Here is a 230686-nt window from a genome sequence, read left to right as displayed (position 1 = left end):
ACTAACGTATCATGCTCAGCCTGCGTTGCTTACATCAGGGGTGATGATTGCAAATAAGTTGCAGCAAGCGGGTGTTACGCCGCATTTTACAGCAGGGCACTCATTAGGGGAATATAGTGCACTTGTTGTAGCAAATGCCATTACTTTTGAAGATGCGGTAAAAACAGTTCACAGTCGGGGTGTATTTATGGACGAGGCAGTTCCAGCAGGTCAAGGTGCGATGGCTGCAATTCTAGCGTTAGACGGGGAAAAGCTAGATGCTATTTGTAGTCAAGTATCGGATGCGGGAGAAGTGGTGCAAGTTGCCAATTTCAACTGTCCAGGTCAAATTGTGATTTCGGGGACGAAACAAGGTGTCGATGAGGCATGCAGTAAGGCAAAGGAAGCTGGTGCAAAACGAGCGCTTCCATTAGTAGTAAGTGGACCATTCCATTCTACGCTTATGCAACCGGCTGCTCATAAATTAGCACAAGTTGTAGAAAATTTGACGGTGCAACAACCAACCATTCCAGTTGTCAGCAATGTTACTTCTGAAATATTGGACAGTGTTGAGCAAATTAAACAGGAATTAATTGCTCAAGTAACGAGTTCTGTAAGATGGGAGCAAAATGTTGAAAAGCTAATTGCTGAAGGGGTTACAATCTTTATTGAATGTGGTCCAGGAAAAGTATTATCTGGATTGGTCAAAAAAATCGATCGAAATGTAGAAACATATTGTGTTTATGATGAAGCAAGTTTAGCACAAGTAGTAGAAGCGTCGAAGGAGTGGACACAATGGGTTTAACGGGGAAATGTGCAGTTGTAACAGGTGCCTCACGAGGAATTGGTCGTGCAATTGCTCTAGAATTAGCTGCCCAAGGAGCAAAAGTTGTTGTCAATTATAGTGGCAGCGCAAAAAAAGCTGAGCAAGTTGTGGCGGAAATTAAAGCAAATGGCGGCGAAGCAATCGCAGTACAGGCGAATGTGGCGGATGCTGATGCTGTACAACAATTAATGAATAGTGCAGTGGATACGTATGGATCCCTTGATATATTAGTAAACAATGCAGGCATTACACGAGACAATTTACTAATGCGTATGAAAAATGATGAGTGGGATGATGTCATCAATACGAACTTAAAAGGCGTGTTTTTATGTATTAAGGCAGTTTCTCGTCAAATGATGAAACAACGTGCGGGGCGTATTATTAATATTTCTTCAATAGTAGGTGTAGCAGGGAATCCTGGGCAGGCTAATTATGTTGCAGCAAAAGCAGGAGTAATTGGTTTAACGAAAACGACTGCCCAAGAGCTTGCAAGTAGAAATATTTTAGTAAATGCAATCGCACCAGGCTTTATTACAACAGAAATGACAGAAGGTTTACCAGAAGAACTTAAGGATGGGATGTTGAAACAAATCCCGTTAGCGAAGCTTGGTCAACCAGAGGATATTGCAAAAGCAGTTGCATTCTTTGCTTCAGATAATGCAAGTTACATTACCGGTCAAACACTACATATTGATGGTGGTATGGTAATGGTGTAAGCAATTACCCATTTTCTTGAGGGGAGGTGACTGAGTTGTCTACAGTATTTGAGCGTGTTTCAAAAGTTATCGTTGATCGTTTAGGCGTTGACGAAAGCGAAGTGAAATTAGAAGCATCTTTCCGTGAAGATTTAGGTGCAGATTCATTAGACGTTGTTGAATTAGTAATGGAACTTGAAGATGAGTTCGATATGGAAATTTCTGATGAAGATGCAGAAAAAATCGGAACTGTTGGTGATGCTATTTCATACATCGAAAAGAAAATTAGCTAATCATGCATAAGGGGTATTCTATCACAAAAATTCATTGTGATAGAATACCTTTTTAGCTTTCATACATATATCCTAAGCTATGACTAGCGAATAATGTGTAATTACGTATATTTTTGACTGATACCCTTTGCACATTACTATAGAACAAGGTAAACTAACGATAGAAACTAGAAGGAAGGCAGAAACTCCATGATGCATAGAAGAAAAGGGAATAACCAAAAGTTAGGTGTTCTCCCTGAAAAAGTTAAATCTCAATTTCAAATTTTACAAGAGGAAGTCAACATTTACTTCCAAAAAAAAGAATTATTATATCAAGCCTTTACCCATTCATCTTATGTGAATGAGCATCGCCGAAAATTATTTACGGATAATGAACGCTTAGAATTTTTAGGGGACGCGGTACTTGAATTATCAGTATCCAAATATTTATTTGAGAAATTTCCAAATATGAGCGAAGGAGAGCTAACAAAGCTACGTGCTTCTATCGTATGTGAGCCGTCGTTAGTAGTATTTGCGAACGAATTAAACTTCGGTCAATTTGTACTCTTAGGTAAAGGTGAAGAATTGACGGGTGGTCGTGAACGTCCTGCACTTTTAGCGGACGTCTTTGAATCATTTGTTGGCGCCCTTTATTTAGACCAAGGATTAGAAGTAGTTGTAGCATTTTTAGAGCGTATCGTATTCCCTAAAGTAGAAATCGGTGCTTTTTCGCATGTGATGGATTTTAAAAGTCAGTTACAAGAAATTATTCAACAAACGAATAATGGATTACTTCATTATGAAATCGTTGATGAAAAAGGTCCAGCCCACAATCGTACATTCATTTCACGTGTCTTATTAAATGATCAAGAATTAGGTGTTGGACGAGGGAAATCAAAGAAAGAAGCTGAGCAGCAAGCAGCGCAAAGTGCCATGCTTACGCTAAAGCAGGCTAAGCAAGAGGGGGAATAATATGTTCCTTAAACGACTTGAAGTAGTAGGCTTCAAATCATTTGCCGAAAGAATAGGTATTGATTTTGTTCCTGGTGTAACAGCTGTGGTGGGACCAAATGGTAGTGGGAAAAGTAATGTTACGGATGCAATCCGATGGGTTTTAGGGGAGCAATCAGCGAAAAGCTTACGTGGTGCAAAGATGGAAGATGTTATATTTGCAGGAAGTGAATCACGTAAACCATTAAATTTTGCTGAAGTAACGCTCGTGTTAGATAATGAAGATGAGCGTGTCGCCATACCTTACACAGAAATTAGTGTAACAAGACGTGTGTATCGTTCAGGCGATAGCGAATATTTGCTGAATAATCAGCAATGTCGCCTTAAGGATATTACGGACTTGTTTATGGATTCAGGTCTAGGGAAAGAGGCTTTCTCAATTATTTCTCAAGGGCGTGTCGATGAAATTTTAAATAGCCGCCCTGATGACCGAAGAAGTATTTTTGAAGAAGCAGCAGGTGTATTAAAATATAAATTACGTAAGAAAAAAGCAGAGCATAAGCTTGTCGAAACGGATGAAAATTTAAATCGTGTACTTGATATTTTACACGAAATTGAAATCCGTTTAGAGCCGTTAAAAATTCAAGCTTCTAGTGCAAAAGATTATGTTCGTATGTCAGAGGAGCTAAAGGACTTTGATATTGCATTAATGGTTCATGATTTATTAGCACATGAAAAAACGTTAACAGCATATAATGATGATCAAAAAACATTGACTGCTACAGAAAAGCAGCATGCGGCAGAAATTGAACGTATCGAGCAAGATGTGCGAAAAACACGCAATGAATTAAAAGCAATTGATGAAGTGCTTGATATTTCTCAAGAGCAACTGGTTGAGGCAAGTGCAGAAGTAGAGCGTTGGGAAGGTCGAAAAGCATTATTTAATGAAAAACGTTCCAATGCAGAAAAACAAATTCAGCAATTACGTGAAAATTTAGTTCAAGCAACAGAAGTGGAGCAGGAGCTTCAATTAAAAGAGCAAGAAAAGCGTCAAGAGTTTACAGAAAAGCAAAAAGCAGTTCAACAAATTCGCTCGACAATGAAACAACTTGAACAAGCTTTAACACGTACTGCTTCAGAAATTGAACAGGAAATTGAAGAAGCAAAAAATGCGTACATTAACTTACTGAACGAAGAAGCAACAGTTAAAAATGAATTAAAACATATTAATCAACAGCTCACTCAAGAACAAGCCTCAGTGGAGCGTATGTCTGGTCGCTCATCAGAAATTCAAAAGGAATTAACTGGTGCGGTAACGTTAAAAGAAGTGACACAACAAGCGCTCGAGCAGGCTGAAAGTGCTCTTAAAGAGCAGTTGGGTAAATTTGATATTGTCCAAATGCAGCTTAAAACTGCGACTGCTGATTTAGATGAAAAGCAAGCGCTATTATATAAAGCCTATCAGCACCATCAGCAATTAAAGTCACGAAAAGATACATTAGCGGAGCTAGAGGCTGATTTTTCAGGGTTTTTCCACGGAGTTAAAGAAGTTCTTTTAGCACGAGATCGTAAGGAGTTACAAGGTATAGAAGGGGCAGTTGCTGAGTTAATCCAAGTGGAGACGAAGTATTCACAAGCGATTGAAACAGCTTTAGGTGCAGCTTCTCAACATATTGTGACAGATAATGAAGTACATGCTCAAAAGGCAATAGGCTGGTTAAAGCAAAAGCGTGCAGGGAGAGCGACGTTCTTACCGAAAACGGTTATGCGCTCACGCAAAATTCAACCGCAACAACTAATGGAAATTACTTCACATCCCGCCTATGTGGCACTTGCATTTGAACTTGTTGATTTTGCGCATGAAAATCAAACGATTATAGAAAATCTTTTAGGGAATGTTTTAGTAGCGTCAAATCTTGAAGGAGCAAGTCAAATTGCTCGTTTAGTAGGCTTTAAATATCGTGTAGTTACATTAGATGGCGATATAGTCAATGCAGGTGGCTCATTAACGGGTGGTGCTTTAAAACAGCAAAGTTCGTTGTTCTCACGCAAGGCTGAGCTTGAAAAGTTAGTTACTACATTAGAGAATATGGAAGCAACTATTCAAACAGCTGAACAAACAGTTAGTGTGAAAAAAGAAGAAATTGTTCATTTACGTCATTCACTTGATGAATTAAAGTTGCAAGGAGAATCACTTCGTGAGCAGGAGCAACATCACCGAGCGAAATTATTAGAACTTGAAATGACCGTGAAGAGCTTACAAACGACAGTATCCATTACTCAGTCAGAGCAAACGTCATTATCGACTCGAAAAGAGTCCTTAAACGAACAGCAACAAATCGCTGAAAAACGCTTAGAGGAATTACGAGATGAGCTTCAAACTGTACAACAAACTGTCGATGAGCTGACGTTGGCGAAAACACAAAGTGAAACGCAAAAAGATGTTTTACGTGAGCAATTAGCACAGCAACGTTCAGAGCTAGCTGTTGTTCAAGAGCAGTTAACACAAGTGCAAGCATCGATTGCAGGGATTGAATTAGATTTAACAAAAATACGCAATACCATCGATAAAATTTCCCAGGAAATCGAGTGGATTGAATCGGAGGATGGGTTAAATGGACCGTCTTCAGAGGAGCTTGTACAAACGATTACAGAATGGGCAAATAAGAAAGATGTATTAAGCGAAACGATTCAACAAAAGCGAGCATCACGAACAATCTTACATGAACAAGTAACGCAAGCGGAAATTCAATTGCAAGAAGTACAGCGTGTACATAAAAGCTTTATGGATGCTTTACGTACGTTAGAAATAAAACGTAGTCGAATTGAATTCGAAATGAATAATTTACAGCAGCAATTACTTGAACAATATGAATTAGATGTTTTAACTGCACAAGAAGAAGCAATTGCTATAGAAGAAGAGGAGCAAGTTCGTCGAAAAGTGAAGCTTTTAAAGCAATCAATTGAAGAGCTTGGGCCAGTTAACTTAGCTGCGATTGAGGAATATGACAGAGTACAAGAGCGTTATATATTCTTAAGTGAACAGCGTGAAGACTTAGTTGCCGCGAAGGATACATTGCATAAAGCAATTGATGAAATGGATGAAGAAATGACAGAACGCTTTAATGAGACGTTTAAGCAAATTCGCAAACAATTTACGATTTCATTTAAAGAGTTATTTGGAGGTGGCACGGCTGATTTAGTGCTACTTGATCCAGAAAATTTATTAGATACAGGAATTGAAATTATTGCGCAGCCACCAGGAAAGAAATTGCAAAGCTTAAGCCTACTTTCAGGTGGAGAGCGTGCATTAACAGCGATTGCACTTCTATTTGCAATTTTAAATACACGTCCAGTACCATTCTGTATTTTGGATGAAGTAGAGGCAGCATTAGACGAGTCGAACGTTGCACGTTATAGTGATTATTTGCGTAAATTTAGTGAAGAGACACAATTCATCGTTATTACACACCGAAAAGGGACGATGGAGGGTGCCGATGTTCTTTATGGTATTACGATGCAAGAGTCTGGTGTATCGAAGCTAGTATCAGTAAAACTAGAAGAGCAATCTGAATTAGTAGGTCAAGGGAGTGGCAGATAATGAGCTTTTTTAAGCGACTGAAAGAAAAGTTAGTTGGCGGCAATGAAGAAAAAGAACAATTGGAGCAACAAACACAAGGTGAAAAGCAGGAAATCGAAGATAAGTTTCAGCTTGATGTGCCAGAAGAAGTTACTGCACCTGCGGAAGAAAAGCAAGAAGTAATTGAAGTAGAAAATGTACAACCTGAACCTGAAGTTGTTTCGGCTGCAATTGAAGAAGATAAACATGAGGCGGATGGGGTTGACGAGGGTTCACAAAGTGAAATTTCAGAAGTTGTTGCTGAACAACAAAAAAAACAATCTGCTTGGTCGATTACACAAAAATTTAAAGCAGGCTTAGAAAAAACACGTAACTCATTTACGTCTAAAGTAAATGATTTAGTAGCGCGCTATCGTAAAGTGGATGAAGACTTCTTTGAAGAGCTTGAAGATGTACTTTTACAAGCGGATGTTGGCTTTGAAACTGTGATGGAATTAATGGATAAATTACGCTTTGAAGTTCAGCGTCAAAATATTAAAGATACAAGTGGTATTCAAGCAATAATTTCCGAAAAGCTTGTAGAAATTTATGAATCTGGTGAGGAAAATTTAACTGAATTAAATATCCAACAACAGGGCGATCTAACCGTTATTTTATTCGTTGGGGTTAATGGTGTAGGGAAAACGACAACAATTGGTAAATTAGCACATCGTTTAAAATCCGAGGGTAAAACCGTGATGCTTGCAGCGGGAGATACGTTCCGTGCAGGTGCAATTGATCAGTTACAAGTTTGGGGAGAACGTGTAGGTGTTGAAGTAATTGCGCAATCTGAAGGTTCAGACCCTGCTGCTGTTATGTACGATGCCATTCGCGCGGCCAAAAACCGCAATGCAGACGTATTAATTTGCGATACAGCGGGTCGTTTACAAAATAAAGTAAACTTAATGAATGAGTTAGAAAAAGTACACCGTGTTATTTCACGTGAAGTTCCAAATGCACCGCATGAAGTATTATTAGCATTAGATGCGACGACAGGTCAAAATGCACTTGTTCAAGCACAAATGTTCAAAGAGGTAACAAATGTAACGGGTATTGTGTTAACGAAGCTTGATGGTACTGCAAAAGGTGGTATCGTACTTGCTATTCGCAACAAGCTTCACATCCCAGTGAAATTTGTTGGCCTTGGTGAGAAAATGGATGACCTACAACCATTTGATGCAGAGCGATATGTATATGGTCTATTTGCAGAAGGTTTAGAAAAAGAATTAAAAGAAATAGAAGATTAATTTCTTCGCCATAATAAGAACTGCGCAAAAGTTTCGAACTTTACGCAGTTCTTTTTCCTTTTGAAAAAATTTGTTCCAAACAATCGAAGGACAAGGAGATTACCTTGACAGTAGCTTCGTTCAAGCTTATGATAAGGTAGACAAAATATGATTGGAGAGATAAAAATGCTACTTGAAAAAACAACACGCATGAACTTTCTCTTCGACTTTTATCAAGCATTATTAACGGAAAAACAGCGTAGCTATATGGAGCTTTATTATTTAGATGACAATTCACTTGGTGAAATTGCAGAAAGCTACAATATTTCACGCCAAGCTGTTTATGATAATATTCGTCGTACTGAGGCGATGCTTGAAGAATATGAAGAAAAATTAAATCTTTTTGAAAAATTTCAACAGCGTCAGCAAGTGTTAAAGCAACTGACAGATGCGATACAGAATGAAGCCTCTACAATGGAGGATAAATTAGCATTAGTTGAACAATTGAAGGAATCGGATTAGGAGGCGAACAAAGTTGGCTTTTGAAGGTTTAGCGGAGCGACTCCAAGGAACGATCCAAAAGATTAAAGGTAAAGGGAAAGTTACGGAACAAGACGTAAAAGAAATGATGCGTGAAGTCCGATTTGCCTTAATCGAAGCGGACGTAAACTTAAAGGTAGTTAAAGAATTCGTAAAAAAGGTTAGTGAGCGTGCAGTCGGTGTAGACGTCATGAAATCATTAACGCCTGGTCAACAAGTTATTAAAATTGTACAGGAAGAGCTAACAGCATTAATGGGTGGCGAACAAAGCCCAATTAAATTTAGCAACCGTCCACCGACAGTCATTATGATGGTCGGCTTGCAAGGTGCAGGTAAAACGACGACAACAGGAAAGTTAGCCAATGTTTTACGCAAAAAATATAATAAAAAACCGTTACTAGTAGCCGCAGATATTTACCGTCCGGCAGCAGTACAGCAATTACAAACATTAGGGAAACAATTATCATTACCAGTATTCTCACTAGGTACGGATATATCTCCTGTAGAAATTGCACGTCAAGCAATCGAACATGCAAAAGAGGAGCACCATGATGTGGTGTTAATCGATACGGCTGGTCGTCTACATATCGACGAGGAGTTAATGCAAGAATTAAAAGATATTCGTGCATTAAAAGAGCCAGATGAAGTGTTCTTAGTTGTTGATGCAATGACAGGTCAAGATGCAGTAAATGTTGCTCAAAGCTTTAATGAAGCAGTCGGCATTACAGGCGTTGTTCTGACGAAATTAGATGGTGATACACGTGGTGGTGCGGCCCTTTCAATCCGTGCCGTGACAGAAAAGCCTATTAAGTTTGTCGGTATGGGTGAAAAGATGGATGCATTAGAGCCATTCCACCCAGAGCGTATGGCGTCACGTATTTTAGGTATGGGTGATGTATTATCTTTGATCGAAAAAGCGCAAGCAAATGTCGATATGGAAAAGGCAAAAGAGCTTGAAGAAAAGTTCATGACCCAATCATTTACATTTGATGACTTTATTGAACAGCTCCAGGCTGTCAAAAAGATGGGCCCATTAGATGAATTGTTAAAAATGCTACCAGGTGCTAGCAAAATGAAGGGCTTAGACAATGTTAAAGTCGATGAAAAACAGATGGGGCGCATTGAAGCTATTATTTATTCAATGACACCAACTGAAAAGACGAACCCAGAAGTTATCTCTGCAAGTCGTAAAAAACGTATTGCAAACGGATCTGGAACGACGATTCAAGAAGTCAATCGCTTATTAAAGCAGTTTGAAGAAATGAAAAAAATGATGAAGCAAATGACAGGTATGACACAAGGTAAAGGCAAGAAAAAAATGAGAATGCCAGGCTTTGACTCATTATTTAAATAAAAAAATTAGGTGTTAAGAAAAAACACTTTACAAACCACCAAGACATTGCTAATATAATATCTTGTGTGAAACTTATTCGGAGGTGCTATTAAAATGGCAGTTAAAATTCGCTTAAAACGTATGGGAGCTAAAAAATCTCCTTTCTATCGTATCGTAGTTGCAGACGCTCGTTCACCACGTGATGGTCGTCAAATCGAAACAGTTGGTACTTATAACCCACTAACTACACCAGCTACAGTTCAAATCGATGAAGAGAAAGCTCTTAAATGGTTAACTGATGGTGCAAAACCATCTGATACTGTACGTAACCTGTTCTCAGAACAAGGTATCATGGAAAAATTCCATAACGCTAAATATAGCAAATAATTCAGTAAATAATTCGGAGGTGGCTTTATGCAGCAGCTGATTGAAGCAATTGTTAAACCATTAGTCGATTATCCGGAGGACGTTCGTATTGAGACGGACGAATCTTCTAATCGAGTTGTTTATAAGCTTTTTGTTCATCCAGAGGATCGAGGGAAAGTCATAGGCAAACAAGGACGAGTTGCGAAAGCAATTCGTACGATTGTGTACTCAGCAGCTGGCGGTCACCAGAAGAAAAAGACTTACGTCGATATATTGGATTAGAAAAAAAGAGGGGGCCACTAAGCTTTCCCTCTTTTTTTCATATAAAATAACGAGGTGGTAAACAACATGGAATGGTTTAATGTTGGACGTATTGTCAATACGCATGGGATTCGTGGAGAGTTACGAATTTTATCGACAACTGATTTTGAAGAAGAACGCTTTGCAGTAGGTTCAAAATTAGCTGCATTTAAAAAAGATGATAAAAAGCCTACATGGGTAACAATTGCTTCTTCTCGCCGACATAAAAATTTTGTTTTAGTCACGTTTGAAGGTATGGAAAACATCAATTTAGTAGAGCCTTTCAAAGAAGGGATGCTAAAGGTAACGATGGACCAACTAGCTGATGATGAACTAGAAGAAAACGAATATTATTATTTCGAAATTAAAGATTGCGAAGTGTACTCAGAAGAAGGCGAACTCATTGGGGTTATAACAGATATTTTAGAAACAGGTGCAAATGATGTATGGGAAGTAAAGGCTACAGGTGGCAAAAAGCATTACATTCCTTACATTGAGGACATCGTAAAAGAAATTAATGTTGAAGAAAAGAAAATCATTATTCACGTAATGGATGGCTTACTATAATGAAAATCCATGTATTAAGTTTATTTCCAGACATGTTTACAGGAGTATTCGGCTCCTCTATTTTAAAGAAAGCACAAGAAAAACAAGCAGTCGAGCTTACTGTTACAGATATTCGTGAATTTAGTGAAAATAAGCATAAACAAGTAGATGATTACCCATATGGCGGTGGTGCAGGAATGGTATTAAAGCCTGAGCCAATGTTTAACGCTGTAGAGGCCATCACAGAAGGTCGTAAGCCTCGCGTTATTCTCATGTGCCCACAAGGTGAACGCTTCACGCAAAAGAAGGCTGAGGAGCTTGCAGAGGAGCAAGATTTAGTGTTCCTATGTGGTCATTATGAAGGATATGATGAACGTATTCGTCAACATTTGGTGACCGATGAAATTTCCATTGGAGATTTTGTGTTAACGGGTGGCGAGCTTCCTGCAATGACAGTAATTGATGCAGTTGTTCGTTTATTACCGGGTGTACTTGGGCAACAGGATTCACATATACAAGATTCTTTTTCGACAGGCTTATTAGAGCACCCTCATTATACACGTCCAGCTGATTTTAGAGGTCTAAAGGTACCAGATGTTTTGTTATCAGGCAATCATGCTAAGATTGAAGAATGGCGTGAGGAGCAATCATTTAAGCGTACATTAGAGCGTCGCCCAGACCTTTTAGAAGCGCTAGAATTGACTCCAAAGCAATTAAAAATCATCGAAAAAATTAAAGCTGAAATGTAAAGCAAAACTACTTGCAAGCTTAAAAATAATATGATAAGATTCAATTTGTGCTTCTATGTAAAGCACTGAATTACGGTGTTCCGCTGTGGCTAATATTTAGCGTGCAAGAGCATCTGTCTAAGGAGAGAATATAATGTCAAACATTATTACAGAAATCACAAAAGAACAACTACGTTCTGATCTACCTTCATTCCGTCCTGGTGACACTGTTAAGGTACACGTTAAAGTTGTTGAGGGTACTCGTGAGCGTATCCAATTATTCGAAGGTGTAGTTATCAAACGTCGTGGCGGCGGAGTTAGCGAAACTTTCACAGTACGTAAAATTTCTTACGGCGTTGGTGTAGAACGTACTTTCCCAGTACACACTCCAAAAATCGCTAAATTAGAAGTTATTCGTAAAGGTAAAGTACGTCGTGCTAAACTTTACTACTTACGTAACCTACGTGGTAAAGCAGCTCGTATTAAAGAAATTCGATAAGATCTTTTTAGAAGGGGGCTTGTACGTACAAGTCCCTTTCTTTATCGGAGAAAAAATTATAACGCGATCTCATACTAGATCGCGTTATGTTTATAAATGTATAAGATAATAATAAATGTAGATTATATTTTTGCTTGAAGTACATATTTCGTATACAATATAGTGTGATAGGCAAGGGGGATAACTACGTGGAAAAAACTGAAAAAGAAAAAAATGAGCTTTGGGAATGGACAAAAGCGCTACTCATTGCGTTTGCGATTGCAGCATTTATTCGTTACTTTTTATTTACACCGATTGTAGTTGATGGGGATTCGATGATGCCTACCCTTGAAAATGGAGATCGTATGATTGTTAATAAATTCAGTTATAAAATTGGTGAACCAGAGCGTTTTGATATTGTTGTATTCCATGCACCAGAACAAAAAGATTATATTAAGCGTGTCATCGGGGTACCTGGTGACTATGTAGAATATAAGGACGATCAGCTATATATTAATGGTGATCCAATTGAGGAGCCATACTTAGATGCATACAAAGCACAAATTAGTGAAGGAAATCTTACGGGCGATTTTTCGTTAAAGGATATTGATCCATCACTTGATGTTATACCAGAAGGCTATGTATTTGTAATGGGGGATAACCGCCGTTTTAGTAAAGATAGTCGTCATATTGGGATTGTCCCAGTAGAAGAAATAGTAGGAAATACTAGTATTATTTTTTGGCCTTTAAATGAAATTGAAATCGTGAAATAAATAAAGTGAAACGTCAATCTGTGGGGTATTCCTGTGGATTGTTAGCTTTCCTACTGCCCGTAATACGGGATAAACGATGAATGAGGAGGTTATCATAATCTCCTCATTTTTTCTGGTTATTAAACAAATTGATAGGAGGGTTTTTTATATGACAATCCAATGGTTCCCTGGACATATGGCCAAAGCGCGTCGCCAAGTATCAGAAAGCTTAAAATTAGTTGATATAGTATTTGAATTGGTAGACGCTCGCCTACCTATGTCTTCAAGAAATCCAATGATTGATGAAGTAATCCATCAAAAACCGAGATTACTTATATTAAATAAACAAGATATGGCTGATGAGCAGGAAACACGTCGCTGGATTCAATATTTTGATGAGCGTGGCTTCAAAGCGGTTGCTATAAATTCATTAGAAGGTAAAGGACTACAGGCTGTTACGAAAGCTGCACAAGAAATTTTAGCTGATAAATGGGCGCGTATGAAGGCAAAGGGTATGAAGCCTCGCGCCATTCGTGCAATGATTGTTGGAATTCCAAACGTAGGTAAATCGACATTAATTAATCGATTAGCCAAAAAGAATTTAGCGAAAACAGGAAATACACCCGGTGTTACAAAGGCGCAGCAATGGATTAAAGTAGGAAAAGAAATTGAGCTACTTGATACACCAGGAATTTTATGGCCAAAGTTTGAAGATCAACTGGTAGGTTATAAATTAGCATTAACAGGAGCGATTAAAGATACGATTACAAATATGGAGGATTTAGCCGTTTATGGGTTGCGTTTTTTAGCACTCCATTACCCACAACGTATGGAAGAACGCTATAAGCTTACCGCTGTTTCCGAAGATTTAGTGGAAACCTTTGATCATATCGGAAAGCTACGTCGTGTATTCGGTCATGGTGGAGAAATCGATTACGATCAAGTAGCGCTTTTAATCGTACGTGATATTCGTGATCAAAATTTAGGGAAGCTAACCTTTGATTTTGTGGACGAGCAAATTGAAAAAGAACAGCTAGCTGAAGCAATCGAAAAAGAAAACGAAGAACGACGTCAGAAAAATGCTGAAATGCGTCGTCAACGTAAACAAGAACAATAATAGTCAAAACCTTTTTCACGTTCGTGGAGAAGGTTTTTCTTTTATAATATAAAAATAAACCGATATAACAAGTAATGAATGACATGGAGAGAACTATGAAGACAATTAAAGAAATTACAGTAGCTTTAAAAGAGGCACAGCAAGTAGAGCCTTGGATGGTAGAAATTGAACAGGATGAACGAAACGGTGTTATAAAAGCATGGACACAGTTTCAAAAACGCCTTGATAAAATCGAACAACAGCGAGTGAAACATCTTGAAAAACTTGATTTTGATGCATCTTATTTGCCACGTCCTGATGCGTTTATTGCTGGTACAGATGAGGCCGGCCGCGGTCCATTAGCAGGGCCAGTTGTTACGGCGGCGGTCATTTTGCCAAATTATTGTGAAGCCTTATTAGGGGTAAATGATTCGAAGCAATTATCAAAAGAAAAGCGCAACGAATATGCAGATCTTATAAAAGAACATGCATTGTATTATTCGATTCATTTCCAAAGTGCCGATGAAATTGATCGACTTAATATATATGAGGCTACTCGACAATCCATGTTAAAAAGTATTGAAGGGTTAGAAGTGACACCCGATTTTATTTTAGCGGATGCGATGACACTTCACACAAATATTCCGCAAGCATCGATTATTAAAGGAGATGCACAAAGTTTGGCCATTGCAGCCGCATCTATTTTGGCAAAAACGGCTCGAGACCATTATATGGAAGATCTTGATGGTAAGTACCCTGAATATGGATTTGCACAACATTCAGGGTACGGTACGAAACAGCACTTAGAAGCGCTTCAGCAATTTGGTCCAACCATTCACCACAGAAGAACATTTGAACCAATTAAGACTATGATTGAAAAAAGGGAGTGATGAAATGACTTCAACCTCATTTAATCCGATACTGGTAAATACGCAACAAACAACGACTAATAATCAAGTACTTGCGTTACGTCAAGATCAAGTGTTTCATGGCTCAATAAAGCAGCTTTATCCAAATCAAATGGCAGAAGTACAAGTTGGTGGGCAAAAGTTAATGGCGAAATTGGAAGTGCCATTAAAAGTAGGAGATACGCATTTTTTTCAAGTAACAGCTACAAATCCACAAACAGAATTAAAAGTTGTTACAGGTCCTATGTCTCAAACAATGACTAATACACAGCAAATGAATCAATTACTTGAGACGATGAATTTACCAAAGACTCCAGAAATGCAGCAAGTTTTATCACATTTTATGAAGGCGCAACTACCTATTTCTAAGGAGCAGTTATTAACTGCAGAAAGCTGGATGAAAAACTTACCAGAGGGTATACAAAAACAGGATGCTCTGCAAGCATTACAGCGTATGGTTGAACTTAAAATGCCTTTTACAAATACAGTGTTTCAAGCATTGACGCAAGGTGCGAAGACAGATGGTATGTCAGCAAATTTAATGAATTTAGCCCAGCTTCTTGCTACACAAACAGGTGGTAATGAAAGTCTGAAGAACACTATATTGCAACAACTGGACCAATTAGCAAAGCCACTTAATAATGAGACAGGCGGCGTTTTACTTGCAAAGGCGACGCAACTATTAACAAATCCATCTACTCCTTTGGCGACTAAATTACAGCAGTTAGCTTTATTAAAAGAAGCGGGAATTTTACCGCAAAATACGAATTTACAAAACTGGCAAACAGTGAATCAACAACGCGCACAAGCTCCATTAGGGAGTTCAGTTCAACCAAGTTCACTACCTATACAAGCAGGCCAAATGCTTCAGCAAGTCGTGCAAACGACTCCTGCGCAAAGCAATCAGATTATTGAACAAGTACGTGAATGGATTAACAATGATCGTTTATTACATACTTCACAAAAAGAGCAACTGAACCAATTACTGAATCGTTTTGTACAAATTCCACCTTCTAAACAAGCGATACACGTATTTACAAATCAACTACAAGAACAACTAATAAAAGCCTATAGTGAACAAGCATCGTCTCGATTATTTACACAAAATGAGCAAGGAATATCCGCCAAAGATCAACTACTCTCGCTAATTAAGCTAGATAGTAATGTTCAAATAAATGATCACTTGCTAAGAAATCTCGTGAAAGTAGCAACTGATAGCCCACAGCCCCAATTACAGAGCGCACTAACGCAAGCAGAAGCTCAAGTGCAATCATCAGCAGATAGCCGTGCAATGGAGCAAGCAATTAAAACAGTGTTAAAAGGGCTTGGCGTAAGCTATGAAGCTACATTAGCAAGTAAAGCGGGAGATGTGCAGGCAATCGCTCAACAATTAAAACCACAGCTTCTGGCGCTTATTCAAGATATGCAAACACCGACTCCTCTTCGTGATGCGGCAGAGATAGTTATGGGAAGACTTAACGGGATGCAACTTCTATCAAGTGAAAATGGCCATCAGCATCAGTTAATAATGCAAGTGCCATTAGAGTTTTTCGGTAAAAAGATGGATGCGACTCTTCAATGGAATGGTCGAATGAAAGATGATGGGAAAATTGATGCAAATTTTGCGCGCATTTTATTTTATTTGAATATGGAATCGTTGCAACAAACGGTCATTGATATGCAAGTTCAAAATCGAGTTGTCACGCTCAATGTATATAATGATTTACCGAATTTAGAGTTATTGGCTAGTTCTTTAAAAGCTTCATTAAAAAATGGCCTAGCTGATAAGGAATATATTTTATCCGGTGTTTTCATTAAGCCTTTTGGTGAACAAGGAGGAAAAACTGTCACAAAAGATTCAAAGCCGGATGAACAGCAAGGCGGTGTGGATATCCGAGTATGAGCGAGAAAAAATACGTACGGAAAGAGGCAATTGCACTATCCTATGATTCGGCAAAAAGTAATGGTCCGACAATTGTGGCGAAAGGGAAGGGGAAAATTGCCGAAAATATTTTAGAGCAAGCATCTCTTCACGAAGTACCAGTTTACGAGGATCCCAATCTTATTGAGTTATTGGGGCAACTAGATTTAAACACCTCTATACCTGAAGAATTATATCAAGCGGTCGCAGAAGTATTTGCATTTATTTATCATTTAGATGAAAAGCATAAAGTATCATTAGACGAGAAGAACAGTAAACTTTTAAAGTAGTTTACTGTTTTTCTTATTGTTTAATTAGAGACAATAACTAGGTAGAAATCGTATAAGGATGCAGAGAAATACAAGCTTTATGAAGACAACGTTTTGTAACATTATTGCATGGTAAATAGGTATGTGAAATACATCACATAAATGAATTGACGGAAGGAGAATTTTTCGACATAAAATAAAGTAAAACTTGCATGTGTGACAAATATAGACATTATCAGAATTATTGTTTAAAATAGATTATGTTAGTAGAATAATTTCCAAATGTCCGATGGGAGGATGTATCATGAATATCCATGAGTATCAAGGGAAAGAAATATTAAGAAAATATGGTGTAGCTGTTCCAAAGGGGAGTGTAGCATTTTCACCAGATGAAGCAGTAAAGGTAGCAAAGGAATTAGGTACGAATGTTACAGTAGTTAAAGCACAAATTCATGCAGGTGGTCGCGGTAAAGCTGGCGGCGTTAAAATTGCGAAAAATCTAGATGAAGTACGTTCTTATGCAAAAGAATTATTAGGTAAAATTTTAGTAACTCATCAAACAGGTCCTGAAGGGAAAGAAGTTAAACGACTTTATATAGAAGAAGGTTCTGATATAAAAAAAGAGTATTACTTAAGTTTAGTACTTGACCGTGCGACTTCACGTGTAACGATGATGGGATCTGAAGAAGGCGGCATGGATATTGAAGAAGTTGCTGAATCAAATCCTGAAAAAATCTTCAAAGAAGTAATCGACCCTGTGACAGGCTTAATGCCTTTCCAAGCACGTCGCATGGCATTCAATATGAATATTCCTTCAAATTTAGTAAACAAAGCAGTTGCTTTAATGCTAGGAATATATAAAGCATTTATCGATAAAGATGCATCAACAGTAGAAATTAATCCACTTGTTGTAACAGGCGATGACAAAGTAGTGGCATTAGATGCGAAATTTAACTTTGATTCTAATGCATTATATCGTCAAAAAGATATTGTAGAATTACGTGATTTTGATGAAGAGGATCCAAAAGAAATCGAAGCATCTAAATATGATTTAAGTTATATTTCTTTAGATGGAAATATTGGCTGTATGGTTAATGGTGCTGGTCTTGCTATGGCAACAATGGATACGATTAGTTATTATGGCGGAACACCTGCTAACTTCCTAGATGTAGGGGGCGGTGCAACGGCAGAAAAAGTAACAGAAGCATTTAAAATTATTTTATCCGACAAAAATGTAAAAGGAATTTTTGTTAATATTTTCGGTGGTATTATGAAGTGTGACATCATTGCTAAAGGGGTTATTACTGCGGCAAAAGAGGTTGGCTTAGCTGTACCATTAGTTGTTCGTTTAGAAGGAACAAACGTAGAATTAGGTAAAAAATTATTAAATGAATCAGGTTTAAACATCGTAGCAGCCGATTCAATGGCGGATGGCGCACAAAAAATCGTGAAATTAGTTGAAGCTGAAGGCGGGGTTATGGCATGAGCGTGTTCATTAACAAAGATACAAAAGTAATTGTACAAGGTATTACTGGGGAAACAGCCCTATTCCATACAAAGCAAATGCTAGAATATGGGACAAAAATTGTTGCTGGTGTAACACCAGGTAAAGGTGGCCTTGAAATCGAAGGTGTACCAGTATTCAATACAGTAGCTGAAGCAGTTGATGCAACGGGAGCTAATGTGTCTGTCATTTATGTTCCAGCGCCATTTGCAGCTGACGCTATTATTGAAGCAGTTGATGCAGAGCTTGATATGGCAATCTGTATAACAGAGCATATCCCTGTACTAGATATGGTAAAAGTAAAGCGTTATATGGAAGGCAAAAAGACACGATTAGTAGGACCAAACTGTCCAGGTGTTATTACAGCTGATGAATGTAAGATTGGTATTATGCCAGGATATATTCATACGAAAGGTCACGTAGGTGTCGTATCTCGTTCAGGAACATTGACGTATGAAGCAGTACATCAATTATCACAATCAGGTATCGGTCAAACGACAGCGGTGGGTATTGGTGGTGACCCAGTAAACGGTACAAACTTTATCGACTGTTTAAAAGCATTCAATGAAGATCCAGAAACATATGCAGTTGTAATGATTGGTGAAATTGGTGGTACAGCGGAAGAAGAAGCCGCAGAGTGGATCCAAGCAAATATGACTAAGCCAGTTGTTGGGTTTATCGGTGGGCAAACAGCACCTCCAGGGAAGCGTATGGGACATGCAGGCGCAATTATTTCAGGTGGTAAAGGTACAGCTGCTGAAAAAATTAAAGCAATGAATGCTGCAGGAATTGAAGTAGCTCCAACACCTTCAGTAATTGGTGAAACACTAATTAAAGTAATTAAAGAAAAAGGGCTATACGAAGCTTGTAAAACGCATTAAAATGAAGGATGTAGCGACGCCATGCGCTACATCTTTTTTTCACTCACTTTATTTCAATTCAAAAATACATTAAAAAGCGGTCATTATTATTTCTTCTATTTAAATAAAGGAGTGTTTTAATGACAAATTCTTTTTATCAAAAATTACTTATATTCCATTATATTTTCCCCCAATCGTGGCATAAAATCCAACAAATACTTATACAAATTGGCGATTTTGATGAACTGTTAAATTATTCAAATGAGACGGTAGCAAAGTCCCTTAACATAAATATTGAAAGGGCAACACTAATAAAAACGCATTATAAACAAATGCGACATACTTCTATGGAATCGTACTATCGTCAATATTGTATCAAAGCAATCCCATATGGGAGTGAAATGTACCCGAGCGCATTAATGACGTTATATGATCCTCCAGCGGTGCTTTATGTTAAGGGAGATAGTAGCTTATTAATGGCGAATAATAAAATGGCTGTTATAGGTTCCCGAGCTGCAACTGTTTATAGTGAACAAGTATTGAAGTTTTTACTACCACCATTAATAAATGAACAATTTGTCATAGTTAGCGGTTTAGCAAAAGGTGCAGATCGAATTGCCCATGAGTCAACAATTCAATTAGGAGGAAAAACAATTGGTGTACTAGGACACGGTTTTTTTCACATTTATCCGAAAGAAAATGAAGTGCTCGCTAAAAAGATGGCACAAGATCATTTGCTTTTAACAGAATACCCTCCTTATGTTGGTATTCAAAAATGGCATTTTCCTGCGCGTAATCGTATTATTAGTGGCCTAAGTCAAGGATTACTTGTAACGGAAGCAGCGTTGAAAAGTGGTACGCTCATCACAACAGAACTAGCTCTTGAGCAAGGGAAAGATGTATTTGTCGTACCAGGAAATATTTTTTCTAAGCAATCGTTCGGGACAAATAAATTAATAAAAGAAGGAGCAATTTTAGTATGGAATGGACATCAAATTCTTGAGGAAATGCAAATGTTTTCAAGTTTTCGTTGAAAAAAAGTTGCAATATCCGCCAATCTGTTATACATTTTGCAACAGGAAAAGCTTTGAAAAAACATTGACAAATTCTAAATAAAAGAATTTGATAAAATAACAATACCTCTCTAAGGAGGAAAACAGATGGCAGATTATTTAGTAATAGTAGAATCACCTGCAAAGGCGAAAACAATTGAGCGCTATTTAGGAAAAAAATACAAAGTAAAGGCATCAATTGGACATGTACGTGATTTACCGCGTAGTCAAACGGGCATCGATACCGAAAATAATTATGAACCAAAGTATATTACGATTCGCGGGAAAGGTCCCGTTTTACAAGAATTAAAAACAGCAGCGAAAAAGGCAAAAAAAATATATCTTGCATCCGACCCCGACCGTGAAGGGGAAGCGATTGCTTGGCACTTGGCTACAGCATTAAATATCGATATTCATTCGGATTGTCGTGTCGTATTCAATGAAATTACAAAAGAGGCAATTTTAGAGAGCTTTAAGCATCCACGCCCAATCGATATGGATTTAGTAGATGCGCAACAAGCACGACGAATTTTAGACCGTTTAGTGGGCTATAATATTAGTCCGATTTTATGGAAAAAAGTAAAAAAAGGATTGTCAGCTGGTCGTGTTCAATCTGTTTCACTTCGTTTAATTATTGATCGTGAAAACGAGATTAAAAACTTCGAGCCCGAAGAATACTGGTCAATTGATGCATCTTTTGAAAAAGGGAAAAAACAATTTGATGCATTTTACTATGGGAATGGTAAAGAAAAAGTAAAATTAACGAATGAAGACCAAGTAAAGGTTATTTTAAATAATGTTAAGGGAACTGATTTCAATGTAGTAAATGTTGTGAAAAAAGAACGTAAGCGAAATGCAGCACCAGCTTTTACAACGTCATCACTACAACAAGAAGCAGCTCGTAAGTTAAATTTCCGCGCGAAAAAGACGATGATGCTTGCTCAACAGCTTTACGAGGGGATTGAGTTAAGCAAAAAAGAAGGTGCAGTCGGGTTAATTACGTATATGCGTACCGATTCAACACGTATTTCAGAAACAGCAAAAACGGAAGCAATTTCATATATTGAGAGCAAGTATGGGAAAGAATTTGTTGCTCAAGAAATTAAACAGGTTAAAGCGAAGGGGAATTCACAAGATGCCCACGAAGCAATTCGTCCAACAAGTGCAATGCGCACACCTGATGAATTAAAAGCTGTATTAAGTCGTGACCAATTACGTCTATACCGTTTAATTTGGGAGCGCTTTATCGCAAGTCAAATGGCACATGCTGTATTAGATACGGTAACGGTAGACTTACAAAATAATGATGTATTATTCCGCGCGAACGGTTCACAAGTGAAATTTGCTGGATTTATGAAACTTTATATCGAAGGAACAGATGATCAAACAGAAGAAACGAATAAACTGTTGCCGGAAATGGAAGTTGGCGATAAAGTAAAATCTCTTGAAATTGAACCAAAGCAACATTTTACACAGCCACCACCTCGCTATTCGGAAGCACGTTTAGTGAAAACGTTAGAAGAGCTAGGTATAGGGCGTCCATCAACATACGCACCAACACTTGATACGATTCAAAAGCGCGGCTACGTTCAGCTTGATGCAAAACGTTTCGTTCCAACTGAGCTAGGTGAAATTGTTCATCAAGCGACGTTCGAGTTTTTCCCAGAAATTATTAACATTGAGTTTACAGCGCAAATGGAGCAAAACTTAGATGCTATTGAAGAAGGAATAACTCGTTGGGTAAAAGTAATTGATGATTTTTATAAAGACTTTGAGCCACGTGTAAAACATGCGGATGAAGTAATGGAAAAAATTGAAATTAAGGATGAGCCTGCGGGAGAAGACTGTGAAAAATGCGGTGCACCAATGGTATTTAAATTAGGGCGCTATGGAAAGTTTATGGCTTGTTCGAACTTCCCAGATTGCCGTAATACGAAGGCAATTATGAAATTAATTGATGTCAAATGTCCAACTTGTAAAGAAGGGGAAATCGTAGAGCGCAAGTCAAAAACAAAGCGTGTTTTCTACGGCTGTAACCGCTATCCAGAATGCGACTTCGTATCATGGGATAAGCCGATTAGTAGACCTTGTCCGAAATGTAGTGCATTATTAGTAGAGAAGAAATTGAAAAAAGGTGTTCAAATTCAGTGTACAAACAGTGATTGTGACTACGAAGAAACACCATCACAATAAGATAATGAGGTAACAACAATGACACAACAAATAGTAAACGTAATTGGTGCAGGACTTGCAGGTTCTGAAGCGGCGTGGCAAATTGCAAAGCGCGGTATTAAGGTACGCCTTTATGAAATGCGACCAGTAAAGCAAACACCCGCACACCATACAGATAAATTTGCTGAGCTCGTATGCTCTAACTCATTACGTGCTAATGGTTTAACAAATGCAGTAGGCGTAATTAAAGAAGAAATGCGTATGCTTGATTCAGTTATCATGGCTGCAGCGGATAATTGCTCAGTACCAGCTGGTGGAGCTTTAGCGGTAGATCGTCATGAATTTGCTGGATATGTAACAGAGAAAGTGAAAAACCATTCTTTAATCGAAGTGATTAATGAAGAGGTTACGGAAATTCCTGAAGGGATTACTGTAATTGCAACAGGTCCATTAACTTCTGAAAGCTTAGCAAAGAAAATTCAAGGCTTAACAGGTGAAGAATACTTATACTTCTATGATGCAGCAGCACCAATTATCGAAAAAGATTCGATTGATATGGAGAAAGTATATTTGAAATCTCGCTATGATAAAGGGGAAGCAGCATACTTAAACTGCCCAATGTCAAAAGAAGAATTTGATGCATTCCGTGAAGCACTAATTACAGCAGAATGTGCCCCTTTAAAAGAGTTCGAAAAAGAGAAGTATTTCGAAGGCTGTATGCCAATTGAAGTAATGGCGGCTCGTGGTGAAAAAACAATGACTTTCGGTCCTATGAAGCCTGTTGGTTTAGAAGATCCTAAAACAGGTAAACGTCCATACGCAGTAGTACAATTACGTCAAGATGATGCAGCAGGAACTTTATATAATCTGGTAGGATTCCAAACGCATTTAAAATGGCCAGAACAAAAGCGCGTATTTTCAATGATTCCAGGTTTAGAGAACTTAGACATCGTACGTTATGGGGTTATGCACCGTAATACATTTATAAATTCACCAAAAGTGTTGAATAAAACATACCAATTACGTTCAAACCCAAATTTATTCTTTGCTGGTCAAATGACGGGTGTTGAAGGTTATGTAGAATCAGCGGGTAGTGGCTTAATCGCAGGTATTAATGCAGCCCGATTAGCATTAGGGGAGCCAATGTTACACTTCCCAGCAGAAACAGCTTTAGGCTCAATGGCGCGTTACATTACAGAAGCAGATTCGAAAAACTTCCAACCAATGAATGTAAACTTTGGTATTTTCCCGGAGTTAGGCGAACGAATTAAATCGAAGCCAGAACGTGCAGAACGTCATGCAAATCGAGCATTGGAAACTATTCAGAATTTTATTAATACACAGACGATTTAATTGCGAAAAGCCCTTAAAGACTGCTATACTTTAAGGGCTTTTAATTGTTTTTGTATCCATAATTTTGAATTATTACTATGAAATATTAAAAAAGTAGGATGATTTATTTGGCTGAATAAAAAAGTAGAAGAAATATTAATAATTAAAGCGTTTTTTGCTTGAAATATATTCATTATAAGTATAGTGTCAATATGTATGTTTTTTTAATGTGATTATTAGTTATCACACATTTCAAACTCACTTATGTATTTATTCATCGGAGGTATGTTGGATGGATCTTCAATCAAAAGAAGCATTAGATCAATTTATTCGCTATGTTCAATTGGAAAAGAATTTTTCATTACATACTGTACGTGAATATCAAACGGATCTGATGGATTTTTATAAGTTTTTAGAAACAGAAAATGTACAGAATATTACAGAAGTTGATTATATTCATGCACGATTATACGTAACCAAACTTTATGATGAACAAAAAGCTAGAACTTCAATTTCGAGGAAAATTTCATCTATCCGTTCTTTTTTTCGATTTCTAAATAGGGAACAGAATATTGATGATGCTCCGTTTCGTTCACTTTATCACCCTAAAAAGGAAGAACGATTACCGAGCTTTTTTTATGAAGAAGAGCTCAATCAGCTTTTTGAAAAAAATAAAGGCAACAAACCGATGCAAGTACGTAATATAGCATTATTAGAATTACTTTATGCTACTGGAATTCGAGTAAGTGAATGTGTAGCTGTTGAACTTGAAGATATTGACTTTCATTACGGCATTATCCGAGTAATGGGTAAGGGACGTAAAGAAAGAATTATTCCTTTTGGTCAATATGCACACGAAGCACTCATTCATTATATTGAACAGGTTCGTCCTCAGTTAATGAAAAATAGTAATCACCAAAAAGTGTTCGTAAATATGCGTGGAGGCGAACTTACTGCTCGAGGCGTACGTTATATATTAAGTGAGATGATTGAAAATGCAAGTATGCATACGAAAATTTATCCACATATGTTACGACACACATTTGCTACTCATTTATTAAATAATGGGGCAGATATGAGAACAGTTCAGGAATTACTTGGACATGCGAATTTATCTTCTACTCAAATTTATACTCATGTAACGAAAGAGGCTTTAAGGAAGACATATATGAATAGTCATCCGAGAGCTTAACTTAAGGAGGAAATACGAATGGGTCAAATTCATGCAACGACGATATTTGCGATTCATCATAAAGGTGAATGTGCGATGGCTGGTGACGGTCAAGTAACTCTTGGAAATGCAGTAGTAATGAAGCATACAGCGAAAAAGGTCAGACGTCTGTTTAATGGTAACGTTTTAGCGGGTTTTGCTGGTTCAGTTGCAGATGCATTTACACTATTTGAAATGTTTGAAGCGAAATTAAATGAATATAATGGGAACTTACAAAGAGCAGCTGTTGAAGTGGCAAAACAATGGCGTGGGGATAAGATGTTGCGTCAATTAGAGGCAATGCTACTTGTTATGGACAAAACGACGTTACTGCTCGTATCAGGTACAGGGGAAGTTATTGAACCAGATGATGGAATTTTAGCAATTGGTTCAGGTGGTAATTATGCATTATCAGCTGGTCGAGCTTTAAAGAAACATGCTGGGGAACACTTATCGGCAAAAGAGATTGCAGAAGCAGCTCTTACTACAGCTGCGGATATCTGTGTGTTTACAAACCATAATATTATCTTGGAGGTATTATAATGACAACAAATAATTTAACGCCAAGACAAATTACGGAACACTTAAATCGTCATATTGTTGGTCAAGAAACAGCAAAGCGCGCAGTTGCTATTGCATTACGCAATCGTTACCGTCGTTCGTTGTTAAGTGAGGAATTAAAGAATGAAGTTATTCCGAAAAATATTTTAATGATTGGTCCAACAGGTGTCGGAAAAACAGAAATCGCACGTAGAATCGCTAAATTAGTAAATGCACCATTCATAAAAGTAGAAGCAACGAAGTTTACGGAAGTTGGTTATGTAGGTCGTGATGTAGAATCGATGGTACGTGATTTAGTAGAAACTTCCCGCCGTCTAGTAAAAGATGAAATGGTCGAATCAGTTCAAGAACAAGCACAAAAAAATGCGAATGAATTACTTGTAAAATTACTTGTACCATCTAAAGTGAAAGATAAGATGACGCAAAATCCTTTTGAAATGCTATTTAATCAAAAATCAAATTCTGGCGACGAAGCAACTCAACAAGAAGATACAGAAATTCGTTCGCGTCGTGCACAGATTGCGCAAGATTTAAAGGCAGGTAAACTTGAAGAGCAATGGGTAACTATTGAAGTTACTGAAGCGGCACCATCTTTATTTGATGCGATGCCTGGCATGAATATTGACATGGGTGCCGGTGGGATGCAAGATATGATTTCTAATCTTTTGCCAAAAAAAACGAAGAAGCGTAAAGTACAGGTGAAAGATGCACGTCGCTTATTAACGCAAGAAGAAGCAAATAAATTAATTGATGCTGATGCCCTTTCGAGTAAAGCAATTGAACGTGCTGAACAGTCTGGAATTATCTTTATCGATGAGATTGATAAAATTGCGAGTAAGGGCTCATCTTCTGCAGAAGTGTCAAGAGAAGGCGTTCAACGAGATATCTTGCCAATAGTAGAAGGATCTACTGTAACGACTAAATATGGCACAGTAAAAACAGATTATATGCTGTTTATCGCAGCTGGTGCTTTCCATATTTCGAAGCCAAGTGATTTAATCCCAGAACTTCAAGGCAGATTCCCTATTCGTGTCGAATTAGAAAAGCTAACAAAAGAAGATTTTGTACGAATTTTAAAAGAACCAGATCAATCATTAATTTTGCAGTATAAAGCATTGTTACAAACAGAAGGTGTAACAATTGAATTTACGGATGAAGCAATCGAAAGATTAGCTGAAATTGCTACAGAAGTAAATCAAGAATCCGATAATATTGGTGCGAGACGTTTGCATACCATTTTAGAACGCCTTTTAGAGGACCTATCTTATGAAGCGTCAGAAATTGCACCAGCTCACATCGAAATTACATCGAAATATGTCGATCAAAAATTGACGAATATAGTAAAAAACAAGGATTTATCACAATTTATCCTTTAAACTAAGTTGAAATAGTATCTTTAAATTGTAAAAACCTTTAGAATATTAAGTGAATTAATCAGTCCTGTAGGAGGAAATCGGAATGAATTTATTAGCAAAAACACGAAAAATTAACGCAATGCTTCAAGCATCTGCTGGAAAGCCAGTAAACTTTAAAGAGATGGCGAATACATTAGGTGATATTATTGAAAGTAATGTATTTATTGTAAGCCGCAAAGGAAAGTTACTAGGAATTTCAATTCACCAACAAATCGAAAATGATCGCGTGAAGAAAATGTTTGAAGAGCGTCAATTCCCAGAAGCATATACACAAAACTTATTCAATATTACAGAGACTTCTTCAAACTTAGATATTAATAATGAACATACTGCATTCCCAGTTGAAAACAAAGATTTATTTGCAACTGGTTTAACTACAATTGTTCCGATTATCGGTGGTGGGGAGCGTTTAGGTACATTAATGCTTGCGCGCATTAGCGATCAATTTGAAGATGATGACTTAATTTTAGCTGAGTATGGCGCAACTGTAGTAGGTATGGAAATTTTACGTGAAAAGTCTGAAGAAATTGAAGAGGAAGCACGTTCAAAAGCAGTTGTACAAATGGCGATTAACTCATTATCGTATTCAGAGCTTGAGGCAATTGAGCACATTTTTGAAGAATTAGATGGTAACGAAGGGTTATTAGTAGCTTCAAAAATTGCAGACCGTGTTGGTATTACACGCTCAGTGATCGTGAACGCATTACGTAAATTAGAATCAGCGGGTGTAATCGAGTCACGTTCATTAGGTATGAAGGGAACTTATATTAAAGTATTAAACGATAAGTTTTTAACAGCATTAGCAGAAATTAAAATGAAATAAGAAATGATTGAAATGCGGTAAGACGAATTTTCGTTTTACCGCATTTTTTTATATACACTTCTAGTTATTAGGATGAAAGAAACAAGTTCATTCTAATGATCAATATAACCTTAAAATAGTAATTTTACATATTAATGTATAATGTTAGAGTATAAAAACCTATATATAAATTAAGAGTAGAATCTTTTTAACTATAGCTTTACATAAAAATTTTAAACCGGAAAAAAGGAATTTATCATTTTTACTTATAATAATGAAAAATATTATAGTATTAGGCACATGTTACAAATTTATGAATAGTGAGTAAAAACTAACTAAATGAACAGGTTTTAAGCTATTATGATGTGTAGGATTTTCGAAAAATAGCGAAAAATAGCGGGAAATAGCGAAATAAAGGGACATAACGCAGGAATGTTATTGGTTCTTTTTTATTAAAAAAACATTCTATTTTTGGTAAGTAAAAAAGCTATTGGCTTATATTTTTGTTATTTTAAGTCATTAAAAATTGGAATTAGAAAATCCTGAAATATTTTATCGAAAAAATAGTTCCTAAAGCCTATCGAAAAGTGCCAAAAGACAATAGACACAAGGATTCATTATAATTACAATTATGGTATTAGGTTGTCGTATGAAGAAATTGACAAAAATAAATGAGGTGAACTAATTGAATCTTTTTGGTGGCACGATAAGTAGCTTAGAAAATGGACTTTCATATGCTACATTAAAAAATAAGACGATAACGCAAAATATCGCGAACGTGGATACACCTAATTACAAAACGAAAGAAGTAAGCTTTAAAGATGTCTTTAATGATGCTAAAAGGGCTACTATTTCGGCAACACGTACGGACGTAAGGCATTATGATTTTAGTATTGAGATTGGTAGCAATGGTGTATATTCAAATGATAATTTTCGCTCACGTCCAAACGGTAATGCTGTGAACATGGACGCAGAACAAGCGAAGTTAGCAGAAAATACAATTTACTATAATGCGTTAATTGAAAGAATAAGTGGGAAGTTTAATACATTAAATACAGTCATTAAAGGAGGGAAATAATAGTGTCGATCTTCCATAGTATGAATACAACGGCATCAGCATTGACTGCCCAACGATTACGAATGGATGTTATTTCATCTAATATTGCCAATGTAGATACAACTCGTGCGAAGCAAGTTGATGGACAATGGGAACCATATCGTAAAAAGTCGATTACTTTAAAAGAAGAGCAAGGTCAATTCTCTAGCTTTTTGAATATGGCGATGGGGAAAACCGTAAAGGCTGGAGTTGGGAATGGAGTAAGAGTTACTTCTATTAAAGAAGATACTGAAACGCCATTTAAACTAGTTTATGATCCTACACATCCAGATGCGAATGAGGATGGCTATGTGCAAACATCGAATGTGGACTTATTAAGAGAAATGGTCGATTTAATATCTGCTTCAAGATCATATGAAGCAAATATTACAGCCTTTAATGCAAATAAAAGCATGTTAACGAAGGCATTAGAAATTGGGAAAGGATGATAATTAATGGCGATTAATCCAGTATCATTTATGTCTCCTACGCAATCTGTGAATGAGTTAAATACATTAAGTAATCGAGTTACATCAGCGGATGCCCAGCAACAATTTGCAGATGCTTTAAAAAATGCGATTGCTAGTGTAAATGAGCAACAAAGTACATCAGATATGATGACACAAAAATTAATAAGTGGTGGAGATGTTGATCTATATGAAGTAATGGTTGCATCACAAAAGGCAAGTATTACTTTAAACACAACAATTGAGATTCGTAATAAAGCTGTGGAAGCTTACCAAGAAATTATGCGTATGAGTGTATAATTATTTCATTTGACGAATATTTAATTGTTGGGCATTCACTATAACCGGAGGATTCATAATGAATGAACGACTTACTAAAATTAAAAGTGACTCCAGTAGTTTCTGGCAGAGTCGAACGAAAAATCAAAAAGGCGCAATAATCGGCGCAGTTGTCGCAATTATTGCGCTAGCAAGTATTCTTACATATTATTCAACGCGTACAACTATGGCGCAATTGTTTCCAGAGCTATCTACAGCGGAAGTCGGTAAAATAACAGAAGTTTTAAAAGCTCAAGGAGTAACATACGAAGTGACAAATGGTGGTACAACAATTTTAGTACCAGAAGAGCAAGTAGATGATTTGAAAGTATCACTAGCAGCTCAAGGATATCCAGATTCAGGTGAAATTGATAGCACATTCTTTACGACGAATGCAGGCTTTGGGATGACGGATAATGAGTTCAACGTTATTAAAAAAGCCGCAACTGAAACAGACTTAGCAAATTTAGTTCGTAAGTTTGAAGGTGTTAAAGATGCAAACGTCGTTATAACTTTACCAGACGAAGGCTTGTTTATTAAAGATGATAAAGGCAATGCCACAGCAGCTTTAGTGTTAGATACAGCACCAGGACATAAGTTTTCGGATGATCAAATTAAAGGCTTATTCAATTTAGTTTCAATGAGTATTCCAAATTTACCAAAAGAAAATATTACCATTATGAATCAGTATGGTGAATATTACGACTTAGCTGCTGCTGAAAGTGGCGGAAATGGTATTAATACTGTAACTGGTCAAATGGAAGTTAAGAAAACGATAGAACGTGACTTACAACGTCAAGTGCAACAAATGTTAGGCACATTAATTGGACAAGACAAAGTAGTTGTTAACGTATCGGCGGATATTGACTTTAAGAAAGAAAACCGTGAAGAAACTATAGTGCAGCCTGTTGATGAGGAGAATATGGCAGGAATCGAAATTAGTGCACAACGAATAACAGAAACATATTCAGGTGGGGCAGTAGCCGATGGTTCTCCAGAAGCTGAAAATGCAACAGATAACTTTATTGATTATGTTGAAGGAACAACGGGTAATGGCGATTATGAGCGTGTTGAGGAAACAATTAACAATGATGTAAATCGTATTCGTAAAGAAATCCAAGAAAGTCCTTATAAAATCCGTAATTTAGGTATTCAAGTAATGGTTGAGCCACCAGTAGCAGATGAGGCAACATCCTTACCTGATAATGTACGAACAGATATCGAGCAAATTTTATCGACAATTGTCCGTACTTCTGTTGCACAAGATGCTGCAGGTGAACTAACAGATGAAGAAATCGCAGACCGTATTGTTGTATCTGTTCAACAGTTCTATGGCAATGATAGCGGTGAAGCAGTACCAGAATCATTTATCCCATGGTGGATTTGGGTAATTGGCGGTATTTTACTTGTAGCCATTGTGTTATTAGTTCTTTATGTAATACGTTCTCGTAAACGTAAACAACAGGAAGAAGAATTAGAGATTATTGAAAGACAACAGCAATTAATTGAAGTGGAAGATATTTCTGAAGAAAAAGAAACTGAAGCGACTGTACGCCGTAAGCAATTAGAAAAAATGGCAAAAGAAAAGCCAGAAGATTTTGCGAAGCTATTGCGTAGTTGGATTGCTGAAGACTAATAGGAGGTTCAGCTGTGTCCAAGAAAGATAAAGATCTATCAGGAAAGCAAAAGGCCGCTTTACTGTTAATTTCTCTAGGGCCAGAAGTTTCGGCTTCTGTATATAAACATTTAAGTGAAGAAGAAATTGAACGTCTTACGTTAGAAATTTCAAGTGTTAAAAAAGTAGAATCTTCGGTAAAGGAAGAGATTATTGAAGAATTTCATCAAATTGCGTTAGCACAAGATTACATTACGCAAGGTGGTATTGGATATGCGAAGACGGTTCTTGAAAAAGCTTTAGGTGCTGAACAAGCACAAGCAATTTTAAATCGTCTTACTTCTTCATTACAAGTTCGTCCATTTGATTTTGCACGTAAAGCAGATCCATCACAAATTTTTAACTTTATTCAAAATGAACACCCTCAAACAATCGCTTTAATCCTTTCATATTTAGAGCCAGGGCAAGCGGGGGTAATTCTTTCATCATTACCGCAAGAAGTACAAGCTGATATAGCGAAGCGTATTGCAATTATGGAATCAACATCACCAGAGGTTATTAGTGAAATTGAATCCGTACTTGAGCGTAAATTATCATCAACGGTTACGCAAGATTACACTGAAACTGGTGGCGTAGATGCGGTAGTAGAAGTATTAAATGGTGTAGACCGACAAACAGAAAAAACGATTCTCGATGCGCTTGAAATTCAAGATCCAGAGCTTGCAGAAGAAATCAAAAAACGTATGTTTGTCTTCGAAGATATTGTTACACTCGACAACCGTTCAATTCAACGTGTTATTCGTGATTGTGAAAACGAAGACTTATTATTATCGATGAAAGTATCTTCTGATGAAGTAAAAGATATTATTTTCCGAAATATGTCGCAACGTATGGCTGATACATTCCGAGAAGAAATGGAAATTATGGGACCAGTTCGTTTACGTGATGTAGAGGAAGCACAATCTCGCATTGTGGCAGTTATTCGTCGTTTAGAAGATGCAGGTGAAATCATTATTGCACGTGGTGGAGGAGATGACGTCATTGTCTAGAATCATCCGTTCAACAAATGCACAGTCACCTGTTGAAGAGGCAGTTGTTGAAATTAAGCTTCAAAGTTTCTTCGAGCCGATTCATTATGGAGAAGCGGAAGAAGAACAAGAACATACGCCACAATTGACACTAGAAGATATTCAACAAGAACGTCAACAAATGTTCGAACAATCGACGCGTGAAATTGAAGAACAACGTCTTCAATTTGAAGAGTATCGTAATGAACAATTAGCTTTACTAGAGGCACAAAAACAAGCTTGGGAAGAGGAAAAAATGCTTCTTCAGCAACAGGCACATGAAGTAGGTTTTGCACAAGGCTATGAAGAAGGTGTACAGAAAGCAAATGCGAATATGGCACAAGTTTTACAAATAGCAAATAATACGATGAAGAGTGCTGAGGAAAATGCTTCAAAATATATTGAATCACAAGAGTCAGTAATATTGGAGTTAGCATTAACTGCAGCGGAGCGCATTCTCAATACTTCTCTTGATCGTCAAGAAGAATTATATATTTCGATTATAAAGCGGGGATTAAAAGAAGCCCGTGAAATGAAGGAAATAAAATTATATGTTTCACCAAAATACCACGAACTTGTTACGAGTTACCATGGTGAGCTTGCTGAAATGTTCCCGGTAAATGTTCTATTTATGATTTTTGTAAATGAAGATTTAGAGGATACAGAAAGCTATATTGAAACAAATCATGGAAGAATTATTGTGTCAATAGACGAGCAACTACATGAACTTCGTAGACAGCTCTATGAATTAATAGAAAGTAAGGAATGATACGGATGAAAACGGCTCAATTAGTTGAACAAATTCCTAATCTTAATACATTTAAAAAGTATGGAAAAGTGACGAGAGTAGTCGGTTTAATGATTGAGTCTCAAGGTCCGGGAAGTTCAATTGGTGATGTTTGTAAAATTCACGTGCAAACATCAAAAAACGGTCCACAAGTCATTTTGGCAGAGGTCGTTGGCTTTAAGGATGAAATCGTCATCCTTATGCCATACACTTCTTTGAAAGAAATTTCGGTTGGTTGCCTTGTTGAAGGTACGGGTACACCTTTAGAAGTAAAGGTAGGCCCCGAATTAATTGGTCAAGTATTAGATGCAATGGGTAATCCTTTTGATGGACAGTCTTTACCAAAAGGGTTAGCTTCAGTACAAACCGAAAAAGAACCACCGAACCCTTTAAATCGCCCACCTATTAATGAACGATTAGAAGTAGGGGTTAAAGCGATTGATGGGATGTTAACAGTTGGTAGTGGTCAACGTGTTGGTATATTTGCGGGTTCTGGTGTAGGGAAAAGTACATTACTTGGTATGATTGCACGAAATACAGAGGCAGATATTAATGTTATTGCACTAGTAGGAGAGCGTGGGCGAGAGGTACGGGAATTTATTGAGCGTGATCTTGGTCCAGAAGGGTTAAGTCGTTCAATTGTTGTTGCCGCAACAAGTGATCAGCCTGCATTAATGCGTATTAAAGCAGCGTTTACTGCTACCGCTATTGCAGAATATTTCCGTGATCGCGGAGACAATGTCATGCTAATGATGGACTCGGTAACGCGTGTAGCAATGGCACAACGTGAGATTGGTTTAGCAATTGGTGAACCTCCTGCAACAAGGGGGTATACGCCCTCAGTATTCGCCATTTTACCGTCTCTACTTGAACGGTCTGGAACGAATATACATGGTACGATAACAGCCTTTTATACAGTGCTTGTTGATGGGGATGATATGAATGAACCAATTGCAGATGCTGTACGAGGGATATTAGATGGACATATTGTCTTAGACCGAAACTTGGCTAATAAAGGGCAGTATCCAGCAATTAATGTGCTAAAAAGTGTTAGTCGATTAATGAATCATATTGCGGATCCAGAACATGTTAAAGCAGCAAGTCGACTGAGAGAATTGTATTATACTTATTCAAAATCTGAGGATTTAATAAATATCGGTGCATATAAGCGAGGGACTTCAAAGGAAATAGATGAAGCCATTCATTATGAACCACTAATTACTACCTTTTTAAAACAAAGCTTTAAGGACAAAATTTCAATCGAGCAAACAGTAAACGAAATAATTTCGTTATCAAATGGCGGTGTGAAGTAATGTCGATATATACGTATCGTTTTGAAAAAATTCTTGGTGTTAAAGAACAGGAAAAAACGGAGTCTGAAATTGCATTTAAAGAATCCGTTCAAGTTTTTGAGGAAATCGCAACAAAACTTTATGACTTATTAAAGAAAAAGGAAGATTTAATTTCTTACCAGCAAGAACGTCTTATGATCGGTTCTTCCATTGATGAGGTAAAGCACTACTCTAAATTCATAGACAGTATGGAAAAAACGATTGCTGATGTGCAGCAAAAAGTTGTACAAGCTCGTGCAAAAATGAATTGGCACGAACAAAAATTATTAGAAAAAAACTTGGAAGTGCGCAAATACGAAAAAATGCGTGAAAATGACTTTGTTAAATTTAAAGAAGATCAACAACGTATTGAAGCGATTCAACTAGATGAGCTTTCAACTATTGCGTATTACAAGAAGGAAATCAGGTGATTTCATGGCAAAAAAAAATATAACTAAACTAGATGTACAAGTAGATGAAATGGAAGTAGAAAATAAGCCAGCAGGTTTCTTCAAAAAAATATTTTACTTATTTCTAATTCCTCTAATGTTTGTAATCGCCATTGCACTAGTTATTGCCACAGTAACTGAAGTGAATGTATTTAAAATGGCAAATAACGTAACGGAGAAAATACCATTCCTAAACGCTGATGAACAAGAGGTTGTGGAAAATTCCACGTTAAATGGTGAAAAAGTAGTTGAATTACAAGCAGAAATACAACAAAAAGAAGCACAAATTACACAGCTTCAAACACAGATGGATGCAGCCACAAGTGAGAAAGATGAGTTGTTGGCTGAGCAAGAGCGATTAATGTTTGAAATTGAAAAATTAAAACGTAATCAAGAAGAGTCACAAAAAGACTTTACTGAAATTCTTTCAACATTTGAAAAAATGTCTGCTAAAACAGCAGCACCAATTTTAGTTCAAATGAGCGATACAGAAAGCTTACGTATTATGTCTAGCATGAAACCAGATACACTTTCAGCGATATTTTCAAAAATGTCACCTGAAGATGCTGCGCGTTATACAGAGCTTCTATCTCAACAATAATTAGATTATTGAAAGGAGGTGAAAAAATGAATATCGCAATATTACAGGCAATGACGGCTACTAAGATGCCACAAAAGACAGCACAAACAAAGTCAGCTGATAGTGTAGCCCCTGATGCTAATGCATTTGGAAGTGTATTTGAAAAGATTATATCTAGCTCAAATAATCAATCGACACAGGCTAATAAAACACAGCCAGAAGGTCTAGCTGAAGAAGTAGAGGCAATTTTAGCGACAGATTCATTAGAAAACTTATTGGAAGAATTAGGCGTAGAAATGGATGAATCTGGTTTATTTGTTTTTGTTGGTGAAGAAAGTAAGCCTATTCCAGTTGATGAAATGCTTAATTTAGAGAACCTATCAGAAGTACTTGGATTAACTGAAGAACAGCTCGCACAAATTATTCAACAATTATTAGGGGATGAGCAACAAGAAATTACGGATGTTTGGTCGATTATAGAACAGGCACCTGCAATTTTAAGTGAAGTTCTTGCTGCAATGCAAGGAATGCAACAAAAAGGTGAAGTTCAACCAAAAGAAGTAGAGCAAGTTATTCAGTTTTTAAAACTTGTTCAGTTGCTTGGCAATAAAGTAGATACAGTTTATAAGCAAGAACAACAATTGAACCAACTGAAAGAAGCTTTATTATCCTTAACAAATCAAACACAAGCAATTGTAAATACACAACAAGAGGTAATAAAACCTTCTTTCCAACAACTTGTTCAAACGCAAACACAAAACTCGTCTCAACAAGTAACGGTGAAAACTGAAACAGAAACACAACCATCAGTTGGATTACAACAACAAGTAACGCAAACAAAGACGGTAACGATTACATTGCCAGCTGAAAAGCCAGCACAGTCAGAAACACTAGTTAAAGAAATTCAATCCTTAATTAATCGAAGTCAGCTGTCAGGACAACAAGGCAATATGAAATTATTTTTAAAATTATTCCCAGAAAACTTGGGACAAATTCGTATTGAGTTAGTTCAGAAGGATGGCGTGTTAACAGCTCGTTTACTTGCGACAACGGCAATGGGGAAAGAGTTATTAGAAAATAATATTAATCAACTGAAAGCCGGATTTGTTGCACAAAACATTCAAATGGATCGTATTGATGTAGCTCAGTCTTTACAAGATGCGGACCGAAATACACGTGATCAAAACTTCTTCAATAACTTCTTCCGTCAGCAAAATGACGAGGATCGTGAAGATAACGAAGATGATAGTGCAGAAGAGAAAATATCATTTAAAGACTTGTTAAGTGAGGAGGTATAAGGAATGACTAGTACAATTACGAATGATTATTATTTACCCCCTGTGAGTAATGTAAAAGTTACAGATAAAGCAGATAATGGAGCATTAGGAAAAGATGCGTTTTTAAAAATTTTGATTACCCAATTACAAAACCAAGATCCAACAAGCCCAATGGATGATAAGGAATTTATTGCACAAATGGCGCAATTCTCTTCTTTAGAGCAAATGCAAAATATGACAAAGGCGATGGAAGACTTATTAGTATCTCAACAACAGTCTCAGCTGATGAACTATTCGACATTTGTTGGTAAAGAAGTAAAGTGGCATGAGCTAACGGACAAATTGGATGATAAAGGAAAACCAATTTATAACGAAGGCACTGGAAGCATAAAAGAATTAAAATTCATCAATGGAGATGCTATTTTTGTACTTGCTGATGGGAAAGAAATTTCTCCAGGAAATATTTCTTCTATTTTAAGTGGAACTTCAAGTAGCGAGTCAACACCACCAATTCAATCGAATCCATTTGTTGAAGCCAGCGAAATGATTGGGAAAACTGTTCAATATACATCTGGTGAAAGTTTAATAGATGCGATTGTTGAGGCAATTACTAAAAATAGTACTGGTACAATCGAGTACATATTAAATAATGGTACACGCCTAACGAAAGATCAATTTACAGTGGTTACAGCTGAATAAGAGGTGATTTTGATGAACCGCGTAAATATTCAACATATACCGTATCATCCACCTATCCAGCAAACTGTTAAAAATCATTCAGTACTTCCAACAAAAAATTCATTTGTTAATCATTTAAAGCAGGCTACAAATGAATTAAAAATTAGTAAACATGCTACTGAACGAATGAATGAGCGAAATATTATTATTTCAGATAATGAATGGCAGCAAATAACTGATAAAGTGTTTGAAGCACGTGAAAAGGGAGTTAAACAACCCTTAATTATTTTGGAGCAAGCGGCGTTAATTGTTAGTGCCAAAAACTCAACAGTTATTACAGCACTGGACCGAATTGAAGCAAAAGAACAACTCTTTACGAATATAGATGGAACAATTGTTTTATAGGCTGGACCTTCATAGGTAAGGAAGCCTTTAGCTGCTGACTGATTGACGCAGCTATTAACACCACGAATAATTCGTGAATTTTGAAAATTGAAGGGAGAACGGCATACTATGTTACGTTCAATGTATTCAGGTATTTCAGGTTTAAAAAATTTCCAGACAAAGTTAGACGTTATTGGTAATAACATTTCTAATGTTAATACGTATGGTTTTAAAAAGGAACGTACAATTTTTAAAGATTTAATTTCACAAACACAAGCAGGGGCATCTGCTCCTTCAGCAACACGTGGTGGTGTCAATGCCATTCAAGTAGGATTAGGTTCTCAACTTGCAGCGATTGATACAGTTCACAACCCGGGTTCAATGCAATCAACAGGGCGTACACTTGACTTAGCTATCTCTGGAGATGGTTTCTTTATGGTAGCAGATTCTGCTGCTGATGCAGCACCAACTCCTGATGATATGGAAGATTTAACGCAAAATCCATTGTTAGCAGATGGCTTCACTAATATTCAATATACTCGAGCAGGAAATATGTATATGGATAAATACGGGTACCTAGTAAATGGAGATGGAAAATATTTAGTAGGTGTTGCTAACGAAAATTTATATGCGGAAGTAGATCCGGATGCGGAGAGTATGTCAGATGACGATCGTGCAGATTTAGCACAGGGAACTGACAATCTATATGTAGATGGACAAATTACACCAGCAGCTGGTACAACGGGGCCACTAAGAATTCCAACGAATGCTCAATCCATGTCTATTTCACAAGATGGTTCTGTTTACTATGTTGACGTTAATGGTAAGTTACAATTCGCAGGGCAAGCTTTATTAGCTAAATTTCCAAACGCTTCTGGTTTAGAAAAAACTGGATCTAACTACTTCCAAATGTCTGCGAACTCTGGAGATCCTTTAGTACAAGTGGGGACTCAAGCAGGTATCGGATCAGTTAACTCTAGTTTCCTTGAAATGTCAAACGTAGACCTTTCTGAAGAATTTACGGAGATGATTGTTGCACAACGTGGTTTCCAAGCGAACTCTCGTATTATTACTACTTCAGATGAGATATTACAAGAACTTGTAAACTTAAAACGATAGGTTAACCTATTTATTATCATAATAATTCATTGTAAGGGAGGGTCGGGCCGGCTCTCTACGTAGGTCCGGCCCCATTTCAATGATTGAAGTAACGCGCCTAAATGGCAAAGCATTTACTTTAAACGCTCTATACATAGAAACAGTCGAAGCTTTTCCAGACACAACGATTACGCTAACGACTGGGCGTAAATTCATTGTTTTAGAAACTGAAAATCAGGTGCGACAAAAGGTAACAACCTTTTATCAACATATACAAGCACTATCAAACCCGCATCTAAGAGGTGAAGAAGATGAAGAACAATAAACTATTAACAATTATGCTCATTATGTTAGTGACGATTACTTTAATTGGTGTTATTGTTGTGGTGTTATTAACACAGCTTGACAAAGGTTCAGCAGCAACTGAACCAACAATTGATGAAATTGTTGAATCCTCTGTAGACATTCCAGAGATTACGACGAATTTAGCAGATGGAAGTTTTGTACGCATTTCACTTAAAGTTCAAGGTTCAGATAAAGATGCTGGAGAAGAGCTATTGAAGCGTGATTTCCAAGTGAAGAATATTGTCATTCAAGAATTATCTGAAATGGAAAAGGAATCTTTAGAAGGTAAACAAGGTAAAGTTACATTCCAAAATGCTATTAAGTCGCAAGTGAATGAATTAATGCAAAATGGTGAAGTAACACAAGTGTATATTACCTCCTATGTTCTGCAGTAAAAGAGAAGTAAACATTTTGAAACATCATGAAATGGAGGTGGGCAAATGGCAGGAGATATAATGTCTCAGTCCGAGATTGATGCGCTATTATCAGCGATATCAACCGGTGAAATGAATGCAGCAGACATGAGAAAAGAAGAAGAATCTCGTAAGGTTAAGGTTTATGACTTTAAACGAGCATTGCGCTTCTCAAAAGATCAAATCCGAAGTTTGACCCGAATACATGAAAATTTTGCGCGACTGTTAACAACATTCTTTTCAGCACAGCTTAGAAGTTATGTACAAATTACAGTAGCATCGGTTGACCAAATTCCGTTTGAAGAATTTGTTCGTTCAATTCCGAATATGACATTAATTAATGTTTTCGAAGTACCGCCATTAGACGGGAATATTCTTATGGAAATTAATCCGAACATTGCATATTCAATGTTAGATCGTTTAATGGGTGGTACTGGAGCAAGTCATAGTAACGTTGACAATTTAACTGAGATTGAGACAAAAATTATGACGAATTTATTCGAGCGTTCATTTGATAATTTAAGGGAAGCATGGGAGAATGTTGCAGAAATTGATCCTATGCTTGTGGAATTAGAAGTAAATCCACAGTTCCTACAAATGATTTCACCGAATGAAACAGTAGTTGTAATTTCGTTAAATACAATAATTGGTGAAACAACTGGGATGATTAATATTTGTATTCCACATGTTGTTTTAGAACCAATTGTTCCTAATTTATCTGTTCGTTACTGGATGCAGACAAATACAAAAGAAATCTCTCCAGAACAAACTAAAATGCTAGAAACTCGTGTAAAACAAGCTGATTTACCTGTAATTGCTGAGTTAGGAACGACTGATATAACAATCGAAGATTTCTTAACAATGGCAATAGGTGATGTTATTCAATTAAATCAAAAGATAGAAAATCCTTTGACTTTAAAAGTCGGAAGTTTACCTAAATTTACAGTACAGCCTGGGAAACTAAATAAAAAAATGGCTGTCCAAATTATCGACCCTTTGAAAGGAGGAGACGAAGATGAGTGATGAAATGCTCTCCCAAGAAGAAATTGAGGCTCTATTAAGGGGCGAAACATTGGAGGATATTCCTGCCAATAGTGAAACTACTACTAGCGATGAAATTATTGTTGATGATCATCTAAGTCCAATTGAACAAGATGCTTTAGGTGAGGTAGGGAATATTTCCTTCGGTAGCTCTGCTACAGCTTTATCAGCATTATTAGGACAAAAGGTTGATATTACAACACCAAGTATCTCGATGATTAATCGAAATCGATTAGAAGAGGAATTTCCACACCCGTATGTCGCAGTACAAGTAGAATATACAATCGGGCTTACTGGTATGAATTTATTAGTAATTAAACAATCAGATGCTGCAATTATAGCAGACTTAATGTTAGGTGGAGATGGTCTAAATCCTAAACCAGAGTTAAGTGAAATTCAGTTAAGCGCAGTTCAAGAAGCGATGAATCAAATGATGGGTTCAGCGGCAACGTCAATGTCAACGATCTTTAACCAAAAAGTTGATATTTCACCACCTACTATTGATTTAATGAATATTTCGCAAAATGAAGGTACAGATAATATCCCGCCAGATGATTTATTAGTTAAAATTTCATTCAGATTACGTATTGGCGAACTAATTGATTCAAATTTAATGCAATTATTACCTTTAAACTTTAGTAAAAAAGTAGTAAAGTCATTAATGGGAGAGACTGATGAATTAGCAGGTACAATTGCACCAGCACCACCAACAAGTCAACCTGTATCTGCAGTTCAACCAGCACAACCATTACAACAACCTGTTCAGCAGGCATCACAACAACCAGTACAACAGCCGATGTATGAACAACCTGTATATCAACAACCAGTTTATCAGCAACCAATGTATGCAGCACCACAACAACAAGTAAATGTACAACAAGCTCAATTTGCAAGTTTTGAATCTGCTAACATTACTCAGACAGAAGCTCGTAATTTAAATATGTTACTAGATATACCTTTACAAGTAACTGTCGAATTAGGGCGCACAAAACGTTCTGTGAAAGAAATTTTAGATTTATCTAGTGGATCAATTATTGAATTAGATAAACTTGCTGGTGAACCAGTTGATATTTTGGTGAACAGTCGCTTAATCGCGAAAGGTGAAGTTGTTGTAATTGATGAGAACTTCGGCGTTCGAATCACAGACATTTTAAGCCAAGCGGATCGCTTGAACAATTTAAGATAGTTTTTTCAATTGGAGGAATCAGATTATGTCTAAAAAGATTTTAATTGTTGATGATGCAGCATTCATGCGCATGATGATTAAAGACATTTTAACAAAAAATGGTTATGAAGTAGTCGGGGAAGCGGCAGATGGACTTCAAGCTGTTGAAAAGTACAATGAATTACGACCAGATTTAGTAACAATGGATATTACGATGCCTGAGATGGATGGAATCGCAGCATTAAAAGCAATTAAAGGTGCAGATCCAAGTGCTGTTGTTATTATGTGCTCAGCAATGGGTCAACAAGCAATGGTGATCGACGCTATTCAAGCTGGAGCGAAGGACTTTATCGTAAAGCCATTCCAAGCAGACCGTGTAATCGAAGCAATTCAAAAAGCATTAGGTTGATCGTATGCTAGCAAAAAAATCATTTCGATTTTGGCTAATTGTTGGAATAGTATGGTTGTCTGTATTGTTCGCACCAATTTCAAATGGGACTTTTGCATCGGTTAAAAATGTTGACGAATGTATCAAAAACCAAGAAATTTGCCAGAAAGATAATACTTCAGATGCCGAAACAGAATCTACTGAATCGGCATCTGTTGGTATGGGGTTCTGGGAGTACATAAAAATTTTATTAGCGCTAATTTTTGTAATTGGGCTTCTATTATTTATTTTGAAGTTTTTAAACAAACGTAATTTAAAATACCAACAAAATGCCCTTATTAAAAATATTGGTGGAATGTCGGTAGGACCGCAAAAGTCTGTACAATTGTTGTTAATTGGTAAACACATTTATATTGTAGGTGTCGGAGAAAATATTCAATTGCTAAAAGAAATTGATTCGCCAGAGGAAGTAGATCAATTAATGAAGCAAATGGAAGGTAACCACTATACAGCAGCAACTACTCCTTATATTGCTGAAATATTTAAGAAATTTACAAACAAGAATGAGCCAAAAGATATATCTAATAGTCCTAAATTTAATGAGATGTTTAATGAAAAAATCGGTGAAATTAAACAAAAACGTACGGATGAGTTAGAGCGTTGGAAAGAACAGGAGAGTGATAAGCGATGACAGATATTCTTTCCGTCTTTTCAGAAAGTGATCCAGGGAATGTATCAACATCGGTTACACTATTATTCCTATTGACCGTACTTTCGTTAGCACCAAGTATTTTAATATTGATGACTTCGTTTGCACGAATTGTCATTGTCTTATCGTTTACACGTACAGCATTGGCGACAAACCAAATGCCTCCGAACCAAGTGATTATTGGTTTGGCACTATTTTTAACATTTTTTATTATGGCACCAACCTTCCAACAAGTAAACGAACAAGCATTACAGCCTTTGTTTGATGAAGAAATTAATTTGGAAGAAGCATATGAACGTGCAACAATTCCATTTAAAGAATTTATGGCACAACACACAAGGCAAAAGGATTTAGAGTTGTTTCTAGAATACAATCAATCAGAATATCCAGAATCTATTGAAGAAATTCCATTAACACTCTTAGTTCCAGCGTTTGCCTTAAGTGAAATTAAAACAGCATTTCAAATGGGCTTTATGATTTTCATACCGTTTTTAGTGATTGACATGGTTGTAGCTAGTACACTTATGGCGATGGGTATGATGATGTTGCCTCCAGTAATGATTTCACTACCATTTAAAATTTTATTATTTATACTAGTCGATGGTTGGTATTTAGTAATGAAGTCCTTACTTCAAAGTTTTTAGGGGATGATACATAATGACACAGGAAATGGTCATTGCAATTGCAGAAGCCGCAGTATATACAGTGTTAATAGTGTCTGGTCCACTATTGTTAATTGCACTAGTGACTGGTTTAGCGGTAAGTATATTTCAGGCAACGACTTCGATTCAAGAGCAGACTTTAGCATTTGTACCGAAAATTGTTGCTGTATTAGTGGGAATAGTATTTTTTGGACCATTTATGATTTCAACAATGACGAATTATTTCCATAACATATTAAATAATTTAGTCCGATATATTGGGTGAGCAAATGACGGAATTATTACCGAATATTTCGATTTTGTTATTAATTCTGGTGCGTGTTTCTGCATTTTTCGTATCAGTCCCTTTGTTTTCTTATCGAACAATCCCCCCACAAGTTCGAATAATTTTGGCTATCGCTTTGTCTTGGATGATGTATTATACCTTTCAAGTAGAGCCGTTTGAAATAAACGGGGATTATTTATTATTAATTTTAAAAGAAGCCGTAGTTGGTTTAATGCTAGGGTTAGCAGCAGCTATTATTATGTCAGCTGTACAAATTGCAGGTGGATTTATCGACTTCCAAATGGGATTTGCAATGGCAAATATAATTGATCCGCAAACCGGTGCACAAACACCATTAATGGGCCAATTTTTCAACTTTTTAGCTTTACTTTTGCTACTAGCAATAAATGGCCACCATCTATTATTAGATGGGATTTACTACAGCTATCAATTTATGCCTATGGATCAGGTCTTTCCTAATTTTGGGGAGGAAGCGACCGCAGTATTTATTATAAAAATGTTTGTTTCTGTTTTTGCCATAGCATTTCAAATGTCAGCTCCAATAGTTGCAACACTTTTTTTAGTTACATTAGCATTAGGGATTACCGGAAAGACAGTACCACAAATGAATATTTTCGTTATTGGTTTCCCAATTAAAATTGCTGTAGGTTTTCTTGTTTTAATTGTGACAATGGGTGTACTAGTTGGGGTAATGAGAGAACTTATTGAGTTTATGATTTTATCCTTACGTGATTTAATGGTTATTTTAGGTGGTGAATAGCATGAAGCTATTAGTAACTCTCAATTTACAATTTTTCGCTGGTGAAAAAACCGAAAAGGCGACACCGAAAAAACGCCAAGATGCACGGAAAAAAGGGCAAGTTTTAAAAAGTCAGGATGTTACAGCGGCATTTTTGTTACTGTTAAGCTTTTTCTTTTTATTATTCTTTGCACCGTTTATGTATGATGGGGTAAAAGGATTTTTACTTCAAGCACTTGAAAAGAACATATTGATTGAAACATTAAGTGCTGAAACCGTCATGGATATGTATGTTGAATCTATAAAAGAAATGGCGATAATTGTATTACCAATAATGATTGTTGCAATGATTGCAGGTATTGGAGCTAACTTTTTTCAGTTTGGCTTACTTTTTACAACAGAAACGCTAAAGTTTGATTTAAAAAAAATGGATCCAATTAAAGGCATTAAAAAAATTATTTCAGTACGAGCAATTGTCAATTTGATTAAGTCTTTACTAAAAGTAACGCTAATAGGGACAGTTACGACAGTCGTTATTATCGTCTATTTAGAAGAAGTATTATCGTTAGCATTACATAGTCCAGCACAAATATTATCAACAGTAGCTTATTTATCAGCGATTATGGGCATTGCCGCATCAATCATGTTAGTTGCTATTGCACTGTTTGATTATATTTATGAGCGCTTTGAATATGAAAAGCAATTGAAAATGTCAAAGCAAGATCTTAAAGATGAATATAAAAATTCTGAAGGTGACCCGTTAATTAAGTCAAAAATTAAGCAACGTCAACGAGAAATGGCGATGCGCCGCATGATGCAAGAAATTCCAACGGCAGATGTTGTCATTACAAACCCGACGCACTTTGCGATTGCATTAAAGTATGATGAAGATCAAATGGATGCACCGAAAGTTGTAGCAAAAGGTACGGATTTTGTTGCACAAAAAATTAAAATGATTGCAAAAGAGCATGATGTAATAATGGTTGAAAACAGACCACTTGCTCGTGCAATGTATGATCAGGTTGAAATTGGTCAAGCTGTTCCAGAGGAATTTTTCAAGGCAGTAGCTGAAGTACTTGCTTATGTATATCGTATTAAACGCAAAATATAACGTAGAAACGCAGGAGGGACAACAATGCAAATACGCGATTTAGGGGTTTTAGCTGCAGTTATAATGGTTGTAGCGATGCTCATTATCCCTCTTCCACCTTGGTTACTGAGCTTTTTAATTATCATTAACATAACATTAGCCTTATTAGTATTGCTAACAGCAATGAATATGAAAGAAGCACTAGACTTCTCAATTTTTCCAACCGTAATATTATTACTAACACTTTTCCGTCTCGCATTATCTGTTTCGACAACTCGTGCGATTTTAGCAGAAGGGGATGCTGGTGAAGTAGTAGAAACGTTTGGTAATTTCGTTACAGGAGGAAATATTTTAGTAGGTTTAGTAATCTTCTTACTATTAGTAATCATCCAATTTATCGTAATTACAAAAGGTTCAGAGCGTGTTGCTGAAGTAGCCGCACGATTTACATTAGATGCGATGCCTGGTAAGCAAATGAGTATTGATGCGGATTTAAATGCAGGAATGATTTCTGAAAAGGAAGCCCGTGAACGTCGCGAAAAAGTATCTGGTGAAGCAGATTTTTATGGAGCGATGGATGGTGCAACTAAATTCGTAAAAGGGGATGCAATTGCCTCTATCATTATGGTAGGGATTAACCTATTGTTCGGTATGATTATCGGAATGATGCAAATGGATTTAGGATTTGGAGAAGCTGCTGCAAAATACTCGATTTTAACTGTCGGGGATGGCCTTGTTTCTCAGATTCCAGCCTTATTAATTTCAACAGCAACAGGTATTGTCGTTACACGAGCAGCTTCAAAGGGTAACTTAGGCTCGGATATTACAGATCAATTGTTTGCTCACTCGAAATTATTATATGTTGCAGGGGGTACTATTTTCTTATTAGGTTTATTCACACCGATCCCTATGATAATTACATTACCTATTGCATCTGTATTAATAATTGGTGCGTTCTTAATGGATCGTAAAAAAGATGAAACGCCTGAAGAAATTATGGAGATTGAGGAAGAAGTTGCAACGGATACGATGAAAAGTCCTGAAAATGTTATTAACTTACTAAATGTCGATCCAATAGAATTTGAGTTTGGCTATGGATTAATTCCATTAGTAGACGCTGCACAAGGCGGAGATTTATTAGACCGAGTTGTAATGATACGTCGTCAGCTTGCGCTTGAGCTAGGTATCGTTATTCCGGTTGTCCGTATTCGCGATAATATCCAGCTTCAGCCGAATGAATACCGTATCAAAGTAAAAGGTAATGAAATGGCTCGAGGGGAGCTCCTACTGGATCATTATTTAGCTATGAGTCCTGGTGATGATGATTTAATTGAAGGCATTGATACCATTGAGCCTTCATTTGGATTACCAGCTAAATGGATTACGGAGCAAGTAAAAGAAGACGCTGAAATGTATGGTTATACAGTAGTTGATCCACCAAGTGTTGTTTCCACTCACTTAACAGAGATTATTCGAGCCAATGCACATGAATTATTAGGTCGTCAAGAAACGAAGCAATTAATTGATCATTTACGTGAAACACATGCCATTTTAGTGGACGATCTTATTCCAGCTCCATTATCAATTGGTGAAGTTCAAAAAGTGTTGGCGAAATTATTACGTGAAAATGTTTCCGTTCGTAATTTACCAATAATTTTTGAAACATTAGCAGACTATGCAAAATTAACAAGTGACACAGATATTTTAACAGAATATGTAAGACAAGCGTTGGCTAGACAAATTACTTCACAATTTGTAAGTGGTCAGCCAGCATTAAAAGTAATTACTGTTTCCGGTAAGGTAGAGAAGTTAATTGCAGATAGTATTCAGCAAACAGACCACGGAAATTATTTAGCGATGGATCCACAGGAGTCTCAATTTGTATTAGAAGCTATCGCAAAAGAAGTCGAGCGAGTTTCATATATGGAACAATCTCCAATCGTTTTATGCTCACCAGGTGTACGAATGTATTTAAGACAATTAACTGAAAGATATTTCCCACAAGTTCCAATCTTGTCTTATAACGAACTTGATGCAGCAGTAGAAATTCAAAGTGTAGGGGTGGTGAATGTTGAATGAAGATGAAAAAGTACAATGCATCCTCAATTGCCGAAGCTATGAAACAAATTCGTGCTGATTTAGGGGAAGACGCCGTTATTTTAAATTCGAAGGTTGTTGTAACAAAGAAATATTTCGGGCTTATAAAAAATAAAAGCTATGAAGTCGTAGCAGGCTATGATCAACTTGAAAAGAAACCATCAATTCTTTCATCTTTATCAGACATTGCACCGGTAGCCCCAATCGTTAAAAATGAGTCTTTAAACTTTCAAAAACAACAAAGCTTTTCGCATGTGGAGTCACCATACACTCCACATGCTGATAATTCATTATTGCCAGAAAACTTGATAAAAGAGATTGCAGATTTAAAATCTATTATGCAATCCATGCAACGTATGTCGACACAAGCTCAATATCCAGATGAACTCTTACCATTTGTCGATTCTTTAAAACAGCAGGAACTTGGCGAGGAGCTTATCACAGCAATTAGTGATGAGCTTTTTATGCATTATAAAAATGATGAAACTAATTTACAATGGTCAAAAATGCAGCAAATTACTAGAAATTTCTTAAACGAACAGTTGAAATATATCCCGATTAGTGGATTGTCTTATGAAAAAAAATATATTAATGTTTTAGGGCCAACCGGAGTTGGGAAAACAACTACAATCGCAAAAATGGCTGCTCGTTCTGTATTAGAAAAGAAAAAGAAAATTGGTTTTATTACAACAGATACGTACCGTATTGCAGCAATTGAACAATTAAAAACTTATGCAGCATTGTTACAGGCACCTGTAGAAATTGTATATAATGCGAAAGATTATGAGGAAGCAATAAAAAAGCTTGCGCATTTAGATTTAATTTTTATCGATACAGCTGGACGAAATTATAAAGAGGCTAAGTATGTAGAAGATCTGCAATCACTTATTAATTTTAATGAGGAAGCTGAATCATATTTAGTATTAGCCTTAACAGCTAAGCAAAAAGACTTAGAAGCAATTATTGAACAATTTAGCAATTTAAAAATCGAAAAGTTTATCTTTACAAAGCTTGATGAAACAAATTCTATTGGCACTATGTTTAATTTAATGATTAAATATAAGAAAGGGCTCGCCTATTATACAAATGGTCAAGAAGTACCAGAAGATATTGAACAACCAAGTATAGAGAGCCTGATAGAGCTTTTCTTCAAGGAGATAAAAGATGAGAGATCAAGCTGAAAAACTTCGATTACAAATGCTTGAAAGTCAAGGGAGACTAGGAAAATCAATTGCGGTTGTAAGCGGAAAAGGTGGAGTAGGTAAAAGTAACTTTACAACGAACTTTGCTTCACTTTTAGCTAAATCAGGAAAAAAAGTAGTCATATTAGATATGGACATTGGTATGGGAAATGTTCACGTTTTGATGGGGAAAACAGCAAAATATAGTTTAAAAGATTACTTGGATGGTCATTTAGTATTAGAAGATGTTATGCTACAAGGCTCAGATGGTGTAAACTATATTTCAGGTGGTTCCGGGATGGGAACTATAATGGAATGGTCCGATGCGACTTTTGGTCGTTTAACCTATGCGCTAGAATCACTTCAAAAAGACTATGATTTTGTATTATTTGACATGGGTGCTGGTATTGCCGACTGGTCGCTTGACTTATTAACGTCAATAGATGAAATAATCGTTATTTCAACTGCAGAACCTACTGCAATTATGGATGCCTATTCGATGATGAAGTATATTCATTTAAAGGATAATGAGAAAACGTTTTATTTACTTTGTAATCGTGCCTACACATTGGAAGAAGGGCTCGATACAACAAAGCGATTAAAAATAGTAATGGAGCGTTTTTTACAAAAAGAAGTAATTATTTTAGGGTCTTTACCTGAAGATAATGTAGTGCGTAAAGCAGTAAGGCAACAAGAACTGTTTACAACGTTATATCCTGATGCACCTATTTCAAAAACAATGAAAAAAATAGTGAAAAATTTCATGAATGAGCAAATGGAAGAAATTCACTCAAATGTACAATCGAATAAATTTATATCGAAATTAAGAAGTATTTTCTCGAAAGGGCGTGAGTAAATGGCCAATTCAAAGAAAAGTAAGTTACTCGTTGTTGATGATTCTGCCTTTATGCGGAAATTAATAAGTGATTTTTTTGCTGACCATTTACAAGTTGAAGTAGTCGGTTCTGCACGCAATGGGAAAGACGCAATAAAAAAAATTCAGCAGCTACAACCAGATGTTGTCACAATGGATGTTGAAATGCCAGAAATGAACGGGCTTGATGCATTAAAAGAGATTATGCAAGTATGCCCTGTCCCGGTTATCATGCTTTCGAGTACGACCCAAAGAGGAACAGAAAACACATTTGCTGCTATGGACTATGGCGCAGTAGATTTTGTTGCCAAACCTAGCGGGACCATTTCATTGGATTTACATAAAATCCAAGACGAGTTAGTACATAAAGTAATACAAGCTGCAAAAATTCCAATTGCCAAGTTAAAAAAGCCTATCCCAAGTTTGTCAACTGTGTTACAGCCTAATCTAAAAGCAGTTAAGACGGTTAAGACGGAGCTTCCATCGACTGCCCCAATTGGAGTGAAAAAAAGAACATTTGTTGATATACCATCTAAAAAAATAGAGTGGAGCAAAACTTCAAAAAAAATTATTTTAATTGGTACTTCAACTGGTGGTCCGAGAGCATTACAAGAAGTCATAACAAAAATTCCTGCAAATGTTGATGCACCAATTTTAATTGTTCAACATATGCCGGCTGGATTTACAAAATCTCTTGCAACAAGACTAGATCAATTAAGTAATATCCATGTAAAAGAGGCTGAACAGGGCGATATATTACATAAAGGAACTGCCTATATAGCACCGGGTGGTTTTCATATGAAATTAAGAAAAGTAGGTTCTTCGTTTGGCATTGTATTAGACCAGACTGAGCCTCCACGTTCAGGCCATCGACCATCTGTTGATGTCATGTTTGAAGATGTTAGTCAATATAACGACTTTGATAAAGTTGCCGTTATTATGACGGGCATGGGCTATGATGGTTCTAAAGGATTAGTAGCATTAAAGAAAACAGGAAATGTAGTAGCGATAGCTGAGTCAGCGGAGACATGTATTGTTTATGGAATGCCTAAAGCTGCCGTGGAAACGCAGCTTGTTGATGTGGTGGCAGATGTTGACGATATTGCAGAAACTATTATGAAATATATGCCTTAAAGGGGTGCCTTCTAAATGGAAGTAAATCAATATTTAGAAATGTTCATTGAAGAAAGTAAAGAACATTTACAAGCATGTAGCGAACATTTATTGGAATTAGAGAAAAATCCTGAAGATTTAACAATTGTTGGTGAAATTTTCCGTTCTGCTCATACACTTAAAGGTATGTCTGCAACGATGGGATTTGAAGATTTAGCAGACTTAACGCATAAGATGGAAAACGTGTTAGATGCAATTCGTAATGAAAAAATAAAAGTAACGGCAGAAATCTTAGATGTTGTATTTGAATCTGTAGATCATCTTGAAGAAATGGTTTATAACATTGCTGATGGCGGTGACGGTAAGCGTGATGTTCAATCAACGGTTGAGCGATTAAAGCGCATTGAAGCAGGCGAACCAACAATAGCGGCTACGATTGCTTTTGAACCTGAAACAAATGAAAAAGGACAAGAGTCAGCAACTACTTCTGATGAATTAAAGCTAACATATGATGATTTTGAAAAGACGGTCATGCTTCAGTCATCAGAGCAAGAGTATAACGCATATGAAATTTCTATTTCATTGCGAGAAGATTGCTTATTAAAAGCAGCTCGTGTCTTCATGGTATTTGAAATTTTAGAGAAAAACGGGGATGTCATTAAATCTTACCCGACAGTAGAAAAATTAGAAGAAGAGCAATTTGATAATGATTTTTATGTTGCTTACATTTCTAAAGAGTCTCCTGAAGATTTACAAAAGATGCTTATGAAAGTATCTGAAGTTGATAGAGTACTAGTAAGTGAAATTAGCCAAGATGTGTTCACACCATCTACTGCTGTACAAGTTAATGCTGATAGTGTAGAAACTGCGGTAGCTGTTAATGAAACAACACCAGCTATTACTCAAGCACAGGCATCTCAAAAAGCTACGCCAAATGGAAATAGTAATTCAAAATCAAACGGGCATACATCAAGTAAAACAATTCGTGTAAATATTGATCGACTAGATATTTTAATGAATTTATTTGAAGAGCTAGCAATTGACCGTGGACGATTACTTACAATTGCCGGAGATGTTAACCACGGGGAATTAAATGAGACGGTTGAGCGTATGAGTCGTACAATGGGTGATTTACAAAACATTGTATTAACTATGCGAATGGTACCGGTTGAAACAGTATTCAACCGCTTCCCAAAAATGGTGCGTCAAATATCGCGTGATTTAAATAAAAAAATTACCCTCGATATTATTGGTGCGGAAACAGAGCTTGATCGAACTGTTATCGATGAAATTGGAGATCCATTAGTTCATTTAATTCGTAATTCAGTTGACCATGGTATTGAAAGTCCTGAAGTGCGTCGAGCAAAAGGTAAGCCAGAAGAAGGGACAGTACAACTTCGTGCATACCATAGCGGTAACTATGTATTCATTGACATTGAAGATGATGGAGCAGGGATTAACCGTGATCGTGTTCTTGCTAAAGCAATTTCAAAAGGAATCGTAACGCAAGAACAATCTTTAACGATGACAGATAAGCAAATTAATGAACTTATTTTAGCATCAGGCTTCTCAACAGCAGAAGTCATTTCAGATATTTCTGGACGCGGGGTTGGTTTAGATGTAGTGAAAACAACAATTGAATCACTTGGTGGTAGTATTTCAATTGATTCAACACAGGATGTAGGATCAGTCTTTTCTATTCAATTACCATTAACTTTATCGATTATTTCTGTCATGCTAGTTGAAATTGAAAAAGAAATTTATGCAATTCCATTATCGTCTATTATTGAAACGTCAATTATCCGTAATTCTGATATTTTAAATGCCCATAATCAAAAAGTAATTGATTTCCGTGGCAAAGTAGTTCCGCTAGTATTCCTTGAGGAAATTTTTGAAGTACCTCGTGAAGAGTCAAATGATGATGGATTCCATTCAGTCGTTATCGTTCGTAAAGGCGATAAATTAGCTGGTTTAGTAGTAGATTCTTTTATCGGACAGCAAGAAATTGTTTTAAAATCTTTAGGCAATTACTTAACAAATATTTTTGCGATTTCAGGTGCAACGATTTTAGGAAATGGGAAAGTGGCGTTAATTGTTGATTGTAACGCACTAATGAAGTAAAAGAAGAGGTGTAACTAATGACGAATGCTATCGAGCAAAAAAATTTGAAAGTTATTGTATTTCAATTAGCTGATAAAGAGTATGCAATTCCGGTTTCACACGTAAAGGGCATTGAAAAATTAATGCACATTACTCGTGTACCAAAAACAGCACGTTATGTTAAAGGTGTGATCAATCTACGTGGTGTAGTAACACCAGTTATTGATTTACGCGAACGTTTTGATTTACCAGTTTCGGGTAATGAAGAAACAACACGTATAATCATTATTACGCTTGAAACGATGGAAGTTGGTTTTATCGTCGATTCAGCAAATGATGTGTTAGACATTGATGCAGCGTCTATTGAACAACAGCCTGAAGTCGTTGGTTCTTTTGAGGAAGAATTTATTGCGGGCGTGACTAAGCTTGAAAACCGATTATTAATTTTACTTCATTTAGATAAAGTGCTAAATCTTCTTGATTAATAACTAATTTTCTAGGTAAGTGTTTCTTGCCTAGAATCTATTAAAGTAGGGATTGTAAATGAATTTTAGTGATAAAATCACTTCACTACATTTAGATGTCTTAAAAGAAATCGGGAACATAGGAGCAGCACATGCAGCGACAGCTTTGTCAGATTTACTGCAAAAGAAAATAGATATGCGCGTTCCTAATGTTGAAATGGCGTCTTTTAATGAAATGATGGAACTTGCAGGAGGTTCTGAAAATGTAGTCGTAGGGATATTTTTACGTATTGAAGGTGATGCGGAAGGTAGTATGTTTTTCGTGTTGCCTATTGAACAAGCGAATCGATTTATTAGAAGATTAATTCGTGATGAATCATTTGATTTCAATTCGCCTCCTGTATCCGAGCTTGGCCTATCTGCTATGCAGGAAATGGGGAATATTTTATCGGGATCATATTTATCTGCACTATCAGATTTTACGGGACTTAAAATTTATCCAACTGTTCCAGGCTTAAGTATCGATATGTTTGGTGCGATTATAAGCATTGGCTTAATTGAATTATCACAAGTGAGTGATACAGTTATTGTAATAAATACATCCATTTATGAAGAAGTTATTTCGGATGATGAAGAAGTAAAGGGGCATTTTTTCTTACTTCCGGATCCAGACTCGTTTGAAGCTATTTTTAAAGCATTGGGTGTGCCTACTTCATGATTTTAACGAAGGTTAATGAAGTTATTAAAGTCGGAATTGCACAAATGGATGTTGTGAAGGTACCTAATACAATTCGTACATCAGGCTTAGGTTCGTGCGTAGGTGTTGTTATTTATGATGATTCAAAAAAAGTGGCTGGTTTAGTACATGTAATGCTACCAGATTCTAGTCTAGGTCGAACAGAATCAATTAATGTAGCAAAATTTGCTGATACGGGTGTTAGTGCACTTGTCGATTTATTGAAGCGTGAAGGTGCCCTAAGTAGTAAACTGAAGGCGAAAATTGCCGGTGGGGCTCAAATGTTTCAATTCACATCTGACAAAGACTCGATGCGAATTGGTCCACGTAATGTAGAAGCTGTTAAAGCACAATTGAAGAAAATGAATATTCCAATTGTCGCAGAAGATACAGGTGGGAACAGTGGACGTACAATTGAATTTAATCCTGAGACAAATAAGTTAAATATACGTACAGTAAATCAAGGAGTGAGTGAAATATGATGTTTGGTTCGCTATTTTATAATTTTTGGGCTGCTCTATTTTCATTTACTGGTTACTTTATTTGGGCTATTCAAGACCCATTTGCAATGCCATTGCCTACAATTGGTGCAGCTTTCGTTGCCGGGGTTATCGGCTATTTTGTAATGTATATCATCCGTTATTTCATGGGCTATGTATTTTATACACCAGAAAACATTAGCTTCAATGAAACGGCAGAACAAAATGAAAATATAGAAACAAATATTGAAAATGACAAGCAAGTACCACAAAATGGACGTTCTACATTTGAAGAAAATAATACGGAAGAAATTGCGGATGTTGTTCGAACTATGTTGCATGGACAAGATGAAGCGGTTTCTAAATAAGAAAGAGGGCGAATGTAGGAGGGACTTTTTCCTGCATAGCATCCTTCTTAAAAAACTAATAGAGCGGTTTGAGAAGTATGTTACTTTTCGAATAGCTCTATTTTGTTTATAGCCATTATTATAAGATGAATAGTATTTTTATAGTACTTATTCTATACAATGCTAGTTATAAAATGATCAAATAATACAAAAATGCTAAACGATACGTTGTTTTCTAAAATATATGTAAATGTTGTGACTCGTCCTTCAGTCACATGTATATTTGTAGTCTTTTTGATATAATGAAGTATATTATGCTTAAATTTCCAGGAGAGGTGGATACGAGTGACTGAACAAGGAAAACTAGATGAACAATCACTATGGATTCGCTGGACAACAGACCGTGATCCTGATGCAGGCGATTTATTAATAAAAAAATATAAGCCACTCGTTTCATATCATGTTCAACGTATTGCAGTTGGTTTACCCAAAAATGTTGCTAGAGATGATTTAGTAAGTCTTGGAATGATGGGATTGTTTGATGCGCTTAATAAATTCGATATAAATCGAGATTTAAAATTTGATACATATGCGTCGTTTCGAGTTCGAGGGGCGATAATTGATGGTTTAAGAAAAGAAGATTGGCTTCCTCGCTCTGCTCGAGAAAAAGCGAAAAAATTAGAAGCTCAAATTGAAGGCTTAGAACAAAAATTAATGCGTCATGCAACGCCAGAAGAAATTGCAGTACATATGGATTTACCAGTAGATGAAATATATCAAACATTTCATGAGCATTTCTTTTCAAATGTCCTTTCAATTAATGAACAATTGGACCAAGAAGAAACAGAAGGAAAGGCATTTGTTATTCGGGATGATCAAACGAAAACGCCGGAGCAACAAATTGTCCATTCAGAATTATTAGGAGACTTGGCAGAAAATATACAAAAGTTAAATGAAAAAGAACAGCTTGTCATTAGCTTATTCTACACAGAGGAAATGACATTGACGGAGATTGGTGAAATGCTTGAATTATCTACTTCACGTATTTCCCAAATCCATTCAAAGGCTTTATTTAAATTGCGCAAGCTTTTATCTAGTGAAATGATTAGTTCGTAAGGAGTGATAATTGTGAGTTTAAAAGGGGTTGAATTACAAATTGCTATCCCAAAAACTTTCGATGCAGGAAAAATTGCCGATCAGCATCAACAAAATACAATTAATCAGCAATTACATGCGAATGAAGCATTAAAACGTGAAATTGAACGAAAGCAATTTTCCGTTAATGAATCAGAAGAGATGGATGCCATTAATGAAGAGGAAGACAACAATCAACCGGGCGATGGCCAATCGAAAAATAGACAAAATAAGAAAAATAAGCAAGAGCTAGAACAAAAAGCAAAGCACCCATTTAAAGGGAATCTTTTTGATTTTAGCGGCTAGGAGAAGGCATGACAACGGGATTAATAATAGTACTTTTCCTCATTCAACTCATTACGATTTTTATTATTGTTCTATTAAATAGCAAATTATCCAAGTTTAAAGATTTGGAAAACCGTCAAAATCAATTAGTTGAAGAAATGGATAATGCAATTAGTGTTTATTTAATTGAAATGAAAGAGGAAAATGATCGTTTAATTAAGGAGTTACAAAATACACAAGCTTCAAAAAAAATGGAATCAGTAACTGAAGAAAAGGCTCAATCAAGTACGATACCAATTAAGACGAATTCAACGGAAATTGAAGATTCTCTTAAACTAGAAGAGACAGCAGAATTAGAAGCGCGACCATATGTGCCTATTAAAACTGCTACAAATGCGTATAGTAAACAAAAAGCACATATTATAGAAGAAGATGAAGTTCTGGAAGTTCAAGAAGTATTATTTCGAAAAGAGAAAGAACGAAAGATTTTAACATTTGAACAACAAGTATTAGAACATTATCGTAATGGAAAATCTACTGAAGAAATTGCGAAAATGATGCAACGTGGTAAAACAGAGATCGACTTGCTCATTAAGTTTCATGCGTAAAGTAGTTGCACTTGCCACATAGGTATGCTATATTAACAAATGGTGTTAAACATTACACACGTATTTCGATGTAGTAAGTGGTGCTCTAAAGTTTAGGGTAGCTTGTTGCAGATGAAAAATACGGAGGAAAAAAACCAAACATATTAGGAGGAAACACTCATGTCAGTAATTTCAATGAAACAATTACTTGAAGCTGGTGTACATTTCGGTCACCAAACTCGCCGTTGGAACCCAAAAATGAAGAAATATATCTTCGTTGAACGTAACGGTATTTACATTATCGATTTACAAAAAACAGTTAAAAAATTAGAAGAAGCTTACGATTTCATGCGTCAAGTTGGTCAAGACGGTGGTAAAGTTTTATTCGTTGGTACGAAAAAACAAGCACAAGAAGCGATCAAAGAAGAAGCAGAACGTTCAGGTAACTACTACATTAACCAACGTTGGTTAGGTGGTACTTTAACTAACTTCGGTACAATCCAAAAACGTGTTGCTCGTATGAAGCAAATCGAAAAAATGGAAGAAGACGGTACATTCTCTGTACTTCCGAAGAAAGAAGTTATCCAACTTAAAAAAGAACACGAGCGCTTAGTTAAATTCTTAGGCGGTATCCGTGATATGAAAGCTATTCCGGACGTAATGTTCGTAGTAGACCCTCGTAAAGAGCGTATCGCAGTTGCAGAAGCAATCAAATTAAACATCCCTCTAGTTGGTATCGTTGACACTAACTGTGATCCAGATGAAATTGATTACGTAATTCCTGCAAACGACGATGCTATTCGCGCTGTTAAATTATTAACTGCTAAAATGGCTGACGCTTTATTAGAAGCTAAACAAGGTGAAGAAGAAGCTCCAGTAGAAGAAGCATCTGCTGAGTAATTCACTTTTAGAAAAGGTGATAAGTGGATGAAACCCTTATCACCTTTTTTTGAGAAAACTTTAGTGATTATCGTGAATGATTGAAATGTCACACTTTTTCACTTAAAGTATGAAGAGTAAATTAAATTTTTTATATATTTTGAGGAGGACACTCAACATGGCAAACATTTCTGCACAATTAGTAAAAGAATTACGTGAAAAAACAGGCGCAGGTATGATGGACTGCAAAAAAGCATTAGTTGAAACAAACGGTGACTTAGATGCAGCAATCGATTTCTTACGTGAAAAAGGTTTAGCTGCTGCTGGTAAAAAAGCTGACCGTATCGCTGCTGAAGGTACTACTTACATTTTAGAAAGCGGTAACGAAGCAATCCTTTTAGAAGTAAACGCTGAAACTGACTTCGTAGCGAAAAACGAAAAATTCCAAGTTCTAGTTTCTTCATTAGCTGAGCAATTACTAGCTGGTAAACCAGAATCAGTAGAAGCAGCATTAGAATTAGAAAAAGATGGCGTGAAAATTGTTGATCAAATTTCTACAGCTACAGCTACAATCGGCGAAAAAATCTCTTTACGTCGTTTTGAAATTAAAACAAAATCAGATGCAGATGCATTCGGTTCATACTTACACATGGGTGGCCGTATCGGTGTATTAGTAGTTCTTGAAGGTTCTACTGACGCTGCAGCTGCTAAAGATGTAGCGATGCACATTGCTGCTATCAACCCAACTTACGTTTCTCGTGACGAAGTTTCTGCTGATGAAGTAGAACGCGAGCGTAAAGTATTAACAGAGCAAGCATTAAACGAAGGTAAACCAGAAAACATCGTTGCGAAAATGGTTGAAGGTCGTCTTGGTAAATACTTCGAGGACGTTTGCTTATTAGACCAAACTTTCGTTAAAAACCCAGATCAAAAAGTACGTGATTTTGTAGCTTCTACTGGTGGACAAGTTTCTGGCTTCTCTCGTTACGCTGTTGGTGAAGGTATCGAAAAACGTGAAGACAACTTCGCTGAAGAAGTAATGAGCCAAGTTAAAGGTAACTAATTAAAAACGACTTAAATGATTATCATTTAGGTGAAACAGTAGGGAGCACCATTTGCGTGTTCCCTATTTTTAGGAGATAATAAAGAAGACTAAAATCTCCGCAATTTGAACATGCTCTTACACAATCTAATGTAAGAAACAAAAATCAAAATGCTCTTTACAAAAGTGCATTATTTCTTTCGGTAAACTTTAAAGAACCGAAGAGAAGTGTGATTATATTCTAGTGAAATGGTATACATACAAGGAATGATGTATAGTATTTCCTTTTAAATAAATGAGTAACGGAGGTTTACTATGAGTGTGTCAAAATACAAGCGCGTAGTAATTAAACTAAGCGGAGAAGCATTAGCCGGAGATTTAGGCTTTGGTTTCTCACCAGAAGTGATTAAGTCGATTGCAGGCGAAATTAAAGAAGTAATTGATTTAGGCGTAGAAGTCGCTTTAGTAGTAGGTGGCGGTAACATTTGGCGTGGGAAAATTGGCGCTGAAATGGGAATGGAACGTGCCAATGCGGATTATATGGGTATGTTAGGAACAGTTATGAATGCTTTAGCATTACAAGATTCACTAGAAAACTTAGGTGTTCCAACACGTGTTCAATCATCAATTGTTATGACGCAAGTAGCAGAGCCTTATATTCGTCGTAAAGCAGTACGTCACTTAGAAAAAGCGCGAGTTGTAATTTTTGCAGCTGGTACAGGTAACCCTTACTTCTCAACAGATACAACTGCAGCATTACGTGCAGCAGAAATTAATGCAGACGCAATTTTAATGGCGAAAAACAATGTTGATGGTGTCTATTCTGCTGACCCTAAACTAGATGCGACAGCTGTGAAGTATGACACACTTACGTATTTAGACGTTATTCAACAAGGATTACAAGTAATGGATTCAACAGCTTCAACATTATGTATGGACAATGACATTAAGCTAGTTGTCTTCAATTTATCAGAGGCTGGTAACATTAAACGTGCCGTTATGGGCGAAAAAATTGGAACAGTTGTTAGGAGAGATGCATAATGACGAAACAAGTATTAGATCAAGCACAAGAAAAAATGACGAAATCGATTGGTGCCTTCTCACGTGAATTAGCATCAATTCGTGCAGGTGTAGCAAATGCTTCACTTTTAGACCGAATTACAGTTGATTACTATGGTGCACCAACACCGATTAACCAAATGGCGGGTGTGTCAGTACCAGAAGCTCGTCTATTAGTTATTACACCGTATGATAAGTCGATTTTAGGCGAAATCGAAAAAGCAATAATGAGATCAGATATCGGTATTACACCAACGAATGATGGGAATGTCATCCGTTTAGCGATTCCAGCTTTAACAGAAGAGCGTCGTAAAGACTTAGTGAAACAAGTGAAAAAAGAAGCAGAAGATGCAAAAGTTGCAATTCGTAATGTGCGTCGTGATGCAAACGATGACCTTAAAAAGTTAGAAAAAAATGGTGAAATTACAGAAGACGATTTACGTAGCTTCGGTGAAGATATCCAAAAATTAACAGATAGTTCAATTGCTAAAGTAGATGACTTAGTAAAAGAAAAAGAAAAAGAAATTTTAACAGTTTAATTTCTTATATAATGAATGATTTTACGCTATACAACCAACTATAGCGTAAAATCTTTTTCTACTTGTAAGTGAACTTTAAATGGATAAAGACGTCCTACTTGTAAGGACGTTTTTTTTATTAGTAGAAATAATAAATTTTTACCAAATGAAATACATAAAATATAAATGAGTAGACTAATGATGTATAGAGAAGTTCATGAATAAATCAAGGACATCTAAATCCTTTTTTGATATGATGAATTAATAAATAGTCCGATTTGTGCAGTTGGGGGAATAAGCTATGTTTAAAAAACTTTTAAGAAAAAATACGAATAAGCAAGAGCAATCTATTAACGAAAGTGAAAACTTAGTTAATGGTGAAGATATCCCTACCCATATTGCCATTATTATGGACGGAAATGGACGTTGGGCAAAGCGACGTTCTATGCCACGTGTAGCTGGACATCATGAAGGTATGAAGACCGTTCGAAAAATTACACGATGTGCTTGTGATTTAGGGGTGAAGGTTTTAACGCTCTATGCATTTTCAACAGAAAATTGGAAGCGTCCTAAATCAGAAGTAGAGTTTTTAATGCGTTTACCTGAACAATTTTTAAATTCTTTTTTACCGGAGTTAATGGAGCGAAATATTAAAATTGAAATGATTGGTGTAATGGGGTCATTACCTGAATATACGCAAATAGCATTAAAAAAAGCAATGGATATGACAAAAAACAACACAGGGTTAATTTTAAATTTTGCAATGAATTACGGTGGTCGTGCAGAAATTGCTATGGCAATGCAGCAATTGATGAAGGAAGTTGAAGCAGGAAAGCTTTCAATTGAAGAAATTGATGAACAACAAATTACGAATCGATTAATGACGGCTCATTTACCAGAACCAGATTTGTTAATTCGAACAAGTGGTGAAGTACGTATTAGTAATTTCATGTTATGGCAGCTCGCTTATACGGAATTTATATTTACAGATACACATTGGCCGGATTTTGATGAAGCATGTTTAAAAGAGGCTATCGCTGTGTATCAAAACCGTAACCGTCGTTATGGAGGGCTGAAAGGAGAAGGAACAAATTGAAACAACGCATTATTACAGGAGTAATAGCTGCGGCATTATTTATTCCGTTTGTCATTTATGGAGGCGCCCCATTCGCATTAATGATTAGTGCGCTTGCGGTTATTGGATTTTATGAAATTCTCAAAATGAAGGGCATTTCAATAACCTCGTTTCCAGGTGTGTTAGGAACGCTGGCTTTATTAATATTGGTCGTACCAGATGAATGGTCGAACAAATTGCTCGAGCTATTTCAATATGAATCGAAACTAATGATTGTTTACGGAATTGCGGCATTATTATTAATTTATATTGTACTTGTAAAAAACAAAATGACATTTGACGAAGTCGGGTTTATTTTATTAGGTGCTCTTTATGTTGGACTTGGCTTCCATTATTTCATCGAAACAAGATTTATCGGCTTGGAGTTTGTTGTTTTTGTACTATTGGTTGTATGGACAACGGATTCAGGTGCTTATTTTGTTGGTCGTAAACTCGGAAAAAATAAATTATGGCCAGAGATTTCACCGAAAAAAACGGTGGAAGGCTTTGTTGGTGGGATTGTAATTGCAGTATTCTTTGCGATTGTGATGCAGCTTATTTATCCGTTTGCTTCAAGCTATCTGCAATTAATTTTTGTGACGATTTTTGCTTCGATTGTTGGCCAAATGGGTGACTTAGTAGAATCTGCAATTAAACGCCACTATGGTGTAAAAGACTCAGGTAATATTTTACCGGGACATGGTGGGATTTTAGATCGCTTTGATAGTTTATTATTTGTAGTCCCGTTACTGCATTTTTTACATTTCTTTGGTGGATAAGAATAGCATGATTTCAATGAAACCTACATGGATTTTAAGAGGGGAAGTATCGTTGTGAAGAAAATTAGTTTATTAGGTGCAACAGGGTCAATTGGATGGCAAACTTTTGATATTTTATGCGCACATCCAGAACAATTTAAGCTTGTTGCTTTTTCGGCTGGACAAAACATCGAAAAATCTCGTGAAATGATTGAGAAATTACAGCCAGAGCTTGTATCAATGCAAACAGAGGAAGCAGCGCTAGCTCTGCAAAAGGACTATCCGCATATTTCCTTTACATATGGAGCGAAGGGTTTAGTCGATGTTGCTACCCATCCTGATTCTACGGTATTAGTCAATGCAGTATTAGGCAGTGTTGGACTAGAATCGACACTAGCAGCGATCCGCATGGGAAAAACGATTGCGATTGCAAATAAAGAAACGCTCGTAACTGCAGGTCATCTCGTAATGGCGGAGGCGAAAAAGTACAACGTTAACATTTTACCAGTTGATAGTGAACATTCCGCATTGTTCCAATCGATGAATGGTGAAAACAAAAAGCGTATTGAGCGTCTAATTTTAACCGCGTCGGGTGGTTCATTCCGCGATAAAACTCGTGATGAATTACAGGGAGTTACGGTGAAAGATGCACTGAATCATCCAAACTGGTCAATGGGTGCTAAAATTACAATCGATTCTGCAACGATGATGAATAAAGGGTTGGAAGTAATTGAAGCACATGTATTATTCGACATGCCTTACGACAATATCGACGTATTACTACATCGTGAGAGTATCATTCATTCAATGGTTGAGTATGAGGATACAAGCGTTATTGCACAGCTAGGTACGCCAGATATGCGTGTGCCAATTCAATATGCGTTAAGTTATCCAGATCGTTTGCCATTACAAAATGGACAGCGTTTAAATTTAGCACAAATTGGACAACTTCATTTTAAAGAAGTTGATTTTGACCGTTTTCGTGCATTAAAGCTTGCATATGATGCAGGACGAATGGGTGGTACAATTTTAACTGCAATGAATGCAGCGAATGAAGCCGCAGTAGCATTATTTTTACAAGAAAAAATTACTTTCTTACAAATTGAAGAATGTATCGAACGTATAATGAATAAGCATAACAATATATTATTGCCAGATTTGCAAACAATCTTACATGTAGATAGTGAAACAAGAAAAACTGTTGCAAGCATGGTAAAATAGTGAAGTATGAGAGAAAGTGAGTAATCTTAACGCTTAGTTTACTCAGTGAAGGTGGGAGATTATGCAAACAGTTATTGCCTTTATCGCAATCTTTGGTTTACTAGTATTTTTCCATGAGCTAGGTCACTTTATTTTTGCAAAACGCGCAGGGATTATGGTGCGAGAATTTGCAATTGGTATGGGGCCAAAGATCTTTGGTATGACGAAAGGTGAAACCATTTATACGTTACGTCTTTTACCGATCGGTGGTTACGTTCGTATGGCTGGTGAGGATACTGATTCAGTAGAATTACAACCAGGATATCGAGTAGCGTTAGTCACAAATGAAGATAATATTGTTGAAAAAATCGTTTTAAATCAAAAAAATCAATACCAAAATGTGATATTTTTAGAAGTAGAAAGCGCGGATTTAGAAAAAGGCCTTTGGATAGAAGGATACGATGAGGAAGACAAGCTTGTGCGATTTGATGTATCGCGTACAGCTACAATTGTTGAAAATGGAACAGAAACAGTTTTAGCACCATATGATCGTCAATTCAATTCAAAATCAGTTGGCGCACGAGCAATGGCAATTTTCGCAGGACCATTGTTTAACTTTATTTTAGCATTCTTTATTTTTGTTATTATGGGCTTAGTCCAAGGAATTCCTTTGGATGATCCGATTATTTCAAAGGTGGAAGACAATTCTCCTGCAAATGTTGCAGGTCTTCAAGCTGGCGATAAAGTTGTGAAAGTTGATAATCAAGTAATTACAAATTGGGAGCAACTTTCAGAAAAAATTCAATTAAGTCCTGGTAAGCCCATCGTATTTGAAGTTGAACGTGGGAATGAGATTGCAACTGTTGAAGTAACACCAAATAAAGTAAAACAGAATGACGGAGTAACTTATGGTCAAATTGGTGTTATGCGTTCGATGGAAACCAATCCACTAAAAGCAATTGTGTATGGTGCAGAGCAAACATATAACGGAATGGTTTTAATTGCTACATTAGTTGGAAAGTTAGTTACCGGCCAATTTTCAATTGATGCACTTTCTGGACCAGTAGGAATTTACAAAGCGACAGAGACTGTAGTTACGTATGGTTTCATTAATGTTTTATACTGGGCAGCAATGCTAAGCATTAACTTAGGAATTATGAATTTACTTCCGTTACCAGCATTAGATGGTGGACGATTATTATTCTTTGCATTTGAAGCAGTGAGAGGAAAACCGATAGATCGTCACAAGGAAGGGATGGTCCATTTTGTTGGGATTGTTCTTCTGATGATTTTAATGGTTGTTGTTACATGGAACGACATTCAAAGGTTCTTCTTTTAACTAAACTAAAAATACTTTTAATTGACAGCTTTGAGCGTTTTGTATGATTTATACTAGCGTTCAAAGCTAAATTTGATTAGTATAGAAGAAGTAGACTTAACTATACGATTTTAAAAATAAAGGTGGCCCTACTTATGAAACAAAGTTTAACTTTTATCCCAACATTAAGGGAAAATCCGGCTGATGCTGACGTAAAATCACATCGCGTTCTATTACGTGCAGGATTTATCCGTCAAAATGCTTCAGGCATATATTCATATTTACCATTAGCAAAACGCGTATTAGCGAAAATCGAGCAAATCGTGCGTGAAGAAATGGAAGCAATTAATTCTATCGAGTTATTAATGCCAGCAATGCAAGCAGCAGAGCTATGGCAAGAATCGGGTCGTTGGGAAGCTTACGGCCCAGAATTAATGCGTTTAAAGGATCGTCATGATCGTGATTTCGCTTTAGGTGCTACCCATGAAGAAGTGATTACAACTCTAGTACGTGATGAAATCAAATCGTACAAAAAGTTACCATTAACTTTATATCAAATTCAAGCAAAATTCCGTGACGAAAAACGCCCGCGTTTCGGACTTTTACGTGGTCGTGAATTTATTATGAAAGATGCGTATTCTTTCCATGCTTCTCGTGAATCATTGGATGCGACATACGAAGATATGTACCGCGCGTACTCAAATATTTTCTCACGTCTTGGATTAAACTTCCGTGCAGTAATTGCTGACGCTGGTTCAATCGGTGGTAAAGGTACGCATGAATTCATGGTATTGTCTGAAATCGGTGAAGACACAATTGCTTATTCTGATTCGTCTGATTACGCAGCAAACATTGAAATGGCTGAAGTAGTTGTAGAATACACTACACCAGATACACCATTGAAAGACATAGAAAAAGTAGCAACACCAGATCAAAAGACAATTGAAGAAGTATCAGCATTTTTAAACGTTGAAAGTTCGAATGTTATTAAAACATTAGTGTTCAACATAGATGAAGAACTTGTAGTTGTTTTAGCACGTGGTGACCATGAAATTAATGACATTAAGTTAAAAAATGCATTAGGCGCAACATCTGTTGAATTAGCAGATGATGTTGCAATTAAAGAACTATTAGGTTGTACACCAGGTTCAATAGGTCCAGTGAAACTACCAGTAAACGTAAAAGTAATTGCTGATAATGCGATCAAATCAATTCGCAATGGTGTAGCAGGCGCAAACGAAGATGGCTTCCACTTATTAAATGTGAACCCTGAGCGTGATTTTGCGATTAGCTCTTATGAGGATATTCGCTTCATCCAAGTAGGAGACCCATCTCCAGATGGACAAGGTGTTATCAAATTTGCTGAAGGTATTGAAGTTGGTCATATTTTCAAATTAGGTACAACTTATTCAGCAAAAATGAATGCAACCTTCTTAGATGAACAAGGGAAAGCGCAGCCATTTATTATGGGTTGCTATGGTATCGGGGTTTCTCGATTACTTGCAGCAGTTGCAGAACAATTCCAAGATGAAAATGGCTTTGTATGGCCAGCTCAACTAGCTCCATATGATTTACACTTAGTACCTGTAAATACGAAAGATGAAGCACAAGTTCAATTAGCAGATGAGCTTTATGGTGTTTTAAAATCATACCGCTATGACGTGCTCTATGATGACCGTGCAGAGCGTGCAGGAGTTAAATTTGCAGATGCAGATTTAATTGGATTACCAGTACGTATTACGGTAGGTAAAAAAGCATCTGAAGGGTTGGTGGAAGTGAAATTCCGCGCAACTGGCGAATCAGCTGAATGGGCGAAAGAAGAAGTAGTAGACCGTTTAAACGAATACTTCCGCCAAAACTAATGATTACGAAATAAAAAGGGAGGGTACCTACTAAGTTTTGGACTTATAGGTACCCTCTCATAGTTATCGTCGAACTTCTTCGACATGAAAGGGTGACAAACTTGTCAAATCAGGAAGGAAGACAGAAGTTTTTATTATTATTACAGCAACTTGAATTAACGGATAATGTCTATATGTCCTTCTTTGAAAATGGCGTATTAGAACGAGTAACAGTGCATAAAAAGAAGCGTGTTTGGCATTTTAAAATTACGATAGAAAATATATTACCGTATCAAGTGTATCAACTATTACGGGCACGTATGGCAGAGAAATTTGCCCATATTGCTAATGTTTCATTAACTGTACAATCAAATAATCCGGTCGTTACAGAGCAGCACTTAATCGACTACTGGCAAGTGGTGATAGAACAAATTGCAGATGTATCCCCGCTATTACGTCAAAATTTAATGAAGCAAACGCCAAAATGGACAGGGCATAAGTTAATTGTTACATCGATGCTTGAAGTAGAATATTTATCATTAAAGGCAAAATATACAGATAAAATTGCAGATTCTTATTCAACGTTTGGTTTCCCAAATATTCCGTTAGAGTTTCAATTAGTGGAACAATCTGATGAATTTATTGCACAGCAAGAAGCGTTTTATCAACAACGACAAGAAGAAGAAGAACGTCTATCTAAACAAGCGATGGCAGATTTTGCGATACGTGAGAAGGAAAAAGCTGATAATCCAAGTGCCGTGCAAAATGAAGGGCCGTTTCAAATTGGTTCGTTTATTAAAAATGCAGAGTCAGTGGAAATTCGTTCTATTTTAGAAGAAGAGCGTTCCATTATTATTGAAGGCTTTATTTTTGCAGCGGATATAAAGGAATTACGGAGTGGGCGTTCCTTACTTGAAATTAAAATTTCGGATTATACCGACTCTTTACTTGTGAAAATGTTCTCGAATGGTGACGAGGACGTCGCCAAAATGAATCAAATAAGTAAAGGCATGTGGGTGCGAATTCGTGGTTCAATTCAAATGGATACATTTGCACGTGATTTAGTCATGATGGCAAAAGATATTAATGAGATTAAAAAAGAACCACGAAAAGATACAGCACCTGAAGGAGAAAAACGTGTCGAGCTACATCTTCATACTCCAATGAGTCAAATGGATGCGATGACTCCTGTAGATAAGTTAGTAGCACAAGCAGCTAAATGGGGACATCCTGCAATTGCAATTACTGATCATGCTGTTGTTCAAGCTTTTCCTGAGGCTTATTCAGCAGGGAAGAAAAACGGCATTAAAGTAATTTACGGTGTTGAGGCAAATTTAGTAGATGATGGCAAGCCAATCGTTTATGATCCGAGAGAGGTCGCGTTAGAAGATGCTACTTATGTCGTATTTGACGTTGAGACAACGGGCTTTTCTAATGTCTATGACACAATTATTGAGCTAGCGGCAGTAAAAATAAAAAACGGGCAAGTTATTGATACATTTGAGCGTTTTTCAAATCCACACCGCAAGCTAACTGCGAAAATTATTGAGTTAACGCATATTACCGATGATATGTTAGTGAATGCACCTGAGCTTAATCAAGTAATTAGTGAGTTCCATGATTTCATTGGCGATGCAATCGTTGTAGCACACAATGCTGCATTTGACTTAGGCTTCCTATATGTGGCTTATCAAAATGCCGGTATCGATGTACGTCATCCAGGTATCGATACAGTGGAGCTTTCCCGCCTAGTAAACCCTGGGCAAAAATCACATAGCTTAAAAACTTTAACGAAAAAATATAATATTGAATTAACCCAACATCACCGTGCGATTTATGATACAGAAGCAACGGGAGAGCTATTTTTACATTTGTTAAAGCAAGCAAATGATTTAGGTATTCAAAATTTAATCGAGTTTAATGACCATGTAGGTGGCGAAGAAGGTTATAAGCAGGCACGACCAAGTCACTGTACAATATTAGCTGTCGATGATGCAGGTTTAAAAAATTTGTTTAAGCTTATTTCAATTTCCCATACGCAAACATTTTATCGTGTACCACGTATTCGCCGTTCAGATTTACAAAAGTTACGTCAAGGTTTAATTGTCGGTTCGGGATGTTCGAATGGGGAACTATTTGAAACAATGATGAATAAAACACCCGAGGAAGCAGAGCGAATTGCGAAGTTTTATGATTATTTAGAAGTAATGCCTAAGCCAGTCTATTCACAGCTTGTTGATGGTGGTACGGTGCATGATGAATGGGCTTTAGAGGATATTATTCGTCGTATTGTAAAGCTAGGGAAAAAATTAAATTTACCAGTTGTTGCAACAGGTAATGTACATTATTTACATGAAACGGATGCGAAATTCCGCCAAATTTTAATTGGTTCAATGGGTGGTGCAAATCCATTAAATCGACATAAATTACCGCAGGTGCATTTCCGTACGACAGATGAGATGCTGAAAGAATTTGACTTTTTAGGTCCTGATTTAGCAAAGGAAATCGTCGTTACTAATACACAACTTGTAGCAGATCGAATCGGGGATGTTAAACCGATTAAAGATGATTTATATACACCGAAAATCGAAGGCTCCGATGATGAGGTAACAAGTTTAACGTATGAAATGGCGCATCGTATTTATGGTGAAAACTTGCCAGAAATCGTTCAAGCCCGTATTGATAAAGAGTTAAAATCAATTTTAGGACATGGTTTCGGGGTAATTTATTTAATCTCAGCGAAGCTCGTAAAAAAATCATTATCTGACGGCTATTTAGTAGGTTCACGTGGTTCGGTAGGATCGTCACTAGTTGCGACATTTATGGAGATTACCGAAGTGAATCCATTGCCACCGCATTATGTGTGCCCAAGCTGTAAGCATTCAGAGTTTATAGCGGACGGTTCTGTTGCATCAGGTTACGATTTACCAAATAAGGAATGCCCGCAATGTGGGGAGCAATATAAAAAGGATGGTCAGGATATCCCGTTCGAAACTTTCCTTGGGTTCAAGGGAGATAAAGTACCTGATATTGACTTAAACTTCTCTGGTGAATACCAGCCACAGGCACATAACTATACAAAAGTACTGTTCGGTGAAGACTATGTCTTTCGTGCAGGAACAATCGGTACAGTAGCAGAAAAAACAGCCTATGGGTATGTAAAGGGCTATGGTAGTGATAACGGCATCACGTATCGTAACGCAGAAGTTGATCGTCTTGTACAAGGCTGTACAGGTGTGAAACGTACAACTGGTCAGCACCCAGGGGGAATAATTGTAGTACCAGATTATATGGACATTTACGATTTCTCGCCCGTACAATTCCCGGCAGATGCGCAGGATTCAGAATGGAAAACGACACACTTTGACTTCCATTCGATTCATGATAATATTTTGAAACTCGATATTCTTGGGCACGATGACCCGACCGTAATTCGTATGTTACAAGATTTATCTGGGATTGACCCTAAAACAATTCCAACTGATGATCCTATTGTGATGAAAATTTTTAGTTCCACTGAATCTCTAGGTGTTACGGAAAAGCAAATTGGAGCAAAAACAGGGACACTCGGAATACCAGAGTTTGGTACGAAATTCGTTCGCCAAATGCTAGAAGAAACAAAACCTACGACATTTAGTGAACTCGTACAAATTTCCGGGCTTTCTCATGGTACGGACGTATGGTTAGGAAACGCAGCAGACCTCATTAAAGATGGTACTTGTGTGTTAAAAGAAGTAATTGGCTGTCGTGATGATATTATGGTGTATTTAATTTATCAAGATTTAGAACCATCCTTTGCGTTTAAAATTATGGAGTCCGTACGTAAAGGGAAAGGCTTATCTGATGAGATGGAAGCAGAAATGCGCGATAAAAAAGTACCAGAATGGTATATCGATTCATGTAAAAAGATTAAGTACATGTTCCCGAAAGCCCATGCAGCTGCTTACGTATTAATGGCGGTACGTATTGCGTGGTTTAAAGTACATCACCCAATTCTTTATTACGCAGCATATTTTACTGTACGTGCATCAGACTTTGATTTAATCTCGATGACACAAGGCTCCGTGATGATTCGTAAAAAAATCGACGAAATTAATATGAAGGGCCTAGATGCAGCACCGAAAGAGAAGAGTTTATTGACGGTAATGGAAATTGCACTTGAAATGTGTGAGCGTGGTATGAACTTTAAGAAAATTGATTTATATAAATCACAGGCAAGTGAGTTTATTATTGAGGGGAATTCATTAATTCCACCGTTTGATGCCATTCCTGGGCTCGGAACGAACGTAGCGAAGCAAATTGTAGAAGCACGTAAAAATGGGGAATTCTTGTCGAAAGAGGACTTACAACAGCGTGGAAGAGTTTCTAAAACATTAATAGAATATATGGATGAGTTAGGGTGCCTTGAAGGAATGCCTGACGCTAATCAGCTGTCACTTTTTTAAGATGGTAGCATACCCTATTTAGTGTATTAAGGGAAAATTTGCATTCAATGAACCTTTATGCTATGCTAATTGTAATAATTTGTTGATAGTTCGCCAGCAAAAGAGTGGGATTTCCCGCTCTTTTCTGTTGTTATAAACAACTATTTACACAAATTTTTCAATGAATAACTCGTCTCTGTACTTAACATTGTGATGTCTACACAGACTAATCATAAAAGCAGTGACGCAAGGAGGATACGATGAGTAAAGTTACGTCGATCATTGAAGAGCTAGTGACACCGATCGTTGAAGAACTTGATTTAGAATTAGTTGACATCGAGTTTGTTAAAGAAGGACGCGACTGGTTCCTTCGTATTTATGTTGACACGCCTACTGGCGGTATTGATATTTTACAATGCGCGCAAGTGAGTGAAAAGTTAAGTGAGAAACTGGATGAAAACGATCCTATCGAGCAAAACTATTACTTAGAGGTTTCTTCACCAGGTGCTGAACGTCCATTAAAAAAACAGCAGGACTTTGAAAAAGCAATTGGCAAATATATTTATGTGAAGACTTATGAACCAGTAAAGGATTTAAAAGAATTCTATGGTTATTTACGCGCATATACTGAAACATATTTAGAAATCGAATTCCGCATAAAAACACGTAAAGTAACAGTACAAATTGAAAAAGAAAAAGTTGCGCAAGCGCGTCTTGCCATCGATTTCTCAGATAAGCAAATTTAGGAGTGAAACAAAATGAGTAGTGAATTACTAGATGCCCTAACTGCCCTTGAAGAGCAGAAAGGTATTTCAAGAGATGTATTAATTGAGGCGATTGAGGCGGCTTTAGTAACAGCATATAAACGCAACTTCAACCAAGCGCAAAATGTCCGTGTAGATTTAAACTTAGATACAGGTTCAATGGTTGTCTACTCACGTAAAGATGTCGTTGAAGAAGTAGAAGATGAGCGTTTAGAAATCGCTTTAGAAGACGCGAAATTTATTAATGCAGCTTATGAAATTGGTGATATCGTTGAGGAAGAAGTAACACCACGTAACTTTGGGCGTATTGCTGCACAAACGGCAAAACAAGTAGTCACTCAGCGCGTACGTGAAGCTGAGCGCGGCTTAATTTATGAAGAGTATGTAGACCGTGAAGATGATATCGTAACAGGGTTAATCGAGCGTCAAGATGCTCGTAATATTTATGTAAGCATCGGTAAAGTAGAGGCTGCACTACCTGTAAATGAGCAAATTCAAGGTGAAGTATACAAACCTCAATCTCGTGTACGTGTGTACATTACAAAAGTTGAACGTACTACTCGTGGTCCACAAGTCATTGTGTCACGTACACATCCAGGTTTATTACGCCGTCTATTTGAAATGGAAGTACCAGAAATTTATGATGGTACAGTTGAGATTAAATCGATTGCACGTGAAGCAGGCGACCGTTCGAAAATTTCAGTTTATGCCCATAATGAAGAAGTAGATCCAGTAGGTTCATGTGTTGGAGCAAAAGGTGCACGTGTTCAAACAATTGTAAACGAATTAAACGGTGAAAAAATTGACATTGTGGAATGGTCAGAAGATCCGATTGTATTCGTAGCGAATGCACTTAGCCCATCAAAAGTATTAGATGTACAAGTAAATGAAGAAGAAAAATCAACAACTGTCGTAGTACCAGATTATCAATTATCATTAGCAATTGGTAAGCGTGGTCAAAATGCTCGTTTAGCTGCAAAGTTAACTGGCTGGAAAATCGACATTAAAAGCGAAACAGATGCACGTGAATTAGGAATTTATCCTTCAGAAACAAGTACTTTTGTTCCGCGTGAAGATACAGAAGAAGTTGCATTTGATTTATATGGTGACGACGAAGAATAAGCCATCATTTGGAATCGTTTTGCAAGGAGGGTGAGCGTAGTGGTTGTTAGTAAAAAAGTTCCTTTACGAAAATGTGTTGCAACAGGTGAGATGTTACCGAAAAAGTCAATGATTCGCGTTGTCCGTTCAAAGGAAGGCGAGGTTAGTGTTGACGTTACAGGTAAAAAATCTGGTCGTGGAGCATATGTTTCAAAATCAGAAGAAGCTGTTGAAATCGCACGTAAAAAGAATATTTTAGATCGCCAACTTGATGCAAAAGTGCCGGATGAGGTATACGAGGAGTTACTAACTCTAATCCGTAGGGAGTCGATTCTATGACCAATCCTGCATTGCTACAGCTATTAGGCTTAGCGGCACGTGCACGAAAAGTAATCTCTGGAGAAGAGCTAGTTATCAAGGAAATCCGTAGTGGAAAAGCAAAGCTTATTTTACTTGCATCGGATGCTTCAAATAATACTAGTAAAAAGATTCAAGATAAATGTACGTATTACAACGTTGAGTATTATGTTTTCGGAGATCGATATGATCTAGGACATGCTACCGGGAAGGAAGCCCGTGTAGCGATTGCTATTACTGATAGCGGATTTGCTAAAAAAATGTCTAGTCTACTCAACGAAAATTAGTCGGGGGTGAGCAGATGAGCAAAGTAAGAGTTCATGAATATGCGAAAAAGGTAAATAAAACAAGTAAAGAAGTTATTGAGCAGTTAGCATCATTAAATCTGCCTGTGAAAAATCATATGGCGGTAATAGATGAAGAGACGCGTTCAAAACTTGATTCTGTCTTTAAGCAAGCAGCAGAACCAGCAAAGAAATCACCTGAAAAATCACCTGCCAAGGCTGCAAATGATACACCAAAAGTGTCACAGGGGCAGAAAAATGCGCAGAATGATCAAAAGCAGGGACGTCAACAATCTGCTTCAATTAATCAGCAACCGAGAAAAACGAATAATGCCAATAGGCAAACACAATCGCAACAGGGCGAAAAACAAAAGAATGAAAAAGGTAACCAAAATCGACATATGACTCAAAATAATAACAATAACCGCAAAGGCGGCAATAACTCAAATAACAACAAGGGCGGATTCCAACAACGTAGAAAGCCAGGAATTAATGGCGGTAAACGTCGTACGCACCGTCCAGCTCCACAGCCAATGGTCCAAAAAGAATTACCGGAAAAAATTACGTTCTATGAAAGCTTAACAGTAGCTGAGCTTGCGAAGAAATTACACCGCGAGCCATCTGAAATTATTAAAAAATTATTTATGCTTGGTGTTATGGCAACAATTAACCAAGAGTTAGATAAAGATGCAATTGAATTAATCTGTGCTGACTATGGTGTAGAAGTAGAAGAAGAAATCCGTATCGACAAAACAGATTTAGATACGTACTTCGATGAAACAATTGTAGAAGTAGATGAAGATGCTTTAGAAGAGCGTCCAGCAGTTGTAACAATTATGGGGCACGTTGACCATGGTAAAACAACTTTACTAGACTCTATTCGTAATACGAAAGTAACTGCTGGTGAAGCAGGTGGTATCACACAACATATTGGTGCTTACCAAGTATCTGAAGGCGACAAAAAAATTACATTCTTAGATACACCAGGACACGCAGCCTTCACAACAATGCGTGCGCGCGGTGCATCTGTAACAGATATTGCGATTATCGTAGTAGCTGCTGATGACGGTGTAATGCCTCAAACAGTAGAAGCGATTAACCACGCAAAAGCTGCAGAAGTACCAATTATCGTTGCTGTTAACAAAATGGATAAACCATCTGCAAACCCAGACCGCGTTCAGCAAGAATTAACAGAGCACGGATTAGTACCTGAAGCTTGGGGCGGGGAAACAATTTTCGTACCAATCTCAGCTTTAAAAGGTGAAGGTATAAATGAATTACTAGAAATGATTTTATTAACAGCAGAAGTTGGCGAATTAAAAGCGAACCCAACTCGTTCAGCAATCGGGTCTGTAATCGAAGCACAACTAGACCGTGGTCGTGGTGCAATTGCTACATTATTAGTTCAAGATGGTACATTACGTGTTGGTGATCCAATCGTAGTTGGTCATGCTTATGGTCGCGTACGTGCAATGGTAAATGACCTTGGTCGTCGTGTTAAAGAAGCAGGTCCATCAACTCCAGTTGAAATTACTGGATTAAACGAAGTGCCACAAGCGGGCGACCGTTTCGTAGTATTCGCAGATGAGAAAACAGCTCGTCAAGTTGGTGAGTCTCGTTCAATGACTGCTATTCAAGCTCAACGTTCTGAAAAGCAACGTGTAACACTTGATAACTTATTTGAACAAATGAGTCAGGGTGACGTAAAAGAATTAAACTTAATCGTGAAAGCTGACGTACAAGGTACTGTGGAAGCAATGGCTTCGTCATTAATGAAAATTGATGTAGAAGGTGTAAACGTTAAAATTATCCACACTGGTGCTGGTGCAATCACTGAATCAGATATTTCACTTGCGGCTGCGTCTAACGCAATCGTAATTGGTTTCAACGTACGCCCAGATGTAAATGCGAAGCGTGCAGCTGATGAAGAAGGCGTAGATATTCGTTTACACCGTATCATCTACAAAGTTATTGAAGAAATCGAATCAGCGATGAAAGGTATGTTAGACCCAGAATACGAAGAAAAAATCGTTGGTCAAGCAGAAGTTCGTCAAACAATTAAAGTATCTAAAGTGGGTACAATCGCAGGTTCTTACGTTATTGAAGGTAAAATCGTTCGTGACGCAGGTGTTCGTATTATCCGCGAAAACGTTGTTATTTTCGAAGGTGAGTTAGACTCATTAAAACGTTTCAAAGATGACGCAAAAGAAGTAGCAAAAGGTTATGAGTGTGGTATTACAATTAAAAACTACAACGACATTAAAGAAGGCGACATTATCGAAGCCTTCGTAATGGAAGAGATTGTACGTAAATAATGATTGTTTACGCAGAAATTGAATTCATTATTCAAGCTGCCCACTCATTAAAGGAAAAGCGCGCTGTTTTGCAACGAATGGTGACACGCACAAAGCAAAAATTTAACGTTTCTGTTGCGGAAATAGACCATCAAAATGTATGGCAACGTACACGCCTTGCGCTCGTTGCTGTTGCCTCTTCAAAGGAGGCAGCTGAACGTGAGCTTATGCATGCTGTCCATTTTTTACAGTCCAATCCACAATGGGAACAGTTAGATTTTTATCGAGAATATTTATAAAGTCCACGAAATGTGGCAACTTAAGTAGTAAAAAGAGGTGACGTTTATGTCTCTACGTTCTAATCGTGTTGGCGAGCAAATGAAAAAAGAGATTACTGAAATTATCAGCCGCAAAATTAAAGACCCACGTGTAGGTTTTGTAACTGTGACTGATGTAGCAGTTACAGGGGATTTACAACAAGCGACTGTATATATTACATCTTTAGGCAACGAACGTGAGCGTAATGAATCATTAAAAGCATTAGAAAAAGCTTCAGGCTTCATTCGCTCAGAAATCGGTTCACGCATTCGTTTACGTCGAACACCAGAATTAATTTTCGAGTTTGATACAGCAATCGAATACGGAAATAAAATTGATGCATTACTTCGTGGTCTTCACGAAGACAAATAAGTTTTCACACGGGACCTTCTCTGTGAAGCCATACAAATTGGAAGGCAGGAATGTTGTGTAAACAATGTTTCTGCCTATTTTTTTTAGGGAGTTTGATAACAATGAATGGCATTCTTCCATTATGGAAAGAGCGTGGCATGACAAGTCATGACTGCGTATTTAAATTGCGTAAAATTTTAAGGACAAAAAAGGTTGGGCATACAGGTACTCTGGATCCTGGTGTAGAAGGTGTATTGCCAATTTGTATTGGTCAGGCAACACGTATTGCAGAATATTTGACTGACGCGGGTAAGACCTATGAAGCGGTAATATCAATTAGTCGTACAACAACAACAGAAGATGCAGAAGGGGAAACGGTAGAGAAAAATGATGCGTTTAAATCATTTACGCGTGCTCAAATTTTAAAGGCGTTATCATCGCTTACAGGTACTATCGAGCAAACACCACCAATGTTTTCAGCTGTTAAAGTGAATGGGAAAAAGCTATATGAGTACGCACGAGCAGGACAAACGGTCGAACGTCCAACCCGCAAAATTACGATTTATGAGCTACAGTTATTAGATGAGGCTGAAATGTTCGAAGGTGAAGAAGTAACGTTCTCTATTCGTATCAAATGTTCAAAAGGGACATACATCCGAACGCTTGCTGTTCAAATTGGGGAAGCGCTTGGCTATCCTGCTCATATGCACGAGCTTGTTCGCACAGCGTCTGGTACGTTCACAAAGGACAATTGTTTTACATTAACGGATATAGCTGAACTAATGGAGGCAGGGAAGCAAGAACAGTTTTTATTACCTGTTGAATATGCCCTTTCCGACTACCCTTATGTAGAAGTTACACCAGACATCGAAAAACAAATTTTCAATGGACAAGTTTTACCGATGCATGCATTATTAAAAGAGCATGATAAAATCGTATATGGTGTAGACGGAAGAGCATTTGCGGTTTACATCGCACATCCGACAAAAGAAGGACAAATGAAGCCGGATAAAATGTTTCCCGAACTAGATTAGGAGGCAAAATATGAACGTAATTCATTTAAAATACCCGCATCAATTATCGAAGGAAGCAAATAAAGATTCGTATTCATTAGCGGTAGGCTTTTTTGATGGTGTACATAAAGGGCATCAAGCAGTTATTGAATCGGCAAAAGAAAAAGCACAGCAATTGAATATTAAAAGTGCAGTCATGACGTTTGATCCACATCCATCGATTGTATTAGGTGGACGCAATGAAAAAGTATTTTATATTACACCTCTTGCTCAAAAGCTTGATACTTTAGAAAAATTGAATGTTGATACTGTTTTTGTTGTGAATTTCACATCAGATTTTGCTAAACTAGCTCCCGAAGAATTTATCCAATACTTCATTTTAGATTTGAATGTCAAACATGTAACAGCTGGGTTTGATTTTTCATTCGGTGCATTTGGAAAAGGCAATATGACGATGATGGAGCATTTATCAAAGGGGCAATTTGGTGTGACAATTGTTGAAAAACAACAAGATACGGAAGAGAAAATTAGCTCGACACGAATTCGGAAATATTTGCAAAATGGTGAGATGGAACAAGTTCGTACACTTTTAGGGCGTGCTTTTGAAGTTCCAGGGATTGTTGTGCATGGGGATAAGCGTGGTCGTACGATGGGCTTCCCAACTGCCAATGTTCAAGCGATGGAAGGTTGCTACATCCCTGCAACAGGCGTGTATGCAGTAAAAATATTAGTTCAAAATGAAGTGTTTAATGGTGTTTGTAATGTAGGCTACAAGCCAACCTTTAAAAATCCAGACGAAAAGCGACTATCAATCGAAGTGCATATTTTAAACTTCGATAAAAATATATACGGGGAAGAAGTCGTTGTCTGTTGGTATAAACGTATTCGAAGCGAGCGTAAATTTAATGGAATAGATGCACTTATTCAGCAAATTGAATTGGATAAGCAACAAGCGATTCGTTATTTTGAGCAACTGTCTTAAATAGTTGCGAAATATAAGGGAACTATGGTACTATTCATAAGTACGAATTCATCGTACGAACCTTAGCTCGGCTTTCCGCAACTCCAGCGTTTGCTGTGCTATAGGGGATTATTATAATTTTAGGAGGTCATTTCACATGGCAATTACACAACAACGTAAAAACGAAATTATCGCTGAGTACCGTACTCACGAAAGCGACACTGGTTCTCCAGAAGTACAAATCGCTGTATTAACTGCAGAAATCAACGCTTTAAATACTCACTTAGCTACTCACAAAAAAGATTTCCACTCTCAACGTGGTCTTCTTAAAATGGTAGGTAAACGTCGTCACTTATTAAAATACTTACGTGAAAACGACGTTGCACGTTACCGTGAATTAATTAACAAACTTGGATTACGTCGCTAATCTGACAATAAAAAGCGGGATTTATCCCGCTTTTTATTATGTTTAAGAAGAGATCAAGTAAGATATATTAATAAACAAAAACATATGCTGATGAACATGTAATTTTAGTAAAACATATCAAAATTGCTAGATGCTTAATCAAAAATGAGTTTATCGCAGTGATGACATCCTTCGGGGGCATTAACTTCTTTCAGTGGGTGTAAATACGCCCTTTGAAAGAAGTTAAATTTGCGAAAACATAAATATTTTTTGAAAAAATTTAGCATAGATATGGCTTTTTTGATACACTTACTATGATACATAATAAGATGCGTAGAGTGTTTCAATAAGAAAGGGGTTCATTTAATGAACGAAAAAAAAGTCTTTTCGTATGAATGGGCTGGCCGTCCACTTGTAATAGAAGTAGGACAGTTAGCAAAACAAGCAAATGGTGCAGCTTTAGTGCGCTACGGAGAAACAGCAGTACTCTCAACTGCAACAATGTCTAAATCACCAAAACCTTTAGATTTCTTCCCATTAACAGTCAACTATGAAGAAAAATTATACGCTGCAGGTAAAATTCCTGGTGGCTTTATTAAACGTGAAGGCCGTCCATCTGAGACAGCTATATTAGCTTCACGCTTAATCGACCGTCCTATCCGTCCAATGTTCCCAGATGGCTTCCGAAATGAAGTACAAGTAATTTCAATGGTTATGTCAAATGATCAAAATAATCCATCTGATGTAGCAGCAATGTTCGGTTCATCATTAGCATTAGCTATTTCTGATATTCCATTCGATGGCCCAATTGCGGGTGTACACGTAGGATATATCGATGGCGAATTCGTTATTAACCCAACAGTAGAACAAGCGACAAAGTCAACTATTCATTTAACTGTAGCGGGTAATAAGGATGCAATTAACATGGTAGAAGCAGGGGCTCTAGAAGTTCCTGAAGAAGTTATGTTAGAAGCAATAATGTTCGGTCATGAAGAAATTAAAAAATTAATTGCTTTCCAAGAAGAAATTGCAGCTGCAGTAGGGAAAGAAAAGCAAGCAGTTGTAATTTATGAGTTAGATGCACAATTAACTGCTGATATTAAAGCAATTTGCGAAGCAGATATGAATGCTGCAATTCAAACAGTTGAAAAGCATGCTCGTGAGGAAGCAATTACTGTAGTAAAAGAACGTGTAATCTCAACTTACGAAGAGCAAGAAGTTGACGATGAGACGATGAAGCAAGTTAAAGGCATTTTAGATAAAATGGTGAAAGACGAAGTGCGTCGTTTAATTACAGAAGATAAAGTGCGTCCAGATGGTCGTCAATTAGACGAGATTCGTCCTCTTTCTTCTGAAGTTGGTTTATTAGATCGTACACACGGTTCTGCACTATTTACGCGTGGTCAAACACAAGCGTTATCAATTTGTACACTAGGTGCTTTAGGTGATGTACAAATTATTGATGGTTTAGGTGTAGAGGAATCAAAACGTTGGATGCACCATTACAACTTCCCTCAATTTTCAGTAGGGGAAACTGGTCCAATCCGTGGTCCAGGTCGCCGTGAAATCGGACACGGTGCATTAGGAGAACGTGCACTACTTGCAGTTATTCCAGATGAAGCAGACTTCCCATATACAATCCGTTGTGTATCTGAAGTTTTAGAATCAAATGGGTCAACTTCACAAGCGTCAATCTGTGCGTCGACATTAGCGATGATGGATGCAGGAGTTCCATTAAAAGCACCAGTAGCAGGTATTGCAATGGGACTTATTAAAAAAGGTGAACATTACTCAATTTTAACAGACATTCAAGGGATGGAAGATCACCTTGGGGATATGGACTTTAAAGTAGCAGGTACAGCTAAAGGTGTAACAGCTCTTCAAATGGATATTAAAATCGATGGCTTATCACGCAATATTTTAGAAGAAGCATTAACACAAGCAAAAATTGGACGTATGCACATTTTAGATTCAATGTTAGCGACATTACCTGAAGCTCGTCAATCATTATCAAAATACGCGCCAAAAATTTCTGTTATTAAAATTAATCCAGATAAAATCCGTGACGTTATCGGACCTGGTGGTAAACAGATTAACAAAATCATTGATGAAACTGGCGTGAAAATTGATACAGAGCAAGATGGTACGATTTACATTTCATCTTCTGATGAAACAATGATTAAGCGTGCTCGTGAAATTATTGAATCAATCGTACGAGAAGCAAAAGTTGGCGAGTACTACATGTCGACTGTTAAACGTATCGAAAAATTCGGTGCATTCTGTGAAATCTTCCCAGGTAAAGACGGCTTACTACACATTTCTGAAATTCAAGAAGAACGTACGAAAGCAGTAGAAGATGTATTAAAGCTTGGTGATCAACTAATGGTGAAATGTATCGAAATCGACAATCAAGGTCGTGTGAACTTATCACGTAAAGTAGTCATTAAAGAAGAAAAAGAACGCGCAGAAGAAAACAAATAATACATCAAACTAAGGATTTGTTTCTGCCCTGAAAGAAAAGCACTTTGTGTGTGCACAATTACAATATCAAGAGGTTGTACATCACGTACAGCCTCTTTTTAGTCGATAGGGAGTAAAGATAATAACTTCCTATTACATAAAAGTACATCATCTTATGCAAAATTGCTGTAAGTGATGTCTTCTAAATTTAAAAGGAGCGTAATATACATGGTACAGGTGATTACATGTAAAAATGGTGTACGTATTGTGGCAGAGCAAATGTCACATGTACGTTCATTATCAGTTGGAATTTGGGTAAATGCAGGCTCACGCTATGAAGGCCCAGAAGAAAACGGGATTACTCATTTTATAGAGCATATGCTGTTTAAAGGCACGAAAAATCGTACAGCCCGTCAAATCGCTGAGGAATTTGACCGGATTGGTGGCGAAATTAATGCATTCACTTCAAAGGAACATACATGCTATTATGCGAAAGTATTAGATCACCACGGTGAATTAGCTGTTTCAATACTGGCAGATATGTTTTTCAATTCGCTATTTTCAAAGGAAGATATCGAGCGAGAGCGTCAAGTAGTATTAGAAGAAATTTATATGAGTGAGGATGACCCAGCAGACGATGTTCATGAAAAGCTATGGGCTGTTATGTTCCCTGAAGATGCACTAGGTCGCCCGATTTTAGGAACGCCAGAAACAATAGCTACTTTTGATGAAGCAATGATTCGTTCATATATGGAGAAGCACTATGGACCAGAAAATGTGGTTATCTCCATTGCGGGTAATTTAGAAGAGGGTTTGCTAGAAAAAATTGAACAGCTATTTGGCCAATACGAGGCAAGTCCAGCATTGGTCGTGTCTAGTCCTTCTTATCCAATGTTTACAGCAGGTGAGGTAGAAAAACTTCGGGATACAGAGCAAGCCCATATTGCAATTGCGTTCCCAGCTATTAGTGTGAAAGATCCACTAATGTATAGTTTTACTGCATTAAACAATATTATTGGTGGTAATATGAGTTCGCGATTATTCCAAGATGTACGTGAAGATCGAGGTCTTGCTTACTCCGTATTTAGTTATCAATCAAGCTATGAAGATGTTGGAACCTTTACAATTTATGCTTCTGCGTCAAAACAAAATTTAGATTCATTAAAACAACAAATCGACCAAACATTGTTTGATGTTGTTGTTGGTGGTGTGACGGAAGAAGAGTTAGAAAATGCGAAGGAACAACTAAAAGGTAGTTTCGTACTGGGGCTAGAAGGAACAGAAGACCATATGAATCGTAACGGAGTGAATGAACTTATTCACCGCAACCATCGTTCAATGGACGAAGTATTAGCTAAAATTGATGCCATTTCGATGGAATCAATGGATGAACTCATCACGAAAATTTTATTAAATGTCCCGGCGATTGCAATTATTGGACCGGAAAATGAATGAAAAAAGCAGCGGCTGGGACAGATGTGAAAGTTTCTCTGTTTACGGTAAAAATACAGTATTAAAAATTGGATACTTTATTAACTGGTTGTAGTGGAGGAGCGACTCCTGGGGTCATAGCGTAACGCCTGAGAATACAGGCTCAGGCCACGCCCCCGGAAAGCGTCCCCACAAAGGAAACCAATTACAAAAAAGCATCATTTTTCTCACTCGAGAAAAATGATGTTTTGGTTTTGTCCCAGCGTCTACTTCTTTATATTTCTAATATGACTATCTTTAAAACTCAACTTGTAAATAGTTTTGAACGGTTCTGTTATATTGTTTGAAAAAAAGAACGATGCTAGTAATGGGGATGATCAGTCCGCCTATTAACTTAAAGCCCAATAAATTGTTAAAGATGAATAATAAAAGTGTATGGGAAAAGAATAATGTAAAGAAATACAGAAAAAAGGTACTGATTGAAATGCTTTTTAATTGTTTTAATGGCTTGGATAATGCTTGATTAATAACAGCTCCGGTATAAGCTATACCGATAGCAATGAAACCAAGGCTAGACAATAATTCAAAATGGCTAATCTGTTGTTTATTATAAAAAATAAATTGATGAATCATGTAAGGAAAAATGATGCTCAATATTAGTAGAGAACAGAAAGTGAAAATACTTTTAATAAATAGTTTTGATGGAATAGGCATCGTTCGTACTAATTTTATAAAATGGTTTTCAAATAAATAGCTAATTGCTGATACAGGGAATATAACAAAGTATATAATAGTAATGCTTAATTTGGCCTCAAAAATAATTAAATTGGTAACTAGTATGCCGACATTAAGAAATGTAATTAAGAGAATTATTTTTTTCGATAAATAAAAATGCATTTTCAGTAAGGACATCATGCAACATCACTCCTCTCGTCCTGAACCATTCTAACCCACAGGCTCATCATTAAAAAAATGATGCTACCACTAAAGACTAACGAGACAAGTAGCTGTGATGTTGTAAAAAATGTAATGATTGGATTTAATCCGAAAATTATTGCGGGCATTAAAATCATTAAAACATTTAGCGATTTACCGTACTTTATAAATCGAAAACTAAAAAATAGACCAATAATGATAAAGCTTAGACTAATTAGCATGATCAAGAATTGAATGGTAGGAAGAATCAATTTTTGTTGAAATAATGAACTGAAAAGACCGAAATAAATAATTGTGCTAATAAAAAAAAGACAAGTATAGCGAAAAATAAAAATGAAGTCAGTTTTTAAAAGTGTACTTTTTTTTATTGGAAATATAGCGGTCATGATGCGTTGCTGCTCGCGTAAATCAAAATAGAATGCACACAAAATTGTGACGCATGTCGTCATCAGCAAATAGGCTGCATGTTCCCCATTTGTTAAAAAAAGAATTAATGAAAAAAGCGCAACAAGAACTGGATAAAAATAAAACCATAAAGATAGCTGTCCACTGTAGAATTTACAAAGATACTGAATCATATATTCGACGACGCCCCTTTACAAAATACAGCATAATATCATCAATTGTTGGCTTCTCTAGCTGAATAATCGGATTGACATATTCTCGTATCACTAAATGAGAAATGCCAAAGGCGGAATCCTTCGTCCCGATAATTGAATGCTTCGGAATAATATGTGCTTCTTCATGTGATCCTTTCCAAATACCATAGCCATACAATAATTCATCCTTATTATCACTAAATAAAATTTCACCTTCGTGAATAAATGTAATTGTATCAGCGATTTTTTCTAGATCTGTTGTAATATGAGAAGAAATGAGGATAGCATGCTCTTCGTTTTCCATAAACCCCTGTAGGATTTCAAGTACTTCATCTCTTACGATTGGATCTAGTCCACTTGTCGGTTCATCTAATATTAAAAGCTTCGGTCGATGAGCTAGTGCTAAACAAAGAGCAAGTTTCATCTTCGTCCCTTTCGACATTGTTTTTACGGTGTCATATTTCGGTACATCTAGTTGTAATAATAAACGATCAAAATAAGGTCGATCCCAAGACAAGTACACATGACCGTATAGAACATCTAGCTCTTTTGGTGTCAAATAGTCAGGCACGTGTAATTCATCAAAAACTACCCCAATCTGTGCCTTCAATTCTACTTCGTGTTCGACATGATCTTTTCCGAAAATTAGAATTTCGCCTTCCTGTTTTTTTAATAAATTTAAAATCAACTTAATCGTTGAGGATTTACCAGCTGCATTTTGACCAATAAACCCTGCAATCGTTCCACATTCAACAGTAAAAGATAGATTATTTAAACGGAAATTTTTAAATTGTTTGGATACGTACTTCATTTCAATCGCATTCATGTAGATTCCTCCAATAACACTTGTAATAGCTCGATTAGTTCGTCTTGACGAACATTTGCCGTTTTTGCAATCGAGATTGCCTTTGTAAAATGCACTTCAATTTGGCGAACTAGCGCTTCTCGTAAAAAATCCTGATTACGATCAGATACGAAGCTTCCTTTACCTGCAACCGTTTCAATAAATCCGTCACGTTCTAAATCCGCATAGGCACGTTTTGTCGTCATGACGCTAATTTTTAATTCCTTTGCAAGAGCACGAATCGAAGGGAGTGCATCTCCTGTAACAAGGGTTCCACATAAGATGGCTTGCTTTAGCTGTTCAGTAATTTGCTCGTAGATTGGTTTGTCACTATTATTACTTAATTTAATAATCAAAATTTCACCTCAATTTACTAAATCTGTATATATACAGTATATACAGTTATTGGTAATGACGTCTAGAATAAATTTTCAAAAAGCCTTGTCGCACAATCAATTGTGCTATTGCATATAGTATTTATAAGCTCAACACGAAGGAGGCTGACGATGCTGTTATCAGAGCTTGCTGAGAAAGAATTAATTGAAATGGAAAAAGGGATTCGTTACGGATTTTTAGCAGAAACGGAATGTATTTTTGACCCGAAAACAGGAAAAATATTAGGTTTTGAAATGCCTGCGCAAATGGTAAAAATGCCTTTTCAAAAAAAGAAAGCGGGTATGGTGAAGTATATTCCGTGGGAAGAAATACTGTTGGTTGGGGAAGACCGGATTTTATTTCACAAAACTACATCTACAATGAAGCATCCTACACCATGAAAGAACGTTGGCTCATTATTGGTACAGACGAGCGAATGAAGTTACTCGCCAAACAATTAACGAGTAAAGAGCGGACAATTTACTATAAATGTACGACGAAATGGGATGAATCACTAAATAAAGCGATTTTAGAATTTCATCCAACAATTATTGTATTACCAATTCAGCCATTAAAAATCGAAGTCGATGAGCTGTATGGTATTCGTTCTGCCCAAATTTTTGCTGGGCGAATCGATGAACATTGGCAAAAGCATTTGCAGGATGTAAAACCAATTTATTATTTACAAAATGAAGCATTCATTTGGAAAAATGCTGCATTAACTGCAGAGGGGTTTCTAGCACATTTATTTGTACAGCGTGTAAGTGTGCAAAATAAAAAAATTGTCATAACAGGTTTTGGGCGTGTAGCTAAAATGCTCGCATTATTTTTAAGTAGGCTAAAGGCAAATGTTCAAATTGCGGTACGTTCAGAAGCTCAATGTGCGGAAGCAAATGCTTATGGATATGAAGGTATGTTGCTTGAAGCAGATGTACCATGTACGGCAGATTTGATCATTAATACAATTCCCACTCAATGGTTATCGAAGGAATACGAAAGTTGGTTGTCTTGCCCAATTTATGATGTTGCGTCTGCGCCAGGCTGTTTAAATAATCTCGTATTATCACAATATGAACTGTTACCAGCATTGCCCGGGAAATACTTTCCGCAAGCGGCAGCAAATATTTTATATGAAACGATGCTTGATTTAGGAAGGAAGGATAAAAGTGCTTGAAGGAAAACGTATCGGTCTAGGAATTACTGCATCGCACTGTACGTATGAGGACGTTGTTCCTAAAATTGCACAGTTTAGAGAGGCAGGGGCAACGGTAGTACCGATTATTACACCATCTGTACTACATGCAGCAACACGATTTGGAACAGGAGAAGAATGGATTGAAAAGATAGAAGCGTTAGCTGGGGAAAAAGTAGTGAGTTCTATTTTAGAAGCAGAGCCGTTTGGACCGAAAAACCCCCTTGACTGTATGGTCATTGCCCCAATGACAGGCAACTCGATTAGTAAGTTTGCAAATGCTGCAACAGATAGTCCAGTATTAATGGCTGCAAAGGCAACACTTAGAAATGGTTCACCAGTTGTACTTGGCATATCTACGAACGATGCACTAGGCTTAAATGGAATGAACATAATGAAATTATTAAATGCAAAAAATGTATATTTTATTCCATTCGGTCAAGACGATCCAATAAAAAAACCAACGTCACTCATTGCGGATTTTACAAAAATGCTCGAAACTGTCGAGTATGTGCTCGTTCATAAAAAACAAGTTCAACCAATATTAATACAATTTTTTAAATAATCAAATAATCTAACACAATTCAAATTATTTGTGATACAATATCCAACATTATATACATACAGTTTATTTTAGGAGAGATGAGACATGACAAAGCAATTGAATGTTGCCGTAGTTGGGGCAACAGGAGCAGTAGGTACAAAAATGATGGAAAAATTAGTTGAGCGCAAATTTCCGATTAAATCGATAAAATTTTTAGCGTCTGCTCGTTCAGCAGGCAACCCAATCGAGTTTAATGGTCAAACATATACAATTGAAGAAGCAACACCAGAAAGTTTTGAAGGTATTGATGTAGCATTATTCTCAGCGGGGGGCTCTGTTTCGGCCGTGCTTGCGCCTGAAGCAGCAAAACGTGGTGCCATTGTTATTGATAATACGAGTCATTTCCGTATGGATCCTGAAGTACCGTTAGTCGTACCTGAAGTGAATCGCCATGCATTAAAAGATATTCCAAAAGGCATTATCGCCAATCCGAACTGTTCTACAATTCAAATGGTTGCGGCATTACAACCGATTCGAGAAAAGTTTGGGTTAACAAAAGTTGTCGTGTCAACTTACCAAGCAGTGTCAGGTTCGGGTATTGCAGCAATTGAAGAATTACGTGAACAAAATGCACAATGGGACGCTGGTAAAAATGTAGAAGCAAAAGTGTTACCAGTAAAGTCTGACGAAAAACATTATCCAATTGCACGCAATGTAATTCCACAAATTGATAAGTTCACTGAAAATGGATTTACATATGAAGAAATGAAAATGATTAATGAAACGAAAAAAATTATGGAAGCACCTGACATGAAAGTTGCAGCAACATGTGTACGTGTACCAGTTGTATCAGGTCACTCTGAATCTGTTTATATTGAATTAGAAAAAGAAGCGACAGTAGAAGAAATTTTTTCAGTACTAAAGGATGCGCCAAACATTGTATTGCAAGACGATATTACGCAACAATTATACCCTATGCCAATTTTTGCAGAAAATGAAGATCCAACTTTTGTAGGTCGTATTCGCCGAGATTTAGATAATAAGAAAGGGTTCCATTTATGGATTGTTTCAGACAACTTATTAAAAGGGGCTGCATTAAACTCAATTCAAATCGCGGAAGCATTGCTAGAGGATAACTTACTATAAAAGGGGAGATTTGCATGGATTTCGGACGTATTGGAACTGCTATGATTACACCGTTTAAAAAAGACGGTACAATTAACTATCCAGAGCTTGAACGTATTATCAATCATCTAATCGATAATGGCACTGATTCTATTATCGCTTGTGGTACGACATCAGAAAACCCAACGATGTCGACTGATGAAAAAATTGAAGTCGTGCGATTTACAGTTGAAAAGGTAGCTGGGCGTGTTCCAGTTATTGCAGGGACTGGTGATAATGAAACGGCTTATTCCATAATGATGACACATAAGGCGGAAGAAAATGGTGCTAACGGCATTATGCTAGTAACACCTTATTACAATAAGCCAAATCAACGTGGTATGTATGCACACTTTGAAACAATTGCAAAACAAACATCCTTACCAGTAATGCTATATAACGTGCCGGGGCGTACAGGTGCGAATATTTTAGCGGATACGACAATTGCGTTAAGTAGAGACGTAGAAAATATCACGTGCATAAAAGAAGCAAGTGGTAACTTAGATCAAATGGGTGACATCATTGAAAATGTCGAATCAGACTTTTATGTATACTCGGGTGATGATGGTTTAACGTTACCATTACTTGCAATCGGAGGACGTGGCATTATTTCTGTTGCGTCTCATGTAATTGGAAAGGATATGCAGCAAATGATTCGAGCATTTGAAGAAGGGCGTCATCAAGAGGCAGCGCAAATTCACCGTGCCTTACTTCCACTTGTTCGCGCATTATTCGCACAGCCAAACCCATCGCCAATTAAATATGCGATGACGAAGCTTGGTTTTGACACGTTAGATGTGCGAATGCCAATGATGGAAATGCTACCTGAAGAAAAGGCTGCATTCGATGAAATTTGGGAAACGTATCAAGCGAAGGCAGAAAAGTTCCGTGCCTTGCAAAATATCTAAATATATAGTGACCGCCAATGCTCGTAGTTGGCGGTCATTTTTTTTCGTCCTTATTTAAAAACACATAGTATACGGTTAGGATTTTTCTGATCAAATAGAAAAACACTTTTTTTATTTGTACTAACGCCATTCTCACCGTATAATGAATCTTAAGTGGTTGCTGTTCGGAACATTTTAGGAGGAAACAAAGTGACAAAATCAAAAAATGAACTAATCCGTGTCATTCCATTAGGTGGAGTTGGCGAAATCGGAAAATCAATGTATGTAATCGAAATTGACGAAGAGCTATTCGTAGTAGACAGTGGGCTTATGTTCCCAGAGGACGAAATGCTTGGAATTGATATCGTAATCCCAGATATCACTTATCTGGAAGAAAATAAAGAGCGTGTTAAAGGGATTTTCTTAACCCACGGACATGAAGATGCAATTGGCTCGATTGCATATGTATTAAAGAAAGTTAAAGCACCTGTGTACGGTTCGAAATTAACAATTGCTTTAGCAAAAGAGCATTTAAAAGAATTACCTGCTCCTTATCAGGTGAAGTTTTTCGAAGTAACGAGCAATAGTCGTATGAACTTTAACTCGACTTATGTGACATTCTTCCATACAACACATAGTATTCCAGATTCATTAGGAATTGTGTTCCACACTTCAGAAGGAGCAATCGTGCATACGGGAGAATTCAAGTTTGACCAATCCGCTACAGGTAAATTTAAACCAGATTTAGCGAAAATGGCAATGCTTGGTGAAGAAGGCGTATTTATGCTGTTATCAGAATCGATTGAAGCAGAACGTCCAGGTTATACTACAAGTGAAGCCGTTATTGCCGAGGAATTACAAAAAACATTCCATTCGGCACCAGGTCGAATTATTATTGCACTTTATGCTTCTAACTTTATTCGTGTTCAACAAGTATTTAAGCAAGCAGCAGCATCTTACCGTAAAGTAGCTGTTGTCGGCAAATCGTTAGAAAAAATTGTAGATATTGGTGTTAACTTAGGGTATTTAGAAATTGATGAAGATACAATTATACCTGTTAATGAAATTCATAAATATGAAGATGATGAAATTATTATTATGGCAACGGGTAATAAAGGTGAACCACTTGATGCACTTGATAAAATTGTGCGTAAACACCACCGTGATGTCAAAATTAGAAATACCGATACAGTATTAATTACATTTACACCATCTCCTAGCATGGAGGTTCAAATGTATAATACAATGAACCAACTAGCTAAAGCTGGTGCAACAATCATGACGTCAAACAAGAAAGTCCACGTATCAGGGCATGGTAGTGCAGAAGATTTAAAATTAATGCTGAACTTCATGAAGCCAAAATATTTCGTGCCGATTCAAGGGGAGTATCGCATGTTAATTGCACACTCTAAGTTAGCACAAGAAGTAGGCTTACAAAAATCACAAATTTTTATCGCAGATAAAGGCGATATTGTTGAATATAAAAACGGTAAAATGCGTATGACAGGTCGTGTACAAGCTGGTAACGTATTAATTGACGGCATTGGTGTTGGAGATGTTGGCAATATCGTGTTAAGAGATCGTAAATTATTATCACAAGATGGTATTTTCATTGTAGTTGTGACATTAAATAGAGCACAAAAGAAAATTGCCTCAGGTCCAGAAATTTTATCACGCGGATTTGTTTATGTACGTGAATCAGAGCAACTAATGGAAGAAGCATCTGACATCGCGCGTGAGGTTATTGAAAAGTATGTAGGAAAAGATACTTTTGAATGGACAAACATTAAACAAGAAATTCGTGATACACTAAATCAATATTTATTCCAAAAAACGAAGCGCCGTCCAATGATTATTCCAATTATTATGGAATATTAAGCACTTCAACTTAAGAGGGTTTTCTTGCCATATGGTGTAAGAAAACCCTCTTTTCTCTAACATTCAAATAAAATGCAGTAAAATGATAGGGAAGTACGTCCTAATAATTGAATGATTATAAAATCGTTTAAGATCGCATCAATTTTTACATTACAAAGTAGGTGAACAAAGTTTTGGAACGAAATACAAAATCAAAATCGAAATCTAAAGCAAAGCCAAAAACGAAAGCAAAAAGCAATCCGAAAGAGCTTCATCCACTTGCCTATGAAATAATAGGATTACTCCTGATTGCCTTTGCCATTATCGAATTTTTTGAGCTAGGTTTCGTTGGAAGATGGACACACTCCCTCGCCTTATTTTTCTTCGGTAATTTGCACTTTATTGTGCCATTACTATGTTTTTTAATTGCCGGTATGTTGATGGTACGAAGAAGAGGCGTTGCATTTAAGAAACGAATTGTATATGGCGTTTTATTTGTTGGAGCAAGTTTAACAATTTTTAGTCATAGTATGCTTTTTGAACAACTATACGCAACGAATGCTCTAATTTCCAATTCGGTGTTAAAAGAGACATGGCGTATATTAATTAGTATGGATGGCATCATAAATCGTAGTAATGCACTCGGTGGCGGAATGATTGGTGGATTTTTGTTTAGTATGCTACATGTCCTATTTGACTCAGCAGGTGCGAAAATTGCAGCCCTTGTATTACTGGCGATTGGGTTTATTCTTATCACAGGGAAAGCATTCGTCCCTATATTAATAGAAAAAGCACCTAATCTAAAGCCCAAAATGAAAAGGGCTAAACGCAATAATAGACAGCGTACGAATGCAAGTCCAAACCAACGGGCTCAACGTGTTCAACAGGAATCATTAGAGGATATGCCCTTCGATGAGGAGGCAGCGGATGAAGAGCAAATAATTATTATGGCTCCTCCTCGAAATGAACAACCTATCATATCAAATTTTGTTGAGCAGGTGAAAAGTGAACAACAGAAGGAGACGAAAAACGAAGACGTACAGCCAAGTGAAGCAATCAATTTAGTTCAAACAACGACTGAACAAGCCTATTCATTACCATCGATACAACTATTAAATGCACCACCTGGGCATGATCAAAGTGGCGAATATTCTGTGATTCAATCCAATGCGAAAAAACTGGAACAAACGTTTATGAGTTTTGGTGTTAAAGCAAGAGTAACGCAGGTTCATTTAGGGCCAGCAGTTACAAAATATGAAGTAATGCCAGATATTGGCGTGAAAGTGAGCAAAATTGTAAGCTTACAGGACGATTTAGCACTTGCACTAGCAGCAAAGGATATCCGAATTGAAGCACCAATACCTGGTAAATCAGCAGTTGGTATTGAAGTACCAAATAGTGAAATAGCGATAGTAACTTTACGAGAAGTTATCGAGGCGAATGAAATGTTCAAAGTTGAGTCCAAATTGCTCGTAAGTTTAGGACGAGATGTAACAGGACAAGCAATCTCAGCTGAATTAAATAAAATGCCACACTTATTAGTTGCTGGCTCAACAGGTAGTGGGAAAAGTGTATGTATTAATGGCATTATTGTGTCAATCATTATGCGAGCAAAACCATCAGAAGTACGTATGATGATGATTGATCCGAAAATGGTTGAACTAAGTGTTTATAATGGCATTCCACATTTACTAGCACCAGTTGTTACCGATGCAAGGAAAGCGGCACAGGCATTACAAAAAGTTGTTTCAGAAATGGAACGTCGATATGATTTGTTTTCTATGTCAGGGACACGCAATATTGAAGGCTATAATGACCATATTCAAAAACATAATGAAGAAGCCGAGGAGGAACAACCGAAGCTTCCTTACATTGTCGTGATTGTGGACGAGTTAGCTGATTTAATGATGGTTGCTTCCAGTGAAGTCGAAGATGCAATTACACGCCTTGCCCAAATGGCCCGCGCGGCAGGAATTCATCTAATAATTGCAACCCAACGTCCGTCAGTTGATGTCATTACTGGGATTATAAAGGCCAATATCCCTTCTAGAATTGCTTTTGCTGTTTCCTCTTCAGTTGATTCTCGAACAATTTTAGATATGGGCGGAGCAGAACGATTATTAGGACGGGGAGATATGTTGTACTTACCAGCGGGTGCTTCAAAACCTGTTCGTGTACAAGGGGCATTTGTAAGTGATGCGGAGGTAGAAAAGGTAATAGATAATGTAATTCAACAGCAAAAGGTGCAATATGAGGAAGAAATGATTCCAACCGATGAGCCGATTGTAGAGTTAGATGATACAGATGAAATATTTGACGATGCAGTGCAATTAATAATAGAAATGCAAACAGCATCTGTTTCGATGTTACAACGTCGCTTCCGTATTGGATATTCACGAGCTGCCCGAATTATAGATCAAATGGAACAACGTGGAATTGTCGGACCGCCAGATGGCAGTAAGCCGCGTCAAGTGCTAGTTAGTCGACACTAATGATCAATCATTCATAAAAAAAAGAGTTTTCAGATTATATTTTTTTCTGTACAATTTTCAATAAATTCGCTTAAAATTCACTTTTAGATAACACATTTCTATAAATATGTTTTCTTTTTTAGTTGAAAGTGTTATATTATTGACGAATTAGTAGGAATGTTGTACATCAGATGTCTGATCTCTATGTTATGGTGGTGATACTATTTGTCAATTAAAGCGGATCATCGTCATTTATACTTACAAGTGATCGATCGATTAAAATCAGATATCGACAAAGGGATTTATCGTGAAAATGAAAAATTACCATCTGAATTTGAACTATCAAAAACACTTGGTGTAAGTCGTGCCACTTTACGTGAAGCACTTCGACTATTGGAAGAAGAAAATATTATCGTCCGTCGTCATGGAGTTGGTACATTTGTTAATCCAAAACCGGTCTTTAGTTCTGGGATTGAACATTTATCAAGTGTATCTTCGATGATTGAAAACGCAGGTATGAAACCAGGCACAATTTTTATAAGTGCAACGGAAGAAGCTGCGACGGAAGACGATGTTGAGCGCTTCCAAACTGACATGGATGACAATGTTATCATGATTGAACGTGTAAGAACGGCTGATAATGAGCCGGTAGTCTATTGTATTGACCGTGTACCAGCGAATCTTTTACCAAAAGAATTTATAAGTAATCAGGATGTATCAATTTTTTCTGCATTAGAGCAAACGGGCAATATTCGTGTTGCGTATGCTGTAACGTATATTGATCCAATTGGATTCCATGACGAGGTCTCACCGATTTTGAAATGTGGTCCAGAAACAGCTTTACTCGTATTAAAACAATTACATTATGATGAAAATGATCGCGTGGTACTTTATTCAAAAAATTATTTTAGAGCTGATAAATTCAGCTTCCATGTAGTACGAAAACGGGTGTAGAACAAATAATACGATTATTTAATTCCTGCTAATTACAATTACCTTTGAGGGGGACTTATTAATGAAAAAGCGTAAATTAGGTTTATTAATTTCATCTGTAGTAGCGACTGGTGCAATTTTAGCAGCATGTGGTACCGACGAAGAAAAAGAAAAAGACACTTCAAACAACAGCTCAGGTTCGGATGCAAACACAGAAGAATCTGGTGACGCATTCTCAGTGGCAATGGTAACTGACGTTGGTGGCGTTGATGACAAATCATTCAACCAATCAGCTTGGGAAGGTGTTCAAAAGTTCGGCGGTGACAATGGCTTATCAAAAGGTGATGGCGGTTTTGATTACTTACAATCAAACTCAGATGCAGACTACAACACAAACTTAAACAACTTATTACGTCGTGACTTCGATTTAGTATTCGGTGTTGGTTTCATGATGGGTGACGCGATTACAGAAGTAGCAAACGAAAATCCAAATTCAATGTTAGCATTAATCGATGCTGAAGCAGACGCACCAAACGTTGCGAACATCTTGTTCAAAGAGCAAGAGGGTGCATTCTTAGCAGGTGTTGTTGCAGCATCAATGTCTCAGTCAGGTAAAATCGGTTTCGTTGGTGGCGTTGATATCCCAGTAATTAATCGTTTCCACGCTGGTTTCATTGAAGGTGCAAAAGCAGTAAACCCTGATATTAAAATCGAAGTAAACTACACTGGTGTATTTGATGATGCTTCGAAAGGTAAAATTGCTGCCAACGCAATGTACTCATCTGGTGTAGATATTATCTTCCATGCTGCTGGTGGTACTGGTAACGGTGTATTCTCAGAAGCAAAAGAGCGTAAAGCAAAAGATGCTAAAGCGAACGTATGGGTAATCGGTGTAGATGCTGACCAATACGCAGAAGGTCAAGTAAATGATTCAACAAACATTACTTTAACTTCTATGTTAAAAGGTGTTAACAACGCTGTAATTGATATCGCTACAAAAGCTAAAGAAGGTAATTTCCCTGGTGGTACAACAACTGTTTACGGTTTAGCTGAAGATGGTGTTGGTTTAGCAGATTCTCGTGGCGCAATTCCACAAGATGTATTAGATAAAGTTGAAGAATATAAAGAAAAAATTGCTTCTGGTGAGATTAAAGTTTCAGACAAAAAACCTGAATAATTCATTATGAAGTGAAAATCATCATAGGGGATATTATTCTCCTATGATGATTTTGTGATTTTTGTGACAATTTTCAAAATTCCGTCAAACTATTTAGGTAGAATGTAAGGTGTTTTTGAAAGTGTTTGTCGTTATTTCAGCTAAACTAAAATGTAAGCGTTATATTTTTACGATAATGATACGAGAAGGATTTTTTTTATAATTATCGAAGTTTACAATGAGTTGGATATAAAAATTAATAGATGAAAGATTTTAGACAAAATCTTTCATGTGTTAATTTTAAATAAATACTTTAATTTATAATAGCCTAAGGGAGTGAATCAAGTGGAATATGTGATTGAAATGCTCGGAATCCGTAAAGAATTCGGAAACTTTGTAGCAAATAATAATATCACCCTCCAGTTAAAAAAAGGCGAAATTCATGCACTGCTAGGAGAAAACGGTGCAGGTAAATCGACTTTAATGAATGTGCTTTTCGGTCTTTATCAACCGGAAGCTGGTGAAATAAAAGTACGTGGGAATTCAGTGAAAATAACTGATCCAAATAAAGCGAATGATTTAGGAATCGGGATGGTACACCAACACTTCATGTTAGTAGAAAACTTCACGGTTACAGAAAATATCATTTTAGGTAATGAGCCAACAAAGTTTGGTAGAGTCAATATTAAAGAGGCAGCGAAGGATATTGCGGATCTGTCGAAAAAATACAATTTAGATGTTGACCCGTACGCAAAAATTGAAGATATTTCTGTCGGCATGCAGCAACGTGTTGAAATTTTAAAAACGTTGTACCGTGGTGCAGAAATTTTAATTTTCGACGAACCTACAGCATCTTTGACACCTCAAGAAATTACGGAATTAATGGCGATTTTAAGGCTTCTGATTAAAGAAGGAAAATCGATTATTATTATTACACACAAGCTTAAAGAAATTATGGAAGTGTCAGACCGCGTTACGATTATTCGTAAAGGGGAGGGGATTGGTACAGTAGTAACTGCTGAAACAAACCCTGATCAGCTTGCAGAACTAATGGTTGGTCGTCAAGTTGAATTCAAAACAGAAAAAACAGAAGCACACCCAACCGAAGAAATTTTAACAATAGAAAATCTAGTTGTTACGGATTATCGTAATATTGAAAAAGTAAAGAGTTTAAATTTATCTGTTCGCCGTGGCGAGATAGTCGGCATTGCGGGGATTGATGGAAATGGTCAATCAGAGTTAATCGAGGCTATTACTGGTTTACGTAAAGTTAAGAGCGGTAAAGTCAAATTAAACGGTAAAGATATCACAGGCCTAAAGCCTCGTGAAATTACAGAAACAGGTTTAGGGCATATCCCACAAGACCGTCATAAGCATGGACTTGTTCTTGATTTCCCAATAGGGCATAATATTGCCCTTCAAACCTATTACCAAAAACCTATTTCAAAAGGTTTTGTTATGGATTATGGCAAAATCAGTGAAAAGGCCCGTCAAGTAATTGAGGAATTTGACGTACGTACAGGTCAAGGAGAAATGACGCCAGCCCGTGCCTTATCTGGAGGAAATCAACAAAAGGCGATTATCGGGCGTGAAATTGACCGTGATCCGGATCTATTGATTGCCGCATTACCTACTCGAGGTCTAGACGTAGGGGCAATTGAGTTTATTCACTCACGTTTAATTGAGCAACGTGATAAAGGGAAGGCTGTATTATTAATCTCATTTGAATTAGATGAAGTAATGAACGTTTCAGACCGAATCGCTGTAATTTATGACGGCACGATCATAGATACAGTATACCCGAATGAAACATCTGAACAGGAATTAGGCTTATTAATGGCTGGAGAAGCGCGTAAAGCGAAAACGACGAAAGAGGGGAACGAATAAAATGTCAAACCGTGTTGTAAATATTCTCGTTCCTATCATTTCTGTTATTTTAGGTTTAATTGTCGGTGCGATAGTTATGGTAGTAAGTGGCTATAATGCTGTTGACGGTTATATCGCATTATGGAATGGTATTTTCGGAGATGCATATTCAATTGGTAATACAATTCGACAAATAACACCGTATATTTTATCAGGTCTTGCAGTTGCATTCGCATTCCGTACAGGTCTATTTAATATCGGTGTTGAAGGTCAGTTATTAATGGGTTGGTTAGCTGCAGCATACGTTGGCTATGCAATAGAAGGCTTACCACGTATTATTCACTTACCTTTAGCATTATTAGCTGCAGCAGCTGCGGGTGCTTTCTGGGCATTCATCGTTGGTTTCTTAAAGGCGAAATTACATGTTCACGAAGTAATCGCTTCGATCATGTTAAACTATACAGCGCTTTACTTAACGAATGCTGCAATTAAATCATTATCAGATGGTGGCTTTAAAACGCCAACAGTATTAGAGTCAGCAACATTACGTAATCAATGGTTACGTGAAATTACAGATAACTCAAGTCTTCACTTAGGAATTATTGTGGCAATTTTAATGGTAGTTGTCATGTGGTTCATTTTAGAGAAAACGACTCGTGGTTACGAGTTAAAGGCAGTAGGATTTAACAAAAACGCTGCAGAATATGCAGGGATGAATGTTAAACGCAATATTATATTAGCAATGACAATTTCAGGGGTATTTGCTGGTTTAGGTGGTGCGATGGAAGCATTAGGTACGTACCAAAATGCATCGATTAAAGCCGCAGCATCAGGTATTGGATTTGATGGGATTGCTGTTGCCTTATTAGGTGCAAACAACCCACTTGGTGTATTATTCGGTGCATCATTATTCGGATCACTAAAATACGGTGCATTAAACATGCCAAACGCAGCTGGAATTCCAGAGGAAATCGTTTCGATTATTATTGCAGTAATTATTTTATTTGTAGCTTCAGGCTATATTTTACGAGTAGCTTTAGAGAAATTCGGAAAGAAAAAGGAGGGCAAGTAACATGAGCTTTTTAGAAGTGTTATACTTTATCGTCCCTTCTGCTCTTTTATATGCTACACCACTAATTTTAACTGGTATTGGTGCATTATTTTCTGAGCGTGCTGGGGTAATTGGTCTTGGTGTTGAAGGGTTAATGATTGTTGGTGCATTTACAGGGATTTATATCAACCTGGAGTATTATGATGAATTCGGTAAAAATGTTATTTGGTTAGCGTTACTTGTAGCATTATTAGCTGGTGCAATTTTTTCGTTAATCATTGCGGTAGCAGCGGTTACATTCCGTGCCGATCAAACAGTTACTGGTGTTGCGGTAAATATGCTTGCTGCAGCCATTACAGTATTTTTAGTGAAAATGATTTATGGTAAAGGCCAAACAGATATGGTACAAGCACCGTTACAACGATTTGAAGTACCCTATTTATCGGATATTCCATTTTTAGGACCATTATTATTCCAAAATGTTTATTTAACGACGATTATTGCATTAATCGTGGCGGTTGGTGCATGGTTTGTTCTTTATAAAATGCCATTTGGCTTACGTATTCGTGCAGTTGGGGAGCATCCTATGGCAGCTGATACGATGGGAATAAACGTAGCGAAAATGCGTTATCTAGGTGTCATGATTTCAGGAGCATTAGCAGGTGTCGGTGGTGCATCATTAGCAATGACTTCTTCAGGTGATTTTTCAGCTTCAACTGTAGCTGGTCAAGGTTTCATCGCAATTGCTGCGATGATCTTCGGTAAATGGCACCCACTTGGTACATTAGGAGCAGCGTTATTCTTTGGTTTAGCGCAAACGTTAAGTATCGGTGGCGGTAACATACCGTATATTCAAGAAATCCCTCCGGTAATTCTGCAAATATTACCATATGTGTTAACGATTTTAGCGTTAGCCGGCTTCATTGGTAAAGCAGTTGCACCAAAAGCATCAGGTGTACCTTACATTAAAGGAAAACGATAAAAGTATTCTGCCTACGCAAATTGATAAGTTGTGTAGGCAGTTTTTTCATACTCATAGATTTTGGTTGATTGGGTTACGCTACATACATATAGTGATTTCCGCTAGAAGGATGAATAACTTTGCATAAACTTACTGAACACATGTATAGTAGAAGAATAAGTATTTATTTAGGTAGTCAGGAGGAGTTTTTTTGTTTTTAACGACACAAATTGCGAAAGGTGTTTCCCTTCATATACGACAAACGGCTCAATTCAAAACAGTCAACTTTTCAATAAAATGGAGAGCCCCATTAAATGAGGAAGCAGCATCAAATCGTACAGTTTTATCAAATGTACTACAACATAGTAATGAAAAATTCCCAACATCGGCTAGTTTTCGGAGCTATTTAGATGATTTATTTGGCACGGTTCTATATTTTGATACGTCCAAACGTGGGAATGAGCATATATTACTACTAAATGTTGAAGCGGTAAATGATCAATATTTATCGCATGGAAATGTATTGGATGAAGTTATTTCATTAATCCAAGAAGCGATTTTTAAACCAAATTTTGAAAACGGTGCCTTTAAAGACACTATTGTAAATCGTGAAAAGGAAATGGTTATTCAACGTATTCAATCTGTATTTGACGACAAATCTCGCTATGCGCAAAAGCGTTTAACAGAAATTTTACGCCCAAATCAAGCGGCGTCTATTTCAGCAAATGGGACAATTGAAGCGGTTAAGGCAATAACACCAGAAAGTTTAACCGCAGCATATGAACAAATGTTGGCGAATGATTTGATTGATATTTATGTTGTAGGTGATGTCGATGTGGAAGCTATTCAACAACAGTTAGTAGCAGCATTACCGTTTGCTAATCGTGAAAATAACTTACAAACAGAAGAACAACATCAAGGACAAACAGTTGAGCCATATACAAAAGAAACACAAGAAATGAAGCAAGGGAAATTGCATATTGGATATAGTACACCAGTACGTTTTGGTGATAAAGATTTTGCTAAAATGCAAATTTTCAATGGTATTTTTGGTGGGTATGCACATTCAAAGCTATTTATGAACGTTCGTGAAAAAGAAAGCTTAGCTTATTATGCATCAAGTTCATATTCTTCTTACTATGGATTAATTTTTGTTGTGTCTGGTATTGAACCGACAAATGAGAAAAAGGCACGAGAAGTCATTGATGGGCAATTACAGGCTATGCAAAATGGCGAAATTACTGATTTAGAATTGACCCAAACGAAAGCTATGCTCATTAACCAATTAAAAGAAGCATTAGATTCACCGCGTGGGCAAATTGAAATATTTGATCAATATAAAGCGCTAGAGGAACCATTTACGTTAGATACATGGACGTCTCGTTGGCAGGCGGTAACAAAGGAAGATGTGCAACAAATGGCTCAAAAAATTGAGCATGAAGCAACGTATTTCTTATGTGGCAAGGAGGACTAATCGTTGAAAACAATTGATTTTAAACAGCTAGATGAAACATTATATTATAAACAATTAGACAATGGCTTAGATGTATACATTTTGCCTAAAAAAGGCTTCTCAAAAACGTTTGTAACTTTCACAACGAAATATGGTTCGATTGACCGTACATTCGTGCCTATTGGAGAAACGGAGCCAATAACAGTTCCAGATGGCATTGCACACTTTTTAGAGCATAAAATGTTCGAAAAGGAAGATGGAGACGTGTTCCAACAATTTAGTGAGGTAGGCGCACAAGCGAATGCCTTTACATCCTTTACACGTACAGCTTATTTATTTTCAGCAACAGATTATATTTATAAAAGCACAGAAACATTATTAAATTTTGTTCAAGAGCCATACTTTACTGAAGAAACAGTAAATAAGGAAAAAGGAATTATCGGTCAAGAAATTACGATGTATGATGATTTACCAGACTGGCGTTTATACTTTGGTACAATTGAAAATATGTATCATAATCACCCGGTAAAAATTGATATTGCGGGTACAATCGAATCAATTGATGGCATAACCGCGGATCATTTATATACGTGTTATAATACGTTTTATCACCCTTCGAACATGCTGTTATTTGTAATTGGTGCAGTTGATCCAATTGAGATGATGGCCTTTATAGAAGATAACCAAAATAAAAAAGAGTTCCCAAAACCACCGGAAACGAAGCGACTATTTGATGAAGAGCCAACAACTGTTGCAGTTCCTGAACGTGTGCTCCATATGGATGTTCAAAAACCAAAAGTCTATGTTGGCTTAAAGGCAAAGGAGTCAAATTATAGCGGTGAAGAAATGTTAAAGCATGAGCTATCTGTGCAAATTGGGCTTGAATGTTTATTTGGACGTGCTTCTTCATTCTATACGGATATTTATGAAAATGGACTTATCGATGAATCATACAGCTTTGATTTTTCATTAGAAAAGGGATTTGGCTTTGCAATGATTGGGTCTGATACGGAACAACCGGATGAGCTAGTAGCTGCTATTAAAAAGAAGTTAGTCGAAGCGGAACAATCGAACGTATTTACTTCAGAAGATATTGAACGAATTAAACGTAAAAAAATAGGTTTCTTCTTGCGTGCATTAAATTCAATCGAGTTTATTGCAAATCAATTTACGCGTTATAAATTTAATGAGATGAATTTATTTGATGTCGTGCCAGTGTTAGAAAAATTAACGGTGGAGGACGTTACGACAGCATTTAAAACGATTCAAGGAAAAGACCAACAAACTGTATTTAAAGTTTTGCCTGTTAGTGAGCGCGCAGAATAATGAAGAGATTTGCATTAGTCTGTGGCGCATCGGGTGCAATTGGACAGGCAATTAGCCAACAATTGGCACAAGATGGCTGGTCTTTATATTTACATTACAACGCTGGAAAAGAAGCAGTTCATACGCTTACAAAGCAATTTACCAGCACATACCCGAATCAAGAATTTCTTGCTGTTCAAGCAGACTTTAGTGACGATCATGGCGCGGAACATCTAGCACAACAAATTTATTCCTTACAAGCCATTATTTTCGCAAATGGTCATGCCTTTTATGGGTTATTAGAAGATACATCTGTACTTGACATGAACAAGCTTTGGAAAGTTCATGTACAAAATCCGATGCGAGCAACAGCGCTTCTTGCCTCCAAATTACGAGCTAATCCAGTGAGCTACATACTGGTGATTGGCTCGATTTGGGGAGAGGTAGGTGCAGCAGGTGAAGTTGTCTACTCTGCTGTCAAAGGTGCACAGCATAGTTTTGTCAAAGCCTTTGCACAGGAAGCAGCTTATAATGGCATACGTGTCAATGCCATTACACCGGGCATTATTAATACGAATATGAATGCGAAGTTCGATCAACAAGAGCGTGATGAATTAGCGAGCCAAATTCCATTACAGGCTTTTGGAGAGCCACGTGACATTGCAAATATGGTGTCGTTTTATGTGAGTGGCCATGCAGATTATGTAACCGGACAAATTATTCGAGTTAATGGTGGTTGGTACATATAATTACTGCTTTCGCACATACTAATTGTGCGAGAGGAGGGGAAGATATGGGTATCCTACAAAACTGGGAACAATGGACAAACTTTTTAGGTCAACAAGTAACTGATGCAAAGGACAGTGGTATGCCAGGCAAGGTGATTGAAAAAGCAGCTGTTCAAATCGGGGAGTACTTAGCAAAAAACGTTGACCCTCAAAATGAGCAAGAGCGTGTTCTTTCTGATTTATGGGCAGTAGCCGAAAAAGATGAAAAACAAGCAATTGCAAGTTGTGTCATGAAACTTGTACAAAATAAAACACATTAATTTTGTTCACAAGAAATATGTCACTAAAGATGTCACTCTCTAAATGAGAGCGACATCTTTTTTGTTATTTATAAAAACGAAAAAAATACAACATAAGCACAAATTATAGGTAAAAAATGGTTAATTACCCAAGATGAAATTATTTCTGAATATTTTTATTGAAAATATGAGAAAAACGATGTATTCTAACTTTTCATTGCTTGTAAAATCAGCTATCATGGAACATATAAGAAATAAATACGTTTCTAATATGAGGGGACAGATAATGATGGGCGAATGGTATTTTGAATACGAGATTCAAGTAAACCGACCTGGCTTGCTTGGGGATATTGCTTCATTACTTGGTATGCTTCGTGTTAATATTGTATCAATCAACGGTGTAGATGAAGAACGTCGGGGGATGTTATTATCCACAGACAATGAAGAATCCATCCAACGTTTTATATCTATAGTATCGACGATGGAAAATATTAATGTTACGAGATTTCGCGAGCCAAAATTAAGAGACCGTTTAGCAGTTCGCCATGGACATTACATCCCAAAAGATGCGGATGAAAAAAACACATTTCGATTCGTTCGAGATGAATTAGGTATTTTAGTTGATTTTATGGCCGAGCTATTTAAAAAAGAGGGCAACAAATTAATTGGAATACGTGGAATGCCTCGTGTAGGGAAGACAGAATCAATAGTTGCGGCGAGTGTTTGTGCAAACAAACGTTGGATTTTTCTTTCCTCAACAATGATCAAGCAGACTGTTCGAAACTCGCTAATGGGTGACGAATTTAATAGTAATAATATATTTATTTTAGACGGAGCTGTTACACGTCAATCCAATGATGAGCGTCATCAACAACTTGTAAGAGAAATGATGGGCATGCCAACAATAAAAGTGATTGAACATCCCGATCTATTTGTTCAGCATTCACCCTATAAAATAGAAGACTTCGATTATATAATTGAATTACGTCATGATCCAGACGAACAAATCACTTATGAAATTATTGAAAAGAATAATAGGTTATCAAATTCTGATAACTATGGGGGATATGGTGGATTCGGTGGTTTTGATTTTTGATCGAATGCAAGTTTCAAAACGATTCTTTGAAACAAATAATTGAATATATTAAAAGTAGGTGTTTTTTTTGACAGAGTTAGGAGCTCGCCTAAAGGAAGCGAGATTAGCAAAAGGTTATAGTTTAGATGATTTACAAGAAATTACAAAAATTCAAAAAAGATATTTGATTGGTATTGAAGAAGGAAATTATTCAATTATGCCAGGTTCGTTTTATGTGCGAGCTTTTATAAAGCAATATGCAGAGGCAGTAGGCTTAGATGCTGATCAAGTTTTAACAGAATATCGTAAAGATGTCCCAGAAGTGCAAAAGGAGGAAGTGGCTCAATCATTTACAAAGAGCCCTAGTCGTCGTAAAATGGCAAGCTCCTCAAATAGTAAGATGATGGAGGCTATGCCGAAGCTAATCGTTGCTTTATTTGCGATCGTTATTATCGTGGTTATTTCAACTTTATACTTACAAAAAATCGGGAGTATCCGAGATGAAGTAGATGAAGGAAATAAGCCGATTGAATATGAAAAAAATCCAAATTCTAGCCAACCTAATAAGCCAGTAGTAACGGATGATGATGCGGATGAAGAAGAGCCAACTGAACCGGTAGAACCTCCTATTGAAGAAAAACCTGTTGTGACACAATCAATTAGTCAAGGAGTCATTGATGGGGAAAATACAACCTATGAAGTGACGGGAACAGAAACATTAAATATTCGTGTAGAAGTTTCAGGTGACACATGGGTGGGGATTCGTAACGAGCAACGTCAAGAGCAAGTTACGGCAACAGTATATAAAGCTGGACAAATTGTAGAACATGATTCTACGGCAAATGGTTATGCACGAATTCGTTTAGGAAATTCAAAAGTGGCAAAAGTATACGTAAATGATGTAGAATTAGTGTACGCACAAGATCGTGTTTCTCAAAATATTATTTTAAAATTGGTGAAAGAACAACAAGGAGAGTAGTCATCTGCAAAGGTGACTATTTTCTTTCAAATGAAAGGTGTTAACAAATGAACATTCCAAATAAGATTACAGTCTCACGCATACTTTTAATTCCATTATTTGTGATTGTAATGATGTTTGATTTTGGCTGGGGTAATATCACACTATTTGGTGCTGAAATGCAAGTGAACTACTTTGTTGGAGCACTAATTTTTATTTTCGCTTCGGCAACGGACTGGGTAGACGGCTATTATGCACGGAAGTACAATTTAGTAACAAATTTAGGGAAATTTTTAGACCCTCTAGCAGATAAGCTACTTGTTTCTGCTGCATTCATTATGTTGGTAGAAATGGGCTTAGCGCCTGCATGGATCGTTATTTTAATTATTTCTCGTGAATTTGCGGTAACCGGTCTACGCTTAATTTTGGCTGGTCAAGGTGAAGTAGTCGCTGCGAACCAATTAGGTAAAATTAAAACTTGGACACAAATCGTGGCAATTTCTGCACTGATTTTACACAATACGATTTTTACGTTAGTAGGTATTCCATTCGACACGATCATGCTTTACGTAGCATTATTCTTTACATTATGGTCTGGTTGGGATTATTTCTATATCAATCGACGTGTATTACTTGAGTCAAAATAATATAAGTGTTCAATCAAACTAGGTAGGAGCTTTCTTGCCTAGTTTTATTTGAATTTAGATAGTGACATTGGGAATATTTCAGAGGAGGATGGCTATATATGAATGCAGAAATAATTGCAGTTGGCTCGGAACTACTACTTGGACAAATCGCGAACACGAATGCAAAGTTTATTTCGAGTCAACTGTCAGAGCTTGGTATCAATGTTTATTACCATACAGTAGTTGGGGACAATCGTAGCCGTTTAATAGATGCAATTACGATTGCAGAGCAACGGGCAGATGTTATTATCTTTTCTGGAGGGCTTGGTCCTACGAAAGATGATTTGACGAAAGAAACAATTGCCCAGCATTTAAATAGAGCACTTATCTTCGATAAAACGGCACTTTTTTCGATTGAAGAGTTTTTTGCAAAACGTGAACGACCGATGACGGAAAATAATCGAAAGCAGGCACTTGTCATTGAAGACTGTGATGTGCTTGCAAATCATCACGGAATGGCTCCGGGAATGTTTTTCAAAGCGAACGAGCGAATTTATATATTATTACCTGGGCCTCCAAAAGAACTGGAGCCGATGTTCCAATACGAAGCGAAGCCAAAATTGGCTGCAGTATTAAATGATGGTGGTGTAATTTTATCGCATGTTTTACGCTTTTATGGTATCGGAGAAGCCGAGTTAGAAGACCGTATACAACATATTTTAGATGAGCAAACAAACCCTACTGTTGCACCACTTGCTTCAGATGGTGAAGTTACGTTGAGAATTACAGCGAAATCGCCAGATGAACACCAGGCAATGCAACTAATCAATACAAAAAAACAAGAGATTTTAGCGCTCGTTGGAGAATACCATTATGGAGATAATGACGATTCCCTTGCATCTAAACTAGTAGAAATGCTTATTGAACGTAATTTAACCATTTCCGCAGCTGAAAGCTTAACTGCTGGTCTTTTCCAATCCGAGTTAGCTGAAATTTCAGGTGTTGGACAAGCACTAATTGGTGGGGTTGTTACGTACACAGAGCAGACAAAAATTGAACAGCTTGGAATATGTAAGGAGCTCTTACAGGAGCATAGTGTAGTGAGTAGTGAATGCGCGGGTGAAATGGCTCTTCGAGTACGTAAAAATTTTAATACGGATATTGGAGTTGGGTTAACTGGTGCAGCAGGTCCTACAAGTCATGGGGACCAACCAGCTGGCACAGTTTGGATTGGTATTTGTATCGGACAACAAAGCCCAAAAACTTACTGTTTACATTTATCAGGTTCACGAAATACGAATCGATTACGTGCAGTCAAATTTACATTTAGTTATTTAATGCGTGAATTGATGAAGAGTGGTTTTAAAAAGTAAAAATTGTTTTAGATTTTTCGCGATAATGGCATTTTGGCTTTGAAAATAGGTGAATTTAGAAAAAAATAAATAAAACCGAAAATATGTTCGCTTTTTTCTTGAATGTTATCTCATTAGCAAGTATAATAGAGACATAAATAAAAAAGCTTTTTCTTAAGGAGGAAATAGTTTGAGCGATCGTAAAGCAGCGTTAGATATGGCGTTAAAACAAATAGAAAAACAATTTGGTAAAGGTTCAGTAATGAAGCTAGGTGAAAATACGGACCGTAAAATGGAAACATCTTCATCTGGTTCAATTGCAATTGATGCTGCATTAGGTGTAGGCGGGTATCCACGTGGACGTATTGTGGAAATCTACGGCCCAGAGTCTTCTGGTAAGACGACAGTTACATTACATGCGATTGCAGAAATTCAAGCAAATGGTGGTACAGCCGCATTTATCGATGCGGAGCACGCACTGGATCCAGTTTATGCTCAAAAATTAGGCGTTAATATTGATGAGCTATTATTAGCGCAACCTGATACAGGTGAACAGGCGCTTGAAATTGCGGAAGCTTTAGTACGTTCAGGTGCAATCGACGTAATCGTAATTGACTCAGTAGCAGCGCTAGTACCAAAAGCAGAGATTGAAGGCGAGATGGGTGACTCACATATGGGTCTACAAGCGCGTTTAATGTCTCAAGCGCTTCGTAAATTATCGGGTGTTATTAATAAATCAAATACACTTGCAATCTTCATTAACCAAGTACGTGAAAAAATTGGTGTCATGTTCGGTAACCCAGAAACAACTACAGGTGGACGTGCATTAAAGTTCTATTCTTCTATTCGTTTAGAAGTGCGTAAAGGTGAAGCAATTAAACAAGGTACAGACATTGTAGGGAATAAAACAAAAATTAAAGTAGTAAAAAATAAGGTTGCGCCACCATTCCGTACAGCTGAAGTTGATATTATGTACGGTGAAGGGATTTCAAAAGAAGGTGAAATCGTCGATATCGGTGCAGATTTAGATATTATTCAAAAAAGTGGTTCATGGTATTCGTATAATAACGATCGTATTGGACAAGGTCGTGAAAACGTGAAGCAATTCTTAAAGGAAAATCCGGCAATTCGAGATGAAATTGCAGAGAAAATTCGTCAGCACTTCGGAATTGGTGAAATGGGTTACACAATTGGTGCTCACGATCATCAAGAAAGTGAAGAAGAGCTAGAGTTATTCGGAGAAGACGAAAAATAATACATCGACCCAAGTGGAACTTTCCATTTGGGCTTTTTTTAAAATGGAATTTTTCCATAATGTAACGTAGCTCAATATTTAAATTTAGTTTCCTTTCCAATATTAAGCTTAAAATAGACTCGTAATTTTTAGGTATAAAGTGGTAAATTTATTAGAAAAAGCGCTACTTTTATTTAATTAATAACTTAATTTGTTTAGGTTAGAAATAAATAGACGGGTCATAATACATAAAAACCCTAGTATACATGGCTATTCTTGACATACCTAAATTGGAACTATACAATTAACATGTATAATTTCTAAATTTTGAAATGAAATAGGCAGTATGTTCCTCGTAACGAACATATTTGGCCGATTAGAAGAACATCAGACACATTGGCATAGGAGGAGAACACTATGATGGAATCAATACTCCCTGCTTTGCTAGGATTCGCTGTCGGTGTCGCTGTTATCTATTTCTACATGAAAAAAGTGAATGAGTCAAAAGTAACTGGTGCAAAGCATGTTGCGGAACAAATCGTGGAAGAAGCGAAACGCGAAGCAGATGCTCTGAAAAAAGAGGCACTACTTGAAGCAAAGGATGAAACTCACAAATTTCGTACTGAAGCAGAAAATGACATTCGTGAACGTCGTGGAGAACTTCAGAAACAAGAGAACCGTTTATTGCAAAGAGAAGAAAATCTTGATCGCAAGGATGATGCTCTGAACAAAAGAGAGACAAGCTTAGAGCGTAAGGAAGAAGCTCTTACAAGCAGACAACAGCATATTGAACAGATGGAAAGCAAAGTGGAAGAACTTGTTGCAAGTGCAAAGACAGAACTTGAGCGCATTGCAGCTCTAACACGTGAAGAGGCAAAGGAAATCATTCTGGAAGAAGTTGAAAATGAACTGACAACAGATATTTCGGTTATGACGAAGGAAGCAGAAACACGTGCGAAAGAAGAGTCAGATAAAAAAGCGCGCGAAATTTTATCATTGGCATTGCAACGTTTTGCAGCTGACCATGTTGCAGAAACAACAGTGTCGGTTGTAAACTTACCGAATGATGAAATGAAAGGTCGCATCATTGGGCGTGAAGGTCGAAATATTCGCACACTGGAAACACTTACAGGTATTGATTTAATTATCGATGATACTCCTGAAGCAGTTATTCTATCTGGATTTGATCCAATTCGTCGTGAAACAGCGCGTCTTGCATTAGAAAAATTAGTTCAAGATGGCCGAATTCACCCAGCACGAATTGAAGAAATGGTCGAAAAATCTCGTCGTGAAGTGGATGAACAAATCCGTGAAACGGGAGAGCAAACTACGTTTGAAGTAGGTATTCATAACTTACACCCAGACTTAATGAAAATCCTTGGCCGTATGAAATATCGTACAAGCTATGGACAAAATGTATTAAAGCACTCAATTGAAGTTGCTCATTTAGCTGGTTTACTTGCTGCAGAATTGGGTGAAGACGTAACATTAGCACGCCGAGCAGGTTTATTACATGACATCGGTAAAGCGATTGATCATGAAGTAGAAGGAAGCCACGTTGAAATCGGAGTGGAGCTTGCAACGAAGTATAAAGAACACCCAGTTGTTATTAATTCGATTGCATCTCACCATGGTGATGCAGAAGCAACTTCAGTTATTGCCGTACTTGTTGCAGCAGCTGACGCACTATCAGCAGCTCGTCCAGGTGCGCGTAGTGAAACACTTGAAAACTATATTCGCCGTTTAGAAAAGCTAGAAGAGATTTCTGAAAGCTATGACGGTGTCGAAAAATCATTTGCAATTCAAGCAGGTCGTGAAGTACGTATTATTGTTCAACCAGAAAAAATTGATGATCTTGCATCGCATCGTTTAGCTCGTGATATACGAAAACGTATTGAAGAAGAGTTAGACTACCCTGGTCACATTAAAGTAACAGTCATTCGTGAAACACGCGCAGTGGAATACGCGAAATAACAGATGAAATAACAAATGTGACATAACCCCCGATAAAGGGCATTTCTAGGATGAGAGAATATCTCAAAATAGAAATGACCTGGAAATCGGGGGTTTTTTCTATGCTTTCTGTAGATACTTAATACTACTATAAAGACTTAAAACTTATAAATGCATATATCCAATAGTCGTTTTGAGCAGCATGTTTAAAATAGCTAGTTTTGAATTCTACATACTTAAAGGTTTACATATGAGATTATATATTAAAGTAAAATAATGAGAAATAAGTTTTAATCTTAAAGTAGTTACTTTAATGCATAAAGAATATGAAATAATTATACTTTTTATGGGGGATAGAGATGGTTGATATTCATTCACATATTTTATGGGCTGTTGATGACGGTCCAGAAAATTTGGAGGAAGCTATAAAGCTATTGGAACAGGCATCAAATGAAGGTATTACAGAGATGATTGCTACGTCTCACAGCAATCATCCTCTATATCATGTGGATTATGAAACAGTAAAAAATCAATTAAATTACTTACAAAATCTATTAATTGAAAGAGGTATTCCCTTAACTCTTCATAAAGGACATGAAGTAAGATTATCAGAACATATTTTACATCTAGTGAAAGCTGGGAAATGCCATACATTAGCTGAATCGAATTATATTTTGTTAGAATTACCATCTTATACAGTACCAAATTATACCGTTTATATTATTCGTGAATTAATAGCAGAAGGATTTACCCCAATAATCGCTCACCCAGAGCGTAATAAGCTGATTGTAGAAAATCCAATACATCTAGAGCGATTAATCCGTGAAGGAGCTATGGCACAAGTGACAGCTGGCAGTTTGGCAGGGCATTTTGGACGCACTATTCAAAATGTAGCTTTAGACTTAGTGAAAGTAAACTTAGTGCAAACATATGGATCAGATGTTCATAATTTAACAAAGCGTCCTTTTTTGTTTAACGAAGGGCTAAAATATTTAGAAAAGAAAAAGCAATTTGATTCTATTGAAATATTGTTAGAAAATAATTCAAGAGTTATAAGGGATTTACCTCTGATTATTCAAGAACAAGAAGAAATTGAGACAACAAAATGGTGGGGAATATTTAATAGATAAATAACTAATATTGTTACAAAATGGTGTTTGAATAATTGGTTTTATATCCATGTAATGTAACCGCGAATTATATTTTATTCTGATTATACTAATGTTTGTTACACTAGTTAAAATATTTATTAGTACTATATTTATTAGGCTTAGTATAATCGTTCCACTATAATGAAATACTGGATATCTACTGTTTTATTGCAGGATTACTATTGGTATTAAACCCGAGTTTTGATTTAAGGAAGGTGGCAAAATTTTGCGAACTAGTATGTGTAGTTATAGAAAATCAATGAATAAAAGAACTCATAACAAATGAAGAAATTCCTTCCATGGTTCGCCGTACTACTTTGGATGCTTGTAATCTTTTACTTTTCCCATCAACCAGCTACATTATCCAATCAACTTAGCTCAAGTATCACCGAAGAACTAATAGAACTCGTTGACAAGATAGTCCCTGTTTCAGATTCTAAATTAGAAAGTGTCAACCACCTTGTTCGAAAGAATGCCCATTTCATAATTTATTTTGTACTTGGTATGTTTGTTGCTTTTGGGCTAAGGACAATAGGTTTTCAAGGAAACCGCCTTGTGAAATTCGCTCTACTAATTTGTGTCCTTTATGCGGTATCTGATGAGGTTCACCAATATTTTGTAGACGGTAGAGGGCCTCAGGTGAAGGATGTGCTGATTGATAGTGCCGGCGCTATTATAGGGATTAGCTTGTTTTGCTTCGTTGATTGGTTGGTGAAAAAAAGTGGTAAATTATAAATTAGCGCTAACATGTCACCTAGTGGGCGCTTTTAAACGTAATTCCCAACATTACCCCTACTGTATTTTATTTTGCTTAATAGGCGAAATGGGTGGTAGAATAGAAGGCGAGTTAGCTGATAGAAAGTGTGGTTATATTAAATGAAGGTTTTATTTATCGGCGATATCGTTGGTTCGATTGGTCGTGATGCAGTAGAGAAATATTTACCGCGTCTAAAGAAAAAATATGCAATCGATGTGGTTATTGCGAACGGTGAAAATGCTGCAGCAGGTCGTGGCATTACGCGTTCCATCTATAATGATTTATTACAAATGGGTGTAGATGTTATTACGATGGGCAACCATACGTGGGACAATAAAGACATCTTTGAATTTATCGATGATGCGGATTATTTAATTCGTCCTGCAAACTTTTCAAAGGATGCCCCAGGTAAGGGTATGGTACAAGTGTCTAAAAACGGCGTAACCATTTCGGTTATTAATTTACATGGGCGAGTATTCCTACCGCCACATGAAGATCCATTTGCAATGGCTGATGAGTTGGTTGCAGAAGCAAGCAAAACGTCACCATTAGTATTTGTTGATTTTCATGCAGAAGCGACAAGTGAAAAAATTGCACTTGGATGGCATTTGGACGGTCGCGCATCTGTGGTTGTAGGTACGCACACGCATGTACAAACAGCTGACAATCGCATTTATCCAGGTGGGACAGCCTATATTACAGATGTAGGCATGACGGGTCCATATGACGAAATCTTAGGCATGGGCAAAGAGAATGTTATCTACAAATTTCAAACAAATATGCCAGCTCGTTTCGAAGTACCGAAAAATGGTCGGGAAGTATTGAGTGCATTCTTTGTCGAAGTAGACGACAAAACCGGAAAAGCATTACATCAAGAGCGTGTGTATATAAACGCAGACAATCCATTTCAAGCATAGTTAATGAAAATGAACATAAGCCAGTTTTTAAACAATTCACTGTTTAATAGCTGGCTTTTTTCTTCGTTAAGTTATTATCCTCTTCAACTATTAAGAGGCAAGTAATTGGTGAATGTGAAAAAGAACTTTTTTACTATCTTTTTACAAATTTTATTCATAGAACACAAAATCATAACGTATAAAATAACTAGAGATGGTAATGATGATTAATAAAATCGACATATAGTATGTAATATTGATGAATATCATCTAATTACGGCAGAAATTATAACGAACGAACACAGATAACCTCATACTACATACCGGTTAAGATATCCGGGTAACTGAAGCACCGATCCTATTCTATTAAATTAAACTAATACATATATTAATAAACTTCTAGCAATTATACCTACAATCACCTACTACCGCTATTCAAACAAATATAAAACATAAAGTACTCGCTATTACTACAAGTAATTTTGAATCTCTCAATTGAATTAAAAAGGAGGCCATCGATGAAAAAAATTTGGAAGTGGGTTGTCGCTATTCCCATTGGTTTAAGCATAGTGAGCACGGCCACCCTGCTATATGTATACGGTGAAATAAAAAGTACCGCAAAAGAAATGTATACACCCATTTCAAATGAATTAAATTTACCAGAAAAAAGAGTACAAAATGTCAATATTACGACTAAAAAAGAGCCATTCTCTGCCTTGATTCTAGGTGTCGATGAACGCGATGGTGATAACGGCCGCTCCGACACGATGATTGTCATGACAGTTAATCCAACGCTTAAAACAACAAAAATGCTCAGTATACCGCGCGATACGTATACAGAGATAATGGGAAAGGGCTATAAAGATAAGATTAATCATGCCTATGCGTTTGGTGGAATGGAAATGTCCGTAAAAACCGTCGAAAATTTGTTGGCAATACCAATTGATTATGTTGCGAAGGTGAATATGGAAAGCTTTGTTGACATTATTGATATCGTGGGTGGAATTACAGTAGATAATACGTTGGACTTTTATTTTGATGGAGAGCATTTTCCTGTAGGGGAAATAGACTTGGATGGTGAAATGTCGTTGAAATATGTACGCATGCGCTATGATGATCCATCAGGTGACTTTGGACGACAAAATCGGCAAAAGCAAATTATCCATGGAGTGATAAAAGAAAGTATGTCACTAAATACAGTATGGAACTACAAATCGATATTCAGAACGTTGGAGGAAAATGTCGAAATAAACTTGGCCTTTGATGATCTACTAAACATACGCAAAAACTATGGTGATAGTTTTAGTAAAATTGAGCAGCTTTATATGAATAAAGGTACAAGTATGATGAACAATAATATTTATTACTATGTACCAAATAATTATGAGTTATTAGAAATTCAACATGCACTTCAACAGCATTTGGAAATGGAGACTTGAACAAGGGTAGAATTTTGCCGAATATAAGACATTATTACTTTTCATTGTCACATTTGAATAGTCCAGATGTATGATGCATATGCTTAATAATGAGAATACTTCGAATTAAAGATAAAATTCTAGTTTATATCCTTGCTCATATCATATTAACAGAGGAGGTACGACAACGAAGGTTTTAGTAACTGGAGGTGCGGGATACATCGGTGCACATACATGTATAGCGCTAATTGAAGCAGGGCATTCAGTGGTTGTCGCAGATAATCTCAGCAATAGTAAAAAAGAATCTATCGAGAAAATCAAAAGTATTACAAATATAGATTTTCCATTTTACGAAATTGATGTAACTAATAAACAGGCAGTAGAGAATATTTTCGAAAATAATTCTATTGATGGTGTGATCCATTTTGCGGGATATAAAGCAGTTAGTGAATCAGTAGTGAAACCATCAATGTATTACGAGAATAATCTTACCAGTACACTTGTGCTGGCTAATATTTGTTTGAAATATGATATTAACCGTTTTGTATTTAGTTCATCAGCTACGGTGTACGGTGAAAATCAGGTGCCGTTTGTTGAGTCGATGGAATTATTACCTACTACGAACCCTTATGGTGAGACAAAGGCAATTTGTGAGCGAATTTTAACAGATATCGCTAAGGCTAATCGTTCATTTTCAGTTTCCATACTTCGTTATTTTAATCCAATAGGAGCCCATGAAAGTGGCTTGATAGGTGAAGTTCCGAATGGAATACCGAATAACTTAATGCCTTATATAACACAAGTAGCAAAAGGCAAATTAAAATATTTAAGTGTATTTGGAAATGACTATTCAACGATAGATGGAACGGGTGTACGTGATTATATTCATGTGATGGATATAGCAGAAGGCCATGTTGCTGCACTAACTTTTCTTACAGAAGGCGTCCATATTTATAATTTAGGTACAGGTCAAGGAACGAGCGTTTTACAATTAGTAAGGGCATTTGAAGAGGCGAATGGAGTTACGATTCCTTATAAAATCGTTAATCGAAGACAAGGAGATATTGCGTCCTGTTATGCCGATGTATGTAAAGCAAGGCAAGAGCTACATTGGGTATCGAAGCGAGATATTGGAACTATGTGCAAAGACGCGTGGCGCTTTGAACAAAATTATGATTATCACAAAGTTTAAATTTTTTAAAATAGAAATTTTGTAATTTAAGTGAATCTGCTTTTTGCATAATTTTTTTGAAGTCACGTTTTAAAAAGTTACGTTGCCATTTTATTTTTGGGGAGGATAAGTAGTGAATTACACTGCTAGGTACACAATATTTTTTATTCTAGATTCACTTATTGTAATATCAGCTATTTTTATTAGTTACTTGTTATTGCATCCAACATTTAATATTTATTCTGATTCATTAATCATTATAAGCTCAATCACATTGTTAATCAGTCATCATATTATGGCCTATTTGTTCCAGCTGTATAATCGCATCTGGAGTTTAGCTTCAGTTAGGGAATTATTGACTATAGCTTATGCGGTAACTATATCAGTTATTGCAGCGAGTATCATGCAACTTCTAATAAAAGGCGATATATATGTCCGAGTAATGGTTATTACTTGGCTATTGCATATTGTATTAATCGGAGGTTCACGCTTTTTACTAAGAATATTACATGATAGAACTTCTTTTAAACCTCATGGTAATTTAAGAAGAGTATTAATCATCGGGGCTGGGGAGGCGGGTACAATGCTTCTCCGTAGTATTAAGAGGAATTCATCCGAATATCAAGTAGTGGCCTTTGTCGACGATGATCGAAATAAAAAACACTTAAAATTAATGGACGTTAAAGTATATGGAACAACAAAAGATATTCCACGTATTGTGCAAGATAAAAAAATTGATGAAATTATTTTAGCTATCCCTTCTCTTTGTAAAAGGGATATTCGAGAAATTTATTCACGTTGCATTGAAACAAAAGCGACAATAAAAATTATGCCAAAAATTGAGAATGTCATGACAGGTAAAGTTTCGGTTAATGATATACAGGAAATAAAAATCGAAGACTTACTAGGACGTGAAGAAATCAAACTCGATATGTTGGCAATCTCCAATAATCTAACAAAAAAAATAATCCTCGTAACAGGTGCTGGCGGATCGATAGGTTCTGAAATTTGTCGTCAAGTAGCACAATTCCAACCAACACAAGTTATTCTACTAGGTCACGGTGAAAATTCAATATACACAATCCATATGGAATTATTAGAAGAGAAAGAATTAAAAGGAATAGAGTTCATTCCAATTATTGCGGATGTCCAAGATAGAGAACGAATTTTTGAAGTAGTCGAACAGTTTCGGCCAGACGTAATTTATCATGCAGCTGCTCATAAACATGTACCTATGATGGAGTGTAACCCTCGTGAAGCAGTAAAAAATAACATCTTTGGGACAAAAAATGTGGCAGACGCGGCACATACATTTGGTGTGTCCAATTTTGTCATGATTTCTACTGATAAAGCGGTTAACCCCCCCAATATTATGGGAGCAACGAAGCGAATTGCTGAAATGATTATTCAAAATTTAGCAACCTATAGCGAGACGAATTTTGCTGCAGTTCGTTTTGGCAATGTTCTTGGGTCACGCGGAAGTGTAATTCCACGATTTAAGGCACAAATTGCTGCAGGTGGACCTGTCACCGTCACACATCCAGAAATGACCCGATATTTTATGACTATCCCTGAAGCATCCCGACTTGTTTTACAAGCTGGGGCACTTGCACACGGAGGAGAAGTATTCGTACTCGATATGGGAGAGCCATTAAAAATTGTAGATTTAGCAAAAAATCTAATTCGTTTGTCTGGCTTTACAGAAGAGGAAATTGGTATTGAATTCTCGGGTATTCGCCCAGGCGAAAAAATGTATGAGGAATTACTGAATGCAGCAGAAATTCAAGAAGAATCTATCTATCCTAAAATTCATGTCGGGAAAGCAAATTGTATGGAGGAACCTCTTTTAATGGAAGTACTGATTGAATTAGAAGAATGCGATTTAGTGGTGGTAAAACAAAAGCTAATTGATATCGCTAATGGTAGATGGACTATAAATAAGAAAGAAATAACATTGCTTAACCAGGCATTATAAAATTTCTTTAAAACATTAATATATACGAAATGAAATTCAAGGAGTTGTAACCACCTTGTATAGGATTGTAAAAAGACTGTTCGATATTATACTTTCTTTCACTGCATTAATCGTATTATCACCATTATTTTTACTATTGACTATTGTCATTAAACTCGATTCGAAAGGTCCAGTATTGTTTAAACAAAAAAGAGTGGGAATTCATAAAAGTTATTTTACGATTTTAAAGTTCCGAACAATGAGAATCGATACGCCTAAGGATACTGCAACCCATTTACTAGAAGATCCCGAGCAGTATTTAACGAAAATAGGGAAATTTTTAAGGAAAACAAGTTTAGATGAATTGCCTCAAATTTGGAATATATTTATTGGACAAATGAGCATTGTTGGACCAAGGCCGGCATTATGGAATCAGTATGATTTAATTGACGAACGGAGTAAGTATGGTGCCAATGATGTACCACCAGGGTTAACGGGGTGGGCTCAAATTAATGGCAGAGATGGGCTATCAATTGAAGAAAAGACAAGACTAGATGGCGAGTATGTAAGGAATATAGGTTTTTGGATGGATGTAAAATGCTTCTTCGGTACGTTTATCAGAATTTTAACAACAGAGGGAGTTGTCGAAGGGGGGACTGGAGCTATTAAATCTAAGGAAAGTTAGATGTATTTTTATTTACAGTTGAGTTATTGTTGGGAGGCTAATTTTAATATGAAACTACTTGTTATTTGCCAGTACTACTATCCTGAGCCTTTTCGAATATCGGATATTTGTGAATCGTTAGTAGAAAAAGGTCATCATGTGACAGTTATAACAGGACTCCCAAATTATCCAGAGGGAATAGTGCCCGATAATTACAAGAATAGGAAAAATAGAGAAGAAATTATTAATGGAGTAAACGTAATACGGAGTTTTGAAATTGGTCGAGGAAGTAATAAGGTAACCCTTTTCTTAAACTATTTTAGTTTTGCACTTTCCGCCTCAATTAAGACTCTATTTATGAAAGAAAAGTTTGATACGGTATTGGTAAATCAACTATCACCAATTATTATGGCGATTCCTGCAATGGTTTATAAAAAGAAACATCACAAAAAGATATTACTTTATTGCCTTGATATTTGGCCTGCTAGTTTAACTGCTGGTGGTATTAAAGAGGGATCACCAATTTATAAGTTTTTTCTTTATATTTCAAAATGGATTTATAATTCAGCAGACCGTGTTGCTGTTAGCTCGGACATGTTTATAAATTATTTTAGAGAAACAATTGAAATAAAAACTGATTCTATTTTTCATTTACCGCAATATGCAGAAAATTTATTTACAGAAAAGATAGAGGTACACAGACATAATCATTTTAATTTTGTATTTGCTGGAAATATTGGAGAAATGCAAAGTGTCGAAACGATAGTAAGAGCTGCTTATGAATTAAGTAATCACGCTACTATAACTTTTCACATAATTGGAGATGGCTCAAAATTAGAGGAATGTAAACGTCTTAGTGAAAAATTAAAACTTCGCAATATTATATTTTATGGTAGAAAACCTTTGAGTGAGATGCCGAAATATTACAGTTTAGCAGATGCGATGTTAATTACATTAAAAGATGATCACACCATTTCTTCCACATTACCAGGTAAAGTACAGTCCTATATGGCTTCCGGGAAACCAATAATAGGGGCAATTAACGGTGAAACAAATCAAATAATTAAAGAAGCACAATGTGGCTTATGTTGTGAGGCAGAAAATTATAAAGAGTTGGCCAATTTAGTTTTGCAGTTTTGTGAGAATAGTGAAAAGGATCAAATGGCAATAAATTCATATGATTACTACTGTAAGAACTATAGTAAAGAACGGTTTTTATCGGTATTAGAAGAAGCTCTTATTAAAATGGAGGTCTGAAATGTTTCAAGATAAAACTTTATTAATTACAGGTGGCACGGGTTCTTTCGGGAATGCCGTGATGGAAAGATTCCTAGATACAAATATAAAAGAAATAAGAATTTTTTCTCGTGATGAAAAAAAACAAGATGATATGAGGAAAAAGTATAACAGCGATAAATTAAAATTCTATCTTGGCGATGTTCGAAATAGCAATAGCTTAAAAAATGCGATGTATGGGGTGGATTATATATTCCATGCTGCGGCATTAAAGCAAGTCCCATCATGTGAATTTTTCCCGCTTGAAGCAGTAAAAACGAATATTTTAGGAACAGAAAATGTATTAAATGTTGCAATCGAATCTGGTGTAAAAAAGGTTATTTGCTTATCTACTGATAAAGCAGCGTATCCAATCAATGCAATGGGGATATCAAAAGCAATGATGGAAAAAGTCTTTGTCGCAAAATCAAGAACAGTTTCTCCAGAAAAAACAGTCATATGTGGTACGAGATATGGTAATGTAATGGCCTCACGAGGATCTGTGATTCCTTTATTTATTGAACAAATTAAAAATGGATTGCCATTGACGATAACAGACCCACAAATGACAAGGTTTCTTATGAGTTTAGAAGAGGCAGTAGAGTTAGTATTATTTGCTTTTGAATATGCTGAAGCAGGGGATATTATGGTACAAAAATCACCATCTAGTACGATTGGTGACCTAGCTCAAGCAATTAAGGAACTATTTAATGTGGACAACGAAATAAAAATTATTGGAACACGACATGGAGAAAAAAAATATGAAACGCTCCTTACGAAAGAAGAATATGTTGTGTCAAAAGATTTAGGTGGATTCTTTAGAGTCCCTGCTGACCAAAGAGATCTAAATTATAATAAGTATTTTGAAAATGGTGATATTAAACTAACGACTGTAGAAGAATACAACTCTGATAATACAAAAATATTATCTATTGAAGAAATAAAAAATATTCTACTCCAATTAGATTATATTCAAGCTGAATTGAAAGAATGGAATAAAAATATTCATATTATGAACTAGAAGAGGAGGAGTAGATAGATGAAAATTCTTGTGACAGGTGCAAAAGGATTTATCGGAAAAAATTTAATTGCAGAACTTAAAAATCGAGGGTTTAGTCAATTATTTGAGTATACAAGAGATAGTAATCCCGCACTTCTCGAAGAATATATAAATGAGTGTGATTTTGTATTTCATTTAGCTGGTGTAAACAGACCTCAAAGTGAAAATGAATTTATGGAAGGGAACTATGAATTTACTTCTCAGTTACTAGAGTTGCTAAAAAATAGCCCTAAAAAAGTTCCTATTGTAACCACTTCATCTATTCAAGCGGAATTAGATAATCCATATGGAAATAGCAAAAAAGCAATGGAAGATTTGGTCTTTCAATACCGAGAAGAAACAGGTGCAAAAGTTTATATATACCGACTCCCAAATGTGTTTGGTAAGTGGAGTAAGCCCAATTATAACAGTGTTGTTGCTACGTATTGTTACAACATTTCACGGAATTTAGATATTCAAATCCACAATCCTGCTGCTAAGTTGACGCTATGCTATATCGATGATGTGTTAGAGGAGTTTTTACGGACGATAAATGGTACGCCAACAGTTCAAGGAGATTACTATGTTGTGCCTACAACACATACGATTACACTTAGCGAATTGGCAAATCAAATAACAAACTTTAAAAACAGCCGAATGAATTTGATCATTGAGAATATGGAAGATGAGCTAACAAAAAAGCTTTACAGCACGTATATAAGCTTTTTACCTGACGATCAGTTTTCATATGACTTAAAAATGAATCTTGACAGCCGTGGTTCGTTTACCGAATTTATTCGCACTCCTGATAGAGGACAAGTTTCCATTAATGTTTCGAAGCCAGGCATCGCAAAAGGAAATCATTGGCATCACACGAAAAATGAAAAGTTTTTAGTTGTGAGCGGTGAGGGCTTAATACGATTTAGAAAATTAGATTCCAATGACATTATTGAATACAGAGTGAATGGTGAAAAGCTGCAGGTAGTTGATATTCCAACTGGATATACACATTCCATTGTGAATGTAGGAAATACAGATCTTGTGACAGTAATGTGGGTAAATGAATGCTTCGATCCAGTAAAACCGGATACTTACTATTTGGAGGTATAAATCTTGAAAAAACTAAAAGTGATGACAGTTGTGGGGACTAGACCAGAAATTATTCGTTTGTCTTCTGTGATGAATAAATTAGAACAATCTAATGCAATCGATCATATCGTTGTTCATACAGGACAAAATTATGATTATGAACTAAATGAAGTATTTTTTAAGGATTTCAACTTACTAAAGCCAGATTATTTTTTAAATGCTGCAACAGGAACGGCAACCGAAACTATCGGCAACATTTTAAATAAAATCGATCCGGTTCTTGAGCAAGTTAAACCAGATGCTTTTTTAGTATTAGGCGATACAAATAGCTGTCTATGTGCGATTGCTGCGAAGCGTAGACAGATTCCGATTTTTCATATGGAGGCTGGAAATCGATGTTTTGACCAGCGAGTACCTGAGGAGACTAATCGTAAAATAGTCGATCATATTGCAGATATCAACTTAACATATAGTGATATTGCAAGAGAATATTTACTACGGGAGGGTTTCCCAGCGGATCGAATTATTAAGACGGGTAGCCCAATGTATGAAGTGCTAAACTCACGTAAAGCGAGTATTGCCGAGTCCGACGTGTTACAAAGATTAGAGCTCGATGAAGGAAAGTATTTCGTTGTTTCTGCACATCGTGAGGAAAATATTAATACAGAGAGAAATTTCCTTGATTTAGTGAATAGCCTAAACGCCGTTGCAGAAAAGTACCAGCTCCCTGTTATTATTAGTACACATCCTCGCACACAAAAAATGATTGAAGCGAAAGGAATTGTGTTCAATCCGCTAGTAAAGACATTAAAACCTTTAGGATTCAACGATTATGTAAAGCTTCAAATTAAAGCGAAAGCTGTTCTTAGTGATAGCGGAACAATTAGTGAAGAATCTTCTATACTTGGATTCAAAGCACTTAATATTCGTCAAGCCCATGAACGACCAGAAGCAATGGAAGAGGCAGCAGTCATGATGGTAGGGCTACAAAAGGAACGGATATTACTAGGTTTAGAAATATTAGAAACACAAGAAACAGACACATTTAGACTTGTTGGAGATTACAGTATGCCTAATGTATCGGAGAAAGTACTTAGAATTATATTGTCATATACACATTATGTGAATAGAACAGTTTGGAGGGAGACTATTAATTGAACATAATGGTATTTGATGTTCCAGCAGAAGATGGGGGGGCATTATCTGTTTTAAATGATTTTTATAATGAAGTGTCTAATATCAATGATAAAAATAGTAATTGGATTTTTGTAATTAGTAAACCTACATTAAATGAAACTGAAAATATAAAAGTATTACGATTTCCTTGGATTAAGAAAAGCTGGGCACACCGATATTTTTTCGATCAATTTGTTGCACCTAAATTGGTGAAAAAACACAAAGTAGACAAAGTATTTTCTCTTCAAAATGTAACAATCCCACATCTGAATTGTGAACAGATTCTTTATGTACATCAATCTTTACCGTTTGTTGAATATAAATTTTCGTTTACAGAAAATAAACTATTTTGGATTTATCAAAATATTATTGGAAAGAAAATAATTCATTCTATAAAAAGTGCTCAAAAAGTCATTGTACAAACTGAATGGATGAAAGCGGCTTGTCTTGAAAAAACCATGGTTAATGAAGAAAAAATAAAGGTAGTTCCCCCAAAAATTAATATTGAAATAGAAAAATTTTTTTCAGAAAGTGAAAAAAATCTTTCTACCTTTTTCTATCCTGCAGGCGCTAGTTATTATAAAAATCATCGTATTATTGTAGAAGCATGTAGGGAGTTGAAAAAAAAAGAAATTAATGGATATAAGGTTTTTTTTACACTAAAAGGAAATGAAAATACACATATTGCTGATTTATATAAAATAGTACAAGAAATGCAATTGCCAATATACTTTATTGGAAGTATTAGTCGAGCTCAAGTTTTTGATTTTTATACAAAATCAATCCTTTTATTTCCATCTTATATTGAAACCTTTGGGTTACCGTTGTTAGAAAGTAAATTGCACAAAGGGATGATATTAACAGCAGATACACCTTTTTCCCATGAAGTTTTAGATGTTTACCCAAATGCATACTTCTTTGACGCTTTTAATAGTATAGCGTTGGCAAGACTAATGAAGCAAATATTTGATGGTGAAATAAGTTATAGAGAGGCTTCAATTTTAAAACAAGAAAGTAAAGAAAATTTGAAAGAATATGCTTTAACTGATCAATTATAATAGGATTTTGATAAGTTGTAAAAGCGATAACCGGGGGATTACTTGAAGGAGAATTATTATGATATTTTTAGGGTGTTTATTTAGAAAAGAAGAAGAAGAGCTAATAAATAAATTAAGTAATAATGGATTACAAAATGCTGCTAATACATTTCAATGGAGCTTATTAAATGGCTTAAATCAAATGACACCAATTAATATTATTAATGTATTACCAGTTGGAACATATCCTAAAAATTACAAAAAATTATTATTGAAAAGTAATAGATGGGTATGGAAAGAATGCAGAGATAATTTAGAAGTAGGTTCAGTTAACCTTCCTTTTTTAAAGCAACTTTCAAGATATAAGAAAATAAAAAATGAGTTGAATTTTAGAATAATGAATAATGGAAATTGTAGTAATGTAATTATTTATTCTATGTATTTACCATTTCTTAAGGCTGTTTATAAATTGGATAGAAAAATTCAAATAACTTTAATAGTAACTGATCTACCTGAGTTTTATGATTTAGAGAAAGTAGGAGGGATTAGAAAAATCCTCAGAAAGATTAATAATTATTTCGTTTATAAATATCTAGCGAGAATTGACCATTTTGTTTTACTAACAGAGCAGATGAAAATCCCACTTAATATCGGAAATAGACCTTACTGTGTAATAGAAGGAATAGTAGATACACAGTATAAAAATCTTAATAGCATAAATTTATTAAGTGATTTAAAAGATAGGAAAATAATTTTATATGCTGGAACATTACACTACAAATTTGGTATAAAAAGTCTTTTAGATGCTTTTAGGCAGATTAATAATAATAAATATGAATTATGGATTTGTGGATCGGGTGAAGCTGAGGGAGAAATTTTAAAGTTATCAAAAATAGATAAGAGGATTAAATACTTTGGATTTTTAGTTAAAGATGAAGTGAAGAAATTAGAACAACAAGCAACTCTATTAATTAATCCAAGGACGAATGAGGGAGAGTATACGAAATATTCTTTTCCATCGAAAACAATGGGGTATTTAGTTAGTGGAAAACCAGTACTAATGCACAAATTAGAGGGAATTCCAAGTGAGTATGATAAGTATATTTATTATTTTGAAGGGACACAAGTTAAAGATATTAGATCAAAAATTATTGAGGTGTTAGAAAAAAAAGAGGAAGAAAGAAAAGAGTTTGGGGAAGCAGCTCGTCAATTTGTTATGAATAACAAGAATAATGTTGTACAAGCGCAGAAGATTTTAAAAATGATAATTAAATAATATCTATTAAGTTGGAGCGGTTTTTTTAGGTTCGAGTGATTCGTGAAAAAGTTATCAATTACATATTTGATGTGAATGTTGAAGACAATCACGTTGAATTAAAATTTATTTCAACATTATGAAAGTTTTTATCGAAGACTCATAGCTGCCCAAAAGTAGAATATATAATTTATCATATTATACAAATTTCTAGCATAAATGATTAAAAAGAATAAGTTCCTTTAATCAGAAAAGCATATGATTAGTCCGGGTAAATTAAGAGGCTAGTAGTATTTTAACTTATAAACGTACTTGAAAACATAGAAAGTTGAGGGTAAGTATGAACTACTATTCTTTGGATAAAAAGGCTGATATAAAAATAAATGTAGGATGGTTATGGTATAGCATTGTATTTTTATTTGCATTAAATTTTAATAACAAAGCCCCATACTTAATGATTTTACTAATAATAATTGGTTTTATAGTAATTTTGCTGAAAAATTCTAAATTTAAAATAACTTTAGATTTACTTCCTATTTTTTTATTCTCAATTTTTTATTTTATAATTCTTACAAATTATCAACCTGTGGGAATGTCTACAATCTTATTATTCTTAATTGGCCCCATTGCATGTTTTTCAATAGGATATTTTATAATTAGTGAAAATGATAAAGTATTTGAAAGAACTATGTTAGCGATTATATTAGGTTTATTTATACATGGACTGTTTAACATGATTAAGTATTTTCAGGTTTATGGTTTTATTTCTATTGGAGGAGCAAGAGTAGTACCTGACATATGGACGGGTATAAATATTGCAGCAACTATGCAAGGAACGTATTTCTCCTTAATTTCAAGTATGCTGTTTTATAGTATTTTTTTGAAGAAGCAGCGATCATTTTTTTTAAGTATTATATTAATTTCAGGTATTATTTTTTCGCTTCTTTCATCCGTAATCTTAGGAAATAGAACGATGTTATTAATCTTAATAATAAGTTTTTTAGTGAATTTTTTTATTTTTTTATTTTTAAAAAAAATAAAATTAAATTCATTAGTAAACGGGGTCTTCTTGGTGTCAATATTGCTCCTAATTGGGTTTCTAGTTTATACAAATAATGTTCTCGGTATTAAGGAGTTTATTTTAAATTCTACATTGTATAAGAGAACAGAATCTAGTGCTCTTTTCGAAGATTCCCGATTTTTAATTTACCAAACTGCAATTCACCAGATGTTTGATTTTCCATTGGGCGGTTATAAAATGAGTTTTACTTATGCACATAATTTATGGCTAGATGTTTTAAATGCTACAGGGTTAATCCCATTCTTTTTCTTGTTGCTCTATACTTTAATATCTGTAAAAAATTTATTAGGGATTCTAATTATTTCACAAATCAGTATAGAAAAAAAAATATTTTTTGTAAGTAATTACTTAGGCTTTTTCTTAACCTTTATGGTCGAGCCAATTTTGGAAGCAGTACCGTTTATGTTTCTAATGTTTATTTTATTTAATGGCATGACTAAAAAAACCTTAGATTTAAATAAACCTCGTAATACACCAGTAAAGGAGAGGAACTATGCAAATACTATGGCTCATTAATTTAGCTCTCCCTGAAGTCTCCAAATTAATGAATAAGACCCCTTCTCCGTTTGGTGGATGGTTAATTGATACATCTAAAAAACTATCTGAAAATGAAAAAATTAAGCTTTCAATTGCTTTTGCTGAAACGGATTTAAATGACATAAAAGAATTTAATGGAGATGAGATTACATTTTATGCCTTTCCTCATGTAAGGTTAAAAGACAAGGATTTAATTAAAAGTAATCGTTATTTAAAAACAATCTTAAAAAAAGTACAACCAGATTTAGTTCACATATACGGAACAGAGTATGTACACTCACTAGCTATGGTAAATGTTTGTAAGGAGTTGGGTATAAATACGGTAATAAACATCCAGGGTCTAGTTTCTATTATTGCAAAACATTATACAGCTAATTTACCAATAAATATTCAAAGAAGATTCACATTAAGGGATTTTCTAAAACAAAACAATATACTTCAACAAAGACAAGAACTTGAAAGAAAAGGGAAATTGGAAATTGAGGCAATTCAAAATACACAACATGTCATTGGTCGGACTACTTGGGATAAAGCATGTGTATGGCATATAAATCCTAATGCCAATTATTACAGCTGTAATGAAAATTTAAGAGAAGCTTTTTATTTAAATGAGTGGTCTTTAGAACATTGTGAAAGGTACTCTATATTTTTAAGTCAAGGCTCTTATCCAATTAAAGGATTACATTATGTCCTTGAGTCATTACCATTATTATTGGAAAAATATCCAGCAACAAAGCTATATATTGCAGGACCAGATATAACTTCATCTAAAAATCTAAAGGAGGAGTTCAAAAAAACGTCATATGCAAAATATATTACGGAGTTAATCAAAAAACTTAAAATTGAAAATAATGTATTTTTTACAGGGTTATTAAATGAACAGCAAATATGTGAAAGATATTTAAACTCGAATGTATTTGTTTGTCCCTCATCAATAGAAAACAGTCCAAATTCATTAGGCGAGGCCATGATCTTAGGACTTCCTTGTGTTGCATCAAATGTAGGGGGAGTTTCTGATATGTTAACACATAATCAGGAAGGTTTTTTATATCAAGCAGATGCACCTTACATGTTAGCTTATTTTATTAGTAAAATATTCGAGGATGAAGAAATAGTGAAACGAATGACTGAAAATTCAAGAAAAAGGGCTTTGGATACACATAATCGTGAAAAAAATATTGAACGATTAATTAGTATTTATCATGAGATTTTAGGTGTTCAACAAGAAGTAAATGAAGAGGTTTTCATATGAAAATAACTTTTTATTCTAATTTCTTAAATCACCATCAATTACCTTTTTGTATAGAAATGTATAAAAGACTGGGCAAAGATTTTACATTTGTAGCAACTGAAATGATTCCAGAAGAACGATTAAAACTAGGTTATGAAGATATGAATGATAAGTATTCTTTTGTTTTAACTACTTATCAAAATCAAAAAAAATATGAGAAAGCTTTAAAGTTAGGGGTAGAGAGTGATGTTGTTATTATTGGCTCTGCACCAGACGAATTTATAAAAGATAGGATAAAGCAAAATAAATTAACTTTTCGATATTCAGAAAGGATCTTTAAAAGAGGTAGATATAGAATAATTAATCCAAGAGTTTTTATATCTTTAGTTAAAAATCATACGAGATATAGGAAAAGAAATTTGTATATGCTTTGTGCTAGTGCATATACAGCAGCTGATTTTCGATTAGTAGGTGCGTACAGAAAAAAGACATTTAAATGGGGATATTTCCCTGAAGTTTTGGAATATAAAGTAGATGAATTAATGGAAAAAAAACAACATACTGTTCCAAAAATACTATGGGTAGGGAGATTATTAAGTTTAAAGCAGCCAGAAGATGCGATTAGGGTAGCACGAATGCTTAAAAGTAGTGGTTATTCGTTTCAAATGAATATCATTGGCTCAGGCGAAAAGGAGTACATCTTAAAAAACTTAATAAGACAATATGATTTGGATGGAAATATAAATATGTTAGGTACTATGACACCTGAAGAAGTTAGGGGGTATATGGAGGAATCGAATATCTTCATCTTTACTAGTGATTTTAATGAAGGCTGGGGTGCTGTACTAAACGAGGCAATGAACAGCGGCTGCGCGGTAGTTGCAAGTCATGCAATCGGCTCAGTTCCTTTTTTAATTAGAAATAGAAAAAATGGTCTTATTTATAAAAATGGCGATATAAAGAATTTATATAATTGTGTAAAGGATTTAATAGAGAATCCAGAATGGTGTAATGAATTAGGTGTAGAGGCATATAAAACACTAAAAGAAATGTGGAATGCAGAATGTGCTACGGATAGATTAGATAGATTAATTAACGCATTGTTAACAGAAGATAAGGTTGAATTTACTAATGGACCTTGTAGCGAAGCTGAGTTAATTTCTCATAAGTATAAGTATTAATACATTTTTAAGGGGAGTATAAAATGCAAAATGACATAATGGTAAGTATAGATTGTATTACTTACAACCATGAGAAATATATTGCTGATGCAATAGAAAGTTTTTTAATGCAAAAAACAAATTTTAAATTTGAAATTCTTATACATGATGATTCCTCAACGGATGGCACATCTGAAATAATAAAAAAATATGAACAACTCTACCCAAATATTATTAAACCAATATACCAAAAGGAAAACCAACATAGTAAAGGCATAAATGTTACGATTAAATATCAATTACCTAGAGCGCGTGGTAAGTATATTGCTGTATGTGAGGGAGATGATTATTGGATAGATCCTTATAAATTACAAAAACAAGTAGACTACTTAGAAAAAAACAAAAATTGCAGTTTATGCTTTCATAATGCAGAGGTTATTGATGTTGCAAACGGCAATAAAATAGTAAAAAAGCATATCCCATGGGCACCGTTTAATGAAAAATATTATTATCAAAAAAATGCAAAATACAATGCTGGTGAACTAGCGTTATTAGATTTTATACCGACCGCTTCTTTGATATTCCCAAGAAATTTGGTTACAGAAATTTCTAAAAATCCCCCAGATTGGATTACAAAAGCAATAGTAGGTGACGCTCCGACCAGATTAGTATTAGCAAGTTATGGATACGCTTATTTTTTTGATGAAGTAATGTCTATTTATAGAACAAATGTAGAAGGTTCTTCTACAGAAAGAGCTAACATTGAAAATCAAAATCCTAATCAATTAATTCATAGGCTAAAGGGTCATATTGAAATATTAGATGGATTTAATGAATTTTCCCATTATAAATATGCTAATCAACTAGATGAGGCGAAAAAAGTGTTGGAAGTAAATATGTTAAGAGTAGAAGGCAAAATAAAAGAACTTAAAAGTAAAAGATATAAAAGCTTTTATAATCAATTCAATACGAAAGAACGATTAAAAATATACCTATCACTATACGCCCCTAAAACTTACAAAAAATTAGTTGATATAAAAAGTGTTTCACAAAATCTTTTATCTGAAAAAAATAAATGATAAATAATAATAAAATTTAGATTGAATGAAGGGTAGAAGATAATTTGAGTAATGTTGTAATGAAATCAAAAGTCCTTTCCTCTCTTTTATGGAAATTCATGGAACAATCTGGTGCTCAAGCTATTCAATTTTTAGTATCAATTATATTAGCCCGTCTACTATTACCAGAGGAATATGGCAAATATATATTAGTATTTATATTTATTTCTATTGCCGGAGTTATAGTTCAAAGTGGTTTTAATATAGCATTAGTTCAAAAAAAAGATGTAGATGAAGTGGATTTCTCTTCTGTGTTTTATTTAAATTTAAGTATTGCTAGTTTTTTATATGTCATATTGTTTTTTACTGCACCTTTTATTGCTGCCTTTTTTGATGATCTTGAGTTATCGGAAGTTTTAAGACTTTTATCTATTACCCTTTTTTTAGGTGTATTTGTTTCAATACAAAATACTATAATTGTACGGAATATGCAGTTTAAAAAATTATTCGTTAGTAGTTTAGGGGCGGTATTAATATCCGGAATTGTCGGTATTATTCTAGCTTATAATTATTTTGGTATTTGGGCTCTTGTGTGGCAACATTTAACTTATCAATTGATGTTAATGATTGTATTATTCTTTACAGTAAAATGGAGACCAAAACTATTATTTTCATTTAAAAGAATAAAGACCTTATTTTCATTTGGTTGGAAATTACTAGTCTCAGGCTTAATTGATGTTGTTTCTACAAATCTACTAAACTTATTAGTGGGAAAATTATTTAATCCGGCAATTTTAAGTTTTTATAGTAAAGGTAATCAATTTCCTAATATGATTGTTAGTAATATTAATGGATCTATACAATCGGTTATGCTACCTACTTTATCAAAACAACAAGATAATAGACCTAGAATGAAAGAAATAGTAAGAAGAACTATTAAAACGAGCTCATTCATTATTTTTCCAATGATGGTTGGGTTAGCTGTTATAGCAGAACCATTAATTCAGTTATTATTAACAGAGAAATGGCTCCCAACTGTCCCGTTTTTACAAATATTTTGTGCAATCTACGCATTATGGCCAATTCATACTGCGAATTTACAAGCTATTAACGCGCTGGGGCGTAGTGATATTTTTTTGAAATTGGAAATTCTAAAAACTACAGTACACCTCGTTATTTTAATAATTACTATACAATTTGGTATTTATGTAATGGCTCTAGGCGTATTATTTAGTGGAATTTTAGCTGCTTTGTTTAACGCATATCCTAATGTGCAATTATTAAATTATAGTATTGGTGCGCAGATAAGAGATATAGCTCCACCTTTATTTATATCATTAATAATGGGAGCAGTAGTTTATACAATTTATTGGCTCGATTTAACTCCATTGTATACTGTCGTTATTCAAATATTAGTGGGAATAATTACTTATATAAGCCTCGCAAAGCTATTTCAACTTGAAAGTTTTAATTACTTGGCGTCGACTGCTAATGAGATGTTAAGAAAAAGAAGAAAAACAAAATTAGTTGTAATTAGTAGGCGGAATAAATGAGAAAATTTATGATGGGATTTAAAGATTTAAAAGAATAGATTGAGTAAATAGATGAGTAAAACAGTCATTAAAGTAATGATAATCATGCACTTCGAGCATTCAGCTATACAAATACATTAAATAGATAAGGAGAATAATATGGAGAATAAAATATATTTAAGAGCTTTTGAGTATAGCGATTTAAGCTTTTTAAACTCAATTAGAAATGATGATATACTTTTTCAGACAACTACAGGGAATAAATACTATGTTTCTTCAGAATATGATAAAAAATGGGTAGAAGATAAAATATTTAATAATTATCATCAGCTATATTTGGTGATTTGCTGTAAAAATAGTAACGAACCAGTTGGCTATACTAGTGCAAATAATATTGACTATATTAACAGAAAAGCTGAATGGGGTGGGATGCTTATTTCTAGCGAACACATCAACGGTGGATTTGGCACAGAAGCATGCCACTTATTTATTGATCATTTATTCGGTGAATTAGGTATGAACATGATTTATGCATTTGTAAAGGAAAATAACAAAGCATCAAATCGACTTTCTGAAAAATTTGGTTTTACGAAGGATGGGGTAATAAGAGATTTCGTGTATAAACAAAATAGTTATCATAATGTTAGTATATATACGCTCCTAAAATCAGAATACGATAATAGAAAATAGTTTATATTTAAATTTTCCTTTTTATAATCCTAATCAATTCATTCATAAAGAAAATCTAAATAAAAGGTGATCAAATGGATAGTTCAATACAAGTAACTCGTTCCTCAATGCCAACTTTAGATGAATATATAGAGGAAATAAAAGATTTATGGGAAAGCAAATGGCTAACTAATCAAGGGGTTAAGCACAATCAGTTAGAGATAGAATTAGCTAATTATTTGGATACTCCAAATGTTGCACTATATGCAAATGGTCATCTAGCATTGGAGAATATTTTAGAAGTTTTCCAACTTAATGGAGAGGTTATTACAACACCCTTTACATTTGCTTCTACTACTCATGCCATTGTAAGAAAAGGATTAACACCCGTTTTTGCAGATATTAATCCTAATGATTATACAATGCAAACAGATAATTTAGAGAGCCTCATAACAGAAAAAACATCTGCTATTATGCCTGTTCACGTATATGGGAATATTTGTAATATTGAAGGGGTTGAGCGGATAGCAGAAAAATATAATTTGAAAGTGATTTATGATGCTGCCCATGCTTTTGGTGCCACTGTTAATGGAGAAAGTATTGCTAACTTTGGTCATGCTTCGATGTTCAGTTTTCATGCTACAAAAGTTTTTAACACAATTGAAGGTGGGGCTATCACGTTCAAAGATTCAAGCTTAAAAAAGGTGATAGATGCATATAAAAACTTTGGTATTACAGGACCCGAAACCGTAGATTACATTGGTGGCAATGCAAAAATGAATGAATTTCAAGCAGCAATGGGCTTATGTAATCTAAAAAATGTAAATCAAGAAATTGAAAAAAGAAAATTGCTTTATGAAAGATATATTGACAATCTGAGTGAAGTTGATGGCATTAAATTGCCATACATCCCGAAAGGTGTCGTTAGTAATTATTCTTACTTTCCAGTGTTATTTAATAGCTTAAAAATATCGAGAGATGAGATTCAACATGAATTAATGAAACATAACATCTATACAAGAAAATATTTTTATCCATTAACCAATCAATTAAAATGTTACCATCCCAAATTTACCACTGATCACACTCCAATCGCACAACATATCGCAGAAAGAATCTTAACACTTCCACTTTATGCCGATTTACAGTTACATACTGTAGATAGAATTTGTACCATTATAAAAACAAAACTCAATAGTTTAAAATTAACGGTTTCCAAAGGAGATATGTAGATGAAAGTAGCCTTAATGCAACCGTACTTCTTTCCCTATATAGGCTATTTTCAACTAATTCATGCGGTAGATGAATTTATTATTTTTGATAATGCTCAGTATATTCGTAGAGGCTGGATAAACCGAAATCGAGTATTAAATCCGCAAAAAGAAACCGTTTATATTAATGTTCCCGTACAAAAAGCTTCTAGGGAAACAAAAATTAAGGATATTGTTATTGATAGTTCTAGTAATTGGAAGGAAACGATAATTCATCAGCTGAATTATTACCGTAAAGCACCAAACTATGATTTTGTTATGGATTTTTTGAATGATAGTTTAGAACTTAGTAAACCTTATATAAGTGAATTGAATACTAGTCTATTAAAAAAAGTATGTAATCTACTTAAGATTAATACAAATATAACGGTTTTATCAGAGCAATTTCCAATGCTAAACGAAATGAATGCAGCAGATGAATGGGGAATTGAAGTGTCTAAAGCTTTAAATGCAACTTCTTATATTAATGCCATCGGTGGAAAGGAATTTTATGATCCACAAAAATATCGAGCAAATGGTTTAGATATTCAATTTATTAAAACTGATATAAAACCATATAAACAATTTCATGATGTTTTTGTACCCGGTTTATCTATTATCGATATGATGATGTTTAACCAACCAGAAGAGATAAGAGAAATGTTAGATATTCATGAGTTAATTAAATAGCACAAAAAGGGGTTTATATATGAAAGGTATTCTTCTTGCAGGGGGTTCGGGAACTAGACTGTATCCATTAACTAAATCAATTTCAAAACAAATGCTACCGATTTATGACAAACCGATGATATATTATCCATTATCTGTATTGATGTTGGCGGGAATAAGAGAAGTATTAATAATTTCAACTCCGCGTGATATTGAAGGTTTTAAGGAGCTATTAGAGGATGGAAGTAAGCTAGGCATGAACTTCGAATATGCGGTTCAAGAAAAACCCAATGGTCTTGCCGAAGCCTTTATTATTGGAGAGAACTTTATTGGTGACTCCTCTGTTGCGTTAGTTTTAGGAGATAATATTTTTTATGGGTCAAATTTATCCGTTTTATTAAAAGAGGCGGCTTCTTTAACGAGCGGCAGTATTATTATGGGTTGTTATGTAAATGATCCTCGCGCTTATGGTGTAGTGGAGGTAGATGAAGAACACAACGCTATTTCAATAGAAGAAAAGCCTGAAAAACCGAAATCTTCTTATGCTATTCCAGGTTTATATTTCTTTGATAATCAAGTTGTACAGTTTGCTAATAGTGTAAAACCATCTGCACGAGGAGAATTAGAAATCACCTCTATATTAGAGAAATACATGCAACAAGATGAACTGATTGTTAAGCTAGCGGGGCGTGGATTAGCTTGGTTAGATACAGGTACACATGAATCTCTATTAGAAGCATCAAATTTTGTTGAGGCAATTCAAAAACGTCAAGGTTTGTATATTGCAAGTCTTGAGGAAATTGCGTATCGAAAGGGCTACATAACAAAAAAGGAGCTAATAAAACTCGCTGAACCACTTATGAAAACAGATTATGGAAAATATTTAATGGATCTTGCACAAATTGTCGACGTATCATTTGAAACTGTATCCTAAAAGGTGGCTAAGTTAAATGAAGAAGCTATTAGTAACTGGTGGGGCTGGATTTATCGGAGGGAATTTTATTCATTATTTATTTGAAAAATACCCTGACTATAAAGTTTTTAATTTAGATGCATTAACATATGCAGGTGATTTAACAAAGCATTCTGCAATAGAAACTAAGGAAAATTATCATTTTATAAAGGCAGATATAACAGATTATCCAGAAATCATGCAGTTATTCGAAAACGAACAATTTGATTATGTCGTCCATTTTGCTGCAGAAAGTCATGTGGACCGTTCTATTATAGAACCCAATATTTTTGTTCAAACTAATGTGTTAGGTACACAAGTGTTACTAGAAGCTGCGAGAAAAGTAGGGGTTACAAAATTTATACATGTATCTACAGATGAAGTATATGGAGAATTAGATTTTGACCATACAACCTTTTTTACTGAAGATACACCATTAAAACCAAATAGTCCATATAGCGCAAGTAAAGCATCTTCAGATTTTTTGGTCCAAGCTTATCACCATACTTATGGATTGCCTATGAATATTACGCGTTGTTCAAATAACTATGGACCTTTTCATTTTCCTGAAAAGTTAATTCCTTTAACAATTAGTAGAGTTTTAAATAATGAGAAAATACCGGTTTATGGAGATGGACAAAATATCAGGGATTGGTTACATGTGTTTGATCATTGCGCGGCTATTGATTTAGTGTTACACGAAGGCGGCGATGGTGAGGTATATAATATTGGTGGACATAACGAACGCACGAATTTACAAGTAGTGAAAACTATTATTCAAGCATTGGGAAAATCAGAAGACTTAATTGAATTTGTCGAGGATCGTTTAGGACATGATAAACGTTATGCAATTGATCCATCTAAATTAGAGCAATTAGGATGGAAGCCAAAATTTGCATTCGAAATAGGCATAGACCAAACGATTAAATGGTATGTTGATAACAAAGTGTGGATCGAACAAATTAATAGTAGGAATCTACACATGTTATGAAAAAAAGATTACGATCTTAAATAAGACCGCGATCAAATAACACATATAATATACCAGGCATCTCCGAACGCATTGACTATAGGAGGTGCCTGTCTTATGACGACAAATTTATTAACCATTGTTCCCAGTTAGGAATGAAATATAGCAAATTTAGTGGGGGGCCATTATGGTATTTAATCATAAAATATTTATATCAATAATTATATTTATATCAATAATTCTATGTGCGTGTTCAGAGGAAGAAGGACAAAGTGCAATAGATACTGTTATTGAAGACGTATATATTGAAATGAATGACGGAGTAAAACTGGCTACTCGTATATATCGCCCAAATGATAATAAACGTTATCCCGTATTGTTAGCTAGAACTACATATAGTAGTGGGGCATTTGGTAGCACAGAAGAGGGCGATTATCGAGAACTTGGAATTAGAATGGCTGAAAAAGGATATGTAGTTGTTATTCAGGATATAAGAGGTTTATATGGTTCTGAAGGGGAATGGCGATTGTTTAAGGATGATGCATCAGATGGCTATCAAACGGTCATTTGGCTAAACGAACAAACATGGAGCAATGGAAAGGTAGGCGTTTTTGGAAAATCTGCTGTTGGTATGACAGCTAATTTAGTAGCTACTACGAACCCTCCTGGATTAAAGGCTGCTTTTGTTCAAATGGCACCATCGCAATTTTATGAGGAAGTTATCGCGGAAGGTGGAATTTATAGACATGAAGTTGCTACTAGGTGGATGTATTTTATCAACTCTACTTATTCAATAAAAATGCTACAGCAAGGAAAAATAGACAAAGAAACATATTCTAAAATATTGGATGCTAATCAGCAGTTTCCGGATTTATTTAAGCATACACCGCTTAATAGCTTTCCATATTTAAGTGACAATTCATTGTTTACTTCAGTTTTTGAACATTATATACAGGATGATTACTATGATTATTATGATATTCCTTCTAACTTCTCAAATATTAAAATCCCAATCTATCATCTTGGAGGTTGGTATGACACTTTTTTAGAAGGAACGATGAAAAGCTATCTAGGTCTTCAGGAGAAGGGAGGAAAGGGAGCAAAAGGGAATCAGAAACTTCTTATGGGTCCTTGGACACATCAAGATTTCGGACAACACGGTATTGATGGAGATAGTTCCTTTTTTGAAGGAGATGAAATTTATTTAATAACTGAGATGGAACGTTGGTTTGATTACTGGCTAAAAGATATCGATACAGGTGTCATGGAGGAAGATCCTATTCAGTATTATACAATTGGAGCGAATGAATGGAGAACAACGCAAGTTTGGCCAGTTGAAGGTGTAGAAGAAAAATGGTATTTTAATAGCGAAAAAAGTAACAGTGCAACATCGATAAATGATTCGCTATTGTCGAATAAACCGCCACTTTTAGAAGCGAAAAATCAATTTAACTACGACCCTAAAAGCCCAATTATTACAATTGGAGGGAGAAATTTATTTGGCGAATTGGGATTAGGACCATTAGATCAACGACCAGCCGAAGAACATTCATTAACCTATACGTCAGATCCGTTAACAGAACAACTAGAAATAGGAGGCACAGTTACAGCCAACTTATATGTTTCATCAAATGCCGTTGATACTGATTTCACTGTGAAAATAACGGATGTTTCACCTGATGGTACTTCTCATTTATTAAATGAAGGGGCATTACGAATGCGATTTCGTGAAGGGCTAGATAGAGAAGTATTTATGGAGGATGGCGAAATATATGAGATAGAAATCAATTTACATGAAATAAGTCATATATTTAATGAGGGACATAGAATTCGAGTTGCTGTAGCAAGTAGCAATTTCCCGCGATTCGACCGAAACCCGAATACTGGAAATCCGCTCGGTGTAGATTCAGAGGAAGATTTTGTGACTGCGATAAATACAGTTCATATAGGCCCGGAACAACTATCACATATCGTGCTTCCAGTTATAAAAAATAAATAATAATATTATTATGATATCCCCCACTACGATTTATTTTTTAGTTGAGGGTTTCTGAACGCATAGTGACAAAGACTGAATTCTATAAAATAGAATTCAGTCTTTTGATTATTTGTTAGTAATTTTTAACCATATTAAATCATATAATAGAAGTGCAAAAAATATATAAAACTATTATCTAAATTGATCAGCCTGGAAATTTTAAAAGGTGAAATTATTAAACTTATGAAATGAGGACAACCTTGATGATTCAATTACTCCAAACGGGTATATTAAATGAATCCTTAATTCAAATTGAGTGGAGTGATTATACTAAATCGGTAGCAGCGATTCATCATCATCTTGAAAAATCTAATAGTGAAATGACAGGGTGGCTAAATTCTCCACTAGAAAATAATGTAGAGTTGGTGAACTCGATTCAACAAACCGCATATAAAATTAAAATGCTTGCAGATGTATTAGTAGTTATCGGAGTAGGTGGGTCATTTTTAGGTGCAAAAGCGATTCAAGACGCATTAACACCGTATTTTGGTGATTGTGCGAATGGGATTGAAGTTGTCTATGTAGGTCAAAATATGAGTGGTGCTTATATCAGACAGCTACTTAATAGTCTTGAACATAAAGAAGTATTTGTAAATGTTATATCTAAATCTGGTACAACGATGGAACCGGCGTTAGCATTCCGTGTATTACGACAATATATGGAAAATCGTTACGGGAATGAAGCACACGATCGGATTATAGTGACAACTGATGCTGAAAAGGGTCTATTAAAACATGTTGCAGAAAAATCTGGCTATACACAATTCGTAATTCCATCAAATATTGGTGGTCGCTATTCCGTATTAACCCCAGCAGGACTGTTACCAATTGCAGTTGCTGGTGTTGATATTGATAAGTTATTAGCAGGAGCTAAAAAAGCAGCGACGGTTTTAAAGAATGAAAAACTCGAACAAAACGAAGCGTATCGTTATGCAGTGATTCGACAAGAACTCTATAAAAATGGTTATCAAATTGAACTTTTAGCCTCTTTTGAACCAGGTCTTGCAAAACTCCATGAATGGTGGAAGCAATTATTTGGAGAAAGTGAAGGGAAAGGGAAAAGGGGTTTGTTTCCAGCGTCGGTTAGTTACTCGACCGACTTACATGCAATAGGTCAGTTCATACAAGATGGTAGCCCGATAGTTTTTGAAACATTACTTCACTTTAAAGAGATTCCTTTTGATTATCAAGTGCCGTTTGATGAGCGCAACGATGACCAACTGAACTATATAGCAAATTATAGCTTTAACGAAATCAATGCCATTTCCAAACAAGGTACGGCTATGGCGCATGCGGAAGGAGGAGTTCCGATTATTCAACTCGAATTAGAGCGGCTAGATGCCTATCATTTAGGGTACCTAATTTATTTTTTTATGAAAGCATGTGCGATGAGTGCTTCCCTTTTACAAGTTAATCCATTTGATCAACCAGGTGTTGAAGCCTATAAAAAGAAAATGCTTCAATTGTTGCAAGTGGAAAATGTTAAGAAGCAATATGGGATGGGGATGTAAATGACAACAATAATGGCGATAGAATATCATTTTCCAACAAATCAAATTTTTAATGACCCAAACAATAAATTAACAAAAAAAGTTGGGATTTCATCTAAATATATAGCAGAGAAAAATGAAACAGCTTCTGACTTGGCATTACAAGCTGCTGAAAAATTATTTGCAAAGGGTGTTTGTAAAAAGAGTGAAATCGACTTTTTATTATTTTGTACGCAAGCTCCGGATTATATTTTGCCAACAACGGCATGTATCATTCAGGAAAAATTAAAACTCCCTACTAGTTGTGGTGCACTCGATTTTAATTTAGGCTGTTCGGGATTTGTTTATGGCCTGTCACTTGCTAAAGGGTTAATTGAAAGTGGGCAAGCAAAGAATGTTTTACTCTTAACAGCGGATACTTACAGTAAATTTATTCATGAAAATGATTTCAGCACGAGCTTACTATTTGGTGATGCAGCGGCCGCAACTCTAATAACTGAATCTACTGATAGAAATAATCTTGGCCCTTTTATATTTGGGACAGATGGTAGTGGGGCAAAAGAGTTAATTATATTTGCAGGAGGATCTAGAGAGCCGGTAGATTCTGAAGCTTTACTGGAATTTGAAGATGAAAAAGGCAACATTCGAACACGAAGTAGTCTTTATATGAATGGATCAGAAGTATTTAATTTTGCTATGAGAGAAGTACCTAAAGCGATAAATGATTTGTTAACTAAAGAAAATACAACATTGAATGATTATGATTACTTTATTTTTCACCAAGCGAACAAATATATGTTAGATGCTCTGAGAAGAAGGATGGATATTGATAAGGAAAAATTCTCTATTCAATTGCACGATTGTGGAAATACGGTATCTTCAACAATTCCAATAGCTTTAAAAAGAGAAATAGAACTTGGGCATATTAAAAACGGGGACAAGGTTTTATTAGTTGGATTCGGAGTAGGGTTATCTTGGGGCGTTTGCTCAATAAAAATACGTTATTAACTATAGATTAGTAGATGTGGGGGGCTAATAGATGAATCTAAAGCAATTTATAGCGTTATGTGAAGACATTTTAGAATTAAAAGAAGGTACGCTAACAATGGATACGCGTTTAGACAATATTGAAGAATGGGACTCATTAACAAGAATGGACTTAGTTTCATATTGTGAGGAGAAGTTTAATGCCAAACTACCTATAGAAATTTTCCAAGATACTGAAATATTTCAAGATGTAATAGATAAAGTGAAGCAATATTTACATGTAATTGCCTATGAAAAATGAAGAGTTGTTACTATTGGTTGGGGATGGAGAATTTGCCGAAATAGCATATGAATATTTTACTTATGATTCCCCATATCGTGTCATAGCATTTGCGGTTGAAAAAGAGTATTTGAAGCGGGAGACACTGTATGATTTACCTATAGTTCCTTTTGAGGAAATCGATCAAAGGTATTCGCCTGATCAGTATAAAGTTTTTGTTGCTATTAATAGTACTAAATTAAATAGACCCAGAACTAGATTATATAATGAAGTGAAAAATAAAGGCTATGAGATCGTTTCATACATTAGCACAAAATCGTTTGTATGGAGAAATGTAAAAATTGGAGAAAACACCTTTATTTTCGAAAACAATGTCCTGCAGCATCATGTTGAAGTAGGGAATAATGTAATTATTTGGAGCGGTAATCATATTGGGCATCGTTCAGTTATAAAAGACAATAGTTTTATAACTTCTCACGTTGTTATTGCAGGTGGATGTGAAATAGGGGAAAGCTGCTTTCTAGGTATAAATAGTACATTAAATGACTCTATAAAAATAGGAAAAGACTGTTTCATTGCCTCTGGAGCAGTAGTCAATAAAAATACAAAAGAAGGCTGTATGTATTCGGGAAATCCTGCAAAATCTATGGCTTTAACGAGTTATAGATACTTTAATATAGAAGTAGAGTAGACTTAACTTATCATTATAGTTAGATCGATGCCAATTCCATCAATTAAATTATAAATCGAATTCCCAAAGTATGCTTTATACTCTGGGGATTTTTGTTTTTAACAGAATTGTCGAAGTAATAATTTGATTGTTTACTTCATATGAAATTAATAGCATCTTTTATAGTAAATCTGTCTTAAGGGGGCATTAAAATTGGAAGAAACAATCAGCTTACATGATATCGCAAAAATTATTAGAAAAAGATTATTACTAATTATAATACTAATGATTTTAAGTATTGGAATTGCCATCGGTATTAGTCTTTATCTGCTAACTCCTCTCTATCAGGCAAACACACAAATATTAGTTAATCAAAATAGTGGTCCTGAGGAAGTGTATTCATGGCAAACAACAGAGACCGACCTACGTTTAATTAATACGTATAATGTCATCATCACAAGTCCAGTCATCTTAACCCCCGTTATTGAAGAACTTAAGTTAAATATGACCCCAGGACAATTAATGAATCAAATATCAGTGTCGAGTGAAAGTGAATCAAAAGTTGTTAACATCGGCGTATTGAATTCTGATCCGGAACTAGCTGTTAATATTTCGAATACGGTGGCAGAAGTGTTTAAAGAGCAAATTCCAAAGCTGATGAGTGTTGATAATATTACGATTTTATCAGTAGCAAAACTTAGTGATATACCAAATCCAGTAAAACCAAACAAGACGCTAAATATTGCAATTGGAGCAATTATTGGTTTCATGTTGGGTATTGGAGTGGCAATTTTACTAGAAATTTTAGATGCAACTGTAAAGAACGAGAGTGATATTGAAGAACTTATAGGTTTACCGGTTATAGGAGTAGTAGGTTTCATTGTTGAAGAAAAGGAAAAGCGACTTTCCCTTTTTTCCCGGAGAGCTAGGAGGAATTTAAATGTTTAAATTGATTAGAAGGAAAAAGAAAAAAAAGTTGCAACATTCAAAAATAGCCCGAAAGCTAGTTACAATTTCTGGGGGGAAATCATATATATTAGAGCAATTTCGTACAATTCGTACAAACATCACATTTTCAATGACGGACCAAGAATTAAAAACGATTTTAGTTACCTCATCTACACCAGGAGAAGGGAAATCCACGAATGCGGCTAATCTTGGGGTCGTATTTGCGCAGGAAGGGAAAAGAGTCTTAATCATTGATGGAGATTTAAGGAAACCGACGTTGCACCATACATTTAAAACCTTCAACAAAGTAGGACTATCCAAAGTATTAACAAAAAAGGCTTCAATTGAAGAAGCCATTCAAGAGACTTTTATTGTTGGGCTTTATGTCATCACTAGTGGTCCGATTCCACCAAATCCATCTGAATTACTGTCTTCAAATGCAATGGATGAATTGGTCCTTGAAGTACAGAAGGATTATGACATAATTATTATCGATTCGCCACCATTATTATCTGTTTCAGATGCTCAAATTTTAGCAAATAAATGCGATGGCACAATATTAATTGTAAATGCGGGTGTTGTTGAAAAAAGTGCTGTCCAAAAGGCGAAGGCAATTTTATCGACTACCCATTCCAAAATATTAGGGGTAGTGTTAAATAATTATATGACACCGGGTCATCAGAAGTATTATGAAGAGTATAGTTTCGTTGAGTAATTCTTTAAAAATAGTTCCAGTTTTAAAAGTCTATTTCAGAATACTGGCGCATACAATGACGTACAGGCAATAAATTTTTTGTCTTAAAACGAAGCAGTATTAGTTGAGGAGGAATAGCTGTGGATTCATTAAAAGTATCATCTCGTTCTAATCCCAATTCTGTTGCAGGAGCACTCGTAGCCGTCATACGAGAGCAAGGATTTGCGGAAATGCAGGCAGTAGGTGCGGGGGCATTGAATCAAGCGATTAAAGCAGTAGCAATTGCTAGGGGATTTGTAGCACCAAGTGGAACCGATTTAATTTGTGCACCAGCTTTTGCGGATATTATTATTGCTGGCGAAGATCGTACGGCATTGAAACTACTCGTTGAAAAAAGAGTTCGTTAAATCATAAACATGAACACTTGTAAGAGGAAGCTAGATTTCTTCTTACAGGTGTTTTTTCTTTTGGAACGAATTTCTATAACTTTCGTTTTACATAGTATGTCGTTTAAAATAGCTAGTATTAAAAAGGGTACTTTACAAAAAAATAAATTGTGTACAAAAGTTTCCGTCAAAGGTCTGATTTTTTGTTTCAATATGACATTTGCAATAGAACACGTACACACTTCATGTTAAACTAATGTAGGAAATTTAACTCCTTTTCGCATGTAACCAAACACTAGTGAAAAAGGAATTGCCTATGGCGAATGGTATGAATTAGGTAGTGTTCTTTGAGCACATAAAATCCCAAATTCGAACGCAATTATGTTAAGGCATAATTGATCTCTAATTAGCTGTTTTTACATAGCTAAGTAAGCTTCAATTAGTATATAAAAAGCAATCTTAAGGAGATGTTGACATGTTACATCAGCTTTCATGGAAAGTCGGTGGGCAACAAGGTGAAGGGATTGAGAGTACAGGTGAAATTTTCTCAATGGCAATGAATCGTTTAGGATACTTCCTATACGGTTACCGTCATTTCTCTTCTCGTATTAAAGGTGGCCATACGAATAATAAAATTACAGTACGTCCGACAGAAGTTCGTTCCATTGCGGATGATTTAGATATTTTGGTGGCATTTGACCAAGAGACGATCGACGTAAACTACAAAGAATTAACAGCATCAAGTATTATTTTAGCGGATGCAAAATTTGACCCGAAAAATCCTGAGGATAGTAAAGCACCATTATATGCAGTGCCATTTACGGAGATTGCTGCAGAGCTAGGTACCTCTTTAATGAAAAACATGGTAGCAATTGGTGCAACAGCTGCTCTTTTAAACTTAAATGAAGAAGTTTTCCAAAGCGTTGTTGATGAGATATTCGGTCGTAAAGGTGAAGAAGTTGTTGCTAAAAACATTGAAGCCATTAAACGTGGACGAGAAGCGATTAGTGATCAAATTGGGGATCGTGTAGGTGCATGGGAAGTTGCACCAGCAGATGGAAAGCGTCGTATGTTTATGATTGGGAATGATGCTGTAGCATTGGGTGCCCTTGCAGCAGGTTCTCGCTTTATGGCGGCATACCCAATTACACCCGCATCTGAAATTATGGAGTATATGATTAAAAAGCTTCCTTTAGTAGGTGGCGCAGTTATTCAAACAGAAGATGAAATCGCAGCTGCTACAATGGCAATCGGTGCAAACTACGGTGGTGTACGTGCATTTACAGCATCAGCAGGTCCAGGTCTTTCATTAATGATGGAGGCAATAGGTCTTTCAGGTATGACTGAACAACCGCTTGTTATTTTTGATACGCAGCGTGGTGGACCATCTACAGGTTTACCAACAAAGCAAGAGCAATCTGACTTAATGGCAATGCTTTATGGTACACACGGAGAGATTCCGAAAGTAGTCATCGCACCTTCAACAATGGAAGAGGCATTTTACGATACAATTCAAGCGTTTAATATTGCTGAAGAATTACAGTTACCAGTAATCGTAATGACTGATTTACAGTTAGCGCTTGGTAAACAGTCAGTCGAGCCATTTGATTACAGCAAAATTGAAATTCGCCGAGGCAAAATTGTTTCGCAAGTCGAAGATGAAGAAACGAAAGAATACTTCAAACGTTATGAAAATACAGAGGACGGCGTTTCACCACGTATTTTACCAGGTACAAAGGGTGGTATTCACCATGTGACAGGTGTTGAGCATGATGAGACAGGGAAACCTTCAGAAGCAACAGGAAATCGCCGTACTCAAATGGATAAACGTATGCGAAAGTTAGATGCATTAAACTTTAAAAATCCAGTGTATGTAAACGCTCCATATGAAGAAGCAGATATATTATTAGTAGGTTTTAACTCTACGCGAGGGGCATTAGAAGAAGTGCAAGAAGCATTGAATGCAGAAGGTGTGAAAGCAAATCATGCGCACATCAAGCTTGTGCATCCTTTCCCAGTAGAAGAAATGGCAGCATTAGTAGAAAAAGCGAAAAAAGTAATCGTTGTTGAAAATAATGCAACAGGTCAGTTAGCAAATATTATGAAAATGAATATTGGCGGACATACAAAAACAAAATCAATCTTAAAATACGATGGTACACCATTCTTACCTCGTGAATTAACAAACTTAGTGAAGGAGGAAATTTAATTATGGCAACATTTAAAGATTTCCGTAATTCCGTTAAACCGAATTGGTGCCCAGGCTGTGGTGACTTCTCTGTGCAAGCTGCGATTCAACGTGCAGCTGCAAATGTTGGCTATGAACCAAATGAATTAGCCGTTATTTCAGGAATTGGCTGTTCGGGTCGTATTTCAGGCTATATTAACTCATATGGCTTTCACGGTATTCATGGTCGTGCATTACCAATTGCACAAGGCTTAAAGATGGCAAATAAAGATTTAAAAGTCATCGCTTCAGGCGGTGACGGTGATGGTTTTGCAATTGGTATGGGGCACACAATCCATGCTATTCGCCGTAATATTGATATTACGTATGTAGTAATGGACAACCAAATTTATGGCTTAACAAAAGGGCAAACGTCGCCACGTTCCGCTGCAGGCTTCATTACAAAATCAACGCCAGGTGGTGCGATTGAACCTTCAATCAAGCCGTTAGAAGTAGCTTTAACAAGTGGTGCAACGTTTGTAGCACAAGGCTTCTCGACAGATATTAAGGAATTAACTGCTTTAATTGAAGCGGGTCTTAATCATAAAGGATTCTCGTTCATCAACGTATTCTCACCATGTGTAACATATAACAAAGTAAATACGTATGAATGGTTTAAAGAAAATTTAACAAAATTAGCTGATATTGAAGGCTATGATCATACAAACCGTGAGCTAGCGATGCAAACAGTTATGAAAAATGAAGGATTAGTAACAGGAATTATTTATCATGATCAGGAAACAACATCCTATCAAGATAAGATTCAAGGCTATTCTGAATTACCATTAACAGACATTGACATTAGCTTATCCGAGGATCAATTCGATCAATTAATAAAAGAATTTATGTAATGTTAAAAATGCTATTTTGACTATTCGTCAAAATAGTATTTTTTTTTCTATTTGTTGGGGTATCTATTCAATTTGTGCTATATGAATATCCCAGGATTAAAAGGTGTAATCATAGAAAATTGTGAGCAGTTACAAGGAGCGTATAGTGCTTCATATATCGATGTTTAAGAGAGAACACACATGTCCGGCTTGTGGAGATAATACAGAGAAAGTACATGATTATCGTATGCAAAAAATTAAGCATCTAAAGTGGTTTGAAAAAGAGTGCTATAAATAATAGCAACGAGATTCAAAAGTGACGAAAGATATAACAGAAGTAAAGGCTGGTTTAGAAGCATTTTACTGCAAGGTAGAGGAAAGCGGAAACAAGGCATTATTAAAAGCAATTAAGACATTTAAAATTGACAAGTAGAGATTTTAAATCGTTACGCATTTGGCTATTCAAATGGTTTTTTAGAGGGCATTAATAACACTTCAAAAGTCATCAAGCGTCATGCATTTGGATTTAGGAAGTATGAACACTTCAAAGCAAAAGTACTTTTAAGTAGAGTATATAAAGAAGTAGGTATACACCTTGGTTAACAGAGAGTTGATTGGAATGGAGGGAGGCAGACTCCTGCGGGAACAGCACGTGCGGAAAATCCACTACCAACGGGACGCATCCCGTTGGTAGTTAGTTGGAGCCGTGCCCGCGGAAAGCGTCCGCCCGTAATGGAAATCAACGGACTTGTTTAGAAAAAACAAAAAGGTAGTGCCGATTGATGAAACATTATGACATTACCCCAACATTTTACTTAGAACCATTTTTTACATTTAATTAACAATATTAGGTATTTAGATTTACACGGTTTTTTTATACTTAATCCAAAATAAGTATAAATGGGGTATTTATGGTGCGTTTTCGTCAGGCGATTAAAGTGAATGATCGATTAGCAGTTTTAATGATAGTTTGTATTTTATCTAACATCATATTAACCGTATTTAGTATGGACTATTTACGCAAAATGGAAAATGAAACAACGATCATGTATGAACAAAAATTAGTACTGACACATTATCTTTATGACCTGCAAAATCAATTCCTTCTTACAAATGAAATAGCGACTGAACAAGTGGAATATATTCGGGTACATGCATTTGATTCGAAAATGGAGCATTATGCGAAAGCACTAAAAGAAAGTCCATCGATTGCGCTCATAAATGAAATAAATGAATATGTATTGGAACGCGCAGAATACAAGTTAAAAAGTCATGAACTAGACATTGCATTTGGCTACAAGCTGCTATTATCAATTTCCATTATTTTAATGGTGTTAATTTTATTTTTTGGTATTCAAGCGATTCGCTCGATCAATAAGCCCACACGTGAATTAAAGGAGCTCTTTCGACTAGCACAACAGGGGGATTTAACAAAGTATGCAACATATACGGCAAGGGACGAATTAGGTGAGACAACGAAATATTATAATTTGATGGTATCGGATATTAAGGAACTACTTAAAACAGTAAGAAAAAATACAATATCCGCAACCGAAGCAAATCAACAGTTAGAAATAAATTCTGAGCAAATAACGTCTGGTGCAATACATATATTAAAAAAAGCTGAGTCGATGACGGACTCTTTACATTTTGCTTCTACGCAACTCACTGAAAATAGTGCATCTGTACAGCAAGTAGCATCAGGCATCGCTCAAATATCAAATCGCATGGATCACGTCGATCATTTTGTGCGTGAAACAATTCGTTCAGCAGTAGATGGAGAAAATATAGTTGAACAAAATTTAATACAAATGCATGATGTAGAGATTGCCATGCAAAAAACGAGTGAAACTATCTCTATCTTGAACGAACAATCGATGCATATTTCTAAAGCGGTTCAAATGATTCAGTCTGTAGCAGATCAAACGAATTTATTAGCATTAAACGCATCGATTGAAGCAGCACGCGCAGGAGAACATGGGAATGGCTTTGCCGTTGTGGCAAATGAAGTTAGAAAACTTGCAGAACAATCGAAACAGTTTACGAAATCTATTGCAACAATCGTTTATGAAATTCAGCAGAAAGCAGATAGTGCTACAAGTGATATGGGTCAGGCTATGGAGTCCGTACAAAAGGGCGTTTTAGCAACAACTAATAGTGCAGCTAGGTTTCGTGAAATTTCGGAACAAGTAAAGCAAATTAGTCCTCAAATGGAGCAAGTGACAGAAATTATGCACGATATGACTAAGCATACTTATACTATTGCACAAAGTTCGATGCAGTTAAGTGGACGTTCAGAAGAAAATTTAGCTTCAATGCATCAAATTCAAGAACAAATTGTATTACAAAAAATAGCGACTGCAGATATTTATGAAGAAATTCGTAGCATTGCAAAAAATATGCGGTCCTTATCCTATACAGTTGAAAAATTTCGTATGTAACAATAAAACTTTGACGATTTAATCGTTGGAGTTTTTTTATTACATAAAAAAGTTAATAAAATCGAAAAAATATAATTATATTATAATACTGGTAAATAATCGTTTTGATAATAATTTGTTATGTTATCACGATTAACAATAAAAAAACGATATAATATTGTTCCTATTAATATAGTGTAATTAGTAAATATACTTTTATGTTAATTTATGTAATAATAGATATTACCTAAAATATAATAGAGAATGTTAAGAATTTTTTTAAAAATGACGCTTTTAATAAATTATTGACTGTAGTACAATTAAGATAACGAATAAATACATTAGTAAGTCGTAGATGAAAAAATATAAATATATTAATAAAATGTACTTGTATTTAGCCGTTAGTAAACAGAGGTAGATAATTTCAACTAGGGAAATAGCGATAGGTGTAAGTATGTGTTCCAATGGTGATTTCAAAAAAATGAAAATTTCAGTTAGGAGATGAAGTATATGAATAATCAAATTCAGCTTAATTTGCCAGAATGGTTTGTACTTGATGAATTACATATTATTGAAACAATTATTAGTAAAAATAGTGCTGACGTTGGTATTGTTATAGCAGGTGAAAACTTAGATGATTCAAAGAGATGCTGCCCAACTGTAAGACTTTATATGATTCGTTTAGTTGAAGAACAATACGAATTAATAAAAGAACTAGATGCTTTCCAATTTGAAACGATTGAAGAAGCGAAAACTTTTTCGAAAAAATTACCTGAATTAAATGCCATTGACTTAGTTATGATGGTAAATAAGGAACAATCCATTTTTACAGTTTAATTTATTCCCTAATTATTTTTCCGTCCTCAAATTTTGAGGACGGTTTTTTTGTTTTGTCCATTTATTCATATTAATTGTTTTTTAATGGAGAACAGATAAAATGGAAGAGTACATTGAATTAAATAAAGGGAAGTGATTTTAATGGCTAGAGGTGTATATATTCACATTCCTTTTTGTCATCAAATTTGTAATTATTGTGATTTTAATAAGGTGTTTTTTAAAAATCAGCCTGTTGATGAATATATAGAGGCGCTCGGTAGAGAAATGGAAATGGTCGTAAGACAAATGCCGGAAGCTTTTACGGAAGTTGAAACTATTTTTTTAGGTGGAGGAACACCTACTGCGCTTTCTGCTGAACAAATTGATAAATTAATGGGAATTATTGTGAAACATATTCCGATGTCAAACGTAAAAGAATTTAGTAGTGAAGCAAACCCGGATGAATTAACCGTAGAAAAGCTACAAGCATTGTATAATGGCGGTGTAAATCGATTAAGTATGGGTGTTCAATCGTTTGATCAAACGCTTTTACAGAAAATCGGAAGAACACATTCGAATGATCATGTGTACGAAACAATTGAAAATGCGAAGAGAGTTGGCTTTAAAAATATAAGTATTGATTTAATGTATGGTTTACCGGGACAGACGATGGAACAGTGGACGGACACATTACAAAAAGCCTTTGCGTTAAATTTACCTCATTATTCAGCTTACTCACTTATAGTTGAGCCAAAGACAATATTTTATATTCAGTATGCAAAAGGAAAGCTTATATTGCCTACGGAAGATTTAGAGGCAGCTATGTATAGTGTACTTATGGATGAAATGGAAGCACATGGACTCCAACAATATGAAATAAGTAATTTTGCACATAATGGTTTTGCCTCTACACATAATAAAATTTATTGGGATAATGATGAATACGCTGGTTTTGGTGCAGGTGCACACGGCTATCTTCAAGGAGTGCGCTATTCAAATATTGGACCTATAAAAAAGTATATTGAAACAGTGATGACAGGATGTCGTCCACTTATACATGAACATACTGTAACAAAAGAAGAAAAATTAGAGGAGCAAATGTTTTTAGGATTGCGTAAAGCTGAAGGAGTGACGCACGTAGAGTTTGAACGGAAATTCGATCAAACGATGGCATCAATTTATGATACAACCTTTGAAAAACTTTGTAAGGAAAAGTTGCTAGAAGTGGATGATGCTGGAGTTCGTCTGACTCGACAAGGTAGATTTGTCGGAAACGAAGTATTTCAGCGCTTTTTAGTTGAATAATAATCGGATGAAAAAATTATGGTGAAAATCGGATGAATTCATTGACATCAATTTAGAGATTTGCTAATTTATATAATATATTAGCACTCCTCATAAACGAGTGCTAACAGAGGTGAAAATGATGTTAACAAATCGGCAGTTACAAATATTACAAGTAATCGTAGATGATTTTGTGATGTCTGCTCAGCCTGTTGGTTCGCGTCAGTTGTCTAAAAAAGAGGGCATTACGTATAGTGCTGCTACCATTCGAAATGAGATGGCAGATTTAGAGGAGCTAGGCTTTTTAGAAAAAACGCACACGTCTTCGGGACGAGTTCCATCAGAAAAAGGGTATCGTTTTTATGTAGATCATTTATTGCGCCCTCAAGTCATTACGGCGAATGAGGTAGTGCAAATTCATTCACTATTTGAGAAGCAAATATTCGAAGCGGAGCAAATTATAAGAGAATCGGCAAATATTTTATCGGAACTGACTTCTTATACAACGATATTGCTTGGTCCGGATGTTCAAAAACATAGGGTTAAAAAATTTCAAATTGTTCCACTTTCGGATCAAACAGCAGTTGCTATTATCGTCACAGATAATGGACATGTAGAAAATCGTGCATTAACGTTACCACCTGGCTTTAGTCCAATAGAAATAGAAAAAATGGTCAATATTTTAAATGATCGGTTAGTTGGCGTTCCGCTTCATGATTTGCCTTTAAAATTAGAAACAGAGGCATTATCTGTGCTGAAACAACATGTCAATGCGTCCGAATCCATTATTGAATCTTTACGCTCTATTTCAACAGGGCAATCGGAAGGTAAAATATACTATGGTGGTAAATCGAATATGCTGAGCCAACCAGAATTCCATGACTTAAATAAAATGCGTATGCTGATGGATTTAATAGATAAAGAAAGCCAAGTACAGCGATTATTTAATCAACAGAACTCTGATATTCAAATTCGGATTGGTTCAGAAAATAACAATTTAGCAATGGAAAATTGTAGTGTTATTACTGCTTCATTCCTAGTAGGTGAGGAGCAACAAGGTGCAATTGCAATTATTGGTCCTACACGAATGGACTATAAGCGTGTTGTAACATTGTTGGAAGTTATGCGTAACAGCTTATCGCAAGCATTTTTCGATCGACAGAAGTAAAGTGCTTTAAGGAGGAAATAAAGTGACAGAAACAACGAAAACAAACGAAGAGTTAGAGCAGGTAACGACAGAAGATCCACAAGCAGAAACAGAAGGTTTAGAGCAAGAAGTAGTACTAGATGAAAATGAACAAAAAATAAAAGAACTTGAAGAGAAGTTGGCTGAAGAAGAAGCACGTTACATTCGTTTACGTGCAGATTATGATAATTTAGCTCGACGCGGTCGTCTAGATCGTGAAGCAGCTGAAAAGTATCGTGCACAAGCTTTATTAACGGAGCTATTACCAGTCATGGATAATTTAGACCGTGCACTTCAAGTTGAAGTAACAACGGAAGAAGCAGTGTCATTATACAAAGGTGTTGAAATGGTCTACCAACAGTTGCTAACAGCTACTCAAAAAGAAGGCTTACAAGTAATTGCTGCAGAAGGAGAGGTATTTGATCCTAACTTCCACCAAGCGGTTATGCAAGAGCAAGACAGTGAAAAAGAACAAGGTATTGTACTACGCGAATTACAAAAAGGGTATCAATTAAAGGATCGTGTATTACGTCCTTCTATGGTATCTGTAAACGAATAATGAATTTACTTTGCTTGCCATACTTAGTGCAAAGTATGGCATAACATCATATACAAATTATAGAAATAAGCACGAGTATTCGTGTTTGAATAATAGGAGGAAAAACGAATTATGAGCAAAATTATCGGTATTGACTTAGGTACAACAAACTCTTGCGTATCTGTATTAGAAGGCGGCGAACCAAAAGTAATTCCAAATCCAGAAGGTAACCGTACATCTCCTTCAGTAGTAGCATTCAAAAATGGTGAAAAACAAGTTGGTGAAGTTGCAAAGCGTCAAGCAGTAACTAATCCAAACACAATTATTTCGATTAAATCAAAAATGGGTACTAATGATAAAGTAACAGTGGATGGCACTGACTATACACCTCAAGAAGTATCAGCAATGATTTTACAATACTTAAAAGGTTACGCCGAAGATTATTTAGGCGAAAAAGTTACGAAAGCAGTAATTACAGTTCCAGCTTACTTTAACGACGCACAACGCCAAGCAACAAAAGATGCTGGTAAAATTGCAGGTTTAGAAGTAGAGCGTATTATCAACGAACCAACAGCTGCAGCATTAGCATACGGTTTAGATCAACAAGATGTTGACCAAAAAATCTTAGTATTCGACTTAGGTGGCGGTACATTTGACGTATCTATTTTAGAATTAGCTGACGGTGTATTCGAGGTTTTAGCAACAGCAGGTGATAACAAACTTGGTGGCGACGACTTTGATGATAAAATCATTGCTTACTTAGTAGAAGAGTTCAAAAAAGAAAATGGCATTGACTTATCTAAAGATAAAATGGCAATGCAACGCTTAAAAGATGCAGCTGAAAAAGCGAAAAAAGATTTATCGGGTGTAACTTCAACTCAAATTTCATTACCATTCATTACTGCAGGTGCTGATGGTCCATTACACTTAGAAGTATCATTAACTCGTGCGAAATTTGATGATTTAACTCGTGATCTTGTTGAACGTACAATCGTTCCAACTCGTCAAGCATTATCTGATGCTGGTCTTTCAGCTTCAGAATTAGATAAAGTAATTTTAGTAGGTGGTTCTACTCGTATTCCTGCTGTAGTAGAAGCAATTAAAAAAGCAACTGGTCATGAGCCACATAAAGGTGTAAATCCAGATGAAGTAGTAGCAATGGGTGCTGCTGTTCAAGGTGGAGTTTTAGCAGGTGATGTTCAAGGCGTATTATTATTAGACGTAACACCATTATCATTAGGTATCGAAACAATGGGTGGCGTAATGACGAAATTAATCGATCGTAACACAACAATCCCAACTTCAAAATCACAAGTGTTCTCTACAGCTGCAGACAACCAACCGGCAGTAGACATTCACGTATTACAAGGTGAACGTTCAATGGCAGCTGACAATAAAACATTAGGTCGCTTCCAATTATCTGATATTCCACCAGCACCACGTGGTATTCCACAAATCGAAGTAACATTCGACATTGATGCAAACGGTATTGTATCAGTTAAAGCAAAAGACCTTGGTACACAAAAAGAGCAAACAATTGTTATCCAATCTGATTCTGGTCTTTCAGAAGAAGAAATCGAGCGCATGGTTAAAGACGCAGAAGCAAATGCTGAAGCGGATGCAAAACGTAAAGAAGAAGCAGATTTACGTAACGAAGCAGATCAATTAGTATTCCAAGTTGACAAAACAATTACTGATTTAGGTGAGCAAATTACAGAGGACGAAAAGAAATCTGTAGAAGATGCGCGTGATGAATTAAAAGCAGCTTTAGAAAAGGGTGAGCTTGAAGGAATTAAATCATCAAAAGAAAAATTAGAAGGCGTATTACAACCATTAGTAATGAAAGTATACGAGCAAGCTGCAGCAGCTGCTCAAGCAGCAGGTGGAGCAGAAGGCGCTGACTTCGGTGGCGCAGACGCTGGTAAAAAAGATGATGGTGTCGTTGATGCTGACTTCGAAGAAGTAAAAGACGATAAATAATTTGTTTTAATAAAAAAGCCAAAGACCGCTTGCGGCTTTGGCTTTTTGCTGATTTTAAATAAATATGCAAGTGAAAATGTAAAGGTGTAACATCGTAAAACTATGTGCGCCAAAAAGAAAACGAATGATTCAAGAATAGAAGTGTAGAGCAAAATCTATACATCATTTTTTTAACATGTTAAAATAGACGTTATGTAAAAAGAGCGGAGAGTGAACAATGAGTAAGCGCGATTACTATGAAGTGCTTGGATTAGCAAAAGGTGCAAGCAAAGATGAAATTAAAAAAGCGTATCGTAAATTATCTAAACAATATCACCCAGATTTAAACAAAGACGAAGGCGCCGATGAAAAGTTTAAAGAAGTTGCAGAGGCATATGAAGTACTTTCTGATGATCAAAAACGTGCGCGCTACGACCAATTCGGTCATGAAGATCCAAATGCTGGATTTGGTGGAGGTGGCTTCGGTGGTAGCGGCTTCGGCGGCTTCGAAGATATTTTCAGTTCATTCTTTGGAGGAAGTGGGCGACGTCAAGACCCAAACGCCCCACGCAAAGGGGACGATCTTCAGTTCCGTATGAATATCTCCTTTGAAGAAGCGGTATTTGGCAAAGAAACAGAAATTGAAATTCCTAAAGAAGAAACTTGTGATACTTGTCACGGCTCAGGTGCAAAACCAGGTACACAACCACAAACATGTTCACAATGTAATGGTGCTGGTCAAATTAACCAGGCGGTGGATACTCCATTCGGCCGTATGGTCAATAAACGTTCTTGTCCAAGTTGCCGCGGGCAAGGGAAAATCATTGTGGAGAAATGTACATCATGCCGAGGTGTGGGTAGCGTAACGAAAAAGAAAAAAATTAAAATTACGATTCCAGCAGGTGTGGATGACGGTCAACAATTACGTGTAGCAGGTCAAGGTGAAGCAGGATTTAATGGTGGTCCAGCAGGTGACTTATACATTATCTTCTCGATTCGTAAGCACGAATATTTCGAGCGCGATGGCGATGATATTTTATATGAATTAAATTTAACATTCCCACAAGCTGCACTCGGTGATGAAATTGAAGTGCCAACAATTCATGGGAAAGTTAAATTAAAAATCCCTGCAGGTACACAATCAGGTGCACAATTCCGCCTTAAAGATAAAGGTGTAAAAAATGTACATGGTTATGGTATGGGGAACCAATATGTCATCGTAAAAGTAGTAACACCTTCAAAACTTACAGAAAAGCAAAAGCAATTATTAAGAGAATTTGCTGAAATTAGTGGCGATATTCCTGAAGAACAAGGAAGTTCACTGTTTGATAAAATTAAGAAAAAAATTAAAGGCGATTAATTAAAGGAGTGAATTGCAAGTGAAATGGACAGAGCTTTCAGTTTTAACGACACATGAAGCAGTAGATGCGATAACAAACATTTTACATGAAGCAGGCGCAAGTGGCGTTGTAATTGAGGATTCAAAGGAATTAGATAAGGAAAGAATCGATAAGTTTGGTGAAATTTATGCATTAAACCCAGAGGATTTCCCAAAAACAGGTGTCATTGTGAAAGCTTACTTATCTGCATCAAGTTTTTTAGCTGAAACGATTGAAGAAATTAAACTTGCAATAGCTAACCTTGTAAATTTCGATATTAATATTGGTGAAAACGTACTTACACTATGTGAAGTAGATGAAGAGGATTGGTCTACAGCTTGGAAGCAATATTACCACCCAGTAAAAATTTCTGAACGCTTTACAATTGTGCCAACTTGGGAAGACTACAAACCAGTAAGTACGGATGAACTAATTATTGAACTAGATCCAGGTATGGCTTTTGGTACAGGGACACATCCAACTACGGTTATGTGTTTACAGGCACTAGAAAAAGTAATTCAAGAGGGGCATACGGTAGTTGATGTAGGTACAGGATCTGGAGTCCTTTCAATTGGCGCAGCGATGCTTGGAGCTAAAAGTGTTCACGCACTTGATTTAGATGAAGTAGCAGTAACAGCTGCACGGGAAAATGTCGCTTTAAATAAAATGGATCATCTTGTAGAAGTTTTCCATGGTAATCTACTAGATACTGTAAAAGAACCGGCTGACGTAGTTGTTGCAAATATTTTAGCGGAAATCATTATGTCATTTACAGACGATGCCTTTTCAATCGTAAAACCAGGAGGACTATACGTCACTTCAGGGATTATCGGTGCCAAAAAAGATGAAGTAAAGGTAACACTTGAGCAATCCGGCTTTATCATTGAAGAAGTATTAATGATGGAAGACTGGGTGGCAATTATTTCAAGACGCCCATAAAGTGTTTCTTGCATAAAAAGCACGAGGTGAAGCAACAGCTGCCAATAGCAGCTGTTGTTTTCATATTATGAAGGAGTGAAGGGAATGCAGCGTTATTTTGTGAAGCAACAACAAAATGAACAAGGAGAATTTATCATTACTGATGATAATGCACGCCATATTAGTAAAGTAATGCGTATGATTGTAGGTGACGAAATTATTGTCGTACACAATAATGAAGCACATATTTGTGAAATTTCAGCAATTGAGCAAGAAGTGTTTGCACGTCCAACAGGTAAAATAATTCCTTCGCCCGAGATGCCGATTCAAGTTACGATTGCCTGTGGTCTTCCTAAAGGTGATAAATTAGAACTAATCGCACAAAAAGGGACAGAGCTTGGTATGTATGCTTTACTACCCTTTGCAGCTGAACGTTCCATTGTAAAATGGGATGAAAAAAAGGGGAAGAAAAATCAAGAACGCCTACAAAAAATTGCACAAGAAGCAGCGGAGCAATCTCATCGTACGCATGTACCTGATATTAATTTTCCGATTAGCTTTAAACAATTAGTACAAAAATTTGCGGAATTTGATGCCATTTTTATAGCAGATGAAGAAGATGCAAAAATGGCTGAACGTACAAAATTTGCCGATAAGCTAAAGCATGTTGCAGCAAGAAATGCCACAAATATTTTATGTATATTTGGTCCAGAAGGCGGTATTTCTCGCCAAGAATCGAAAGCAATGCTAGAAGCAGGTGCACAAACGATGTCTTTAGGTCCGCGAATTTTAAGGGCAGAAACAGCACCCCTTTATGCATTATCAGCAATTTCATATGAATTTGAGTAATCAATGTTAAATTTTATAAGCATCAAATTCGTAAAATGAAAGTACGTTAATGCGGCTTGAGCTTTGTTAATAGGGCTCAAGCCGTTTATTTTAGTTTAAAAGATTTTTTGAGTATCCTTATCTTCTTTTAACATTTCAACGGCCTCTCTAAATCTTAAAGAATGCACGATTTCTCTTTCTCTTAAAAATTTTAAGCTATCATTTAGATCTGTATCGTCTGACATATCAATGATCCATTGATATGTTGCGCGGGCCTTTTCTTCTGCTGCTATATCCTCGTATAAATCTGCGATTGGGTCACCTTTAGCTTGAATATAAGTTGCAGTAAACGGTGCACCTGCAGCATTATGGTAAAATAACGCCTTATCATGATTTACATAATGCTCGCCAATACCAGCTTCTTTTAATTGTTGTGGTGTTGCGTCTTTTGTTAATTTGTAAATCATCGTAGCAATCATTTCTAAATGCGAAAACTCTTCCGTAGCTATATCGGTCAATAATCCCACTACTTTGTCTGGAATTGTGTATCTTTGATTCATATAACGTAGTGCTGCTGCTAATTCACCATCTGCACCGCCATACTGCTCAATTAAATATTTAGCAAGCGTCGGGTTACATGTACTAACTTTCACAGGATATTGTAGTTTTTTTTCATAATACCACAATTTAATTACCTCCTAATTATTAGTTAGACTTGCCATGGCCAAGGAGTTTCAATCCAATTAAAGGGGTAATTAGAATAACTTCTACCGAAGTTCATTAAAGGTCCAAATTTTTGTTCAAATTGGATTTTTAATTCCATACTTTTCTGAGTATTATCGTTGAATTGCCGAATGGCATCAAAATCTTCAGGATGTGTATCTAAATATAAATTTAATTCGACAATAACAAAATCGATTGCCTGTATTTCTTCCAGAAGTGTATAAAATTCAGGGGGCATCTTTTTATTCACATGTCATCCCTTTCTTTTTCAGGATTTGGATAAGGACTAACTAACTGAGGCCATAAAGTGCCAGCCATAAGAGCTTCTTTTGGTGTTTGGAATTGGGGTAATCCAGGTGGTTGAAAGCCGATATACAATTGGGGTGGCGTCGCATAACTCTTAACTTTGATAGGGGGACACGGATCATTTGGGCTAATATAAGGAAACCAATACTTATATTGTGTAAACAAATTATCCTCCTTTCAGACAATAAATTTAAGAGTATATGATATGCATAAAAAAAGTATTAATTACAAAAGTAAATTTATTTTATAAAAGAGCATGAGCGGGTCTGCCAGTTTAAAGGAGCCGAACTAAAAAGTTAGGCCCATGATATCTATTTGTGCTATTATAAAAAGCGTTGATAAATTGTATTTAACCGTAATATTGAAAGGATGATATATATTATGAGTAACGAGCGATCAAAAGTCGTAAGTTTCCATACTTTAGGTTGTAAAGTAAACCATTACGAAACAGAAGCTATATGGCAATTATTTAAAGAACAAGGATATGAGCGTGTTGATTTTGATCACCAATCAGACGTTTACGTTATAAACACTTGTACAGTAACAAATACAGGTGATAAAAAATCTCGCCAAGTAATCCGCCGTGCGATTCGTCAAAATCCTGATGCGGTTATTTGTGTAACAGGTTGCTATGCGCAAACATCACCAGCAGAAATTATGGCAATTCCAGGTGTAGACATTGTAGTAGGTACGCAAGATCGCGAAAAAATGCTAGGGTATATTGAACAATATCGTGAAGAGCGCCAACCAATCAATGCAGTACGTAACATTATGAAAAACCGTGTATATGAAGAGTTAGATGTTCCTGCATTTACAGACCGTACACGTGCATCTTTAAAAATTCAAGAAGGTTGTAATAACTTCTGTACATTCTGTATTATTCCTTGGGCGCGTGGCTTAATGCGTTCTCGTGATCCGCAAGAGGTAATTCGACAAGCGCAGCAATTAGTCGATGCTGGCTATTTAGAAATCGTTCTTACAGGTATTCATACAGGTGGATATGGACAAGATTTTAAAGATTACAACTTAGCACAACTTTTACGTGATTTAGAATCACAAGTAAAAGGTTTAAAACGTTTACGTATTTCTTCAATAGAAGCTTCACAATTAACAGATGAAGTAATTGAAGTATTACAAAACTCAAATATTGTTGTAAATCACTTACACATTCCGATCCAATCGGGTTCTGATACAGTATTAAAACGTATGCGCCGTAAATATACGATGGAATTTTTCGCGGAACGTTTAGAAAAATTGAAAGTTGCCCTTCCTGATTTAGCCGTAACGTCTGATGTTATTGTTGGATTTCCTGGCGAAACAGAAGAAGAGTTTATGGAAACGTATAATTTTATTCGTAATCACCAATTCTCTGAACTTCACGTATTCCCATTCTCTCCACGTACAGGAACACCAGCGGCACGGATGGAAGACCAATTAACGGAAGAAGTAAAAAATGAACGCGTACACCGCTTAATAAGCTTAAATGACCAATTAGCAAAAGAATATGCTTCACGATTTGAAGGCGAAGTTTTAGAAGTAATTCCAGAAGAACGTTTCAAAGATGGCGAAAATGAAAACTTATATGTCGGCTATACGACAAACTATTTAAAAATTATTTTCGAAGGTACAGAAGATATGATCGGAAAGTTAACGAAAGTAAAAATTACGAAAGCTGGCTACCCGTATAATGAAGGTCAATTCGTACGTGTTTTAGAAGAACAAATTCAATAAATGGGCTATCCCAACTCAAATTATTAAACTTCATTGTTTTGGCTTCATCGCCAAAATGATGAAGTTTTTTGTTTTATTTTGATTTATAGTTCCATTTTCAGGTAAATAGCTATATCTATTGTAAGCCCGTAATCAAATAACGCATATAAAGCGCTAGGCACCTCCGGTACGATAGACGTATCAATCAAAGGAGGTGCCATTCTTATGCCCGCAAACAAATTGACCATTGTTCCCGTCAAACTTGATCCTCTTCCAACTGAAGCTTCTTCGTTTCATTCTTCTCAATACAATGCTGCACCAGGTTGTGTGATTAAAACCGCTGTAGCTGAAATAGCTTTCTTCAATGGCGTAGATGAACGCATCATCCAAACTATTATGAAGGAGCTGAAAAATCGATGAAGCGTGATTTTACGAGCGTACAAAACATCTATATTATTTGCGGGAAGACCGATATGCGCAAAGGCATCGATGGTCTCGCAACGCTGGTTCAAGATTCTTTCGAATTAGATCCGTATAGCGATTCTATTTTTCTCTTTTCAGGATGGAGTAAGGACCGCTATAAATGTTTGTATTTTGATGGAGATGGCTTTGCCATGCTTTACAAACGATTGGATAATGGTAAGCTTCAATGGCCAAAAGATGAAAATGAGGTGCGAAGCCTTTCACAACAGGAACTGCGCTGGTTATTAGAAGGATTATCTTTACAACAGCCGAAGGCCATTGCGAAATCTGCAAAAGGTGTCTTTTAACTACATCATCAATAGTGGTATAATTACCCATATATAAAATTGGACGGAATGTGGTGAACGATTTGATGCCTGTTAATCAAAAGCAAGAAGAACAAAACGAACGTATTATTCGATTACTTGAGCAACAACTAGCTCAGTCAAATCGACAAATAGAAGCCTTAACAGAGCAAGTTCGCCAATTAACAAAAGCGTTATATGGCTCTAAATCGGAGAAAGCCAAGTATCAAGCTCCTGATGGACAAGTCTCTTTATTTGAAGACGATCCGTCTTTTAATGAACCTGAGCAGACAGAAGAACAAAGCACCGATACGGTTAGTTATACGGTTACTCGTAAAAAGACAAATAAAAAACGAAATGATTCGTTTCGTGAGGATATTGAAATTGAAGAAATTCATCATCACCCAGCCAACTTAGCTTGTGAGTGTTGTCAGGGGGAAATGGTAGAATTCAGTTCTACGTTGATACGTGAAGAGGCGAAATTCATTCCAGCTTCCCTGAAGCGCGTGCAGCATTTTGAACATGTGTATGAGTGTAAATTGTGTAAAAACGATGCCCTACGAAAAGCTCAAATTAAACGTGGTAAAGCACCACAAGGTGCTATCCAAAGAAGCATTGCTGGCCCAACTGTTTTGGCCAAGCTTATCTACGATAAGTTTATTCAGTACTTGCCTCTTTACCGTCAGGTAAATGAATGGGAACGCCATGGCCTACATACAAACGATAAAAATCTTTCCAATTGGGTAATACGTGTGGCAGAAGATTGGCTTCAACCACTTTATGATTTGATGAAGCAGCTATTAACGGCAAAGTCTGTACTGCATATCGACGAAACCTATGCACAAATAATCAAGCGTTCTGATGGAAAGCCAGCTCAATCAAACGCTTTTAATTGGGTATGTCGCAGTGTACAAAGTGAAGGCCCTATTATCGTTTTATTTAAGAGTGCTCTTTCTCGAGGGCGAGCTATATTAGAAGATTTAATTAAGGGATTCAAAGGCACTGTCATCTGTGATGGGTATTCAGCTTATGGTCAATTACCGCACGTTCAATTCGCCAACTGTTGGGCGCATGTACGCCGTTATTGGCTAAAAGCCGATAGTAAGAATGGCCGAATAGGCGTGCAATATTGCGATCGGTTGTTTCATATCGAGCGTCAAATCAAACATCTTTCAGCGGAAGAGCGCGTGAAAGCTCGTCAACAAGAAGCAAAACCGATTGTCGATGAATTTTTCGATTGGATTGATCGTTCGCCTTTCTTCGGCAAAAATGCTATTGCGAAAGCAGCTGAATATACATTAAGCCGTTCATCTGAGTTAAAAGTTTTCCTTGAAAATGGGGACGTTGCTATTGATAATAATCCCGCTGAAAATGCGATTCGTCCAAATGTCATTGGTCGCAAAAACTGGCTTTTCTCTGTGAGTGAAGCAGGTGCGAAAGCGAATGCCATTTGTTTAAGTTTGGCCGAAACAGCCAAAGCAAACGGAATTGATTTTTATCAGTATCTGGTAAAGCTGATGACGGAATTACCTAATGTCCCGTTTCATCAGCAACCAGAGATTTTACATAATTACATGCCTTGGTCGGAAAATATTCAAGCCACATGTGCAAAATAGCCAGCTATCTGAAAAAAATTTCAGATAGCTGGCCGATCGTCGTGCGTACCGTGAAGGTGCGCTATTTTTTTTATATTTCGGGCTTACTATCTATTGAATCTATAATACTGAATATATTTTTAGAAAATAGTAAAATAATAGCTAACAAATAAATTAGAGATGGGCTTATTGGACAACCTCTTATTTTTTGCATATTCTAGTTTATATAGGGTAATAATAACTAATGGATTGTTGGGGTGTTTCAATGGATTTAACTATATTAAAAGAAAAGTTTGAAAAACTAACAGTAGTAAAAGTTCCAAACGCAATTATTGGGGATATACGAAAATTCAAAAATTACGATCCGGCACGTATTATCCATTACGAATTAATAGAAAATGAAATGTGCATATATATGGAAGAAAAGAAGCGATTAGAAGCGATGGAGGAATTTAAAAGTACTATTGAAGCGTTACAATTTGAAGTGGAGAGAGGCGTTAGCCCAGAAACTGAATCTTTTCTGTCTTTTCGATTTGACTCAGCTTTGACGAATTTTATTTTTGTTGTGAAAAAGGAACTATTTGAACGAGATATAACAGCAGAGATGATAGAAAAAAGTATTGTTGAGGATGCATTAAAATATCAAATATATAGTGGTAAACCAATTGGTGTTCACGTATATTATTATGATTCTGAAACTAATAATTTAATTAAAGAGTGTAGTTATCCAGAAACTAGCCAAAGATAGAGGGTGTTTTATTAAATTGAGATATGTTGTGATAGTTGCTTTTGTATTACTTTTATTATCCGGTTGTATAGAGCAACAATTAAATGAGGATAACTTAGGAGAATCGAAAATTGCTATTGAAATTCCTTCTGAAATTGTACAGCATTTCGGATCTTTGAATATCGAACAAAAAGTGGAAGACGTGAAGAAAACGATTCACTCAGATGGTCTAATTACGATCACTTTAAAAGAAGCTCAATTTAATCAAATTTCTCAAGTAACTGAGGAGCAGTTGCGACAGTATTTGGAAATGACAACGGCTAAAGAAAGTAATGGGATTCATAATATTGAGATGAATAAAGATTATTCGGAATGGGCTATTATTGTCGCAAATAAGAGTATCATTGGGACAGAGGGATTTGAACTTGCCGAAGAATTACTTATTAAAAATGCACTTACTTACCAGCTTGTTAATCGCCAATTACCAGCAGTTAAAATACGTTATTTAACAGATTCAAATAAATTGCTAAATGAAAAAGTAATTGAAACAAATTTTGCATATTCTGATGAATAAATTGATTTGTCTGATATTTCATTGAATATAAAAAGCGTGATAAAATGGAGAGGTACGGACAACTAATATAAATTAAAGGGAGTAATTAATAATGACACAAAATTATGCGGCAATGATCGATCACACTTTATTAAAAGCAGAAGCTACTAAAGGCCAAGTGCAACAAATTTGTGAAGAAGCAAAACAATACGGCTTTGCATCTGTTTGTGTGAATCCTACTTGGGTGAAATTTAGTGCAGAGCAATTAGCAGGTTCTGAAGTGAAAGTTTGTACTGTAATTGGCTTCCCTCTAGGTGCAACTACTTCGACGGTTAAAGCATTTGAAACGAAAGACGCGATTGCCAATGGAGCCGGCGAAATCGATATGGTAATTAATATTGGTGCATTAAAGGATGCAAACTATGATTTAGTTCGCGATGATATTAAAGCAGTTGTTGATGCAGCAAATGGAACATTAGTTAAAGTAATTATTGAATCGTGCCTTTTAACAGATGAGGAAAAGGTTAAAGCATGTGAACTTGCTGTTGAAGCTGGTGCTGATTTTGTGAAAACATCAACAGGCTTCTCAACTGGTGGAGCAACTGCTGAAGATATCGCTTTAATGCGCAAAACAGTAGGACCTGACATCGGTGTGAAAGCTTCTGGTGGGGTGCGCAGCTTAGAAGATATGAAGTTAATGGTTCAAAATGGTGCAACACGAATTGGTGCATCATCAGGGGTTGCCATTATGAATGGATTAAAATCAGATTCTAACTATTAATTCAATAGTTTTTGTTGACTCTTATATGATGATACGATATACTACTTTAGTACACATTAACTAGATGTTAATGTATGTATGACGTGTGTTCGGAGGGAGGGAAAGAGAGATGTCAAAAACTGTCGTTCGCAAAAACGAATCGCTTGAAGATGCTCTTCGTCGCTTCAAACGTACTGTATCAAAATCAGGTACAATTCAAGAAGTTAGAAAGCGCGAGTTCTACGAAAAACCTAGCGTAAAACGTAAAAAGAAATCAGAAGCTGCACGTAAACGTAAGTGGTAATTTCCCTATAAAAACCCTACGTTCATAACACGCATTTTTATGATTTAACTGAGCAGACAAATGATATAACCTACAAATTACTTCGGTAGTTTGTGGGTTATTTGCATTTTATGTATAAAAAATTGTTTGTTTAGAATGAAATTAAGAAAAAACTTGAAGTATAGAGAAAATATTTAATAAATCATGCATTTTAACGTATAATTTAGAGGAGGGAAATAAATTAATCTTAAATGATAAAAAAGTTTTATTTTATTGAAACCTTTTAACAAGTAAATCGTATAACGGGTATACATAAAATTTAGCTCTTTCAGGAAAACGGCCTGCCTTTCTAACAGAAGAGAAGAATATCCTATTCAGTCGATGTTTCTAAACATACTGAAAACTTAACACCTCGGGCAAAATATGACGGATTCAAAGGGTAGGGTGTTTTTGAAGAGTTTGATTAATTTAACTGATGCTGATTTGGAGGTGAATTTATGAAAAAAGCAAAACGAATTAGTTGGTTATTTTTGTTAGCGCTATCTTTTTTGCTTCTTGTTCCATCGATGCCTGTCTTTGCAAAAGGGAAAGTTTATGAAATCACTATTGATAATGAAATTGAAATGGGCTTACATGAGTATTTAAAGCGGAGTATTAATGAAGCAGAAGAAGCAAAAGCGGATGTAATCATATTAAACATGCATACACCTGGTGGTTCGATAGATGCCGCAGTTAAGATCGGTAAATTGCTTGATACAACCCAAATACCAGTAGTTGCCTTTGTTAATACAAATGCAATTTCTGCAGGTGCATATATAGCATTACATGCGGATGATATATATATGATGCCTACCGCAACAATGGGTTCAGCAGCTCCGATTACATCATCTGGTGAGAATGCAGGTGAAAAAGTAGAGAGCTATTGGTCTGGAGAAATGAAGGCTGCTGCAAAAAGCTCTAGTCATAATCGAGATCCTATTTATGCTGAGGCAATGGTCGACAGTGGAATTGATTTGCAAAAGCTAAATAAGCCAGTTGGGAAACTCTTGACCCTTACAGCAGAAGAAGCATTTAATGTTGGATATTCTGAAGGTACTGTTCAATCCTTTGAGCAATTACTCGAAGAATTAAAATTTGAAGGTAGTGAAGTTGTTTCAATTGAGCAAACATTTGCAGAAAAATTAGCAAGATTTATTACGAACCCTATAGTAGTGCCGATATTACTATCGATTGCGAGTATAGGATTAGTTGTAGAACTATATTCTCCAGGATTTGGGGTGCCGGGTATGATGGGGTTATCTTCATTAGGCTTATTCTTCTTTGGTCACACAGTTGCTGGATTTGCAGGCTATGAGTCATTAATTTTATTTGCGATTGGTTCCTTATTGATAATAGCCGAACTCTTTATTCCAGGAGGTATAATTGGAATAATAGGTGGCGTTTTGGTTATAGCAAGTCTGCTCTTTGCAGGAGAAAGCTTCACTTATATGGCTTATTCGGTGTTATTAGCAATTATAATTGCAGGTATAGGAATGGTGATCTTAATGAAAATCTTCGGCAAAAAGTTGCACATGTTTAATAAGCTTGTATTAAAGGATGCAACGACAACAGAAGAAGGGTATGTATCTAATGCAAATCGCATCGAATTGATTGGGAAAGTTGGCAAAGCATTAACGCCATTACGTCCGTCAGGTACAGTTGCTGTCGAAAATGAACGACTAGATGTCGTGACAGAGGGTAGTTATATTGATGCCGGTAAAACGGTTGAAATTATAAAAGTAGAAGGCTCACGCATTGTTGTGAGAGAAAAATTACAAAAAGGTGGAGAAGTAGAATGATTGATGCAGCAACAATTTCGTTAATTATTGCGGTAGTAGCAATATTCTTAGTTTTAGCAGTATTCTTCACATTTGTTCCGATTGCACTTTGGATTAGTGCATTAGCAGCAGGTGTAAGAGTAAGTATTTTTACATTAATTGGGATGCGCTTACGTCGCGTAATTCCGTCACGTATTGTGAACCCGTTAATTAAAGCACATAAAGCAGGTATTGACGTATCGATTAACCAATTAGAATCTCACTATTTAGCGGGTGGTAACGTAGACCGTGTTGTAAATGCTTTAATTGCCGCACATCGTGCAAATATTGAGTTAACATTCGAGCGTGCTGCAGCAATTGACTTAGCAGGACGTGACGTATTAGAAGCAGTTCAAATGTCGGTTAACCCGAAAGTAATTGAAACACCGTTCATTTCAGGTGTAGCGATGAATGGTATCGAAGTAAAAGCGAAGGCACGTATTACCGTTCGTGCAAACTTAGATCGATTAGTCGGTGGTGCTGGTGAAGAAACAATTGTAGCACGTGTTGGTGAAGGTATCGTATCAACATTAGGTTCGAGTGAATCTCATTCAAAGGTTTTAGAAAACCCAGACTTAATTTCTCAAACAGTCCTTTCAAAAGGCTTAGACTCTGGAACAGCCTTTGAAATCTTATCGATTGATATCGCAGACGTTGATATCGGTAAAAACATTGGTGCCGAGCTTCAAATTGAGCAAGCGCAAGCAGATAAAAACATCGCACAAGCAAAAGCAGAAGAGCGTCGTGCAATGGCCGTAGCAAGTGAGCAAGAGATGGTAGCAAAAGTACAAGAGATGAAAGCAAAAGTAGTAGAAGCAGAGGCAGAAGTTCCGATGGCCCTTGCAGAAGCATTACGCTCTGGTAATTTTGGCATTATGGATTACATGAATTATAAAAATATTCAAGCAGATACTTCGATGCGTGATTCCATTTCAAAAGCTTCAACTAACGACAAGCCAGACAACACGAACAAATAATCGGGGGAAAGGAGTGAGGACTAAATGGAAGGGATTATTATTATGATCGTCATGTTTGTTTTAAGTTCTTTATTTAACAAAGGTAAAGAAGAGAATAAGAAACAGACAAAGCAAATGCCACCATTTAGCAGTCAACCTGCTCCTCGCCAACAAGAGGTTCGAAATGAACAGCAAAGCCGTCCGAAAACATTAGAAGACTTTGCAAATGAAGTATTTGGTCAGCTAAATGAAAAATCAAAGCCTATGGATAAAAAGGTTGAAACACCTGCTAAAATTGAGGTTGAACTCCCTAAACCTGCGCCTGTTCGAGAATTAGCTGAGCGTAAGTCTATGCAGGAGCACCTTCAAGAAAGATCTTCATCTCGTGGATTGACAGAACGTCCGATTGCTCAAATTATTAAAAAGCAAGAGGAAGCTACATTGAATGTAGTACCGTCCAATCAGCGTGAATTAATGCGGGCGATCGTCATGACCGAAATATTAGGTCCGCCAAAGGCTAAACGTAAATAAAAAATACTACCTATTTTCACTGAAAATGTGAGGATAGGTAGTTTTTATTTTATAGTGAACATAAATTTTTGTGATAATTCCTAAAGATATAATTAACAAAAGAATTAGAGCTAAATAATAATACATGCCCTCTTTAAATGTTGCATATAGTATCGCTAAAGGGGGATTTTATTGAAGAAATTATTTCCAACGAATAGTTCATTGCAAATTAAGCCATTTGAACAAATAAGGTATTATGGGAAATATGAGCTTGAGGCGGTTTCAAAGGAGCATTACCAGTGTATTTTACAGTCTCATCGCCTTCAAATAGTGGGAGAAAATATAGAGGTACAGCATTTGCTAGACGATGGCTTTTTAGTTTCTAGTTCTTTACTACATAAATTGGTTATTGAGCGGATTGAAAAATGAAATCAACGAATCGAAGAATGGTTACTATTTCTGTGAAACAAAGTGCTACTAGTTCTAAATTTCTACAAGCGTTACGAAATGAACAAATCCCATTATATGGTGTTCGTTTTCAAGGAGAACAAATTAACTTTCAAGTGGCATATCATCATTTAAGTGTAGTGAGACAAGCTAGAAGGAAGTATCGTGTCAAACTGACGATTGAATATGTATTTCCGAATCGGATTTTACAAAGGGATCTGGTGACATTGATTGGAATGTTAGTATTATTAGCTATTCCAATATTTTTAACTCAGTTTATTTGGAAAGTTGAAATTGAAGCAAGTACAATAGAGCTTGAAGATGAAGTGGCAGAATTTTTAGAAAAGGAATTAGCGATTCAAATGCCGATGCGTCGACAATCTTTTATTGAGGACAATGCATTACGTCAGCGGATAATGGAAAAGTTTCGACTATTTTCGTGGATACATATAACAAAAAAAGGGAGTTATATTACAATATCACCACAACTTGCACCAAAAATTGAAAATAAAGAACAAGCACTTAAAGAACAGCATTTAATTGCCTCGAATAGCGGTGTTATTACGCATTTTCAAATAAGCCGTGGGATTCGGAAAGTTGAACCGAATATGACGGTGTATGAGGGAGATACGCTTGTATCGGGTGTATTAATGCATGGCGATCAATATGTTATTGTGGGAGCAGAAGGAGAGGTATTTGCAGATTACTGGCTTGAAACAACATTTTCCATACCTAAAAAAATAGAAATGGAAGCATTGGTCGATTATGGATGGGAGTATGGAGTTAATTGGGATCAATTAAAGCAAGTATGGCAAACTAAATCATTTGAGCCGATAAAATCCTTTGTTAGTAAGTCTCCTTACCGAATGTTTGAGAAGAAAACGGAAACTATAAGTGAAGAAGATGTCGATTCAATTGTTCTCCCTTTACTCCATGAAAAAATGATTCGTTCATTACCGCTTAAATCAACGATAAAATCCGAAAAACTTTTGCACGTCTACACCGATGATGATACAGTTAAAGGGAAAGTCCTGTTTTTGGTAAATGAAAATATCGCAAAACCACATCCAATTCACCAAGGAGAATGAGTATGACTGAAAAATTTGTAGAGCTCCAAATCGATAATCCAAATGAAGCAGTGATGCTTTTAGGAATGTCTGATGCTAATATAACTTTAATCGAAGAAACTTATGGTGTACAAATTATTACCCGTGGCGAAGTTATTCAAATTGCCGGTGAAGAGCATGCGAACAAAAATCAAGCATATTTGGTGTTAGAAGCGCTGCTTAAGGTCATTCGAAAAAATATTAATATTGATCAACGTGACGTCGCAACAGCAATAGAGATGGAGAGTAAAGGAACAATCGAATATTACGCAGAGCTGTATGATGAAGAGATAGCCCGAAATACAAAAGGCAAACCAATTCGCGCAAAAACAATTGGACAACGCGAATATATTCGTGCAATTCGTCATAAAGATTTAATTTTTGGAATTGGTCCTGCTGGTACGGGGAAAACATATTTGGCTGTTGTTATGGCGACGCAGTCATTAAAAAATGGGCATGTAAAGCGCATCATTCTTACGCGCCCAGCAGTAGAAGCAGGGGAGTCTTTAGGTTTTTTACCCGGTGACTTAAAAGAAAAGGTTGATCCTTACTTACGCCCATTATACGATGCCCTTCACGATATTTATGGGCAAGAACAAACTCAACGTTTAATCGAACGGGGGACTATTGAAATTGCACCACTTGCTTATATGCGTGGTCGTACATTAGATGATGCCTTTGTAATATTAGATGAGGCTCAAAATACTACCCATCAACAAATGAAAATGTTTTTAACGCGTTTAGGCTTTGGTTCGAAAATGGTCATTACTGGTGATAAAACACAGATTGATCTCCCAAAAAATACGGAATCTGGGTTAATCATTGCTGAACGCACATTAAAATATGTAAAGGATATCCATTTTCAAATTTTAGAGCAAGGCGACGTAGTAAGACATCCACTAGTAGCAAAAGTCATCCAAGCATATTCGGATCAAGAGCTCTAGTCAATTGATACATTTCAAGCTTTCAATTCTTATCATAAGGGTTGAGAGCTTTTTTATGGATTCGAGACACGTGTAGATAATTATTTAAAAAACATACGTGCTTTTATAAACAGAGCGCAGTAAATTTGGTAGAATAATAATTATAGAGATGGAGGTGCCGAATGATAGAAAAAATTAAAAAGCTAATCCAGTTAATAAGTTTCCGTACATTTTTAGTTATAGTGCTTTTACTTACGGCATTGTTACAGTTCTTTTTAATGTTAGATAATGTACGCGGTGTTACATATGATATCCAGTTAACTGAGCTGTCACCCGAAACGATACGCTCGGTTAAAACGATTGAAGATACAGTAAAGACAGAGCTTGAAAAAGATGATGCAGAGGAATCTGTGGAGCCTGTCTATGTTCTGAACGAAGACATACCAAATCAACGAAAACTGTTTGTGACGACGATTTTTGATATTGTTTTAGACGTGAAGAAAGAAATTGCTGCCGAGGAAGAAATTTCGCCAACAGAAGAAGTGACGCTTTTACGCACAAAATTAAAAGATATAGTAGAAAATCAACCAACTCTTGCATTTTCAGATGCTCAGCTTATGAATTTATTAGCAGCTACAACTTTGCAAGTAGAAGTTACAAGAAATACATTAACGAATTTAATCGAGACGAATTTAGAGCGTCCGTTACGTAAAGATAACGTTACCTCTTACCGTAATGAAATCGAAAATAAAATTCGGCAACACGCAGGGATTTCAGAAAATTTAATGAGTATAGCTGTAATGATTGGTCGTGCAGCAGTTGTTGAGACTGAAATTTTAAATGAGGAAAAAACGGAGCTTGCGAAACAGCAGGCTAGGGCATCTGTAGAGCCTACGCGTATTTTACAAGGACAAATTATTGTACAAGAGGGCGAAGTTGTTACGCGTGAAATTTATCGTCAGCTTGAGTTACTAGGAATGCTAGACAATAAAACATCGATTAAACCAATCGTAGGCTTATTTATATTAATTTTTTTACAAATGGTATTTCTATTTACGTTGTTTGATCGCTCGAAAAAGGAACTATCTAAAAAGCGAAATGAATTACTCGTAACTGTTATTGTTTATGGAATTTCTCTAGTTACGATGAAGTTAATTGGCTTAATTGCATCTAATTTTGATGTAATGCTTGCATTTGTCTATCCAACTGCAATGGCAACAATGCTCGTACGTGTTTTGGCGAATGATCGTGCTGCAAGCGTAGTGACGGTGTTATTAGCAGCTTCAGCAGGGATTATTTTCCACGAAGGCTATGCGGCTGTATTGCAAATGGATGCAGCACTCTATATTATATTTGGCGGTTTCGCATCAATTATTTTTATGCGAAGTTTAGAGAAACGTGCAGATTTCTTACAAGCAGTAAGTATTGTAACGCTAGTGAATGTAACATTTATCACTTTTTATTTACTCATGGCACAGTCAGGTTATGGCATAAAAGAAATATCGTTTTATATTGTAGCTGCTATTATTTCTGGTTTGCTATCAGGTGCATTAACGATGGGCCTATTACCTTATTTTGAATCAGCATTTGGTTTATTGTCTACATTAAGATTGATTGAGTTATCCAATCCAAATCACCCGTTATTAAAGAAAGTTTTAACGGAAACACCTGGAACGTATCATCATAGTATTATGGTGGCGAATTTAGCAGAAGCTGCGTGTGAGGCAATAGGTGCGGATGGCTTGCTTGCACGCGTTGGCTGTTATTATCATGATGTTGGAAAAACACGCAGACCAATGTTTTTCATCGAAAATCAAATGGGAGCAAATCCACATGATTCTATGTCGCCGGAAAGTAGTGCAGAAATCATTATTGCACATACAACAGATGGTGCAGAGCTGTTACGTAAGCATAAGATGCCGCAAGAAATTATAGATATTTGCTTACAGCATCATGGTACAAGCGTTTTAAAATTTTTCTTGTTTAAGGCAAAGGAAGAAGGGAAACGACTGGATGAAAGTGTATTCCGTTATCCAGGTCCTAAGCCGCAGACAAAGGAAGCTGCAATTATTAGTATTGCAGATAGTGTAGAGGCAGCTGTACGCTCAATGCATCAACCGAGTGCAGAAAAGATTCAAAAGCTTGTACAATCGATTATTCAAGATCGGGTACAGGATGATCAATTTGATGAATGTGATATTTCATTAAAGGAATTAAAAATTATTGAAGATGTATTATGTGAAACATTGAATGGGACGTTCCACTCGCGCATTGAATATCCAAAGTAACTAAGGAGGGAACAGTATGTTATTAATTGATTTTTTAGATGAAACAAATGAAGTGCAAGATTCACATATTGAATTAGTAGAAAAACTACTACAACACGCGGCTCTACACGAAGGAATTGAGGATGGTTCGGAAGTTTCGATTACGTTTGTAACAAATGAAGCTATTCACGAAATTAATCGTGAGTATCGTGATAAGGATCAACCGACAGACGTTATTTCCTTTGCTTTAGAGGAATTAGGTGAAGGGGAAGTGCAAATTATTGGCGAAGGGATTCCTCGTGTTCTTGGGGATATTATTATTTCGACAGATCGAACGAAAGAGCAGGCTGCAGACTTTGGTCATACATTTGAACGTGAACTAGGTTTTTTAGCAGTGCATGGCTTTTTACATTTGTTAGGCTATGACCATATGACCGAAGCAGACGAAAAAATAATGTTTGGGAAACAAGATGCAATTTTAGAATCATACGGCTTAGGTCGTGACACAAATGAACGCTCGTAAATTTATCAAATCTTTTCGTTATGCAATGCAGGGGATTGCGACAGCTACAAAAGAGCAAAATTTACGATTTCATCTATTGAGTGCAATCATAGTTATTATTGCAGGTTTATTAACAGACCTAAGTAGAACAGAGTGGGTTATAATTACCCTTGTCATTGCACTTGTTATAGGGGCTGAGTTGTTTAACACCGCAATTGAACGTGTGGTTGACTTAGCTTCCCCTCAAATTCATCCGTTAGCAAAGCAGGCAAAGGATATTGCGGCAGGTGCTGTACTTGTATTTGCGGGGGCAAGTGTTATAATCGGACTACTCATATTTTTACCAAAATGGTTTTCATTTTAAACTGAGGGGGAAAATCCATGAACATGGAGCCATTACTAGCAGAATCAAAAATTGCACGTGAGAGAGCATATGTACCTTATTCAAAATTTAAGGTAGGGGCAGCTTTACTGGCAGAAGACGGAAAAGTATACCACGGATGTAATATTGAAAATGCAGGATATAGTATGACAAACTGCGCTGAACGTACAGCTTTTTTTAAAGCGATTTCTGAAGGCGTAATGAATTTCAAGGCGATTGCTATTGTAGCAGATACACCAGGACCATGCTCACCATGTGGGGCATGTCGCCAAGTAATGGCAGAGTTTTGCACACCAGAAATGCCCGTATATTTAACAAATATGAATGGGGACGTGCAAGAAACAACGGTAGCAGAACTTCTACCTGGCGCTTTTAAAACGGAGGATATGAAAAATGCAGGAAAATAAAGACTACAAATCGGGATTTGTCTCAATTGTGGGACGTCCGAATGTAGGTAAATCAACATTTTTAAACCGTGTAATCGGTCAAAAAATTGCGATTATGTCAGACAAGCCACAAACAACACGAAATAAAGTACAAGGTGTATTAACACAAGAAAATTCACAGACAATTTTCATCGATACGCCTGGTATTCACAAGCCAAAGCATAAGCTTGGTGAATTCATGCTAAAAACATCTCGTAATGCATTAAAAGAAGTGGACGTTATTATGTTCATGGTCAATGCAGAACAGGCAATCGGTAAAGGTGACGAATTTATAATTGAGATGCTTGAAGGGAATAAAACACCTGTCTTTTTAATTATTAATAAAATTGATTTAATTCACCCAGATAAATTAGTAGAGATTATTAATTCTTATAAAGATAAATATGATTTCGCAGAGATTATTCCGATTTCCGCGCTACAAGGAAACAATGTGGAAAATCTACTTAATACGATTGAAAAGTACTTACCAGAAGGACCACAATACTACCCAGCGGATCAAGTTACAGATCACCCGGAGCGATTTATTATTTCGGAATTGATTCGTGAAAAGGTGCTTCATTTAACGCGTGAAGAAATTCCTCACTCGATTGCTGTTGTAATTGACCGAATTAAACCACATGAAGAAAAGGAAAATATGATTCATGTACAGGCGACAATTATGGTTGAACGTGATTCACAAAAAGGGATTGTAATCGGTAAGCGCGGAGCATTATTAAAAGAAGTTGGTTCACAAGCGCGAAAAGATATCGAAATGTTACTAGGGTCAAAAGTTTATTTAGAACTTTGGGTAAAAGTTCAGAAAGACTGGCGTAACAAGCAAACACATTTACGTGATTTTGGATTTAGAGAAGACGAATATTAATTATTTTACAGATGTGGCTGAAAAATGTCGCATCTGTTTTAATTTATCTTGAATAAATCGCTTGATTTGTTACTATTTTATAAGGGAATAATTTACAAGTACTAATGATGGGGTAGGTGAAGTGTTGAACTCGTTAAATAAATTCTTGCTAGGACTGTGGATCGTCTCACTTACTGTTTTAATTTTTGTCGTATTAAATATAGATAAGCAACCAAATATTGAAATGGTAGAGGGGAAAGAAATTAATCCGAATCCGAATCCAAATGAACAACAAATACAAGTTAATCAGCAACTAGAAGAACCACTAGAAGTAACTCAGCCTGTTAATGCTGTGCAAGAGGAACCGAAAATTATGAAAGAATCTGTGCGGCTGGCAATGCTAGGAGATATACTCTTACACTTACGACTCGCACAATACAAGGATTTTACGTCTTCATTTAAATTTGTATCTCCGATCATGCAAAGCTATGATTATTTAATTGCCAATCAAGAATCCTTGCCAGTCGGAAATAAATATGCATTAAGTGGTTATCCACAATTTTCTAGCCCACCTCATATTATTCGCGATATGCAAAATGCAGGGGTTGATATGGTTACGATAGCGAATAATCATACAGTTGACAAAGGAGAGGGTGGCGTTCGAACGTTATTTGAAAATCTCGAAAGCTACCATATGCCTTATGTAGGGGCTTATCAATCAAATGAAGATGCAATGCAGCATCGCGTTATAGAACTTGGATCAATAAAAATTGGAATGCTTGCCTATACGTACGGAACGAATGGCTTATATTTACCGAAAGGCTCCCCTTTCATTATTAATTATTTTGATGAGGCGAAAATGACAGCTGATATAGAACGATTAAAAAAAGAAGTGGATGTCGTAGCTGTTTCGATGCACTGGGGAACTGAATACGTAACACACGAAAACGACTACCAGCGTCATATGACAAATGTATTAAATCAAGCAGGGGCAGATGTTGTATTTGGTACACACCCCCATGTTCTACAGCCTTATAAGAGGGTAGTAAATGAGCAAGGACACGAAACGCATGTTTTCTATTCCTTAGGTAATTTCTTCTCAACAATTTTAATCGTTCCTGACACGATGATTGGTGGAATAGGTAGCTTAGAAATTACAAAAGAAGGGGAAACTGTATCAATTGGCAATCCACAATTCGATGCGACAACTGTATTAAAGGATTCAGATGGTATTTATCGTATTTATCCTTTAAAGGACGTGGAAGATCGGGCTGTACAAAATTTGCAATGGGTTAAAACTGTTTTAGGCGAGGAAGTCACTGTTTATTAGACGCAAGATTGTGATTTCTATTGTATAATAAAGATTACGATAGAAATAAAGGAAGTGCGAAGATGCTACATAAATGGGAAGGCATCGTATTAAAAGCGCGTGCGTATGGTGAATCGAATAAAATTGTTACCCTTATGACACGTGAAGCAGGCAAAGTTGCATGTATGGCACGTGGAGCAAAGAAGCCGACAAGTCGTTTATCAGGTGTCACACAGCCGTTTATGCACGGCTCTTTTTTAGTACAGCGAACAACTGGAATGGGTACGATGCAACAGGGAGAGCATTTTAATGCGATGCGTCATATTCAAACAGATATAATGGCAACGGCCTATGCTAGTTATATTGTTGAAATAGTGGACCGACTTGTGGAAGAGGGGAATCCAGAGCCATTTGCATTTGAAGTGTTAATTCAAGCATTAAATGCAATTGAAGAAGGCTATGACCCTGAGGCAATTGCGTTATTTGTAGATTGGAAGATGTTACCCTATGCAGGTATTCAGCCAATTTTACATGCTTGTGCTGGGTGTGGTGCAGTCGACGGTGAGTTTGCCTTTTCATTTTCACAAGGGGGGTTTTTATGCCATCGTTGCTTCCATTTAGATCCATATATTATTCGTTTGTCACCAACTCAGCTTAAGCTAATTCGAATGTTTTATATGATGCCAATAGAGCAAGTTGGAAAATTAAATTTAAAGCCACAAACGAAGCAATTTATTAAAAAAATTGTGACGACAATTTATGAGGAACAAACGGGTATCCGATTGAAATCACGAAGCTTTATCGAACAATTAGAGCGTACGCCATTATTGCAGCGAGAACAAAAACAAGACGAGTGAAGTGATAATGGAATGGGCCAGTTTAGCGGGTAAACCGAATGACTGGCTTTTGTCATTTTAAGAAAGGAAGAGTAGTATGATTCAATTTGAAAATGAATATTTAACTGTGTTTCAAAGTGTGCTCTATCAAACAACGACAGCAATTGTTAAAACAGATGAGGCTATAATAATGACTGACCCTAACTGGCTTCCACAGGAAGTAGAGGAAATTCAAGTCTATATTGAGCAAATTATCGGACAACGCAAGCTTTATATTATTTATACCCATAGTGATTATGACCATATTATCGGAGCCGGCGCGTTTCCAAATGCAACAACCATTGCAACGAAGGCGTTTTGTGATCGCATTGATAAGGAGGCGGTACTACAACAAATCCATCAGTTTGATGCACAGTACTATGTAGAACGTCGCTATCCTGTTCTTTATCCTACAGTTGATATTGTAATTGAACAGGACGGGCAACAACTGCAGCTAGGGGAAACAATTTGTACATTTTATTTTGCTCCAGGACATACGAAAGATGGTTTGTTTACGATTATAGCACCCCTTGGTATTTTGCTAGCAGGTGATTATTTATCGAATGTCGAATTCCCGTTCGTCGAAAATGTAAATGAATATATGTCGACACTTCATAAAGTACAAGCATTATTTGATAATCATCAATTTTCGACACTCGTTCCAGGGCATGGTGCTACGACAGACGATGAACAGCAAATTATGCGTCGTATTCAACAATCGTTGGAATATTTAATTTTACTTCGAACAAATATGGACCTAGAACCAATGTTAAAGGAACGGTATCTTTTTTATAATGGACTAAAAGCAATGCACGTGCACAATAAAGCAACTATCTAGTTATAAAAAAGACGATACAAAATGTCTGGAAAGGTTTTGTATCGTCTTTTTATACTTAATCATTATTTATTGTTTCTAAGGCATTCATGCGTTCAAGCACACGACGCTTTCGATAAAGCATCATTCCTGCTTCTGCGATATCTTCAATCATAGATTTATTAATAAATGCTCCAAATAGCATACCTGCCACAGGAATCATTTGAAGTAACTTTTTCATACCGAAATTGTCTCGGTACGTATAAAACACTTCTTGCCATCCCTGTAGTTGGGATACCATGTTTTCGGAAGCTTTTGGCTGCTCAAAACTTTGTGCTAACTCCTTTAAAATCGCCTCTTTTCCGACAATATCAGAAGAAGCGAACTGTAAACATTTGACGATAAAAATACGCTCGTTTTTATTTTGAGGTTCATATCCATGTATAAATGCAATTTCTTGTAAAGTTTTTAAAGCAATACCTAATATCATAGGAATATCAATCGCTAACGTAAAAACCCCACCAAAACCAGTTGAAGCTCCTTGTACCGTAGCGATTTTTGCACGATTTTTTTGTAGCTTCTCACTTATTTCTACCATATCAGCTATTGGCATTTGTTTAATATCATCTAGTGTCGATATTGAATGCAATGTTTGCTTTTGAATATGCTGTAGCATTGCCTTTTCGCTCACTAAATATTTTCCACCTGTTTGAACATAGCTCACTAGTTCATCAATTAACGTTGCGATTTTTTCTTGGATGATCTTTGGTGTTAACTTATCTAATAATTTAAAGGGTAGACGACCAATTTTTTCCCAAAACCATAAGCCGCTTTGATCCTTTTCCCACTTTAGTATTGTTTGTAAATAGTTTTGTAATTGTGCATGAGATTCCACTACTGTGCCCCCTAAGTTTTTTCCTTGATAGCTATACGGAAAGTGGTAGGAAAAAGATTCATTTGTATCGATTATCAAGCGACCTATTCAAGCTGAGTAAGAATAGGCAGTAAATCTTCTTTTAAGCCTTCAAAAAAAGCCTGTTCTAAATTTAACAGTCGACGTTCTTGCTTTTTTTGAAAAAGTGCATGCATCACCTCAATTTTTTCTTTATGGAATCGGAAGTGGTGATTAAAATGCTCACGATGTGATTCCTCACTTAAATGCATGTAACCACGAATAGTTGTATAGAGCTGATTGTATTTTTTTGTTGCTAGCTGGTATGCTTCAGCACTAAAATTACCTAAACTCGTTGAAGGATTACAATTAAGGCGATAACAAGCTTGTGCTTCCTGGTACATTTCCAATTGATGATTTGCTGAGTAGAGTATATGATAATTTGCCCGGTGTTCAGGGCATTCATAATGGAGTACTGCTTTAACAAGTTCAACTAGTAAGTCATAAGTTTCTTTTTCCTTCGTAGCCTTATCTTTTAACTGAAAAAACATGTGCATACCTCCAAATTAAGTGATTTTTTAAAAATTATAACTTATTTTTGTTCATTTTGTTCATTTTGTTCTTTGTTACGAACAAAAATATTTAGTATGATAATGACAGTTTAGATATAGAAAGCGATGGTGGTAATATGAAGTATCAGACAGTTTTATTTGATTTAGACGGTACATTAGTCGATCCAAAAGAGGGAATTACAAAAAGTGTCCAGTTTTCTTTAAAAAAAATGGGTATTACAGTTGACACATTGCAACAATTAGAAGCCTTTATCGGCCCTCCATTGCAACTTTCGTTTAAGGAACTGTATGGTTTTTCTGACGGGCAGGCTGACGAAGCGATAAATTATTATAGAGAGCGCTATAAACCAATCGGGATTTATGAAAATACTGTATACGAAGGGATTATTCCTTTATTACAGCAATTAAAGTCTTCAGGCTGTCAATTAGCAATTGCGACATCTAAGCCAACTATCTTCGCTGAAAAAATTGCGGAACACTATCACTTTATTCAATATTTTGATTGTATCGTTGGGAGTGAATTAGACGGGACACGTACACTAAAGGCAGAAGTGATTGAGGAAGCACTTCGTCAATTAGGAAATCCTAAACTTTCAACATGTGTTATGATAGGAGATCGAAAATACGATATGATTGGTGCTCAGTCGAATACGATGGATTGCATTGGTGTCACTTACGGTTATGGATCAGAGCTGGAATTAAAGGAGACAAATTTGACGCAAATTGTACATACTGTGGAAGAATTACATAATAAATTATTAAAATAACGAAACAAAGAGGCTAGGACATAAGTAGAAAGCTTTTGTATTTTACAAAATTTGAATAATAAAAATAAATTTTAAGCGAATCAAAAAAATACAATTTTTTCTCTGAAGAGAAAAATTGTATTTTTGTTTTGTCTGGTTCTTTGTTTAATTAAAATTGTAAATGTTTTTCGATATATGCTTTTACTTCTGAAATAGGCATACGGATTTGTTCCATAGAGTCACGGTGGCGTACTGTTACTTGACCGTCTTCTTTAGAATCGAAGTCGTATGTGATACAGAATGGTGTACCAATTTCATCTTGTCGACGGTAGCGTTTCCCGATTGATTGTGATTCATCAAAATCTACAGGGAATGCTTTACGTAATTCTGCCCACACATCGCCAGCTTCTTCTGATAATTTTTTCGATAATGGTAAGACTGCTGCTTTGAATGGTGCTAAAGCTGGGTGGAAGCGTAATACCGTACGCTTATCATCACCTTCAAGCACCTCTTCATCATAAGCATCGCATAAGAATGCTAACGTTACACGGTCAGCTCCTAACGATGGCTCGATGCAATATGGTACGTAACGCTCATTTGTTACTGGGTCGATATATGTGAAGTCCTCACCAGAATGTTCCATATGTTGTTTTAAGTCGAAGTCTGTACGGTCAGCGATACCCCATAGCTCTCCCCAACCAAATGGGAAGCGGAATTCGATATCCGTTGTCGCATTTGAGTAGTGAGATAATTCATCTTCCTCATGGTCACGTAAACGCATAGAATCTTCTTTCATACCAAGGTTTAATAACCAATCTTTACAGAAGTTTTTCCAGTAAGAGTGCCATTCTAGGTCTTCACCTGGTTTACAGAAGAATTCAAGCTCCATTTGCTCGAACTCACGTGTACGGAACGTGAAGTTACCTGGAGTAATTTCGTTACGGAATGATTTACCAACTTGTGCGATACCAAATGGTGTACGCTTACGCATTGAACGTTGTACGTTCTTAAAGTTTACGAAAATACCTTGTGCTGTCTCAGGACGTAAATAAATTTCGTTTGAAGAACTTTCTGTAACACCTTGGAATGTTTTGAACATTAAATTGAACTGACGGATGTCAGTGAAGTCAATTTTACCGCAATCAGGACATGCTACTTCAAGCTCTTCCATTTTTGCCTTCATTTGATCAAATGTCATACCATCTACGATAATTTCTTTGCCAGTCTTCGTTAAAGAAGCATCCTCGATTAACTTATCTGCACGATGACGTGCTTTACAAGCCTTACAGTCAATCATTGGGTCGTTGAAGTTACCAACGTGACCTGATGCAACCCAAGCTTTAGGGTTCATTAAGATTGCTGCATCAAGACCAACATTGTATTCAGATTCTTGAACGAATTTTTGCCACCAAGCTTTTTTAACGTTGTTTTTTAATTCGACACCTAGTGGACCGTAATCCCAAGTATTTGCTAAACCTCCGTATATATCAGAGCCTGGGAATACAAAACCACGATGCTTTGCTAAAGATACGATTGTTTCCATTGATTTTTCTGCCATAAAAAATTCCTCCTAATTAAAATAATAAAGCACCCGTCTCCGGGCACAAAATATGCCCGGGGACGAGTGCATTCTATGTAGAAGTACCCGCGGTTCCACCCCGCTTGTTTTTATTAACCGACATGAAGCAGTTATATAAAAACCTCTTTTAAAAATAAGCTCAGGGGTGCCGTTTCTCAAATTCTTGTGTAGGCTTTCACTATCCCTACTCGCTTTGGTCGAATTGATACTTATTAATCCCATCATTGCTTGAATATGAAGTTAAAATGTTAGAACAAGGCTGTTCTTTGCTCATATTGTAGCACGCGATTCTTTTCTTCGCAATATAGAACGAAATAGTATATAATAATTAATGAATAAGTATAACATTTTTTTGAAGCGGGTGAGTCCAATAGAACTCAATAAACGTCAAGATGCCATCTTGCAAATAGTAAAAGAGAATGGCCCAATCACAGGTGAACACATCGCTGAGCGTCTAGGCTTAACACGGGCAACTTTAAGACCAGACTTAGCAATTCTGACAATGGCCGGATTTTTAGATGCGCGACCACGTGTCGGCTATTTTTATGCTGGGAAAAAATCAGCAGTAGCCATTACAGAATCAATGCTAAATCTAAAAGTGAAGGATTTTCGGTCAGAACCAGTAATGGTACCTGAGAGCATGACGGTGTATGATGCCATTATCCATATGTTTTCAAAGGACGTAGGAACATTATTTGTAGTGGACAACAATCAATATTTACAAGGCGTATTATCACGTAAAGACCTTTTACGATCAAGCATTGGAACGCAAGAACTAAACAAAATGCCGGTACATATTATTATGACGAGAATGCCAAACATTGCTTATTGTTTTAATTCAGATTCATTAGTAATTGCAGCAAAACGATTAATAGAACGAGAAATTGATTCGATGCCAGTTGTGAATGAAACTGAAAATGGGTTGGAGATTATAGGAAGATTAACAAAAACAAATATTACTCGTGCATTTATTTCATTAGCAGAAACACATGATTTATAGGAGATTAACTTGAAAAAATTAACAATTTTTGTCGTTTCTGATTCAGTTGGTGAAACAGGTGAAAATGCTGTAAGAGCTGTAGTAAGTCAATTCCGACCAAATTTTGAAAAAGTACGCATTAGAAAATTCCCACGTATTAACAAAATTGAGTTACTGGAAAAAATCGTGCAAATTGCTGAAATGAATCAAGCAACAATCGTATTTACGCTTGTTGCAAAGGAAATGCGGGAGGAGCTACAGCTGCTAGCCCGTGCGCACGGCGTACCTGTTATAGATTTATTAGGCTCCATGTTGGACTTAATCGAACATTCCTTTAATGAAAAGCCTTTACAAAAGCCAGGGTTAGTTCATCAATTGGATGATGATTATTTTAAAAAAATCGAAGCAATTGAATTTGCTGTGAAATATGATGATGGACAGGACCCAAGGGGAATTTTATTGGCGGACATTGTATTAATTGGGGTGTCACGAACTTCAAAGACCCCTTTATCTCAATATTTAGCTCATAAAAGCTATAAAGTGGCGAATGTCCCACTAGTTCCAGAAGTAGATATGCCGATCGAGTTAATGCAAATTGATCCAAAAAAATGCTTTGGATTAGTCATCTCCACAGAGAAATTAAACTATATCCGAAAAGAGAGATTAATTACACTTGGTTTAACGGAAAACGCCTTTTATGCTCAGCAGGAACGTATTGAGCAAGAAATTCGCTATTTTCATCACATTGTTGATAAAATAGGTTGTCGATATATTGACGTTACGAATCGAGCAGTAGAAGAAACTGCTCAAAAGATTTTAGATATGCTAGAAAATGACAATAAATAGCATTCAAAAGCCACCTCTTGTAAAAGAGGGGTTTTTTTAGTCAAAAAAAAGATTATATAGAAATAAAATGCAATTTTAGTATGATTAATGCTATTTTACGTGCAGAATTTCAAAAAAATATAGCGATAATAGGCTTTTTGTTTTATAATAATAAAATTGTGGTAAAAATATAATTTAAAGAGAAGAACAAATGAAAATCTAAAAAAATTGTCGTATAATAGAGGATTTTTTTTATTTTTCTCGAATAGTGTAGATGGTGATTAAATGGCTGGAAAAATACCTGAACATGTGATTGAGCAGATTCGTTCACAGTCTGATATAGTCGATGTCATAAGCGATTATATGCAGCTAACGAAAAGAGGGCGCAACTGGTTTGGATTATGTCCATTTCATGGGGAGCAAACACCCTCTTTTTCCGTGTCCCAAGAAAAACAGATATTCCACTGTTTTGGCTGCGGTGCTGGAGGGAATGCAATTACGTTCGTAATGGATATGGAACATCTAACATTTCCAGATGCACTTGTAAAGCTAGGTCAACGAGCGGGTATTCCACTCGAAATGGAAGTTCAGTCAGACCAATTTGGGACAAGTAATCCTTCCTCGAAAAAAGAACAACAGATGCGCGATGCACATGCTTTTGCTGTCGAATTTTATCATCATATTTTAATGAATACTGAAGACGGCGAACCCGCATTAAATTATTTGTTTGAAAGAGGATTTACACGTGAGCAAATCGAAACACATCAGATAGGATGGGCTTTACCAAATTGGGACACGCTCTCAATTCTTTTAGAACGAAAAGAATACGATTTAGTAGAAATGGCTGAAAGTGGTCTAATTATCCAAAAGGAAAGTGATGGGACATACTTTGATCGATTCCGAGGACGGATTATGTTTCCGATCCGAGACGAAAATGGTAAGACAATCGCATTTTCAGGAAGGATATTAAACACGGATGGCGAAGAAGCTAAGTATTTAAATAGTCCAGAAACACCGATTTTCCATAAAAGTCAAGTGCTATACAATTTAGATAAGGCACGTGCAGCGGTTCGAAAATCAAGACAAGTCATATTAATGGAAGGCTTCATTGATGTTTTAGCTGCTAATCGAGCAGGTGTCTATAATGCAGTAGCAACGATGGGTACGTCACTTACACCCCAGCATATTACAAAGTTAAAACGCTTAGTTCAGCAAATTACGATTTGCTACGATGGTGATAATGCTGGTTTTGAGGCTGCCAAACGTGCTGCACAAATGCTTCATGAAGAGCAGTTGAAAGTGGAAGTCGCTGTTTTACCAAATAAACTGGATCCTGATGAATATATACGTACGTATGGTCAGGATGCATTTACTAATCAAATAATTGAAAAGCCCCATGCTTATATCGCATTCATGATGATGCATGCGAAGCGCGGGAAAAATTTCCAGTTTGAAAATGATACACTACAGTACATTCAAGAAGTTCTAGAAACACTTAAAAATAATACGTCTCCTACTGAACGGGATTTATATATTCGCCAGTTATCCAATGAAACGAATATTTCTCAAGAAGCGATTAGCGCACAGTTAAGAAAATTAGTGGCAGATAGTGCAAAAGAACAAAAACGGCATCAAAACGCATTAAAGCAACCTATTGAGCTTGTTCAAACGAGTCGACCAAAAACGGCAACGGATCGAGCAGAAAGCCTATTGTTAGCGCATATGTTACATGATGTGAATGTTGTGAATAAAGTATTAAAAGACGGTAACAATGAACCATTTATTCATGAAGAATACTTGGCAGTATTTGTTCGTTTAGTTGGTTTTTATGAAGAGTATGAAATAGCGGATTTCCATCGATTTGTCGAGGTTTTAAATGACAATGATTTACGTAAAATAGTAATGGAAGCGGCATATATTGACCGAGATCCAGAAAATGGAGAAGCGGAAATAAATGATTGCATAAAACGGATTGATAAACATCGAATGGAAATGCAAATTGAGCAATTAAAACATGATCAAAGAGAAGCGGAAAAGATGCACGAACATAGGCGAGCACTTGAAATTGCCCAACAAGTAATACAATTAACTAAATTGATTAAGGGCATTTAACGCGATTTGTTTTTAGAAGGAGGAAGGTTTATGGCGGACAAGTCAAAACATTCAAAAGATACAGTGGTAAACGGGCTTTCGTTAGAAGAAGTTAAAAAACAACTTTTACAGAAAGCAAAGCAAGTTGGAGAAATGTCGATGAAGGAAATTTCGGATACGCTCTCATTTTTTGATGTAGAAAATGAAGAAATTTTTAACTTTGCTGACGAAATCGAAAAAAATGATATAACTGTTGAAGGAAAAGAAGAATTTGAAGAAGAGGCACTTTCAAAGCAAGAAGCAAGTGAAGAAGCGTTTGATTTAAATGATTTAAGTGTTCCTCCTGGCGTTAAAATCAATGACCCAGTGCGCATGTATTTAAAAGAAATTGGCCGTGTAGACTTACTTTCTGCTGAAGAAGAAATTCGCTTAGCGGAGCGCATCGAGCAAGGGGATGAAGAAGCTCGTAAGCGTTTAGCAGAAGCGAATTTACGTCTTGTAGTTTCGATTGCGAAGCGTTATGTTGGTCGTGGTATGTTATTCCTAGATTTAATTCAAGAGGGGAATATGGGGCTTATTAAAGCTGTTGAAAAGTTTGATCACCGTAAAGGGTTTAAATTCTCAACTTATGCAACATGGTGGATTCGCCAGGCAATTACTCGTGCTATTGCTGACCAGGCCCGTACAATTCGTATTCCAGTACACATGGTTGAAACGATTAATAAGTTAATCCGTGTACAGCGTCAACTATTACAAGACTTAGGTCGTGAACCTTCTCCAGAAGAAATTGGTGAAGAAATGGACTTAACACCTGAAAAGGTTCGTGAAATTTTAAAAATTGCACAAGAGCCAGTATCTCTAGAAACACCGATTGGTGAAGAAGATGATTCGCATTTAGGCGATTTTATCGAGGATTCTGAAGCACAATCACCATCAGATCACGCTGCATATGAACTATTAAAAGAGCAGCTAGAAGATGTCCTTGATACATTAACAGACCGTGAAGAGAATGTATTACGTTTACGCTTCGGTTTAGATGATGGTCGTACACGTACACTTGAAGAAGTAGGTAAAGTATTTGGTGTTACGCGTGAGCGTATTCGTCAAATCGAGGCAAAGGCATTACGTAAATTACGTCACCCTTCTCGTTCAAAACGCTTAAAAGATTTCTTAGAATAATATTAAATGGAAAGGAGCTCCTTTTAAGGTAATACTTATAGGAAGCTTCTTTTCTTTTTGGGATATTTGAAGGTAATATCCGTTTTATTCCATAAAATAAATACATAAGCTCGTATTTTTTGTAAGTATTAGCTATAAAGTTATGGAATTGAATCAGTAGGTTGCTACTTTATACCGATGTAAGAAAGATTCTAATTACTTAAAATATTAGGTATATACGAATACATAATGAAAGATTTGGAGTATAACTATGTCAAATCCTAAAAAGCAAATTATTATGAACGAAATTACGTTTTGGAAACAAAATAAATTGCTTCCTGAACATTATTGTGATTTTTTAATGACTTTGTACTCAGAAGGGAACAATGAACAAGAAATTACAGGAAACGCTAAACAGGCGATACGCAACGTAGAAAAACGTAGAAAATGGACTTTTGTATCTATATTTCCAATAACCGCTGCAATAATGATTTTATTATTGTTTACCATTCAGTATGAATGGGTTGTAATTGCAGTTGCTGGAATATTTGCAATAGCTTGTTTGATTGGAGCATTCTATTTTTCAAAAAGAAATAAACTATTGGCAATAATGCTTCAACTTGCAATGGCATTAGCTGTATTAGGCGTTACAGTTAAAATTTGTTTAACCTATTATTCAAATAATAATGAAATGCTCTATACAATGTTAATTATTAATTGTGTACTATGGCTAATAAGTGGTATCTTAATGAAAATTATTTATTTTACAATTTCGGGCGTTCTAGGGCTAGCGGTCATCATAGGTGCATGGATGTATTTCTTGTGAAACTAATTTTAATTTATTATGAAAGGAGCTGGAGAAATCTCGCTCCTTTTCTTTTATAGTGTCAAATAAAAGTAAGTAAATTCAATTCTATGATGCTAATAATGTAAGTAGAATGTTCTCAAGTGCGGGATTTTTGTAGGATTCATGAAGTAATATGGGGATAAATAACGAAAATTCTCTATTAATCTTTTATTTTCTGTAAAAAAACAATATTTTCTATTACAATGAAATTGTTAGCTATCATTTGTGAGGGGATGAAGGTTATGCATTTTGATTTATCAATTGAGCAAAAAATGTTACAGAAAATGATTCGAGAATTTTCAGATGAAGTAGTTGCACCAGGGGCAGTTGAACGAGATCGGACAAAAGAATTTCCTATAGAGGTTTTTCAAAAATTAGCCCAAATGGGTATTATGGGATTACCGTTCCCGGAAATGTATGGTGGAGCAGGAGCAGATACAATTAGTTTTGCAATTGTAACAGAGGAGTTAAGTAGAGTTTGTGCTTCCACTGGTATTACGTATTCAGCACATATTTCATTAGGTGGTGCACCACTTTATTTATTTGGAAATGAAAAGCAAAAACAACAATTTCTTGTACCCATTTGTACAGGGGAATCCTTTGGCGCATTCGGATTAACAGAGCCCAATGCAGGTTCGGATGCTGGAGGAACAGAAACGACTGCAGATCTTGTGAATGGACAATACAGAATAAATGGCTCAAAAGTATTTATTACAAATGCAAGCTATGCAAAACATTTAGCATTAACAGCAATTACAGATCGTAAAAATGATCAAAAAGAAATAAGTGCGATTATCGTACCTACTGATGCATCAGGGTTTACCATTAAATCTGATTATGAAAAAATGGGTTTAAATGCATCGAATACAACTGAACTAATTTTAGATAACGTTCAAGTACCAGAGGAAAACTTACTCGGTGAACGTGGAAATGGCTTTAAACAGTTTTTGACGACCCTTGATGGTGGGCGAATTGGTATTGCAGCGATGGCAGTAGGGATTGCTCAAGGTGCATTAAACAAATCACTACAATATGCAAAGGAACGAAAGCAATTTGGGAAAACATTATCAGAATTTCAAGCTACACAGTTTAAGCTTGCAGATATGGAGGTAAAAATACAATTAGCACGTACCTTCGTTTATAAAGCAGCTTGGCTGAAGGATCAAGGGCGTCCATTCGGTAAAGAAGCCGCGATAGCCAAATATTACGCTTCTGAGATGGCAATGGAAGTATGTGATGAAGCTATCCAAATTCATGGTGGCTATGGATATATGAAGGAATATGAAGTGGAACGTTATATGCGGGATGCAAAACTTTTAGAAATTGGAGAAGGTACATCGGAAGTCCAAAAAATGGTTATTGCAAGACATATCTTGAGAGGATAATGACAAATTGTCAAAAATGTTACAAAGCTAGTAAAACTTGTTCGTTAGGTCTTTTCGTTTTGTATGTAATGCAGTACAATTAGTATTGTTTACTAGGTTTATGCCTAGCTAGAAATAGATTTCTTTATGAGGGAGGGGAACACAATGAAAAACAATCCACTTATTCCTTACGTACTTATTATGGCATTCGGTATTGGACTAATTTTCTTCATGTCATTTGAGGGTGCAGCTAATAAAAACAGTGCGGAAGGCGAAGGTGAAACAGCTGAATTAAACGGTGAAGAGATTGCTCAAAAGAACTGTATCTCATGTCACGGTGGCGATTTAACTGGTGCAGCAGGTCCTAGCATCGTTGGTTTGGATGCAGAGCATATTAAAGAAGTTGCTTTAAATGGTACTGAAAGCGGAGGCATGCCTGCCATTCTAAAAAATGAAGCGGAAGCACAGGCTGTAGCTGAATATATTTCAGGCTTATAATGATGGTGATGTGAGTGTAGATTTGGAATTTTCCGAATCTACACTTTTTTCAATATTATGAATGCATTCACAACGAGACGTTTCCCTTGTTTTTATATATAATAAAAGTAATTTGTGATAGAGAAAAGAGGAACTTTTAATATGAACGCTCAAAAACTTTCAAAACGATTAGAGATGGTAGCATCATTTGTACCTACGGGTGCAGTGGTGGCAGATATAGGTAGTGACCATGCTTATTTACCATGCTACTTAGTCCATAAGGGCATTGTTTCAAAAGCTGTGGCTGGGGAAGTAGTAAAGGGTCCATATGAATCTGCGGTTCGCCAAGTTCGTACAGAAGGCTTAACTGATAAAATTACAGTGCGTATGGCAGATGGCTTAGCAGCTGTTGAGGAATCAGATCATATTACAGCTGTAACGATTGCAGGGATGGGTGGCCCATTAATTGTTTCCATTTTAGAGAAGCATCCACAAGCATTAAATTCAGTAACGCGTCTTATTTTACAGCCTAATATACATGCAAAGGCTATTCGTGAATGGGCACTTAACAACGACTGGGCAATTCAAGATGAAGTAATCTTGGAAGAAGACGGAAAGATTTATGAAATTCTTGTTTTACAACGTGGTTCAATGGAATTGACGGAAGCCGAAATATTAATGGGTCCTAAATTAATGGTGTCAAAGTCATCGATATTTATAAATAAATGGACACGTGAAATTGCTAATTGGCAACGTGTAAAACAAGCAATTACGAAAGCAGAACGAACAGTAGAAAATGACGTAAAACTTAAGGAATTAGACCATTTAATTAAACTAGTACAGGTGGCGATTGCATGAAAAAAGTAAATGGTAATGAAATTATTCAGCTATTTGAATCGTGGTCACCAAAAAAATTTGCTTGTATGCCGAATGATCCAATTGGCTTAGCTATAGGGACTTTGAATAAACCAATCTCTAAAGTTTTAGTAACATTAGATGTGACACATGCCGTTGTAGATGAGGCGATTGAAAAAGGCTGTGAGCTAATTATTGCGCATCACCCACCCATTTTTTTGAAACTGTCGAATCTTCGAACGGACAATCCGCAAGGGGCATTGTATGAGAAGTGCTTAAAAAACGATATTGCAGTTTATGCAGCGCATACGAATTTAGATGTAGCGCCAGGTGGCGTAAATGATTTATTAGCGGATGCTTTAATGCTTGAACAATGTCAAATATTAGAGCAGACGTACGAAGAAAAAATGATGAAGCTTGCGGTTTTTGTTCCAGTCGATGATGCAAATAAGATGCGTGAGGCGCTTGCGAATGCTGGAGCGGGAGAGATTGGTAATTATGAAGCTTGTAGTTATACTCTTGAAGGAGAGGGGCGCTTCCGTGCAGTAGAAGGAGCCAATCCTACAGTAGGTCAGGTTGGTGAAATTCATATAGAACAAGAACGTAAAATTGAAGTTGTTTTTCCACAAACGATAAAAAATAAAGTATTGAAAGCAATGTTGAATGCACACAGCTATGAGGAACCGGCTTATGATTTATTCCAGATGGATATTTTAACAAATGAACAGGGCTTAGGTCGAATTGGTAAATTAACTCAACCAATGACATTACGTGATTTTGCAGAATTTGTTAAAACTCAATTGGATGTTCCATGTGTGCGTGTTGTAGGTCCAGTAGAGGGGCTAGTACAAAAAGTGGCAGTTGTCGGTGGAGATGGCAACAAATATATACGTACGGCAAAATTTGCTGGTGCAGATGTGTTTGTAACAGGAGATATCGGTTTCCATATGGCTCAAGATGCTGAAGTACAAGGATTAAGTATTGTTGACCCTGGTCATCATGTAGAAAAGGTAATGATTAAAGGGGTGGCTGAGAAAATGGCTACTCTTTGTGAAAACAAAAAATTTGCAGTTGAATTTATTCAATCAAGTATTCATACAGAGCCCTTTACATTTATTTAAAAGGCAAAAACGTTCATGTGTTCTTTTGACACATGAACGTTTTTTAAATTATCTTTAGAAGAATTACTTTATGCCTTTACTGGAATAGCCTTTGCTGCCATATCTTCATCAAAGTCTTTTTCTGATTTCGCTACAACAACACACGCTACCCCATTACCAATTAGGTTTGTTACAGCACGTGCCTCTGACATGAAGCGGTCAACTCCGATAAGTAGGGCGATCCCTTCAAGTGGAACCATTGGGAACGCAGCAAGTGTTGCAGCAAGTGTGATGAAACCAGACCCAGTTACACCTGCAGCTCCTTTTGAAGTAATCATTAATACACCAAGAAGTGTTGCAACTTCTAACCAAGATAAATCTACACCGTATGCTTGCGCAATGAATAAAGCAGCCATTGATAAGTAGATTGAAGTACCGTCTAAGTTAAACGAGTAACCTGTCGGAACAACTAGTCCTACTACTTGCTTACCACAGCCTAGGTTTTCTAATTTACGCATCATCGCTGGTAAAGCGGATTCAGAAGAAGATGTACCGATTACGATGAAAATCTCCTCTTTAATGTAAGCGATGAAGCGGAAAATGTTAAATCCGTAGTATTTTGCAATAGAACCTAATACGAAGACAACGAATAAGAACATTGTAATGTATACGGCAGCCATTAACAGTCCGAGCGATTTTAACGAGCCTAATCCGAAGTTACCAATTGTATATGCCATCGCACCGAATGCACCAATTGGTGAGATTTTCATTACCATACCTACGATTTTGAAGAAGATTTCGGATACTTGTTCAAAGAACGTAATAACTGGACGTGATTTTTCACCTAGTGACGCAGCAGCGATACCGAATAATACTGCTGAGAATAGTGTTGGAAGTAATGCGCCTGAAGCAATTGCACCAACAAAGTTTTCTGGAATAATGCTATAGATGAATCCACCTAATCCACCTTCACCTGATGCTTCTGCTGCAGAAGTATATTTTGAAATATCTGTATCAGCAGCTTTAGAAGTATCGATACCAGCACCTGCGTTAATAACAACTGCAACGATAATACCGATTGCTAGAGCGATTGTTGATACGATCTCGAAGTAAATTAATGCTTTACCACCAATCTTACCAACCTTTTTCATATCTCCCATACCACCGATACCAATTACAACGGTTAAGAAGATAATTGGCGCAATTAACATTTTAATTAATTTAATGAATAAGTCTGCAAGGATTTTTAAGCTTGCACCGAATTCTGGCCAAATGTAACCAACTGCGATACCTAAAATAATCGCAATAATTACTTGGATTGTTAAATTCTTAAGTAGTTTCATTTTCCTTCCCCTTTACTCTCTCTTTTTTTGATAACGTTTACATTTGCAATCATAACGTATGATTATTCAAAATATTTATTTTGATAATAAAAAACTTATCGTTCATTTTGTTCAAAATGATGATAGTATCCGATAAACCTTGATATAACAATGTTTTAATTGTTATAATACTGTCTTGTGAGAAAGTATTTTTGTACTATAACAAAATAAAAAAACTACTTATTTGCATAAGTAGTTTAATATTGTTCATTTTGGTTATTGTTTCATTTCCTGAATTTCCTGCCGTAATTGTGTTAAATATTTTTTGTGACTTAATTTTTCATAAGATTCATAAATAGGTTGAAGTGCTTCGATCCATTGCATACGTTGTTCATCCGTTAGCGTATAAAATTGAATTTGATCAGTAGCTTTTAATTGTTCAAAGTTTGTTTGATTTAATTCATTTGCTTGCTCGTGTTGCCAACGTTTCATTTCGTTAAGCGATTCATTAATAATTTGTTGTTCTTCAGGTTGTAAAGCTTTCCAAAAGTCTTGATTCATTAGTATACCGTAAGCAAGTAGTCCATGATTGGACAACGTAATAAGTGGCTGCATGGAATAATACCCTTTTGAGTAAAGATTCGATAATGTATTTTCTTGCGCCAAAATTTCATTCCGTTGGATTGCTTTATATAAGTCATTGAAGGTCGTTACGATAGGCTTTGCCTTCAATAACGTAAATTGTTCTTTTAAGATATTACTTTTCATTGTCCGAATGGTTAATCCATTAAAGTGTTCTACTTCTATTATTGGTGAATTTTTTGTGGCCATTTGTTTAAAGCCGTTATTCCAAAAAGTAAGACCATGCACATCGATTTTATTTAGCTCATTTAATAATTCTTTACTTAAATTGCCGTGTAATATTTCGAAAATTTGTTCTTCATTTTCAAAAATAAAGGGTAAGTCTAAAACTTGCCATGAAGGTAGTGCCTCGGTCATTTTAGAAATCGTCGGTGCAATCATTTGAATTTCACCGTTTTTTAAGGCTGCTAATTCGTTTTCATCATTATATAAAATGCCATTGGGATAAATTTGGACAATGATTTTACCATTAGATTTTTCTTTAACAAGCTCAGCAAATTTACTTGCAGCAATTCCTTTTGGTGTATTTTCAGCAACGACATGACTAAAATTAATTATAATTTGATCATCTAAACCGACTTGTTCATCATCATATGGCAGTGGTGTTGTATTCCATACATCTAATCGAAATGATATAGTCGCAATTAATAAAACGATTGTGATAATGGCTGTAATGATGTAAAAACGCAATAATATCTCCTCTTTTGTCGTGAATTTTTTTAAAAAGTTGTCGAAATTGACTTTCAATTCAATTTGTCTGTTATATTATATAGCAAAAAAGGGGGCACAAAATGAAAATAAAACAATTAACAATGAACGGAAAAATTGTGCTGCTTACATTTTTCATCATTGCCTTTTCTTTTTTAGTGGCTGGTATTTTGCTGTTAAGTAATTTAGCACAGGAGCAGGAGAAGGATTTAGGTCATCGTGCAATGTTGATTGCCCGTACTATTTCCGATTTACCTGATATTCATAATTACTTAGAACTAGAGGATCTTACACTAGCAAAAAATAATATTAATAAAATCTTAAATGATATTAAGATTATTAATAAGGCAGAGTATATTGTCGTTATGAATATGGATCGTATTAAGTTATCCCATCCTTCGCCAAAGCAAATTGGAAAACGAAGTGAATCAACAGACTTACATGCGGCATTTAGTGAAAATTATTATATTTCAAAAGCAGTTGGGGAGCAAGGAACGATGGTTCGTGCGTTTGTCCCAATATTAAATGATGCTCGTGCACAAATTGGTGTCGTTGTTGTGGGCTTTGCGCTTCCAACATTTTGGGATTTATTTATGGAAAATTTTAATGAAATTGTTGTGACAGTGTTATTATCAATATTATTTAGTATTTGGGGCGCACATACGTTAGGGCGACATATAAAACGTCAAATGTTTGGGTTAGAGCCACAGGAGATTGCAAAGATTTATGTAGAGCGTACTGAAACATTTAATGCGATGCATGAGGGGATCATCGCTGTTGATAAAAATATGGTGATTACAATATTTAATAAAAAAGCGAGTCGCATTTTAGGTGTTGGGGGAAATCCGAAAATTTACATCGGAAAAAATATCTATGATGTGATACCTGACACACGTTTACCGGAAATTGTGGAAAGTGGACGAGCTGTTTATAATCAGGAAATTTATGTGAATAATCACAGTATTTTAAGTAATCGGATCCCAATATTCGTCAATGGTAAAACAGCTGGCGCGGTTGCTGTTTTTAAAGATTTAACGGAATTTAAGCAGCTTGCAGAGGAATTAACGGGTGTAAAAGCATTCGTACAAGCTCTTCGCATTCAAACCCATGAATATAAAAATAAATTGCATACTATAGCTGGTCTATTACAATTAGGACATAATCAGCAAGCACTCGATTATTTATCACAAGTAAAAATTCAACATGATCATGTGACGAAATTTTTAAATGAACGAATTTATAATGAAAACATTTCGGGTTTATTATTAAGTAAAATTAGTCGTGGAAATGAGCTTGATATTAAGGTTACGATTGATGAGGAGAGTAAACTTACGCAATTCCCTGAACAGCTAGATCACCATGATTTTGTATTATTGTTCGGGAATTTAATTGAAAATGCGTTTGATGCGTTAATAGGAGTAGAGCGTGAACAAAAGGAAGTATCTATTTCTATTGATGACAATGATGGGATGCTAGCGATTATGGTATCGGATAATGGCATTGGCATTCCTAAAGCCAACTTAGATAAAATATTCGAGAATGGATTTTCTACGAAGCAAAATGAAAATCGTGGAATCGGTCTGTTTTTAATTAACGAAATTGTGAAAAAAGGAAATGGAACAATCGAAATTGCGAGTGAGGAAAATAAGGGGACGACCTTTATATTAACGTTTGAATTATAATTCTAGTTTTGAAAGTTATACCAGAGACGTTAAGACATTCTTGAAAAAGATACGTCTAACGAAGGAGGAGGCTCTATCGTGAAAACGATTCGAGTATTATTAGTAGAAGATGATCCAATGGTACGTGAAGTAAATCGTCAATTTATTGAACGTGTAGAAGGCTTTAAAGTCATTGATATGGCATCAAATGGCATAGCCGGTATTAAGAAAATTAAGGAATCGTCACCAGATTTAATTGTAATGGACATTTTTATGCCAGAGCAGGATGGAATCGAAACGTTACGTCAAATACGCCATGAAAATATAAATGTAGATTGTATTTCTGTTACCGCTGCAAATGACGTACAAACAATACAGCAAATACTACATTTAGGGGTATTTGATTATATAATGAAGCCGTTTACGTATGAGCGGATGGAGCAAACGTTAATTCATTATCGTCAGTTTAAAGAAAAGATAGAATCAAATGATGACGTGACACAAGAAGAACTCGATGAGATGATTGGTCAAGTAAGACAGCAAAGAGAAGAAGCAGAGCAAGCGATTCAATTATCACAGGAGCTTCCAAAAGGGTTTAATCGTGCAACATTGGATAAGGTAATATTTTACTTGAAACAATCGAAAAATGGTGCTTCTGCGGATGATGTCGCTACAGGAATTGGTGTGGCACGGGTGACGGCAAGACGTTATTTAGATTTTATGGAAAAAAATCGACTTATTCGTGTTGATATTCAGTATGGCAGTGTAGGTCGACCAGTAAATCAATATTTTATTGAAGAATAGAAACAAGCAATAGCACTTTTTCCTTGAGAGGTGAGTGTGCTATTGCTTTTTTAATGACCTATTGATTAGGCATAATTTTTTCAACAGGTTTTGGTTCTTTAATTTTCGGAAGTATTTTGTCTAATGTTACAGAACGTGTAATGACATGAGTAGAAGGATCTTCCTTATCGAACTTCTCTAAAAATGAGATGACTTCTTTAACAATTGGGGTTGGTGTTGAAGCACCAGCAGTAACTGCTACCGTTTCGATCCCTTGAAGCCATTCAAGCTTTAGCTCTGAAACATCCGAAATACGGTAGGAAGGCGTTCCCGCAATTTCAACAGAAACTTGTGTTAAACGATTTGAATTGTTTGATTTTGGGTCACCTACAACGATTAATAAATCAGCTGCACCCGCTTGATCTGCAACGGCTTCTTGACGGACTTGTGTTGCTAAGCAAATTTCCTTATGCACTTCGATATGCGGGAATTTTTCCTTTAAACTGTCCATAAGGAAGGCTACATCCCACTGACTCATTGTTGTTTGATTCGTCACAAGAATCTTTTCATTTTCAAAGGTTAAAGTTTCAATATCTTTCATGGATTGCACTAAATGAACACGATCCGGTGCGACACCGATTGCCCCTTCAGGCTCTGGGTGGCCCTTTTTTCCGATATAGATAATATCATAGCCCTCTGCTGTTTTTTCACGGATCAAATCATGTGTTACTGTTACGTCTGGACAGGTCGCATCAATTGATACAAGTCCTTTACGTTTCGCGATTTCACGAATTTCAGGTGAAACACCATGTGCTGTGAATATAACTGTTCCTTCATTTACTTGCTCTATAATTTCTTTTCGATTATCACCATCAAGTGTAATAATGCCATCATGCTCGAAGGCATCTGTAACATGTTTATTATGCACAATCATACCTAATATGTAGATTGGTCTTGGTAATGTTTTATCAAGTGCAGCATTGCGCGCAATGACCATTGCATCTACAACACCATAGCAATAACCACGTGGATTAATTTTAATAACTTTCATTGGGCAAACTCCTTTCAAAACTCAGTAACTCTATTATATAGGACGTTGATGCTTTATACAAAGTTCGTTCACTATTTTACGTGCTATTAATGAACTGACATAAAATTGTCATGGGTATAACGGGATTTTTCATATTTTCAGAGCAAAAGTAAATAACAATTAAAAAAGATTTGTATAATGTTTACAAATAAATTGGTGCTAGATGGAGGATTTATATGGCTTTTTCATTCTTTAAGCGTAAAAATGAGCAACTATTGAAAAATCAAATTGAATTTTGCATAACGAATTTATCGTTTGGTTCTTCAGATGCCTATGATGTTTTAAGTGAACGTGAAGATGTTGAGATAATTGAAACTGGTTGTACATCAAATTGTGAGTTATGTGAAAATCAATTCTTTGCGATTGTAAACGGTGAAATTATTCATGCAGAAGATTCAAAGACGTTAGTAAAGGCAGTGGAAGAAGAACTACAAGTTAATTCTGTGACATAAAAAAGGAAAAAGACATGCCTTTGTATTGAAAAGGGCATGTCTATTATTTTGAATAGTTTCTTGTTTAATCATTATACGCTTTAAAATTATCTACATATAATGTAACATGCCCACAACTTGTACAAACAGCCGCCTTTGGGACACTCTTTGTATTTTTGAATAAACCTTTCCGTTTTTTTTGAATTTGAATACCATATGGATTGACGATAAAGCAATTCATCTCCATTTCAGTGGAACAATCTGGACAATTTCGAATCATGCTATCCCAACTTTCTAAAAATACGTTACGTTTAATACGTCTGAAATCGGGGAATGTTTCAAAAATCTGTTCTAATTAATGAAAATTCTACTAGTTTAAGCTATCCTAGGATTGTGAGGTGACGAAATGATTTTTGTATTTGATTTAGATGGGACGATTTGTTTTCAAGGAGCACCGTTAGATGACCAAATAGTACGTGCACTACATACTGTACAGCAACAAGGTCATGAAGTGATTTTTGCTTCAGCTCGTCCTATACGAGATATGCTTCCGGTTATTCCTAAAGTATTTCATTCTTGCCGTATGATTGGAAGCAACGGAGCATTTACATATGCTGAGGGGCATATTGAAGTGAAATATCTACATACGACAATTCAATCGCAAATAATGGAATTGGTAGTAACTAATCAATTAGCCTATTTAGCAGATAGTGATTGGGATTATGCCTATACAGGAAGTGTAGAGCATCCGATGTATCGCGGTATTGATAGTGAGAAGAAAGCAAGAAAACTAAATATTCACGAACTAAATGGTTTTTCGAAAGTGCTGTTATTTGATCCGCCAGCAAAAGTGAAAAAATACGTACAAACACTACCGGTTACTGTTTTTGAATATGCAGAGGAAAAAATACTCGACATATGTTCTTTAAATTTAAATAAAGTAGAAGGACTTGAGCGATTAGGGGTTAAAGAATATATTGCATTTGGTAATGATGTCAATGACCTACTAATGTTTAAACAAGCAATTTATAGTGTGTGTGTTGGAAGTCATGAAGTGGGGGAATTTGCCACGGAACGTGTAACGACCTATGATGTAGCGGAAAAAATTGAACTTTTAGCAAAAGCCTATTAATTTTCCTCCTGTTATTTTGAACTATATAAACACCAAAAGAGACTAGGATATAAGTAGAAAGCTTTTGTATTTTGCAAAATTTAAATAATAAAAATAAACTTTATTTAAATTGGTTGAAGTGAAGGGGCGACTCCAGCTGTGCGTGCGGAAAGCGTACCTGGAACGGGAAATAATTTTACGCGTATTAAAAAATACAATTTTTCTCCGAAGAGAAAAATTGTATTTTTGTTTTTTCCTAGCCTCTATTTATTGGAATTATTCATTAAATGGAGGCTGGAAAATCATTGGTTTTGATGGACGTTGCGTTAACTTAGGTGTTTGAGTTTCCTGCTGTCGTGATCTATTAGGTCTTCTGTTGCGTTCTTTATTGGAAGGCGTAGTTGTAGCTTCAGGTGCAATCGCCGTCGAAGATTCTAATGGATCCGGTGTATCTTTAAAGCCTCTATAAAGTCGCCAAAGTGCAGGCAAATTTTTAAACATTGGAGCGGCTTGTTGAATGTACGGTGTATATTTTTGCGCATTTGTAAATAAAGAATTGGCTCCTGCTAATAAGCTTTCTAAACGTGGTGCACCCGCAGCGGCACCCGCAACACCTGCAGCACCCGCAGCACCAACTGCTTGCGCTGCTTGTGCAGCACCGGCAGCTTGAGCAACTTGCATAGGTACTTGTGGTGGAATCGGCATTTGTGAAACAAAAGGTGCTGCCCTCATAAATTGTGGTGCTGCTCTCATGAACTGTGGCGCGTACATCGGAAATCGTGGCGGAATGGGCATTTGATTCATCATAAATCCAGGAACACTAGGTGGAACATAAAATGGGGGACGCATAACGAGCTCCTTTCTCAAAATCAGTATAAATTAAGACATTTCTTCAAAAACTTCTTCTCAACTGTTTGACGTCAATCTTATTTATCGTTATGATATGCAGATGGTCACTTAAATGTACGAAACATGGTACAATAGGACAGATGTTAGGAGGTACGAAAAATGTCGAAATATACTGATTACAATTTTAAGCCATTCTTGCAGGACGCCGTTGCAAAGCTTGGATTTACAGAGCCGACACCGATTCAAAAAGAAATGATTCCACTCGTATTAAAGGGAAAGAGTGCAATTGGACAAGCACATACTGGTACAGGGAAAACGCACAGTTTTTTACTACCAATCGTGCAACGTATTGTAGAAGAAAAACAAGAAGTACAAGCTGTTATTACGTCACCAACTCGTGAGCTGGCGCAACAAATTTTTGATGCGTTAAATCAACTGGTTGAAGGAACAGAAATTTCAACAAAACTATTTATTGGTGGTACAGATAAACAACGTTCAATTGATCGTTTAAAAACTCAACCTCAAATTGTTGTAGGTACACCAGGTCGTATTAATGATTTAGTAAAAGAAAATGCGTTATTAGTACACACAGCGCCTATTTTAGTTATTGATGAAGCAGATTTAGCCTTTGACATGGGCTTTATTGAAGATATTGATGGTTTTGCATCTCATATGCCAGAAAAGCTTGAGATGTTTGTTTTCTCAGCAACAATTCCTGAAAAATTAAAGCCATTCTTAAAGAAATACATGGATGCGCCTATTCATATCCATATGAACGACAAGCGCCCGGTAGCAGAAGGCATTGAATTCATATTAGTTCCTGTTCGTTCAAAATCTCGTAATACACGTTTAATGGATGTAATTAAAGGGATTAATCCATTTTTAGCGGTTATTTTCTGTAATACGCGCAAAACAGCAGAAGCAGTAGCGGGTTACTTAGCCGAGCAAGGTATTCGTGCCGGTCAAATTCATGGGGATTTATCACCACGTGATCGTAAGAAAATGATGAAGCAAATTCGTGATTTAGAATTCCAATATATCGTTGCTACAGACTTAGCAGCACGTGGAATTGATATTCAAGGTATTTCACATGTTATTAACTATGAAATTCCAGATGATTTAGAGTTCTTTATCCACCGCGTAGGACGTACTGCACGTGCAGGCTCTAAAGGTACAGCAATTACATTATTCCAACCTGAAAATGAAGACGCATTAATTCGAGTTGAAAAAATGGGTATTCCATTCGTTCAAAAGGATATTAAAGATGGGGAATGGTCGGAGTTAAAAGATCGTCACCAACGTGCAAATCGTAAAAGTGAACGCCAACAAGATGAAATCGATGCAAAAGCAAAATCTATGGTACGTAAGCCGAAAAAGGTCAAACCAGGCTACAAACGTAATATGAGATGGGAAATGGAAAAAATTAAAAAACGTGAACGTCGTATTAAACGCCGTACAAATAAATAAGAAACAAATACGGCTGCTTAGAATACTTTCTTCGCAGCCTGTTGTTTGTTTATTGGAGGGAATTTAAGTATGTTATTAGGTTCACACGTTTCAATGAGCGGTAAGAAAATGTTATTAGGTGCAAGTGAAGAGGCGTTAAGCTATGGTGCAAACACATTCATGATTTATACTGGCGCGCCTCAAAACACACGTCGTAAACCGATTGAAGAGCTGAATATAATGAAGGGTTTACTTCATATGCAGGAAAATGGTATGAGTAATATCATTGTCCACGCACCGTATATTATTAACTTAGCAAATACAACAAAGCCAGAAACTTTTGAACTTGGTGTGAATTTTTTACAAGAAGAGATTAAGCGAACAGCTGCCCTTGAGGCAACTCAAATTGTATTACACCCAGGAGCTCATGTTGGTGCAGGAGTCGATGTGGGTATTGCTAGAATTGTTGAGGGTTTAAATGAAGTGTTAACGCAGGACTATCCGGTTCAAATTGCGCTTGAAACAATGGCTGGTAAAGGTTCAGAAATTGGCCGTAATTTTGAAGAGCTAGCACGTATTATTGATGGTGTTACGAATAATGAACGTTTATCCATTTGCTTCGATACATGTCATACACATGACGCAGGCTATGATATAGTGAATGACTTTGATGGTGTATTAAATGAATTTGATAAAATCATTGGTTTAGACCGTTTAAAAGTATTGCATATTAATGATTCGAAAAATGTTTGTGGAGCAGGTAAAGACCGTCATGAAAATATAGGATTTGGTCATATAGGCTTTGAAGCAATGAAGTACATTGTCCATCATCCTCAATTAATGGATCGACCAAAAATTTTAGAAACGCCATTTGTAGGCATTGATGCAAAAAATAAAAAAGCTCCTTATACGCATGAAATCGCGATGTTACGTGATGGTGAATTCCGTCCTGAACTAATTAATGCAATGCGCGGGGAATAATTATAATAGGCACATTTCTCACATGAATATGGGAAATGTGCTTTTTGAATTTGTACTTAATAATGCAAATGATGTAATTTTTTGTTATAATCATTAATTGTAAATTCTGAATATTGAGAGGTGGTTATACAATGAAAAAACTGACGCAGCTATTCGTCCTACTAACATTATTATTTGCATTACCATTACAAGGCTATGCTTCTTCTATTAAGACGACAGTTGCAACAAATTTAGGGGTTGATAATGCTGCGGTTACAATTCGCGATGCAAAAACTGGTGAAATTGTTTATTCCCATAATGGGAACAAGGCGATGAGACCAGCTTCGAATTTAAAGCTATTATCAGGCGCTGCAGCATTGGAAACATTAGGAGTAAATTATCGTTTTAAAACGAATCTTTACATTGATGGTGAAATCGAAAACAATGTATTATTCGGCAATGTTTACATAGAAGGAAGTGGGGATCCGACGCTAAATAACGTTGATTTCCAGGAATTTTCAAGAGCACTTCAAAAATTGGGGATTCGCTCCGTTACCGGAAACTTAATTGGTGATGACAGTGCTTTCTCCGGAAATACACTTTCCCCTGGTGTGGAGAAGGAGGATGAATCGTATTACTTTGCAGCACGTACGTCAGCCATTACAATGTCACCAAACGAGGATTATGACGCAAGCACAGTAATTGTAACGGTTTTTCCGAGTAAAGTTGGTGCAGCGCCTACCTATGGTGTAACGCCTAATTTAAGTGGAATGGTTGTTTCAAATCAAGCAAAAACTGTGAAAAATGGTCAAAAAAATACGATTTCAATTAAACGTTCTTACAATTCTAATCGAATCGTTATAACAGGGAATCTACCTGTTGGAAGTACATCGAAAGATTGGGTGACTGTACCAAATCCTACAATTAACACACTTCATGCGATTAAAACATCGATGATGAATATGGGAATTCGCTTTGATAAAACGTCAAAAATTATAAGACAACAAGTTCCTGAACAAGCAAGGCTCGTATTTTCAAATGAATCGAAGCCACTTTCGCAAATGTTCTCTGTTTTTATGAAGTTAAGTAATAACAGTATGGGCGATATTTTTGCCAAAGCAATGGGACAACAACAATATGGTGTTGGTGATTTACCTTCTGGTGCAAATGTCATGATGGACTATAGTAAAACCAAAAATATTTCAATGGGCAATTGGCGCTTTGTTGATGGTTCAGGATTGTCCAATCAAAACCGTATGACATCGATTGGCATTACACAGCTACTGTACGAAATTCAGAGTGAACCTTATTATCAAACCTTTTATAAGTCTCTCCCAGTTGCAGGGAATAAGGAGCGGAGCATCGGCGGAACTCTTCGTCAACGTTTTACATCAACGCAACTTCAAGGGAGAGTCATTGCTAAAACAGGATATATATCCAATGTACATGCGCTCTCAGGCTATATGAAGGGAGAAAGCGGGAAACAATATATTTTCTCAATTATGATTGAAAATCGTGCAAACGGTATTGCCAATATTGATAAAGCAGTTACAGCAATTATGAAGCAATTATAAAGTGACGCAATACTTACCTGACATTGTTAAAGGGGAGATTTTTAAAATGAAAAAACTTTTATTAACAGGGTTTGAACCATTTCTAACGAATCCAATTAATCCTACGATGGATATTGTTAATGCATTGGATGGTGAAGTGTTTGGAGAATATGAAGTAATTGGTCGTGTATTAAGCGTTGACTTTACGAAGGGTCCAGAACAGTTTAAGACATTACTAGCGGACATCAAGCCAGCAATGATTGTCTCATTAGGCCTAGCTGCAGGTATTACAAAAATATCGCCAGAACGAGTAGCGATTAATATTAAAGATGGAGAGAAAGATAATAATGGAGTAACTTTTGAAGACGCACCGATTGTTGAAGGTGGAGAGGCGGCTTACTTTTCAACCCTACCCATTCGTTCGATGGTCAATCGTTTAAATGAAGCAGGCTATCCAGCAACAATTTCTAATTCAGCAGGTACGTATTTATGCAATAACATGATGTATGAAGGACTACGCTATGCTAACTTGACACAAAATGTAGTGGCAGGTTTTATTCATATTCCTGCTTCTTTCGAATTGGCAATAGCGAATGGTCGAATTCCAGGATGGTCATCAAGGGATTTACTTAATGCAATCAAATTATGTTTGGAAGAATGTGTCAAAAATTAATGAAAAATTCCATAATGAAAGAGCTTACATTGTTGTTTTAATGCTATATGCCATTTTTCGATAGAACTCTTCGAAAAAAGCTATGTAATAAAAGCTAATAAATTATTGTTGTATAATGTCAATCCGTTGTAAATTATTAGTAGAGAGGCGGGGGAATTATATGAACAAAGATTATCGAAAGGCAATGCCCATTTTACCAATACGAACAGTGATGCAAATTACAAATTTAACTGCCAGACAAATTCGCTACTATGAGGAGCATGAGCTAGTGGAGCCTGTTCGCTCTGACGGAAATCGTCGTATGTTTTCACTTCAAAACGTAGATGAGTTATTAGAAATCCAAGAACTTTTAGAGCAAGGCATTAATATTGCGGGGATTAAAAAGGTGTTTGCATTAAAACGTCAAGGTGAAAGTCGTACATATCGTGGGAAAACATTTCGTAATGAAGATTTACGTGCCATTGTTCAAGAAGAAATACTTTTATTTTAATACAATAAAAAAGACATGATTTGTTTTAATTACAAATCATGTCTTTTAACAATGATTATATACCAATTTCTTTTCGAAGCTGATTGAGTCTTTTTTGTCCAATCACATCTTCTACTTCCTTTAAAACATCTTTTGGTATCCCATAAATCCCCCAAGTAATCGATGCTTTTGAAAAAATCTTACGCAATTTTTTTATTTCCTCTAAAGATAAATCAATCTTCTTCTTTTTGGCAAATTGCTGAACTTGCTTATCATTCATTTTCTGAAGATTTTCAGCCCACTCTAACATGCTAATTTTCATCATCCTTTCAAGTTTATTTCCTTTACATATAGATAAAAGTCCTTTATACTATCAAATTGTAAATCGTAATGATTTTGAATTAGAAAGAAGCGAGTGAAATGAAAAAAACGTTAATTGAACTAAAAAATGTGTCATTTCAATATGAATATACGCAAGTACTGAAAAATATTTCATTGAAAGTCGAAGAAGGAGATTTTCTAGCACTTTTAGGGCAAAATGGTTCTGGAAAATCGACACTATTAAAGTTGATTTTAGGGCTGTTAAAGCCCATGTCAGGTGAAATTTACTTATTTGGTGAACAGGCAAGTCAATTCAACCATCGTGAATGGATTGGTTATGTGTCACAAAAATCCAATGCCTTTAACTCAGGCTTTCCTGCAACGGTTGAAGAAGTGGTGAAAAGCGGCTTAACAAAAAAGGCTGGACTATTTAAAAGATTACCAAAAGATGCAGATGTATTAGTTAGACGTGCTTTAGCGGATGTTGGTATGGAACAGTATGCAAAACGTAATATAGGACAATTATCTGGTGGTCAACAGCAGCGTGTATTTATTGCCAGAGCATTAGTTGCACAACCTAAATTACTTATTTTAGATGAGCCAACAGTTGGGATTGATCACGAAAATGTGCAAGCATTTTATGATATGCTCGCACACTTAAATGCGCACCATAATATGACATTAATTTTAGTAACACATGATGTGGATACGGTATCGGATCGAGTGAGCCATGTTGCTTGTTTAAATCAAACGATCCATTTCCATGGCTTTAAAAATGATTTTGATACGATTTCTGAAGAGCAGCGGGCAAGCTGGTACGGTCATTCTGTTCGAAAGATTCATTAAGAGGAGAAGGCAGAAATGATAGAAGCGATATTTAATTATGAATTTTTACAAAACGCCTTTTTCTCAGGGCTTATTATAGGGGTCATTGCTCCATTACTTGGTGTATTTATAGTCGTACGCCGCTTATCCTTAATAGCGGATGCACTATCCCACGTGACGCTAGCAGGGATTGCTGGGAGCTTATATTTAAGTCAAACGTTTGTTGGGTTAGCGTTGCTAAATCCTATTTATTTAGGGATTATCGCATCGGTAAGTGGCTCTATATTAATTGAGCGCTTACGTAGGCTATATAAGCATTATGAAGAGCTTGCAATTCCGATTATTATGTCAGGTGGTATTGGTATTAGTGCTATTCTAATTTCTCTTGCAAGTGGCTTTAATACAGATTTAATGAGTTATTTATTTGGATCGGTATCGGCAGTATCTAGACAGGATTTATATGTAGTATTTGCAATTGCTATTGTAGTGGTAGTATTTTTATTAATTTTCTTTAAAGAACTATTTGTTTTATCCTTCGATGAAGAATTTGCAAAAGCGAGTGGTCTCCCAGCTAAGTGGATCCATTTATTATTTATGGTTGTCGTCGCATTAGTCATTGCAGCGAGCATGCGTATTGTGGGGATTTTACTTGTTTCAAGTTTAATGACTTTACCAGTAGCAGCTGCGATGCGATTAGCACGCGGCTTTAAAGAAGCGATAATTTACTCTATTGTATTTGGAGAATTAGCGGTAATCATTGGACTTGTATCGGCGTTTTACTTAAACTTAGCACCAGGTGGTACAATTGTTGTAACATCAATCGTTATTTTATTATTCGTTATAGTAAGTAAAAAACTTGTCTTAAAAATGACAACAAAAGCGGAAGGGGAAGAAGTACTGTGAATATAACGCGTGCGTGGGAAATATTAAAAGATAAAGGCTATAAAAAAACAGATAAACGAGAGTTAATATTAAATATGTTTGCAGCCACTGATAAATATTTAACAGCTCGTGATCTATTAGTTGTACTTAAAAGAGACTTCCCAGGGATGAGCTTTGATACAATTTATCGTAACTTAGCAACATTCGTAGAATTAGGTATATTAGAAGAAACAGAGCTTAATGGAGAGCGAAATTTCCGTATGCAATGTGAATCGGATCATCATCATCACCATTTTATTTGTCGAGATTGTGGAAATGTGAAGGAATTGTCAGTTTGTCCGATGGAATTGCTAGGAGAGAAGCTTCCAGGCTATGCGGTTGAAGCACATAAATTTGAAATTTATGGGAAATGCCCGGAGTGTTTGTAAGTGAACGAATTATTAAAGATTTCGCTACTTCATCCATTTAAATTGTGTGTATTGAAAAACTATTTGCATAATTTAGAGGATATGTTAAAGTGAATTTACAAATTGAATAAGTTTGCAGGAAAAAGATGCTTTTTGCATAAATGGGAATTCGGTGTAAATCCGAAGCTATGTCCGTAACTGTAAGCACTGATGAACACGAGTAAATAGACCACTGCTTTTTAAGCGGGAAGGTACTTGTTAGTAAAACGAAGTGCAAGCCAGGAGACCAATCTTTTTCTAATCGTAACAACCCTCTTCGGAATTAAAGAGAATGTACGGCAAAGAATACTCGTATTCTATTATTTTATAATATGACGTTTTTAGCCATCCATTGTCTTGGATGGCTATTTTTATTTGCCATTTTCAATTGTTTCAAGGGGAAATAGAGCATCTTAAGGGGGAAATAAGATGAAAAAAGATATTCGCTTTTCATGCTATCCATTCATGCGTGAAAAAAGCTCGTTAGTCGATTATGAAATACGTACGGATTCATTAACGACAAGGATTGGTGCTGTGTTACCAACAATATTGCATGATGAGAAAGGGCAAGTAGTGCTCCAGGATTTACAAGTCATTCATCCACTTGCTTACCATGTGAATGGTTCGGTTCGTGGAAAGCTAGCCATTACAGAAGACGATTTAAATTGGTTAAGTGCGCGTTATGACTTTTATGTCAGCCAAGTTAAAGACACGATTCAGCAGTTTTTATTACCACAAGGTGTTGAAAGTGCTGCTCGACTTCATATATGTCGAAGTGAAGCGAAAAAGTCATACCGTGCTTTACATAAAGTAAGCGAAGAACGTGACATACCTGAAATTTTATTTGATTTTTTAGGATTACTAGCAAATATATTTTTCGTTATGGCGGTTTATTTAAACAAACAGCATGCGCATAGTGAAACACCATTTATTAGTAAATCCTACCCGATGAAAAAGAAAAAGGAGAATAACGATGAAATTTAAGATGAAATGGGTCGCACCACTAGCGGCAGCGTTATTATTAACTGCATGTAATTCAACAGAGGATTCTGCAAAGGAAACACAGAAAGGTGACACAGCTAAACATACAGAAGAGGAAGTAGTAGAAGGGCCTTATACGGTAGTAGATGACCGTGGAATTGAAGTGACGTTTGACGCAGTACCAGAAACGATTGTGTCACTACAGCCGAGTAATACAGAAATTTTATTTGAACTAGGTGTTGGCGATAAAATTGTTGGTGCTACGGACTATGATACGTATCCAGAAGCAGCACAAAAAATTGAACGAGTTTCAACTTCTACAGTAATTAATGCAGAACGTATTGTTGAGTTAAATCCAGACGTCGTTGTTGCTTATACAATTGGAGATGAAGCACAAATTACACAGCTTGAAGATGCAGGCTTAAAAGTATTCGTTATTGCATCCGCTACATCGTTTGATGATGTTTACTCAGATATTATTCAATTATCAGAAGTAATGGCAATTGAAGAAAAGGGACAAGAAGTAGTAACTACAATACAGGGGCAAATTAAAGAGGTTCAGGAAAAAACAGCTTCTGTAGAAACAAAACGTAAAGTTTACTATGAAGTTTCACCTGCTCCAGACATTTGGACAACAGGTAGCGAGACATTCCAGCAAGAGATTATGGATGCGGCTGGTGTAGAAAATATATTTGCAGATCAATCTGGCTGGTTAAGTGTTACGGAAGAAGATGTCATCACAAGAAATCCTGAAGTAATTTTATCACCTGCTACATATATGGAAGATGCTATTGGTGAAATTTTAGGTCGTGCAGGATGGGACAAAATAGGTGCTGTAGCTAATAAACAAGTTTATTTAGTAGATGGCGACATAATGTCACGTCCAGCACCACGTATAGGTAAGGCAGTTCAAAATATGGCGGAAGCAGTCTACCCAGAATTATTTAAATAAGGTTACAATGAAAGGAACAGGCTTTTAATGAAGCTTGTTCTTTCTTTTAGCGTTTACAAGGTGGTGGACTGGTTGATTTTTATTACGGGTGGCGTAAGAAGTGGGAAAAGTGCATTAGCGGAACAGATGATATCGCAATGTGGGTTAGACAAGCACTATCATTATATAGCGACGGGTGTTCCATTTGACGAAGAAATGAAATCACGCATTCATCGCCACAGGATGGATCGTGAAAATCAATTGTTAAATTGGCATACAATTGAAATGCAAGTGGCATTTCCTGAAAATGCAAAAAACTTTTCGGGAAATGATGTACTATTGTTTGAATGTGTCACAACATGGCTTTCAAATGTTATGTATGCTGCAGAAAGAGTAAAAGACCCACAACAGTTTATTCATACGCAAATTGCTTTATTTCAACAACAACTGCTTTTTTGGCAGGAGCGAAGTGTTAAAATGATTATTGTTTCGAATGAAATACTAGATGAACCAGCCTCAAAGTACGATGAAGTAAATCAATATCGTAAATTACTTGGTGGGCTTCATCAATGGCTAGTGAAACAAAGTGAAGAAGCGTATGAGGTACAATTTCAACTTGTACAGCGTTGGAAATAAGGGGTGAGCAAGTTGAAAAATAGTGTGACTGGATTTTTTTTAGCATGGCAGTTTTTCTCCTCAGTGCCAGTAAACAAACAATTACATATGAATAAAAAATCTGTTACGTGGATGTATGCAAGCTTACCAATTATTGGTCTTATTATGGGGAGTACTTTAGGTACAGGTATTTATCTAATATGGAGCTTTAGTAATCTTTCGAATATACTTCTAGCCATATTACTTGTCGTTGGGATGATAGTCTTAACGGGTGGGCTTCATTTAGATGGATGGACCGATATGAGCGACGCATTTTTTTCTTATGGAGATAAAGAGAAACGGCTTGCTATATTAGATGATCCTCGTACAGGTGCATTTGGTGTAATAAGTGTTGTTTGCTTATTATTATTAAAAGTAGGTTTTATTTTTGAAACGCTTGAAAAAGGGCAAATGGAAGTGATTGCTTATATTGCCGTTATTCCGTTTATTGCACGCATTGGCATGTTATTATATTTTTTAACGATGCCTACATCAAAAAAAACAGGATTAGCAGCATATTTTAAGGGTGAAGTAATCACAAAAATGCTTTGGCTTATTTTAACTATTTTTACTGCAATTTTTATTATTCTCGTGTGCTATTTTAAATTTTTAAATTTACTAATCGTATTCATTGTTATGATCGTAGCTATCTTGTTGTATCGAAAGTGGACAACGAAGCATTTTGGCGGAATGAGTGGAGATTTGCTAGGCGCATTAGGTGAAGGTTTGGAGGTTTTATTGTGGCTAGTCGTGTTGTTTTGCATTTAATTCGTCATGAAAAAACAGCTGCCAATGTTGAGCGGAAATATATTGGCTGGACAGATGAATCGATTTTAATGAATGTCCAAGCTAATTTCAACATTAACATTCAGCCAAACATTGTATATGGAAGTGATTTAAAGCGTTGTAAGCAAACTTCTTTATGTTACTTTCCAAGGGCACAATTTATTCCAGTGCCTTCTTTACGTGAATTGAATTTTGGTGACTTTGAAATGAAAACCTACGATCAATTAAAGTATAATGAGATTTATCGTCAATGGATTGATCACCCTTTTAAAATTGTGCCACCGAATGGAGAGGACTTTCAAATGTTCGAACAAAGAGTGTTAAACGCATTGTATGAAATTGTCAAACAAGGCGGCGAATATACTTTTGTTGTTCATGGTGGGGTCATCCGTCTGTTATTGGCAAAGCTAAGTTTCGAAGAGCAAATATTTCAACAAGTACTAGCGAATCACCGTACAATGTATTCATTAGCATGGGATAGTATAGAACACTTTGTAGGAGGTGCCAGATGTACGTCATTATCGGAGGGGCATATAACGGTAAACGAAGTTACGTAGATCGGTTAATTACCACGATGGAAAATAAGGAAACGATTTATTGTGATGGTTCTTTACCTGAAATAATCCAAGCAAGTACTAATAAGCGGTATGTTATTTCACGCTTCGAGGAAATTGTAAAGCCCTATCTCCATTTGAAAGAAGAAGAGGTGGCTTCACAAATTGCTGGCCATATTTTAACCATATCAAAACAGACGGAAATAATTTGTATTTGTACAGATATGAGTCGTGGTGTAGTACCTCTTGAAAAAGAGGCGAGACAACTACGAGATACGTGTGGAAGAGTTTATCAACAATTATGCCAAAACGCGAATACGGTAATTCGCGTATGGTACGGTATCCCTCAATATTTAAAAGGAGAGCAGTAGGAACATGGATAAAAATAAATTACGATATATGACGTTAACAGCTTTTGTCGCAGCAATTTGTGTTATAGGTAGCTTTGTGAAAGTACCAGGCTTTATTACTACGGCTGCACTTGATTCAGCACCTGCTATGATTGGTGCTGCATTTTTACCACCTATTTTTGCAGGAGCAGCAGGGGCAATTGGACATATTGCTACAGGGTTGACTTCTGGCTTCCCACTTGGTGTATTCCACGGAATTATTGCACTAGAAATGTTTATTATCATTACTTTATTTACAGTATTACATCGAAAAGGTCAACATCTATTAAAATGGTCATTTATGATAGTAGCAAATGGCATCATTGCACCACTTCCATTTTATTTTCTCATTTCACCTGAATTTTACATTGGATCAATTGCGTCATTAACTGTTGCAACAATTATAAATGTAGTAGTTGCGATAATCGTGATGCCCGTTCTTAAAACTGTGATGATAAGATCAGGCGTTCAATCATGAGAAATGGGGTAGAGGTAAATGGGTTAATCGTAACGATTGATAACTCAGGGTGTATTGGTAATAAGGAGCTTGATGCAGTACAAGTGCCAAATGAGATAACGGCTTATTTTACTACAAGAACTGCTATTTTAGAGCAATGGTGTGCTGGAGCGATGCCAATCCAACTATTAATGGCGAATTTTTCTGGTGATCATGTTTGGATGGAATACGAGCAAGGTATCCGACGCGTATTCGGGGAAATTGGAATTCCATGTCCGCCAATCATCGGTTCAAGTGAAACGAATTTTAATGCACTTCAATCTGCTGTTTCACTGACAATGATTGGTGAAAAAATTATTTCACGTACAATTAATAATTGTCACTACTTTGTCATTGGACAGCCTCTAGTCGGCAATGAAGTTATTGAAAATCCGCAACAAATTGCACAATTAAATGAGTTATATCAAGGGCTAACAGAGGGGTGGATACAAGCAATATGGCCAACTGGATCAAAAGGAATTGGGGCAGAAATAACGCGTTTTATTGGTGGAAATTACTTTTGTGAGTTGGATTTGCATACGTCTGCTGGACCATCCTGTGCAGTACTTGTAGCCGTGTTAGAGCAACATGTAGAGCAGTTTTCACAGCAAATCTCGGCTCCAATCACAGAAATTATAAAAGAATAAACAGTAGTTGCCTTAAAAAATTAGCTATGATACAATGACAACAGTTAATAAAAAACACAATATATAGTGTCGTTATTTATTTGGTTCTACAATATGTAGATTAAAAGGGAAATCAGTTCAATGCTGATGCTGTCCCCGCAACTGTAACGCTGACGATGATTCATAGCCCACTGTCTAAAAACGGGAAGGGGAATCAGAAGGATGAAGCGAAGCCAGGAGACCTGCCATGTAAATATGCAATGCATTTCTTCGGGGGATAGGAAATGGAAGCGAGAGCTCTATTTCCTAGGCAATAACTCTCTTTCCATTTCTAATACGTACATACTACGAACTCCGAATGAATGGGGTTCGTTTTTTTATTTCTTTCAAGTAGAAATCTACATTGTAAGGGTTGATGAATGATTTCAACTGACACTGAAAGTAGTAAAACCTCAGGCGATTTATACGATTTGGAATGGAGTACTCGTACTTTATGAAAGTATAACGCCAAACGTACAAAAATAATGCCGAGGTGGATTTGATTTTTGAAGAGGAGTGTTGTCATGATAGCTGTACAAGAAAATTACTTGCAAAACTTAGTGAATCAATTCGGTGAGGAGGATTTAGAACAATTTATTCGCTTCTCACAAAAATGGATGAGGAAAAATGAAGGGGCATCTGTTATTGAATGGATAGATGCAAGTATTTTAGAAACGATAAGCTATATCGATGAACAAGAGCCGTATTGGACATATGTTGCTGCAAAACTGTTAAATGAGAAAATTTCTATTCAGTATATGGAAAAATTTAATGTGGAAAAGCCTTATGCAAACTTTAATGACTGGATTTTACATCTTGTAGATAAAGGATTATTAAATCCACAACTAGTGGAAAAATACTCGGCAGCAGAGCGTCAATTATTAGGAACAATTATTGAACCTTCAAGAGATGATCTATTTACGTATATCGGCTTACGTACGTTAGTAGACCGTTATGTTGTTCGTGATTTTGACAAATCGATTGCAGAGCTCCCGCAACAGCGTTGGTTAATTATTGCCATGACGTTAATGATGAATGAAACGGACAGCCGCCTTCAAAAAGTAGAAGAAGCGTATTGGGCATTATCCAATTTATATATGACTGTTGCGACACCGACTTTATCAAACGCAGGTAAAACGCATGGCCAATTATCGAGCTGTTTCATTGATACGGTCGATGATAGTCTTCAAAGTATATATGATACAAATACTGATGTTGCAACGCTTTCAAAATACGGCGGTGGTATTGGTGTTTATATGGGGAAAGTGCGCAGTCGAGGCTCTGAAATCCGTGGCTATAAAGGTGCTTCAAGTGGGGTGCTACCATGGATTAAGCAATTAAATAACACAGCAGTATCTGTTGATCAATTAGGACAACGTCAAGGGGCAATTGCTGTCTACTTAGATGTATGGCACCGTGATATTTTAACGTTTTTAGATTTACGCTTAAACAATGGAGATGAACGTCTTCGTGCACATGATATTTTTACAGGCGTATGCTTACCTGATATTTTTATGGAGGCGGTAGAAGCACGTAATGATTGGCATTTATTTGATCCATATGAAGTACGTAAAGTAATGGGCTTTTCTTTAGAGGATTTTTATGATGAGAAGCGTGGACAAGGATCATTCCGCGAAAGATACGAACAATGTGTAGCGAATGAAGCTTTATCACGGGAAGTTATTCCAGCAATTGAAATTATGAAGCGCATTATGCGTAGTCAATTGGAAACAGGCGTACCATTTATGTTTTACCGAGATGAAGTCAATCGTAAAAATCCAAACAAGCATGCTGGTATGATCTATTCGAGTAATCTGTGTACAGAAATTGCTCAAAATATGAGTGCTACACAATTCGAGTCACAGCAACTAGATGATGATACAATCGTGACGCGTCGTAAAGCAGGGGATTTTGTTGTATGTAACTTAAGTTCTATCAACTTAGGGCGTGCAGTACCAGCGGGTGTGCTTGAGCGTTTAATACCGATTCAAGTCCGCATGCTTGATAATGTCATAGAGCTAAATACCATTCCAGTTCTGCAAGCAGATTTAACAAACAAACGTTATCGCGGAATTGGTCTAGGTACATTTGGATGGCATCATTTATTAGCGCTACATGAAATTGCCTGGGAAACAGAAGAGGCCGTTCAATTTGCAGATAAGCTATATGAAGAAATTGCTTATTTAACGATACGGGCTTCGAATGCTCTTGCTCAGGAAAAAGGCTCATACCCGTTATTTAAAGGGTCTGATTGGCAAACAGGTGCCTATTTTGAGGAGCGTGGATTAACGGAAGGAAGATGGCATGAATTAGCACAGCTTGTCTCAGCAGGAGGCTTGCGAAATGGTTATTTAATGGCTGTGGCACCGAATTCCTCAACATCTATTTTAGCTGGTTCTACCGCTACAATTGACCCGATTTTCCAAAAATCTTATTCTGAAGAAAAGAAGGATTACAAAATTCCAGTAACAGTGCCAGACTTAAATTCAAAAACAACATGGTACTATAAATCAGCTTACTTCATTGATCAACGATGGACTTTAAAGCAAAATGCTGCACGTAGTAAGCATATTGATCAAGGGATATCGCTTAATTTATATGTTCAAAATACAATTAAAGCAAAAGATTTATTACAGCTTCATATAGATGCATGGGCTAATGGAATTAAAACGACATATTATGTTCGTTCAACTTCAAGCGAACTACTTGAATGTGAATCATGCTCAAGTTAAGGGGGAAATGGGATGCAAGTTACGAAAAGAAACCTAATGGAAAAAACAGCACCAAACCGTTCAACGGGGATTATTAATGGGCAAAGCTCCAATATTTTAAACTGGGATGATGTTCGTTTCAGCTGGGCCTATCCGAAGTACAAAAAAATGCTCGCCAATTTTTGGACTCCCTTTGAAATAAATATGAGTACGGATGTAAAGCAATTTCCTGAATTAACAAAGGAAGAGCAAGATTCATTTTTAAAAATTATTGGCTTACTTGCATTATTAGATAGTATTCAAACAGACTTTGCCGGGAAGGTAGCAGATTATTTAACGGACTCAAGCTTAAGTGCATTGATGATTATTTTAGCGCAGCAGGAAGTTATTCATAATCACTCCTATTCCTACATTCTTTCAAGTATTGTAACAAAAGATGTACAAGATAAAACCTTTGATTTTTGGCGAACGGAACCAGTGCTACAAAAGCGAAATGACTTTGTCGTAAAGGGCTACATTGACTTTTCAGAAAATCCTACTGTAGAGAATATGTTACGTGCAATAGTGTATGATGTTATTTTAGAGGGACTTTTCTTCTATTCTGGCTTTGCGTTCTTTTATCACCTAGCACGCAAGCAGAAGATGGTTGCGACAAGTACAATGATTAATTATATTAATCGTGATGAACAGCTACATGTTGATTTATTTGTAAAGATCTATAAAGAAATATTGGAGGAATATCCAGAATACAATTCGCCTAAGTGGGAACAGGAAGTTCAAGCAATCTTCAAAGAAGCTGCAGAGCTAGAAGTAAACTGGGCTCGTGAAGTTATTGGTGAAAAAATTGATGGTCTTGATGTAGAGGATGTAGAAGCATATATTTACTTTTATGCAAATGTTCGGTGCAATCAATTAGGGCATGGACGTCCATATGAAGGTTACCGTAAAAATCCAATGAAATGGATCGTTGCCTATGAGGAAGTAGATTTAGGCAAAACAGATTTCTTTGAACAACGCTCACGTCAATATACAAAAATTAATGTGGAAGATAACGGCTTTGACGATTTATAAAAATTTGCGTTGAGGATGGGACAGAAGTAAAAATTTCTCTATTTACGGTAAAATACAGTATTAAAAATTGGATACTTAATAAATTGGTTGTAGTGGAGGGGTGACACCTGAAACTACAGGCTCAGGCAACACCCCCGGAAAGCGTCTCCGCAACGGAAACCAATTACAAAAAAACATCATTTTGAACTGACCTAGTCATTTGAGACACACATAAAACACCTAATTAAGCTACTTGCTTTCCATATTCAAGGGGAGTTAAGTAGCCTAATTTTTCTTGTATACGTTCTTGATTATACTCGAACATGTATGCTGCTACACGTAATTTCGTTTCATCGTTCGTTAGTGAATGAGCTTTCACACGTAAAAATGCTTCGCTTTTAATATGTGAATGAAATGACTCAATCACCGCATTATCCCAACAGTTTCCTCGTCGTGACATACTTGCTCGACAATTCATTTCCTCTAAAAAATTTTGATAGGCATACGATGTATACACACTTCCTTGGTCTGAATGGACAAGGATTCCTTTTGGATAATTTCTTTCTTCTAAAGCCGCCTTTAACACATCCATCACAAGTGGTGTTTGTTGATGGTCATATAATTTATATGCGACAATCTCATTGTTAAACAAATCTAAAATCGTTGCCAAATACATCGTTGTAGAACCATATTGAATGTACGTTATATCTGTTACCCACTTTTCATTGGGTGCCGTAGCTGTAAAACAGCGTGCTAATAAATTAGGGGCAATGATTTCTGGCCCTTGGTCTATTTTAAATTTTCGTTTCTTTTTCACCCGACATTGTAGGTTGTGCTTTTGCATCAGCTTTTGTACCGTATTGCGATTCAATTGATAACCATATTCTTTTTGAAGTAAATATCTTATCTTACGATGACCGTAACGATATTTCGTTTTTTTACATAGCTCAATCAGTACTGTTTCAATGGCTGAAAATCCTCGGATTCCTTCTTTCATCCAACGATAATAGGTTGCACGAGGAATCCCTAGCACCTTTAAAATACATGTGACTGTATATTTCTTACGCAGATTCTCCACAGTTTGTAAAACTACTTGCCGTTCAACTCCTTTTTGATGGCCAAAAACTTTTTTAGGATTTCATTTTCCATTTCTAGATGCATCATTTTGCGGTCTTTCATTTCTTGTTCGCTTTTCCCTTCAGGCCCTTGTCCATAACTATACTGCTTGCCTACAGGTTGATCGAATCGGTAAAGTTCATTATTTTTGTACCACCGCATCCATGTATTAATTTGAGAGCGATGTTTAATGTTATATTTCGCCAAAATTTCTTTTGTCGTTAATTTACCTGCTAATTTATCTTTTATAACCGACCATTTAATATCTGAAGAATAACTTACTCTTGTCATAAAAAAACACCTCCAAAATGATTAAGCATGTATTACATACATACCCATTTTAGTGGTGTTTTATGTTGTCTTATAAAATTAGGTTAGTCCTTTTTTCTCACTCGAGAAAAATGATGTTTTGGTTTTGACCCAGCCTCTTTGCAATAGATGGAATTAATTTATGTGCCGTGTACGCTTGTTTTTGTTATTGTAGGGGATGGAAGGCTATTTAAAAATGAAGGGGAATAAATTATGAAAAAAGCAGTGGCATATACCACTTATATTTCAATTACTATAGGTACTACATATCTATTTTATTGGCTATTATGGATGTTTATTGCAGGAGTTCGTTTTACTGCAGCAGATATACCACCGGGTGATATTAGTGTAACAGGAAAAATAATTTTAAGTACGGGTATTCCATTATTCTTTGTTATTTGTGTATCTATTTTTTACTATATGTATCGTATTATTTTCGAGATGTTTCATATTCACTTACATAAATTTGTTCCAATCAACTTAAATATAGTGATCGGAATTGGGCTAATTGGATACTTTAATTTGTTTATATTCGATAAGCTATAATTATTCAGATATTAGCTCAATAAATAAATTTTTTATTTAAAATTAAAAAATTATAAATTTTCTAAAAATAAAGTGGTATGATAGAATGTATCAATTTTATTTTGTTAAGGAGCATTTATTATGACAACAATTCAAATTGCTACGGAGTTAGCAACATCAAAAAAACAAAAAATATCTGCTGAACAGCTTGGTTTTGGTCAAGTATTTACTGACCATATGTTTGTTATGGATTATGTAGAAGGCAAGGGATGGCATAATGCTACGATTACCCCTTACGCGCCAATTGAATTAAATCCTGCCGCGATGGTATTCCATTATGGGCAAGCTGTTTTTGAAGGCTTAAAAGCATATGCCGCTGAAAACGGAGAAATCATTTTATTCCGACCTGCCCGTAATTTTAAAAGATTAAATGCTTCGAATGAACGATTATGTATTCCTGCAATTGATGAAGAGTTCGCGCTTGAAGCATTAAAGCAACTCATCCAAGTCGATCGTGAGTGGGTACCAACTGCGCCAGGAACTTCTTTATACATTCGACCATTTATTATCGCTACTGAACCTTACTTAGGAGTTAATCCGTCAAAAAATTATAAATTTATCATTATTATGTCACCGGTTGGTTCTTATTATAAAGAGGGAATTAATCCAGTCAAAATTCTTGTAGAGCAGCACTACGTACGTGCAGTAGTTGGAGGCACAGGTGAAGCGAAAACAGCTGGGAATTATGCCTCAAGCTTAAAAGGCTCAGAAATAGCTGCGAAGCAAGGTTACTCTCAAACGTTATGGCTAGATGGAAAAGAAAATAAATATGTTGAAGAAGTTGGTAGTATGAATATTTTCTTTAAAATTGCAGGCAAGGTTGTAACACCTGCACTAAACGGGAGTATTCTGCCAGGTATTACACGTGACTCAATGATTCAAGTGTTGAAATCGAAAAATATTCCAGTTGAAGAGCGTGCAATTGAGTTTGCTGAAATTGTAGAAGCAGCGAAAAATGGTTCGCTAGAAGAAGCATTTGGTACAGGTACAGCTGCAGTCATATCTCCAGTTGGGGAGCTAAAATGGCTTGATGAAATCATTAAAGTAAACAACGGTGAAATTGGTGAAGTGACGCAAATGCTTTATGATACTTTAACAAGTATTCAATACGGAAAAATAGAGGATCCATTTGGTTGGACAATTAAGTTATAAGGTAAAATAGCACTATAAAGATTACGTGAAAAAGGTAAGCAAATCTGTAAAAAAGATTGCTTACCTTTTTGGTGTTATTATTCATGTACCTTTACATAGATGGATTCAAAATATTCGCCATCAATATAAGTATCCAACTTCCACATTCCGCTATGTGGTAATGAGATGAGTGATGGAAGGTGAGCATCTGCTCCATTATTAGGGCCACCTAAAACTTGATTGTCGATTATTAACACTTCTTCATTCGTATTTTGATAAATTGCCTTTACAGTTAATTTCGCGTTTGTTTGATCGTCCAACCATACATGCCACATATATTTTTGTGCCTTATTTGGATAAAAGCGTAATTCATCTTTATCCTCATAAATAAATCCAATTTTACTTTTCACACCAATCATCGAAAAACTACCTGACTTAAATAAAGAGCTTTGCACCCATTCCTCTTTCCTTAATTCGCCTTTGCTATTGTTGCAGCCTATTAATAGGACGGCAAGCATAGCGATTAACAATAATCCAAGTACACTCTTCATCTTATTAATGAACGACACCTCCCAAACGCATATTTTAAAAACGTATCGCTTCATTTTGTAAAACTTCAAGACATATACGAAATGACATAAGAAATCATAATAATTTCCTATGTCATTTTGACGTTTATTTTCAATTTATCAGTTGATTATTTCTTTACTAGTTCCTCTTCTTTTGAAAAAATAGTATGGTCTAAAATGGAAGCTTCTTTAGTAGGTGCATTTTTCCCTACATAAGTTTCGATTAGATCTTTTACATCAATTCCTGAAGAAGCTTTTAACGTTTCTTGTAGGGATGACATTAAATCTGTAGCATATCCAGTTACTTTACCGGCACCACCATTGGCGCCGCCCCCTGTATCCACTACGGTAATTTTATCGATATTTGAAAGAGGACTTGCAATTTGCTTCGCAAATTCTGGAAGCATTTTAACAATCATATCTAAAACAGCAGCCTGACCGAATTGCTCGAATGCTTCTGCTATTTTTTCTTTCGCTTCCGCTTCTGCTAAACCTTTCAAGCGAATAATCTCTGCTTCTGCTTCACCTTGTGCACGTTCTGAATCGGCCTTTGCGATACCGTCCAATCTAACTTTTTCCGCTTCCGCTTTTGCAAGTGATTCAATACGATATTTTTCCGCATCTGCATTAGCAAGTTCTTTTCGCTTTTGTGCTTCCGCGTTTTGCTCAATGGCATAACGATCTGCGTCGGCCTTTTTCTTAACTTCAGAATCATATTGTTTCTCACGACGCAAAATTTCTTTTTCTTCTAATTCAATTTGCTTTTGACGTTCAATAATTTTAACTTGCATTTCTTGTTCTGTAACTTCTTGTTTTGCACGAGCAGATTCTAGTTCATATGCTTGGTCGGCACGGGCTTTTGCAATATCTTGTTCGCGACGGAATTCAGCTACTTTTAATTGATTTTCTTTTTCGGCTTCTGCAATTTGTGTCGCTCGCTCTAATTCCGCTTTTTTTGCTTCTTGAGCAGCTTGCGCACGTTTAATACGTGTTTCTTTATCCGCTTCTGCAGTTGCAATATCTGCATCACGCTTTACTTGTGCAATACGCGGCTTACCAAGAGATTCAAGGTATCCGTTCTTATCGCGAACATCTTTAATCGTGAACGAAACAATAATTAATCCCATTTTCGCTAAATCGTGTGACGCGACACGTTGTACTTCCTGAGAGAATTTATCACGGTTTTTATAAATTTCTTCTACTGTCATCGAGCCTAGAATTGAGCGAAGGTGACCTTCTAATACTTCGCGTGCTTCACCTTCACGTTCATGCTTCTCTTTTCCTAAAAATTGTTCTGCAGCTGTAGCAATTTCTGAAATGGACCCACCAATTTTAATAATAGCTGTTCCATCTGCCATGACTGGTACGCCCTGTTCTGTATAAACTTCAGGTGTAGTCACCTCTAATTTGCTTGATAATAAGCTTAATGGCTCCGCTTGTTGGAATACAGGGAACACAAATGTACCACCACCACGAATAATTTTAATTCGATTTCCAGAATCGTCGGTATGTACATTTTTGCTACCTAAATAGCTTCCCGTTACAATTAAAGCCTCGTCTGGCCCGGCTGTTTTATATTTTGTAATGTATACACCTACGATTGCTAGTATTAAAAATAACACGACACCTACCGCAATTAATCCACCTAACATAGTTCCAGTTAACATAAACATCCTCCTTTAATTTAAAACCGTAAAGTTTTCATTTTCATAGACCGCAACAAAGGCAGTTCCATCTTTCATTTCAATAATTAGTACTTGGCTATCGTATGGTATTTCAACATCATGATAGCTAGCTGCACGCTTTGAGATAATGCCATTTGCTGTTTCGATGACAATTTCGCCAAATCCATTTAATGGTACAGGTACAATCACTTTTGCTAATTGACTTTCTAATGATTCATCTGTATATGCGAGTGAAACTTCAGCTGATCGCAAAGGAACGAGTAAAAAATAATAAAGTAGTGCTGTAAACATTGAGGAGAGAACAATTGCAATAATAAAGTTCGTAAGGCTAGAAAAATTGAAGAAACGTTCGAAAAAGTAGCCCGCAGCTGCTGTAAAAGTAATAAAGGATAAAATGACTGCAGGATCAAAAAAAGGAATTGCTTCAAATGAACCATCTGCAATATCTGCAAAAAATAAGTAGAGAACTGTACAACAGCCAATAACAATTAAAACTGTTAAATAAATTATTTCAATTGAATAACCAAACAACAATGTCACCTCCTTTTATTATTGTACTAAACTATACGGATAAAAATGGGTTTAGTTTCATAAAATAAGGAATTTTTATAAATTTAATTACTTTTTTGGGGAACTTTTCACTAGTAGTTGATACAAAAAAGAAGTGATAATCACTTCTTTAATTGAAAATGATTATTCACTTCTACTTGAATAGGGCTTGTTTGTAGTATGTATTGCATCATTAAGTGTGGAACGTACAGCGTTGTTTCACGAATAGGCGTTTTTTTAAACATTGTAAATTGATGTGCACCTGTTGCACGGTAACTATTGACGACCACTTCAAAAACATCTTCATCTTGGATGTCTTGATTTCCATATTGAAGCTTTGTCAAACGCTTTCCAACCGGATTTGATAATGTAATTTCATAATCAATACCGCCCCAAATATCATAAGTATATGGCTGAGGTTCAGGGAAATAGACGTTCATACTAAAATCGATAGCCCCTTGTGAATTAATTGCAAAAACGCTTGCACTTAACTCAATCGCTTGACGAATTTCTAAACCATTTAATTGGATAACTTGCAACCGGTTTTGACGGGATATATTGTGTAAAACATCTTTTCGCGTAATTTTTTCTGGAAACCCCCCATGTGAATGATAGGGTAGCTCAATCACAGACAACTGGGCATTCGTATAATGTAATTGCATATTATGTACAAATTGCGTATAAGTCGTTGCTTGAAGGCGTGGTGTGAAAAAATCTTCATATATTAAATTCGTTGACGCAATTCCTAACACTTCATTTTTCCACTCGTTAAAAGAAGGGAAGTTAACTTGTTCTATTGATGTATCTACATAAACAAGTGAAGGCATATGAGAGATATGCTTATCTTCTATTGTAATGTCGATTTGAGCAAAGCATTTGCCATTCGACCCTGGTTGCACGACAGAAACTCCACGAAACTTTGACGCAATTTCTAAATGCTGATGCCCCGTAATGAAAATATCGATGCCATCAATTTCTTGTAGCATTTGATAAGCTTGGTTTTCACCAATTTCTATGTCAATTAGGTCACCTGTTTCGATATTTCGCTCAAAGCCGCCATGGTAGCTTAAAATAACAAGCTGTACCTGTTCATGCTCACGCACAAACTTTACGGTTCTTTGAGCAGCTAAAAAAGCATCCTCAAAGCAAAGTGATTTTGTTGCTTCTCCCTCATCCCAGAGCGCGGTATAATGCGTTACAACACCAATAACGGCAATCCGTATACCATGAACTTCTTTAATAAAAAAGGGTTTTGCAAAATCTTTTATATTAGCTGCAATCCACTCAAACTGGCATGCTGCACGCATTGCTTCAATCGTTTTTAAAGGATAATTAAATTCATGGTTGCCAAAAACCGCTAAATCATAGCGGAGTTTATTAGCTAATGTAATTTGCGGGTGTTTTTCATCTAAATAGTTTTCATAATAAAAGCTTAAATGGCTTCCTTGAAGAAAATCACCGTTATCAATGAGAAGGGCGGGCCTGCGTGCTTGAATCATGGTGGCAAGTTGGGAAAAACGTTCTGTATGCCCATGAATGTCACTCGTTGCAATAATAGAAAATTTCATGTTGAATCATCCTTTATTTTACCTTTATATAAATAGTATAACGGTTTATGTTCCTTGTGTAGTATGAATTGATGAACTGCGGAGTTAATCATTGCGCAACTGTTCTGAAAATGATTAAATAAACATGTTAAATAATTTAGCGTATATATTTAAAGGAGATGTCACAGATGATTACTGTAACAAACCGTATTAAAGTAAAAAAAGGATTTGCAGATAAAATGGCGCCTAATTTTGTTAAGGCAGGTCCTTTACAACAATTTGAAGGCTTTATTAAAGTAGAAGTATTAGTAGCAACTCAATTTGAAGAATATGATGAGATGAGTGTCGTGATGTATTGGGAAGGAAAAGAAAACTTTGAAGCATGGCGTGAAAGTGATGCATTTAAAGAAGCACATAAACGTCCAGAAAGCTCACATGGTGGACATGGTGAACAAGCGGAATCTCCAATGTTAGGCTCACAAATTGTCGTTGCAGAAGTAGTAGGGTCAATTTCAAAATAAAGCTAAACAAAAAGGGGCTGCCAAAGTCAATCAGATTTCACCTGATCTTTGGTAGCCCCTCTTATGCTTATAGAGGATTTTTAGTTGAAGGTAGGGGAATCTCATGGAAACTATGGAACGTTATTTTTATGATGGACAGTTTTTAAAATGTTTTAATGATGCAATTTTACAGCAAAATAGTGAAAATGCTCAAATGGCCACGCAATTTTTGAATGTGTTCTCAAAATATGAATATGAAAAGTTCCCAAAAGTAACTAAAACTGTTACGCAAAGTATTGAGCGTGCAAATGAAACTTATCCAGAGCTTGATGAAGTGGAGCAAATTCGTTCAATTAAAGATGAAGAGCGATTTTCTAATGCAATTAAACAGCTTGAGGAAGATGCCAAAAATGCTAATGACGAACGAAAGGCCCAATCCTTTTTTATACAAGGGCATTTATTTTTGATGGCACATCATTATGATGAAAGTGTGCATTGTTTTATGCAAGCAGTCAAACACAATCCGAACAAGGCGTTATATTATGGATTTGCAGGACAAACGATGAACCGTTTTAATTGGTCACCATTCGACGTGATGGTTTACATTGAGCGAGCAATTGAATTGGATGAACATAATGCGCGTTGGCAATGGAATAAAGCGTTAGTATTAACACAATTATATAAGGATTTACAAGTAGAAGCTTTTTTAGAAAATGCCCTAATGGCCATTGAAAAAGCAATGAAGTTATGTCGTGCAGATCAAGTAACATTACGAAATGGTATTGATTCAACATTGGAGAATTTAAAAGAGTACTTATTCTAATAGTTGATGTAGTGTTGTACATAAGAAAGCCCATAACGATTCTCCCGAATGTACGTGTAAGGACTACTACATTTAAAATGGGCGTTATGGGCTTTTTATTTTTCCTAAAAGAGAGGAATCATCTATTTTTTATGAAACATTGAATAGTAGAGTCCTTTGTTCGCTAATAATTGATCATGTGTATCAAATTCAACAATCTCCCCTTGCTGCATGACGTAAATACGGTGGAAAAGGTCTAGGTTTGTTAGCTTATGCGTAACCATAATAAGTGTTTTATCAGCTGCTTCTGACAGTAATGTGTTGAACAATGTTTTTTCTGTCTGTACGTCTAAGCTTGTAAAGGGCTCATCTACGAGCCATAAGTTACTTTCTTTTAATAATAGGCGAGCAAAGGCAAGACGTTGTTTTTCCCCACCTGAGAGATTCCCGCCTTTTTCAAAAACCGGATCCTCTAAATCTTTGTCTAACGCGGCCTTCTTAAGTGCTATTTGTAACTCATCATCTGTTGCATCACGTTTTGCAAAAAGTAAATTGCTACTAATCGTCCCAGAGAAAAAGTGATTGTGCTGTAGCATCGTACTCATATGTTTATACATAGAATGTGAACTTATGGAATCAATATCATCGTCCCCAACGAAAAATGCCCCTTCTGTTCTTCTAAATTCCTTCATGAGAAGTTGTAAAAGTGTTGATTTACCCGAGCCACTTGGACCAATAATTGCAATTTTTTCCCCTGCTCGAATATGAAGCGTAATATTTTTTAAAGCTTGCCGTGTAGCTGAGGGGTAGCTATAAGCTACATTTTGTAATTGAATGTCTTTTACTAAATCATGAATTTGAATCGTCCCATCAATTATTTCTTGTGAGGTCACCTCATCTAGTTGATCCACAGCTTTTTTTGTATGTCTTGCAAAAATTGGCACCATTGATAGTGGAACTGCAGATTCAAAAACAGTTAATGAAATGAGTACAAGTAGAGCTAAATATACACCTTCTAATTCCCCAGTAGACGTTAAATAAGCGCCTGTAAAAACAACACTAAAGCTTGTAAGTAAAGCTACTAACTGATTCCATAAGTAAGAAGTTTGTTCTTTGTTCAGTTCCTTTCTTCGTGCTGTCCCATAGGCTTTTTGCAATGCTAATAATTCTTCTTTTTTCGACTGATTTTGATTATGGAGAAGTAATTCACGATAGCCATAAAAATATTCTGTTGCTTGAACAGTTAGCTCTTTTTTTTCTAATACGCCGGTTGGATAAGGGCGATGATAAAGAATATACGGGATCACAATACTCGTAAGCACGATTCCTACAAATAAAAGAAGTGAAATCCATGGCGAAAAGAATAATGTAAATAATATCGTTACAAAAAAAACAAACAGTGCAATAAAGGGTGGGTACAGCACACGTAAAAAGAAGTTTTGTAACATTTCAACATCACTTGTAATACGTGTTAGTAAATCACCACTTTTATAGGTGTTAAGCACATGAGCTTGTGGGAGAAGCTTTTTAAAGAATCGCATCCGTACAATACTAATAAATTTAAATGTAACCCGGTGTGAGATAAGGCGTTCAGCATACTTACTGGCTGATTTAGTTACTCCAAAAAGTTTTAAGAAGGCTGTTAAGATTAAAATAACGTAAAAGGGGGGCATGAGCGCAGCCTTTGAAATTAACAAACCACTTTGTGCAAACAATGCTACAGCCGTTAAACCACTAACCGTTCCTGCTAGTAATGCAAGTAACACATCTTTCTTATCTTGCCAGATTAGTTTAAATAACTGTTGCATTATTCCTTCCTCCCTGCAGTAATTTTTTTGTAAAATGGATGATTCTTCAGTAATTCTGGTGCTCCAGAAGCTATAATTTGCCCGCCTTCAACAATATAAATGACATCTGCAAAGCGAATACTTTCATACTGATGAGCCGCGATTATAACGGTAGCCATTTCTCGAAGTGTTTTTATCGATTTTATTAATAAACGTTCGGTTACCACATCTAATCCTGCAGTCGGCTCATCAAAAAAGACAATGGACGGATTTTTTAAGAATGCTCTTGCAATCGCAACCCTTTGCTTCTCACCACCAGAAAGTCCGAGACCACCTTCACCGAGTGCTGTGTCAAGTCCCTCCGGTAATGTAGTTAGCCAATCTAACAAATAGGATTTTTGTAAGGCGGCAAAAATTTCTTCATCTGAAACTTCAAGCCCCATACAAATATTTTCCCGCAGTGTCCCTGAAAATATATAAGGATGTTGTGAAATATAGCTTGTTTGTGCGTACCAATCATCTGCACAATACGTATTCCGAAGGTTATTGTTTAAAAACAATTCACCCGTATCTAACTCCGTTAAACTAGATAACAGATTCAATATTGTTGTTTTACCATGCCCGGTTTGTCCGATAAATGCAACCGTCTGTCCAGGGTGAATTGTAAATGATAGTGGGCCTATTGTTGGACCATTCGCATATTTAAAACTTGCATTGTCAACCGTTATTTCAGGCTGATTAGTTAGTTTTTGATTTCCCCATTGAACAGGCTTTTTTACTTCCTGTAATTGTTCTTCAATTAATGCTGCAGCCCCTAAGCTTCCTCGTCCTGTATGGAATGCTGCACCTAGTTCTTTCAACGAATTATAATATTCGGGTGCTAATGTCAAAATGAAAAAAGCGGGTGCAAAAGTAAGTGTTTTAAAGACAATCATTTGAAACCCGATTTCAAGTGCCACTATACCAATGCCAAGTGTTGCAATTAGTTCAATAAACAGTGTAGAGGCAAAAGCAATTTTTAATACGCTTAATGTACGGCTCATAAAGCCTTCATTACTTTCTGCTAAAATGTTCTCTTGCTGTTTACTTTGTCCAAATAAACGAATCGTTTGTATACCTTGCAGTAAATCTAAAAACTTCCCAGAAAAACGGTTGAGTGCATCTAACTGTTCTTCTGATTTTTTTTTCGTTTGCATCCCAACAATAATATAAGTAATCGGGACAAAAGGCGCTGTAATGAGCATAATCCACCCACTATTTGGATGCACAATGAAGACCGCAATTAAAATCATAATCGGTACAACAACGGTTTTAATAACTTGTGGAATGTATTCTCTATAATAGCTTTCCAATTGGTCTACTGTATCCACTAAAAGCGTTACTTTTTCCCCTGTTTGAAAGGACACATGCTTTTCCATCGATATTAATGACCAATGCTGCATTAATTGCTCTCGGATTGAAACCTTTACGCCCGCTGCTAATAAGCCCCCCACTCGCCCCATTGTAAATTGTGACGTGAGCCTTACGATAATTGCTAATAAGAAGAATAAAAAAAATATATACGTATTTGAAAATGCTGCTTTTTCAATAAAGACAAGGTTCACAATTTCTACAATGCTAATGCCTTGTAAAAGAATACTACCACCCAAAAATAGTGATAAGAAAAATAAAATAATGATTTTGGATTTATTTACACGTATTAAATGCTGTAAAAATGGCATCTAATCATCTCCTTTCCTATATAATAATCAAATTTGTGTAAAAGAAAACTAGGGGTTTACCACTAAAAAAGTTTGTTTGATTAGGGGGAAACCCCTATACTATTTATTTTTGATTTTCCTTATGATGTGTGTGTAAAGAATAAAAGATTATCAGAAAGAAGGTTTATATATAATGAG

At 36.1% G+C, this 230686-nt stretch carries 232 protein-coding genes and 2 riboswitches (2 of these 234 cut by a window edge); of the genes, 209 read left to right on the top strand and 23 right to left on the bottom strand.

Annotated elements, in window-relative coordinates; translation table 11 throughout:
• From fabD to MKZ17_RS14940, 84 genes are all read left to right on the top strand, one after another.
• Window positions 1-784, top strand: partial view of an ACP S-malonyltransferase gene (fabD, locus tag MKZ17_RS15355; protein ID WP_340724608.1) — the 3' portion only. 170 nt of this gene lie to the left of the window's left edge; 784 of the gene's 954 nt are visible here — the last part of the coding sequence; the start codon falls outside the window, past its left edge; the stop codon is at window positions 782-784.
• The gene (fabG, locus tag MKZ17_RS15350; RefSeq protein WP_340724607.1) at window positions 775-1521 is read left to right on the top strand and encodes a 3-oxoacyl-[acyl-carrier-protein] reductase; all 747 of its coding nucleotides are present in this window, start codon (window positions 775-777) and stop codon (window positions 1519-1521) included. The genes fabD and fabG overlap by 10 nt, the downstream gene beginning before the upstream one ends.
• A 35-nt stretch (window positions 1522-1556) precedes the next feature.
• Window positions 1557-1793, top strand: coding sequence for an acyl carrier protein (gene acpP, locus MKZ17_RS15345; protein ID WP_340724606.1), 237 nt, complete (start codon window positions 1557-1559; stop codon window positions 1791-1793).
• Window positions 1794-1982: 189 nt separating this feature from the next.
• Window positions 1983-2744: a ribonuclease III gene (gene rnc, locus MKZ17_RS15340; protein WP_340724605.1), complete on the top strand. Its 762-nt coding sequence runs from the start codon at window positions 1983-1985 to the stop codon at window positions 2742-2744.
• A gap of 1 nt (window position 2745) precedes the next feature.
• On the top strand, window positions 2746-6324 hold the full coding sequence (gene smc / locus MKZ17_RS15335) for a chromosome segregation protein SMC (protein ID WP_340724604.1): 3579 nt from the start codon (window positions 2746-2748) through the stop codon (window positions 6322-6324).
• Complete coding sequence (gene ftsY, locus MKZ17_RS15330; RefSeq protein ID WP_340724603.1) at window positions 6324-7589, top strand: signal recognition particle-docking protein FtsY; 1266 nt, start codon at window positions 6324-6326, stop codon at window positions 7587-7589. The genes smc and ftsY overlap by 1 nt, the downstream gene beginning before the upstream one ends.
• Before the next feature lie 165 nt (window positions 7590-7754).
• Complete coding sequence (locus tag MKZ17_RS15325; protein WP_340724602.1) at window positions 7755-8090, top strand: putative DNA-binding protein; 336 nt, start codon at window positions 7755-7757, stop codon at window positions 8088-8090.
• A gap of 13 nt (window positions 8091-8103) precedes the next feature.
• Window positions 8104-9462, top strand: coding sequence for a signal recognition particle protein (gene ffh, locus MKZ17_RS15320; RefSeq protein ID WP_340724601.1), 1359 nt, complete (start codon window positions 8104-8106; stop codon window positions 9460-9462).
• A 93-nt stretch (window positions 9463-9555) separates the two neighbouring features.
• Window positions 9556-9828, top strand: a complete 273-nt coding sequence (gene rpsP, locus MKZ17_RS15315) for a 30S ribosomal protein S16 (RefSeq protein WP_340724600.1) — start codon at window positions 9556-9558, stop codon at window positions 9826-9828.
• A 27-nt stretch (window positions 9829-9855) separates the two neighbouring features.
• On the top strand, window positions 9856-10089 hold the full coding sequence (locus MKZ17_RS15310; RefSeq protein ID WP_340724599.1) for a KH domain-containing protein: 234 nt from the start codon (window positions 9856-9858) through the stop codon (window positions 10087-10089).
• Between the two features lie 66 nt (window positions 10090-10155).
• Window positions 10156-10674, top strand: a complete 519-nt coding sequence (gene rimM, locus MKZ17_RS15305) for a ribosome maturation factor RimM (RefSeq protein ID WP_340724598.1) — start codon at window positions 10156-10158, stop codon at window positions 10672-10674.
• Window positions 10674-11402 (top strand): tRNA (guanosine(37)-N1)-methyltransferase TrmD, encoded by a 729-nt coding sequence (gene trmD, locus MKZ17_RS15300; protein WP_340724597.1) that lies wholly within the window; start codon window positions 10674-10676, stop codon window positions 11400-11402. Before rimM ends, trmD begins: the two co-directional genes overlap by 1 nt.
• Before the next feature lie 133 nt (window positions 11403-11535).
• A complete protein-coding gene (gene rplS / locus MKZ17_RS15295; RefSeq protein WP_340724596.1) occupies window positions 11536-11880 on the top strand; it encodes a 50S ribosomal protein L19 in 345 nt (114 codons plus the stop codon).
• A gap of 188 nt (window positions 11881-12068) precedes the next feature.
• A complete protein-coding gene (gene lepB, locus MKZ17_RS15290) occupies window positions 12069-12632 on the top strand; it encodes a signal peptidase I (RefSeq protein ID WP_340724595.1) in 564 nt (187 codons plus the stop codon).
• A gap of 148 nt (window positions 12633-12780) precedes the next feature.
• On the top strand, window positions 12781-13728 hold the full coding sequence (gene ylqF, locus MKZ17_RS15285; RefSeq protein ID WP_340724594.1) for a ribosome biogenesis GTPase YlqF: 948 nt from the start codon (window positions 12781-12783) through the stop codon (window positions 13726-13728).
• A gap of 95 nt (window positions 13729-13823) precedes the next feature.
• Window positions 13824-14597 carry a ribonuclease HII gene (locus MKZ17_RS15280; RefSeq protein ID WP_340724593.1) on the top strand — a complete coding sequence of 258 codons (774 nt, stop codon included), beginning with the start codon at window positions 13824-13826 and terminating at the stop codon, window positions 14595-14597.
• Between the two features lie 4 nt (window positions 14598-14601).
• On the top strand, window positions 14602-16518 hold the full coding sequence (locus MKZ17_RS15275; protein WP_340724592.1) for a hypothetical protein: 1917 nt from the start codon (window positions 14602-14604) through the stop codon (window positions 16516-16518).
• On the top strand, window positions 16515-16826 hold the full coding sequence (locus MKZ17_RS15270) for an EscU/YscU/HrcU family type III secretion system export apparatus switch protein (RefSeq protein ID WP_340724591.1): 312 nt from the start codon (window positions 16515-16517) through the stop codon (window positions 16824-16826). The genes MKZ17_RS15275 and MKZ17_RS15270 overlap by 4 nt, the downstream gene beginning before the upstream one ends.
• A 283-nt stretch (window positions 16827-17109) precedes the next feature.
• Window positions 17110-18291 carry an ADP-forming succinate--CoA ligase subunit beta gene (gene sucC, locus MKZ17_RS15265; RefSeq protein ID WP_340724590.1) on the top strand — a complete coding sequence of 394 codons (1182 nt, stop codon included), beginning with the start codon at window positions 17110-17112 and terminating at the stop codon, window positions 18289-18291.
• Window positions 18288-19190 carry a succinate--CoA ligase subunit alpha gene (sucD, locus tag MKZ17_RS15260; protein ID WP_340724589.1) on the top strand — a complete coding sequence of 301 codons (903 nt, stop codon included), beginning with the start codon at window positions 18288-18290 and terminating at the stop codon, window positions 19188-19190. The genes sucC and sucD overlap by 4 nt, the downstream gene beginning before the upstream one ends.
• Window positions 19191-19309: 119 nt before the next feature.
• Entirely contained in the window at window positions 19310-20203 is an 894-nt protein-coding gene (gene dprA / locus MKZ17_RS15255; RefSeq protein ID WP_340724588.1) for a DNA-processing protein DprA, read from the top strand.
• A 126-nt stretch (window positions 20204-20329) separates the two neighbouring features.
• The gene (gene topA / locus MKZ17_RS15250; RefSeq protein ID WP_340724587.1) at window positions 20330-22414 is read left to right on the top strand and encodes a type I DNA topoisomerase; all 2085 of its coding nucleotides are present in this window, start codon (window positions 20330-20332) and stop codon (window positions 22412-22414) included.
• Window positions 22415-22432: 18 nt separating this feature from the next.
• The gene (gene trmFO, locus MKZ17_RS15245; RefSeq protein ID WP_340724586.1) at window positions 22433-23746 is read left to right on the top strand and encodes an FADH(2)-oxidizing methylenetetrahydrofolate--tRNA-(uracil(54)-C(5))-methyltransferase TrmFO; all 1314 of its coding nucleotides are present in this window, start codon (window positions 22433-22435) and stop codon (window positions 23744-23746) included.
• A gap of 271 nt (window positions 23747-24017) precedes the next feature.
• The gene (gene xerC / locus MKZ17_RS15240) at window positions 24018-24917 is read left to right on the top strand and encodes a tyrosine recombinase XerC (protein ID WP_340724585.1); all 900 of its coding nucleotides are present in this window, start codon (window positions 24018-24020) and stop codon (window positions 24915-24917) included.
• Between the two features lie 18 nt (window positions 24918-24935).
• Window positions 24936-25478 carry an ATP-dependent protease subunit HslV gene (gene hslV, locus MKZ17_RS15235; RefSeq protein ID WP_340724584.1) on the top strand — a complete coding sequence of 181 codons (543 nt, stop codon included), beginning with the start codon at window positions 24936-24938 and terminating at the stop codon, window positions 25476-25478.
• Window positions 25478-26872 (top strand): ATP-dependent protease ATPase subunit HslU, encoded by a 1395-nt coding sequence (hslU, locus tag MKZ17_RS15230; protein ID WP_340724583.1) that lies wholly within the window; start codon window positions 25478-25480, stop codon window positions 26870-26872. Before hslV ends, hslU begins: the two co-directional genes overlap by 1 nt.
• Before the next feature lie 82 nt (window positions 26873-26954).
• Complete coding sequence (gene codY / locus MKZ17_RS15225) at window positions 26955-27734, top strand: GTP-sensing pleiotropic transcriptional regulator CodY (protein WP_340724581.1); 780 nt, start codon at window positions 26955-26957, stop codon at window positions 27732-27734.
• 664 nt (window positions 27735-28398) lie between these two features.
• Window positions 28399-28791 (top strand): flagellar basal body rod protein FlgB, encoded by a 393-nt coding sequence (gene flgB, locus MKZ17_RS15220; RefSeq protein WP_340724580.1) that lies wholly within the window; start codon window positions 28399-28401, stop codon window positions 28789-28791.
• Window positions 28792-28793: 2 nt separating this feature from the next.
• Window positions 28794-29258: a flagellar basal body rod protein FlgC gene (flgC, locus tag MKZ17_RS15215; RefSeq protein ID WP_340724579.1), complete on the top strand. Its 465-nt coding sequence runs from the start codon at window positions 28794-28796 to the stop codon at window positions 29256-29258.
• A 6-nt stretch (window positions 29259-29264) separates the two neighbouring features.
• Window positions 29265-29576, top strand: a complete 312-nt coding sequence (gene fliE, locus MKZ17_RS15210) for a flagellar hook-basal body complex protein FliE (protein ID WP_340724578.1) — start codon at window positions 29265-29267, stop codon at window positions 29574-29576.
• Between the two features lie 58 nt (window positions 29577-29634).
• Window positions 29635-31230 carry a flagellar basal-body MS-ring/collar protein FliF gene (fliF, locus tag MKZ17_RS15205; RefSeq protein ID WP_340724577.1) on the top strand — a complete coding sequence of 532 codons (1596 nt, stop codon included), beginning with the start codon at window positions 29635-29637 and terminating at the stop codon, window positions 31228-31230.
• Window positions 31231-31244: 14 nt separating this feature from the next.
• Complete coding sequence (fliG, locus tag MKZ17_RS15200; protein ID WP_340724576.1) at window positions 31245-32258, top strand: flagellar motor switch protein FliG; 1014 nt, start codon at window positions 31245-31247, stop codon at window positions 32256-32258.
• Complete coding sequence (fliH, locus tag MKZ17_RS15195; protein WP_340724575.1) at window positions 32242-33045, top strand: flagellar assembly protein FliH; 804 nt, start codon at window positions 32242-32244, stop codon at window positions 33043-33045. The genes fliG and fliH overlap by 17 nt, the downstream gene beginning before the upstream one ends.
• A 5-nt stretch (window positions 33046-33050) precedes the next feature.
• A complete protein-coding gene (fliI, locus tag MKZ17_RS15190) occupies window positions 33051-34376 on the top strand; it encodes a flagellar protein export ATPase FliI (protein WP_340724574.1) in 1326 nt (441 codons plus the stop codon).
• Window positions 34376-34825, top strand: coding sequence for a flagellar export protein FliJ (fliJ, locus tag MKZ17_RS15185; RefSeq protein WP_340724573.1), 450 nt, complete (start codon window positions 34376-34378; stop codon window positions 34823-34825). The genes fliI and fliJ overlap by 1 nt, the downstream gene beginning before the upstream one ends.
• On the top strand, window positions 34782-35444 hold the full coding sequence (locus MKZ17_RS15180) for a MotE family protein (protein ID WP_340724572.1): 663 nt from the start codon (window positions 34782-34784) through the stop codon (window positions 35442-35444). The genes fliJ and MKZ17_RS15180 overlap by 44 nt, the downstream gene beginning before the upstream one ends.
• A gap of 26 nt (window positions 35445-35470) precedes the next feature.
• Window positions 35471-36721 (top strand): flagellar hook-length control protein FliK, encoded by a 1251-nt coding sequence (locus MKZ17_RS15175; protein ID WP_340724571.1) that lies wholly within the window; start codon window positions 35471-35473, stop codon window positions 36719-36721.
• Between the two features lie 3 nt (window positions 36722-36724).
• A complete protein-coding gene (gene flgD, locus MKZ17_RS15170; RefSeq protein WP_340724570.1) occupies window positions 36725-37399 on the top strand; it encodes a flagellar hook assembly protein FlgD in 675 nt (224 codons plus the stop codon).
• Window positions 37400-37411: 12 nt separating this feature from the next.
• Window positions 37412-37783 carry a TIGR02530 family flagellar biosynthesis protein gene (locus MKZ17_RS15165; protein ID WP_340724569.1) on the top strand — a complete coding sequence of 124 codons (372 nt, stop codon included), beginning with the start codon at window positions 37412-37414 and terminating at the stop codon, window positions 37781-37783.
• Between the two features lie 108 nt (window positions 37784-37891).
• Window positions 37892-38881, top strand: a complete 990-nt coding sequence (locus tag MKZ17_RS15160) for a flagellar hook-basal body complex protein (protein WP_340724568.1) — start codon at window positions 37892-37894, stop codon at window positions 38879-38881.
• Window positions 38882-38960: 79 nt separating this feature from the next.
• Entirely contained in the window at window positions 38961-39185 is a 225-nt protein-coding gene (locus MKZ17_RS15155) for a flagellar FlbD family protein (protein WP_340724567.1), read from the top strand.
• Window positions 39172-39600 (top strand): flagellar basal body-associated protein FliL, encoded by a 429-nt coding sequence (fliL, locus tag MKZ17_RS15150; protein ID WP_340724566.1) that lies wholly within the window; start codon window positions 39172-39174, stop codon window positions 39598-39600. The genes MKZ17_RS15155 and fliL overlap by 14 nt, the downstream gene beginning before the upstream one ends.
• Window positions 39601-39645: 45 nt before the next feature.
• Window positions 39646-40641: a flagellar motor switch protein FliM gene (fliM, locus tag MKZ17_RS15145; RefSeq protein WP_340724565.1), complete on the top strand. Its 996-nt coding sequence runs from the start codon at window positions 39646-39648 to the stop codon at window positions 40639-40641.
• The gene (fliY, locus tag MKZ17_RS15140; protein ID WP_340724564.1) at window positions 40634-41845 is read left to right on the top strand and encodes a flagellar motor switch phosphatase FliY; all 1212 of its coding nucleotides are present in this window, start codon (window positions 40634-40636) and stop codon (window positions 41843-41845) included. Before fliM ends, fliY begins: the two co-directional genes overlap by 8 nt.
• A gap of 25 nt (window positions 41846-41870) precedes the next feature.
• Window positions 41871-42233 carry a response regulator gene (locus tag MKZ17_RS15135; protein WP_340724563.1) on the top strand — a complete coding sequence of 121 codons (363 nt, stop codon included), beginning with the start codon at window positions 41871-41873 and terminating at the stop codon, window positions 42231-42233.
• Between the two features lie 4 nt (window positions 42234-42237).
• A complete protein-coding gene (locus tag MKZ17_RS15130; RefSeq protein WP_340724562.1) occupies window positions 42238-42903 on the top strand; it encodes a flagellar biosynthetic protein FliO in 666 nt (221 codons plus the stop codon).
• Window positions 42900-43565 (top strand): flagellar type III secretion system pore protein FliP, encoded by a 666-nt coding sequence (fliP, locus tag MKZ17_RS15125; RefSeq protein WP_340724561.1) that lies wholly within the window; start codon window positions 42900-42902, stop codon window positions 43563-43565. Before MKZ17_RS15130 ends, fliP begins: the two co-directional genes overlap by 4 nt.
• Before the next feature lie 13 nt (window positions 43566-43578).
• The gene (gene fliQ / locus MKZ17_RS15120; RefSeq protein WP_340724560.1) at window positions 43579-43848 is read left to right on the top strand and encodes a flagellar biosynthesis protein FliQ; all 270 of its coding nucleotides are present in this window, start codon (window positions 43579-43581) and stop codon (window positions 43846-43848) included.
• Between the two features lie 4 nt (window positions 43849-43852).
• Window positions 43853-44629 carry a flagellar biosynthetic protein FliR gene (gene fliR, locus MKZ17_RS15115; protein ID WP_340724559.1) on the top strand — a complete coding sequence of 259 codons (777 nt, stop codon included), beginning with the start codon at window positions 43853-43855 and terminating at the stop codon, window positions 44627-44629.
• 1 nt (window position 44630) lies between these two features.
• Entirely contained in the window at window positions 44631-45719 is a 1089-nt protein-coding gene (flhB, locus tag MKZ17_RS15110) for a flagellar biosynthesis protein FlhB (protein WP_340724558.1), read from the top strand.
• A gap of 24 nt (window positions 45720-45743) precedes the next feature.
• Window positions 45744-47777, top strand: coding sequence for a flagellar biosynthesis protein FlhA (gene flhA / locus MKZ17_RS15105; protein ID WP_340724557.1), 2034 nt, complete (start codon window positions 45744-45746; stop codon window positions 47775-47777).
• Entirely contained in the window at window positions 47774-48976 is a 1203-nt protein-coding gene (gene flhF / locus MKZ17_RS15100; RefSeq protein ID WP_340724556.1) for a flagellar biosynthesis protein FlhF, read from the top strand. Before flhA ends, flhF begins: the two co-directional genes overlap by 4 nt.
• On the top strand, window positions 48960-49832 hold the full coding sequence (locus tag MKZ17_RS15095; RefSeq protein ID WP_340724555.1) for a MinD/ParA family protein: 873 nt from the start codon (window positions 48960-48962) through the stop codon (window positions 49830-49832). Before flhF ends, MKZ17_RS15095 begins: the two co-directional genes overlap by 17 nt.
• The gene (locus MKZ17_RS15090) at window positions 49833-50984 is read left to right on the top strand and encodes a protein-glutamate methylesterase/protein-glutamine glutaminase (protein WP_340724554.1); all 1152 of its coding nucleotides are present in this window, start codon (window positions 49833-49835) and stop codon (window positions 50982-50984) included. It begins immediately after the preceding gene.
• A 15-nt stretch (window positions 50985-50999) separates the two neighbouring features.
• Window positions 51000-53084, top strand: coding sequence for a chemotaxis protein CheA (locus tag MKZ17_RS15085; RefSeq protein ID WP_340724553.1), 2085 nt, complete (start codon window positions 51000-51002; stop codon window positions 53082-53084).
• Window positions 53085-53101: 17 nt separating this feature from the next.
• Window positions 53102-53548, top strand: coding sequence for a chemotaxis protein CheW (locus MKZ17_RS15080; protein ID WP_340724552.1), 447 nt, complete (start codon window positions 53102-53104; stop codon window positions 53546-53548).
• Between the two features lie 58 nt (window positions 53549-53606).
• The gene (locus MKZ17_RS15075) at window positions 53607-54245 is read left to right on the top strand and encodes a chemotaxis protein CheC (protein ID WP_340724551.1); all 639 of its coding nucleotides are present in this window, start codon (window positions 53607-53609) and stop codon (window positions 54243-54245) included.
• Window positions 54242-54745: a chemotaxis protein CheD gene (locus MKZ17_RS15070; RefSeq protein WP_340724550.1), complete on the top strand. Its 504-nt coding sequence runs from the start codon at window positions 54242-54244 to the stop codon at window positions 54743-54745. Before MKZ17_RS15075 ends, MKZ17_RS15070 begins: the two co-directional genes overlap by 4 nt.
• Complete coding sequence (locus tag MKZ17_RS15065) at window positions 54742-55110, top strand: multidrug transporter (RefSeq protein WP_340724549.1); 369 nt, start codon at window positions 54742-54744, stop codon at window positions 55108-55110. The genes MKZ17_RS15070 and MKZ17_RS15065 overlap by 4 nt, the downstream gene beginning before the upstream one ends.
• 324 nt (window positions 55111-55434) lie before the next feature.
• Complete coding sequence (locus MKZ17_RS15060) at window positions 55435-56205, top strand: FliA/WhiG family RNA polymerase sigma factor (protein ID WP_340724548.1); 771 nt, start codon at window positions 55435-55437, stop codon at window positions 56203-56205.
• A gap of 12 nt (window positions 56206-56217) precedes the next feature.
• On the top strand, window positions 56218-56529 hold the full coding sequence (locus tag MKZ17_RS15055) for an RNA polymerase subunit sigma (protein ID WP_340724547.1): 312 nt from the start codon (window positions 56218-56220) through the stop codon (window positions 56527-56529).
• Window positions 56530-56537: 8 nt separating this feature from the next.
• Entirely contained in the window at window positions 56538-57116 is a 579-nt protein-coding gene (locus MKZ17_RS15050) for a hypothetical protein (protein ID WP_340724546.1), read from the top strand.
• Window positions 57117-57275: 159 nt separating this feature from the next.
• Window positions 57276-57995, top strand: coding sequence for a 30S ribosomal protein S2 (rpsB, locus tag MKZ17_RS15045; RefSeq protein ID WP_340724545.1), 720 nt, complete (start codon window positions 57276-57278; stop codon window positions 57993-57995).
• Between the two features lie 157 nt (window positions 57996-58152).
• Window positions 58153-59037, top strand: a complete 885-nt coding sequence (gene tsf, locus MKZ17_RS15040; protein ID WP_340724544.1) for a translation elongation factor Ts — start codon at window positions 58153-58155, stop codon at window positions 59035-59037.
• A 294-nt stretch (window positions 59038-59331) separates the two neighbouring features.
• Window positions 59332-60057, top strand: coding sequence for a UMP kinase (gene pyrH / locus MKZ17_RS15035; protein ID WP_340724543.1), 726 nt, complete (start codon window positions 59332-59334; stop codon window positions 60055-60057).
• On the top strand, window positions 60057-60614 hold the full coding sequence (gene frr / locus MKZ17_RS15030; RefSeq protein WP_340724542.1) for a ribosome recycling factor: 558 nt from the start codon (window positions 60057-60059) through the stop codon (window positions 60612-60614). Before pyrH ends, frr begins: the two co-directional genes overlap by 1 nt.
• Window positions 60615-60894: 280 nt before the next feature.
• Entirely contained in the window at window positions 60895-61689 is a 795-nt protein-coding gene (locus MKZ17_RS15025; protein ID WP_340724541.1) for an isoprenyl transferase, read from the top strand.
• Complete coding sequence (locus tag MKZ17_RS15020) at window positions 61686-62486, top strand: phosphatidate cytidylyltransferase (RefSeq protein WP_340724540.1); 801 nt, start codon at window positions 61686-61688, stop codon at window positions 62484-62486. Before MKZ17_RS15025 ends, MKZ17_RS15020 begins: the two co-directional genes overlap by 4 nt.
• 54 nt (window positions 62487-62540) lie before the next feature.
• Entirely contained in the window at window positions 62541-63686 is a 1146-nt protein-coding gene (dxr, locus tag MKZ17_RS15015; RefSeq protein ID WP_340724539.1) for a 1-deoxy-D-xylulose-5-phosphate reductoisomerase, read from the top strand.
• Between the two features lie 61 nt (window positions 63687-63747).
• The gene (gene rseP, locus MKZ17_RS15010; RefSeq protein ID WP_340724538.1) at window positions 63748-65004 is read left to right on the top strand and encodes an RIP metalloprotease RseP; all 1257 of its coding nucleotides are present in this window, start codon (window positions 63748-63750) and stop codon (window positions 65002-65004) included.
• A 134-nt stretch (window positions 65005-65138) separates the two neighbouring features.
• Window positions 65139-66845 carry a proline--tRNA ligase gene (locus tag MKZ17_RS15005; protein ID WP_340724537.1) on the top strand — a complete coding sequence of 569 codons (1707 nt, stop codon included), beginning with the start codon at window positions 65139-65141 and terminating at the stop codon, window positions 66843-66845.
• Window positions 66846-66946: 101 nt separating this feature from the next.
• Window positions 66947-71269 (top strand): PolC-type DNA polymerase III, encoded by a 4323-nt coding sequence (locus tag MKZ17_RS15000; protein ID WP_340724536.1) that lies wholly within the window; start codon window positions 66947-66949, stop codon window positions 71267-71269.
• A 239-nt stretch (window positions 71270-71508) separates the two neighbouring features.
• Complete coding sequence (gene rimP, locus MKZ17_RS14995; RefSeq protein ID WP_340724535.1) at window positions 71509-71994, top strand: ribosome maturation factor RimP; 486 nt, start codon at window positions 71509-71511, stop codon at window positions 71992-71994.
• Window positions 71995-72006: 12 nt separating this feature from the next.
• Window positions 72007-73134 carry a transcription termination factor NusA gene (nusA, locus tag MKZ17_RS14990; RefSeq protein WP_340724534.1) on the top strand — a complete coding sequence of 376 codons (1128 nt, stop codon included), beginning with the start codon at window positions 72007-72009 and terminating at the stop codon, window positions 73132-73134.
• 39 nt (window positions 73135-73173) lie between these two features.
• Window positions 73174-73452 carry an RNase P modulator RnpM gene (gene rnpM / locus MKZ17_RS14985; RefSeq protein WP_340724533.1) on the top strand — a complete coding sequence of 93 codons (279 nt, stop codon included), beginning with the start codon at window positions 73174-73176 and terminating at the stop codon, window positions 73450-73452.
• Window positions 73449-73757, top strand: coding sequence for a YlxQ family RNA-binding protein (locus MKZ17_RS14980; protein ID WP_340724532.1), 309 nt, complete (start codon window positions 73449-73451; stop codon window positions 73755-73757). Before rnpM ends, MKZ17_RS14980 begins: the two co-directional genes overlap by 4 nt.
• Before the next feature lie 14 nt (window positions 73758-73771).
• Window positions 73772-76069, top strand: coding sequence for a translation initiation factor IF-2 (gene infB, locus MKZ17_RS14975; RefSeq protein WP_340724531.1), 2298 nt, complete (start codon window positions 73772-73774; stop codon window positions 76067-76069).
• Window positions 76069-76347: a DUF503 domain-containing protein gene (locus MKZ17_RS14970; RefSeq protein ID WP_340724530.1), complete on the top strand. Its 279-nt coding sequence runs from the start codon at window positions 76069-76071 to the stop codon at window positions 76345-76347. Before infB ends, MKZ17_RS14970 begins: the two co-directional genes overlap by 1 nt.
• A 46-nt stretch (window positions 76348-76393) precedes the next feature.
• Window positions 76394-76738 carry a 30S ribosome-binding factor RbfA gene (rbfA, locus tag MKZ17_RS14965; RefSeq protein ID WP_340724529.1) on the top strand — a complete coding sequence of 115 codons (345 nt, stop codon included), beginning with the start codon at window positions 76394-76396 and terminating at the stop codon, window positions 76736-76738.
• 101 nt (window positions 76739-76839) lie between these two features.
• A complete protein-coding gene (gene truB, locus MKZ17_RS14960) occupies window positions 76840-77751 on the top strand; it encodes a tRNA pseudouridine(55) synthase TruB (RefSeq protein WP_340724528.1) in 912 nt (303 codons plus the stop codon).
• A gap of 10 nt (window positions 77752-77761) precedes the next feature.
• On the top strand, window positions 77762-78712 hold the full coding sequence (gene ribF, locus MKZ17_RS14955) for a riboflavin biosynthesis protein RibF (protein WP_340724527.1): 951 nt from the start codon (window positions 77762-77764) through the stop codon (window positions 78710-78712).
• Window positions 78713-78848: 136 nt separating this feature from the next.
• Window positions 78849-79118, top strand: a complete 270-nt coding sequence (rpsO, locus tag MKZ17_RS14950; RefSeq protein ID WP_340724526.1) for a 30S ribosomal protein S15 — start codon at window positions 78849-78851, stop codon at window positions 79116-79118.
• Window positions 79119-79463: 345 nt separating this feature from the next.
• The gene (pnp, locus tag MKZ17_RS14945; protein WP_340724525.1) at window positions 79464-81578 is read left to right on the top strand and encodes a polyribonucleotide nucleotidyltransferase; all 2115 of its coding nucleotides are present in this window, start codon (window positions 79464-79466) and stop codon (window positions 81576-81578) included.
• Window positions 81579-81785: 207 nt separating this feature from the next.
• Entirely contained in the window at window positions 81786-83012 is a 1227-nt protein-coding gene (locus tag MKZ17_RS14940) for a M16 family metallopeptidase (RefSeq protein WP_340724524.1), read from the top strand.
• Window positions 83013-83899: 887 nt separating this feature from the next.
• Here MKZ17_RS14940 and MKZ17_RS20625 read toward each other — a convergent pair.
• From MKZ17_RS20625 to MKZ17_RS14930, 3 genes are read right to left on the bottom strand one after another with little or no spacing between them, the layout of a single operon-like run.
• Window positions 83900-84502 carry an ABC-2 transporter permease gene (locus MKZ17_RS20625; protein ID WP_445326923.1) on the bottom strand — a complete coding sequence of 201 codons (603 nt, stop codon included), beginning with the start codon at window positions 84500-84502 and terminating at the stop codon, window positions 83900-83902.
• A complete protein-coding gene (locus MKZ17_RS14935) occupies window positions 84483-85349 on the bottom strand; it encodes an ABC transporter ATP-binding protein (protein WP_340724523.1) in 867 nt (288 codons plus the stop codon). Before MKZ17_RS14935 ends, MKZ17_RS20625 begins: the two co-directional genes overlap by 20 nt.
• Entirely contained in the window at window positions 85346-85723 is a 378-nt protein-coding gene (locus tag MKZ17_RS14930) for a GntR family transcriptional regulator (RefSeq protein WP_340724522.1), read from the bottom strand. The genes MKZ17_RS14935 and MKZ17_RS14930 overlap by 4 nt, the downstream gene beginning before the upstream one ends.
• A gap of 150 nt (window positions 85724-85873) precedes the next feature.
• Between MKZ17_RS14930 and MKZ17_RS14925 the strand changes: the two genes are divergently transcribed.
• From MKZ17_RS14925 to MKZ17_RS14605, 66 genes are all read left to right on the top strand, one after another.
• A complete protein-coding gene (locus tag MKZ17_RS14925; RefSeq protein ID WP_340724521.1) occupies window positions 85874-86143 on the top strand; it encodes a YlmC/YmxH family sporulation protein in 270 nt (89 codons plus the stop codon).
• Window positions 86140-86916 (top strand): dipicolinate synthase subunit A, encoded by a 777-nt coding sequence (locus MKZ17_RS14920; RefSeq protein WP_340724520.1) that lies wholly within the window; start codon window positions 86140-86142, stop codon window positions 86914-86916. The genes MKZ17_RS14925 and MKZ17_RS14920 overlap by 4 nt, the downstream gene beginning before the upstream one ends.
• Window positions 86909-87499 (top strand): dipicolinate synthase subunit B, encoded by a 591-nt coding sequence (locus MKZ17_RS14915; protein ID WP_340724519.1) that lies wholly within the window; start codon window positions 86909-86911, stop codon window positions 87497-87499. The genes MKZ17_RS14920 and MKZ17_RS14915 overlap by 8 nt, the downstream gene beginning before the upstream one ends.
• A gap of 84 nt (window positions 87500-87583) precedes the next feature.
• Window positions 87584-88624, top strand: coding sequence for an aspartate-semialdehyde dehydrogenase (locus tag MKZ17_RS14910; RefSeq protein ID WP_340724518.1), 1041 nt, complete (start codon window positions 87584-87586; stop codon window positions 88622-88624).
• A gap of 14 nt (window positions 88625-88638) precedes the next feature.
• Window positions 88639-89550 (top strand): 4-hydroxy-tetrahydrodipicolinate synthase, encoded by a 912-nt coding sequence (dapA, locus tag MKZ17_RS14905; RefSeq protein ID WP_340724517.1) that lies wholly within the window; start codon window positions 88639-88641, stop codon window positions 89548-89550.
• Between the two features lie 189 nt (window positions 89551-89739).
• Window positions 89740-91407, top strand: a complete 1668-nt coding sequence (locus MKZ17_RS14900; RefSeq protein ID WP_340724516.1) for a ribonuclease J — start codon at window positions 89740-89742, stop codon at window positions 91405-91407.
• A gap of 173 nt (window positions 91408-91580) precedes the next feature.
• Complete coding sequence (locus tag MKZ17_RS14895) at window positions 91581-93878, top strand: FtsK/SpoIIIE family DNA translocase (protein ID WP_340724515.1); 2298 nt, start codon at window positions 91581-91583, stop codon at window positions 93876-93878.
• 204 nt (window positions 93879-94082) lie between these two features.
• Window positions 94083-94811: a GntR family transcriptional regulator gene (locus tag MKZ17_RS14890; RefSeq protein ID WP_340724514.1), complete on the top strand. Its 729-nt coding sequence runs from the start codon at window positions 94083-94085 to the stop codon at window positions 94809-94811.
• A gap of 61 nt (window positions 94812-94872) precedes the next feature.
• The gene (locus MKZ17_RS14885) at window positions 94873-95967 is read left to right on the top strand and encodes a BMP family lipoprotein (protein ID WP_340724513.1); all 1095 of its coding nucleotides are present in this window, start codon (window positions 94873-94875) and stop codon (window positions 95965-95967) included.
• A 324-nt stretch (window positions 95968-96291) separates the two neighbouring features.
• On the top strand, window positions 96292-97833 hold the full coding sequence (locus MKZ17_RS14880; RefSeq protein ID WP_340724512.1) for an ABC transporter ATP-binding protein: 1542 nt from the start codon (window positions 96292-96294) through the stop codon (window positions 97831-97833).
• Window position 97834: 1 nt separating this feature from the next.
• Window positions 97835-98884, top strand: a complete 1050-nt coding sequence (locus MKZ17_RS14875; protein ID WP_340724511.1) for an ABC transporter permease — start codon at window positions 97835-97837, stop codon at window positions 98882-98884.
• Window position 98885: 1 nt separating this feature from the next.
• A complete protein-coding gene (locus tag MKZ17_RS14870) occupies window positions 98886-99845 on the top strand; it encodes an ABC transporter permease (RefSeq protein WP_340724510.1) in 960 nt (319 codons plus the stop codon).
• 190 nt (window positions 99846-100035) lie between these two features.
• Window positions 100036-101298, top strand: a complete 1263-nt coding sequence (gene yfmF / locus MKZ17_RS14865) for an EF-P 5-aminopentanol modification-associated protein YfmF (protein WP_340724509.1) — start codon at window positions 100036-100038, stop codon at window positions 101296-101298.
• A 3-nt stretch (window positions 101299-101301) separates the two neighbouring features.
• Complete coding sequence (gene yfmH / locus MKZ17_RS14860; RefSeq protein WP_340724508.1) at window positions 101302-102603, top strand: EF-P 5-aminopentanol modification-associated protein YfmH; 1302 nt, start codon at window positions 101302-101304, stop codon at window positions 102601-102603.
• Window positions 102603-103331 carry an elongation factor P 5-aminopentanone reductase gene (gene ymfI, locus MKZ17_RS14855; RefSeq protein WP_340724507.1) on the top strand — a complete coding sequence of 243 codons (729 nt, stop codon included), beginning with the start codon at window positions 102603-102605 and terminating at the stop codon, window positions 103329-103331. The genes yfmH and ymfI overlap by 1 nt, the downstream gene beginning before the upstream one ends.
• Before the next feature lie 44 nt (window positions 103332-103375).
• Window positions 103376-103630 carry a DUF3243 domain-containing protein gene (locus MKZ17_RS14850; RefSeq protein WP_340724506.1) on the top strand — a complete coding sequence of 85 codons (255 nt, stop codon included), beginning with the start codon at window positions 103376-103378 and terminating at the stop codon, window positions 103628-103630.
• Window positions 103631-103898: 268 nt separating this feature from the next.
• Window positions 103899-104705 (top strand): DUF3388 domain-containing protein, encoded by an 807-nt coding sequence (locus tag MKZ17_RS14845; RefSeq protein WP_340725568.1) that lies wholly within the window; start codon window positions 103899-103901, stop codon window positions 104703-104705.
• Window positions 104706-104763: 58 nt separating this feature from the next.
• Complete coding sequence (locus tag MKZ17_RS14840) at window positions 104764-105663, top strand: helix-turn-helix domain-containing protein (RefSeq protein WP_340724505.1); 900 nt, start codon at window positions 104764-104766, stop codon at window positions 105661-105663.
• A gap of 47 nt (window positions 105664-105710) precedes the next feature.
• Window positions 105711-106289: a CDP-diacylglycerol--glycerol-3-phosphate 3-phosphatidyltransferase gene (gene pgsA / locus MKZ17_RS14835; protein ID WP_340724504.1), complete on the top strand. Its 579-nt coding sequence runs from the start codon at window positions 105711-105713 to the stop codon at window positions 106287-106289.
• Window positions 106290-106387: 98 nt separating this feature from the next.
• Window positions 106388-107641, top strand: a complete 1254-nt coding sequence (locus MKZ17_RS14830; RefSeq protein WP_340724503.1) for a competence/damage-inducible protein A — start codon at window positions 106388-106390, stop codon at window positions 107639-107641.
• 169 nt (window positions 107642-107810) lie between these two features.
• Entirely contained in the window at window positions 107811-108875 is a 1065-nt protein-coding gene (recA, locus tag MKZ17_RS14825; protein WP_340724502.1) for a recombinase RecA, read from the top strand.
• 399 nt (window positions 108876-109274) lie between these two features.
• Complete coding sequence (gene rny, locus MKZ17_RS14820) at window positions 109275-110828, top strand: ribonuclease Y (protein WP_340725567.1); 1554 nt, start codon at window positions 109275-109277, stop codon at window positions 110826-110828.
• A 338-nt stretch (window positions 110829-111166) separates the two neighbouring features.
• The gene (locus MKZ17_RS14815; protein WP_340724501.1) at window positions 111167-111937 is read left to right on the top strand and encodes a tyrosine-protein phosphatase; all 771 of its coding nucleotides are present in this window, start codon (window positions 111167-111169) and stop codon (window positions 111935-111937) included.
• Window positions 111938-112240: 303 nt separating this feature from the next.
• Entirely contained in the window at window positions 112241-112693 is a 453-nt protein-coding gene (locus tag MKZ17_RS14810) for a VanZ family protein (RefSeq protein WP_340724500.1), read from the top strand.
• A 141-nt stretch (window positions 112694-112834) separates the two neighbouring features.
• A complete protein-coding gene (locus MKZ17_RS14805; RefSeq protein WP_340724499.1) occupies window positions 112835-113632 on the top strand; it encodes a TIGR00282 family metallophosphoesterase in 798 nt (265 codons plus the stop codon).
• 497 nt (window positions 113633-114129) lie between these two features.
• On the top strand, window positions 114130-115050 hold the full coding sequence (locus MKZ17_RS14800) for an LCP family glycopolymer transferase (protein WP_340724498.1): 921 nt from the start codon (window positions 114130-114132) through the stop codon (window positions 115048-115050).
• Window positions 115051-115195: 145 nt separating this feature from the next.
• Entirely contained in the window at window positions 115196-116221 is a 1026-nt protein-coding gene (gene galE / locus MKZ17_RS14795) for a UDP-glucose 4-epimerase GalE (RefSeq protein WP_340725566.1), read from the top strand.
• A 112-nt stretch (window positions 116222-116333) separates the two neighbouring features.
• Window positions 116334-118175, top strand: coding sequence for a polysaccharide biosynthesis protein (locus tag MKZ17_RS14790; RefSeq protein ID WP_340724497.1), 1842 nt, complete (start codon window positions 116334-116336; stop codon window positions 118173-118175).
• A gap of 55 nt (window positions 118176-118230) precedes the next feature.
• On the top strand, window positions 118231-118839 hold the full coding sequence (locus MKZ17_RS14785; RefSeq protein WP_340724496.1) for a sugar transferase: 609 nt from the start codon (window positions 118231-118233) through the stop codon (window positions 118837-118839).
• Window positions 118840-118887: 48 nt separating this feature from the next.
• Entirely contained in the window at window positions 118888-120075 is a 1188-nt protein-coding gene (locus tag MKZ17_RS14780) for a glycosyltransferase family 4 protein (RefSeq protein ID WP_340724495.1), read from the top strand.
• A 1-nt stretch (window position 120076) separates the two neighbouring features.
• Window positions 120077-121114, top strand: coding sequence for a polysaccharide biosynthesis protein (locus MKZ17_RS14775; RefSeq protein WP_340724494.1), 1038 nt, complete (start codon window positions 120077-120079; stop codon window positions 121112-121114).
• Window positions 121115-121132: 18 nt separating this feature from the next.
• Window positions 121133-122242: a capsular polysaccharide biosynthesis protein CapF gene (locus tag MKZ17_RS14770; RefSeq protein ID WP_340724493.1), complete on the top strand. Its 1110-nt coding sequence runs from the start codon at window positions 121133-121135 to the stop codon at window positions 122240-122242.
• Between the two features lie 3 nt (window positions 122243-122245).
• Complete coding sequence (gene wecB / locus MKZ17_RS14765; RefSeq protein ID WP_340724492.1) at window positions 122246-123379, top strand: non-hydrolyzing UDP-N-acetylglucosamine 2-epimerase; 1134 nt, start codon at window positions 122246-122248, stop codon at window positions 123377-123379.
• A gap of 5 nt (window positions 123380-123384) precedes the next feature.
• On the top strand, window positions 123385-124455 hold the full coding sequence (locus MKZ17_RS14760) for a glycosyltransferase (protein WP_340725565.1): 1071 nt from the start codon (window positions 123385-123387) through the stop codon (window positions 124453-124455).
• A gap of 58 nt (window positions 124456-124513) precedes the next feature.
• Window positions 124514-125710 (top strand): glycosyltransferase, encoded by a 1197-nt coding sequence (locus MKZ17_RS14755; protein ID WP_340724491.1) that lies wholly within the window; start codon window positions 124514-124516, stop codon window positions 125708-125710.
• Between the two features lie 319 nt (window positions 125711-126029).
• Window positions 126030-127286, top strand: a complete 1257-nt coding sequence (locus MKZ17_RS14750) for a hypothetical protein (protein WP_340724490.1) — start codon at window positions 126030-126032, stop codon at window positions 127284-127286.
• Entirely contained in the window at window positions 127264-128559 is a 1296-nt protein-coding gene (locus tag MKZ17_RS14745; RefSeq protein WP_340724489.1) for a glycosyltransferase family 4 protein, read from the top strand. The genes MKZ17_RS14750 and MKZ17_RS14745 overlap by 23 nt, the downstream gene beginning before the upstream one ends.
• A complete protein-coding gene (locus MKZ17_RS14740) occupies window positions 128556-129719 on the top strand; it encodes a glycosyltransferase family 4 protein (RefSeq protein WP_340724488.1) in 1164 nt (387 codons plus the stop codon). Before MKZ17_RS14745 ends, MKZ17_RS14740 begins: the two co-directional genes overlap by 4 nt.
• Before the next feature lie 23 nt (window positions 129720-129742).
• The gene (locus MKZ17_RS14735; protein ID WP_340724487.1) at window positions 129743-130777 is read left to right on the top strand and encodes a glycosyltransferase; all 1035 of its coding nucleotides are present in this window, start codon (window positions 129743-129745) and stop codon (window positions 130775-130777) included.
• Between the two features lie 59 nt (window positions 130778-130836).
• The gene (locus tag MKZ17_RS14730; protein ID WP_340724486.1) at window positions 130837-132309 is read left to right on the top strand and encodes a lipopolysaccharide biosynthesis protein; all 1473 of its coding nucleotides are present in this window, start codon (window positions 130837-130839) and stop codon (window positions 132307-132309) included.
• A gap of 138 nt (window positions 132310-132447) precedes the next feature.
• A complete protein-coding gene (locus MKZ17_RS14725; protein WP_340724485.1) occupies window positions 132448-132978 on the top strand; it encodes a GNAT family N-acetyltransferase in 531 nt (176 codons plus the stop codon).
• A 74-nt stretch (window positions 132979-133052) separates the two neighbouring features.
• Window positions 133053-134189: a DegT/DnrJ/EryC1/StrS family aminotransferase gene (locus MKZ17_RS14720; protein ID WP_340724484.1), complete on the top strand. Its 1137-nt coding sequence runs from the start codon at window positions 133053-133055 to the stop codon at window positions 134187-134189.
• Entirely contained in the window at window positions 134190-134897 is a 708-nt protein-coding gene (locus MKZ17_RS14715; RefSeq protein WP_340724483.1) for a WbqC family protein, read from the top strand.
• A 19-nt stretch (window positions 134898-134916) separates the two neighbouring features.
• On the top strand, window positions 134917-135810 hold the full coding sequence (gene rfbA / locus MKZ17_RS14710; RefSeq protein WP_340724482.1) for a glucose-1-phosphate thymidylyltransferase RfbA: 894 nt from the start codon (window positions 134917-134919) through the stop codon (window positions 135808-135810).
• 16 nt (window positions 135811-135826) lie between these two features.
• Window positions 135827-136819 (top strand): dTDP-glucose 4,6-dehydratase, encoded by a 993-nt coding sequence (gene rfbB, locus MKZ17_RS14705; protein ID WP_340724481.1) that lies wholly within the window; start codon window positions 135827-135829, stop codon window positions 136817-136819.
• Window positions 136820-136985: 166 nt separating this feature from the next.
• Entirely contained in the window at window positions 136986-138797 is a 1812-nt protein-coding gene (locus MKZ17_RS14700; protein ID WP_340724480.1) for a CocE/NonD family hydrolase, read from the top strand.
• A 242-nt stretch (window positions 138798-139039) separates the two neighbouring features.
• Window positions 139040-140347 (top strand): glucose-6-phosphate isomerase, encoded by a 1308-nt coding sequence (locus MKZ17_RS14695; RefSeq protein ID WP_340724479.1) that lies wholly within the window; start codon window positions 139040-139042, stop codon window positions 140345-140347.
• Window positions 140348-141334 (top strand): 3-oxoacyl-ACP synthase III family protein, encoded by a 987-nt coding sequence (locus MKZ17_RS14690; RefSeq protein ID WP_340724478.1) that lies wholly within the window; start codon window positions 140348-140350, stop codon window positions 141332-141334.
• A gap of 31 nt (window positions 141335-141365) precedes the next feature.
• Window positions 141366-141614 (top strand): acyl carrier protein, encoded by a 249-nt coding sequence (locus tag MKZ17_RS14685; protein ID WP_340724477.1) that lies wholly within the window; start codon window positions 141366-141368, stop codon window positions 141612-141614.
• Window positions 141604-142284, top strand: a complete 681-nt coding sequence (locus MKZ17_RS14680) for an acetyltransferase (RefSeq protein ID WP_340724476.1) — start codon at window positions 141604-141606, stop codon at window positions 142282-142284. The genes MKZ17_RS14685 and MKZ17_RS14680 overlap by 11 nt, the downstream gene beginning before the upstream one ends.
• A gap of 192 nt (window positions 142285-142476) precedes the next feature.
• Entirely contained in the window at window positions 142477-143211 is a 735-nt protein-coding gene (locus MKZ17_RS14675) for a YveK family protein (protein ID WP_340724475.1), read from the top strand.
• The gene (locus MKZ17_RS14670) at window positions 143204-143926 is read left to right on the top strand and encodes a CpsD/CapB family tyrosine-protein kinase (protein ID WP_340724474.1); all 723 of its coding nucleotides are present in this window, start codon (window positions 143204-143206) and stop codon (window positions 143924-143926) included. Before MKZ17_RS14675 ends, MKZ17_RS14670 begins: the two co-directional genes overlap by 8 nt.
• A 119-nt stretch (window positions 143927-144045) precedes the next feature.
• On the top strand, window positions 144046-144312 hold the full coding sequence (locus tag MKZ17_RS14665; RefSeq protein WP_340724473.1) for a stage V sporulation protein S: 267 nt from the start codon (window positions 144046-144048) through the stop codon (window positions 144310-144312).
• Window positions 144313-144766: 454 nt separating this feature from the next.
• Window positions 144767-146500 (top strand): 2-oxoacid:acceptor oxidoreductase subunit alpha, encoded by a 1734-nt coding sequence (locus MKZ17_RS14660; RefSeq protein ID WP_340724472.1) that lies wholly within the window; start codon window positions 144767-144769, stop codon window positions 146498-146500.
• Window positions 146501-146502: 2 nt separating this feature from the next.
• Window positions 146503-147369 carry a 2-oxoacid:ferredoxin oxidoreductase subunit beta gene (locus tag MKZ17_RS14655; RefSeq protein WP_340724471.1) on the top strand — a complete coding sequence of 289 codons (867 nt, stop codon included), beginning with the start codon at window positions 146503-146505 and terminating at the stop codon, window positions 147367-147369.
• A 160-nt stretch (window positions 147370-147529) separates the two neighbouring features.
• The gene (locus tag MKZ17_RS20620) at window positions 147530-147646 is read left to right on the top strand and encodes a transposase family protein (protein ID WP_445326922.1); all 117 of its coding nucleotides are present in this window, start codon (window positions 147530-147532) and stop codon (window positions 147644-147646) included.
• 137 nt (window positions 147647-147783) lie between these two features.
• Window positions 147784-147951, top strand: coding sequence for a transposase (locus MKZ17_RS14650; RefSeq protein ID WP_445326953.1), 168 nt, complete (start codon window positions 147784-147786; stop codon window positions 147949-147951).
• 311 nt (window positions 147952-148262) lie between these two features.
• The gene (locus MKZ17_RS14645; protein WP_340724470.1) at window positions 148263-149789 is read left to right on the top strand and encodes a methyl-accepting chemotaxis protein; all 1527 of its coding nucleotides are present in this window, start codon (window positions 148263-148265) and stop codon (window positions 149787-149789) included.
• A gap of 489 nt (window positions 149790-150278) precedes the next feature.
• The gene (locus MKZ17_RS14640) at window positions 150279-150605 is read left to right on the top strand and encodes a geranylgeranyl pyrophosphate synthase (protein ID WP_340724469.1); all 327 of its coding nucleotides are present in this window, start codon (window positions 150279-150281) and stop codon (window positions 150603-150605) included.
• Window positions 150606-150746: 141 nt separating this feature from the next.
• Window positions 150747-151889, top strand: coding sequence for a radical SAM family heme chaperone HemW (hemW, locus tag MKZ17_RS14635; protein WP_340724468.1), 1143 nt, complete (start codon window positions 150747-150749; stop codon window positions 151887-151889).
• Window positions 151890-152010: 121 nt separating this feature from the next.
• Window positions 152011-153036, top strand: a complete 1026-nt coding sequence (gene hrcA / locus MKZ17_RS14630; RefSeq protein ID WP_340724467.1) for a heat-inducible transcriptional repressor HrcA — start codon at window positions 152011-152013, stop codon at window positions 153034-153036.
• A 22-nt stretch (window positions 153037-153058) separates the two neighbouring features.
• Entirely contained in the window at window positions 153059-153613 is a 555-nt protein-coding gene (grpE, locus tag MKZ17_RS14625; RefSeq protein ID WP_340724466.1) for a nucleotide exchange factor GrpE, read from the top strand.
• Between the two features lie 111 nt (window positions 153614-153724).
• A complete protein-coding gene (gene dnaK / locus MKZ17_RS14620) occupies window positions 153725-155572 on the top strand; it encodes a molecular chaperone DnaK (RefSeq protein ID WP_340724465.1) in 1848 nt (615 codons plus the stop codon).
• 217 nt (window positions 155573-155789) lie between these two features.
• A complete protein-coding gene (dnaJ, locus tag MKZ17_RS14615) occupies window positions 155790-156911 on the top strand; it encodes a molecular chaperone DnaJ (protein ID WP_340724464.1) in 1122 nt (373 codons plus the stop codon).
• A 19-nt stretch (window positions 156912-156930) separates the two neighbouring features.
• Window positions 156931-157869 (top strand): 50S ribosomal protein L11 methyltransferase, encoded by a 939-nt coding sequence (gene prmA, locus MKZ17_RS14610; RefSeq protein ID WP_340724463.1) that lies wholly within the window; start codon window positions 156931-156933, stop codon window positions 157867-157869.
• Window positions 157870-157953: 84 nt separating this feature from the next.
• On the top strand, window positions 157954-158697 hold the full coding sequence (locus MKZ17_RS14605) for a 16S rRNA (uracil(1498)-N(3))-methyltransferase (protein WP_340724462.1): 744 nt from the start codon (window positions 157954-157956) through the stop codon (window positions 158695-158697).
• A gap of 95 nt (window positions 158698-158792) precedes the next feature.
• Here the strand turns inward: MKZ17_RS14605 and MKZ17_RS14600 are convergent, their stop codons facing one another.
• From MKZ17_RS14600 to MKZ17_RS14590, 3 genes are read right to left on the bottom strand one after another with little or no spacing between them, the layout of a single operon-like run.
• Window positions 158793-159362: a manganese catalase family protein gene (locus MKZ17_RS14600; RefSeq protein WP_340724461.1), complete on the bottom strand. Its 570-nt coding sequence runs from the start codon at window positions 159360-159362 to the stop codon at window positions 158793-158795.
• Between the two features lie 23 nt (window positions 159363-159385).
• On the bottom strand, window positions 159386-159649 hold the full coding sequence (locus tag MKZ17_RS14595) for a spore coat protein CotJB (protein WP_340724460.1): 264 nt from the start codon (window positions 159647-159649) through the stop codon (window positions 159386-159388).
• On the bottom strand, window positions 159646-159870 hold the full coding sequence (locus MKZ17_RS14590; RefSeq protein ID WP_340724459.1) for a spore coat associated protein CotJA: 225 nt from the start codon (window positions 159868-159870) through the stop codon (window positions 159646-159648). Before MKZ17_RS14590 ends, MKZ17_RS14595 begins: the two co-directional genes overlap by 4 nt.
• 216 nt (window positions 159871-160086) lie before the next feature.
• Here MKZ17_RS14590 and mtaB point away from each other — a divergent pair, with 216 nt between their 5' ends.
• The 22 genes from mtaB to MKZ17_RS14480 all read left to right on the top strand — a co-directional run bounded on the left by mtaB (window position 160087) and on the right by MKZ17_RS14480 (window position 179358).
• A complete protein-coding gene (gene mtaB, locus MKZ17_RS14585) occupies window positions 160087-161436 on the top strand; it encodes a tRNA (N(6)-L-threonylcarbamoyladenosine(37)-C(2))-methylthiotransferase MtaB (RefSeq protein ID WP_340724458.1) in 1350 nt (449 codons plus the stop codon).
• Window positions 161437-161640: 204 nt separating this feature from the next.
• Window positions 161641-161835 carry a hypothetical protein gene (locus MKZ17_RS14580; protein ID WP_340722996.1) on the top strand — a complete coding sequence of 65 codons (195 nt, stop codon included), beginning with the start codon at window positions 161641-161643 and terminating at the stop codon, window positions 161833-161835.
• Window positions 161832-162185 (top strand): IS66 family insertion sequence element accessory protein TnpB, encoded by a 354-nt coding sequence (gene tnpB, locus MKZ17_RS14575; protein ID WP_340722997.1) that lies wholly within the window; start codon window positions 161832-161834, stop codon window positions 162183-162185. Before MKZ17_RS14580 ends, tnpB begins: the two co-directional genes overlap by 4 nt.
• 65 nt (window positions 162186-162250) lie before the next feature.
• Window positions 162251-163798, top strand: a complete 1548-nt coding sequence (gene tnpC / locus MKZ17_RS14570) for an IS66 family transposase (protein WP_445326942.1) — start codon at window positions 162251-162253, stop codon at window positions 163796-163798.
• 244 nt (window positions 163799-164042) lie between these two features.
• Window positions 164043-164525, top strand: coding sequence for a hypothetical protein (locus tag MKZ17_RS14565; RefSeq protein ID WP_340724456.1), 483 nt, complete (start codon window positions 164043-164045; stop codon window positions 164523-164525).
• 28 nt (window positions 164526-164553) lie between these two features.
• Window positions 164554-165078 (top strand): adenylate cyclase, encoded by a 525-nt coding sequence (locus MKZ17_RS14560; RefSeq protein ID WP_340724455.1) that lies wholly within the window; start codon window positions 164554-164556, stop codon window positions 165076-165078.
• Between the two features lie 91 nt (window positions 165079-165169).
• Window positions 165170-165838 (top strand): deoxyribose-phosphate aldolase, encoded by a 669-nt coding sequence (deoC, locus tag MKZ17_RS14555; protein WP_340724454.1) that lies wholly within the window; start codon window positions 165170-165172, stop codon window positions 165836-165838.
• A 109-nt stretch (window positions 165839-165947) separates the two neighbouring features.
• Window positions 165948-166121, top strand: a complete 174-nt coding sequence (gene rpsU, locus MKZ17_RS14550; protein ID WP_004227078.1) for a 30S ribosomal protein S21 — start codon at window positions 165948-165950, stop codon at window positions 166119-166121.
• 476 nt (window positions 166122-166597) lie between these two features.
• Window positions 166598-167938, top strand: coding sequence for an NfeD family protein (locus tag MKZ17_RS14545; RefSeq protein WP_340724453.1), 1341 nt, complete (start codon window positions 166598-166600; stop codon window positions 167936-167938).
• Complete coding sequence (gene floA, locus MKZ17_RS14540) at window positions 167935-168933, top strand: flotillin-like protein FloA (protein ID WP_340724452.1); 999 nt, start codon at window positions 167935-167937, stop codon at window positions 168931-168933. The genes MKZ17_RS14545 and floA overlap by 4 nt, the downstream gene beginning before the upstream one ends.
• A gap of 24 nt (window positions 168934-168957) precedes the next feature.
• Window positions 168958-169443: a hypothetical protein gene (locus MKZ17_RS14535; protein ID WP_340724451.1), complete on the top strand. Its 486-nt coding sequence runs from the start codon at window positions 168958-168960 to the stop codon at window positions 169441-169443.
• A gap of 171 nt (window positions 169444-169614) precedes the next feature.
• Window positions 169615-169851 carry an RNA methyltransferase gene (locus MKZ17_RS14530; protein ID WP_340724450.1) on the top strand — a complete coding sequence of 79 codons (237 nt, stop codon included), beginning with the start codon at window positions 169615-169617 and terminating at the stop codon, window positions 169849-169851.
• Window positions 169848-170957 carry a sporulation protein YqfD gene (locus MKZ17_RS14525; protein ID WP_340724449.1) on the top strand — a complete coding sequence of 370 codons (1110 nt, stop codon included), beginning with the start codon at window positions 169848-169850 and terminating at the stop codon, window positions 170955-170957. The genes MKZ17_RS14530 and MKZ17_RS14525 overlap by 4 nt, the downstream gene beginning before the upstream one ends.
• Window positions 170958-170959: 2 nt before the next feature.
• Complete coding sequence (locus MKZ17_RS14520) at window positions 170960-171919, top strand: PhoH family protein (RefSeq protein ID WP_340724448.1); 960 nt, start codon at window positions 170960-170962, stop codon at window positions 171917-171919.
• Window positions 171920-172080: 161 nt separating this feature from the next.
• Window positions 172081-174186 (top strand): HD family phosphohydrolase, encoded by a 2106-nt coding sequence (locus MKZ17_RS14515; protein WP_340724447.1) that lies wholly within the window; start codon window positions 172081-172083, stop codon window positions 174184-174186.
• A gap of 16 nt (window positions 174187-174202) precedes the next feature.
• Window positions 174203-174688, top strand: coding sequence for an rRNA maturation RNase YbeY (gene ybeY, locus MKZ17_RS14510; protein ID WP_340724446.1), 486 nt, complete (start codon window positions 174203-174205; stop codon window positions 174686-174688).
• Entirely contained in the window at window positions 174675-175031 is a 357-nt protein-coding gene (locus MKZ17_RS14505; RefSeq protein WP_340724445.1) for a diacylglycerol kinase family protein, read from the top strand. Before ybeY ends, MKZ17_RS14505 begins: the two co-directional genes overlap by 14 nt.
• Before the next feature lie 17 nt (window positions 175032-175048).
• Window positions 175049-175456, top strand: a complete 408-nt coding sequence (locus tag MKZ17_RS14500) for a cytidine deaminase (RefSeq protein ID WP_340724444.1) — start codon at window positions 175049-175051, stop codon at window positions 175454-175456.
• A complete protein-coding gene (gene era / locus MKZ17_RS14495) occupies window positions 175443-176357 on the top strand; it encodes a GTPase Era (RefSeq protein WP_340724443.1) in 915 nt (304 codons plus the stop codon). Before MKZ17_RS14500 ends, era begins: the two co-directional genes overlap by 14 nt.
• 121 nt (window positions 176358-176478) lie before the next feature.
• On the top strand, window positions 176479-177666 hold the full coding sequence (locus MKZ17_RS14490) for a CapA family protein (protein WP_340724442.1): 1188 nt from the start codon (window positions 176479-176481) through the stop codon (window positions 177664-177666).
• A gap of 62 nt (window positions 177667-177728) precedes the next feature.
• Entirely contained in the window at window positions 177729-178502 is a 774-nt protein-coding gene (gene recO / locus MKZ17_RS14485; protein WP_340724441.1) for a DNA repair protein RecO, read from the top strand.
• Between the two features lie 76 nt (window positions 178503-178578).
• Window positions 178579-179358, top strand: coding sequence for an MBL fold metallo-hydrolase (locus MKZ17_RS14480; RefSeq protein ID WP_340724440.1), 780 nt, complete (start codon window positions 178579-178581; stop codon window positions 179356-179358).
• Between the two features lie 55 nt (window positions 179359-179413).
• On the opposite strand, the gene MKZ17_RS14475 is transcribed toward MKZ17_RS14480, so the two are convergent.
• Window positions 179414-180229 (bottom strand): EcsC family protein, encoded by an 816-nt coding sequence (locus tag MKZ17_RS14475; RefSeq protein ID WP_340724439.1) that lies wholly within the window; start codon window positions 180227-180229, stop codon window positions 179414-179416.
• Window positions 180230-180312: 83 nt separating this feature from the next.
• Complete coding sequence (locus MKZ17_RS14470; protein ID WP_340724438.1) at window positions 180313-180777, bottom strand: hypothetical protein; 465 nt, start codon at window positions 180775-180777, stop codon at window positions 180313-180315.
• A 137-nt stretch (window positions 180778-180914) separates the two neighbouring features.
• Between MKZ17_RS14470 and MKZ17_RS14465 the strand changes: the two genes are divergently transcribed.
• Window positions 180915-181565 carry an HAD family hydrolase gene (locus MKZ17_RS14465; RefSeq protein ID WP_340724437.1) on the top strand — a complete coding sequence of 217 codons (651 nt, stop codon included), beginning with the start codon at window positions 180915-180917 and terminating at the stop codon, window positions 181563-181565.
• A gap of 148 nt (window positions 181566-181713) precedes the next feature.
• Here the strand turns inward: MKZ17_RS14465 and MKZ17_RS14460 are convergent, their stop codons facing one another.
• A complete protein-coding gene (locus MKZ17_RS14460) occupies window positions 181714-183102 on the bottom strand; it encodes a glycine--tRNA ligase (protein WP_340724436.1) in 1389 nt (462 codons plus the stop codon).
• 382 nt (window positions 183103-183484) lie between these two features.
• Here MKZ17_RS14460 and MKZ17_RS14455 point away from each other — a divergent pair, with 382 nt between their 5' ends.
• From MKZ17_RS14455 to MKZ17_RS14415, 9 genes are all read left to right on the top strand, one after another.
• Window positions 183485-184123: a helix-turn-helix transcriptional regulator gene (locus tag MKZ17_RS14455; RefSeq protein WP_340724435.1), complete on the top strand. Its 639-nt coding sequence runs from the start codon at window positions 183485-183487 to the stop codon at window positions 184121-184123.
• Between the two features lie 9 nt (window positions 184124-184132).
• Window positions 184133-184948 carry a pyruvate, water dikinase regulatory protein gene (locus tag MKZ17_RS14450; RefSeq protein WP_340724434.1) on the top strand — a complete coding sequence of 272 codons (816 nt, stop codon included), beginning with the start codon at window positions 184133-184135 and terminating at the stop codon, window positions 184946-184948.
• Window positions 184949-185212: 264 nt separating this feature from the next.
• On the top strand, window positions 185213-187039 hold the full coding sequence (gene dnaG / locus MKZ17_RS14445; RefSeq protein ID WP_340724433.1) for a DNA primase: 1827 nt from the start codon (window positions 185213-185215) through the stop codon (window positions 187037-187039).
• A gap of 30 nt (window positions 187040-187069) precedes the next feature.
• Complete coding sequence (rpoD, locus tag MKZ17_RS14440; protein WP_340724432.1) at window positions 187070-188197, top strand: RNA polymerase sigma factor RpoD; 1128 nt, start codon at window positions 187070-187072, stop codon at window positions 188195-188197.
• A 250-nt stretch (window positions 188198-188447) separates the two neighbouring features.
• Window positions 188448-189002, top strand: coding sequence for a hypothetical protein (locus MKZ17_RS14435; RefSeq protein ID WP_340724431.1), 555 nt, complete (start codon window positions 188448-188450; stop codon window positions 189000-189002).
• Window positions 189003-189265: 263 nt separating this feature from the next.
• Window positions 189266-190408 (top strand): acyl-CoA dehydrogenase family protein, encoded by a 1143-nt coding sequence (locus tag MKZ17_RS14430; protein ID WP_340724430.1) that lies wholly within the window; start codon window positions 189266-189268, stop codon window positions 190406-190408.
• 144 nt (window positions 190409-190552) lie between these two features.
• Window positions 190553-190885 carry a c-type cytochrome gene (locus MKZ17_RS14425; RefSeq protein WP_340724429.1) on the top strand — a complete coding sequence of 111 codons (333 nt, stop codon included), beginning with the start codon at window positions 190553-190555 and terminating at the stop codon, window positions 190883-190885.
• Window positions 190886-191026: 141 nt separating this feature from the next.
• Entirely contained in the window at window positions 191027-191722 is a 696-nt protein-coding gene (locus tag MKZ17_RS14420; protein WP_340724428.1) for a tRNA (adenine(22)-N(1))-methyltransferase, read from the top strand.
• On the top strand, window positions 191719-192840 hold the full coding sequence (locus tag MKZ17_RS14415; protein ID WP_340724427.1) for a Nif3-like dinuclear metal center hexameric protein: 1122 nt from the start codon (window positions 191719-191721) through the stop codon (window positions 192838-192840). Before MKZ17_RS14420 ends, MKZ17_RS14415 begins: the two co-directional genes overlap by 4 nt.
• 68 nt (window positions 192841-192908) lie before the next feature.
• On the opposite strand, the gene dctA is transcribed toward MKZ17_RS14415, so the two are convergent.
• Window positions 192909-194162, bottom strand: coding sequence for a C4-dicarboxylate transporter DctA (dctA, locus tag MKZ17_RS14410; protein WP_340724426.1), 1254 nt, complete (start codon window positions 194160-194162; stop codon window positions 192909-192911).
• A gap of 255 nt (window positions 194163-194417) precedes the next feature.
• Window positions 194418-195473 carry a DctP family TRAP transporter solute-binding subunit gene (locus tag MKZ17_RS14405; RefSeq protein WP_340724425.1) on the bottom strand — a complete coding sequence of 352 codons (1056 nt, stop codon included), beginning with the start codon at window positions 195471-195473 and terminating at the stop codon, window positions 194418-194420.
• A 101-nt stretch (window positions 195474-195574) separates the two neighbouring features.
• Here MKZ17_RS14405 and MKZ17_RS14400 point away from each other — a divergent pair, with 101 nt between their 5' ends.
• Complete coding sequence (locus MKZ17_RS14400; RefSeq protein WP_340724424.1) at window positions 195575-197173, top strand: sensor histidine kinase; 1599 nt, start codon at window positions 195575-195577, stop codon at window positions 197171-197173.
• Window positions 197174-197251: 78 nt separating this feature from the next.
• On the top strand, window positions 197252-197956 hold the full coding sequence (locus MKZ17_RS14395; protein ID WP_340724423.1) for a response regulator: 705 nt from the start codon (window positions 197252-197254) through the stop codon (window positions 197954-197956).
• Window positions 197957-198014: 58 nt separating this feature from the next.
• Here MKZ17_RS14395 and MKZ17_RS14390 read toward each other — a convergent pair whose 3' ends face one another.
• Window positions 198015-198986 (bottom strand): 4-hydroxy-3-methylbut-2-enyl diphosphate reductase, encoded by a 972-nt coding sequence (locus MKZ17_RS14390; RefSeq protein WP_340724422.1) that lies wholly within the window; start codon window positions 198984-198986, stop codon window positions 198015-198017.
• 215 nt (window positions 198987-199201) lie between these two features.
• On the opposite strand from MKZ17_RS14390, the gene MKZ17_RS14385 reads away from it, so the two are divergent.
• A complete protein-coding gene (locus tag MKZ17_RS14385) occupies window positions 199202-199477 on the top strand; it encodes a DUF1450 domain-containing protein (RefSeq protein WP_340724421.1) in 276 nt (91 codons plus the stop codon).
• 64 nt (window positions 199478-199541) lie between these two features.
• On the opposite strand, the gene MKZ17_RS14380 is transcribed toward MKZ17_RS14385, so the two are convergent.
• Entirely contained in the window at window positions 199542-199736 is a 195-nt protein-coding gene (locus MKZ17_RS14380; RefSeq protein WP_340724420.1) for a nucleic acid-binding protein, read from the bottom strand.
• A 126-nt stretch (window positions 199737-199862) separates the two neighbouring features.
• Between MKZ17_RS14380 and MKZ17_RS14375 the strand changes: the two genes are divergently transcribed.
• Window positions 199863-200588, top strand: coding sequence for an HAD-IIB family hydrolase (locus MKZ17_RS14375; RefSeq protein WP_340724419.1), 726 nt, complete (start codon window positions 199863-199865; stop codon window positions 200586-200588).
• A gap of 255 nt (window positions 200589-200843) precedes the next feature.
• Here MKZ17_RS14375 and vrrA read toward each other — a convergent pair whose 3' ends face one another.
• Window positions 200844-201416, bottom strand: a complete 573-nt coding sequence (gene vrrA / locus MKZ17_RS14370; protein WP_340724418.1) for a VrrA/YqfQ family protein — start codon at window positions 201414-201416, stop codon at window positions 200844-200846.
• Between the two features lie 159 nt (window positions 201417-201575).
• Here vrrA and MKZ17_RS14365 point away from each other — a divergent pair, with 159 nt between their 5' ends.
• The 5 genes from MKZ17_RS14365 (at window position 201576) to MKZ17_RS14345 (ending at window position 206538) form a co-directional block, all read left to right on the top strand.
• Complete coding sequence (locus MKZ17_RS14365; RefSeq protein ID WP_340724417.1) at window positions 201576-202883, top strand: DEAD/DEAH box helicase; 1308 nt, start codon at window positions 201576-201578, stop codon at window positions 202881-202883.
• A 69-nt stretch (window positions 202884-202952) separates the two neighbouring features.
• Window positions 202953-203843, top strand: coding sequence for a deoxyribonuclease IV (locus MKZ17_RS14360; RefSeq protein WP_340724416.1), 891 nt, complete (start codon window positions 202953-202955; stop codon window positions 203841-203843).
• A gap of 131 nt (window positions 203844-203974) precedes the next feature.
• Complete coding sequence (gene dacB / locus MKZ17_RS14355; RefSeq protein ID WP_340724415.1) at window positions 203975-205396, top strand: D-alanyl-D-alanine carboxypeptidase/D-alanyl-D-alanine endopeptidase; 1422 nt, start codon at window positions 203975-203977, stop codon at window positions 205394-205396.
• Window positions 205397-205442: 46 nt separating this feature from the next.
• Entirely contained in the window at window positions 205443-206048 is a 606-nt protein-coding gene (locus MKZ17_RS14350) for a pyroglutamyl-peptidase I (RefSeq protein WP_340724414.1), read from the top strand.
• 160 nt (window positions 206049-206208) lie between these two features.
• A complete protein-coding gene (locus MKZ17_RS14345) occupies window positions 206209-206538 on the top strand; it encodes a MerR family transcriptional regulator (protein ID WP_340724413.1) in 330 nt (109 codons plus the stop codon).
• Window positions 206539-206593: 55 nt separating this feature from the next.
• Here the strand turns inward: MKZ17_RS14345 and MKZ17_RS14340 are convergent, their stop codons facing one another.
• Complete coding sequence (locus MKZ17_RS14340; protein WP_340724412.1) at window positions 206594-206827, bottom strand: isopropylmalate synthase; 234 nt, start codon at window positions 206825-206827, stop codon at window positions 206594-206596.
• Window positions 206828-206937: 110 nt separating this feature from the next.
• Between MKZ17_RS14340 and MKZ17_RS14335 the strand changes: the two genes are divergently transcribed.
• The 13 genes from MKZ17_RS14335 to MKZ17_RS14275 all read left to right on the top strand — a co-directional run bounded on the left by MKZ17_RS14335 (window position 206938) and on the right by MKZ17_RS14275 (window position 218229).
• Window positions 206938-207684: a metal ABC transporter ATP-binding protein gene (locus MKZ17_RS14335; protein ID WP_340724411.1), complete on the top strand. Its 747-nt coding sequence runs from the start codon at window positions 206938-206940 to the stop codon at window positions 207682-207684.
• Between the two features lie 15 nt (window positions 207685-207699).
• Complete coding sequence (locus MKZ17_RS14330; protein ID WP_340724410.1) at window positions 207700-208566, top strand: metal ABC transporter permease; 867 nt, start codon at window positions 207700-207702, stop codon at window positions 208564-208566.
• Window positions 208563-208973: a Fur family transcriptional regulator gene (locus MKZ17_RS14325; protein ID WP_340724409.1), complete on the top strand. Its 411-nt coding sequence runs from the start codon at window positions 208563-208565 to the stop codon at window positions 208971-208973. Before MKZ17_RS14330 ends, MKZ17_RS14325 begins: the two co-directional genes overlap by 4 nt.
• A 92-nt stretch (window positions 208974-209065) precedes the next feature.
• Window positions 209066-209261, top strand: a riboswitch (cobalamin riboswitch).
• Between the two features lie 159 nt (window positions 209262-209420).
• Window positions 209421-209975, top strand: a complete 555-nt coding sequence (locus MKZ17_RS14320) for a hypothetical protein (RefSeq protein ID WP_340724408.1) — start codon at window positions 209421-209423, stop codon at window positions 209973-209975.
• Entirely contained in the window at window positions 209965-210924 is a 960-nt protein-coding gene (locus MKZ17_RS14315) for an ABC transporter substrate-binding protein (RefSeq protein WP_340724407.1), read from the top strand. Before MKZ17_RS14320 ends, MKZ17_RS14315 begins: the two co-directional genes overlap by 11 nt.
• A gap of 72 nt (window positions 210925-210996) precedes the next feature.
• On the top strand, window positions 210997-211539 hold the full coding sequence (locus MKZ17_RS14310; RefSeq protein WP_340724406.1) for a bifunctional adenosylcobinamide kinase/adenosylcobinamide-phosphate guanylyltransferase: 543 nt from the start codon (window positions 210997-210999) through the stop codon (window positions 211537-211539).
• 12 nt (window positions 211540-211551) lie between these two features.
• Window positions 211552-212325 carry an adenosylcobinamide-GDP ribazoletransferase gene (gene cobS, locus MKZ17_RS14305; RefSeq protein WP_340724405.1) on the top strand — a complete coding sequence of 258 codons (774 nt, stop codon included), beginning with the start codon at window positions 211552-211554 and terminating at the stop codon, window positions 212323-212325.
• Window positions 212298-212900: a histidine phosphatase family protein gene (locus MKZ17_RS14300; protein ID WP_340724404.1), complete on the top strand. Its 603-nt coding sequence runs from the start codon at window positions 212298-212300 to the stop codon at window positions 212898-212900. The genes cobS and MKZ17_RS14300 overlap by 28 nt, the downstream gene beginning before the upstream one ends.
• Window positions 212852-213268, top strand: coding sequence for a bifunctional adenosylcobinamide kinase/adenosylcobinamide-phosphate guanylyltransferase (locus MKZ17_RS14295; protein ID WP_340724403.1), 417 nt, complete (start codon window positions 212852-212854; stop codon window positions 213266-213268). The genes MKZ17_RS14300 and MKZ17_RS14295 overlap by 49 nt, the downstream gene beginning before the upstream one ends.
• A gap of 4 nt (window positions 213269-213272) precedes the next feature.
• On the top strand, window positions 213273-213764 hold the full coding sequence (locus MKZ17_RS14290) for an ECF transporter S component (protein ID WP_340724402.1): 492 nt from the start codon (window positions 213273-213275) through the stop codon (window positions 213762-213764).
• Complete coding sequence (locus MKZ17_RS14285; protein ID WP_340724401.1) at window positions 213761-214429, top strand: hypothetical protein; 669 nt, start codon at window positions 213761-213763, stop codon at window positions 214427-214429. The genes MKZ17_RS14290 and MKZ17_RS14285 overlap by 4 nt, the downstream gene beginning before the upstream one ends.
• A gap of 64 nt (window positions 214430-214493) precedes the next feature.
• A riboswitch (cobalamin riboswitch) is annotated at window positions 214494-214672 on the top strand.
• 299 nt (window positions 214673-214971) lie between these two features.
• Window positions 214972-217179 (top strand): ribonucleoside-diphosphate reductase subunit alpha, encoded by a 2208-nt coding sequence (locus tag MKZ17_RS14280; RefSeq protein ID WP_340724400.1) that lies wholly within the window; start codon window positions 214972-214974, stop codon window positions 217177-217179.
• A 12-nt stretch (window positions 217180-217191) separates the two neighbouring features.
• Window positions 217192-218229, top strand: a complete 1038-nt coding sequence (locus MKZ17_RS14275; protein ID WP_340724399.1) for a ribonucleotide-diphosphate reductase subunit beta — start codon at window positions 217192-217194, stop codon at window positions 218227-218229.
• 223 nt (window positions 218230-218452) lie between these two features.
• On the opposite strand, the gene MKZ17_RS14270 is transcribed toward MKZ17_RS14275, so the two are convergent.
• On the bottom strand, window positions 218453-219286 hold the full coding sequence (locus tag MKZ17_RS14270; protein ID WP_340724398.1) for an IS3 family transposase: 834 nt from the start codon (window positions 219284-219286) through the stop codon (window positions 218453-218455).
• A gap of 11 nt (window positions 219287-219297) precedes the next feature.
• On the bottom strand, window positions 219298-219615 hold the full coding sequence (locus MKZ17_RS14265; protein WP_340724397.1) for a hypothetical protein: 318 nt from the start codon (window positions 219613-219615) through the stop codon (window positions 219298-219300).
• Between the two features lie 231 nt (window positions 219616-219846).
• On the opposite strand from MKZ17_RS14265, the gene MKZ17_RS14260 reads away from it, so the two are divergent.
• The gene (locus tag MKZ17_RS14260; protein WP_340724396.1) at window positions 219847-220179 is read left to right on the top strand and encodes a hypothetical protein; all 333 of its coding nucleotides are present in this window, start codon (window positions 219847-219849) and stop codon (window positions 220177-220179) included.
• A gap of 120 nt (window positions 220180-220299) precedes the next feature.
• Complete coding sequence (locus MKZ17_RS14255) at window positions 220300-221370, top strand: branched-chain amino acid aminotransferase (RefSeq protein WP_340724395.1); 1071 nt, start codon at window positions 220300-220302, stop codon at window positions 221368-221370.
• Window positions 221371-221447: 77 nt separating this feature from the next.
• Here MKZ17_RS14255 and MKZ17_RS14250 read toward each other — a convergent pair whose 3' ends face one another.
• From MKZ17_RS14250 to MKZ17_RS14235, 4 genes are all read right to left on the bottom strand, one after another.
• Complete coding sequence (locus tag MKZ17_RS14250) at window positions 221448-221954, bottom strand: hypothetical protein (protein WP_340724394.1); 507 nt, start codon at window positions 221952-221954, stop codon at window positions 221448-221450.
• Window positions 221955-222046: 92 nt separating this feature from the next.
• Window positions 222047-223585 carry an SPFH domain-containing protein gene (locus MKZ17_RS14245; protein WP_445326921.1) on the bottom strand — a complete coding sequence of 513 codons (1539 nt, stop codon included), beginning with the start codon at window positions 223583-223585 and terminating at the stop codon, window positions 222047-222049.
• A gap of 12 nt (window positions 223586-223597) precedes the next feature.
• A complete protein-coding gene (locus MKZ17_RS14240) occupies window positions 223598-224143 on the bottom strand; it encodes a hypothetical protein (RefSeq protein ID WP_445326920.1) in 546 nt (181 codons plus the stop codon).
• 131 nt (window positions 224144-224274) lie between these two features.
• On the bottom strand, window positions 224275-225720 hold the full coding sequence (locus MKZ17_RS14235; RefSeq protein WP_340724392.1) for a bifunctional metallophosphatase/5'-nucleotidase: 1446 nt from the start codon (window positions 225718-225720) through the stop codon (window positions 224275-224277).
• A 167-nt stretch (window positions 225721-225887) separates the two neighbouring features.
• Between MKZ17_RS14235 and MKZ17_RS14230 the strand changes: the two genes are divergently transcribed.
• Together MKZ17_RS14230 and MKZ17_RS14225 are read left to right on the top strand one after the other, a co-directional pair.
• Complete coding sequence (locus tag MKZ17_RS14230) at window positions 225888-226220, top strand: heme oxygenase (protein WP_340724391.1); 333 nt, start codon at window positions 225888-225890, stop codon at window positions 226218-226220.
• Window positions 226221-226323: 103 nt separating this feature from the next.
• Window positions 226324-227022: an O-linked GlcNAc transferase gene (locus tag MKZ17_RS14225; RefSeq protein ID WP_340724390.1), complete on the top strand. Its 699-nt coding sequence runs from the start codon at window positions 226324-226326 to the stop codon at window positions 227020-227022.
• A gap of 122 nt (window positions 227023-227144) precedes the next feature.
• On the opposite strand, the gene cydC is transcribed toward MKZ17_RS14225, so the two are convergent.
• Together cydC and cydD are read right to left on the bottom strand one after the other, a co-directional pair.
• Entirely contained in the window at window positions 227145-228809 is a 1665-nt protein-coding gene (gene cydC / locus MKZ17_RS14220) for a thiol reductant ABC exporter subunit CydC (protein WP_340724389.1), read from the bottom strand.
• Window positions 228809-230509, bottom strand: coding sequence for a thiol reductant ABC exporter subunit CydD (gene cydD / locus MKZ17_RS14215; protein WP_340724388.1), 1701 nt, complete (start codon window positions 230507-230509; stop codon window positions 228809-228811). Before cydD ends, cydC begins: the two co-directional genes overlap by 1 nt.
• Before the next feature lie 172 nt (window positions 230510-230681).
• On the opposite strand from cydD, the gene MKZ17_RS14210 reads away from it, so the two are divergent.
• On the top strand, window positions 230682-230686 hold the start of the coding sequence (locus MKZ17_RS14210) for an NAD(P)/FAD-dependent oxidoreductase (RefSeq protein WP_340724387.1). The gene runs 1189 nt beyond the window's last position; the window shows 5 of its 1194 coding nt (coding positions 1-5); the start codon lies at window positions 230682-230684; the stop codon falls past the right edge of the window.

Source organism: Solibacillus sp. FSL R7-0682 (assembly GCF_038005985.1).
Taxonomy (GTDB): domain Bacteria; phylum Bacillota; class Bacilli; order Bacillales_A; family Planococcaceae; genus Solibacillus.
The sequence above is the reverse complement of the archived record's forward strand: the minus strand, read 5'-3'. Positions and strand labels throughout refer to the sequence as shown.

Coding starts and splice junctions, on each gene's coding strand:
- fabG (WP_340724607.1), top strand. CDS start 775: ATGGGTTTAACGGGGAAATGTGCAGTTGTAACAGGTGCCTCACGAGGA.
- rnc (WP_340724605.1), top strand. CDS start 1,983: ATGATGCATAGAAGAAAAGGGAATAACCAAAAGTTAGGTGTTCTCCCT.
- smc (WP_340724604.1), top strand. CDS start 2,746: ATGTTCCTTAAACGACTTGAAGTAGTAGGCTTCAAATCATTTGCCGAA.
- ftsY (WP_340724603.1), top strand. CDS start 6,324: ATGAGCTTTTTTAAGCGACTGAAAGAAAAGTTAGTTGGCGGCAATGAA.
- MKZ17_RS15325 (WP_340724602.1), top strand. CDS start 7,755: ATGCTACTTGAAAAAACAACACGCATGAACTTTCTCTTCGACTTTTAT.
- rpsP (WP_340724600.1), top strand. CDS start 9,556: ATGGCAGTTAAAATTCGCTTAAAACGTATGGGAGCTAAAAAATCTCCT.
- MKZ17_RS15310 (WP_340724599.1), top strand. CDS start 9,856: ATGCAGCAGCTGATTGAAGCAATTGTTAAACCATTAGTCGATTATCCG.
- rimM (WP_340724598.1), top strand. CDS start 10,156: ATGGAATGGTTTAATGTTGGACGTATTGTCAATACGCATGGGATTCGT.
- trmD (WP_340724597.1), top strand. CDS start 10,674: ATGAAAATCCATGTATTAAGTTTATTTCCAGACATGTTTACAGGAGTA.
- rplS (WP_340724596.1), top strand. CDS start 11,536: ATGTCAAACATTATTACAGAAATCACAAAAGAACAACTACGTTCTGAT.
- ylqF (WP_340724594.1), top strand. CDS start 12,781: ATGACAATCCAATGGTTCCCTGGACATATGGCCAAAGCGCGTCGCCAA.
- MKZ17_RS15280 (WP_340724593.1), top strand. CDS start 13,824: ATGAAGACAATTAAAGAAATTACAGTAGCTTTAAAAGAGGCACAGCAA.
- MKZ17_RS15275 (WP_340724592.1), top strand. CDS start 14,602: ATGACTTCAACCTCATTTAATCCGATACTGGTAAATACGCAACAAACA.
- MKZ17_RS15270 (WP_340724591.1), top strand. CDS start 16,515: ATGAGCGAGAAAAAATACGTACGGAAAGAGGCAATTGCACTATCCTAT.
- sucC (WP_340724590.1), top strand. CDS start 17,110: ATGAATATCCATGAGTATCAAGGGAAAGAAATATTAAGAAAATATGGT.
- sucD (WP_340724589.1), top strand. CDS start 18,288: ATGAGCGTGTTCATTAACAAAGATACAAAAGTAATTGTACAAGGTATT.
- dprA (WP_340724588.1), top strand. CDS start 19,310: ATGACAAATTCTTTTTATCAAAAATTACTTATATTCCATTATATTTTC.
- topA (WP_340724587.1), top strand. CDS start 20,330: ATGGCAGATTATTTAGTAATAGTAGAATCACCTGCAAAGGCGAAAACA.
- trmFO (WP_340724586.1), top strand. CDS start 22,433: ATGACACAACAAATAGTAAACGTAATTGGTGCAGGACTTGCAGGTTCT.
- xerC (WP_340724585.1), top strand. CDS start 24,018: ATGGATCTTCAATCAAAAGAAGCATTAGATCAATTTATTCGCTATGTT.
- hslV (WP_340724584.1), top strand. CDS start 24,936: ATGGGTCAAATTCATGCAACGACGATATTTGCGATTCATCATAAAGGT.
- hslU (WP_340724583.1), top strand. CDS start 25,478: ATGACAACAAATAATTTAACGCCAAGACAAATTACGGAACACTTAAAT.
- codY (WP_340724581.1), top strand. CDS start 26,955: ATGAATTTATTAGCAAAAACACGAAAAATTAACGCAATGCTTCAAGCA.
- fliE (WP_340724578.1), top strand. CDS start 29,265: ATGGCGATTAATCCAGTATCATTTATGTCTCCTACGCAATCTGTGAAT.
- fliF (WP_340724577.1), top strand. CDS start 29,635: ATGAATGAACGACTTACTAAAATTAAAAGTGACTCCAGTAGTTTCTGG.
- fliH (WP_340724575.1), top strand. CDS start 32,242: ATGACGTCATTGTCTAGAATCATCCGTTCAACAAATGCACAGTCACCT.
- fliI (WP_340724574.1), top strand. CDS start 33,051: ATGAAAACGGCTCAATTAGTTGAACAAATTCCTAATCTTAATACATTT.
- fliJ (WP_340724573.1), top strand. CDS start 34,376: ATGTCGATATATACGTATCGTTTTGAAAAAATTCTTGGTGTTAAAGAA.
- MKZ17_RS15180 (WP_340724572.1), top strand. CDS start 34,782: ATGAGCTTTCAACTATTGCGTATTACAAGAAGGAAATCAGGTGATTTC.
- MKZ17_RS15175 (WP_340724571.1), top strand. CDS start 35,471: ATGAATATCGCAATATTACAGGCAATGACGGCTACTAAGATGCCACAA.
- flgD (WP_340724570.1), top strand. CDS start 36,725: ATGACTAGTACAATTACGAATGATTATTATTTACCCCCTGTGAGTAAT.
- MKZ17_RS15165 (WP_340724569.1), top strand. CDS start 37,412: ATGAACCGCGTAAATATTCAACATATACCGTATCATCCACCTATCCAG.
- MKZ17_RS15160 (WP_340724568.1), top strand. CDS start 37,892: ATGTTACGTTCAATGTATTCAGGTATTTCAGGTTTAAAAAATTTCCAG.
- MKZ17_RS15155 (WP_340724567.1), top strand. CDS start 38,961: ATGATTGAAGTAACGCGCCTAAATGGCAAAGCATTTACTTTAAACGCT.
- fliL (WP_340724566.1), top strand. CDS start 39,172: ATGAAGAACAATAAACTATTAACAATTATGCTCATTATGTTAGTGACG.
- fliM (WP_340724565.1), top strand. CDS start 39,646: ATGGCAGGAGATATAATGTCTCAGTCCGAGATTGATGCGCTATTATCA.
- fliY (WP_340724564.1), top strand. CDS start 40,634: ATGAGTGATGAAATGCTCTCCCAAGAAGAAATTGAGGCTCTATTAAGG.
- MKZ17_RS15135 (WP_340724563.1), top strand. CDS start 41,871: ATGTCTAAAAAGATTTTAATTGTTGATGATGCAGCATTCATGCGCATG.
- MKZ17_RS15130 (WP_340724562.1), top strand. CDS start 42,238: ATGCTAGCAAAAAAATCATTTCGATTTTGGCTAATTGTTGGAATAGTA.
- fliP (WP_340724561.1), top strand. CDS start 42,900: ATGACAGATATTCTTTCCGTCTTTTCAGAAAGTGATCCAGGGAATGTA.
- fliQ (WP_340724560.1), top strand. CDS start 43,579: ATGACACAGGAAATGGTCATTGCAATTGCAGAAGCCGCAGTATATACA.
- fliR (WP_340724559.1), top strand. CDS start 43,853: ATGACGGAATTATTACCGAATATTTCGATTTTGTTATTAATTCTGGTG.
- flhB (WP_340724558.1), top strand. CDS start 44,631: ATGAAGCTATTAGTAACTCTCAATTTACAATTTTTCGCTGGTGAAAAA.
- flhA (WP_340724557.1), top strand. CDS start 45,744: ATGCAAATACGCGATTTAGGGGTTTTAGCTGCAGTTATAATGGTTGTA.
- flhF (WP_340724556.1), top strand. CDS start 47,774: ATGAAGATGAAAAAGTACAATGCATCCTCAATTGCCGAAGCTATGAAA.
- MKZ17_RS15095 (WP_340724555.1), top strand. CDS start 48,960: ATGAGAGATCAAGCTGAAAAACTTCGATTACAAATGCTTGAAAGTCAA.
- MKZ17_RS15090 (WP_340724554.1), top strand. CDS start 49,833: ATGGCCAATTCAAAGAAAAGTAAGTTACTCGTTGTTGATGATTCTGCC.
- MKZ17_RS15085 (WP_340724553.1), top strand. CDS start 51,000: ATGGAAGTAAATCAATATTTAGAAATGTTCATTGAAGAAAGTAAAGAA.
- MKZ17_RS15080 (WP_340724552.1), top strand. CDS start 53,102: ATGACGAATGCTATCGAGCAAAAAAATTTGAAAGTTATTGTATTTCAA.
- MKZ17_RS15075 (WP_340724551.1), top strand. CDS start 53,607: ATGAATTTTAGTGATAAAATCACTTCACTACATTTAGATGTCTTAAAA.
- MKZ17_RS15070 (WP_340724550.1), top strand. CDS start 54,242: ATGATTTTAACGAAGGTTAATGAAGTTATTAAAGTCGGAATTGCACAA.
- MKZ17_RS15065 (WP_340724549.1), top strand. CDS start 54,742: ATGATGTTTGGTTCGCTATTTTATAATTTTTGGGCTGCTCTATTTTCA.
- MKZ17_RS15050 (WP_340724546.1), top strand. CDS start 56,538: ATGACAACGGGATTAATAATAGTACTTTTCCTCATTCAACTCATTACG.
- rpsB (WP_340724545.1), top strand. CDS start 57,276: ATGTCAGTAATTTCAATGAAACAATTACTTGAAGCTGGTGTACATTTC.
- tsf (WP_340724544.1), top strand. CDS start 58,153: ATGGCAAACATTTCTGCACAATTAGTAAAAGAATTACGTGAAAAAACA.
- pyrH (WP_340724543.1), top strand. CDS start 59,332: ATGAGTGTGTCAAAATACAAGCGCGTAGTAATTAAACTAAGCGGAGAA.
- frr (WP_340724542.1), top strand. CDS start 60,057: ATGACGAAACAAGTATTAGATCAAGCACAAGAAAAAATGACGAAATCG.
- MKZ17_RS15025 (WP_340724541.1), top strand. CDS start 60,895: ATGTTTAAAAAACTTTTAAGAAAAAATACGAATAAGCAAGAGCAATCT.
- rseP (WP_340724538.1), top strand. CDS start 63,748: ATGCAAACAGTTATTGCCTTTATCGCAATCTTTGGTTTACTAGTATTT.
- MKZ17_RS15005 (WP_340724537.1), top strand. CDS start 65,139: ATGAAACAAAGTTTAACTTTTATCCCAACATTAAGGGAAAATCCGGCT.
- rimP (WP_340724535.1), top strand. CDS start 71,509: ATGAGTAAAGTTACGTCGATCATTGAAGAGCTAGTGACACCGATCGTT.
- nusA (WP_340724534.1), top strand. CDS start 72,007: ATGAGTAGTGAATTACTAGATGCCCTAACTGCCCTTGAAGAGCAGAAA.
- MKZ17_RS14980 (WP_340724532.1), top strand. CDS start 73,449: ATGACCAATCCTGCATTGCTACAGCTATTAGGCTTAGCGGCACGTGCA.
- infB (WP_340724531.1), top strand. CDS start 73,772: ATGAGCAAAGTAAGAGTTCATGAATATGCGAAAAAGGTAAATAAAACA.
- MKZ17_RS14970 (WP_340724530.1), top strand. CDS start 76,069: ATGATTGTTTACGCAGAAATTGAATTCATTATTCAAGCTGCCCACTCA.
- rbfA (WP_340724529.1), top strand. CDS start 76,394: ATGTCTCTACGTTCTAATCGTGTTGGCGAGCAAATGAAAAAAGAGATT.
- truB (WP_340724528.1), top strand. CDS start 76,840: ATGAATGGCATTCTTCCATTATGGAAAGAGCGTGGCATGACAAGTCAT.
- ribF (WP_340724527.1), top strand. CDS start 77,762: ATGAACGTAATTCATTTAAAATACCCGCATCAATTATCGAAGGAAGCA.
- rpsO (WP_340724526.1), top strand. CDS start 78,849: ATGGCAATTACACAACAACGTAAAAACGAAATTATCGCTGAGTACCGT.
- pnp (WP_340724525.1), top strand. CDS start 79,464: ATGAACGAAAAAAAAGTCTTTTCGTATGAATGGGCTGGCCGTCCACTT.
- MKZ17_RS14940 (WP_340724524.1), top strand. CDS start 81,786: ATGGTACAGGTGATTACATGTAAAAATGGTGTACGTATTGTGGCAGAG.
- MKZ17_RS20625 (WP_445326923.1), bottom strand. CDS start 84,502: ATGATTCAGTATCTTTGTAAATTCTACAGTGGACAGCTATCTTTATGG.
- MKZ17_RS14935 (WP_340724523.1), bottom strand. CDS start 85,349: ATGAATGCGATTGAAATGAAGTACGTATCCAAACAATTTAAAAATTTC.
- MKZ17_RS14925 (WP_340724521.1), top strand. CDS start 85,874: ATGCTGTTATCAGAGCTTGCTGAGAAAGAATTAATTGAAATGGAAAAA.
- MKZ17_RS14920 (WP_340724520.1), top strand. CDS start 86,140: ATGAAAGAACGTTGGCTCATTATTGGTACAGACGAGCGAATGAAGTTA.
- MKZ17_RS14910 (WP_340724518.1), top strand. CDS start 87,584: ATGACAAAGCAATTGAATGTTGCCGTAGTTGGGGCAACAGGAGCAGTA.
- dapA (WP_340724517.1), top strand. CDS start 88,639: ATGGATTTCGGACGTATTGGAACTGCTATGATTACACCGTTTAAAAAA.
- MKZ17_RS14885 (WP_340724513.1), top strand. CDS start 94,873: ATGAAAAAGCGTAAATTAGGTTTATTAATTTCATCTGTAGTAGCGACT.
- MKZ17_RS14875 (WP_340724511.1), top strand. CDS start 97,835: ATGTCAAACCGTGTTGTAAATATTCTCGTTCCTATCATTTCTGTTATT.
- MKZ17_RS14870 (WP_340724510.1), top strand. CDS start 98,886: ATGAGCTTTTTAGAAGTGTTATACTTTATCGTCCCTTCTGCTCTTTTA.
- ymfI (WP_340724507.1), top strand. CDS start 102,603: ATGAAGAGATTTGCATTAGTCTGTGGCGCATCGGGTGCAATTGGACAG.
- MKZ17_RS14850 (WP_340724506.1), top strand. CDS start 103,376: ATGGGTATCCTACAAAACTGGGAACAATGGACAAACTTTTTAGGTCAA.
- MKZ17_RS14845 (WP_340725568.1), top strand. CDS start 103,899: ATGGGCGAATGGTATTTTGAATACGAGATTCAAGTAAACCGACCTGGC.
- pgsA (WP_340724504.1), top strand. CDS start 105,711: ATGAACATTCCAAATAAGATTACAGTCTCACGCATACTTTTAATTCCA.
- MKZ17_RS14830 (WP_340724503.1), top strand. CDS start 106,388: ATGAATGCAGAAATAATTGCAGTTGGCTCGGAACTACTACTTGGACAA.
- rny (WP_340725567.1), top strand. CDS start 109,275: ATGGAATCAATACTCCCTGCTTTGCTAGGATTCGCTGTCGGTGTCGCT.
- MKZ17_RS14815 (WP_340724501.1), top strand. CDS start 111,167: ATGGTTGATATTCATTCACATATTTTATGGGCTGTTGATGACGGTCCA.
- MKZ17_RS14810 (WP_340724500.1), top strand. CDS start 112,241: ATGAAGAAATTCCTTCCATGGTTCGCCGTACTACTTTGGATGCTTGTA.
- MKZ17_RS14805 (WP_340724499.1), top strand. CDS start 112,835: ATGAAGGTTTTATTTATCGGCGATATCGTTGGTTCGATTGGTCGTGAT.
- MKZ17_RS14800 (WP_340724498.1), top strand. CDS start 114,130: ATGAAAAAAATTTGGAAGTGGGTTGTCGCTATTCCCATTGGTTTAAGC.
- MKZ17_RS14780 (WP_340724495.1), top strand. CDS start 118,888: ATGAAACTACTTGTTATTTGCCAGTACTACTATCCTGAGCCTTTTCGA.
- MKZ17_RS14775 (WP_340724494.1), top strand. CDS start 120,077: ATGTTTCAAGATAAAACTTTATTAATTACAGGTGGCACGGGTTCTTTC.
- MKZ17_RS14770 (WP_340724493.1), top strand. CDS start 121,133: ATGAAAATTCTTGTGACAGGTGCAAAAGGATTTATCGGAAAAAATTTA.
- MKZ17_RS14760 (WP_340725565.1), top strand. CDS start 123,385: ATGGTATTTGATGTTCCAGCAGAAGATGGGGGGGCATTATCTGTTTTA.
- MKZ17_RS14755 (WP_340724491.1), top strand. CDS start 124,514: ATGATATTTTTAGGGTGTTTATTTAGAAAAGAAGAAGAAGAGCTAATA.
- MKZ17_RS14750 (WP_340724490.1), top strand. CDS start 126,030: ATGAACTACTATTCTTTGGATAAAAAGGCTGATATAAAAATAAATGTA.
- MKZ17_RS14745 (WP_340724489.1), top strand. CDS start 127,264: ATGCAAATACTATGGCTCATTAATTTAGCTCTCCCTGAAGTCTCCAAA.
- MKZ17_RS14740 (WP_340724488.1), top strand. CDS start 128,556: ATGAAAATAACTTTTTATTCTAATTTCTTAAATCACCATCAATTACCT.
- MKZ17_RS14735 (WP_340724487.1), top strand. CDS start 129,743: ATGCAAAATGACATAATGGTAAGTATAGATTGTATTACTTACAACCAT.
- MKZ17_RS14730 (WP_340724486.1), top strand. CDS start 130,837: ATGAAATCAAAAGTCCTTTCCTCTCTTTTATGGAAATTCATGGAACAA.
- MKZ17_RS14725 (WP_340724485.1), top strand. CDS start 132,448: ATGGAGAATAAAATATATTTAAGAGCTTTTGAGTATAGCGATTTAAGC.
- MKZ17_RS14720 (WP_340724484.1), top strand. CDS start 133,053: ATGGATAGTTCAATACAAGTAACTCGTTCCTCAATGCCAACTTTAGAT.
- MKZ17_RS14715 (WP_340724483.1), top strand. CDS start 134,190: ATGAAAGTAGCCTTAATGCAACCGTACTTCTTTCCCTATATAGGCTAT.
- rfbA (WP_340724482.1), top strand. CDS start 134,917: ATGAAAGGTATTCTTCTTGCAGGGGGTTCGGGAACTAGACTGTATCCA.
- rfbB (WP_340724481.1), top strand. CDS start 135,827: ATGAAGAAGCTATTAGTAACTGGTGGGGCTGGATTTATCGGAGGGAAT.
- MKZ17_RS14700 (WP_340724480.1), top strand. CDS start 136,986: ATGGTATTTAATCATAAAATATTTATATCAATAATTATATTTATATCA.
- MKZ17_RS14695 (WP_340724479.1), top strand. CDS start 139,040: ATGATTCAATTACTCCAAACGGGTATATTAAATGAATCCTTAATTCAA.
- MKZ17_RS14690 (WP_340724478.1), top strand. CDS start 140,348: ATGACAACAATAATGGCGATAGAATATCATTTTCCAACAAATCAAATT.
- MKZ17_RS14685 (WP_340724477.1), top strand. CDS start 141,366: ATGAATCTAAAGCAATTTATAGCGTTATGTGAAGACATTTTAGAATTA.
- MKZ17_RS14680 (WP_340724476.1), top strand. CDS start 141,604: ATGAAAAATGAAGAGTTGTTACTATTGGTTGGGGATGGAGAATTTGCC.
- MKZ17_RS14670 (WP_340724474.1), top strand. CDS start 143,204: ATGTTTAAATTGATTAGAAGGAAAAAGAAAAAAAAGTTGCAACATTCA.
- MKZ17_RS14660 (WP_340724472.1), top strand. CDS start 144,767: ATGTTACATCAGCTTTCATGGAAAGTCGGTGGGCAACAAGGTGAAGGG.
- MKZ17_RS14655 (WP_340724471.1), top strand. CDS start 146,503: ATGGCAACATTTAAAGATTTCCGTAATTCCGTTAAACCGAATTGGTGC.
- MKZ17_RS20620 (WP_445326922.1), top strand. CDS start 147,530: ATGTTTAAGAGAGAACACACATGTCCGGCTTGTGGAGATAATACAGAG.
- MKZ17_RS14640 (WP_340724469.1), top strand. CDS start 150,279: ATGAATAATCAAATTCAGCTTAATTTGCCAGAATGGTTTGTACTTGAT.
- hemW (WP_340724468.1), top strand. CDS start 150,747: ATGGCTAGAGGTGTATATATTCACATTCCTTTTTGTCATCAAATTTGT.
- hrcA (WP_340724467.1), top strand. CDS start 152,011: ATGTTAACAAATCGGCAGTTACAAATATTACAAGTAATCGTAGATGAT.
- dnaK (WP_340724465.1), top strand. CDS start 153,725: ATGAGCAAAATTATCGGTATTGACTTAGGTACAACAAACTCTTGCGTA.
- dnaJ (WP_340724464.1), top strand. CDS start 155,790: ATGAGTAAGCGCGATTACTATGAAGTGCTTGGATTAGCAAAAGGTGCA.
- MKZ17_RS14605 (WP_340724462.1), top strand. CDS start 157,954: ATGCAGCGTTATTTTGTGAAGCAACAACAAAATGAACAAGGAGAATTT.
- mtaB (WP_340724458.1), top strand. CDS start 160,087: ATGAGTAACGAGCGATCAAAAGTCGTAAGTTTCCATACTTTAGGTTGT.
- MKZ17_RS14580 (WP_340722996.1), top strand. CDS start 161,641: ATGCCCGCAAACAAATTGACCATTGTTCCCGTCAAACTTGATCCTCTT.
- tnpB (WP_340722997.1), top strand. CDS start 161,832: ATGAAGCGTGATTTTACGAGCGTACAAAACATCTATATTATTTGCGGG.
- tnpC (WP_445326942.1), top strand. CDS start 162,251: ATGCCTGTTAATCAAAAGCAAGAAGAACAAAACGAACGTATTATTCGA.
- MKZ17_RS14565 (WP_340724456.1), top strand. CDS start 164,043: ATGGATTTAACTATATTAAAAGAAAAGTTTGAAAAACTAACAGTAGTA.
- deoC (WP_340724454.1), top strand. CDS start 165,170: ATGACACAAAATTATGCGGCAATGATCGATCACACTTTATTAAAAGCA.
- rpsU (WP_004227078.1), top strand. CDS start 165,948: ATGTCAAAAACTGTCGTTCGCAAAAACGAATCGCTTGAAGATGCTCTT.
- MKZ17_RS14545 (WP_340724453.1), top strand. CDS start 166,598: ATGAAAAAAGCAAAACGAATTAGTTGGTTATTTTTGTTAGCGCTATCT.
- floA (WP_340724452.1), top strand. CDS start 167,935: ATGATTGATGCAGCAACAATTTCGTTAATTATTGCGGTAGTAGCAATA.
- MKZ17_RS14535 (WP_340724451.1), top strand. CDS start 168,958: ATGGAAGGGATTATTATTATGATCGTCATGTTTGTTTTAAGTTCTTTA.
- MKZ17_RS14525 (WP_340724449.1), top strand. CDS start 169,848: ATGAAATCAACGAATCGAAGAATGGTTACTATTTCTGTGAAACAAAGT.
- MKZ17_RS14520 (WP_340724448.1), top strand. CDS start 170,960: ATGACTGAAAAATTTGTAGAGCTCCAAATCGATAATCCAAATGAAGCA.
- MKZ17_RS14515 (WP_340724447.1), top strand. CDS start 172,081: ATGATAGAAAAAATTAAAAAGCTAATCCAGTTAATAAGTTTCCGTACA.
- ybeY (WP_340724446.1), top strand. CDS start 174,203: ATGTTATTAATTGATTTTTTAGATGAAACAAATGAAGTGCAAGATTCA.
- MKZ17_RS14505 (WP_340724445.1), top strand. CDS start 174,675: ATGAACGCTCGTAAATTTATCAAATCTTTTCGTTATGCAATGCAGGGG.
- MKZ17_RS14500 (WP_340724444.1), top strand. CDS start 175,049: ATGAACATGGAGCCATTACTAGCAGAATCAAAAATTGCACGTGAGAGA.
- era (WP_340724443.1), top strand. CDS start 175,443: ATGCAGGAAAATAAAGACTACAAATCGGGATTTGTCTCAATTGTGGGA.
- recO (WP_340724441.1), top strand. CDS start 177,729: ATGCTACATAAATGGGAAGGCATCGTATTAAAAGCGCGTGCGTATGGT.
- MKZ17_RS14480 (WP_340724440.1), top strand. CDS start 178,579: ATGATTCAATTTGAAAATGAATATTTAACTGTGTTTCAAAGTGTGCTC.
- MKZ17_RS14470 (WP_340724438.1), bottom strand. CDS start 180,777: ATGTTTTTTCAGTTAAAAGATAAGGCTACGAAGGAAAAAGAAACTTAT.
- MKZ17_RS14465 (WP_340724437.1), top strand. CDS start 180,915: ATGAAGTATCAGACAGTTTTATTTGATTTAGACGGTACATTAGTCGAT.
- MKZ17_RS14460 (WP_340724436.1), bottom strand. CDS start 183,102: ATGGCAGAAAAATCAATGGAAACAATCGTATCTTTAGCAAAGCATCGT.
- dnaG (WP_340724433.1), top strand. CDS start 185,213: ATGGCTGGAAAAATACCTGAACATGTGATTGAGCAGATTCGTTCACAG.
- rpoD (WP_340724432.1), top strand. CDS start 187,070: ATGGCGGACAAGTCAAAACATTCAAAAGATACAGTGGTAAACGGGCTT.
- MKZ17_RS14435 (WP_340724431.1), top strand. CDS start 188,448: ATGTCAAATCCTAAAAAGCAAATTATTATGAACGAAATTACGTTTTGG.
- MKZ17_RS14430 (WP_340724430.1), top strand. CDS start 189,266: ATGCATTTTGATTTATCAATTGAGCAAAAAATGTTACAGAAAATGATT.
- MKZ17_RS14425 (WP_340724429.1), top strand. CDS start 190,553: ATGAAAAACAATCCACTTATTCCTTACGTACTTATTATGGCATTCGGT.
- MKZ17_RS14420 (WP_340724428.1), top strand. CDS start 191,027: ATGAACGCTCAAAAACTTTCAAAACGATTAGAGATGGTAGCATCATTT.
- MKZ17_RS14415 (WP_340724427.1), top strand. CDS start 191,719: ATGAAAAAAGTAAATGGTAATGAAATTATTCAGCTATTTGAATCGTGG.
- dctA (WP_340724426.1), bottom strand. CDS start 194,162: ATGAAACTACTTAAGAATTTAACAATCCAAGTAATTATTGCGATTATT.
- MKZ17_RS14400 (WP_340724424.1), top strand. CDS start 195,575: ATGAAAATAAAACAATTAACAATGAACGGAAAAATTGTGCTGCTTACA.
- MKZ17_RS14390 (WP_340724422.1), bottom strand. CDS start 198,986: ATGAAAGTTATTAAAATTAATCCACGTGGTTATTGCTATGGTGTTGTA.
- MKZ17_RS14385 (WP_340724421.1), top strand. CDS start 199,202: ATGGCTTTTTCATTCTTTAAGCGTAAAAATGAGCAACTATTGAAAAAT.
- MKZ17_RS14380 (WP_340724420.1), bottom strand. CDS start 199,736: ATGATTCGAAATTGTCCAGATTGTTCCACTGAAATGGAGATGAATTGC.
- MKZ17_RS14375 (WP_340724419.1), top strand. CDS start 199,863: ATGATTTTTGTATTTGATTTAGATGGGACGATTTGTTTTCAAGGAGCA.
- vrrA (WP_340724418.1), bottom strand. CDS start 201,416: ATGCGTCCCCCATTTTATGTTCCACCTAGTGTTCCTGGATTTATGATG.
- MKZ17_RS14365 (WP_340724417.1), top strand. CDS start 201,576: ATGTCGAAATATACTGATTACAATTTTAAGCCATTCTTGCAGGACGCC.
- MKZ17_RS14360 (WP_340724416.1), top strand. CDS start 202,953: ATGTTATTAGGTTCACACGTTTCAATGAGCGGTAAGAAAATGTTATTA.
- dacB (WP_340724415.1), top strand. CDS start 203,975: ATGAAAAAACTGACGCAGCTATTCGTCCTACTAACATTATTATTTGCA.
- MKZ17_RS14350 (WP_340724414.1), top strand. CDS start 205,443: ATGAAAAAACTTTTATTAACAGGGTTTGAACCATTTCTAACGAATCCA.
- MKZ17_RS14345 (WP_340724413.1), top strand. CDS start 206,209: ATGAACAAAGATTATCGAAAGGCAATGCCCATTTTACCAATACGAACA.
- MKZ17_RS14340 (WP_340724412.1), bottom strand. CDS start 206,827: ATGTTAGAGTGGGCTGAAAATCTTCAGAAAATGAATGATAAGCAAGTT.
- MKZ17_RS14335 (WP_340724411.1), top strand. CDS start 206,938: ATGAAAAAAACGTTAATTGAACTAAAAAATGTGTCATTTCAATATGAA.
- MKZ17_RS14330 (WP_340724410.1), top strand. CDS start 207,700: ATGATAGAAGCGATATTTAATTATGAATTTTTACAAAACGCCTTTTTC.
- MKZ17_RS14320 (WP_340724408.1), top strand. CDS start 209,421: ATGAAAAAAGATATTCGCTTTTCATGCTATCCATTCATGCGTGAAAAA.
- MKZ17_RS14315 (WP_340724407.1), top strand. CDS start 209,965: ATGAAATTTAAGATGAAATGGGTCGCACCACTAGCGGCAGCGTTATTA.
- MKZ17_RS14295 (WP_340724403.1), top strand. CDS start 212,852: ATGTACGTCATTATCGGAGGGGCATATAACGGTAAACGAAGTTACGTA.
- MKZ17_RS14290 (WP_340724402.1), top strand. CDS start 213,273: ATGGATAAAAATAAATTACGATATATGACGTTAACAGCTTTTGTCGCA.
- MKZ17_RS14285 (WP_340724401.1), top strand. CDS start 213,761: ATGAGAAATGGGGTAGAGGTAAATGGGTTAATCGTAACGATTGATAAC.
- MKZ17_RS14280 (WP_340724400.1), top strand. CDS start 214,972: ATGATAGCTGTACAAGAAAATTACTTGCAAAACTTAGTGAATCAATTC.
- MKZ17_RS14275 (WP_340724399.1), top strand. CDS start 217,192: ATGCAAGTTACGAAAAGAAACCTAATGGAAAAAACAGCACCAAACCGT.
- MKZ17_RS14265 (WP_340724397.1), bottom strand. CDS start 219,615: ATGACAAGAGTAAGTTATTCTTCAGATATTAAATGGTCGGTTATAAAA.
- MKZ17_RS14260 (WP_340724396.1), top strand. CDS start 219,847: ATGAAAAAAGCAGTGGCATATACCACTTATATTTCAATTACTATAGGT.
- MKZ17_RS14255 (WP_340724395.1), top strand. CDS start 220,300: ATGACAACAATTCAAATTGCTACGGAGTTAGCAACATCAAAAAAACAA.
- MKZ17_RS14250 (WP_340724394.1), bottom strand. CDS start 221,954: ATGAAGCGATACGTTTTTAAAATATGCGTTTGGGAGGTGTCGTTCATT.
- MKZ17_RS14245 (WP_445326921.1), bottom strand. CDS start 223,585: ATGTTAACTGGAACTATGTTAGGTGGATTAATTGCGGTAGGTGTCGTG.
- MKZ17_RS14235 (WP_340724392.1), bottom strand. CDS start 225,720: ATGAAATTTTCTATTATTGCAACGAGTGACATTCATGGGCATACAGAA.
- MKZ17_RS14230 (WP_340724391.1), top strand. CDS start 225,888: ATGATTACTGTAACAAACCGTATTAAAGTAAAAAAAGGATTTGCAGAT.
- MKZ17_RS14225 (WP_340724390.1), top strand. CDS start 226,324: ATGGAAACTATGGAACGTTATTTTTATGATGGACAGTTTTTAAAATGT.
- cydC (WP_340724389.1), bottom strand. CDS start 228,809: ATGCAACAGTTATTTAAACTAATCTGGCAAGATAAGAAAGATGTGTTA.
- cydD (WP_340724388.1), bottom strand. CDS start 230,509: ATGCCATTTTTACAGCATTTAATACGTGTAAATAAATCCAAAATCATT.